Genomic DNA, 229,817 nt, shown 5'->3' with positions numbered 1-229,817 from the left:
CGGCGGGACTGACGCCTCCTCCGTGCCAGAGACTCCAGCGCGCGCCAGCTCGCCGATGACGGGCGGCGACGATACGCCAGCAGCAATCCAGACCGTCACGCCAGCAGCCAATGTCAAGGGTGGCCAGTGAAACAGCGGGGCTTTACCTTTATCGAGCTGATGATCACGCTGGCCATCATGGCGACCCTGGCGGCGGTCGCCGTGCCGATGGCCCAGGTGGCGCTGCAAAGGGCAAAGGAGCATGAACTGCGCACGGCCCTGATCGAGATACGCGAGGCGATCGACGCCTACAAGCGGGCTTCGGACAATGGCCGCATCAAGCTGTCGCTCGGTGGTTCCGGTTATCCGAAAAGACTGGAAGAACTGGTCGAGGGGGTGCCCGACCAGCGCAGCGCTTCCAAGCAAAACATGTATTTCTTGCGCCGCCTGCCACGCGATCCGTTTCAAGCCAAAGAAAACGGTAGCGCAGCCGACAGCTGGAACCGCCGCGCCTATGCCTCGCCACCCGACAGTCCCAGCGAAGGCGAAGACGTGTTCGATGTCGCTTCACGTTCGACCAGGGTGGGCCTGAACGGCGTGCCGCTCAATCAATGGTGACTTCCATGCGCCTGTCATTCCCACGCCGCCATGGCGGCTTTACCCTGGTCGAGCTGCTGGTGGTGCTGGCGATTATCTCGCTGCTGCTGACGATCGCCATCCCCCGCTATTTCGGCTCGGTGGAAAAATCAAAGGAAATCGCGCTCAGGGAAAACCTGCAAGTGCTCAGGAGCGGCCTCGATAAATACTATGCCGACAAGGGAGAATATCCGGCCGCACTGGCCGACCTGGTCACCCACCATTATTTTCGCAGCGTGCCGCTCGACCCCGTCACGGAGTCCGCCACCACCTGGCAGCTGGTGACCTCGCCGAACAGCGACATCAGCGGCGTGGCCGATGTACGCAGCGGCGCCAAGGGAAAGACGCGCGAGGGCATCCCGTTTGAACAGCTTTAACATCCCGCGGCAGCGCAAGGCTGGTGGCTTTGCCTATATCTGGACCCTGCTGCTGGTCGCTTTCATGGGCGTGGGCCTGGCGCTGGCCAGCGATCTGTACGCCACGGCTGCGCGGCGCGAAAAGGAGCGCGAACTGCTGTTCATCGGCCATGAATTCCGCAACGCGCTGGAACGTTATCATGCAAGCACGCCGAGCGATGGCCGGCCGCGCTACCCATTGACTTTGCAGGAACTGCTGCAGGATCCCCGCTCTGCAAACGCCAAACGCCATCTGCGCCGCCTGTATGCGGACCCCGTCACGGGAAAGGCGGAATGGGGTTTGCTGCTGCAGCAAGGACGCATCGTCGGCGTCCATTCATTGTCGCCGCAACTACCCGTCAAGCAGGACAATTTCCTCGACGAGGACGCCGGCCTGCGCCACAAGCAGCGCTACGCAGACTGGCAATTCACGTATCCGCACGACCTGGTGCTGGTCCAGCCTGACGCCAGCGGCAGCGCGCCCGGCCTCCAGCCGAAAACGCCAAACTGATATCATGACCTCCTTTCGCAAGCATCAGGCACAAAGGAGCAGGCATGAACATAGGTGGCACTTCCATCGAACAGGCATTGGCGTCGCTGTCGGACATGACGGCCGGCATGGTCCCCATCGGCAAGGACGAACACGCTCAACGCATCAGCAGGGCGCAAGCCCATATGCGCGAGCAGGGCATCGCCGCCATCTACCTGAACGCAGGCGCCAACCTGACCTACTTCACGGGCACCAAATGGTATGCCAGCGAACGCATGGTGGGCGCCATCCTGCCGGCCACAGGCAATCTGGAATACATCGCTCCCGCGTTTGAAGAAAGCACCCTGCAAGGCTTCATGCTGGTCGAAGGCAAAGTCAATTGCTGGGAAGAGCATGAAAGCCCGTATCAGTTATTTGTCGATGTGCTGGCCCGCATGGGCGTCCAGCAGGATGCGGCGCATCCGCCGCGCGTGGGCATCTGCGAAAGCGCGGCCTTCTTCATCTACGATGGCATCAAGCCGCTGGCTGCCGGCTATGCGCTGGAAAATGCCCGTACGGTGACGGCATACTGCCGCAGCCGCAAGTCGCCGGCGGAAATCGCCCTGATGCAGCGCGTGATGGACATGACCCTGGCCGTGCACGTGGCCACGGCCAGCATGCTGTACGAAGGTATCACCACAACCGAAGTGGAAGAATTCATCCAGCGCGCGCACCGCAAGGTCGGTGCACCGCGCTCATATTTCTGCATCGTGCTGTTTGGCGAAGCAAGCGCGTATCCGCATGGCGTAAACTACGTGCAAACCCTGAAACCGGGCGACATGGTGCTGATCGATACCGGCTGCCAGGTGATGAATTATATTTCCGATATCACGCGCAGCTATGTGTACGGTCCCATCAGCGAGCGCCAGCGCAGCGTGTGGAACAGTGAAAAGAAGGCGCAGGCAGTGGCGTTTGCTGCGGCGCAACTGGGTGTGCCCTGCGGCGATGTGGACCGCGCCGCCCGCACCTCTTTGGCGTCCGATGGCTTTGGCCCCGGCTACAAGCTGCCAGGCCTGCCGCACCGTACGGGCCATGGCATCGGCCTGGACATCCATGAATGGCCGTACCTGGTCGGCAGCGACACGACCCCGCTGGACGTGGGCATGTGCTTCTCGAACGAGCCGATGATCTGCATCCCCGGCGAATTCGGCATCCGCCACGAAGACCATTTTTATATGACGGAAAATGGTCCCCGCTGGTTCACGCAGCCGGCGCACAGCATCGACGATCCGTTCTGCTTGAATCGCTAACTTATTCGCGCTTCGAGACCAAAGTCAAAATATCGTAGCTGGCCACCAGTTCATCATTCTGGTTGGTCACCTGCACGTCCCACGCGACCACGCCCTGGCCCACGCCGAAGACGTCCTTGCGGTTGCGGTCGACCTTGCGCTTGCAGGTGAGGCGCGCGCGGATGGTGTCGCCGATGGCGACCGGGGCGACGAAGCGCAGGTTGTCCAGGCCATAGTTGGCCAGCACGGGGCCCACGCCAGGCGAGACGAATAGGCCGGCCGCGGCCGACAGCACGAAATAGCCGTGGGCGATGCGCTTGCCGAACTGCGACTCTTTTGCAGCGATTTCATCGAAGTGCATATAGAAGAAGTCGCCCGAGATGCCGCCGAAAGCGACGATGTCCGCCTCGCTGACGGTGCGCCGGTGCGTCAGCAGGGAGTCGCCCGTCTTCAAGTCTTCAAAGTGTTTGCGGAAGGGGTGGATCGGGCTTTCATTGACTTCCGCGCCGCGCACGTATTCGCCCGTGATTGCCGCCAGCATGGTCGGCGAACCCTGTACTGCCGCCCGCTGCAGGTAGTGGCGCACGGCGCGCACGCCGCCCAGCTCTTCGCCGCCACCGGCGCGGCCTGGGCCACCATGTTTCAGTTGCGGCAGAGGCGAACCATGGCCCGTCGAATCGACGGACGCTACGCGTTCGAGCACGTGCACGCGGCCATGCGTGGCGGCCATCGCCGGCACGGCGCGCGCGGCGATCTTTGGATCGCGCGTGACCAGGGTGCTGACCAGGCTACCCTTGCCGCGCGCGGCCAGGGCCAGCGCTTCGTCGAAGTCGCCATAGCCCATCATGGTGCTGACGGGGCCGAACGCTTCCACGTCATGCACCACGTCGTTGCTGTGCGCATCGCGGCACATCAGCAGGGTCGGCGCAAAGAAGCTGCCGTCCTGCGCGCCATCGCCGAGCGGATTGAAACCGTCAGCCGCGCCAAACACCACCTGATTGCCCTGCGCGAGCATGGCCACTCTTTCAGCCACGTCGCTTTGCTGCTCTTTCGACGCCAGTGCGCCCATGCGCACGCCTTCGATCGATGGATCGCCGACCACCACCTTGGCCAGGCGTTCGCGCAGGCGCGTGCCGACGGCGTCGAGCAAATGATCGGGTACGATGATGCGGCGGATGGCCGTGCACTTCTGGCCGGACTTGCCTGTCATCTCGCGCACCACCTCCCTGACGAACAGGTCGAACTCCACGTCGTCGGGCGTCACATCGGGCGCCAGGATGGCGCAGTTCAGCGAATCGGCTTCGCCATTGAATGGCACGGACTGGGCGATCAGGTTAGTGTTGGTGCGCAGCTTGGCGGCAGTGGCGGCGGACCCCGTAAAGGTGACGAAGTCCTGGCCGTTCAGGCGGTCCAGCAAGTCGCCGGTGGAGCCGATCACCAGCTGCAAGCTGCCTTCTGGCAGCAAGCCCGATTCGTGCATCATGCGCACGACGGCCTGCGTCAGGTAGCTGGTCGCCGTGGCGGGCTTGGCGATGCAGGGCATGGCGGCCAGGAAGCTGGGCGCGAATTTTTCCAGCAAGCCCCAGATCGGGAAGTTGAACGCATTGATATGCACGGCCAGGCCACCACGCGGCACCAGGATATGCGTGCCGGCGAAACCGCCTTTTTTGCCAAGCGCGATGGCCGGGCCTTCATGCAGCACGTTCGACGATGGCAGTTCATTGCTGCCCATGCTGGCGTAGGCAAACAGGGTACCCGTGCCGCCTTCGATATCGACCCAGCTGTCGGCACGCGTGGCGCCCGACAGGTGGGAGATCACATACAGTTCTTCCTTGCGTTCGACCAGGTACAGGGCCAGTGCCTTCAGGCGCGCGGCGCGCTGCTGGAAGTCGAGCGCCATCAAGCCGGGCACGCCCGTCTTGCGCGCATAGGTCACGGCTTCGTCGAAATCGATTTTTTCCGCATGCGTGTGATAAATCACGCGGTTATTCAAGGCGCTATGCAGCGGCACGGCCGCGCTTTCGCCCAGCCAGCGGCCGGCGATCAAGCTTTGCAGGGTGGATATTTGAGCCATGTTGGTACTCCTATGTTGGTTTTTACTGAGCGCCAGCGTTCTTATGCAAATGCAGCGGCAGCGCAGATTCAAAATTGAGGCGTTGGCGATCGGCTTCGATTTCCGTCAGGGCGTCCACTACACGCATGGTGTGCATGGAGCGCACGGCCAGTTCGTGATACTGGCGGGTGCCCGCGCTTTTCCATGCGATTTCTTCGTCGCTCAAGGCGCGCATCACCCTGGCGGGCGTACCGACTACCATGCTGCGCGGCGCGACGATCATGCCCGCCTTCACGAAACTCATGGCGGCAACGATCGATTCCTCGCCGATGATCGCGTTGTCCATCACCACGGCGTTCATGCCGACCAGCGCGTTGCGGCCGATGCGGCAGCCGTGCAGCACGGCGCCATGGCCGATATGGCCATCGGTTTCGACCACCGTGTCGCAGCCGGGAAAGCCGTGCATCACGCAGGTATCCTGCAGGTTGGCGCCCTCTTCCAGGATCAAGCGGCCGAAGTCGCCCCGGATCGAGGCCAGCGGCCCGATATAGCAGCGCGGACCGACGATCACGTCGCCGATCAATACGGCCGTCGGATGCACATAGGCCGAGGGATGGACCACCGGAGTCACACCATTGATTTCATACACTTTGACCATGCTGTTCTCCGCTTGCCTTTGTTTATACTCGCTCGATCACCACCGCAATCCCCTGCCCCACGCCGATGCACATGGTGCACAGCGCATAGCGCCCGCCCGTACGCTCCAGCTGGTTCAGGGCAGCGATCACCAGGCGCGCACCCGAGGCGCCCAGCGGATGGCCGATGGCGATCGCGCCGCCATTCGGGTTCACGTGGGCAGCGTCGTCGGCCAGGCCCAGGTCGCGCGTAACGGCCAGCGCCTGCGCGGCGAATGCTTCATTGAGTTCGATCACATCCATCTGCTCGATGGTGAGGCCCGTTTGCGCCAGCACCTTGCGCGTAGCTGGCGACGGGCCAAAACCCATGATGCGCGGCGCCAGGCCGGCCGTGGCCATGCCCAGCACTTTCGCCCGCGCTTTCAGCTTGTACTTGTCCACCGCAGCGGCGGACGCCAGCAGGATGGCGCAAGCGCCGTCATTGAGGCCAGAGGCATTGCCGGCCGTGACGCTGCCGTCGGCTTTCACCACGCCTTTGAGCTTGGCCAGCATCTCCAGCGTAGTGTCAGGGCGCGGATGTTCGTCCGTCATCACCAACTTTGGATCGCCCTTCTTTTGCGGTACGGCGACGGGCACGATTTCGCGCTCGAACACCCCGGCCGCGTGGGCGGCCGCCCAGCGCTGCTGGCTGCGCAGGGCCAGGGCATCCTGGTCGGCGCGGCTGATGCCAAATTCCGCGGCCACGTTTTCCGCCGTTTCGGGCATGGTGTCGATGCCGTACTGCGCCTTCATCTTGCCGTTCACGAAGCGCCAGCCCAGGGTCGTATCTTCGATTTTTGCGGCGCGCGAAAACGCGCTGTCGGCCTTGCCCATCACGAAAGGCGCGCGCGTCATGCTTTCCACGCCGCCGGCAATGATCAGCTCTGCCTCGCCAGCCTTGATCGAACGGGCAGCCAGGCCCACCGCATCCAGGCTGGAGCCGCACAGGCGGTTGATGGTATTGGCCGGCACATCGACAGGCAAGCCCGCCAGCAGCGCGGCCATGCGGCCCACGTTGCGGTTGTCCTCGCCCGCCTGGTTGGCGCAGCCATAAAACACGTCGTCGATGGCAGCCCAGTCGACGGAGGGATTGCGCGCGATCAGCGCGGCGATCGGCAGTGCGCCCAGGTCGTCGGCGCGCACGCTGGACAAGGCGCCGCCATAGCGGCCAAAGGGAGTGCGCACGGCGTCACAGATAAATGCTTCGTTCATGGTCTATCCTGCAAAATCGTTTAAGAAAAATTCTTCGGGCGCTGGTCGATCACGCGCTTGGCCTTGCCCGTCAGGGTGCGTTCGATGCCGGAAGCGGCCACCAGGCGCACGCGCGTGCTCACGCCCACGTGCGTCTTGATGCGGTGCTCCAGTTCGCGCGCCAGGGCGTCCGTCTCACTGGACGAAATGGTGGTCGAGAGATCGAGGCGCAGTTCGGCGATCACTTCGAGCTTGTCCAGATGGCCGTCGCGCGTGACGATCAGCTGGTATTGCGGCGCCAGCTTCGGCATTTTCAGGATCAGTTCTTCGATCTGCGTGGGGAACACGTTCACGCCGCGGATGATCAGCATATCGTCCGAGCGGCCCGTGATCTTGCCGATGCGGCGCATGGAGCGCGAGGTGGGCGGCAGCAGGCGCGTCAAATCGCGCGTGCGGTAGCGGATGATGGGCAGCGCTTCCTTCGACAGCGAGGTAAATACCAGTTCACCCTCTTCGCCGTCGGGCAGCACCTCACCCGTGTCCGGGTCAATGATCTCCGGGTAAAAATGGTCTTCCCAGATCACGGGGCCATCCTTGCTTTCGATGCATTCGGACGCTACGCCTGGCCCCATCACTTCCGACAAGCCGTAGATATCGACGGCGTCGATGCCGGCCCGTACTTCGATTTCGGCGCGCATGGCGTCCGTCCAGGGTTCGGCGCCGAAAATGCCTACCTTCAGCGACGATTCGGCCGGGTCCAGGCCCTGGCGCGTGAATTCCTCGATGATATTGAGCATATAGGAGGGCGTGACCATGATGATGGATGGCTTGAAGTCCTGGATCAGCTGCACCTGTTTTTCCGTCTGGCCGCCGGACATGGGGATCACCGTGCAACCCAGGCGCTCGGCGCCGTAGTGCGCACCCAGGCCACCCGTAAACAGGCCGTAGCCGTACGAGATATGCACCATGTCGCCCGCGCGGCCGCCGCCGGCGCGGATCGAGCGCGCCACCACATTGGCCCAGGTGTCGATATCGTTTTGCGTGTAGCCCACCACCGTGGCCTTGCCCGTGGTGCCGCTCGATGCATGGATACGCACCACTTTTTCGCGCGGGACGGCAAACAGGCCGAACGGATAATTGTCGCGCAAGACCTTTTTATCGGTGAACGGGAATTTCGCCAGGTCGGCCAGCGATTTCAAATCGTCCGGATGCACGCCCGCCGCATCGAAGGCGGCGCGGTAATGAGGCACATTATCGTAGGCATGCCTGAGCGACCATTGCATGCGTTCGAGCTGCAGCGCCTGCAGTTCATCCTTGCTGGCGCGTTCGATCGCTTCCAGCTCATTCGGCTCTGGATTACGTTGGACCATGCTTGTCTCCTCAATGGTTCTTTAATTATTTTCTGGTATCACGCTGCCGGCCACGCGGATCGATTTGCCACGGAACAGGGCAATCGCGCGGCCATCCTGGTTGCTGACCTTGACGTCATAGATGCCGCTCTTGCCCGCCAATGACTGCTCTACCGCTTCGGCCGCCAGCACATCTCCCTGGTAAGCTGGCGCCAGGTAATCGATGGTGCAGGCTGCGCCCACGGTGTTCATGTTGTAGCTGTTGCAGGCAAAGGCGAAGGCGCTGTCGGCCAGCGCAAAAATGAAACCGCCATGGCAGCTCTGGTGGCCGTTCAACATGTCAGGGCGTACCGCCATCGTCATGCGTGCATAACCGGGACGCACTGCAGCCAGGGCCATGCCCATGGCGGCGGTGGCGCTGTCGCGCGACAGCATGGAAGCGGCGGACGCTTCGGCCAGGGCTTGCGCATGGTGCGAAGGATCTGCCTTATCCATGAAATGGCGCTCCGCTGGCGAGTTTGCGGCGCAGCAGCGGTGAGACGCGGTAACGGTCTTCGCCATACCCTTGCGCCAGGTTGTGCAGCACGGTGACGATGTGGTCTATGCCCACCTGATCAGCCCAGGCCAGCGGTCCGCGCGGATAATTCACGCCCTTCTGCATGGCGATATCGACGGCAGCCGCCGTGCACACACCCTGGTTGACGGCGTCGGCGGCCTCGTTGGCCAGCATGGAAACGGTGCGCATCACCGCCATGCCCGCTACATCATCCAGACGCGTAACCGTGAAACCGGCGGCCTGGAACAGGCCCACGACAGCGGCATAGGCCGCATCGCTGCACTGGTCGGCACGGGCCAGGGCGATACGTTTGGCACTGGCGTAGTCGAGCGCCAGGTCGAACAGCACGGTGTCGGGATGCTGGTTGTCGTGCGCGCGCTGGGTAGCGCTGCGGCCATCGGTGAGGTAGATCGCGGCGCCGTTGCAATGCAGGGCGGGCGCCGCATCATGCGCCTGGCCTTCGAGCAGCACGCGGCTGCTGACCACGATGCCTGATTGCTCCAGCCGCTGCACCAGGCTGTGGACGATGCCGCTGTGACCACGGCCATCGCCGCCAATGGCAGCGCTCAGGGTCACCACATCCGGCTTGGGCTGCGCTGCTTCCGCCTGCGCCACGGGAGCGGCAGCGCCCTCGCCATAAGCATAAAAGCCACGGCCCGATTTGCGGCCCAGGAAGCCGGCGTTGACCATTTCCTGCTGCAGCACGGATGGCGTAAAACGCGGGTCGTTGAAATAGGCGCCGAATACGGATTGCGTGACGGAGAAATTGACGTCATGGCCGATCAGGTCCATCAGTTCGAAGGGGCCCATGCGGAAGCCGCCCGCTTCGCGCAATACGGCGTCGATGGTGGCCGGGTCGCCCGCCTGTTCGCCGAGCAAACGCCAGCCTTCCGCATAAAACGGACGGGCCACGCGGTTGACGATAAAGCCAGGCGTCGATTTTGCATGCACGGGATTCTTGCCCCACGCGCTAGCGGTATCGTAGACGGTAGCGGCGACAGCCTCGCTGGTAGCCAGGCCGCTGATCACTTCCACCAGCGCCATCAAGGGGACAGGGTTAAAGAAGTGCATGCCGACCAGGCGTTCCGGGCTGCGCAGCTTGGCGGCAATCGCCGTGACGGAAATCGACGAAGTATTGGTGGCCAGGATGCAGTCATCGGCCACCAGCGCTTCCAGTTCAGCGAACACGCTGCGCTTGACGTCGAGGTTTTCCACGATGGCTTCCACCACCAGCGCCGCATCCGCCACGTCGGCCAGGCTGCCGGCAGCTTGCAGGCGGGCCGTGGCGGCGAACGCTTCGTCCGTCGTCATGCGGCCTTTTTCCGCCAGCTTGCCATACATCTTGCCGATGTCGGCCAGTGCCTTGCTGACGGCTTCCGGGCGCGTGTCGTACAGTTTCACGCGATAGCCGGCGGCCGCCGCGACTTGCGCGATGCCTGCGCCCATGGCGCCGCTGCCGATGACGGCGACGACTGAATTTTTTTCCAATGCTGCCATAACGATTCCTTAATGTCCCTTGAATTGCGGTACGCGCTTTTCCATGAAGGCGGCCACGCCTTCGCGGTAATCGTCGCTGTTACCGAGTTCGCTCATCATGCCTGCTTCCAGCGCCAGCTGCTGCGGCAAAGTATTGGCGCCGCTGGCGGCCAGTGCCTGCTTGGTGAACGCCAGGCCCTTGGTGGGCGCGGTGGAAAAGTGCACGGCCAGCTTGCGGGTTTCTTCCGCCAGTTGGTCGTCGTCCACGCATTTCCAGATCAAACCCCAGTCTTCGGCTTTTTCTGCCGTCAGCTTTTCACCGAGCATGGCCAAACCCATGGCGCGCGCCGAACCGATCAAACGGGGCAAAAAGAAGGTGCCGCCCGTGTCCGGGATCAGGCCCAGTTTGCAAAATACTTCCACGAAGCTGGCCGATTTGCCGGCGATAACGATATCGCAAGCCAGCGCCAGGTTGGCGCCCGCACCGGCGGCCACGCCATTGACGGCGCAAATCACGGGCATCGGTAAGGCCTTCAGCGCCAGCACCAGCGGCGCATAGTTTTTTTCCACCGACTCGCCCAGGTCCACGCCTTTGGAACCCGGCTCCACGGCGCGGTCCGACAAATCCTGGCCCGCGCAAAAGCCACGGCCCGCGCCCGTCAGCACAAACACGCGCACGGTCTTATCGGCGTTGACTTGCGCAATGGCGTCGCGCACTTCCTCGTGCATCGCCTGCGTGAAGCTGTTGAGTTTATCGGGACGGTTCAGGGTCAGGGTGGCAATGCCCTGCTCGATGGTGAAGAGGATGTTTTGGTAGCTCATGATGTCTCGCTTCTTGTGTAATGACCCTCAACAGAAATCTGGGGTCAGACCCGCCGGGTCTGACCCCGGCAGTGGCAGTTGGGTTATTCAGCCTGGTCGAAATCAACGACCACCTTATCCGTCAACGGAAAACTCTGGCAGCTCAATACAAAACCGCGCGCCACTTCGTAGTCTTCCAGCGCGTAGTTGACGTCCATCTCGATCTTGCCTTGCGTGACCTTGCAGCGGCAGGTGGAACACACGCCCCCCTTGCACGAATAGCGCATGTCGATGCCCTGCCGCAGGCCGGCGTCGAGGATGGATTCCTTGTCGCGCTCCATGGTAAAGCTGGTGTGGTAACCGTCCATGATGACGGTCACTTCCGTTTCCTGGCGGGTGGTCTCGTCAGGCGGGGTACGCGGCTTGTGGGCGTTTTTCGGGATGCTGGCGGCGAACAGCTCGATCTTGATATTTTGCTTGGGCATGCCAGCCGCCTGCAGGGCGGTCGACACGCCCAGCATCATGTCTTCCGGGCCGCAGATAAAGGCGTGATCGTAGTCCTCGATCCTGATCCAGTGCTGCAGGAACTGTTCGCATTTTTCCTGCGTGATGCGGCCATTGAACAATTCGATATCCTGCTGCTCGCGGCTCATCACGTAGACCAGGTTCAGGCGCTCCAGGTACACATCCTTCAAGTCCGTCAATTCTTCCTTGAAGATGACGGAAGACGATGCGCGGTTACCGTAAAACAGCGTGAAGCGGCTCAGGGGTTCGGCCAGCAGGGTCGTCTTGATGATGGAGAGGATGGGCGTGATGCCGCTGCCAGCCGCAAACGCCAGGTAGTGCTTGCGGTTGGCGCCATCAAGCGGCACGTTGAAATGGCCCATCGGCGGCATCACGTCGATACTGGCACCTACTTTCACGGTGTCGTTCGCCCAGGTCGAAAAGGCACCGCCCGGCGTGCGCTTGATGGCCACGCGCAGGCTGCCGTCCTGCACCGCCGAACAGATGGAATACGAGCGGCGCACGTCTTCCGCATTGATATGGGTGCGCAGTGTCAGGTGCTGCCCCTGCTGGTAGCGGAATTGCTGCTCCAGCTCCGCCGGCACGGCAAACGTGACGGCGATGGTGTCACGCGTTTCATGGCGCACGTCTGCCACCGACAGCGGATAAAATTTACTCATGCTTCATCTCCAGTTTCTTCGCAACGCATGCCTGTTTTTAGTGGCACTTGAAGTAGTCAAACGGTTCACGGCAATCCAGGCATTTATACAGGGCCTTGCACGGCGTGGAGCCGAACTGGCTGGTCAGCTGCGTGTGGTTTGAACCGCAGTTGGGGCAAATCACGTCGAGCTTGGGCACAGCATGACGCTTGACTCCCGCCCCTGCGCCACCACGCAAGCCACTGATATCGATCACCTGCTGTTGCGGCGGGGCGATGCCATAACCTTTCAGTTTGGCCTTGCCCGTCTCGCTCATCCAGTCCGTAGTCCAGGCGGGCGACAGCTGGTTTACCAGGGTGACCCTGGCCACGCCGTGGCTGCGCAAGGCATCGGTGACGGCGTCGGCAATCACCTGCATGGCCGGGCAGCCCGAATAGGTGGGCGTGATGGTCACGATGCACTCATCCCCATCCACCACGTCCACGGCGCGCACGATACCCAGGTCCACCACCGAAATGACGGGGATTTCAGGATCGGGCACTTCGCCCAGCCAGGCCCAGACCTGGGCCGCGTCCAGCGATGCTGCGACGGTATTCATTACCACTCCGCTCCGGGATAGGCGCGCTGCAGGAACTGCATCTCGGCCAGGATAAAGCCCAGGTGTTCCGTATGGCGGCCCTGCTTGCCACCCTTTTGCATCCAGGCGTCCGGCGCCGGCATGGCCAGGGTCGCCTCTGCAAAGATCTCGGCCACGTGCTCGAGGAAAGCCTGTCTTAACACCTCGCTGGAAGGGGCGATGCCGGCGTCAAACATCGCCTGGTCAACGGCGTCATAATTAAACATCTCGCCCGTGTACATCCACAGCGCATCGGCGGCCGCCTGCGTCTTGGCATGGCTTTCCGGCGTGCCATCGCCCAGGCGCACGACCAGATCGCCGCTGCGGCGCAGGTGATAGGTCACTTCCTTGATCGATTTTTGCGCCACTTCCACGATGCGCGGATCGCCGCACTTGCTCAGTTCCAGCAGCTGGAAGTAATGCCAGGTATCGAAGAAAAACTGGCGCATCAGGGTGTCGGCGTAGTTGCCGTTCGGCTGTTCCAGCAGCAGGCAGTTCTTGAAGTCGTGCGCGTCGCGCATGAAGGCGATATCGTCTTCGTCGCGGCCCGCGTTTTCCAGTTCGGCCGCATAACTGAACCACAAGCGCGTCTGGCCCAGCAGATCGAGCGCCACGTTGGTCAGCGCCATGTCTTCTTCCAGCGCCGGTCCCTTGCCGCACAGCTTGGACAGCTGCTGGCTGAGGATCAGGGCATTGTCGCCCAGGCGCAGCAGGTAATTGACCTTGTCATCCATTGCAGGCGCTCCCGTCACAGGTTCTTGACTTCTTCCGGCATCGGGAAGAAGGTGGGATGGCGGTACACCTTGCTGTTCGATGGTTCGAACAGGGCGCCCTTGTCGCCCGGGCTGCTGGCGACGATATCGGCCGCGCGCACCACCCAGATGCTGACGCCTTCATTGCGGCGCGTGTAGACGTCGCGCGCATGATTGACCGCCATGGTGGCGTCGGACGCGTGCAGGCTGCCCACGTGTTTATGCGCCAGGCCGTGCTGGCTGCGGATGAAAACTTCCCACAATGGCCATTCTTTGCTCATGCTGTTCTCCTCGGTTCTTTATATTTACGCTGCCGCTTTGCCAGCGGCTTGCTTGTCGGCGTAGGCAACCAGCGCATCGCGGAACCACTCGCCTTCGTCATACGCCTTGACCCGCGTTTGCAAACGCTCGCGGTTGCAGGGACCATTGCCTTTCAATACATTGTTGAATTCGGCCCAGTCGATTTCGCCGAATTCGTAATGGCCCGTGTCAGCATTGAATTTCAGGTCGGGATCGGGCACGGTCAAGCCCAGGTATTCGATTTGCGGCACGGTCTGGTCGACCATGCGCTGGCGCAGTTCGTCATTGGAGAACAGCTTGATGCGCCATTGCGCCGATTGCGCGCTGTTGACGGAAGCGGCGTCGGACGGGCCGAACATCATCAGCGACGGCCACCACCAGCGGTTCAAGGCATCTTGCGCCATGGCTTTTTGCTCCGGCGTGCCCTTGCACAGCGACATCATGATGTCGTAGCCCTGGCGCGCATGGAACGACTCTTCCTTGCAGACGCGGATCATGGCGCGCGCATATGGACCGTACGAGCAGCGGCACAGGGGAATCTGGTTGATGATGGCCGAACCGTCGACCAGCCAGCCGATGGCGCCCATATCGGCCCATGACAAGGTGGGATAGTTAAAAATGCTGGAGTATTTGGCTTTGCCCGAATGCAAGGCGGCCAGCAGCTCGTCGCGCGATACGCCCAACGTTTCCGCCGCGCTGTACAGGTAAAGGCCGTGGCCCGCTTCATCCTGTATCTTGGCCAGCAAGATCGACTTGCGCTTCAGGGTAGGGGCGCGCGTGACCCAGTTGCCTTCTGGCAACTGCCCCACGATTTCCGAGTGCGCGTGCTGCGAAATCTGGCGTATCAGGGTCTTGCGGTAGGCGTCCGGCATCCAGTCCTTGGCCTCGATCTTGATGCCTTCGTCGATGCGCGCCTGGAAAGCCCGTTCGTCTTGCCCCATGTCATCGATGGAACGGACGTTTTTCAGGCCGGTTTCAACCATTTGTGCGTACATGATCTGTCTCCCATGTTCTATGCATGCGCAGCGGCGCATGGCGATAATCAGATAATACGATACAAAAATCAGTTTGCATACACTTGATTTGAATCATTTTAATATTTCGTATCTCATGCGAGTTTTGACAAGGTATGATGTGAAAAATAATCACAACCTTTCCGCACGGCAAACGCACGGCCAAGTAAACTGTGCATCTTGTTCACATACCGCAGCAACCAGCCCAGGACCACATGAAAAACCCCGCTTGTACCGCATGGATAGCCGATTTCCTCGCCAACGACCCGCCCCGCTCCAAGTCGCTGGTGATGACCATCTTCGGCGACGCCATCGTGCCGCGCGGCGGGACGCTCTGGCTGGGCAGCCTGATCGAATTGCTGGCGCCGTTCGGCGTGAATGACCGTCTGCTGCGCACCAGCGTATTCCGCCTGGCGCAGGAAGGCTGGCTCAGCTCGCAGCGCGATGGCCGCCGCAGCGCCTATACCATACGCCCGGAAGCATCGGCCCGCTTCGAGCGCGCCTACCGTCGCATCTACGCGCCGCTGGTGGCGCACTGGGATGGCAGCTGGACCCTGGTGATCGGCCCGGCCGGCAGCATCGACGCCGCGGAACGGGGCGCCGTGCGCAAGGAATTACTGTGGGCAGGTTATGGCTTGATTGCGCCGGGCATCTTCGGCCATCCGGCGGCCGACCCGGATGTATTGGAAGATATCCTCACCCGCAATGAAGTGCTGGGCAAGCTGTATGTCTGCCACGCAACGGAATTGCCGGGCGTGAGCACCCGTCCGCTGCGCGATATGGTCGGCGAATGCTGGGATTTATCGGAAGTGATGGCCGGCTATGCACAATTTATTGCGCGCTTCCAGCCGCTGCTGCACCTGCTGCAGGTGCAGGCAAAGGACGCCACGATCGATGCGGAACAGGCGTTCGTCATCCGTTCGCTACTGACGCACACCTACCGCCGCGTGCAATTGCACGACCCGCAACTGCCCGTCGAACTGCTACCCGAACCGTGGCCCGGCACACAAGCCTACGCCCTGGCGCGCGCCCTGTACCGCCGCACGCATGCAGCGGCCGAAGACTATATCCTGGCGACCTTGCGGCGCGAGGATGAACATGCGCCATCGGTTCAGCCGTGGTTCTTTGAGCGCTTCGGCGGCTTGTAAATGGGGTCAGACCCGGCGGGTCTGACCCCTGATTACTGCTTGCCGACCACAAGTTTCGCCCCCGCCACCAAATCCTGCCCCAGTTTATCCAGCGCATTCGCCTGCACCAGCATGGTGTCGAGGATGGCGACGTTAAAGGCGAATTCGGCCGGCGTGGTGTAGCCGGGGAAACGTATAATGCGCAGCAACTCCTTCAGGCTCGTCCCCTGCCCCAGGTGGGCCAGCGCGTCGCTGAGGGCGCTGATTTTCTTTTCCAGCTCCCGGATATGGTTATCTTGCGTGCCATTGCTTGCCATGATGTTCTCCCCTGATTAACTGCGCTAGGACTTTTTACCTTAGCAAAGGACACGTGTCGCCCTTTGCGCCAGCACAAGGTGACAAGTAAAACGGGTATCATCGCGCCATTGCACACGATGCAAACCTTATTTGTTTTTATCAGGAAACATTCATGACCATTAAAATCAGCCAGCAATTCGACGCCGGCGCGATCGAGGTGCTGCGCGCCGACGATGCCCAATCCATCGAGCTGAACATCCGTAAAGATTCCCACGCCGACATTACGCAGTGGTTTTATTTCCGCCTGCAAGGCGCGCAAGGCGAAGCGTGCACGATCCGCTTCATGAATGCCGGCAAGTCTGCTTACCCGGACGGCTGGAAAGATTACCAGGCAGTGGCCAGCTACGACCGCGAAACATGGTTCCGCGTGCCGACCAGCTTTGACGGCACGGTGATGACTATCGAACACACGCCAGAAGAAGAAAGCGTGTATTACGCTTATTTCGAGCCGTATCCATGGGATCGCCACCTGGCCTTGATCGACAGCGCACAAGCCTCACCGCTGGTGCGTTTGATCGACCTGGGTAGCACGGTCGAAGGCCGCGACATGAATCTGCTGGTGGTCGGTGATGCCGATGCCGAGAAAAAAGTCTGGGTCATCGCGCGCCAGCATCCCGGTGAAACGATGGCGGAATGGTTTGTCGAAGGCATGCTCGAAGCGCTGCTGGACCAGGCCAACCCGTTTGCCCGCCAATGCCTGCAAGACGCCGTCTTCTACGTGGTGCCGAACATGAATCCGGATGGTTCCGTGCACGGCAACCTGCGCACCAACGCGGCTGGCGCTAACCTGAACCGCGAATGGATGACGCCGACGATGGAACGCAGCCCGGAAGTATTCCTGGTGAAACAGAAGATGCATGAAATCGGCTGCGATTTGTTCCTCGACGTGCATGGCGACGAAGGCTTGCCGTACGTGTTCGTGGCCGGCAGCGATGCGCTGGAAAACTTTACGCCTGCGCAAAAAGCCGAGCAAGACCGCTTCATCGCCGACTTCAAGGTGGCCAGCCCCGACTTCCAGGACGTGTACGGCTATGAAGATGGCCCATTCACGCCGGAAGTGCTGACCATGGGTTCGCCCCACATCACGCACGCCTTCGGCTGCCTGGCGCTGACCCTGGAATTGCCGTTCAAGGACAATGCCAACGATCCTGACCCGCAAACGGGCTGGAGCGGTGCACGCAGCGCCGCCCTGGGCGCGGCCGTGCTGCAACCGATCCTGTCCACTCTTCGCGCTTAAGCGCCTGGATAAAAAACCGGCCCCTCCTTGCGGATGGGGCCGGTTTTTTTATGCGCTGTTAATCAGCTGCGCGCCACCTGCTGCAAAGCGACGATAAAGCGCTCGATATGCGCGTCCGGCGTAAAGATGCCAGGCGTAACGCGGATGCAGCTGCCCGCCGCCAGGCCGTCGCGCGGCACGGTAAAAATGCCATGCTCGGCCACCAGCCGTTTCGACAGCGCCAGGTTGTCGGCAAAGCTGGTCTTGCCTTTCAGGCGGAAGGCGGCCAGTGCACTGGTCAGGCGCGGGTCGGACGAAGCCAGCACTTCCACGCCGTCGATGCCGCGTGCCGCTTCCACCCAGCGGTTGCGCAAGCGCTGCAGCCGCGCCTGCTTGTTGGCCACGCCGATCTGGCCGTGAATATCAAAGGCCAACGGCAAGGACAGATAGGCAGCAAAGTTCAAAGTGCCTGTATGCACGCGGGTACGGATATCGTTGCCCTGTTCCTCGCCCTGGTAAGCATCGATATCGGCCAGCCGGCCCCGCTTGATGTACACGGCACCCACCCCCACGGGGGCGCCGATCCACTTGTGCAGGTTGATGCCGACAAAGTCCGCCTGCAGGTCGGGGATCGTCATGTCCAGCTGGCCAAAACCATGGGCCGTATCGACGATCACGTCCACGCCGCGCTGGCGCGCCATGCTGGCGATCTGCGCCACCGGCAAGACCATGCCATTGCGGTGGTTCACGTGCGTGAGCAGCATCAGTTTCAACTTCGGATGGTCTTCCAGTGCCTGCGCATAAGCGGCCACCACCTTGTCATGACTGAACGGTTCGGGCATGGCAATGGACACCACCTCCACGCCGCGCCGCTGCCTGAGCCAGCGCGTGGTGGTGATCATATTGTCGTAATCGATGTCCGCGTACAGCACCGTGTCGCCCGGTTTGAGGCGGTTGTAGCTGGCGATCAGGATTTGCAAGGCCTCGGTAGCACCCCGCGTAAAAACAATTTCGTCGGTATGCACGCCCAGCGCCTGGGCAGCGTGCGCACGCGCCGCTTCAAACGCGGCGGGAAAACGCACGCGGCCGTACCAGGAGTTGCCGCGATTCACCATTGCCACTTGCCGCTGATAATCTTCCAGCACGGGCAAGGCCATCGAACCCCAGTAGGCGTTGTCGAGCAACACCACTTCATCGGTGATGTCGTACTGGCGAGTCACCGACGCCCAATAGCCGGCATCGGAGGCCAGGGCCAGCGGTTCGCTGCCTTTGGGCGGCGCCAATTGTGGCACAACAGGCACAACTGGCGCCGCCGAGGCAGCCAGCGCACTGGCCGGCAGCATCGGCAGCAAGGCGCCAAAACGCAGCATGTTGCGGCGGCTCAGGTCAGCGCTCAAAATTTCACCCGGTATTCGGCAAACAGGCTGCGGCCATCCGTATCGTAAGGCGCATTGCGCGAATAGATCAGGCCGCGGCTAGCCTGGAAGGTGGCTTCATCCGGATATTTGTTGAGCGCATTGTCGATGCCCACGCGCACCGTATGCATGGCGTTGATCTTGTAGCTCAGGGCCAGGTCCAGGAACTGGATGGCGCTGAAGCGCTGGAACACGTCGCCGGTGGCATTGCCGGTGTTGTCCGTCCAGGAACCATAGTAGCGCCAGCGGGCCAGCGAGCTCCATGGCCCCAGGTCATAGGTCGCACCCAGGGTAGCCTTCTGGCGTGGCAGGTGTTCTTCAAACACGGTGCGCTGCGCATCATTGGTGGCGATGCTGGAATTGCCGCCATCGACCTTGGTGGTGTTGTAGTTATATGCCAGCGTCAGGTTCAAACGGCCATCGCCCAGCTTGCTCGTGTGATTACCGACGATATCGATGCCGCGCGTGGTGGTGTCGAAATCGTTGGTGAAATAACTGATCGAAGTGTAGTGCAGCGGATTGGCTACGCCGGCGGGCACGGCAAACGAGGCCGACGTGCTGAAGCGGTCGCTGACCTTGATGTTGTACACATCCACCGAACCGGAGAAGCCGGCCGGCGTTTTCCACGTAAAGCCCAGCGACAGGTTTTTCGATTTTTCAGGCTTCAAAGGCTTGGCGCCCAGCAAGATGGCCAGCGGATCGTTGTTGGCCAGGCGGCCACTGGTAAACAACAGCAAGGTCTTGGTGTCCAGGCCCTGGTTGGTGCTGTTGGTATTCGACTGGCCCGGCGTTGGTGCGCGGAAACCGGTCGAATAGGAACCGCGCACGGCGATGTCTGGCGTGACCGTGTAGCGGGCCGACAGCTTGCCATTGACGGTGCTGCCGAACTCCGAAAAATGTTCATAGCGGGCCGCGCCACCCAGGCTCAGGTCGCGCGTGACAGGCACTTCCACGTCCAGGTAGCCAGCGTAGCTGGTCTGCCCCCAGCTGCCTGCCTGGCGGTCGCTGAAACCGGGGGCGCCATTGGCGTTTGCGTCGAGACCGACTGCCGCGCCCGGTCCCACCGTGTACGACGCCAGGTCGCCCGCCTTCACGCCGTAGGTCTCATTGCGCGCCTCGGTGCCGAAAGCGATATTGACGGGTTGCGCCAGCGACGCCACGGGCAATTCATAGTTGAAGTTGGCATTGAGGATTTTTTCTTCCTGCGACAACTGGCCCAGGTAAAACGAAGTCGGGCTCGATGGTCCCATCGAGGCATTGATGGAGTTGGCCAGGTTGTAATCGATATGGTTCATGCCATACGAAGCGCTGACATCCCAGCCCAGGCGTTCATTGATGTGCCCGCGCAAGCCGGCCACCACTTGCGCGTCATTCTGCTTGTTGGAGTACTGCGGGCTGAAACCGACCGGATAGAGGCTGCGCAAATCCCAGCCAGGAAACAGCGGCGTGACCTTGAAGGCGCCCGTGCTGGTGTCCGGATTGCGCCAGTTGAAGTCCGAGGTGCCATCGCTATGGCTGAACATGCCGAAAGAATACAGTTCAACGTCATCGTTCAGCGCAACGCTGCCGTTGTAGCCGATGTGTTCACCGGACAACTTCGGCTGGCCCCAGCGCTGCACGGGATTCGGTACAGCGAGGTTAGGATGCGCTGCCTGGAAGGCGATGGCGTCGGGACGCTGGCGCGTGCGCGAAGTCGGGTCCGACTGATTGATGGTGGCGTACAAGGACAGCTTGCCCGTCTCGCCGATGGCGAAACCGCTGCGCGCATTGAATTCATTGGCCTTGCCATCGCCTTCGGAATACTGCGAATGGCGCACCGACATTTCCGTGCCCACGCTATCGTCGAGGATGATGTTGATCACGCCGGCAATCGCATCGGAGCCGTACTGGGCCGATGCACCGTCGCGCAGTACTTCGATGCGCTTGATGGCGGATACGGGAATCTGCGCCAGGTCGGCCGCCTGTGCGCCGCGCGCGCCCAGCAAGGCGCTGCGGTGGAAACGCTTGCCATTGACCAGCACCAGGGTCTGGTCCGGCGACAGGCCGCGCAGGGTTGCCGGGCGCACGAATACCTGGCCATCGGCCATCGGCAGGCGCTGCACCACATACGATGGCACCAGTTGCGCCAGCACATCGTTCAAGTCCGACGATTTCACGGCGCTGATATCGTCACGGTTGAATACGTCGACCGGGGCCATGGTATCGAATTGCGTGCGGTTGCTGCCGCGCGTGCCGGTAACGATCACGGCTTGCGGTGCGGCATCGGCCTGGGCGCTGTCAGGGGCAGGGGCAGCGGGGGCATCACCCTCGGCGTGGGCGGACGCGGCAAACAAGGCGTTCATGGCGCAAAACAGCGCGACCGCGCGGGCGATGCGGGTACGGGATAAGGTCATGGGAAGGTCTCTGGGCAGTGGTCGATCAACAACGTCGCGCTTGCTGCAAGACTCACATCTTGCATGAAATATCACGAAGTTCGGCTTACTTACATTAAAAGCATCTAATTCACGCAATTAACGTCAGGCAGCGACATCTTACGAAGCCAATATTTCAACAGTGTGACGATCCGACAAGTGACCGAAAAACCACATCACAGTTCCAGCAGCAGCCGCCCAGGTGCCGCCGCCCAGGAAACGCAGATGCACATGCCCTGTTCCCGCATTGCTGGCGTTAGACAAACATCGCGGTGTACAGGCTGGCCCGCCAGGACAGTGGTGTAGCAATTGCCGCACTCGCCGCGCTGGCAATCGTAGGAAACAAAAACATCGTTGGCAATCAGCGCATCGAGGATCGACGTGCCTGGTGGCACGTGCAGCTAATCGTAGTAATGATGTAGATCATGCCGAGGCCTGAGGAGCAATGGATGTGATTACAGGATTAAAAGGAGAGGCATCCAGGTATTCCCATTCCAGTTGCTGGGGCGTATCGCGCAATCGCCAGCGGATCACCGTGAATTCCCAGTAACGCCGGGTGCCAGCCGTTTCATTGTGCGGATCGTCCTGGTCCCAGCGGATCACGGCCGTGCCCGTAAGCTGCAGCAATTTGCCATGGATAAAATCGGGTATGCACAGGCCCGCATGCGGATCGACTTCAAAGTTGCCCAGCGTATTGAACATGCTATTGCCCTTGAAATCGGGAATGCACAGGGTCTGCCGATCGATGATCCTGGCGAAACCCGGAGCACCACCCCGGTGCGATACATCGGCGCCGCTCGCAGCGTGGCGGCTGGCAACAAAAATCGTATCCGCTTGCGCGATGATGGCGGCCACCGTTCCATCGAGAAGCTGGCCTTCGCTGGCTGCCTGCGCCGGCCGGCCTGCACTGCGCTGGCGCAAATGACGGCGCTGTATGTATTTCGGGCAATTCGGATACGCCTCGCGTATCACCACTTCCAGCCCGTCCGCATCGGCACGCTGCAAGCTGCCGTTGACGCGATAGCGGCGGCGTGACCCCAGCTCGATGAACAGCATGCCCAGATCAGGCTGGCCGCTGATGTTGTCCCACAAGGGGTCCGCCAGATCGCGCTCCTTGAGCGGCACATCGATCATGACGGCACTGCCATCATCGGCATGTACAAAACCGGGTTTGCCGAACAACAAAGACGCCCACAGATTGCCAGCCCCGTCGATGCTGGCCAGCGCAAGCATAAATTGCTGGGCGATAAAGTGACGCGCACCGCCGATCACGGTGTCACTGACCATGCCAATATTGCGCTCGGCAATGGCCGTTTCACCGGCCCACTGTTGCACGGCGCGCTCGCCCGCATGAAAGCTCTTGTCTCCGCTCATGGTGCTCTCCCTCGATATCAAACAGCATGGATTGCTGCCTGCTGTATTTTGCGGAATAATGGACAAAGAAAGAATGAGTGCCCAACACAAGTCAGTATTTCGCCAAAGGTAATAAATGGACCAGATCCACCTGATGCAAGTGTTTAGCGCCGTCGGCGAAGAAGAGAGTTTTGCCGCCGCTGCGCGCCGGCTGGAATTGTCGCCGGCCGCTGTCACGCGCGCCATTGCCGCACTGGAACAGCAACTTAGCGTCAGACTGTTGCTGCGCACCACACGCAGCGTGCGGCTGACGGAGGCGGGACGCCGCTACCTGGACGATGTGCGCCAGATACTGAGCAGTATCGCGGAAGCCAATCAGGCAGCCGCTGGCGTGAACGCTGCGCCGAAAGGCAATCTTTCCGTCACCGCGCCTGTGCTTTTCGGCAAGAATTTCATCATGCCCAGCATCACCCGCTATCTGCAGGATTACCCTGAAGTCCAGGTATCGGCATATTTCCTGGACCGCATCGTCAACCTGGTCGACGAGGGTATGGATGTGGCCGTACGCATCGGCCATTTGCCCGACTCCAGCCTCAAGGCGCTACGCGTGGGCCAGGTGCGCCGCGTGCTGTGCGCCGCACCGGCATACCTGGCGAAACATGGTGTTCCGCAACATCCGGCCGACTTGCTGCAACATACGGTGATTGCCGCCAGCAGCATCTCGCCGCGGGTGGAATGGAAATTTGGCGCCGTCGACGATCCCACCTTGGTGCGTTTGAAGCCGCGCCTGACCGTTACCAGCAATGATGCCGCCATTGATGCGGCCGTTAGCGGCCTGGGCATATGTCGGCTGCTGTCCTACCAGATCGCTGGCGAACTGGCCGATGGGCGCCTGAAGATCGTGCTGCCTGACTACGAGGAAGCGCCGTGGCCTGTGCACGTGCTGCACCGGGAAAGCAAATTCGGTTCTGCCAAAGTGCGTCACTTTATCGACTTGCTGGCAGCCAATTTACGGGCCCACCCGCATTTGAATCCGCATCCAGTATTCCCTTCGGCGTAATAATCAATTGAGTTGGGCGTGATTCCCGCCGGCTTTCCCCCTATCTAGAATGGCCTGATCCGTTGCAGCGCGCAACGGCAATCCACTCTCGATAAAGGAAATACCATGAAAGCAGCCATCATCATCCTGTCCGATCCGAAAGCTGGCGAAGAAGCACTGGGCCGCCTGTTTAACGGCCTGGCCGCTGCCTATGACTTCAAGCAGCAAGGCGCCCAGGTCGGCATTTACTTCCAGGGCGCCGGCACCCGCTGGCCAGGCGTGCTGGCCGAGTCCAGCCATCCCGTCCATGCGCTGTATCAAGCCGTGCAAGACAAGATCGTGGGGGTCTCTTGCGGCTGCGCCGATGTGTTCGGCGCCCGCGAGGAAGCGGAAAAAACAGGCTATGCACTGATCACCGACAATCAGGTGCCCGGCACTTCGGGCCTGCCCAGCATTGCCAGGATTGCAGCCGACGGCTACACGGTGTTTACCTTCTAAGATAGCCCAGTCGCACTGCTTATCCGAAATAGCGGCTGTGAGATAAGTTCCTCTGCAGCAGCTAGATATGCGGCCTGCACGGCAAGACGCTGGCGCATGCCACAGGACTGCAACGGCGTGACAAGATTGCCTTGTGTACTCAAGATTAACAGACATCAATCGCTTGGCGAGACGGCCTGGCAAACAAAGCAATAATTCGATAGATTTCCAATTGACAACATTGCCTATAATGCCGCCGCGCAACGGCACGCATCTTTGTCGATATCTGGGTGAATACATATGAAAAAACAGGTCACGCTTTACGCTTTTTTGACCTTGCTTGCTGGCTGTGGTGGCGGTGGTGGTAGCAGTAATGACGGTGGTGGCACGCAAGTTTCGCCGCCGGTAACACCTGTCAAACCGGCACTGGCATCGATCGATGCCGCTGCTTCGCTCAAGAAATTTCTTGGTACAGAACAAACAGGCGTGGAGCTCGCTTCCAACGATGGTTATCTGGGCACCGCGACCCTCAGCGTGAGCCTGGAGACAGGGCAGCCGACTCCGCTGATCGTCAATGGCGTCACCCAGCAAGCGGCCTCGGTCAGAGTCATTTCACTCCTGCGTAGCGATGCGAATGGAAGACTGCGATATCGGAACACCTGGAAGCTGCACCTGGATGCGCAAATGAAACCTGTCGGCATGGCGATGGGCTATGCCGATGCCGGATACAAGCAATGCATGTCAGTCAGCAGCCAGAATGACTTGCCTGGCACCACGAATGGCTCAGGCATTTATTTCTCAGGCATACAAACGTCAAATTACGCCCAGGAATTCAGGGCGGGGAAATATGCGCATTATTGCGACCCTGGCAACACCAGCGCCTCCAGCGTGGAATGGTCGATTGCGGCAGGTTCCCCGAATCCCTATTTCTGCCTGACCATGCCCCAGGCCACGGCTTCGGCAAAGACAAGAATGTGCATCCCGGTCGACTCGACAGGCGCGCTGAACAGCTCTGCCTGGGTACGACTCTACGATACAGACGGCCAGGTCTTGGTTGACTACAAAAACACGGCCTTGAATAAACCGGTGGAACAGCTCAGCACTGCTGTCGATTCCAAAAATTATTGGTATGGCGCAGTGTGGCGCCCTCAGGATGGGTATGTCTATCAAACCTACGAAGGGACGCGGTTTGCATCGCAGCAGGCATGCCGGGACCAGACGACCATCAATTGGCAAGCAACGTGGAACGCCTCCAATATCGCATGGACTTGCGTCAACGTAATATCAAGGTAAGACTGTCATTCAGGCACCATCGATACGCCAGGTATCGCCTGGCGTATCGATGGCAGGGATGGGTAGCAGCCAGCCTCAGCCGCCCGCCACCACCATGCTCTCGATCAGGATGGAACCGGTCTGTTTGGTGCCGCGGCGCAGCACATCGGCGCCGACGGCAACGATGTTGCGCAGCATGTCTTTCATATTGCCGGCGATGGTGATTTCTTCCACCGGATATTGAATCACGCCGTTTTCCACCCAGAAACCCGAGGCGCCGCGCGAATAGTCGCCCGTGACGTAATTGGTGCCCTGCCCCATCAGTTCGGTCACCAGCAAGCCCGTGCCCAGCTTTTTCAGCATGGCCACGAAATCGTCCTGGGCTTGCGTCTGGGTCGAGGTCAGGTACAGATTGTGCGAACCGCCCGCATTGCCCGTCGTCTGCAGCCCCAGCTTGCGGGCCGTGTAAGTCGACAGGAAATAACCTTGCACCACGCCATCCTTGACCACGTCGCGGCTGACGGTCTTGACGCCTTCTTCATCGAACGGTGCGGAGCCGACGCCGCCGATCACATGCGGGTCTTCAAAGATTTGCACATGCGATGGCAGCACTTGCGTGCCCAGGGAATCGGTCAGGAAGGTGGACTTGCGGTACAGCGCGCCGCCCGAGGTCGCTTGCACATAGGTCCCCAGCAAACCGGCCGCCAGCGGCGCTTCGAACAGCACCGGGCAGGTGCGCGTGCCCAGCTTGCGCGCATTCAGGCGCGACAGCGCGCGCTCGGCAGCGTAGCGGCCGATGGCTTCCGGGCTCGCCATTTTGGCGGCGTCGCGCACCGACGAATACCAGTCGTCGCGCTGCATTTTGGCGCCCTTGCCGGCGATCGGCGCCACCGACAGGGTATGGCGCGAAAATGGATAACCGCCGATAAAACCGCGCGAATTGGCCGATACAAAGTGCGATTGCTGCACGTGTACGCCCGCCCCTTCGCTATTGGTGATGCGGGGATCGACATCGAAAGCAGCCGCTTCGGCGCGCTGCGCCAGCAGTACGGCTGCTTCGGCGGAAATATTCCATGGGTAAAACAGTTGCAGGTCGCGGGGCGCCATTTCCAGCAGGTCAGCATCGGCCAGGCCTGCGCAATCGTCCTCGGCCGTGAAACGGGCAATATTGTAGGCAGCGTCCACCGTGGCGCGCAGGGCGCTGGCGGAAAAGTCGGACGTGCTGGCATTGCCGCGCTTCTTGCCGACAAACACGGTCACGCCCATGCCCTTGTCTTTATTTTGCTCGATCGTCTCGATCTTGCCTTTTCGTACAGAAACGGACAGGCCGCCGCCTTCGCTGACTTCCACTGCGGCGTCGGTGCCGCCGATTTCCCGCGCAAAAGACAACACATCGCGTGCAAGTTGCTTCAATTGCTCTTGACTATGGGTAAATACGGAGTCGTTCATGCGCTGTTTTCTTCGGAGAGCCGCTAAAACAGTTATCATAGCAGTCGTTTACAGTTTACAGGAGTGGGCTACCAGCCCCCTCCCGCCTTAATATCATGCCAAATCCAAACCGGGGAGCTTGCGGCTTCCAATCGTCCGAATTCGAACAGGAATATGAACGTCCATCGAAATCGGAACTCAAGCGCCAGATGAATGAATTGCAAAAGCTGGGCGAAGAGCTCGTCAATGAGGCTCGTGACCGCGTCAAGCGCGTCCCGATGCCGGAAGACGTGCGCGACGCCATTCTGGAATGCCAGCTGATCAAGGACCACGAAGGCCGCCGCCGCCAGATGCAATATGTCGGCAAGAAAATGCGCACCCTCGATGAAGAGGAAGTGGCCGCCATCCAGCGCACCATCGATAGCTGGAAAGGCTTGTCGAAAGCCGACACGGCCGCCATGCATGCGATGGAACGCCGCCGCGACAAGCTGTTGACGGATGACAAGGCCTTGACCGTCTTGCTGCAGGAAAACCCGGAACTGGACGTGCAACATATCCGCACCCTGATCCGCAATGCCCGCAAGGAACAAGCCGAAAACAAGCCGCCAAAAGCCTACCGAGAAATCTTCCAGATCCTGAAACAGATCGCCAAGAAACAAACCGGCGGCAAGGATGATGCCGAAGAGGATGGCGTCGAGTCGGACGAAGACGAGTAATACACCGTCTTGCCCCAAGATGGGAAAAAAACCGGGGAAATCCCGGTTTTATTGTTTTTACGCCACTTCAGATTTTTATAGGTGACCGATGAGCAACACTATCGAAGACGTATTGATTATCGGCCTCGTGTCGATCTCGGACCGCGCCAGCGGCGGCGTGTATGAAGACCTGGGTTTGCCCGCGCTGGAAAGCTGGCTCTCGGCCACCATCCGCACGCCTTTCCGCCTGGAAAAACGCCTGATCCCCGACGAGCGCTCGCAAATTGAACACACGCTGATCGACATGGTCGACCTGAACCGCTGCCATCTGATCCTGACGACGGGCGGTACGGGACCGGCGCGGCGCGACGTGACGCCGGATGCGACCCTGTCCGTGGGCAGTAAGGAAATGCCCGGCTTCGGCGAACAGATGCGCCAGATCAGCCTGCAATTCGTGCCGACGGCGATTCTGTCGCGCCAGGTGGCGGTCATCCGTGAAACACCCGAGCACGCCTGCCTGATCATGAACCTGCCGGGACAGCCCAAGGCCATCAAGGAAACCCTGGAAGGCTTGAAAGATGCCGATGGCAAACAATTGGTTAATGGTATTTTCGCCGCCGTGCCCTATTGCATCGACCTGATCGGCGGCCCTTACATGGAAACCGACCCGGCCATCTGCAAGGCTTTCCGCCCCAAATCGGCGCTGCGTCCGGCGCAACCTTTACCTGAGGAAAATACATGAGCACTTTGCTGGAAACCATAGAACTCGATAGCGCACCGAACCCGACCGTCTCCATCATCTGGATGCACGGCCTGGGCGCCGACGGCAACGACTTCGTGCCGCTGGTCAAGGAACTCGATCTGCGCGGCTGCCCTGCCATCCGCTTCATCTTCCCCAGCGCCGGCACCATGCCCGTCACCATCAACAACGGTTATGTGATGCGCGCCTGGTACGACATTTTAGTGAGCGACCTGGTGCGCCGCGAAGACGAAGCTGGCCTGCGTGCTTCGCAGCAACAGATCGAAGCATTGATCGCACGTGAAACAGCCCGCGGCATCCCAGCCAACCGCATCATCCTGGCCGGCTTTTCGCAAGGTTGCGCCATGGCTTTGCAAACGGGCTTGCGCCATCCGGAAAAACTGGCAGGTTTGATGTGTTTGTCAGGCTATCTGCCGCTGGCCGACAAGACGGCCGCCGAGCGCACGCCCGCCAGCCTGGACACGCCGATCTTCATGGCGCACGGCACGGCCGACCCCGTGGTGCAGATCGCCCGCGCACAGCAATCGCGCGACTTGCTGAGCGGCCTGGGCTACCCGATCGAATGGCATGACTACTACATGCAGCACTCGCTGTGCCAGGAAGAAATCGACGCTATCGGCGCCTGGCTGAAAAAAGTGCTCGCTTAAAATAAAAGGCTCTGTCCTCATTAAATAGGGGAACCTGCCTGCAAAGCTGAGGTCTGACTGATCAGACCAGCCAAACAGGGAGATGGCCATGCAACAGGTTCAATGGCAGGCGTTCATCATGCAGTTCGCCATGCTGTCCCGGCGCCAACGCCTGGACAGCGTAGTAATGTTGAGCGGCGCGCCGCCTGAGCAAGCGACTGCTGCGTTGATCGAACGCACGGCCCAGGCACGGCTATGTTGCCCGACTTGCCACGCACGGCATGTGCACCGGCATGGCCGCGCCAACGATCTGCAGCGTTATCGCTGCGTGCCTTGCGGCAAAACATTCAATGCGCTGACGGGCACGCCCCTGGCCCATCTACGCCATAAATCTCTGTGGCTGGACTACGCGAATTGCTTGCTGAATTCCGATTCGGTACGCAAGGCCGCACAACAGCTGGGCATCCACCGCAATACCAGCTTTCGCTGGCGCCACCGTTTTTTATCGCTGGCAAAAACCGACCGCCCGCGCTGCCTGCATGGCATCACCGAGGCCGACGAAATGTATCTGCTGGAATCGGAAAAAGGGGCCCGGCATTTGCGGCGTCCGGCACGCCGGCGTGGTGGTCACGCCCGCCAACGCGGCATTTCCAGCGAACAGGTTTGCATCCTGGTAGCTCGCGACCGGACGGGGCAAACGATCGATTTCGTCACCGGCAAGGGGGCCATCACGAAGCAGCAACTCTTGACTTGCTTGCCGCCCGTGATTGACCGCGACATCCTGCTGGTGACTGATAGCCATGCGGCGTATGCCGCCTTTGCCCGGGAAACGGGCATCAGCCATCAAGCCGTCAACTTGCGTGCCGGCATCCGCGTACGCGGCGCGGTCCATGTGCAGAACGTCAACGCATATCACAGCCGCTTGCGCGGATGGTTGTCCATTTTCCACGGCGTGGCGACACGTTACCTACCCAATTACCTGGGCTGGCGCTGGATACTCGATGCCAGGCGCATCCTGTCGGCTGAAACATTATTGAAGGCAACCTTGGGAGAGTTCCCACATTTGACGGTGACATAGCCAAATAAAACAGGCGCAGCCAAAGCCGCGCCTGCCAGTCAGTCACCACGCCGGGGGCTTATTTGCCTGCCGGCGTTTTTTCATTCCAGATTTTCAACATATCAGGCGATGCTTCCGAGCGGATGCCATTGTCTGTCAGGATAGCTTCGGTTGCGGCCAGCATTTCCTTGCGCGGCACGACGATCGCCTCGGCATCGCGCTGCTCGAAGCGGAAAGTCAGCAAGTCATCGGTCTGATCGCGCAGCAGGGTGACCAGGTGGGCCAGGCTGCGCACGGGCACGCCATTGACGGAATACAAGACCGAGAATAAGCGGGTGCTGTAGCCATTCATCAGCTTATGCGGGAAAAATGGCGAAGCGATCACCACCAGCTCTTCGCGCTGGGCATCGGGCTTGTCGCCACGCCGCGTCATCAAGGGATTGCCGGCAAACGCCATGCCATACAATATCTGTGGATTGCTATTCGGCACACTCATGAATTCCGAGGTCGCGCGCGAAAACACCATCGGGCCAAAGATGAAATAAGACGGATAGTTGCCCGACAAACTAGGAATCAGCATCGGGTGCGACGACGAGACGGGCACGCTGACCTTCATGCTGGCGCCATTGCGCACCACCGTCAGCGGCAGCAGGCCATTCTTCGCCAGTTGCTGCACGCGGTACTGGAAACGCACGCGGCTGTTGGCATTGAGCTTGACCATGCCCTGATTGTCGATCGGGAAATCGCCGATATGCGTGATCACGTCGAACTCCTTGAGCGGATAATCGGCGTCCTTGCTGAACGGGATCAAGACCACGGCGCCCTCGACATTCTTGCCCAGCTTGAGGGAAGTGCGCAGGGCCGGATTTTCCAGCGTCTGTATCATATCGAACATGGCCGGCTTGCCCTGGGGCGTACCGCTGGCCTCATCGCGCAGGAACAGTTCGATTTCCTCGTTGGGGATGATGTAGCCAATATTCTGCATATTGAGCGCACCGGCAAAGGCCAGGCCGATCATCTTGTCGCCGGCGATCACGGGGCCGCCGCTATTGCCCGGATTAATGGCCGCATCGATCTGGATACGCAAGCCGGAAACAGGATAGTTGTAGCGCACAAACTCGATGCGCGAAACGATGCCCTTGGTGATCGACAAGGACGTGCCGCCCGTCGGGTAACCGTAGGCCAGCACGGCGTCGCGCACGTCGGGCAGGACATTGGCGCGCGGCACCGGTTTGTGGCTGTCAAAAAAACTGTCGTCATCGACCTTCAACAAGGCCAGGTCCATGCCACGCGAAATGGCCAGCACGGTAGCCGGGATCTTGTCGCCAGCGCCATTGGCCTGGATTTGCACCTGGCTGGCATAACCGACCACATGCGCATTGGTCAGGATGCGGTGGCCATCGATAACCACGCCCGAACCCGTCACTTCCTGCGGCCCGGCCTTGCTCCAAGGCTTGTACGGATCGGGCCCACGCAAGGTGGAAAATACCTTGACGACCGAGTTTTCCAGCGCCGAGGCACTGGCGGTGTCGGCGGCCATGACTTGCGCCGTAATCAATGGGCAAAAAGAAAGGGCCAACGCCAGCACGGCGCGGCCCATCAGGGTAAAGCACGAACGAGTTTTCATGGAGCGTTTTCGCTGTGGAAAGGGAGTTAAAGTATATATTCAGCAATGATAAGAATATATGACATTTTATCCATGTTACCCCTTAACAACACTTCATCTCAGGCAGGCAACGGCAATGCCGTTGAAACCGGCGTGGCCGTCTGCGCCCCATTCATTACCATGGCCAAGAACGTGTAATAACCGTTGATGCCCATCAAATCGACCACGCCATGCTCGCCGAACAGCTTCAAGGCCTGCGCGTAGGTCGCATCGCTGACCCGTTTATGTTGCTGCAACTCGATGCAAAAGTCGTGCACGGCTTGTTCGTCTGGCGGCAAACCGCCCGGCATGCGCCGCTCGGCGATGGCGTCCACCGCCGCTGGTGCGATGCCGTTTTGTACCGCCAGCGGCGCATGGATGGCCCATTCGACTTGCTGGTCCCACTGGCGCGCCGTGACCAGGATCGCCAATTCCGATAGCCGCGTGCCGATGGCGCTGCGGTAGCGCAGGTATTCACCGAGGCGCTGGGCCGCTTCCATCAGCTCGGGGCTGCGGATCAGCGGCACGAAGGGGCCATACAGCGCCCCGCGCGGACCATCGATGATGGCTTGCGCAGCCGTTTGCTGCTCTGCACTCAATTGTTCGAAAGCAAGGGGAGGAAGGCGATCAGTCATGTAGAAGTCTGTTTTATGCTGTTGCCTGTAGTGTACATGTGCTTTCTAGCGCTGATAGCAACTCTTTAACTGGGCATAACGATAGAAATGGCTGGCCGGAGCCATCCTGGCGCTGTCGCAATCGGGCTTGAAGTCGGTTTCCTTTTCGTTGTACAGCATGCGCACCAGCGTGCTGCCCTGGCCGTCCGTGTACACATCCCACTGGATATTGGCCGCCATCGGCGCCACCGTAGCGCCGCGCCACGAATTATTGTCGTAGCTATACATGCTAGCGCGCGGCAACGGCGCCGCCATGCCGGGCAAGCCGAGCATGGCCGCCATGGGGATCACGATTTCCGCGTGGGAAAAGCGCAGCTTGGCCGCATGCGACAGGTCGCCGCTGGCAACCGCGTCTACTTCCTTGAAAAAGTCATCCAGCAAGGTGCTCGCCATGCGGTAGTTGAGGTCGCCGTTCTCGGCGATGCCCGGCCCTTTGGCATAAAACGATTGCGCATCGTCAACAGCAGCAAACACTGCGGCCTGCGCGGGCGGCACGTAGCGCGTGAAGTCGGCAGCCACTTCGTGGCGCATGTCGGCCGCTGCCGCATACAGTTCATACAGCGCCAGCGCGGCGTCGGTGGCCGAAGCGATCACGGTATCGCCATCGCCGCTCAAGCGATTGCTGAACTTGCCATCGGCGCTGGTGTAACGATAGGTGCCGGTGTTGGCGACCCGATAGCGTCCCTGCGCCAGCGCAGCCACAAAGGCTGGCGTAAACAGGCGTTCCAGCACCGTCTTTGCTGCGGCGGCCAGGCGCGGCTGCGCCAGGATTGCGGCCTCGCGGTCGCGCAGCTCATCGCTCCTGAGCCAGGCCTGGTAGGACTGGCTGGCCTGGTAAGCCGGATACAGCGGATCGGCAGCATCGGCCACCTGGTCTTGCCTGGCGCTCAGTTTATGGAAATACAGCAAGTAGCGGTCGGTGCCCCTGGGACGGCTGTCGTGGCTGGCGGGGCTGGTTTCGGCGCGCGGCGCCAGCGAGTCCGGGTAGACCAGCAGCGGCGCCAGGCTGGCCTGTTGCGCCAGCAGCGAACGGGTAAAGAAATAGCCGCTGTCGACGGCGCGGTCCTTGCCGGAAGTGACCACCACGATCTGGCGCGACTGGCCCGCTGCGTCGTTGAACAGTTGCGGCAAGCGCTGGTACAGGCGCTGCGCCAGCTGCGTATGCTCGGCTACGCCCTGCATGGTTTCATTGCCATAACCGGGCTTGCTGATGCCATCCACCCCATAGCCGAGCAGGAAATTGGCCTTCATCAGTTGCCGGATATCCGGGCCCAGTTGCCGGCCCAGCGGCGTCAGCGCATGCTCCTTGCCGGCTTGTCGCCACAAGTTGTACAGCGCCAGGTCAGCCTTGAAGCTGCTCAGGCCACGCGAGCCATGGCGCGCCAGCAGCTGCGTATAGACAGGGCGGTAGCCTGGCGGCGCCGCTTCGTAGCTGGCCATGTCCTGCTGCGGCCCATACGGCGTTTTGCTTTGGTAGTACTGCTCGCCGTAAGCATTCAACAGCAGCAGGGACAACGCGGCGCCGGCCGCAAGGCGTGGGAATTTCATGGTTTAAAAGTCTACCCGGACATTCACGCTGGCAGTACGCGGCGAGCCCACGTTCAGGTAGTTCTCCTGATAGTAGGTCCAGTATTTGCGGTTGGCCAGGTTCGAGATATTTGCGCGCACGCTGACCATCTTGCCGAAATAGCGGTGACGGTAATTGAAGCCCGCATCGAACAACGCATACGATGGCAAGGTATTGGCGTTGGCCGCGTCCATCGCCAGCTCGCCCAGGTACTGGGCGCCGGCGTGCAGCGCCAGGCCAGGCAAGACTTCGCGCCAGGTGGCCTGCACCGACGCCTGGCGGCGCGGCGCACCGACGGCGCGCTTGCCGCTGTAGCCAGGCGCCGCATCTTGCAAGGTGGCGTCGAGCAGCATGATGCCGCCTTCGATCGACACATTCTTCGCTGCCTGCAGCACCGAGTTGAACTCCAGGCCCTGGTAGCGCGTCTGGCCATCCGCGACGAAGACATTGCCGGCGTTGGTGTACTGGGCGCCCCGTTCAATCTGGAACACGGCTGCGCTGGCATTCCAGAAGCTGCGTTCCGTCTTGATGCCGAATTCGGTCTGCTTGCTCTTGATCGGTGCAAAAGTTTGCAAGGCATTGGCAGCCGAAGTCGGTGCACTAGAAGCTTGTTCCAGGGCTTCGACATAGCTGCCGTACAGCGTGGTGTCGGCGGCCGGCTTGTACATCAACGCGATGGTTGGCGTGGCTTTGTCGGCTGGATAACTGGCAATCACGGCGCCCTTGGTGGAATAGGCGGTGTCCTGGTACTGCGTGTAGCGCAAACCGGCCAGCACCGACCAGCTGTCGTTCAGCTTGAGCGTATCGCTGGCAAACACTGCATCCTGGCGCGTGGTCTCATCCTGGTACAGGCCGCCGCTATAGTTGGTGCTGGTGGCGTTGAAGATGGTCGGTGCATACAGGTTGCCGGTACCCAGGTAGGGCTTGGGCGTGACGACAGAATCGGTCGAACCCAGGTTTTGCGACAGGACACCTGCCACCACTTCATGCTGCAAGCCGAAGGTAGCGAACTTGCCGGTAAGGCTGGCTTGCACCTGGTCGAAATGGTAGGCGTGCAGCTCGGACGTGACGCGGTCCTTGTAGTTGCCGGTATTGCTGGTGATGTAGTACTGGTCTTTTTTATAGACGCGGGTCGAGTCGGAAGTGCGGTACGAGAAATTGGCGGTCCAGTCCGGCGCCAAGCGGTATTCCAGGCCCGTCGTGTATAGCGAATATTCGACATCGCTGCCGGCGCCGATGCTATTGAGCTTGCTGTCACCGGCTATCGGTGCCGGTACCTTGAAGCTCGGTGAAATGACGATATCGGTGCCGCCGACAGTGGCGCGGCGCTGGTACAGCACATCATAGCTCAGGGTCAGATCCCTGCTCAGGCGCCAGTCCAGGTTCAGGCTGGCGGCATTGCGGTTGATGGAGCCGCTTTCTTCCTTCACGCCGCCGTCTTCGTGCAGCAGGTTCAAACGGTAGCCAAAGGCGCCGTCTTCGCCCACGCGGCCGCCCGTATCGATATGCTCCTTGATCGCACCGCCTTCCTGGTAGCCCAGCGCCGCGCTGAAACTCTTGTCGGTGGTTGGGCGCTTGCTGACGTAGTTGACGATGCCGCCCGGCGAGCCGAAGCCGTACATATAGCCCGACAATCCTTTCAGTGCTTCCACGCTTTCAAACATTTCCAGCGGCATTTCCGTGCCGCGGTTGATATTGGCCAGGCCGTCGACCTTATAGCCGTTCAAGTCATCGAGCCGCAGGCCGCGCATCTGGATGGTGGCCGGGTGGGTGCTGATCGGCGGGCTGATGGCGGTAACCGAAGCATCGTATTTCAGCACTTCGGAAATGCTGGTGGCCAGGCGGTCTTCGATTTCATCGCTGCTGACGGCCTTGGTGGAGAATGGCGTATCGAGTTCCGACTTGCGGCCCAGGGCGCCGCTGCTGACGCTATCGCTGAGCTTTTTCTTTTCGACCGTGGCCTTGACTACCACGCGGGACACCTCGCCGGACGCAGGGCTGGCAGTATCGGCATCGGCATCGGTAGCACTGAAGGCGGCAGTATGCAGCGCGCACAGGCCGGCGGCTACCAGGGCCAGATGCAAACGGGTGACGCGGGGGTGTTTCGTGGAAGACAAGGTGGGGAACATGACGTGCCTAATAAGAGGAGGGAGGTTATTAGGTGCATCATGATAGTGAGTTTGTGTGACAATCGTATGACCGAATGTAGGTCACATGACTTCTTGCGCCGAGCTGTGATCGTTGTGCCATGCTTGCAACCAGCTGGCAAGCGCACTGTGCAGACCATCGCTGATGGCCTGCACAGTGCTGTGTTACTCGATCAAATCACTTGGCGGTCCAGGCCACCACGTCTTGCTGCTGCTCGCCCAGGCCGGCGATACCGAGACGCAGGCTGTCGCCTTTTTTCAGGAAGCGCTGCGGCTTGCGGCCCTGGCCCACGCCGGGCGGCGTGCCGGTGGCGATGATGTCGCCCGGTTCCAGGGTCATGAATTGCGACAGGTAGCTGACGATCTGCGCCACCGTGAAAATCATGGTTTTCGTGTTGCCCGTCTGCATGCGCTTGCCGTTCAATTCCAGGTACAGGTCCAGGTCTTGCTCGTCATACACTTCATCGCGCGTCACCAGCCATGGGCCGACCGGGCCGAAGGTATCGCAGCCCTTGCCCTTGTCCCATTGCGGTCCCCGTTCCAGCTGGAACGAACGCTCGGACAAGTCATTGACGACGCAATAGCCGGCCACGTATTTCAGCGCCTCTTCTTCGCTCACGTATTGCGCGCGCGTACCGATCACCACGCCCAGTTCCACTTCCCAGTCCGTCTTTTTCGAGCCCTTCGGCAAGATCACATTATCGTCCGGACCATTCAGGCAGGTAACAGCCTTCATGAAAACGATGGGTTCGGCCGGCAAGGGCATGCCCGCTTCGGCCGCGTGATCGGCGTAATTCAAGCCGATGCCGATGAATTTGCCGACCTTGGCCAGCGGTACGCCGAAGCGCGGGTTGCCGCGCACCAGGGGCAGCGTTTTTTCATCGATCCTGGCCAGCTTGCGCAAGGCCTTGTCGGACAGTTGGGTACCGTCGATATCGGCGACCACGCCGGACAGGTCGCGCAGTTTGCCTTCTTCATCGATCAGGCCCGGTTTTTCCTTGCCTGGACGTCCGTAACGAACGAGTTTCATAGTCTTCCTTGGAGTTAATCATTGCCGCTGAGCAGGCTGCCATTTTACCGGATGCACCGGCATGCCTGACATGGTCGATGAAAAACAGCAGCAGTCCCGGCAATTGCAGGGCAGCCAGCATCCCGAACGCAACCCGATAAGCCTCGGGCGGATAATGATGCTGTGCATCGACTGGCCACAGTCCCAGGATCAGGCCGAAGCCCGCCTGCACCAAAAAAGCTCCCGTAAAGATCAGCAAGTTCAGGCAAGTGGCCGCCCGCCCCGTCAAACTGGGCGGCATGCTTTGCGCGACAATCGCGTATTCCAGGCCCGCCACCGTGCCCAGCAAGGTAAACAGCACGGACAGCAGAGGCAGCCCAGGCTGGTAATTGCTGGCCATGCCCAATTGCACCAGAATAAATAGCGCCACACCCACGGCAGCCACTTGCATGGGCGTGTAATTGCGCCGCGCCGCCCACTCCGTCACCATGCCCATGCCGATGGCGCCGAAGATGACGGCGGCCATGCCCAAGTACAGGAGATACGCCACGCTGTCGTCGGACAAGCCGCCCACGTCGCTGAGCCAGCGCCCTATCCACAGCCCCTGGATGCCAAAAAACACGGTGTGCGGCAGCAGGATCAAGCGGATGGTGCGGCGAAATGCAGGGTCGGCATACACATCGCGCAGGCGGATAGCAGGCGTAGTGGGCGCCTGACGTGCAGGCATGGCAGGAGTCAGCAGGCGGATCAGCAAGGCGATGGCCAGTGCCCCGACAGCCAGGCCCAGGAACAGGCCGCGCCAATCCGTGTAATGCAGGGCCAGCTTGACAGGCATGGTGGCCGTGGCCGCCCCCAGTCCGCCCACGGCAATCAGATAACCATGCATGGATGGCAGCCGCGCAGGTGCGACAGCGCCGGATATGGCTTTCACGGCGGCCATGAAACAGCCGCCCAGGCCTGCGCCCATCACGGCGCGCGCCCACATCAGTTCGGCAAAGCTACGGCCCTGGCTGAACAGGAACACGCCGAGCGCCGCCACCAGCAGCAACAGCAGTTGCACCGTGCGCGGACCGTAACGATCAAGCGCCATGCCGACCGGCAATTGCACCAGCGCAAACGCCAGGAAAAACACGCTGGTCAGCAAACCCAGCTGCGTGGCCGTCAGCGGCACGGTCGCCAGCAATTCTGAAGTCAGCACGGCATTCACGCCACGCAGCAGACAGGACAGATAATGCCCCAGCGCATACGGCAGGAAGATCAAACAAAATACGGCCACGCTGGAACGCGCGGGCGGGCCTGCGCGTTCCATGCTCAGGCTGCCTGCACCAGGCGGATCACGCGCTGCGGCGCATGCGCCACTTCCGGCACGGCTTGATCGAGTTCAAAGAAGAATTTCTCCTGGCCAAATGCAGGCCGTAAATCGTCGAACCAGGTTGCTTCCGCATCGAATTTCGCGTAAAACGGCCGCCGTACCCAGTCCGGATTGCGTGCCTGCAGGAATTGCAGTGCAAACACTTTTTCTCCGCCAATAGTGACTACGCCATCGATCACGATCTTGCCGGGAAAAGCGCTCATGGAAGGCCCGCGCACCGTGCGCGACAAGCCGGACACCTGCTGGTAGGCGGCCTGGAAAATCTCGTGGGCCTTGAACAGCGGCACTTCAAAGTAACCGCGCGGCCCCGTGTCGCGCTCGACGAACATGTAATACGGAATTGCCCCCAGCCGCGTGCCCGTCTGCCACAGCTCGGCCCAGCTATTCGGGTCCTCATTGATGTGGCGTATCAGCGGCCCCTGCATGCGCAAGGTGGCGCCCGTCGAGACGATGCGCTTGACGGCTTGCTGGGCGATATCCTGGCGCAATTCGACGGCGTGGCTGTAATGGCCCATGATGGCCAGGTTCTTGCCTGCCTTGACGATGCGTTCGAACAGGCGCAGCAAGTCATCCGCATCGCGGTCGGACACGAAACGCTGGGGCCAGTACGCCACCGACTTGGTGCCGATGCGAATGTTCTGGATATGCGCCAGCGCCGGGTCCAGCAAGGGTTCCAGATACGCGGCCAGCGAACGCGTATTCATGATCATCGGATCGCCGCCCGTAATCAGCACGTCGGTCACTTCCGTATGCAGCTTCAGGTAAGCGGCCAGCTCAGTGGATTCGCGCGCGTCGAATTTCATGTCGTCCATGCCGACAAACTGCGGCCAGCGGAAACAGAAGGTGCAATACGCGTGGCACGTCTGGCCGGCACTGGGGAAAAACAGCACGGTTTGCGCATACTTATGCTGCAAGCCACGCACCGGTTCGTCATTCATGGTGGGCACGTTATGCGTCATCTGGCCGGCCGGATGCGGGTTCATGCCCAGGCGGATGCCGCGTACATACGCATCGATGGCAACCTTGTCCTGGCGTACCAGCACCAGCTCGCGCAAATGCGCATAGTGCTCGGGCAGCAGCATGTCGCGGTGCGGGAATACCAGGCGGTAGATAGGGTCGTCGGGAATATTGTTCCAGTCGATCAATTGATCGAGCACGTATTGATTGGTGCGGAACGGCAAAACGTGTGATACCACTTGCACGGCTTCACGCTGCTCGGGAGGCAGCCAATCCCACTGCCGGGCCTGGCTAATCGTCTGCCGCGTATAGGGTTTGAATTTGACGCTCGAAAGTTCGCTGCTGTCATCGGACATGCTCGACTCCTGTACGGTAGTGATAATAACTTCCATTAAAAATCATGAAAATCAAGCCATCATCGGCCATATCATTTCATGCTTAAAAATCGCCATGCTGGGAAAGTCATCATAGTTCTTGCCAGAAAGAACCAATTGCCGCACATCAACAAGTCTTCTACTGCCTGCATCTAATCAGACATGCACTTGGGCAAGACTTAAGTTTGTTCAATCGCAATTCTGTGTAGACCAGTGCGACGTAAATTACGGTTTGGCAACACCTATCTCGATTTCACAAGGAGTCTTCATGAAACAAATCATCAAAGCTAATCTGCTATGCCTGGCATTGGCCAGTTTCGCCGTCAGCGCCGCCACGGAACCGACTGAAAAAGACGCTATCGCCATGGCCGAACGGGGCGCCGCCTTCATCAAGGCGCATGGCAAGGAAGAAATGATTAAAAAACTCATCGCCAAGGATCCTGACTTCGTGCAAGGCTCGCTGTATGTGGACATGCGCGACATCAAGACGGGCATCGTGCTGGCCCATCCGATCAACCCGGCCATCGTCGGCAAGGACTTGACCGATGTGCCTGATGCGAATGGCAAGAAATATCGCCGTGAAATCATCGAACTGGCGCAAAAGCAGGGCAAGGGCTGGGTCGACTATCTGTACAAGAATCCCGTCAGCGGCAAGATCGAACCGAAAACCACCTACATCCTGCGCGTCAACGATGTGGTGCTGGAAGCGGGCCTGTACAAAAAATAGCCAGGCGAGCCAGCACGCCCCGCTTCAGGGCGGGGTTCCATCACGCCCGATACAGCCACAGGCAGGAGTCAAAACATGCTCGACAAATTACGCATCGGACCAAAATTATTGCTGGCCCCCGCCCTCGTCCTGCTGCTGCTGATACTCAGTTCGGCCGGCGCCTGGTATGGCATGGTGCGGCAAAATGCCTCGCTGGAAAACATGGTGACTGTCCGCATCCACCACCTGAAGGCGGCCGCGGACGTGGCGAGCGACGCCAAATATGCGCACGGCAATATGTACCAGCTGCTGGCGTGGACCAACGGCAGCTTTGCCAAGGCACGCCTCGATGCGCTGGAACAACAGATCAAGGCGCGCCACCAGGCCATCGCCGAACAATTGTCCAACTTGCGCGCCTCGGCGTCGGAAGCGGAAAGCACCCTGGTCGATGCAGCGCTCGTGCCCCTGGCGGCGTATCGCAAGGCGGTGCTGGAAACCATGGAAATTGCGCAGATGGATCAATCGATCGCCACCAATTCCATGCTCAAGGCCGAAACGCAGTTCACCCAGCTCAACGAACAGCTGGCGCAATTATCCAGGCTGGAAACGACCCTCAGCACCCAGGCGCATGCCACGGCCAGCGCGGAATTTCGCAGCCTGGGCTGGAGCTTGCTGCTGGCCGTGATCCTTTCCATCCTCGCCTCCATCGTGGTGACGATGCTGGTGCGGCGCGCGATGCTGGGAGAAATACGCGGCATTGCCGATGTGGTGCAAGACCTGGCGGCGGGCAAGCTGATCGCAGGTGCGCCGAATCAGGGCCGCGACGAGATCGCCGACACCTCGCGCGTGCTGGACCAGACCATCGCCAATCTGAACCAGACCTTGCGCACCATCATGGAAGCGGTGCACTCGATCGACACGGCTTCGCGCGAAATCGCCACCGGCAATATGGATTTGTCTGCCCGTACGGAAATGCAGGCCAGCTCGCTGGAAGAAACCTCGAGCGCCATGGAAACGCTGACGCAAGCCGTCAACCACAATGCATCCAATGCCCAGCTCGCCTGCCAATTGGCGGCCCAGGCATCGACCCTGGCCGTGCAAGGGGGCGCGGCGATGCAGCAGGCAGTGACGATGATGACGACAATACGAGCTAATTCGCGCGAGATCGTGGAAATTATCGGTGTGATCGACGGTATTTCATTCCAGACCAATATCCTCGCGCTGAACGCGGCAGTGGAGGCGGCGCGCGCCGGCGAACAGGGACGGGGCTTTGCAGTGGTGGCCTCGGAAGTACGCACCCTGGCGCACCGCTCGGCCGCCGCCGCGAAGGAAATCAAGACCCTGATCGCCACCTCGGTGACCACCATCGATGGCGGCAGCGTGGCGGTACAGCAAGCGGGGGACAGCATGGGCGCGATCGTCGCCTCGGTACAGCAAGTCAACGACATCATCCAGCGCGTGCAGGCGGCCAGCGCGGAGCAGGCATCGGGTATCAGCGAAGTCAATCTGGCAGTGGCGCAAATGGATGATGTGACGCAGCAAAATGCGGCGCTGGTCGAACAGGCAGCGGCGGCGGCGGCCAGCCTGCAGGACCAGGCCGTGACCCTGTCGTCCGCCGTGGCCGTGTTCACCCTGGACCAGGCGGCGGGGTCAACAGTGATAGCGGTGCAGGAAAAACCCAGCGAAGCCGATTCCTTCCAGCATCCGGAAGAACATAGGGCTAGTCAGGCTGAACGGCGGGCATTGCAAAGTCCGCTACGCAGCAAGCGCCGCGCCTAGTTCAGCTTAACTTCACTCCGCATCGGCTTGCTCAAGTAGGGAGAACCGGCCAGCACGAAACGCCATGGCACTTCCATGGCTTTCGAAATGCCGATGCGCGGCCCGGCCAGCACCGTCACTTCATCCTCGCGCGGCAGCAGCAGGAACGGCGGTGCATTCAAATCGAGGCGGTTCTGCAAGTGGCTGACGCCCAGCGCCTGGCATACCTTGCCCGGCCCCGAACACAGCAGCCGCAGTTCGTCGACCCCGCGCCGTTCACGCATGACGTCCAGCCCCGCGAGCGGCTCAATCGCCCGTATCAGCACGCCGGCACCATGGCCAGGTTCGCGGCAGACAAAATTCAGACACCAGTGGATGCCGTAGGAACGGTAGACATAAGCATGGGCAGGCGGGCCGAACATGGCCGCATTGCGCGGCGTGATACCCGAAAACGTGTGCGAAGCAGGGTCCAGCCCGTCATAGGCTTCCGTTTCCACGATGCGTCCACCGATGCCATTGACCAGCAGAGTGACGCCGATCAGCTGCTGCGCCACGCTGGCAGAATCGTCTGCAAAATCGATGCCGGCAAGTATGCTTTTCATGGCGCAATTGTAGCGCGCCCCGGCTTTCCATCTGCGCCGCGCAGGTTCGCACCGTTCTTAAAAATCAATAAATATTATGGATATAGCCATAAAAAAGACCTCGCCACAGGATAAAAAGCATACTTTTTTACACAATTTATTGCATAGATGAACTATTGCCAGCCATAAACAGCGATAATCTCCAGGCAGTGCGCCGGAGCTCCATCAGCTCAATCCGGCGCAGGGCGTGACAGACAACCACCCAGTGATGCGAAAAGAATGATGACGATAGCAGCAACGCAAGCGAAGGCAAATGAAGGTGATCCAGTCGATGCCTTGATGCGTTCCATCCGCATTCCACCGCGCCCCAGCCTGCTGGTCGATTTGCAGCGCGAGCTGGCCGAAGCTGACCCATCGCCGCGCAAGATCGCCCGCATCATTGCCGATGATGTCGGCATGTCGGGCGCGCTATTAAAACTGGCCAATTCGCCGTTTTATGGCGCCGCGCGCAAGGCCAAGTCGGTCGAGCAAGGCATCAACTTTCTGGGCATTAACCAGTGCAGCGCCATGATGACGGGCTTGCTGGCGCGCCAGGCGCTGGAAGCGGAAGGCGTGGAACTGAACAATTTCTGGGATGTCTCGGCCAAGCGGGCGCGTGCCGTGGTATTTACCTCACGCAAGTTGCGCATCGCCCCACCCGATATCGCCCACACTTTCGGCCTGTTCTGCGATATCGGCGTACCGCTGCTGATGAACCGTTTTCCCGATTACGTCAACACGTATGCGGCGGCGGCCAACGATGCCGAGCACTGTTTCACGCGCCTGGAAGATGCGCGCCACCAGACCAACCACGCGGCCATCGGCTGCTTGCTGGCCCGCAACTGGGGCCTGTCGTCGGACGTGGCCTGGGCGATTTTGCATCACCACGATTACAGCGTGCTGGCTGACCCGTCCACCGACGACGCCATCCGTTCGCTGGTGGCGCTGTCCTTGCTGGCCGAAAAAGGCATTCAGCGCTACCATGGCAACAGTAGTTCGCTGGAGTGGGACAAGGGCGGTGATCTTGCCTGCAAGCATCTTGGCTTGTCTGCGGAAGAAACCACCGACCTGCTCGATGAATTGCACGAGATGTTCGATACCGATCACTGATCGCACCGTGCGGCCTCGACGGCCTGTATCATCCCTTCCGGGCGCCAGGCGGCATCGCCGCGGCGCCCGTTTGCTTTAGTTGCTTTAGTTGCTTTACTTGCCTTACCTGATAACTTAACCCTCGCGACCACCATGCCTAAAAATAAGCGCCCTGTCCCCCGTAAGTCCGCCAACTCGCCTGAAGACAAGGATGAAGCCGTCACGCGCATGCTGTGCACGATGGCCCTGAACCTGGCGGAACAGGAAGACAGCGATTCGCAAGGCACGGTGCTGGCCGAGCAGGCCGTCGAGTTCGGCCGCATCATCCGCAAAAGCCTGAACCAGAAGAAAGATGAAGTGCTGTACGACGCCATCGAGCGGGCGAAATATGAAGACGTGGGCGCTTATCAGTATCTGCGCCAGCATATCGAGGAAGCCTCGTCGGTGGTGGTGATACGCCGCGAAAACGCGCCATCCATGGAAATCAACGCCTTCGTGGTGCCGCTGCTGGTGCAAAGCACGGGCGGCTTGAAACAGGCGGACACCTTCCTGGACCAGCCGGCATTCGAAGCGCTGGTGAAAAGTTTCCAGACAGCGCAACTGGAAAGCGCCAAGGCCAAGGTGGTCCTGATGAGCCACGCCTACGACCTCGACGAAATCGACCGCATCACCTACAGCCATCTGCATGAAATGGTGCGCGACGCCTATACCTCGATGACGGACAAGAAAATCGTCGCCGCACCTGGCCTGGAGCGCAGCATCGTGGGCTGGAGCGAGACAGACTTCGGCCCGCAAGACACAGCCGTGGAATTGCGCTTCCTGCTGGGCTTTGCCCTCAAGCGCGTGGACGACCCCTTCTATGTGGAACCGAAAGATGAAGCGGCGCTCGACGCCTGGTTCGATGCGCGCATGGCCCGCTACCAGCAATGGACGGGCGACGTGGCCGAGCTCGTCAAACGCTGCCTGGCGCCCGCCGGCACCACGCTGGAAGTCAGTTTCCTGTACCAGGATCTGTTCCACGGTGGCAAGGAACAAGGCATGGCCGAATACGCGATGCTGCAAATGATGTCGGGCATCAATCATGCACTGGCAGAAAACAATGTCGCCCCTGCCGACGTTGCCGTCATCGTGGGCCCGGCCGATGAGCAGGGCGAGATGCTGCTGCGCGTGAATGTGCATGCGGCTGGCGGCGCATTGCTGCACAGCGCAGACAAGCCGCTGGACCTGGCGGCCGACCTGCAGGATGAAGTGGACGACATCTGCGACGCGCTGGCCACCATCGGCGTGAGCCAATTGTCGGTGGCCCTGCGCTTCGACGCCAAGGGCCAGCCGCTGGAAGTGCAGGCTTACACGCCAGTTTGATGTTCTAGTTTGAACAGGCTCACCAGTTCCGACAACTGATGCGCCTGTTCCTGCATGGCCTGGGCGGCGGCAGCGGCCTGTTCCACCAGCGCTGCATTCTGCTGCGTCACGTCGTCCATGCTGATGATGGCCTGGTTCACTTGCGCGATGCCCTCGCTCTGTTCATGCGTGGCCGCGCTGATGTCGTGCATGAAGGCCGTGACTTTGGCGATGCCTGCAACCACCTGCTGCATCGCCTCGCCAGCCTGGCTGGCCAGCGCGCCGCCCTCTTCCACCTGCCTGACCGATACGCCGATCAAGTCCTTGATTTCCTTGGCCGCGCCAGCCGCGCGCTGGGCCAGGCTGCGCACTTCGCCCGCCACCACGGCAAAGCCGCGTCCCTGCTCGCCCGCGCGCGCCGCTTCAACGGCCGCGTTCAAGGCCAGGATATTGGTCTGGAAAGCGATGGCGTCGATCAGCCCCGTGATCTCGGCGATCTTGCCTGACGACTGGCCGATCGCCCCCATGGTGTCGACCATGCGCGCCACCACGGCGCCGCCCTGCTGCGCCAGTTGCGAGGCATCGCCGGCCAGCGCGCTCGCCTGTTGCGCATTGCCCGCATTCTGGCTGACGGTGCCCGTCAATTCTTCCATTGAAGCGGCCGTCTGCTCCAGCGAACTGGCTTGCGCTTCCGTGCGCGCCGACAGGTCCAGGTTGCCGTTGGCGATTTCCTTCGAGGCGGCTGCTATCGCCGCCGCATTGCCGCGGATATGGCGCACGGTGGTGGCCAGGTCTTGCTGCATGCGCGCGATGCTGTGCAGCAGGCTGCCATCGTCGCCCGTGCGCAAGGCTACCGGCGCCGATAAATCACGCCCGGCGATGCGCTGCGTGACAGCGCCCGCATAGGCCGGTTCGCCGCCGAGCACGCCCAGCACGCTGCGTATCACTTGCCAGCCCAGCGCCAGCATCACGGCAAGGGCGGCGATAAAAAACCACAGGAACTGCATGGCTGCCTGCCAGAAGGCGTTTTCGATATCGTCATTGAAAAAGCCCGTGCCTATCCACCAGCCCCAGGGTGCAAACGCGATGATGCCATTGAGCTTGGCCACCAGTTGGCCATCGCGGCGGCTCTTGACGGACACCAGGCCCACTTCATCTTTCGCCAGCGCTTCGATATACGCTTGCGAGTCGGGCCGGCCATCCATGGTTTCGCCTTCGGCGATCACGCCGATATTCTTTGGATTCGGGTGCACCAGGTTCAAGCCATTCGGCAGGCGGGCCCAGTAATAGCTCTTGCCGTCGTTATTGAGCTGGGTCAGTGCTTCCTTCGCTGCCGCCTGCGCCTGCTCGCGCGTGAGCTGGCCAGCCAGCTCCAGGGCGTGGTAATGGGCGGCCAGGTGTTCTCCCATCTTGAGCATATTGACAATTTGCGCCTGGCGGTCGTGCTGCATGGCCTGGTAGAGATTGCGCAGGCTGTAGGCGCCCAGCATGGCCATGGCCAGCAGTGCGGCGCCGACCAGCAGGATCAGGCGGTGGGACACTTTCATGTGTAATCCTTGTATGTGTGCGTAGCGACAGGCGTGCCGGGTCCTGCCCGCGGCGCTGGCAGGCAAAGGACGGACGGCAGGGAGGATCTAGCGCCTGGGTTTGACGGCGAGGTGCGGCATGAAATATTCAGGCCGCAGTTTGCGGGTGATTTCCAGCACCGGCAGTACGTGATCGAGATGGCTGCGCATGGCGGCGACGGCATGCTGCGGGTCACCCGAGGCCACCGCTTCCACCACTTGCGCATGTTCGGCCATCACGTCGCTCATGCGTCCTTCCAGGGGCAGGGTCAGCTGGCGGTAGCGGTCCATCTGGGTTTTCGCCTGCAGTATCATGGGCCAGACACCGGGATAACCGGACAATTCGGCCAGGGCTGCATGAAAATTCTCGTCGGTGCGGTGAAAGCCCCGTATATCGTTGCTGCTGATGCAGTCGGCCTGCGCGGCCAGGATGGCGCGCAGCCTGGCGATGCCTTCCGGCGTGGCCCGCTGCGTGGCCTTTTCAATGATGGCCGTCTCCAGCGCACAGCGCACCAGCATGGCTTCTTCCAGCGAATCGAGGGGAATGCGGGCGACAAACGTGCCCACGCGCGGCAGCACCTCGATCAAGCCTTCCTCGGCCAGGCGCTGCACCGCTTCATGCACGGGCGTGCGGCTGGTGCCCAGCTCTTCGGCCAGTTCCTTCTCCACGATACGGGTACCGGGCAGCATGCTCATGTCGACAATACGCTGGCGCAGCAGGCCGTACACGCGGCGGGCGGCGCTGACGCCGGTTTCGCCATCGGCCGAAGGAGGAGTAGACGTCAGATTCATAAACTTATTGATAGATTTTTTAACGGAACGGCAAAGTTAAACGGGAAAACGCGGTTTTGATGATACAGCTTCTGCGCTCAGCTGACAGGCATTTCCGTGCGCGCGATGATGGCGCCGCGCTGGCCGATCACGCAGGCGGCCAGACGGTGCCCTGCCCGCGCCGCGCTGGCCGGTGGCTGGCCCTTCAGGCGTGCCGCCACATAGGCTGCGCCGAAGGAATCGCCGGCCGCCGTGGTATCGACCACGCGCGCCACCGGCTGGGCAGTCACTTCTTCCTGTTCACCCTGGCGCCAGACGATGCAGGGCTGGGCGCCGCGCTTGAGCACGATTTCGGGCACGCCCAGCGCCGCCGTGCGCGCCAGTACCTGGGCGATGCTGGCCGGCCCGTACAGCGCCTCTTCATCGTCCAGTGTCAGCAATGCCAGCGACGACAGGCCCATAATGCGGTGATAGATGGACGCGGCAGCATCGGCGCTTTCCCATAAACGGGGACGATAATTATTGTCGAAGATGATCCGGCCGCCCTGCGCATGGCATTGCGCCAGGGTTGCCAGCAGCAGTTCGCGGTCGGCCGGCGGCAGAATCGCCAGGCTGATACCGGACAAATACACATGGCGCGCGCCAGCCAGCTCACGCAAGATATCCGGCGCCTGCAGCCCGCGCATCCAGTGGCGCGCCGCCGAATCGCTGCGCCAGTAGTGAAAATGGCGCTCGCCCTGGCCATCGGTCTCGATCAGGTACATGCCCGGCAGCTTGTCGTCCAGGCGCTGCACGCAGCGCGTATTGATGCCCTCTTCCTGCCAGCTGGCGCACATATCGTCGGACAAGCCATCGCTGCCCAGCGCCGTCACATACGCCACCTGGTGCTGCTGCGGTTCGAGCAGGCGCGCCATATACAGCGCCGCATTCAGGGTGTCGCCGCCAAAGCGGTAAGCCATGGCTTGCTCCTGCTGCTGTTCCTTGCGCTGCAATTCGATCATGCATTCGCCGATCACGAATACGGTGTCTGCTGATTCCACTATGCTTTCCTCTCAATCAGGAGGGCAGCTGCCGCGCCGGCATCACGAAAGATGCACGGCGCGGCGCCTGCCGGTATTACTTTTTATCCCAGGTCGAACCAAACAGGTTCGACTGGCCGATGGCCGGGAAGTCGACGAAAGCCTTGCTGCAATCGACGACCTTGTCCACATCGACCGCCTGCGTGGCCGTGCCATTGACCGTCACGCGTTCGGCGGCATTGGCAAAGATCGGCAAATTGGTGCCCTTGATCGTCAGGTTGGCGTCGGACGACGTCATCGTCGTGGCGTTCGGCGAGTCGGTCACCACATTGTTCAGGCTCATCACCAGAGGATACTGCGGATTGTCGAAACCGCCCGTGTTGGCCTTGAAACCCTGCAGCTTGACGGCCGTGTTACCGAGGATGCGCACGTTATCGAGCGTGATATCGTGGAAGTTCGGATACAGCGGGCCGGCCGCCGGCAAGGCCTTGGTGCTGTAGTAAGTGGTAAACAGCAGCGCGTTCTGCGCATCGCGGATGCAGATATTGCGGTAGTGGATATTGCTCACTTCGCCGCCGCGCGCATAGTCGGACTTGATGCGCAGGCCTTCTTCCGAATGCGTGAACGAGTTGTCGTACACCTCGACATTGGTCACGCCGGCGTTGGTTTCGCTGCCCACCGAAATGCCATGGCCCCAGTAGATGTGGTTATGCGCGATCACGATGCCATGCTTGCGGTCCGAACGCACGTCGCGCTTGCCGTCGATGGCGAACAGGCCCGAGCCGGCAGGCGATGGATTGGCGCTGCCTTTCAAGGCCACGTCATCGTCGCCCGTGCTGACGAAATTGTAGGCGAAGACAAAGTTTTTCAGGTAGCCGTCAAACGACATGGCGCCCGCCGACGTGGTGCTGCTGCCGGTGGCCAGCTTGCCCGAAATCGCCTTGCTGGCTGCACCCGGATCGAAGGCGTCGGTATTCTTGACGTTGTCCGCATTCCAGGTTTCGCCGTTGTACAGCGGGTTGCCGTTACCGGCCGGGTTGGCAAAAGCTGCCAGAGTCGGGGTCTGCACTTTCACGCCCCACACCGTCAAGCCATCGACGCCGCTCGGCACGACGTGGAAGTTGGCGCTGTTATTGAGCGAAATGCGGTACAGGGTCAGGTTTTTCGCGTAGTTGAACACCATCATGCGGAAGTTCGATTGCGAACCCGTTCCCGTGACGCCGTTCTGCACCATATTGCCCAGGAAGGCCAGGTCCCACCAGCTCATGTTGCGTGCCGACGATTTGGAATCAACAAACGTGCCGCCGTTATCGCACGACACACCGTCAGCCGCCTGCTTGCCGGCCGCGTACGAGGTATAGGTGTTCGAGCAGGTCATGTCGACCTTCATCAACGGATACAGCTTGTTGGTGGTGACGATTTCCGAATACGCGCGGCTGTCGATCGAGCCATCGCCCATGACGGCCGAATTGACCAGGTTGGAGCCGTTGATCAGCGCGGTGCAGTTACCCGAGCTGCCAGCCTTGCTGGAACTGACGGCCGTATTGCCGCAGTAGGGGCCGGCCGGATTCGGCGAATACGTGGTCACGTCGCGCGAGGCGTACAGGGTCACGCCCTTGTCGATCCACAGGGTCACGCCCGAAGGCAGGGTCAATGGGCCGCTGATAAAACCATCGCCCACGCCGGAACGGTTGACTACCAGGCGCACGGCGAACTTGCTGGCGCGGTATTCAGGCTTGGCCAGTTCCTCGCCCGAGACGCCGGCGATATTGACGTTCTTGACGTTGGCCGTCTTTTGCGCGGCGGTGGCGGCGGCATCGGCGGCGGCGATCTTCGCGCCCACTTCCGCATCGACGGCGGCGCCGCACGCATCGAGTGCAGCCTGGATACGGGCCTGGTCGGGATTGGCGGTAGCAGTCGTCACCACGGCGCCCACGCCAGGTTTCGACGGATCGGCTTCCGGCGGCAGCGAGCCGTCGGGGCGGCGCACCAGGTTGCTCGACGCTTCCAGGGTGGCGCAGACCTGCGTGTCTTTCGGCAGGGTGGGTTCCGGCGGCAGGTCCGGATCGTAGGACGTGGTGCCGACCTGGTACACGCTGCCGGGGTTATAGCTGGTGGCGGTGTCGCCATTGGTGCTGCCACCGCCGCATGCGGCCAGCATGGCGGCCAGTGGCAAGGCCACGCAGGCTTGCGCCCAGCCCGTATTGATTTTTTTGCTACCTGACTTCATGTTTGCATCTCCTGATGTAAGCGCCGCTCTGATGTGGCAGCGCTGTAGTCGTTAAGCCGGCTCTGGCCGGACTTGTTCAGTACGAATTTAAAAACGGGCGATAAAACCGAAGCCGAACGCGCGCGGCGAATTGCCCGGTGCGAGGAAGGCGTCATCCTTGCCCGAGTTATTGCTGTGCAGCGGAGACTGGCCCAGGTTGACGTTCTGCTGCGCCTTGTTGTTGATGCGCGTGAAGTACACATAGGGCATGAACTGCTCGTCGATCTTGTAGGTCGCGCCCAGCGACACTTGCGTGGCGCCGAAATCGTCGGGCTTGGCAAAGGTGGTGTTATCGAGCTTGCCCAGCTTGCCGGCGGCCAGCATCACGGTCACGTCGTAGCCCACTTCCTGGCTCAAGGAAGCCATCACGGAACGCTGCTTCATGCTGCCCGTGGTCAGCGAGGTGTAGATATTGCCCGGCGTCGGCAGCGACTGCACGGCGTAGCCATAGCTGCCCGACTCAAACCCCAGGCCAAGCGAGGTCTTGGTCGGGAATTTATAGGTCGCCAGCAGCTTGTAGAACGAGGTGTTTACGCCGCTGACGGAGGTATTGCGCATGCCGAAACCCTTGGACAGGTTTTCCACGTCGACGCCCGTATTTTGCTGGCGGTCGTAGCCGGCGCCGATTGAGAACGCGCCGATGCTGTATTTGGCGGCCAGCGAGTAGCGCGCGCGGTCGTCGCCCGTGCTGCGCTGTTCATCGAAGCCGTACGATGCGCCAGCCTGGAAACCGCGCCATTCCGGCGACAGGTAGTGGGCCGAATTCTTGTAGCGTGCTTCGCCACGGCCGAACAGGCTGTCGGCATTGCCGCTCAACTGGGCCGAGGTGTTGTTCCACACGTCCACGCCCTGCACCGTCAAACCCAGGTTGCCGCCCAGCGCGCCGCCCGAGCCGACCAGGCTGCGGTAGACGGAGTCGTTATTACCGACGATGAAACGGCCGAAACGCTTGCTGTCGATACCGACAAAGGTATTGCGCGATTCGATGGTGGCCGACTTGCCCTGGCCATTCACGCCGCCTTCGTCGAAGTTATTCAGGCTGCCTTCGATTTGCCAGATGCCGCTCACGTCGCCGCGCAGGCCGATGGAACCGGCAAAGCCGATACGCGAATTGCCGTCCGAAATACGGCCACGGCTGGCGTAAGGCGTGGCGCCGCCGACGGCTTTCACCGATTCGATCTCGCCGTTCAGGAAACCGTAGATGCGTGTCTCCACATGGCGGTTTTCCAGGATGCCGTCGGCCAGCGCGCTGCCGGACAGGGCAGCCAGCAGAGCGGCCGCCAGCAGCTTGCGGGTGCAGTGATTGTTCAATGGTGTCATGTGCTTCTCCTCTTCTCGCGCCTTGGTGGACGCCTATGTATAAACATCGTAAAAAAACAGCTCCCCGCCGCACCGCGCGGTGCAGGTAAACAGCGGGGGAAATCGGGACAGGTCTTTAGTTGCTGAAGGCAGGCTGGCCCAGCGGTACGCCAGGCGCCATTTTTTCGCGTATCAGCAAACACACCACGGCAGCGGCGACCAGGTCGAACACGGCCAGCAGCATGAACAGCGGGCTGTAGCCCACCACGGTGACCAGCACCCCGAACAGCAGGGTGAAGACGGTGGCGCCCAGGTAGCCGGACATGCCGGCCAGGCCGGTGGCGGTGGCCACTTCATTCTTGCCAAACACGTCGGAAGTGATCGAATACAGCGCGCCGGACAAGGTCTGGTGGGCGAAGCCGCCCACGCACAACAGCGCGATGGCTGCATACGGGCTGGCCACCAGGCCGATGCAGGCCGGGCCGATCATGCAGACGGCGCCAACGATGACGACCAGCTTGCGCGAAGTGAACAGCGACACTTTCCAGTATTTGTGGAACCACGGGCTCAGGTAACCGCCCAGCACGCAGCCGATGTCGGCCGCCAGGAAAGGCAGCCAGGCGAACATGGCGATTTCCTTGATGTTCATGTGGCGCTCGGTGGCCATGTACAGGGGAATCCAGGCATTAAAAGTCTGCCAGGCCGGCTCGGACAGGAAGCGCGGCACGGCGATGGCCCAGAAATTGCGGCTGCGGACGATCTGGTGCCAGCTGGCCTTCTTGACCTTGTCGCTGTGGTGGCTCGCCTCCTGGCCTTCCAGGATGAAATCGCGCTCCTTGTCGGACAACAGTTTCTGGTCGCGCGGATGCTTGTAGAACAGCAGCCACAAGCCCGTCCAGACGATGCCGATGGCGCCGACGATGACGAAGGACATTTGCCAGCTGCCGTGCAGGATGGTCCATACCACCAGCGGCGGTGCGCACAGGGCGCCGATCGAAGAACCGATGTTGAACCAGCCGATGGCGATCGAACGCTCCTTGGCGGGAAACCATTCGGTCGTCGCCTTCACGCCAGCCGGAATGCCGGCCGCTTCGGTCAGGCCCAGCATGCCGCGGAACAGGGCCATGCTTTGCCAGCCCGTCGCCAGCGCCGCGCAGGCGCAGGCCACGGACCAGGCCAGGGCGAAGATGGCGAAGCCGATCTTGGTGCCGATGGCGTCGATCACATAGCCGGCGATGGGCTGCATCAGCGCGTAGCACACCTGCCACGCCACCACGATGTAGGAATACTCCTGGGTGGTGATATTGAGTTCGCTCATCATCGTCGGTGCCGCCACCGACAAGGTATTGCGCGCCAGGTAATTGACGATGAGTCCAGCCGTCACCAGCCCGACCATCCACCAGCGCATGCCGCGTATTGTAGTCATTGTGTCTCCCTCTATCCATCCATGGCGGCGCAGCTGCGCCGTCTCTTTTTTGGGCCGTTCAGCCTTCCTGGGGAAGTGCCTTCGGCCTCGGTTTTTTTATGGGTGCTGCCGTTACTTCTGTACTGCCTTGATGTTCTTATTGCGCCTGCAAGGCTCCGCGCATGCCCTGCTGTTCGATGCGCTGCAATGCGGCCGCTACCGCTTGCGCCAGGCCGATCACGCCATTCATGTCGCGCCCCCATAGCTTGTCGTTCGCCAGCCAGCCCTGCGCCAGTTGCAGCAAGGTTTGACGACCGCTATCCACATCAAACCAGCCCTGGCTGAACCAGGCCAGGCTGGCCGCCTCGTCGGACAGCACGATCACATCGCCCCGGTACAGCCGCATGGTGGCGGCCAGCGCCAGCACCAGGCGCTGCGGCAGCCGGCCATGCAGATCGACGTAGCGCAGCAGTTGCGGCGCGATACGCGCGGCAAATTTGCTCCAGCTGTTCAAGGCAATCGCCGACAAACGGTGCTGGATATAGGGGTTGCGGAAGCGCAGCAGCACCTCGTGCGCGAATTGCTGCAATTGCTCTTGCGGCAGCGGCAGGGCGGGGATGATTTCCTGCGCCAGGGTGTCGGCCAGCCAGCCGCCCACCTGCTCATCGCTGACGGCCGCGCCCACCGTATCGAGGCCCGCCAGCAGGGCCACGGGCACCAGCGCCGTATGGCCACCGTTCAGGATGCCCACCTTGCGCTGCTTGTAGGGTGTGATGTCATCGACCAGCTGGATATTCAGGTTTGCCCCGGCCAGCTTCAATTCCCCGGCCAGCCATTGCGGGCCTTCGATGACGAACAGGTAGTAGTGTTCGGCCGCCACCAGGAACTGGTCACGGTAGCCCAGCACTTCTTCAATCGCCTGCGCTTCACCTTCGGGATAACCGGTAACGATGCGGTCCACCAGGGTCGAGCAGAATACGCAAGTGCCATCCAGCCAGTCGGCAAAGCCGGCGTCGAGCTGCCACAAGCGGGCAAAGTGCAGCACGGCCGCCTTCAGCGCGGGACCATTCTGCTCGATCAATTCACACGGCAGCAACACCAGCCCCTTGTTGCGGTCGCCCTCGAAATGCGTGTAGCGCTCGAACAGCAAGCGCGCCAGCTTGGCGGGAAAACTCGATGGCGGCGCATCGTGGCAGGTGTCGCTATCGTTGACGGCGATACCCGCCTCGGTGGTGTTGGACACGATAAAACGCAGTTCGGGCAGGCTGGCCAGCGCCAGGTAATCGCCATACATGGTCGATGGATCGATTTCGCGCTGCACGCAACGGATGGTGCGGCAGGTGCTGACGGCCTGGCCGTCTTCATCAAGGCCGCGCACGATGGTGGTAAACAAACCATCCTGCACGTCGAGCAAGGGCGTAGCGCTGCCGCCGCGCGGCCGCACCACCACCACGCCGCCATTCAGGCCAGTGCGTTCATTGAGCAGGTCGACCTGCCAGTCAAAAAAGCCGCGCATGAAATTACCCTGCCCGAACTGGAGGAACTTGATCGGCAGGTCGAACGGCGCGGTACGGTGCAGTGCTTGCATGGGAGTGTGGGTCACAGTGAAATGTCGCGTTTCCAGAAGATGAAATCGTATTGCTGCAGGCGGTCGGCCTTGGCCTGGTACTGGCCGCCAGCGGTGGCCACCACCATGTCGAACAAGCCGCTGGCCACTTCCTGCAGCGGCGCGCCTTCGATCACGGGGCCGCAATCATAGTCGATCAGGTCCGACAGCTTTTTGGCCACCCGCGTATTGCTGGATATTTTCAGCACCGGCACGATGGGGTTGCCGGTCGGCGTGCCCAGGCCCGTGGAGAACAGCACCACGTTGGCGCCAGAGGCGACGATGCCCGTCACCGATTCCACGTCGCCGCCCGGCGTACACAGTAAAGAGAGGCCCGGCCTGGCGCTTTGTTCGCCGTAATCGAGCACGGAGACGATGGGCGACGTGCCGCCCTTCTTGGCTGCACCGGCCGACTTCATGGCGTCGGTAATCAAGCCGTCGCGGATATTGCCAGGGCTGGGATTGTCGGCAAAATGCGTGCCCACCGCTTCGGCGCGCGCCTCGAAATCGCGCATCAGGCCCAGGAAGCGGCGTTTGTCATCGTCGTTTTCGCAGCGCTCGATCAGGTTCGCTTCGACGCCGCACAATTCGGGGAATTCGGCCAGGATGGACGAACCGCCCACGGCCACCACCATGTCCGACACCAGGCCCATGGCCGGATTGGCGGAAATGCCCGAAAAACCATCCGAGCCGCCGCACTTGACGCCGATCTTCAGGTGCGACAGCGGCACCGGCTTGCGCTGCACCTTGTTCGCTTCCTTCAGCTGAACCAGGGTATCGGTCAGCACGGCCTTCATCATCGCCTCTTCGCTATCCCATTTCTGCTGTTCGTAGATCAGGCAAGGCTTGTCGAAATGGGGATTCTGTTTCGCCAGCGCTTCCTGAAACATGGCGATCTGCGCGTTCTGGCAGCCAAGGCTGAAGACGGTAATGCCGGCCACGTTCGGATGGTCGGCATAAGCGGACAGTATCTTGCACAGCGAGCGCGCATCGGCGCGCGTGCCGCCGCAGCCGCCGTTATGCGTGATGATGCGCACGCCATCGAGGTTCGGGAACGGGCGCACCACCGGTTTCGGCGCTTCCATGTCTTCGCCCAGCAAGGACAAGGTAAACGAGGCCAGGTCATTGCGCGTGTAGCCCAGCGGCGCTTCGAGCGCATTGCGCAGATGTTCCACGTTGCGGTTTTCACAGAACACCAGCGGGAAGATCAGCCAGTAATTGGCCGTGCCCACCCGGCCGTCGGCACGTACCACGCCGGGAAACGTGGCACCGTTCAGACGCGTCACGTCGGGCGGCGTCCAGCTGTAGGCCGCTTGCGCCGCCAGTTCCACGTCGGCCGCGTAATGCTGCAGGTTTTCCGTGGTCACGGCTTCGCCGCGGCGTATCTGCACCGTCGCCTTGCCGACCGGGACGCCGTACAGGCGCAGGATCTCGCCCGCCGCAAATGCGCGGCGGGCCAGCTTGTGCTTGGTCTTCACGGGGCTGCTGACGAGGATGGATTCCTCCTCCCACTGCACCACTTCGCCAGCCACCAGGTCGGACAGGGCGACCAGCATGTCGTCATCGGGATGAATGCACAATACTTTTTGCATGACAGTTCCTGGCGGCGGCTTAGAGTTGGAAGTAGTTGCGGGCGTTGTCGTAGCAGATGCCGCGCACGATGGTGGCCAGCGCCGCGAAATCGGCCGGGTATTCGCCACCCGCGACCCAGTCACCGATCTGGCGGCATACCAGGCGGCGGAAATAGTCGTGGCGCGGATACGAGGCGAAGCTGCGCGAATCGGTCACCATGCCGACAAACACGCCCAGCACGCTATGGTTGCCGAAGCCGACCAGCTGCTGCAGATTGCCTTCCTTGTGGTCGTTGAACCACCAGGCCGGACCGAATTGCAGCTTGCCGGCCACGCTGCCGTCCTGGAAGTTGCCAACCATGGTGGACAGCACTTCATTCATGTTCGGGTTCAGGCAAAACAGCATGGTCTTCGGCAGGCGGTTATCGCTGTCGAGGGCGTTCAGCAAGGACGCCAGGCCGGCGCTGCAATTCATGTCCGAAATCGAGTCGTAGCCCGTATCCGGACCCAGTTTGGCCCGCATGCGGTCATTGTTATTGCGCATCGCACCGATGTGCAGACACATGGTCCAGCCATAGTTGGCGTACACGCGGCCTATCGCCTCTAACAAACCGCGCAGGTACAGACCGTTTTCCGCGTCCGTCAGCAAGCTGCCTTGCAGGCGCTTGGCAAACAGCGCTTCGAGTTCTTCGGCGCTGGCCGCCTGCACCGGCAAGCTCACGTCGACAGCGTGGTCCGAAATGCGCGCGCCACGGGCATGGAAAAACTCCACGCGCACGGCCAGCGCGGCGATCAGCGAAGCAAACGAGGTGACAGGGACATCGGCCACTTCGCCCAGGCGTTTCAGGTACTCGGGGAAGCGCGGCTGGTTGATGCGCATGGCCTTGTCGGGACGGTAGGCGGGCAGCACGCGCGTCTTCAAGGCCGAGGCGGCGATTTCCGCATGCTGCAGCAAGTCGTCGGCAGGATCGTCGGTGGTGCAGGCGATTTCCACGCCGGCCTGTTCCAGCAGCGACCAGGTATCCATCGTCGCCAGCTTTGCATTCGCCTGTTCCCAGATCGCATCGGCGTTGTCTTCATTGATCAGCAGGTCGATGTTGAAGATGCGGCGCAGTTCCAGGTGGCTCCAGTGGTGGATCGGGTTGCCGATGGCCAGTGGCAGCACCTTGCAAAAGGCACGAAATTTTTCCTGGTCCGAGCGTTCGCCCGTGATCAACTCTTCGGCCACACCGGCCGTGCGCATCAAGCGCCATTTGTAGTGGTCGCCCGCCAGCCACAGTTCGGCGATATTGCGGAAGGTCTTGCGGCTGGCGATCTCGCCCTGCTGCAGGTGCGAGTGGTAATCGATGATCGGCAAGTCGGCCGCCACCTCGTGATACAGCTTGCGCGCCATCTCGGTGGTGAGAAGAAAATCCTGATTCATGAACTCGGTCATCGTAGCCATCTCCTTGCTGCGCGCGATGCATCGGCTCGTCATCGCGCTATGTTTTATGGTGGCACCACATTGGCGCACTCTGATATATCAGGATATTAAATCTAATATATCAGATCAAGCAAGCGCAAAAGTGCGATCCAGGCAATTTAACGGGCGGGGAAACAACAGCCAGGGGGCGGCCCGGAGAATCCGGACACGGGAAGGAGAGCGTCAGCAAAAGACTGCAAACATCAACAAGATCGCGCTTGATCGGCAAAAATCGGCCATCTCGATGGCATGACAGGGTTTGTTGTCAGCGTGCCTGCAAGGCCAGCCACTGCTCCCGTTTCGCAGCGTAAGCCAGCGTATAGGCCGGACTGCTCGATGGCAGGCTGACGATGCGGTAGCGCTGCGCGTGTTCGCCCAGCACCTTGATGCCCAGTCGCGCGGCCGTGCCGCCGTTAAAGGCGATCGCCTCGAGCTGCGGCAGGCTGGAGACCAGCGCCACCAGGTCGTTGTCGTCGCGCTCGCGGATATTGCTGTCGAGGCTGCCGACGCGGTGTGCCTGCGCCACCACGTCCCACAAGCCCACGCCATGGGCCAGCAAGGCGGCAAGGCGTGCTGCGTAGTCCAGGCTTGTCATATCCACACCCAGCACTTCTCCCATCAGCAGCCAGAATTTGTTTTGCGGATGGGCATAGTACTGGCTGTGCGCCAGCGATTTTTCGCCGGGCAGGCTGCCCAGTATCAGCAAGCGCGTGTTGGCGTCGACGACGGGATCGAAACAGCGCTTGCGCGTGTCGGACGGGGATATTGCTTGAGGCGAAAGACGGGGCAAGAGCGGCATCCTGTACAGGTGGGTAAGCCGCCTATTTTACTTGGGCCAGCGGGCTGGTACTTGCATGATGCCTTGCTCATTCCACACGATGATCTGGGCGGTATAAAAGTCCCCCTGCGGCGAGGAAAACTCTCCGACCGCATTCACATAGTATTGATATCCAGAACCATAGTGCTGCTTTGCCAATGCCAGCGCCTGAGCAGCCACTTCGCCATGCAAGGCCTTCACCAGGAAAACAGTAGTGACGATGCCAAGCAACAGGCCCAGGATGGCAGGGATGCGCATGTCGCGCCGCTTGCGTCCGCTGGCGTCACAGGCAGCCATCACAGGGGCGGCCCCCAGCCACTGGTAAACATAGATAAGCAACAACAGGTGCAACACGAATTGCAGCAGCTGCACAGTGCTGGACAGGGGGGCCAGGGCGAACTGCCTCAAGGCCAAGTCCAGTGGCGGCAGAATAAGATAATCAAACGACAGAATGGCCGGTACCAGGCAGAAAGCAGCTATCCAGCGCACCACGATGGCGGCGCGCAGGCTACCTCGCAGCAGCAAGATACTCAGTATCAGCAATGAAAATTCGACAAGAAAAACCCCGCGCGGGCCGGCACGGAAAAATTGAATCAAGTAGATCGTTTGCAATGCCGCCCAGCAAAACAGCAGCGCATAACCAGCCTTATTCAGAGAAGGCCGGGCCGCCTGCATGAGTGCGGCGGTGGCAGGGTCGAGCGGCTTGTCCTGCGGGCGCGCTGCATACTGGCGTTGCGCAGCTTCGCGGTCATCGTGCTCGCGCCTGGCGATTTCGGCTTCCAGCACTTGCCGCCGTACGGGATCGGCGCCGTCCTGGCCAGACAGGGCTTGTTGCAGGGACGCCATGGAATAACGCTGATCATCGGGCTGAGTTGCTTGCAAGGTCACCGCAGTCTTTTCTAAAATATTTCTAATAGGCAAATACTACAGCGCAATTAACAATCATGCAATTTTCATACGCGAAAGCGCCATCAACTCAGTCACCACAGGTTCCGGTGTAGAATTTCCACATAACTATAGCGATAACAAGAGACAGCCCATGCGCACCATCGATAGCCTGCTGGCACAGTATGGCGAAAGCCATCGCAACCACGTCAATGAATGGGTACACATCGTGTGCGTGCCCTTGATCGTGTTCAGCCTGCTGGGCCTGCTGTGGAGCATCCACGCCAGCGTGGCGCTGGTGGGCAGTATGGTTGCTCTATACTACTATTACAAATTATCGCGGCCGTTTGCCGCGGGCATGCTGCTGATGCTGGCCATCATGCTGGCCGTGCTGACGCTGCTGCCTGGAGAAACCATCCTGCCGCTATCGCTGGCGATCTTCGTGCTGGCATGGATAGGCCAATTCATCGGCCACCAGATCGAAGGCAGGAAACCGTCGTTTCTCGACGACCTGCGCTTCTTGCTGATCGGACCGCTTTTCGTGCTGGGTTTCCTGTACCGGCGCTTCAAGCTAGCGTACTGAGCGGCTGAAGCGGGCTATCGGCACGCTATAAGTGCGCTATAAGCGAGCAGTAGTACAGTGACGTTTTACCGTAACATATTATTACCATTCAGAACTAGTTATCTCGGGCAGTTGTGTCCATGATAAGCAATATCGCAGATGCTGGTCGATGCCACCGGCACTCACCATTTTTGTCCAAGGGAGTATCACATGAAAGCACCAATTATCGCCGTCGCCTTGCTGGCCACCCTGGCCGGCTGTGCCGTCCAACCGAATTCGGCCAATGTTTACAGCGCGCGCCAGACGCAAAACGAGCAATCGGTGCGCATGGGTACCGTGGAATCGGTGCGCGACGTGACCATCGACAAGGGCGAGAGCGGCACCGGCGTACTGGCTGGCGCAGCGCTGGGCGGCGTAGCCGGTTCGGCAATCGGCGGCGGCAAGGGCGCCATCGCGACCAGCATTCTCGGCGCGGTCGCTGGCGGGATGGCCGGCCAAAGCATCGAAGCAAATGCATCGAACAAGCGCGGCTTCGAAATCACCGTACGCCTGGACAATGGCGACCTGCGCGCCATCGTGCAAGATGCCGATGAACTGTTCCGCCCTGGCGAGCGCGTGCGCCTGCTGTCGGATGGCCGCAAGACCCGCGTCACGCACTGATCGTCTCGCGGCGCCAACATTTAGCCAAAGGCACCGGCCGCCATCAGCAAGGAAGATGGCGCCGTGCCTTCGTGTAGCCAGATGGAAATCAAGGTCATGATGACGACATAGGCAACCAGCGTCCACACTTTGAGTTGCAGGGAATGAGCCATGGTGCTTCTCCTTAAAAATATTTACTTAATGATAATTTAAATATTTTCAAAAATTCAACATTCCTCGCAGACACTGCGCTGCCTCAATCGCTGGCAATAGCGTCTCCATCGGGCAGATCAGCCCGGCAATCACGCCGGCCATGACGCATGGCATATACTTGCGCCATGCCATCTCCTTTCCTGTTTATTATTTCCTGCCTGATCTGGGGCTCGACCTTCTGGGCCATCACCTTGCAGCTGGGCGATGTCGCCCCCGCCGTGTCCGTGGTCTACCGTTTCGGCCTCGCTTCCGCCACCCTGTTTGCCTGGTGCGCCCTGCGCGGCGACAAGTTGCGCCTGCCCTGGTCCGCACAAAAGTGGATGATGCTGCAAGGCCTGGCTTCCTTCGCCATCAGCTATGTGTGCACTTACACTTCGGAACAGTATCTGGTGTCAGCCCTCGTCAGCGTGCTATTTGCCCTGATGGTGTTCTGGACGCCGCTCTTGAACCGCATCGCCTTCGGCACGCGCATCACCTGGAGCACTTGCTGCGCGGCGGCGGTGGCCATCTGCGGCATCGTGCTGCTGTTTTATCAATCGATAGGCGCGGCGCTGAAAGACATGCTGGGCGGCGGCACGGGCCACTTCCTGCTGGGATTTTTACTGGCCCTGGTGGCCACCATGGCCAGCACGGTGGGCAACGCCCTGGTCATGAAGGTGCGTGAGCACTCACCCAATGTGATGCTGACCATGGCATGGACCATGCTGTGGGGTACGTCCATGGTGGCCGTGTGGGCAATTGCCACGGGCCAATCCTGGCATTTGCCGGCCCGCTCCAGTTACTGGATGGGCTTAGGTTACCTTGCCATCTTCGGTTCCGTGATCGCTTTCAGCGCCTATTTCACCTTAATCGCCCGCATCGGCACGCAAAAGACTGTGTATATCGGCGTCGTCACACCGGTCATTTCGGTGCTGCTGTCGGTACAGTTCGAACACTACCGTCCTGCCCCCATCGAATGGCTGGGCATGGTGCTGTGCCTGTCCAGCGTGGCCTGGGCACTGACCTCGGGCGCGCGCAAGACGCGGGTCATCGACTCGACTTCCAATCAACAAACTGCAAAGGCAACATGAGCATTTCTGCACCTCCCCTGACCATCCGCCCTGCACAGGCAGCGGATGTGGCCGCCATCTTTGGCATGATCCATGAACTGGCCGTGTTTGAAAAACTCGAACACATGATGATCGCCAAAGAATCCATGCTGCACGACAGCCTGTTCGGCCCCCAGCCCGCCTGCGAAGCGCTGGTCGGCACGGAAGACGGCGTGGTGGTGACGTTTGCCCTGTTCTTCCACAACTTTTCCACCTTTTTGTGCCGCAAGGGTTTGTACCTGGAAGACCTGTACGTCAAGCAGGCCGCGCGCGGCAAGGGCTATGGCAAGCAGATGCTGGCGGCGCTGGCGCAACTGGCCGTCGAACGCGACTGCGGCCGCTTCGAATGGTCGGTGCTGGACTGGAATGAAAATGCCATCAATTTCTATCAAGGCATGGGCGCCGACGTGATGCCCGACTGGCGCATCTGCAGGGTAACGGGTGATGCCTTGACGCAGTTGTCGGCGGGAGCACCGAAAGCGGCTTGATACGGCCACTTGCAACTGGAAAAGCACGCTTCAAAAAAAATCCCCACGGGCTAGCGGCACCGTGGGGGGGAACCCATTGTCAAGTGGGAGGGGGAGAATGCAATCAACGACTTCAATATAAACCTTGACTGTACGGGCGACTCCTACCTTTACATTTGCTTACTGCCCTTTACATTTACAAGGGAAGATGGTTACTAAATGTCGCAATTTCATTTCCGTGGCTCAATTAATGTCCCGTGCAAGCCGATGTGTTGTTGCGCAACACCGCTGCGGTCGCGTGATTTCTGATAGATTTGGTACACTGTCAAGCAAGCGATGCAGCCAGCAATCAGGGCGAAAATGACCATGCGACAATCTCCTTGAAGTATGAGGATCTGCGCATCACGATGCATTGAATCGACACTGGACTTGGCATCGAGTTATCCAGAAGAGTCGGTTGATGCTTGCAGGGAAGATTCAGTGTGGCATCTTTCATCCGAAGGGCATTGCGGGATATCAAACACGCCAATTTTCGGGCGCCGTGCTATTTGATACCTCGCAAAATGGCGGCATTGTGGGCACACAAAATGAACGCATCGTCACGCATTGGGAGCCATTCATGAATGTTTCTGCCAAACCGCTGGTCGTCAAACTCTACCGCGCCTACCTGCGCTCCCGCCTGGAACGCTACACGCGCGACTTGCAAGCCATCGCCGAACAGCGCGAAAACGATTTCCAGGCCGAACGCATCCTGCACCAGGCCGTCGTTTCCGTGCGTTCGAAACTGCACTCGCTGTGATTCTTTTAACGCTGCCGGCCGGCCACCACCCAGCGTTCGACCAGTTCGAACAAGCCCTGCGTCAGCAACGCCAGCACGGCCGCCGGAATGGCGCCGGCCAGCAGCATGTCGTTATCGTTCAGGGCCAGGCCGATGGTGATGCGTTCGCCATAGCCGCCCGCGCCGATAAAGGCGGCGATGGTGGCCGTGCCCACGCTCATCACGGCCGCCGTTTTCACGCCCGCCAGGATCACCGGCAAGGCCAGCGGCAACTCCACATGCAGCAGGCGGTGACGCTTGCTCAAGCCCAGCGCCAGCGCCGCCATGCGCAAGCCTTCCGGCACTTGCAGGATGCCGGTGCAGGTATTGCGCACGATGGGCAGCAAGGCGTACACGCATAAGGCCACCAGGGCCGGCACGGTGCCAATCATGCCCAACACCGGGATCAAGATCGCCAGCAGGGCCAGCGACGGCACCGTCTGCAATACCCCCACCAGCGCCAGCACCGTTTGCCGCAGCGGCGCATAAAAAGCCGCCAGCACGCCCAGCGGAATGCCGATCAGGCAAGCGACGCCCACCGACAGCAGGACCAGGACCAGGTGCTGGCGCGTCAGGGTCCATACATCATCGCCGAGGAGTTTATCGAGCAGCGTCGTGCGCTGTACCGGCCGGTTGGCCTGCCCGCCTGCTGTTCCATGCTGCATCAGCCACTGCTGCGCCACATTGGCAAAACTTTTTCCGTCGATTTCCACTGCCGCATTCATGGCGATCATGTCGCCCTCGCTGATACGCCCCTGCAGTGTCTGCAGCGCTTTCCAGGCGGTAGGGAAGCGCGGCGGCAAGTCGAGCCGGTACAGCAGCATGGCGTCGTAGCGGGGGAAATACTGCTGCGTGTCGGCCAGCACGCGCAAGCCGTACTGGCGTATCTTGGCGTCCGTCGAATAGATATCGATCACATCCACCTGATGCTGGGCCAGCGCTTCATAGGCGATGCCGTGATCGAGCCCGCGCGGGCGCTGTGGCAGGCCATAACGTTCGGCCAGGCCTGGCCAGCCATCGCCCCTGCCGATGAATTCATGCGACAGGCCGAATTTCAGCGCAGGCTGCGCAGCCAGCTGGTCCAGGCGCCTGATGCCGGCATCGCTGCGCATGGCCAGCGCATAGATATTGTTAAAGCCCAGCGGCACGGCCACGCCCAGGCCCAGCGGCGCCAGTTCGCGCTGCATTTCATCGAGGGTTATCGGCTTGTCGTGCTTGAGGATTTCGCTGGCGATGGTGCCCATGTATTCGGCATACACATCGATGCTGCCCGCCTGCAGCGCAGCGAGCACGATGGCCGTATTGCCCAGCCCCTGGCGATGCTCGGTCCTGACGTGCGGCGTGGCGCTCTGCCGGACGATTTCACCGAGGATGTAGGATTCCGTGAAACGCTTGGAGCCCACCTTCAGGGTGCCCCCATCCATGGCGTGCGCCGGCGGCGCGGCATTCAAGAAAAGCAGCAGGGACAGCAGAAAAACAAAGCTCAAACGCACGCGGCGCTCCGGGACGTATCATCAATCCGGCAAGCTTACCACCGCTGTGCGCCAGACACCGCCCTGTACCACGCCCGCACAGGGATTCAAACCCAGCGCATACGACAGGTCGGCCGGCCGCGCGATACGCCACAGGGCAAAGTCGGCCCGCTTGCCCACCACCAGGCTGCCCCTGTCATGCTGCAAGCCCAGCGCGCGCGCCGCGTGGCAGGTAGCACCGGCCAGCGCTTCCTGCGGCGTCAAGCGCCACAAGGTGCAGGCCATGTTCATCGCCAGCAGCAAGGACGTCATCGGCGAGGTGCCCGGATTGCAATCGGTCGACACGGCCATCGGCACGCCGGCCGCGCGCAGTGCCGCCACCGGTGGCGACTGCGTCTCGCGTAAAAAATAATACGCGCCCGGCAGCAGCACGGCCACCGTGCCGTGTGCCGCCATGGCCGCGATGCCCGCTTCGGACAAAAACTCCAGGTGATCGGCCGACAAACCATCGTAACGGGCCACCAGCGCCGCGCCGCCCAGGTCGGACAACTGCTCCGCATGCAGTTTTACGGGCAGGCTCAAGGTGCGCGCCGCCTCGAACACCTGCTGCGTCTGTGCCGGCGTAAAACCGATGCGCTCGCAAAACGCATCGACGGCGTCGACCAGTCCCTGCGCGGCCAGGGCCGGCAGCATGTGCGTGCATAACATGCTGATATAGTCGTCGGCACGGCCCGCATATTCGGGCGGCAGCGCATGCGCCCCCAGAAACGTGGTGCGCACCGCCAGCGGCAGCACTTCCTGCAGCTGGCGCGCCACGCGCAGCATCTTCGCTTCCGATTCCAGCTCCAGGCCGTAACCGGACTTGATTTCAATCGTCGTCACCCCTTCGGCCAGCAGCGCCAGCACGCGCGGCAGGCTTTGCGCCAGCAGTTCTGCATCGCTGGCCGCCCGCGTGGCGCGCACGGTGGACATGATGCCGCCGCCGGCGCGGCTGATGTCTTCATAACTGGCGCCATTGAGCCGCGCCTCGAATTCATCGCTGCGGCTGCCCGCATGGACGATATGCGTATGGCAGTCGATCAGGCCCGGCGTGAGCCAGCAGCCCTGGCCATCGATCAGCGGCGCGGCGCTGGCCGGCAATTCGTCGCCAGGGCCGAACCACGCGATGCGGCCATCCTTGACGGCGATGGCGGCGTCCAGCAGCTCGCCATAACCCTGCTCCATCGTCGCCAGGTGTACGTTGTGGATGACCAGATCCCAGTCTTGCATGACTCTTCCTTCCTAACTAAACAGATCGACGCGCAATACGGGTACGTCCTGCGACGCTTCCAGTTGCCATTGCTGTGCGTCGCCGGCGTCGAGCAGCAAGGCATCGTAACGCGACAGAGTGAACTGCTGTTCACCGCTGCGCGCCTGCACCGCGCCTTCGCCCGCCACAAACAGCAGGGTCGTGTCGCTGCGCCTGACCAGCCGGCCAGGCGCGGCGATTTTTTCCAGCTGGTGGCGGCAACGGCTGCGCCGCGTCATCACATTGAAATCGGTGGTGGCGCCCGCTACCACCGCGCTGACGTCCGCCTCGCCAGGAAACCACAGCATGGGCTGGGCCGCAGTAAGTAGCACCTTGCGCGCGCCATCGAGGGTCAATGACACAGTCTCGCCATCGACCAGCATCAGGCTGCGGTCGATGCCGGGAAAGCTGGAAAACGGTCCGCTGGCCGTGATCGTCGCCAGGCTGACGCGCCAGTCGAAATCCTCGAAACCCGCCCCCTTTGGGGAGACGGCGATTTCCGTAGTGCTGCCGCCGCCATTCTTCCACGGTGCGGCGCGCAGGCTGGTTTGGGGTAGCAAGATGGCCATCAGAGCGCCCGCAGTTGCGCCAGGGTGCGTTTATACGCGGCAGCGATGGCATCCTGCGCCACATGGCGCCCAGCGCGCACCTGCCACTGGCCGCCACACAGCACATCGCGCACCAAATTGTCGTTACCGCAGAACAGCAAGCTGCCCAGCACGTCGGCCAGCGCCACGCCAGCCAGATTGACGTGGGTGTCGTCGAGCACCAGCAAGTCGGCGCGCCTGCCAGGCGCCAGCGCCCCCAGCTTGCGCCCCGCCGCCTGCGCCCCGCCTTGCAACGCTGTTTGCCACAGGTAGTCGCCCACCTGCGGTTGCTCAGGCGTGCCGGCGATATTGCGCTGCTGCCGCAACAGGCGCTGGCCATATTCCAGCCAGCGCAATTCCTCGACGGGCGACTGCGACACATGGCTGTCGCTGCCGATGCCGAAAGATCCGCCGGCAGCGAGAAACGCGGCCAGTGGAAACAGGCCATCGCCCAGGTTGGCTTCCGTGCTCGGGCACAGCCCCGCCACGGCGCCGCTGGCTGCCAGCTGCGCCACTTCATCGGCCTGCAGATGCGTGGCGTGCACCAGGCACCAGCGCTGGTCGACATCGAGCTGGTCGTACAGGTACTGCACCGGGCGCCGCCCGCTGAAATCCAGGCATTGCCGCACTTCTGCCTGCTGCTCGGCGATGTGGATATGCACGGGGCGTTCCACCGGCAACGCCGCCAGCACTTCCCTGATCTGGCTTACAGAAGCGGCACGCAAAGAGTGAGGCGCAAAACCCACTTCCGTCTGCCCATCGCGCAGCGGTGACAGCGCTTCGATGATGGACAGGGCATCATCGGCGTCGGTGCGAAAACGCGCCTGCTCCGGCTTTAATGGCTGCTCGCCAAAACCCGCATGACTGTATAGCACGGGCAGCATGGTGATGCCGATGCCGCTCAAGCGCGCGGCCTGTATCACTTTTTCTGCCGTTTCGGCCGGGCGTGCATACAGCGCACCCTGCGCATCGCGCTGCAGATAATGAAATTCGCACACGGCCGTGTAGCCATGGCGCAGGCATTCGGCAAACAGCTGGGCGGCGATGGTGGCAATCTGCTCGGGCGTGATGTGGCGCGCAAAACGGTACATCAGGTCGCGCCAGGTCCAGAAGCTGTCAGCCTGTTCTCCGGCCTTTTCCGTCATGCCGCCCAACGCCCGCTGGAACGCATGCGAATGCAGGTTGACCATGCCGGGCAAGACATACTCCGCCACTTCCACGCCAGCGGGCAGCGCGGCATTGTCCGTCACGGCCGTCAAGTCGCCTGCCGCATCCCAGGCCAGCAGCACGTCGCGGCACCAGCCCTGCGGCAGCAGCGCATGGCGGGCAAACAAGGTGTTCACACTGCTCACCGTTTCACCCATGTGACAGCCGCGTCCAGCATCTGGCGCAGCAGCGGCTGCACCTGTGCCGCCACGTCGGGACGATAGCCAAACGGTGATGCTTCATCCATATACAAACACTGGCACATCTCCAGCTGGATCGCGTGCACGCGCTTGTGTGGCTGGCCGTAATGGCGCGTGATATGGCCACCCTTGAAGCGGCCATTCAGGGCCAAGGTAAATTGATCCTGCGCCTGCGCCACGTCCATCACGGCGGACGTCAATCCCGCATCGCAGCTGGCGCCGTCGGCCGTACCGAAGTTCAGGTCGGGCAGCTTGCCGTCAAAAAAACGCGGTACGCGCGACGCGATGGAGTGGGCGTCCCACAGCACCACGGCGCCATGCACGCGCAGCAGACGGTCCAGCTCTGCACGCAGCTGGCGGTGGTACGGCGCCCAGTAGCGCTGCAGCCGGCGCTGCACCTCGGCCGCATCGGGTTCCTGGCCGGCCAGGTACAGCGGTTCGCGATGAAAGGTATCGTGCGGCAGCAAACCGGTCGTATCCTGGCCCGGATACAGATTCGTGTCTTCCTGCGGACGGTTCAGGTCGATGGTGTAGCGCGACCAGCGCGCCGACAGCACGGACGCATCCATCTCGTGCAAAAAGCCGTACAGTTCGCGCAGATGCCAGTCCGTGTCCGCCTTTTGCAAGGCCTGCGGCGTCATCCGCGCGGCGATATCGTCGGGAATATCGGTGCCCACGTGGGGCATCGACACCAGCAGCGGTATGCTGCCTTCATTGAAGCGAAAATCCATGCTGGTCTCCTTGCGCCCGGCTCTGGCTAGCGCCGGCCGGGCTGCTGGTGCTGGTGCTGATGTTTATGATTCAGGCGTACAGCGGGGCGAACAGGTTTTTGCAGGTCAGGCTCAACTCGCCCCGCAAGACCATCTGCTTGGCCGCTTCGATGTCGGGCGCAAAAAAGCGGTCGGCGTCGAAGAACGGCACTTGCTGGCGCAGCTGGTGGTGCACGTGCTCCAGGTGCGGCGAGGTTTTCAGGGGACGGTGGAAATCGATCCCCTGGGCGGCGGCCAGCAACTCGATGCCGACGATAACCGCCGTATTGTGCGCCATATCGTCCAGGCGGCGCCCCGCAAACGTGGCCATGCTGACGTGGTCTTCCTGGTTGGCGGACGTCGGCAGGCTGTCGACACTGGCCGGATGCGCCAGCGACTTGTTTTCCGACGCCAGCGCAGCCGCCGTTACGTGGGCGATCATGAAGCCGGAATTGACACCGGGATCGCGCACCAGGAACGGTGGCAAGCCGGACAGGGTGGCGTCGATCAGCAGCGCGATGCGGCGTTCGGCCAGCGCGCCGATCTCGGCGATCGCCAGCGCCAGCGTATCGGCGGCAAACGCCACCGGCTCGGCGTGGAAATTACCGCCCGAGACGATCTCGGCCCGGCCGCCAGGACCATCCTGGAAGATCAGCGGATTGTCGGTAACGGCGTTCGCTTCGATCAGCAGGGTGCGGCCCGCGTTGGCGATCAGGTCCAGGCAGGCGCCCATGACTTGCGGCTGGCAGCGCAGGCTGTACGGGTCTTGCACGCGCTCGTCGCCTTCCAGGTGCGAGGCGCGGATGGCGCTGTGCGCCACCAGTTGGCGGTACATCTGCGCCGCCAGGATTTGCCCCGGCTGGCCGCGCACCGCGTGTACGCGCGCGTCGAACGGCGCATCGCTGCCCTTGGCCGCATCGAGCGACAAGGCGCCCGTGACCATGGCCGCTTCCAGCAGGCGTTCAGCCATGAACAGGCCGTGCAAGGCCAGTGCGTTCGACACCTGGGTGCCGTTGATCAGCGCCAGGCCCTCTTTCGCCGCCAGCACCACCGGCGCGATGCCCGCCTGCGCCAGTGCATCGGCCGCCGGCATCAATTCGCCGTTGACGCGCACCTCGCCCACGCCCAGGATCGCCAGGGTCATGTGCGACAGCGGCGCCAGGTCGCCCGAGGCGCCGACCGAACCCTTGGCGGGGATGGCCGGCATGATGCCCGCGTTGTACAGCGCGATCAGGGTGTCGATAATCAGCGGGCGCACGCCGGAAAAACCGCGCGCCAGGCTGCCGATCTTCATCAGCATGATCAGGCGCACCACGGCGTCCGACAGCAATTCGCCGGTGCCGACGGAGTGCGACAAGATCAGGTTGCGCTGCAACTGCTCCAGCTTTTCATCGGGAATGCGCGTCTTGGCCAGCAAACCAAAACCCGTGTTGATGCCATAGGCCGCGTCGCCCTTGGCAACGATGGCTTGCACGGCGGCAGCCGATGCTTCGATCACGGGATAGGCTTCGGCTGCGAGTACCAGCTTAGCAGGCGCTGCCCAGACGGCGCGCAAATCGGCCAGAGTCATCGCGCCTGGTTTCAGGGTCCAACTGTTGGAATGCTGTGTCATATTCACTTCACCATAGGAAGAATTAGGCCATTGCGCTTGGCGCAGGCGGCCGCTGTTTCGTAACCGGCATCGGCATGGCGCATCACGCCCGAGCCGCTGTCGTTGACCAGCACCCTGGCCAGGCGCTTTGCCGCAGCTTCCGTGCCATCGGCCACGATCACCATGCCTGCATGCTGCGAATAGCCCATGCCCACGCCACCGCCGTGGTGCAGCGAAACCCAGGTGGCCCCGCCGGCCGTATTGAGCATGGCGTTCAGCAGCGGCCAGTCGGAGACGGCGTCGGTGCCATCCTTCATGCTTTCCGTTTCGCGGTTCGGACTGGCGACGGAACCCGTGTCGAGGTGGTCGCGGCCGATCACGACAGGCGCCTTCAATTCACCCGTGCGTACCATTTCGTTGAAGGCCAGGCCGGCGAGATGGCGCTCGCCCAGTCCCAGCCAGCAGATACGCGCCGGCAGGCCCTGGAAGGCGATGCGTTCGCGCGCCATGTCCAGCCAGTGGTGTACCTGCGTGTGGTGCGGGAACAATTCCTTGATCTTGGCATCGGTTTTATAGATGTCTTCCGGGTCGCCCGACAGGGCCACCCAGCGGAACGGCCCCCGTCCTTCGCAAAACTGCGGGCGGATATACGCGGGCACGAAGCCGGGGAAATCGAAGGCGTTCTGCACGCCCTGGTCGAACGCCACCTGGCGGATGTTGTTGCCGTAATCGACGGTATGCACGCCCATGGCATGGAAGTCCAGCATGGCCTGCACGTGGGCGGCGCAGGAATCGGCGGCGGCCACCGCCAGGCGCGCATGGCGCTGCGGATCCTGCTGGGCCGCCTTCCAGTCCGACACGCTCCAGCCGCGCGGCAGGTAGCCGTTGACCAGGTCATGCGCAGACGTCTGGTCCGTCACCAGGTCGGGCAGCAGGCCGCCCGCCTTTGCGCGGCGCACCAGTTCCGGCAGCACTTCGGCCGCATTGCCCAGCAAGCCGATGGAAATGGCTTCCTTGCGTTCAGTGTGGTATTTGACCAGCGCCAAAGCTTCGTCCAGGCTGGCCGCCTGCTTGTCCAGGTAGCGCGTGCGCAAACGGAAATCGATGCTGCTTTGCTGGCATTCGATAGTGAGCGAGACGGCGCCTGCCATGGTGGCGGCCAGCGGCTGCGCGCCGCCCATGCCGCCCAGGCCCGCCGTCAGGATCCAGCGTCCGGCCCAGTCGCCGCCAAAATGCTGGCGGCCCGCCTCGGCGAAGGTTTCATAAGTGCCCTGCACGATGCCCTGCGTGCCGATATAAATCCAGCTGCCGGCCGTCATCTGGCCATACATGAACAGGCCCTGGCGGTCGAGTTCATTAAAATGCTCCCAGTTGGCCCATTTCGGCACCAGGTTGGAATTGGCGATCAGCACGCGCGGCGCGTCCGGGTGGGTGCGGAATACGCCCACCGGCTTGCCGGACTGGATCAAGAGGGTTTGATCGTCTTCCAGTTCGCGCAGGGAAGCGAGGATCTGGTCGAAGCAGGCCCAGTTGCGGGCGGCGCGGCCGATGCCGCCGTAGACCACCAGGTGCTGCGGGTTTTCCGCCACTTCCGGGTCCAGGTTATTTTGCAACATGCGGTAGGCCGCCTCGGCCTGCCAGCTCTTGCAGGCCATCGCCGTGCCGCGCGGCGCGCGGATGGTACGGCTGGCATCAAAGCGTGGATCTGTGTCCATATTGCTGTTCATGCTGTCTCCTCTAGGGTGCGAGCGGGCATGCACGGCCCGCTCCTGTACTCCCAGCATAGGTTGTCTATACAACCAAGTCAACAGGTTTTCTTCAGCCTTTACCTTTTTTCATACACCCGCTTGCCCGCCAGCCAGGTCTGCAGCACCTGCGTCTTGCCGATGGCGGTGGGTGCGACCTTGAACACATCCTGGTCGACCACGATAAAGTCGGCCCATTTGCCTTTTTCCAGCGAGCCGACGACGTTTTCCTGATGCGCCGCCCAGGCCGCATCGAGGGTAAAGCAGCGCAGCGCTTCCGTCACCGTCATGGCTTGCTGTGGATACCAGCCGCCCGCCGGCAGGCCGGCGCTATCCTGGCGCGTGACGGCTGCGTGGATGCCCTCGAACGGATTGGGCGACTCGATGGGGAAATCAGAGCCGCAGGCGATGCGCGAACCCTGTTTCAGAAAGGTGCGCCATGCGTACGCGCCCTTGATGCGTTCATGCCCCACGCGCTGCTCGGCCATGTTCTGGTCCGAGGTGGCGTGCGTGGGCTGCATCGAGGGCACGATGCCCAGGGTCTTGAAGCGGGGAATATCGGACAACTGCACCACCTGCGCGTGCTCGATGCGGTGGCGCAGGCCCACATTGTGATATTTGCTAATCAGGGCCTGGTAGCCGTCGAGGATCTGATGGTTGCCCGCGTCGCCGATGGCGTGCACATTGACCTGGTAGCCGGCGCGCATGGCCTTGTCCATCTTGGCCCGCATGACATCATCCTTGTAAAACAGCAGGCCGCTGGTGGTCGGATCGTCGCTATACGGCGCCAGCAAGGCCGCGCCACGGCTGCCCAGCGCGCCATCGGACAGCAGCTTCACGGCCCGCAGCGCGTACAGGTCGTTGGCATAGCTATTGACCGGGCCGTTTTTCGACAGCACGTCGAAATCATCGGTGGTATCCATGATCATGCCGTACACGCGCAACGTCAGCTTGCCATGGTCCGCGTAGTCGCGGAACAGCCTGTCCTGCAGTTGGCCGATGCCCGCATCGTGCACGCTGGTCAGGCCCACTTGCGACAGCTGGGCCAATGCGCCGTCCAGCGCGGCGCGGTTGTCCGCATCGCCCGGCTTGGGCAGCACGGCGTCCATCAGCTCCACCGCGTTATCGACCAGCACACCGGTGGGATGGCCATCCGCATCGCGCTCTATCTTGCCGCCAGCCGGGTCAAGCGTGGCGCGCGTGATGCCGGCCAGCGCCAGCGCGCGGCTGTTGGCCCAACCGGCGTGACCATCGACCCGGCGCAGCCACACAGGGCGCGTACTTTCGGCCGCATCGAGTTCGACCGCCGTAGGGAAACGGCCCAGTTTCCAGATTTCCTGGTTCCAGCCGCTGCCGACGATCCAGCTGCGCTCCGGGTGCGCCTGGGCGAAATCGGCCACCGTCTGCACCGCGCCCGCCAGCGTGGTCGAACCATACAGCAGCACGCCGCTGGCGATCGTCCCCAGGCCAAACACATGGCCGTGCGCATCGATCAGGCCCGGCAACACCGTCTTGCCCTGCACATCGATCACCGTGGTGCCTTTTACCGCCTTGCGCTGTACGTCAGCCTTGGAGCCGACGGCGATGATCTTGCCCGCATCGTCAAACGCCAGGGCCGTAAAGCGGACCACCTTGCCTGCATGATTGAGCGTGTAGCCATTGGCGTTGGTCATCACCGTATCGGCGCGGGCATGGCCGAGGGCGCCCAGGCAGGCGAGCGTGAGCAGGGTGCGGCGCAATGGCAGGGTAGTCATTCCATCTCCAGGTTTTTATTAAAAAGACCAGTGTATAGAAATGGGCAAAATGGTCAATCTGCCAGCTATTTTGACGGGCGGACCATCAGCCAGTAATCGCAGCCAGTGACTGCTTCCTTGTAGACTCCCGCCGCTTCGAAACCCAGCCTGCCATAAAACGGCAGGCTGCGCTCATTGTAGGTTTCCAGGAAACACACGGCGCCGGCCTGGTCGACGGCTGCCAGGCCCGGCGCCAGCACGGACGCGCCCAGGCCCCTGCCCTGCGCAGACGGCGCTACACCGGCAATCGACAGATACCAGGCATCTTTCAGTGCGTGCTCGGACAACGCCTGTTCCATGTTCTCGACGATGGCCGTGAAATGGGCAAAACCCTGTGGCCCCAGCAAGACGCGCAAGGCGGCCTCGCGCTGTGCGTAAGCGGCCTGGCGCGCGGGAGCCGGTGTGTCCGTATTCCAGATGGCCGCGCCATTGCCGTCAATATCGGCCAGGTCTACCCGCCCTGCCTGATGACCTTCGGCCAGTGCCAGCTCAAAATACGCCGCCAGCATCTCCAGCCGCGCCGCTTCGTCATCGCCGCAGGCCACCGTGACGGTGCGGTAAAACGGATCGTCGATCAGGGCGGCAGCCAGGCTGCGGGCGGCGGGGGATTGCGGTACTGCGTTGACCATCGGTACTCTCTTTGAATGGGTAAGTAAAGACAGGCATCTTAACGCAAGCAGGCCTGTCAGACCTCCTGATTTACCCCTCCCCCGCTCTTACTCCGGCCCCTTCGCCGGCGCCCTGAACCACTCCTCGCGCGGCAGCACTTGCGATTCCTCCGGGTCGGCGATGTAGTGCGGCGAGGTAATCTGCACTTCGAATTCATTGAAGACGTCGATGATGTTCTGGTGCAGCCGGTTCAGCACTTCAGCGCGCTGGCGGGGGACTTCGGCGCTGGCGTAGGCCACCAGGCGGTATTGCACATAATAATCGTGCAGGGCCAGCTGCATCACATACGGTTTTGGCGTAGTGGACAATTCGGTGGTGCGGGCGGCCGCCAGTTCCAGCATGGCGTGCACCTGGCGCCAGGGCGTGGCGTAGCCGATGGTGACGCTGGCGTCCAGCACGAAGCCGCCGCCGGGCAAGGCGCGCGAATAATTCTTGGTCGTTTGCGACATCACCCAGGCGTTCGGCAAGGCCACTTCTTCGCCCAGGCCCGTGCGCAAGCGCGTCTCGAACATGCCCACGTCGACCACCGTGCCTTCGCTCTCGCCCACGCGCACATATTCTCCCTTGCGCAAGGCGCGCGTGTACATCAGGATCAGGCCGCTGGCGCCCTGCCCCACGATGCTCGACGCGCCGATCGACACCATCAGGCCGACCAGCACCGACAAACCCTGGAAGGCGGCCGTGTGCGAACCGGGCAGGTACGGATAGGCCATGGCCAGCGCAAACAGCCAAATGACGACGCTGGCGATGCGGCGCGTGGGCATGGCCGTGTCCTGGTCCAGCCAGCCGATCTGCAATTCGCCGCTCTCGACGCGCTTGAACAAGGACGATGCGGTGGCCGCCACCAGGCGCGCGATGGCGAAAATCACGCACACCAGCACCAGGCCCGGCAAGGCGCCGATGACGGCGTGCAGCACGTCGGTCGCCACCTCCAGCAGATAACCGCTCAGGCTTTCGCCCCAGGCGCGCGTGTACGGCAGCCGGCCCAGCACGAAAGCCAGCCATACATACGTGGCCATCAGGCGCAGCGCCCACAGCACCACGCCCAGCAGTTGATAGGCGAAAGCGATGTAGTGTTCCGCATCGAGCACGCGCACGTTTTTCAGGCGCACATCGCGCAGGCGCGAGGCCAGCAGCACGCCGCTGCGGCGCTTGGCCCAGCGGTGCAGCCGCGTCAAGCCCATCCACACCAGCCAGAACACCAGGGTGGCGACGGCGCAGACGGCCGCCGCGATGGCCAGATAGCGCCAGCTGCTCTGCTCGGTATAGTCGAGCAGGGACTTGCGCAACTCCCCGGCCGCCTCCTGCGCCACGCTGTCGGTGGTGTCGCCGGCCAGCTGGTTGACGTCGCCGGGGATGACGACAAACAATTGCACGCCGTCGAGCAAGACTTGGGTGCCTTCCGGAATGGTGCGCGTACCCGTTTGCAACGGACCATTTTTTGCCAGCACGCCTTGCAACCGGTGCCGGGCGCCCGAGGCCCGCTCGTCGGGCGGATAACCGGCCAGGGTGGCGCGGAAGACAAATATCTTGCGGTTAGTAAAAGTGAATGCCGCCGTCTTGGCCGCTTCGCTGCCGGCGGACGCCACGGCTGCCGTGGCCGCCTTGGCATCAGGTAATAGTGATGCCGCATCGTCGGCCGCATGGGCGCCAGGCAAAAGGAAAATCGTCAATAGACACAGCAGGCGAAAAAACGCGGACATGGCAAGAAAGTAAAGTGGTCAGGAGCAGCCATCATGCCATGTAATGCAGGAAACTCAAGCGCTACAAATAAAGCTCAGCTCGCATCATGAAAAATGATGCCCAGGGTATGCCGCACGCCTGCGCGCAACCGCGACACGCCATGGCGCATCTGCACGCGGTAGCTGCCGCGCGCGCCGTTCACGGGACGGTGAAACACGGGAAAGATCACCGCATCGCCCTGCGCCAGCGGCACCACCTCGGCGCGCGACTGCATGCGTGGGCGCTGTTCCGTCAGCACGAACTCGCCGCCCGTGAAATCGTCTTGCGGGCGCGACAGCAGCACGGCCAGCTGCAAGGGAAACACGTGCTCGCCATACAGGTCCTGGTGCAGGCAGTTGTAATCGTCTGCGCGGTAGCGCAGCAGCAAGGGCGTGGGACGCACTTGTCCGGCAGCATGGCAACGGCCCAGGAAATCCGCATGGTCGAGTGGAAAACGCGTTTCCAGGCCCATCGCCGCTTGCCAGCGGTTGGCGATTTCCGCCAGCGGGCCATACAGTTGCTGGCGCAAATCAGCCACCACGGGCGGCAAGGGATAGGCAAAATACTGGTACTCGCCGCGCCCGAAACCGTGGCGTTCCATCACCACCCGGCTGCGGAAATGTGATGCTTCGTCGTAATGCCCTGCCAGCGCGGCGCACGTTTCAGCGTCCAGCAAGCCGGGCACGACGGCGCAGCCATGCTGGTTCAAGTCCGCTTCGATCTGTTGCCAATCGTGTTCCCTCATTTGCCTGCCTCGCGGTCCAGCAGCACCTGCTTGCGCTCGACACCCCAACGGTAGCCGGACAAGGCCCCATCGTTGCGCACGACACGATGGCAAGGGATCGCCACGGCCAGCGCGTTGGCTGCGCAGGCGCCCGCCACGGCGCGCGCGCCCTTCGGTGCGCCGATGCGCCGGGCCAGTTCCGCGTAGCTGACGGTGCTGCCGGCGGGAATTTCGCGCAAGGCTTGCCAGACACGCTGCTGGAACGCCGTGCCGCGCACGTCGAGCGGCAGGTCCAGGCCGATTTGCGGCGCTTCCACCAGGCCGATCACCTGCGCCACCGTTTGTTCGTAGTCGCTTTCCGCACCGCGCAGTTCGGCGCGGGGAAAGCGGTCCTGCAAGTCGCGCAGCAAGACTTCCGGGTCGTCATCGATGAGGATGGCGCAGATACCTTTGTCCGTGCTGGCAACCAGGATGGCGCCCAGCGAGCAGGCGGCAATCGCAAAACGGATCACGGCGCCGCTGCCGCCGGCCCGGAAAGCGCCCGGCGTCATGCCCAGCAAGCCTGGCGTGGCGGCATAGAAACGGCCGCTGGAATTGAACCCGGCCGCATACAAGGTATCGGTCACGTTGGCATCGCCTGACAAACCCGCCTTGAGCCGTTCGCCGCGCCGCGCCGCCGCATAGGCCTTGGGCGTGATGCCCGTGTGCGCCTTGAAGATGCGGTGAAAGTGGAAGCGGCTGATGCCAGCCGCCTGCGCCAGGCTGTCGAGGTCAGGCAATTCTTCGCTGGCGTCGATCAGGCGGCAGCTCTCGGCCACCATGGCGGCGTGACGCTCGGCCAGCGGCGGCTGGTCGGGCTTGCAGCGCAGGCAGGGACGAAAGCCGGCCGCCTCCGCTTCGGCGCAACTGGCGTGGAAGGCCACGTTGTGACGCAGGGCGGGGCGCGCGCCGCAAGAGGGACGACAATACACGCCGGTGCTGCGCACCGAGTAATAAAAAGCGCCGTCGGCGTCGGGCGCGCGCCGCTGCACGGCAGCCCAGCGTTCGTCGTCACTCAAATAAACGGGCAAATTCATCTGTTCCATGGCGCACTCCGTGCTTGTGATTGATTAGTATCCATCATAAGCAGCGCCGCTGGCGGGCGCACTCCGGCGCTTGCTTTTGAATTCGATCGGCGGGCAGTGCTAAAATCGCAGGCACGCCTCCGGCCGGAGGTGCGCCCCGCCCGCGCTTCGGAGAAACCGCATTGGACGACCAGATTACCCAAGAAAATACGCCGATTTTCCAGCGCATCAAGGATTTTTTGCTGGCAGGCATCGCCTCTGGCCGCTGGAAGGAAGGCGACGTGATCCCTTCCGAGCAGGCGCTGGTCAAGCAATTTGGCGTCTCGCGGATGACCGTCAACCGCGCCGTGCGCGAACTGACCAGCGAGCAGATACTGACCCGGCGCCAGGGTTCCGGCACCTATGTGGCGCAGCAAAAATACCAGGCGACCTTGCTGGAAATCAAGAGTATCGCCGATGAAGTGCGCGCGCGCGGCCATATCCACCGCAGCAGCTTGCAGTTGCTTGAACGCAGCAAGGCTTCGGACTTGCTGGCCAAGCAGTTTGGCCTGGCGCCCGAGCAGCAGCTGTTTCATTCGCTGATCGTGCACTTTGAAAACGGCGTGCCGATCCAGGTGGAAGACCGCTGGGTCAATCCCGCCTGCGCGCCCGATTACATGACCCAGGATTTCTCCAGCATCACGCCGAACGAATACCTGATGGCCGCCGCCCCCCTGCAAGGGGCCACCTACAGCATCGAGGCGCTGTCCGCCCCGCGCGACATCGCCGAAATGCTGGCCATCGACACCAGACAGGCGTGCCTGGTGCTGCGCCGCCAGACGCGCTCGGGCGGCAAGGTGGCCTCGATCGCGACGATGTGGCATCCGGGACACCGCTATCAATTCGCCGGCAGCTTCAGCTGAGGCCGGCAAGCCGCTTTTCCTAGCAGAATTCGGCACGCACTTTCTCACGGATACTCACAGGACAGGCTGAAAATCACCATTTTGGGGCAGGAAAAAAGCCGTCCTGCAGAGCCTCGTCCAAGTTCGCTACTCTGGCTAAATATTCAATGCTATAGTTGCCGCCTACAGGGCAACAGCGCCTGTGCCACCATGTCAGTCAGGTTCAATCAGGGCCCAGAAAGGGAAGCATTTGTCGTATCGCAGCCACACCCGTTTCAGTGCATTGCGCCCAGCGCGCCTTGCGGTGCACCGGCTCGCGCATACGATGCTGGCGGCCGGCGTGCCCCTGTCCTTGCCTGCCATGGCGCAAACGGTGGCGCCCGAGGCCAGCCATGGCCAGCCCTGGCCGTATGTGGCGATCGCGGCCAGCGCCCTGGCGGGCATTGCATGCTGGCAGGCATGGCGCTGGCGCGCCGCCGCGCAAAAGACGCCGGTACAACAGCAATTTGTGCAGGCCCTGCATGGCGCCGCCATGGCCAGCTGGACCTGGCAACGCAAGAATGACCACCTGGTAATGTCCAGCCTGTATCAGGATATCCTGGGCGACAAGAATGCCAAACTGGAGCAAAGACTGAGCGACTGGCTGTCGCAAGTACACCGCGACGACCGCGCACGCATGAGCCAGGTATTCCGCCAGCATGTCGATGGCAAGGCGCCCGGCCCCGTCAGTTATGAATTCCGATTGCGCCACAGCGATGGGCAATGGCGCTGGCTGCTGGCGCGCGGCGCCGTGCTGACCCGCGCTGCCGACGGCACGGCCACGCAGGCGGGCGGCATCGTTTGCGATATCAGCGAGCGCAAGGCCGACGAGCAATGGCGCATGCGTTGCCTGTTGGAAGCTGCACCTGAAGCCATGCTGGTGGCCGATATCGATGGCAGGGTGCACTACGCCAACCAGATCGGCGCGCGCTGCTTCGGCTATCCACTGTCCGAACTGATCGGCTTGTCTCTGGAACAACTGGTGCCGGAAAGCACCGGCAGCCGTACCGTGGGCGACCCGCAAGGGCGGCACACCCTGCCTGGCAGGGTGATGATGGCGCGCCGCCGCGACGGTTCGCAATTTCCGGCCAAGGTCAGCCTGTCGCCGCTGCGCATGGCCGGCCATCTGTATTCCATCGTGTCGCTGCGCGACATGACCCAGCGCCAGCGCGCCGAAGAGGCGCTGCACGCCAGCTCGGAACGCTACCGCCTGATCGTGCAGACGGCTGCCGAGGGCATCTGGATGACGGATGCGGAAGGCAAGACCACCTTCGTCAATCCGAAGATGGCGCATATGCTCGGCTATACTGTGCAGGAAATGCTGGGCCAGCCCCTGCTCGACTTCATGGACCGCGACAGCCAGCTGCTGATGCAACGGCGCCTGGCCAGCCACGGCAACAAGGCCAGCCAGCCGGACCAGGTCGATTTCCGCTTCTTCCGCAAAGACCATTCCAGCTTGTGGGGCCTGGTGTCGAGCACCAGCATCCAGTCGGAAAACGGCGAGCCCGGCGGCACCCTGGCGATGATCACCGACATCACGGAACGGCGCCAGGCCTCGATTGCGCTGTCCAATTCCAGCCAGCGCATGGCGTCCGTCTTCGGCGCCGTCACGAATGGACTGGTGGTGCAGGACAGCAATGGCCTCATCCTGGAAAGCAATGCGGCGGCCGAACGCATGCTGGCCGCCAGCCTGGGCAGCCATCACAGCCACAGCCTGTGGCGCGCCATCCGCGAAGACGGTTCCAGCTTCGACCAGCGCAGCCATCCCGTGCACATTACCCTGTCGACCGGGCAAGCCATGCGCGACGTGCTGATGGGCGTGCAGCAGGGCGATGGCAGCCTGTCGTGGCTATCCGTGAATACGGAAGCCATCCGCGACGAATATGGCAAGGTCAGCATGGTGGTGGCCAGCCTGACCGACATCACTTATCACAAGCGTAGCGAGAGCGCCCTGCGCGAGCTCAATGAACACCTGGAAGAACGGGTGGCGCAGCGCACCGAGCAGCTGGACCAGGCCAAGCAGGTGGCGGAAGAAGCCAGCCAGGCCAAGGGCCAGTTCCTGGCCAATATGAGCCATGAAATCCGCACGCCGATGAATGGCGTGATCGGCATGGCCTACCTGGCCCTGAAGACGGAACTGGAACCGCGCCAGCGCGATTACCTGGAGAAAATCCGTTTCGCCGGCGAACACTTGCTGGGCATCATCGACGATATTCTCGACATTTCCAAGATCGAAGCGGGCAAGCTGGAAATCGAACGCGTCAATTTCAGTTTTGACCACGTGCTGCAAACCCTGAGCACGGTAGTGGCGCCGCGCGCCGCCGGCAAGAACCTGGAACTGGTGTTCGAGATCGACCCGCAATTGCCGGCCGTGCTGGTGGGCGACCCCTTGCGCCTGGGCCAGGTATTGATCAATTACACGAACAACGCCATCAAGTTCAGCGAGCAGGGCAGCATTACCATCAAGGTGCACAAGGTGGTGGGCGATGCACGGCACTGCGTGGTGCGCTTCGAAGTGTGCGACCACGGCATCGGCTTGTCGGAAAACGAAATGAGCAAGCTGTTCCAGTCGTTCCAGCAGGCGGACACCTCCACCACGCGCGAATATGGCGGCACCGGCCTGGGCCTGGCCATCTGCAAGCAGCTGGCCCAGCTGATGGGCGGCGACGTGGGCGTCGACAGCCAGCCCGGCGCCGGCAGCACTTTCTGGTTTACCGCCCACCTGGGCATTTCGGACCAGACCGCCCCGGCCATGCTCGACACCATGGTGCAAACGGCGGCGGCCATGCGCGCCAACGCCGATGCGGCCCTGGTGATGAGCACGCTCAAACATGCCCGCATCCTGCTGGTGGAAGACAATCCCTTCAATCAGCAGGTGGCGCTGGAATTGCTGGAAGAAGCGGGCGCCTCCGTCTGCCTGGCCAATAATGGCGTGGAAGCGCTGGACTTGCTGCGCCAGACGCAGTTCGACTGCGTGCTGATGGATGTGCAGATGCCGCTCATGGATGGCCTGGAAGCAACGCGCCATATCCGCGCCGACCCGCAGCTGGCCAAGCTGCGCGTGCTGGCCATGACGGCCACGGCCACCAGCGAAGACCGGGTGCGCTGCCTGGAAGCGGGCATGGACGATTTCATTTCCAAGCCGATCCAGCCGGCCATGATGTACCAGACCATCGCCAGCTGGCTGCCCGAGCGCGACGTGCCCCCGCCTGCGCGCAGCCGCAGCGCCCCTGCCTTCAAGACCACGCTGGCTGGCGATCCGCTGGTGATCGACTTGTCCATCCTGGCCAAGCTGCTGGGCTACAACCCGCAAAAGGTGCGCAAGTTTGCCTTCAAGTTCCTGCAGACCACGCAAGACGGCTTTGCCGAAATCGATGCGGCGCTGGCGCGTGGCGACGTCAACCAGGTGCGCGAACTGGGCCACCGCATCAAGTCCTCGGCCCGTACCGTGGGCGCCCTGGGCCTGGCCGAACTGTGCCACAGCCTGGAAGTGCTGGCGCCGGGCGAACCGGCCGATGAAGCGGAACGGGCCGGGCGCATCGTGGTGCGCCTGTGGCCCCTGCTGGAGCAGATTACCGAACAGATCATGAACAACACCAGCTTTGCGAATGATGATTAATGACGATGAACACCATGCAACACAGCAAACTGAAAGACTGATAATGAACACCATTTCCACCCAAGCAAGCGATACCGGGCTGGCGCCGTTGCGGGTGCTGCTGCTCGACGATGATGTTTTCATGCTCGACGTGCTCAGCGACATGCTGGAACACCTGGGCCAATTCGACATCCGTTGCGAATCGCACAGCGAACTGGCGCTGGCCAGCCTGCGCCAGCATCAGCCGGATTTGCTCATTTGTGACCTGTCCATGCCCGACGTCGATGGCATCGAATTCTTGCGCATGGCGGCCGAAAGCGGCTTCCAGGGTGGCGTGGTTTTATTGTCGGGTTTGCACTCGGCCGTGCGCCTGGCCGCCGAGCGCCTGGCCGTGGCCAATGGCCTGCATATATTAGGCACCTTCCGCAAGCCGCTGGAAAGTGCGGAATTACTGCACATGGTCAGTTTGCAACGCCAGCATTCGGCCCGCCTGACGGGTGGCGCTGGCGTGTAAAGGGCCCGTCAAAACCAGCAGCCATGCGGCTTTGCCGCTGGCGGACGACGCGGAAAGACAATCTGGCTCAAGTTTTTCTGCAATAATCTCCACGCTTTGAAAAAATGGGTTATTATTTCAGCCATCCCCGCCTGCATACCTCTGGTCGCACCTTCCAATAATATTGAATTCGTGCCCATTGCCCCCATCTGCTAGCTGTACTCCAGGAAGCATGGACGGCAAACCAGCGTATGGTTGTTCCAGGCATTATTGATCCCACCCTCATTTGAGGAAAATATGAGCGAAAATATCAAACACATTAGCGATGCTTCTTTTGAAGCAGACGTCCTGAAATCCGAATTGCCTGTCCTGGTTGATTTCTGGGCAGAGTGGTGCGGTCCATGCAAGGCCATCGCGCCTATCCTGGAAGAAGTCGCCAAGGAATACGCCGGCCGCATCCAGATCGCCAAGATGGACGTGGACGCGAACCAGGCAGTGCCTGCCAAGTTCGGCATCCGTGGCATCCCGACCTTGATCCTGTTCAAGAACGGTGCTGCAGCTGCTCAAAAAGTAGGCGCCTTGGCCAAGGGCCAGTTGACCGCTTTCGTCGACAGCAACATTTAATGTATGATAGGCAGCGCTGCGCCCGCAGCGCCGCCTGATTGGATACACCGGGAAGCGGCCAGACACCATACGTGCCACCCCTTCCCTAATAATTAAGCTAGCCACGCAGTTCCCTCCCCTACCTTTACATCCCGTCTCGGGACACTCAAGACATATGCATTTATCTGAACTAAAGGCCTTACACGTATCCGCCCTGCTGGAAATGGCGATCGGTCTTGACATTGACAACGCAGCCCGCTTGCGCAAACAGGAGCTGATGTTCGCTATCCTGAAAAAACGCGCCAAGTCCGGCGAACAGATTTTTGGCGATGGCGCCCTGGAAGTGCTGCCTGACGGCTTCGGCTTCCTGCGCTCGCCCGACGCCAGCTACATGGCGTCCACCGACGACATTTACATCTCCCCTTCGCAAATCCGCCGCTTCAACCTGCATACCGGCGATTCGATCGAAGGCGAGGTACGGACCCCGAAAGATGGCGAACGCTATTTCGCTCTGGTCAAAGTAGACAAGGTCAACGGCGAATCGCCGGAAGCCTCGAAACACCGCATCCTGTTTGAAAACCTGACGCCGCTGCACCCGAACGAGCCGCTGCGCCTGGAACGTGAAATGAATGGCCAGGAAAACATCACCGGCCGCATCATCGACCTGATCGCCCCGATCGGCAAAGGCCAGCGCGGCCTGCTGGTGGCGTCGCCGAAATCGGGTAAATCCGTGATCCTGCAGCACATCGCGCATGCGATCACCGCGAATCACCCCGACATTACCCTGATCGTGCTGCTGATCGACGAACGTCCGGAAGAAGTTACCGAGATGCAACGCTCGGTGCGCGGCGAAGTGGTCGCCTCGACCTTCGACGAACCGGCCACGCGCCACGTGCAAGTGGCCGAAATGGTGCTGGAAAAAGCCAAGCGCCTGGTCGAAATGAAAAAAGACGTGGTCATCCTGCTGGACTCGATCACCCGCCTGGCGCGCGCCTACAACACCGTGATCCCGGCCTCGGGCAAGGTGCTGACCGGTGGTGTCGACGCCAACGCGCTGCAACGTCCAAAACGCTTCTTCGGCGCCGCGCGCAATATCGAAGAAGGCGGCTCGCTGACCATCATCGCCACCGCGCTGATCGAAACCGGCTCGCGCATGGATGACGTGATCTTTGAAGAATTCAAGGGTACCGGCAACATGGAAGTGCATCTGGAACGCCGCCTGGCGGAAAAACGCGTCTACCCGGCGATTAACCTGAACAAATCGGGTACCCGCCGCGAAGAACTGCTGATCAAGCCGAACGAACTGCAAAAAATCTGGATCCTGCGCAAGCTGCTGTACTCGATGGACGAGATCGAGGCGATGGAGTTCATTCTGGACAAGATGAAAGCAACGAAAAACAACGCCGAGTTCTTCGACATGATGCGTAGAGGCGGCTAATTTTCGGGGTCAGACCCGACGGGTCTGACCCCAGCCCTCCGTTGATCATCACGCGAAAGCCGCTCCCTGAGCGGCTTTTTTATTGCCGCGGGCAGAAAAGCGCTATATAATCTGCGGTTGCATTATTTTAAACCCTGGCAAGTGATCGGCAATCGGGTCAAGAAGCAAGACGACCGACGAAGTGCTGTTTGGCTACCAAACTAGAGAGAATCCCATGAAAGTCGATACCCATCCAGATTACCGCGAAGTTGTTTTCCACGACCTGTCGTGCGATTTCAAATTCATCACCCGTTCGACCATCCAAACCCGCGAAACGATCAACCACGAAGGTAAAGACTACCCACTGGTGAAGATCGAGGTTTCGGCTGAATCGCACCCGTTCTACACCGGCAAGCACAAAATCGTCGACACCGCTGGCCGCGTCGAGAAGTTCCGTCAAAAATTCGGTTCCGTCGGTTCGAAAACCGCAGTCGCAGCAGGCTGATTTTTGCCGCTTTGCGGCAAAAAGGCAGCTTCGGCTACCAGCAAAAAGGCAGCTTCGGCTGCCTTTTTTGCCTTTGGCCGCCTGGCGGGCTTTCCCAAGCAGTTTCTGCGCACTTTCCCTTATACTGCCGCTTACCCCGACGCAAGTTGGAATGCGTCTTACCATTTTTACTGATACCTATCCCCGATGAAGCCAGTCCGCCTTCCCGCTGCTGCCACACTCGCGCTGCCACGATGGGCCTTGTTTGCGCTCGGCCTGCTGTACATCCTGCCCGGCCTGATCGGCCGCGAACCGTGGAAGAACGATGACGCCGCCAGTTTCGGCATCATGTGGACCATGGCGCATGGCGGCCTGAACGACTGGCTATGGCCGAATATCGCCGGCATGTCCATGCCCGAGGAAGGCCCGCTGGCCTTCTGGCTGGGCGCCATCTTCATCAAGCTGTTCAGCTGGATCGATGGCGAGGTGTTTGGCGCGCGCATGTCCACCATCGGCATCTTCGTTATCGGCACCCTGTCCGTCTGGTACACCGCCTTCAACCTGGGCCGCCGCAGCGACGCCCAGCCGCTGCGCCTGGCCTTTGGCGGCCAGCCCGAACCGAACGACTTTGGCCGTACCCTGGCCGACGCCGCCGTCCTGATCTACCTCGGCTGCCTGGGCTTGCTGGCCCACAGCCATGACATCACGGCCGAAGCGCTGTATGTATCGCTGCTGGCCTACCTGCTGTACCGCGCCGTACGCTACGTGGAACGGGCGTCGCTGCGCAATGCCGCCCTGCTGGGCCTGGCCCTGGGCGGACTGACCCTCACGCGCGGCTGGGTCACGCCGCTGGCGCTGGTCATCGCCCTGTTCCTGTGCACCTTGTTCCTGCGCCTGCCGCCGCTGCGCACCTTGCGCCACCTGGCCCTGGCCTTGCTGATCGGCACCGCGCTGACCCTGCTCTGGCTGCTGCCGGGCGAACTGGTACGGCCTTACGGCCATTCGCCGCTGCACGCCTGGATGCAGTGGAATTATGAACAGCTGAGCTTGCCCAGCGTGAAAAGCGTGCAATTCTTTTTCCGCGTCGGCCTCTGGTTCTTCTGGCCCGCCTGGCCTTTCGCGGCCTGGGCCGTGTATGCCTGGCGCCGCCAGCACCATGTGCTGCACATCGTCGTACCGCTGACCTTTGTCGCCATGCTGGCCATTCTGGCGCTGGGCCACCCCGCCCCCGATCAAAGCCAGCTGCTGCCGCTGCTGCCGCCGCTGGCCGTGATGGCCGCGTTTGGCCTGCTGACCATGAAGCGGGGCGCCATCAACGCCATCGACTGGTTCTCCGTGATGGTGCTGACCATCTGCGCCGCCACGCTTTGGCTGTTCTGGTTCGCCATCCTGACGGGCTGGCCGCCCAAATTCGCTTATAACGCCCTGAAACTGGTGCCAGGCTTCAAGCCAGAGCTGGACGTGATCGCCTTCTTCGTCGCTGCGGGCGCCACGGCCGGCTGGGTCGCCCTGGTGCACTGGCGCATTTCACGCCAGCCAGCCGTGCTGTGGCGCGCCGTGGTGCTGTCGTCGGGCGGCCTGATACTGATCTGGGTATTGATGATGACGCTGTTCTTGCCGGAACTCAATTACAGCAAGAGCTACGCCGGCGTGGCGCATCAGATCTCCGTATCCTTGCCGCCGGGCAATGCCTGCATCAGCACCAATGTCGGTGCCGCGCAACGCGCTTCGTTCGCCTATTATGGCCGCCTGCCCTTTGCCACGGTCGGCCAGCGGCACTGCGAGCTGTTATTGCTGCAAGACAGCGTCAAGCTGCATGACAGCAAGGAAAACTTGCCTGACCACGATGACGCCGCGTGGGTCAAGCTATGGGAAGGACGCCGCATCACGGATGATGCCGAGCGTTTCCGCCTGTACCAGCGGATCAAATAAACATTTCTTTGCAGAAAAACCGGGGCAACCCGGTTTTTTTACGTCCACATAAAAATTACCAAAAAAGAATGTTTAATTGCCATAAAAAATACTTTATTATATTTATTGAATGAAACTTGTTTTTTATATATAATGCGTTTCTGCGTGATGGCGGCCGTTCTGCTTTCCCGCCCATCCCACGACTCCTTATCCAGAGAAATCCATGAAATCGTTTGCCGCCCGCCTCTTGCCCGTCATCAGCGCCTCCCTGCTCGCCCTGTCCTTCGCTACTTCGGCCCAGGCCGCCGTGACGACGATCGACCTCGGTGCGGCCAACGGCTATTCCGCCTTTATCTTCGGCAATGTGGGCAGCAGCACGGCGACCGGCTTCCATGACGTGGAAGGCCGCCTGGCCGTCGGCGGCGACGCCTGGCTCAGCGGTTTCTCGGTGGGCCAGAAAAGCAAATCGGGTTCCAGCGCCCCCAGCATCGTCACCGGCGGCAGCCTGAACATCGGTACGGGCGCCATCTACAATGGCGGCGGCCTGGGCAAGGCCGTGTATGGCGTCAGCAACAGCAACGCCACCGTCACGACCAATCAGTGGTTTGAGCAAGGCACTTTCAGCAAGGGCAACGCCTCCACGCTGGACTTCGGTGCTGCCAAGCAGCAACTGACGACCTTGTCGAACGGCGTATCCAAGCTGAAACCGACCGGCACCGTGGTGATGGAAAACAGTGGCTACACCCTGCGCGGCGATATCAATGCCGACGTGAACATTTTCAATATCGATTCAAGCTCGCTGCAAAACCTGACCCTGGACCTGTCCTCGATCAAGAGTACGGCCCACATCATCATCAATGACAGCGCCACCACGATCAACCTGTCGGGCGGCTACAGCAGCTTCAGCAGCTTTGCCGACCGTACCCTGTTCAATTTCAGCAATGCCACCAGCACCAGCCTGACCACGTATGCATGGGGCAGCATCCTGGCGCCGAACAGCGACTTCTCGGGCACCGGCCACCTGGAAGGCACCCTGGTCGCCAATTCCGTCAGCGCCAAGAACGCCTGGGGTTCGCAAGTGGAAATCGGCGCGACCGGCTTTACTGCCGCGAATATCTCGGCCGTACCGGAACCCGGCACCTACGCCATGCTGCTGGCCGGCCTGTGCGTGCTGTTCCTGCGCCGCCGCAAATCGGCCAGTACCAGCTTGCAAGCGGCGTAAGTTTCCGCCACACATATAAAAAACACCGGGTCAGCGCAAGCTGCCCGGTGTTTTTTTATTGCCAGCCTTACTCTGCGCCGAGTCCCAGATCCGTGGCCACCTGCTTGCGCAGCAAGTACTTCTGGATCTTGCCTGTCACCGTCATGGGAAACTCGTCGACGAAACGCACATAGCGGGGAATCTTGTAATGGGCGATCTGGCCCTGGCAAAACTCGCGCACTTCCTCCTGCGTGGCTTGCATGCCGGGGCGCAAGATAATGCAGGCACACAGTTCCTCGCCATACCTGGCGTCCGGCACGCCCACGCATTGCACGTCGAGCACCTTGGGATGGCGGTATAAAAATTCCTCCACTTCGCGCGGATAAATGTTTTCGCCGCCACGGATGACCATATCCTTCGAGCGCCCGACGATGCTGCAAAAGCCGTTGTCGTCGATCACGGCCAGGTCGCCCGTATGCATCCAGCGGGCGGCATCGATCGCTTCGGCCGTCTTTTCGGGATCGCCCCAGTAGCCCTGCATCACGGAATACCCGCGCGTGAGCAATTCGCCTTTTTCACCGCGCGGCACGATACGTCCTTCGGCATCGATGATTTTCACTTCCAGGTGCGGGTGCACGCGGCCGATCGAGGCCACGCGCATGGCCCGTGGGTCGTCGATGGAAGTCTGGAAGCTGACCGGCGACGTTTCCGTCATGCCATAGGCAATCGTGATTTCCGCCATGTGCATCAGCTCGATCACCCGCGTCATGACTTCCATCGGACACGGCGAACCGGCCATGATGCCGGTACGCAAGGTAGACAGATCGTATTGCTTGAAATCAGGATGGTCGAGGATGGCGATGAACATGGTGGGCACGCCATGCAAGCCCGTGCAGCGCTCGGCCTGCACCGTCTCGAGCACGGCTTTCGGATCGAAGCCTTCGCCCGGATACACCATCGCCGCGCCATGCGTGACGCAAGCCAGGTTGCCCAGCACCATGCCGAAGCAGTGATACAAGGGCACGGGGATGCACAGCCGGTCCTGCTGCGTCAAGCGCATGGCCTCGCCGATAAAAAAGCCGTTGTTCAGGATATTGTGATGCGTCAAGGTAGCGCCCTTGGGCGCGCCGGTGGTGCCGGAAGTGAACTGAATGTTGACGGCGTCGTCAAACTGCACGCCGGCGCTGACCTCTTCCAGCTGGGCCAGGTCGGCGCTGCTGATGCCTTCAAGCAGTTGATCGAAGTTATGCATGCCTGGTGTCACCGCCGTGCCCAGGCGGATGATATGGCGCAATTGCGGCAGGCGCGGCGACTGCAGGGCGCCGGCGCGGCTGCTGGAGATTTCCGGCACCACATCTTGCACGATGGCCAGGTAATCGCTGGATTTAAAACTGGGCGACAGGATCAGCGCGCTGCACTGCACCTTGTCGAGCACATATTCCAGTTCCGAGCGGCGGTAGGCAGGGTTGATATTGACCATGATCAAGCCGGCCTTGGCCGTGGCAAACTGGGTCAGCACCCATTCGGCGCAGTTTTGCGACCAGATGCCGACACGCTGGCCCGGCTGCAAGCCCAGCTTCAGCAAGCCGGCCGCCAGGCGGTGCACGCGCTGCTGAAATTGGCTGTAGGTCCAGCGCACATTCTGGTGCGCGACGATCAGGGCGTCGTGCTGGCCATGGCGGGCGGCAATCCCATCCAGGTAGGCACCGATGGTCTCGCCGATCAAGGGCGTCTCGTGGGCGCCGTGTACATAACTTAAAGCTTGCATGCTGTCTCCAGGTGATGGCGTCTTGCGCTCTTGTGTACTTCACAAAATTATAGACGCATCGCCCTGGAATCGTGTCAACAACCGCTGTCGACGATGGCCACCCTGGCGGGCGTGAGCACGTTGTTGTCGACGACGGCCTCGGAATAGGTGGCCTGGCAGTTGATGGGCGAGGGAGCGCTTTTGGAGCGGACCATCAGGTCGCGGCCGTTGACGACGATGTTCCAGTCGTCGCCAGTCAGGCCGGCTGCCGTGGCGGTGGTGGCGGCCGACGAGGGATAGCCGTTGACCATGGCTACGCTGGCGCCTTCCATGACGATCGCCGCGGTCGCTGAACCGGTGAGCAGTGTCTTTCCATGCGTCATCGCACTGACGGCGGCCAGCGCACCGCCCGCCGCCCTGACTGTGGCCTTGCGGGCGTCGCTGCCTATATTGATGAACTTTGGCAACGCGGTCGCTGCCAGGACGCCCAGGATGACGATGACGATAACCAGTTCGACCAGCGTGAAGCCGCCTTGGGCGCGCGCAGCACGCCATTGCAATACGTTCATAAGGTTTTTGCCGAGCACAGAATTAGGGCTTATCTTTGAAGCAAATTATGTTGCCAATACATAATATCAATAATTCTACTAGATAAACTACTTCCGGGATTACCCGGGAAGATCTCTTTTTACCGCCCTGGCCGGCCACGCATGGCTTTCAATTTGCATTACCATGCGACACGGCGCAATCGCCCCCGATCAAACGCTTACAACATGACATCAGCAGGGAACAAGGTGGCAATATTACAACAGGGTTTTATCCTGACCCGCCACTGGCGCGACACCAGCACCGGCACGGAAGTCGATTTTTGGCTGGCAACCGATACCGGGCCCCGCCACGTGCGCCTGCCGCAACAAACTTCGGTGGCGTTCATCCCGATGGAGCAGCGCGAGCGGGCCGAACAACTGCTGCGCGGCGAGCGCCATGCCGAGTTGCGGCCTTTATCCCTGTCCGATTTTCACCACCGGCCCGTGCTGGGCCTGTATTGCAAGCAATACCGACACTTGCTGAAGCTGGAAAAACAGTTGCGCGCACAGGGCGTGGACGTGTACGAAGCCGATATCCGTCCGCCCGAGCGCTACCTGATGGAGCGTTTTATCACGGCGCCCGTCAGCTTCAACGATGAAACGGCCGAGGGGCATTTAAAGCCTGCATCCGGCTACCGGCCCAACTTGAAACTGGTCTCGCTCGATATTGAAACCACGGCCCATGGCGAGCTGTATTCCATCGCACTGGAAGGCTGCGGCCAGCGCCAGGTGTATATGCTGGGGCCGAAAAATGGCGGCGACGAGGTACTCGATTTCGCGCTGGAATACTGCGACAGCCGCCCGGCGATCCTGGAAAAGTTGAATGCCTGGCTGGCGCAGCACGATCCGGACGCCATCATCGGCTGGAACCTGGTGCAGTTCGACTTGCGCGTGCTGCGCGAACACGCCGAACGCTACCAGGTGCCGCTCAGATTGGGACGGGAAGGCGCGGTGATGGAGTGGCGCGAGCATGGCGGCAAACAGGAACATTATTTTGCCGCCGCGGCCGGGCGATTGATTATCGACGGCATCGAGGCCTTGCGCTCGGCCACCTGGAACTTTCCCTCGTTCAGCCTGGAAAACGTGGCGCAAACCCTGCTGGGAGAAGGCAAGTCGATCGACAACCCGTACCAGCGCATGGCCGAGATCGACCGCCGCTTCCGCGAAGACAAGCCGGCGCTGGCCCGCTACAACCTCAAGGATTGCGAGCTGGTCACGCGCATCTTCGCCAAGACGGAACTGCTGACCTTCTTGCTGGAGCGGGCCAGCGTGACAGGCTTGGCGGCCGACCGCAGCGGCGGTTCCGTGGCCGCGTTCGAACACCTGTATTTGCCGCTGATGCACCGGCAAGGTTACGTGGCGCCCAACCTGGGCGATGTGTCGGGTGAAAACAGTCCCGGCGGTTTCGTCATGGATTCGCAGTCGGGACTGTACGACTCGGTGCTGGTGCTCGACTATAAAAGCCTGTATCCATCCATCATCCGCACGTTCCTGATCGACCCGGTGGGCCTGGTGGTGGGCACGGGCGGCGAGGAAGCCGACACGGTGCCCGGCTACCGTGGCGCACAGTTTTCGCGCATAAAGCATTGCCTACCGGCCATCGTGCAACAGGTATGGCAAGGCCGCGAGGCGGCCAAGCGCGAGCATAACGCGCCCCTGTCGCAAGCCTTGAAAATCATCATGAATGCGTTTTATGGCGTGCTGGGCTCCAGCGGTTGCCGTTTTTTCGACCCGCGCCTGGCGTCGTCGATCACCTTGCGCGGCCACGACATCATGCACCGCACGCGCGAGCTGATCACGCAACAGGGGTATCAAGTGATTTATGGCGACACCGATTCCACCTTCGTGTGGCTGAAAACGGCGCATAGCGACGCAGCAGCGGGCAAGATCGGCCGCGCCCTGGTGGCGCATGTGAACCAGTGGTGGGACCGGCACCTGCGCGAGGAATTTGGCCTCGACAACGCGCTGGAGCTGGAATTCGAAACGCATTACCGGCGCTTTCTGATGCCCACCATCCGCGGCTCGGAAGAGGGCAGCAAGAAGCGCTATGCGGGCCTGGTGGGCAAACCCGACGGCAGCGAAGAAATGATCTACAAGGGCCTGGAAACGGTGCGCAGCGACTGGACCCCGCTGGCCCAGCAATTCCAGCAAGAGCTGTACCGGCGCATCTTCCAGCGCGCCGCCTACCAGGCGTATCTGCGCGACTACGTGGCGCGTACCGTGCGCGGCGAGTTCGATGCGTTGCTGGTGTACCGCAAGCGCTTGCGCCGCCCGCTGGAAGATTACCAGCGTAATGTGCCGCCCCATGTGCGCGCGGCGCGCACGGCCGACGCCTACAACCTGGCGCAGGGCCGGCCGCTGCAATACCAGAATGGCGGCTGGATCAGCTATGTGATCACGGTGGCCGGGCCGGAGCCGCTGGAAACCCAGCGTTCGCCCATCGATTACAACCATTACCTGACGCGCCAGCTGCAACCGGTGGCCGACGCCATCCTGCCCTTCCTCGGCGATGATTTTTCGCGCCTGGTTTCAGGGCAGCTGGACTTGTTCTGAACCGATAGTGCTTATCAGCGCAGCCAAGCTGAGGTAATATCGGCGCCTGCCCAAGCCTGTCTGCAAGCGGCCTGCGGCAGGTCCATGCGGCGGCAGCGTAAAATACGCCATGGCGAAAGAATAAGCGCAGTACCGAAGAAGATGCCACTCAGGACGAGAATCATTCTCAAGAAGATTTTAGGTCCTGAAATGGCGCATACTATATCCATGTTGAACCAGCAAGCAATGCGGCGCGCACCTGCCGCTTGCCTGTTAATTTTTGAATGAATTGAAACCATGACCGAGATCACGTCCTTAAGAGACATCCCGCAAAAAAATATCTTCCGCAAAGGCGATACCTTTGTCCTGTTTGGCGAGCTGTTCGGCCGGGGCTATGTCAATGGCTTGCTGGACGAAGCGCGCAAGGCGGGCATGAACATCATTGGCATGACGGTGGGCCGCCGCGATGAAAACCTGGCGCTGCGTCCCCTGAACGCAGAAGAACTGGCTGAAGCGGAAGCCAACCTGGGCGGCCGCATCATCAACGTGCCGCTGATGGCCGGTTTCGACCTGGACGCGCCGGCCGGTGAACCAACGCCAACCGCCCTGCTGGGCGGCCTGACGCTGAAAAGCTGGCAGGAAGACAAACTGGACTGGGCGCAGATCGAACGCTGCCGCGAAGCCGGCATCGCCCGCTTCAGCGCGTCCGTGGCGAAAGCCATGGCCGAGCTCGACAGCCTGATCCCTGACGGCAGCAATGTGTATTTCGCCCACACCATGGCGGGCGGCATTCCGAAAGTCAAAGTGTTCCTGGCCATCGCCAACCGCATCTACAAAGGCCGCGGCGAGCGTTTCATGTCCTCGCGCGCCCTGCTCGACAGCGACCTGGGCAAGCTGATCCTGATGAACTTCGACGAAGTCACGGCCAACACCCTGCAACACCTGATCGACGGCAGTGCCGCCATCCGCGCCCGCATCGAGCAAACGGGCGGCCAGGTGCGCTACAGCGCCTACGGCTACCACGGCACCGAGATCTTGATCGACGGCAAATACCAGTGGCAAACCTATAGCAACTACACGCAAGGCCTGGCGAAAAAACGCCTGGAAGACGTGGCCAAGGCCGCCTGGGCCAAAGGCATCAAGGCGACCGTGTTCAACTGCCCGGAAATCCGCACCAATTCCTCGGACATCTTCGTCGGCGTGGAACTGTCGCTGTTCCCGCTGCTCGACGCGCTGAAAAAAGAAAACGGCGCCACCTGGGCGCAAGCGCAATGGGATGCATGCCAGGCACTGCTGGAAGACGGCACCTCGCTGCAAGACTTGCTGGACCGCATCGCCGCCTACAACGGCGACAGCACCAGCGTGCACTTCCGCAACTTCGAAGCCTGGCCGATGGACAACACGCCGGAACTGGCCGAAGTGATGATCGGCACTTCCGACGACATCACCAAGCTGCACAAGGACCGCAAGGAACTGATCACCGACCACCTGAGCTCGCTGGTACTGGAAGGCACGGGCCCGCTGATGTTCCACGAAATGTCGGCCCCGAAAGCACCGGTGATCTGGCTCAACCACGACATCATCGCGCGCCAGTTGAATTCGGTACACAACTAAGCGTCAGCATGCAAAAAAACGCCGCCCGGGTTCGCACCCGGGCGGCGTTTTTTTCGTAGCCGCCAGGGCATCAGCCGTACAGCTTGAAAAACAGGTCCACGCCGCGCCTGGCACGGGCCAGTATCGCGTCATCCGTCAGCGGGACCGAGACCCGCAAGTTGATGCGCAAAATGGTGGTGCCATACCACAGCGCCGTCAGGTCTTCGGCCGCAGCGGCCGGGTCATCGAGCCGCAATTGCCCCTTGCTGGCGGCCTGGCGCAAGATGAAGGTCAGCAAGGTATAGCCGCGTCCTGGCCCCGCCTCGTACAGGCGCCGGGCCAGTTCCGGATAGATATCGTAGGCCGAGGCGATCAGCCTGTCCCAGCCCAATAAATGCCGCTGATTGGCAAAGCGCAGATAACGCGTGCCGAACGCCAGCAGCACCTCGCGCAAGTCGGTAGTGGCAGCGCTGGAAAAGTCATCATCCGATATCGTGTGCGCCGATTCGCGCAGCAAGACCGCTTCAATGAACGCCTCCTTATCCGCAAAATAGGTATAAAACGTGGTTTTGGCGACCTCGGCCTTCGCCACGATGGCATCCACGCTCACCCGCAAGCCATGCGTCAGCAGCAGGTTCTTGCCCACTTCCAGCAAGGTTTCCTGGCACTCCAGTTTCCGGGGACGCCCCCTGCCTCGCTTGACCTCGCTCATGCGTGTTTCAAATAATATGCAGCCAGCAGCAAGCCGCCGGCCAGGCTCAGGTGTTCTAGCGCAATATGCAATTCGGCTGTCTGGCGCGCGCCGTCGAACGTCCAGAAAGCGTGGCCAAACGGTATCGTCAGCAAGGTAAACACGGCCAGCGCAACGGCGCCCACCCAACCCAGCTGTGCATAGTTGGAAATGACCAGCATCGAGGCGCCCAGTTGCAAGGCAATCGTCGCGGCAGCGGTCAAGCGCGCATGGGGCAAGCCGATGGCACGCACCTCCGCAACGACGGCGGAGAAGTTAAACAGGCCAAAAATGCCGGCGCTCCAGAACAGCAAGGTCAACAAGGTACATAGCAACAACTGCATGACATTCCCTTTACGTTATCAAGTGAAGATCAATATATCGTACCTTCCAGTATGAAAAAACAGTTGGCGCAGAGACCAGGCTGATGGCATGCGCGTCATCGCATCGGGCAGTCTCCGGTAATGAAATAAACTATTCCGGCAAAAAACTTGCCGGATTGTGACAGATCAGTGATAATACGTCTCGCGTTGCCGGGATGGCGGAATAGGTAGACGCACGGGACTCAAAATCCCGCGCTGGAGACAGCGTGCCGGTTCGATTCCGGCTCCCGGCACCACATGATCACGTCATACCGTATTAAGAAACATCAAAACCCGCTCTTCCCATAGGAGGCGCGGGTTTTTTGTTGTCTTGTATCGTCTTACGACGTAGCATGGCAGCGTACAGTTTTGTCGGTACTTGTGACGGTACTTTTTAATACCGTCAAAAAAAGTACCGTCACGGAGAAAGACATGGCGCTGACAGATACATTCATAAGGCAGGTAAAGCCCACCAGGCCCGCAGGCGACAAGCACACCGATGGCGGCGGCATGTACTTGCTGGTGAAGGATGCCGGCAAGTATTGGCGCCTGGACTACCGCTACCTGGACAAGCGCAAGACACTGGCACTTGGCGTTTACCCTGCGGTATCGCTGGCCAGCGCCCGCAAGCGACGCGACGAAGCACGCAAGCTGCTGGCCGAAGGCATTGACCCCAGCCAGGCCAAGCGTGACGACCAGCATGCCAAGACGGCGGCCGCTGGCCATACCTTTGAAGCCATGGCGCGGCAGTGGTTGCGCAAGACGCAGGCCGAGCGCGCCGAGAGCACCCAGCAAAAGAACACGTCCTGGCTGGAAAAGAATATCTTCCCTGAGATTGGGGCGATGCAGATCGCGGCGATCAAACCACGCGACGTGCTGGCCGCCCTGCGCAAGATCGAGGCGCGCGGCGCCATCGAATCCGCCCACAAAATCAAGCAGCTGTGCGGCCAGGTGTTCCGGTTCGCGGTTGCCTCCGGCCTAGCCGAGCGCGACGTCACCGCTGACCTGCGCGACGCGCTGGTGGCCGTGCCAGGCACACACTATGCCGCCATCACCGACCCCAAGCAGGCAGGCGGCCTGTTGCGCGCCATTTTCGACTACAGCGGCCATCCCTACGCGATGGCGGCGCTCAAGCTGGCGCCGCTGCTATTTGTACGCCCTGGGGAGCTACGCGCCGCTGAATGGGCCGAAATCGACCTGGACGATGCGCTCTGGCGCATTCCCGCAGTCAAGATGAAGATGAAATTCGATCATCTGGTGCCGCTGTCGAGCCAGGCTATCGCCCTGCTGCGCGGCGTGCACGCGATGAGCGGCACTGGGCGCTACGTCTTCCCCAGCATACGCACGCAGGACCGCTGTATGAGCGAAAACACCGTCAACGCGGCGCTGCGCGCCATGGGCTACCCGAAGGAGGCAATGACCGGGCATGGCTTCCGCGCAATGGCCAGAACCATCATGGACGAGGTGCTGGGCGAGCGCGTCGACCTGATCGAGCACCAGCTTGCCCATGCGGTGAAAGACCCGAATGGCCGGGCCTACAACCGTACCAGCCACCTGCCAGCGCGCCGAGAAATGATGCAGCGCTGGGCGGACTACCTGGACAAGCTACGTATCGGTGCTGATGTGATACCGCTGCATACGATGAATTGACGATCTACGCCGGCCATAGGCTGATCCCCAAAAACTCGTTCCCTGACGAGCTTGGCCGGCACCATATTTACAGGGGCATCAAGGGGATGTCGTGGAAAATAACTCTGAAGGCCAAAAGCCAAACGCAATGGTGGAAGTCGCAGAATTTAAGGGTGCCGTATACGGCCCAGCATATTTAGAAGCGCAGGAACTATTGTTAGAACTTTCAGGATTTTATGAAGCCGGTGGCTTTGGTAATGCCAAGAATTTTTTGGATGAGCTTTCCAAAATACGTGATGGTGATACGCAAAAACTTACTGAAAAGCTAATTGAATTTGACGATGCTGCAGATCAGTATCACTCTCCAACTGAACGGGCTCAATGGGAGGTAAACATGAAACTTGCCCTTCTCTGCATATGCCGTGCCTATTGCGTTCAGGCATTTCGTTCGGAAAATAATAGTGCCAAGCAGTGGTTAAATTTGGTTGCAGCAAATCATCACTTTGGAGCCCTTGTTGGTTTTATTTCCGGTAGTCAATTTAAAAACCAAAATTCAATCTCAGTATTTTCTCGCAAGGGGACTGATAAAAAGCACAAAGAAAACAGGGAAATGAAAAAGCAGGTATTCGACTGGTGTGCTAAGCATATGGGGGAATACAAGAGTATGGATAAGGCCGCCGAGACAATCGCCGGCAAGCTCGTTCCTGTTGCAGTTAGGACGGCTCGTTCATGGATTGGTGAGTGGAAAAAGATACAGTCTCCCGGCAAACTGTAACCTCTGCCGGGAGACTGTTCACCATGCCGGCAGGCTATTCGGCTTACCGGTAGGCCGCGTAGTTTTATTGCGCATCATCAAGCACGATGCACCCCATTGCCTTACGGCGTATTAACAAGGGGTACATCATGGCGCAAAGAATTATCCGTCTTGCCGATCTGGCGAGCACCAAGGACAGGCCCGGTAAGTTGCCGGTATCTCGCGACACCATCTGGCGCTGGGTGCGCGCGGGTAAATTCCCCGCTCCTTTCAAGCTGAGCAATCGCGTCACTGTTTGGGATCTCGACCAGGTAGAAGCCTTTATCACCAAGCGCGCCGGCGGTGCCGCATGATGGCCTGTGCTCGGCCAATACCAAGGGTTCGATTTGAAATCGCATCCCTATTTGCCCTGGCTCAACACGGCATCGACCACTCCCGTCGACAATACGCCAGTACAAAAAGCTTGACGATCCGCTTGTTGTCGGTCTATCCTGAAACCGTCGCGAAAAAAGAAGCGACCGGGCTTGGTCGCCCGATCAGACAAAGGCGGACATCCGCCGCCAGGCGGTTTTTTTTCGTCCGTACCATTGCGTCTCCTATGAGCGGCAGTGGTGGGGAGGCTTCTGCCTGCCGGTTTCCTTTGTCACCGGTCGACCAACCCTGCCATTTGCTGCTCACCCCGTTTGGTCGCGGGGCGTGCGGTTCTACAACCGACAAGGAGGCAATCATGCCAGGCACCACCACACCCCTACATTCCCCATCATCCTCGATCACCGGCACCCTGTCCGTCGATCAGCTTTTCCAAACTGCGTTCTACAACGGCCGTACACCGCGTAGCCAGGAATACAAGGTCGGCGTCCGTATGGCGCTTGAGCACCGCATCGAGCGCAAGGACTTCGATATGCCTTACAGCGCTGGCACGGCCGCCGCCGATGCTTACTTTGCTGGCATCGAAGAAGGCAAAACCATCTGGCGTACGGCCATCGCCAAGATCGGCGGTGCCGCATGAAAACGACTACTCGCAGCCAAATTGATGCGGCCATCGTGCTGGATGCGCCCTTTGCTGATATTCACATCGCCTACGCTGTCGCTTCCGCGCATGCCCGCATGCGCGCGCGCCAGTTGGCCGCGCTTCTGCTGGCAATGCAGCCAGAAGACGGTCCTGGTGATCTGCTTTGGCTGGCACAGCAAATGGCAGATGAAGTCGCGGGCACGTTGGCTGGCATCGACGGAGGTGCACCATGAGCACCCGCCGCCCAGAACCGTCGGCGCCACTGCCGCCGCCAGATGCACTACATGTCCCTTTCTCGTTCCTGCGTGCCAGCCTGAAAGATGACCGCGATGCGCAATTCGTCGCCACCACCATGAATATCGCTCGTGGTATCAGCTTGTGCCTTGAGCTTGCAATCAAGAGCAATCTGGTCAGGGAGATGAACGAACAGGTTGTTCCGGAGGGCCAAGAAGCTCCCTTGCTCAACCTGCAAGACACTGATCGTCTTATGCACTTTGCTCTTGAGTCCGCGCGGTTGCTGGATGACTACGCGGAAGACCGCATTCAATGGCTGAACACATACCGTGTAACGGAGGGCAAATAATGGCCACCACAGCACATAAGCCCTGGGGCGTTACCTTCGCTGGCGCGACCGTCCCTTTCTCCACGCGCTCGGAAGCCAAGCGATTCATCCGCGACCACCACAAGGACGTGGCGGATCGCCGCGGCGGTACCTTCAAGGCTGTCATTGTCCGTATTCCGGCGCCAAAGGAGGCTACCCATTGAACGCTTCGCTTTCAAACATCGAGGCGCAGTTTGCCATCGCATTAGCCGGCTACAACCTGGCCCCGCCTGACATTGTCGCCGATGGTCAGCGCCACCGATTCGATGCCCCGGATGACAAAAAGGGTAAGAAGTCGGCCTGGTACATTCTGCACAGCGACGGCGTGCCCGCTGGCGCCTTCGGCAACTGGAAAACGGATCTGTCCGAAAAATGGTGCGGCAAGTCCGACCAGGTGCTGACGCCGGCCGAGCGGGCCGAGTACCGTGCACGCATAGACAAGGCCAAGCAGGATGCGGAATTCACGCGTCTGCAGCTGGAGGCGGAAGCGGCTGCCGTGTGTACCCGTGTGCTGGCCGGTGCACGCGACGCCACCGACGATAACCCGTACTGCGTCCGCAAGGGCATCAAGCCGTATGGTCTGAAAGAGTTCAAGGACAAGCGCACCCTGATCGTACCGATCCGCGACGCCACCGGCGCCATCACCAGTATGCAATTCATCTACGAAGATGGTAGCAAGCGTCTCAAGTCGCACGGCAAGGTCAAGGGCTGCTACTACAGCTTCGGCGGCAAGCCTGTCGATACGCTGCTGGTCTGCGAAGGCTTTGCCACCGGCGCCAGCCTGTATGCTGTAACCGGCTATCCCGTGGCGGTAGCCTTTAACGCGGGTAACCTGGAGCCGGTGGCCAGGGTGCTGCGCGGAAAGTTGCCGGGCATCCGCATCATCGTGTGCGCCGATAACGACAAATTCAAGGAAAGCGGCAATACCGGCCTGATGAAGGCGAAGGCTGCAGTCGCTGCTGTTGGCGGCTTGCTGGCAGTGCCTGTGTTCCAGTCTGACGATGGACAGCCTACCGACTTCAACGACCTGCATGCCCTCGAGGGAAGCCAGGCGGTCATGGCGGCAATCAGCGCTGCCGCGCTGCAGGACGGCAGCCATGCTGCGCCGGTTGCTCTATCGGTGCCAACGGCAGGCCCAGCAACGAGCTTGACCAACGATCGTTCGATGATCCCGGCGACCGACACACGCACTGTGAAAATCCGCTGTGCCTCCGATATCAAGCCCCAGCCGATTACCTGGCTGTGGCCTGCATGGCTTCCTGCGGGCAAGCTGACCATCCTGGCGGGCGCTGCGGGCACGGGTAAGACCACGCTGGCGCTTGGCCTGGCTGCAGTGCTGACTGCAGGCGGCACCTGGCCGGATGGCAGCGCCTGCAAGCGCAAGGGCAATGTGTTGGTGTGGTCGAGCGAAGACGTGGCCGACGATACCCTGGTGCCGCGCCTGATCGCCTCCGGCGCCGACCTGAGCCGCTGCCACTTCATCGAGGGCATCACGGAAAATGGCGAGAGCGTGCCTTTCGACCCGGCCCAGGACATTCCCCAGCTGCACCGCGCAGTGGAGGCTATCGGTGGCGTCAGTCTGCTGCTGATCGATCCGATTGTCTCGGCGGTGGCAGGGGATATGCACCGTGCCAACGATGTGCGCCGCAGCTTGCAGGCAGTGGTTGACTTTGCCGAGGTCCACCAGTGTGCGGTGATCGGCATTACCCACTTCGCCAAGGGTGGTGCCGGCAAGGCGCCACAGGACCGCGTCATCGGCTCCCAGGCATTCGGCGCGCTGGCCCGCATGGTACTGGTCACTGCTAAAGAGGAAGACGGCAGCCGCCGCGTGCTGGCGCGCGCCAAGTCGAACATCGCACCGGATGACGGGGGTGTGTCTTACAGCCTGGGCATGAAGTCGATCGACGGCGGCATTGAAGCCACGCATGCGGTATGGGAAGGCACTATTGACGGCACGGCGCGGGAAATCCTTGGCGAAGTTGAACACGACGAGAACGAAGGCGGTGACGGTGGCCAGCGTGACGACCTGGAACGCATGCTGATTGACACGCTTACCGATGCCGGTGGCCGCATGGCGACCAAAGCGTTGCAAGCTGAAATCCGCGATGCCGGACATTCGTGGGATGCCGCCAAACGCATCAAGAAATCGCTGGGTATCGAGGCCGTAAAAGCCAGCATGGGCGGCGCATGGATGTGGTGCTTGCCGGGTGCAATTCCACGAAGGGAGCACGAAGGGAGCGAAGGGAGCACAGAAAAAACAGCGCTCCCTTCGCTCCCTTCGGTGCTCCCTTCGCAAAAGATCGTATCCAATGTCATACCAATCTCTTCGGTTGAGGTGACGATATGACCCCCGCAAACCTGTTGGCGGAATGTCAAAAGTCAGGCGTATTGGTCGAACTGGCAAGTGGCGCGCTCAAACTGAAGGGCCAGCCCGACGCGGTGCAGGTTGCCGCCGGCATGCTGCGCCCATTCAAGGATGAGCTGGTGCGGTACCTTGATCAACTGATCGCCGAACCACTTCCCCAAGCGGCGCAGTCTCACCATGCACCAAGCGCGCCGCTCGACGATGCTACTTGCGCACGGATAGCACTGTTCCGTGGCCGAGGCTTGAATCAGGCGGCCGCAATCACACTGGCGCATCGGCTGACATTGCGCGACCAGCAGTGCGACGAACGGCGAGTGTGCCTGGAATGCGCGCATATGGCCGGTACGGTCAGCGCAAGGCGCTGTGGGCAATGGCGCCATACCCGGATGAAGGGGCCAGCCATGCCCGCCGACCTGGTGGATGTCTTGCAGCGCTGTCGCGGCTTTGCGATCCGGCTACTTCGGGATATTGAAGCACCACCATGAAGGTGCAGCCCGGAAGCCCGGAAACGCTCCGGTAACGCTGCCGTAACGGTCAAGGCGTTACTTATTTACGGCGAAGCCAGCGGGCGCTGGAAGATGCGTGGCTTTGGCGCCACGCAGTCCGCTGAGCACCTCATGATATTCGTCACAAAATAGCCAGGATAGGAAAAAACATGAGCGCAACTTTATTTCGAGTTGGGGAAAGCAAGATTTGGCATTACCGGTTCCAGGTAGCTGGCATGCGCGTCCAGCGCACCACGCGCCTGACGGTCAAGCACGAAGCCGAGATTGTGGCCGCCCGGGCATACGCTGATGCTGTTACCCGCGCGAATGGCGGAAGGCCGATACCAACGCTGGCCGAGCTGTTCGCCGAGTGGCAGCTGGTACGCGCCCCCATTGCCAGTATCGCGCATCGCCGTTCGGTGGATGTGGTCCGGCGCCTACATCTTTACGATCTGGGCGACCTGCCCGTAAGCAACATCACCACGCTGCACATCGAGAAAGCGCGCAACCTGCACCTGGTTGACCACAAACCCGCTTCCGCCAATGCATGGCTGCGAGTAATCAAACTGATCGTTAATTGGGCGGTCAAGCGCGAAATCCTGCTGCGGCTGCCGTGGCGAGTCAGCATGCTCACGGTCCAGAAGGTTCCGCGTGTCATCTTGTCCCTCTCTGGCGCCGAGGCCTGGCTTGCGCAGATCGATATCGCTACACAAGACACGCCCGAAGTCGCTATTGCCGTACGGCTGCTGTTCGGCCTTGGCCTGCGTGAGGGAGAGGCCGCCACTGCGCGCTGGGAATGGATCGATTGGGAGCGCAAGACCTACACGCCTGGCATTACCAAGGGCCGCGAGGCTGAGCCTTGCCCTATGCAGCAATGGCTGATCGACTATCTGGCACCCCTGCGCAAAGGCGAAGGCTTGATCGCCCGGCGCGCCGACGGCACGCAACTGCAGTCCGGCTATGCCCGCACGGCGATGAAAACCGCGAACGCGAAGTGCCGCATCAAGGGACTTACACCGCACCGACTGCGGGGTAGCTACGCGACGCTGTTATCGGAGGCTGGTGCGAACATCCAAACGATACAGGCCGTCATGCGCCACAAGAGTCCTATCACGACCATGGCCTACCTCGAAAAGGACATGGAAAGCGTGAAGGCGGCGCAGTCCAGGATGGCCGAGAAAATGGGTTTTGGGCGGCGAGAAAGTGAAATGGCCGCTCGGCCCCTCACTGCGGAAAAGTAAGCGCCATGTTTATCGGGAATCATCGGGGATTTTCGCGCCTTTTTCGTGGTTTTTGGTCATGTGGTTGCAATTTACATAGGTATTTTTGTGCAAAAAAGACAAGTCCGTTTATATGGTTCGCACCGGGTTGGTTCGCAGCAAAGTTCGCACTGAAAATGCGCAAATTGAAAGTGGGATTTCGTGCGAATGCGCCGAAATACTCTGACCCGACGCAGTGGAAATTGAAGGTGAAATCGGTTTCCAGCATGCCAGTTCGGTACAAAATAAAGCCGAACAACGCTCAATCATATGGGGAGCGGAATCAGCGTTCCTCCATAGGGAAATGTCGATATGGACAGAGGTGTCGCAGGGTTTTCTATCGCAACGTTTTACCGAATGTTCGGCGCTACTTAGCTGGCCTTCTGGCGCCCTGGTCTGATGGGCGGTCTTCGGCAGTCTTTGGCCGGTGTCCAACTTATTTGAACGATGCTTGGCGTGCCTTTAATTGCACATCAAAGCCCCCCTTTGGTGATGGCTTTGGTGACGCCTTTAATGAGGCAGCACGGCGACTTTTCCGGGTAGTACGACGCTCCAGGTGGCCTTGTGCGTAAGGGGGCATATCAGAAAATGCTCGATGGGCTGGCTGGGCTATCGGTGCCTGAGCCTGCAAAGCGCCAGTTTGAAGAGCTGATACGCCGGAGTGCAGCACTTGACGGCATCGCCTCTATCGACCGATTGGAGCGCGTGAAATTCGCACGCCGTCTGCTCGATCAAAAGGAGAGCCGCACGACAATCTGCCGGCGCCTGCAGGAGAGGTATGCAATCGGCCGTTCGCAAGCCTATCTGATCATTGCTGAAGCCCTTTAATTGTCCGGTTTTCTGTCCGAAAACCGGACGCAAGCGGGGTTTAATACGCAATCGACATGAAAGGGAATCGAATGAAAATCGTTTATTTCAATCCAGAACTGAGCGCTCGCGCACCTGACCTCCTCGGTGTCTTTTGCGTGGACCCCAGCGGACACTGGCTCACGATGCAAGACATCGATGCGGCACTTGCATCCGGCGAAGATGTGGAAATTCGCCAGTCCACTGAAACTGAGATCGAGCGTGCGACAGCCGTTGCAATTCTTTACGAAATCGAATTAGAACTGGCAAGGCAGGTTGGTGGCCTGCTTGACCCTAGCGCTGCGGCTATCGACAGCGTTGTAGCAGTGGTCACGTCCGCTTTTACTGCTGTCCCGACGGAACTATCAGCCGACTCGGCGCCGGTTGAGCTGGAGCCTGCTATCGAACATACCCTACCAGCAACTAACAATCACCCCGCTGACATCGATGCGCTGCTCAAAAAGCATGGGGGGGAGTGATGCCAAGCCGCGACGATCTTTTCAATGCACTTCGCAACGCTGACAAAGCTGGCGATACCGACGCTGCGCGAAAGCTGGCTGCATATATCCAGTCGATGCCAGCGGATACTCCAGCACCTTCTAAGCCATTCGGCCAGCAGTTAAACGACAATATTGCTGACATTCCGCGTCAGGTCGGGCTCACTGCGCGCTATGGTATCGAGGGCGCTGGGGCGGCGCTGAACATGCTGGCCACACCCTTCCGTGTCGGTTTAAATTCGCTTCTGCCGAAGCAGCAGACGTTACCTGGCTTAGTGGCTGGAGCGGCACGGCGCGATACTGTCCAGCCTGTCAACTTCAAAGGGCTTGCCGATGCTATCGGCCTGCCGGAGCCACGCAATGCCCTTGAGCGTGTCGTTGGCGATACCTCGCGCACAATGGCTGGGGGCATGGTACCGATTGCAGCAATGAACCGCCTCGCTCAAGGTGCTACCGGTGTGACAAAAGGTATCGCTCAAACACTGTCCGCCAACCCATTGCAGCAGCTCGTATCCGCAGGCAGCGCCGGCGCGGCTGGCGGCTATGTGCGTGAGACTGGCGGTAGCGAGACATCACAGATGCTATCCAGCTTAGCTGCAGGCGTCGCCGCGCCGCTGGCAATGAACAAGCTAGCCCAGGTCTCAGGTGTGGTCGGGCGCATGACGCGTCCACAAACGCTGGCCCCGACCCAGATTGATAAGCATATCGACAGTGCCCTGCAACCAAGTGGCATGACACTGGCGGAACTACCAGCGGGCGTACAGGCGCGTATTCGCAAGGATGTAAGCGATGCCATCAACATCAGTGGTTCGGTCACACCGATGGCCGTGCGTCGGCTGGCCGATTACCGGCTGACCGGCGCCACGCCGACAGCTGCCGGGCTGACCGACAATCCGGCTGTCATCACCCAACAGCGTAACCTGGCCAAGCTTGGTATCAATAGCAAGGACGCAGCCGCACAAGCACTGGGACAAGCCGAGAATGCCAACAACAAGGTGCTGATCGGCGGATTGAATGATCTGGGTGCTGGCACGCCGGACACCGCTATCGCGGGTGGCCGCCGTGTGATGGGGGCGCTATCAGGCCGCAACGATGCTGCCAAGAGTGCGATTGATGCGCGCTATGCGGCAGCACGGGCGACCGATGGCCGCAGCGCAGCGCTGGACCCGCATGCATTCAGCAATCGGGCGAATGATGCGCTTGACGAGGCCTTGCTTGGCGGGAAGCTACCTGCTGATGTGAGAAGCCTGCTGAACAAGGCCGCAAGCGGCCAGATGCCGTTGACGGTTGACACTGCAGAGCAGTTCAAGACGCGCATTGGCGACCTGCAGCGCTCATCCATCGATGCCAGCGAACGCAAGGCGTTGGGGCTGGTGCGCCAGGCGCTGGACGATACGCCGCTGCTGGATGGCCAGGGACAAGGCGCTATCGATGCCTTTAACCGGGCGCGCAGCCTGAACCGTGCATGGATGGGGATCGTGGAGAAGACGCCCGCGCTGCAGGCGGTACGCGACGGCATCGAACCAGACAAGTTCGTGCAGCAATTTATCGTCGGCGGTGGGGCCAAGGCAAGCGCGGCCGACCTGGCCGCGCTGCGCCAGTCGGTGAAATCAAGTCCAGATGCGCTTAAGGCCGTCCGTGAACAGATCGCCGCACACCTAAAGACGAAGGCATTGAACGGTGCTGCCGATGAGGTGGGAAACATGAGCCAATCGGCCTATAACAAGGCCCTGAATGCTATCGGCGATGAGAAGCTGGCGATGTTCTTTTCCAAGCCGGAACTGGATCAGTTGCGCGCCATCGGGCGAGTGGCCAGCTATGAACAGGCGCAGCCAAGGGGCGGGGCAATCAACAATTCCAACTCAGCAGCGGCAATTGGCAATATTCTTGACCGTATCGCCGGTAGTTCATTACTCAGTAAAGTGCCATTCGGAAAATCGTTGCAGGAGCCTGTTCAGAATATCGCGGTCGGGTTCAAGTCGAGTGCAGCGATGAATGTGCCAAAGGTGCTGGCAGGCAACGCCTTGCAGCGAGCAGCAGGCCACCCGGTGGGTTTGGTGATGTCGCCGGCCGCGCTCATGCAACAGCAGGATGAGAATTGATGGCTTACTTCCTGGACTCCAGCCAAGCATTAATGAGCATGGCCAGAAAAGCGCCCAGCATGATTGGATCGTAGTGCATGGTTTTTCCCTGGAATCCTGTCGATTGAGCAATTATAGGCGTCTAGCCTTCCCTGAGGGGAAGGTTGCGCGGCCTGGGATGCGCTCAATATGGATGCGAGGATTCCCGTCTTTGCACAGTTCCACGCCTTCTAAGCTGCTTCGGGCTGGGCCTTGATGATCCTGCCAATGCTGGCACGCGATATTTCGTAGATGCGAGCCAACTCACTGATCGAGGCTCCCTTTGCATGCTGCGCAACGATGGCCTGGCGTTGGTTGTCGTTCGTTTTGGTTGGACGGCCCAATTCCGTACCTTGCTGCTTGGCGCGCGCCAGTCCTGCCTGGGTACGCTCTACCAGAAGGTCCCGCTCCATTTCCGCGACGGCGCCCAACATGGTCAGCATGAGCTTTCCTGCCGGTGAGGTCAGGTCCAGCTTGCCAAGCTGCAGCACGATCACCTCGATCTGGCGGGCAGCCAGCGCCTTGATGGTCGCGCCGACGTCCTGCGCATCCCGGCCCAGGCGGTCTAGCTTGGAAACAACCAGTGTTTCACCTGCACGTATCTGCTGCTGGAGCTGGGCGAACTGTGGCCGCTGCGCCGCAGGCACCTTTCCCGACACACCTTCGTCCGCGAACCAGTAATCGATCACGATCCCGGCCCGTTCAATTTCCTGGCGTTGGTTTTCGGTGGCCTGGTCTGCCGTGCTGACACGGCCGTATGCAAAAGTTGCCATTTTTATCTCCGGGAGATGGTTCAGCATGTTCAATAACGTGTTCAATATATATGAACATGCCCATAAATGAAAGGGCTATTTTATGAACATATCTAAGGAGTGGCTTTACGGCATGTTCATAAACGGTCGTTTTTGAACATGGCCAAGCTGGTATGGTAGCTCTGGCATCACATCAACAACGAAAATAGGAGCACGCCATGACACCCATTGAAATCGAAGTTTTGGCCAGGCTGGCGGCGGCAATAGAAAAGATGCAGCAGCCCGCAGCAGCGCAAGCAATCGACGTCTCGGAAATCAGCCGCCTTGCTGTGCATGAAAAGGTAGCCATGAACGAACTGGCACTGAGCAATCAGGAGATTATCGATCTGACGCATTACAAGCGTGCAGCTGAGCAGTTGCGCGTACTGAAGGCGATGGGCATACCTGCCACCAGGTTGCATGACAACACAGTGCGCGTGCTTCGCATGCACCTGATGCAGCCGGCCGCCACAGCACCGGAACCAAGACCAATGCGGAAGTCTGAGAGAAAGCGACTCGACGCTGCGAAATTGAGCGGAACCTGATACGCAGGGTGCCGCGCTGAGCGCTGAGCATGCCGCGACCGGTGTCGCAAAAACATTTTGACTAGGACATCATTTATTTTTGACGGTACTTTTGACGGTATCTATGTACCTCAAAACCAAGGAAGTGGCTTACCATGCTGCTTTAATTGATCTTTTCGATTCCGGCTCCCGCACCACAGAACATCGTTGTACAGATTGAACCCGCACATCGCCTGATGCAGCGGGTTTTTTATTGCCCGGATAATTCTAGCGGCGCAATCTAAGCGCCAGCCCCGCCTTCACCGCCTCCCACTCCGTATCGATGATGCTGAACCGCACTGAATTGCGTTTGCGGCCGTCGGGCATGATGCGCTCGTGGCGGACGATGCCTTCCTGGACGGCGCCCAGGCGCAGGATGGCGGCGCGCGATTTTTGGTTCAGTTCGTCGGTGGTGAATTGCACGCGCACGGCGTCCATGACTTCAAACGCGTGCGTCAGCAGCAATAATTTCGCTTCCGTGTTCACGCTGGAACGCTGCACCGAGGCGCTGAGCCAGGTGTGGCCGATTTCCATCTTGCGGTTAATCCTGTCGATCTTCCAGAAACGCGTACTGCCGACAATGGTTCCCGTGGCCAATTGCACGATCACAAAAGGCATGACGGTGCCCGCGCGCTGGCCTTCCAGGGCGGTGGCGATGTAGCGGTCCATGGTGGCCGGGCCGGGCACCACCGTGACGGTCATGTTCCACAATTCGCCATCAGCGGCCGCTTGCAGCAGTTGCGGTCCGTGCTGCGCCGACATCGGAATCAGGGCAACCGTGTTGCCGGTCAGGGTAGCTTGTTCGTGCATGGTTTTCCAGTCAGCGATCAATCCAGATCAACGTTCTTCGCGATAATACTCGCAGCCATCAAAGGTGGTGCGCAGCGCCTGCTGCAACTGGGCAAACTGTTCTGGCGTGAAATTAAAACGCACGTCGAGCTGGCCATCGTCATCCATTTGCATGGCCGCTTCCGCATCGAGCTGCACCGATAGCCGGTTCGGATGCAGGATCACGGCATGCATATGGCCATACCAGGCAAATTCCTGCCCGCCGAATTCGATATACGGCTCGTCCATGCCCAGCTCGGCATCCTGCTCGTCGTCAGTTGCTGCGCGCTGGAACATCAGGTAGACCGGCTCGCTGCCAGCCGTGTTGGCGGCCAGGGTGGTGATCAGGGCATCGTCTTCATTCAGGATGGAGAGTTCGGTGGCGGTAAATCCTGCGGACATGGTGTGCTTTCATTCTCGAGTCAATGACGCCACCATAACGCAACGGTAGCTGTCTTGCCAGCCTTCGCCGCTATAATCGGTCAACCAACCATGGAGACCGTCTTGTCCAACGATTACACCACCTTGCTGGAAACCCCGAACATCGCCACTTACCAGCACCTGCGCGTGGCTGCTGGCCTCAGTCCCAAATCGATGGAGGCGGCGGCGCGCGGTTTGCCTAACTCCCTGTTCGCCGTGCAGATCCTGCAGGGCAAGGACGTGGTCGGCATGGGGCGCGTGATCGGCGACGACGGCTGTTTTTACCAGGTGGTCGATATCGCCGTGCTGCCCGAGCACCAGGGCAAGGGACTGGGCAAGCTGATCATGCAAGAGATCCGCCGCTATATCGAGACCAGCGTGCCTAAAAGCGCGTATGTCAGCCTGATCGCCGATGGCCAGGCGCAAGACCTGTACGCGCAGTTCGGTTTTACGCACACGGCGCCCGCCTCGGTCGGCATGGCGCTGAAACGCTAAACCATGCCAGCCTGGCTGCCGTCACACTGCCGCTGGCTGTGGCTCTCCATCATGGCCGCGTGGGTGTTGCTGTCGTTGCCGCTATTGACTGCCCTGCCGGCGCCATGGAAGCTGGTCTGTGCCATGTTGACGATGGGCATGTTGCTGACTTTGCTAGTGCGCAGCGTGCAACTGATGCTGCACCGGCGGCGCTGGCAAAAAACTATGTTGCCGGGCACGCCTGTGTACCTGAGCCCCTTGCTGGGACCCTGCGTGGCGGGATTGTTGCGGCCCTGCATCGTCATGCCGGCCTGGCTGAGCATCATTCCTGCGCAAGAGCAAGCGCTGCTGCTGGCGCACGCCCAATGCCGGCTAGCCGCGCGCGACCCGCAATTGCTGGCCGCCGCGTATGCCTTGCTCGTTGTGATGCCGTGGAACCTGCCGCTATGGTGGCTGCTGCACCGGCTGCGCTTTGCCATCGAGGTCGATGGCGATGCGCGCATGCTGGCGCAAGGCCATGATTTGAAAGACTATACTGCCATGCTGCGGCGGCATGGCCAGTATTATTCGGGCTTCACGGGCGCGGCCCCGTTTGCGCAGGACGATCCGCGGGCGCTGCGCCGGCGCCGCCGCATCATGGCCAGGCCCCCCCAATCCCGTATAGCGGCGGCTAACTTGCTATAGTAGCGGCGGCGCGGCAGCTTGCCTGTTCGCCATCGGCTCATTCCACCCAGAAATCAGAGAGATACCATGCTTTACCTGCTCGCCTTCGCGATCGTTTTCGGTCTGTTGTATTACGTTTTCAGCGGCCGCACGCCCGTCAAACCGCTGGAGCGGGCGCTGATCTCGGTGCGCCAGTATGTACCGGACATTCCACCGGGTCCGCCTGCGCATCACTGGCGCGATGAAGGGCGCTATGCCTCGGAAGTGGAAAACGATTCCATCTATCAACCCGCCATCGCCAGACTGGCGGGCGACCATGGTCCGGGCAATGCCGATGAGAAGTGCCTGGCGCTGCTGGTCTGCGACGACGCCAATCCGTTCCAGGACAAGGCCATCGCCGTTTTCATCGATAGCCAGCTGGTCGGCTACCTGGCGCACAACGATGCGCTGCGCCTGCGCCGCAACCTGGGCCGCCAGGACCTGGTGGGCCAGCTGACCTCGTGCGACGCCGTGATCCGTGGCGGCGGCTTGTGGAACGGCAAGCGTTTGGCTTACGCCGTCTGGCTGGACTTGCAGCCCTACAATTAACAATTCCGGCAAGGCGAGCTGCATCGATAAATATATTTTATGCAACTACACGCCGCACGATATAGTTACAATTAATATATTTATTTCTAAAATCTGCTAAGGTTGGCATATCGCCAGCGCCGCATTGCGGCTGCTCTCAGGATGAGACCAGCCCGCATTCCATCAGCACCCCGTATTCCTGACGATCCGGCCCTGCACCAGCTCGGCCAGCTTGGCCAGCACTATCTGCTGGCATTCTGCTGACATCATTGATATGGAGTCCTCATGCGTTTGCATCGCCACACAGCAGCGAAAATCAAGCCAGTGATATTGGCCGTCGATGACGAAGCGGCCAATCTGCAACTGCTGCGGCAGATACTGCAGGACGATTACACCCTGCTGTTCGCCAAGCAGGGCGAGCGCGCGCTGGCACTGGCACGTGAAGAGCGTCCGGCGCTGATCCTGCTCGACGTAATGATGCCCGGCATGAACGGCCACGCCGTATGCAACCGCCTGAAGGCCGAACCGCAAACATCCGCCATTCCCGTCATCTTTGTCACGGCGCTGGACCAGCAAAACGACGAGCTGAGCGGCTTCGAAGCGGGCGCTGTCGACTACATCACCAAACCGCTCAGCCCGGCCATCGTGCGCGCCCGCGTGCGCAACCATTTGTCGCTGGTGCGTATCGAGGAATTAAAGCAAACGCGGCTGCAAATCGTCCAACGCCTGGGGCTGGCCGCCGAATACAAGGACAATGAAACAGGGCTGCACGTGATACGCATGAGCCACTATGCGCGCCTGCTGGGCGTGGCCGCCGGCATGGATGAGGACGAGGCGGACGATTTGCTGCACGCGGCGCCCATGCACGACGTGGGCAAGATCGGCATTCCCGACCGCATCCTGCAAAAACAGGGCCAGCTCGACGATGATGAATGGCACACCATGCGCACGCACGCAGCGATCGGCGGCGACATCATCGGCACGCATCCGGCTGGCGGCATGCTGGCGCTGGCCCGCGAAATCGCCCTGACCCACCATGAAAAATGGGATGGCAGCGGCTATCCGCGCGGCTTGTCCGGCGAGCATATTCCGCTGGCCGGACGCATCGTCGCCATCGCCGACGTGTTCGATGCGCTGACCTCCGCGCGCCCGTACAAGCGGGCCTGGCCCATGGCCGACGCGCTCGCTTATTTGCAGGAACAGAAGGGCCGCCACTTCGATGCGGAACTGGTCGATCTGTTCATCAGTGAGCGGCACGCGATCGATGCGATCAGGACGCGCTGGGCGGAAGAGGACGCGGTAGGGGAAGGGCTGCAATGAAGTGAACTCCCGCCACAGCCCATGTTGTTGCGTCACACAAAGAAACGTCAACACGATGCGATTGACGCCGATGAAGACCACGGGCAGAGCAAGGAGTTCCCGACCAGCTTAGCGTCAAATGGCCAAAGACAATTTGATCGATATCAAATTGTCTTCAATGAATAGGCTGCCCCACAGATAAAAAGCCGCCCCTCCTTCCGGATGGGGCGGCTTTGATCCTTTTGGCGGCCAGGGCCGCCGTGATTACACTTTACGCTGGGCGACAGCGTCCACCACGCACAGCGCCGTCATGTTGACGATACGGCGCACGGTAGCCGACGGGGTCAGGATGTGCACGGGCTTGGCGCAGCCCAGCAGGATCGGGCCGACGGCGATGCCGTTGCCAGCTGCCGTCTTCAGCAGGTTGTAGGCAATGTTGGCGGACTCGATGTTGGGCATGACCAGCAGGTTGGCGTCGTTTTTCAATGTCGAGTTCGGCATGAATTTTTGACGCAGCTTGCTGTCCAGGGCCGTATCGCCATGCATTTCGCCGTCGATTTCCAGCTCCGGCGCACGTTCCTGGACGATGGCCAGGGTGGCGCGCATCTTTTGCGCCGAAGCGCTGTCGCTGGAACCGAAGTTCGAGTGCGACAGCAGGGCGGCGCGTGGCGACAGGCCGAAACGGGTCATTTCCTCGGCCGCCATGATGGTGATCTCGGCCAATTGATCGGCGTCCGGATTTTCATTGACGTGCGTATCGACCATCACCAGCTGGCGCTCAGGCATCACCAGCACGTTCATGGCGGCATAGACATTGCTGCCGGCGCGCTTGCCCAGCACCTGGTCGATGTATTTCAGGTGCAGCTGGGTGGTGCCGAAGGTGCCGCAGATCATGCCGTCGGCGTCGCCCTTGTGGATCATCATCGCACCGATCAGGGTGTGGCGGCGGCGCATTTCCAGCTTCGCGTATTCTTCGGTGACGCCCTTGCGGCTGGTCATGTCGTAATACGTGTGCCAGTAATCGCGGTAGCGCTCGTCGGAATCCGGATTGATGACATCGAAATCGACGCCATGTTTCAGGCGCAGGCCGAATTTGGCGATGCGCGCTTCCAGCACGGCTGGACGGCCCACCAGGATAGGACGCGCCAGTTTCTCGTCGACCACCACTTGCACGGCGCGCAGCACGCGCTCTTCTTCGCCTTCGGCGTAGACGATGCGCTTCAGGTCGGCCGGCGTGGATTTTGCCATCAGGAACAGCGGCTTCATGAAGGTGCCGCTGCGGTAGACGAATTGCTGCAGGCTGTCTGCATACGCTTGCAGATCCTTGATCGGACGCGTTGCCACGCCGGAATCTTCCGCTGCCTTGGCGACGGCCGGCGCGATCTTGATCAGCAGACGCGGATCGAACGGCATCGGGATCAGGTATTCAGGACCGAACGACAGGTTGCTGATGCCATAGGTGGTGGCCACGATGTCGGACTGCTCGGCGTGCGCCAGGTCGGCAATCGCGTGCACCACAGCAATTTCCATTTCGCGCGTGATCGTGGTTGCACCGCAATCGAGGGCGCCGCGGAAGATGTACGGGAAGCACAATACGTTGTTGACCTGGTTCGGGTAGTCCGAACGGCCGGTGGCGATGATGGCGTCGCTGCGCACGGCCTTGACTTCTTCCGGCAGGATTTCCGGATTCGGATTGGCCAGCGCCAGGATCAGGGGATTCGGCGCCATCTTGCGCACCATGTCTTGTTTCAACACGCCGCCGGCGGACACGCCCAGGAAGATGTCGGCGTCAGGGATGATCTCGGCCAGGGTACGCAGTGGCGTATCTTGTGCGAAACGTTCCTTGTCCGGATCCATCAATTCCGTGCGGCCTTTATACACCACGCCAGCCAGGTCGGTGACGTAGATGTTTTTCAGCGGGAAGCCCAAGTCGACGATCAGGTCCAGGCAGGCCAGCGCTGCGGCGCCCGCGCCCGAGACCACCAGTTTGCAGTCTTCGATTTTCTTGCCGACCGCTTTCAAGCCGTTCAGGATAGCCGCGCCCACGATGATGGCGGTGCCGTGCTGGTCGTCATGGAAGACGGGAATCTTCATGCGGTCGCGCAGCTGGCGCTCGATATAGAAGCACTCGGGCGCCTTGATGTCTTCCAGGTTGACGCCGCCGAAGGTCGGTTCCAGCGCGGCGATGATGTCGACCAGCTTGTCCGGATCCGATTCATTGATTTCGATGTCGAACACATCGATGCCGGCAAACTTCTTGAACAGCACGCCCTTGCCTTCCATTACCGGCTTGGCGGCCAGCGGACCAATGTTGCCCAAACCCAACACTGCCGTACCATTGGTGATCACGGCGACCAGATTGCCGCGCGCCGTATATTTATAGGCATTGGCTGGATCGATGACGATTTCTTCGCATGGCGCAGCCACGCCTGGCGAGTACGCCAGCGCCAGGTCGCGCTGGTTGGTCAGTTGCTTGGTGGGCGTCACGCTGATCTTGCCGGGGCGCGGGCACTCGTGATATTCGAGTGCGGCCTGGCGCAATTGTTGACGCAATTCTTCTTTTTGGTCAGATGACGAATCCATGCTGTGCTGCCTTCCTGTTTGGTCGATCGGGTAGTCTTCGATTTTATCAGACCGATTCTTTCAATTAGCTAGGTATTTTCCGCTAGCCACAGTCTGATATCACGAAAACGTATAACCCCACATTGTAAGCTTCCCTGTGGACGCCAACGGACACGGCATTAAAAACTATCAAATTTATATATTTGATTAATTTAAACAATCATCATTGGGAGTTCAGCCGCGCACCGGGAGCGAAACGCAAGGCGATCAGCAGCAGGATCAGCACGCCACCGGCCATCACCATCCAGGCCTGCGCCAGGCTGGACGAATGCTGGCGGATCAGGCCGGCGATAAACGGCATGCTGCTGGCGATGATGTAGCCGCCGCCCTGCACGAAACCGAGCAGCGCGCCGGCGCTGGCCGGGTCAACCACATGGTCCATGCTGACGATCAGCGACAGCGGGAACAGCGCGCCGATGCCGATGCCGAGCAAGACCATCGCAGGGATCGCCAGTTGCGCCGGCGCCAGGATCAAACAAGCCAGGCCGGCCAGCACCGACAGCAGCACCGCCAGCAGCAGGATGCGGCGGTCCGGGAAACGGTTGATCAGGCTCGACACGACCAGGCCCGCCAGCACTTCCATCAGGGTCAATCCGCCCAGCAGCAGGCCGCTTTCGGCCGCGCTCCAGCCCAGCTCCGTATAAAACGGCGGCAGCCAGGCCAGCACCAGCGTGTAGGCGCCCGTGCCGATGCCGAAAAACACCATCAGCAGCCAGGCCCGCGGCGCCTTCACGGGCAGGCTGGCGCCGGTGCCGGCCGACACATCGCGCCGCGATGCGCTGGTCCGGCGCCACAGCAGCGCCGCGGCGGCGGCCGGCAGCGCCCACAGGGCCAGCAGCACTTGCCAGCCCAGCGCTTGCGCCAGCGGCGAAGCGCTGGCGGCAGCAAGCGCCGCGCCGCCCATGATGCCGGTGGTATAAAACCCCATCAACTGCCCTGCCCGCTCGGGGAAATGGCGCTTGATAAAGGCGGGCAGCAAGGCTTGCACCAGCGCGATGCCCAGCCCGCCCAGCGCCGCCGTGGCGATCAGGCCGGCGCTGCCATGCAGGGGCCAGCGCAGCGCGCAGGCCACGGTGATGATGGCGATGCCCAGGCCGATGCCGCGCACCACGCCCAGGCGTTTTTGTAGCTGGGCGCCCAGCAGCGCGCAAATCCCCATGGCAAACACGGGCACGGTGGTCAGCAAGCCGGCATCGGCGCTGCTGATGCCGGTAGCGGCCTGTATGCTGTCGAGCAAGGGGCCGATGGCGGCCAAAATCGGGCGCAGGTTCAGGCCCAGCAAGATGATGGCGGCCACCAGCAGCGCCGTCGAGGCAGCATGCGGGGTCGTGCCGGCCTGGGCTGCTGGCGCAGCCGTGGTAGAAGAATCAGTGCTCATGGATAGTCCTTGCCTCACGCGGAGGCGCATGGTTTAATGCTTTACGCACAATTAACTCGATAGAAAGTATCTTAACACAGAGATTAAAATCTCTCTCGACGTGAAGATAAATGACAAATATGACAGACACCGACACCCAGTTGCACCACAACCGCGCCCGCTACGCCGCCGCACAATGGCAGCGCGAATTACCGGACATGGATACGGCCGCCATGCAGCTGGTGGGGCAGCTGGGCACGGTGGCCCACCTGATGTCGCGCGACTGGCTCAATCCGCTGTTTGCGCAACACGGCTTGCAGCCGGGCGAATTCGATGTGCTGGCGACCCTGCGCCGTTCGGGCGCGCCGTATGCGCTCACGCCGACGGCCTTGTACGAAGCGGCCATGCTGTCTTCGGGCGGCATGACCAACCGCATCGACCGCCTGGAAACGGCCGGCCTGATCGAGCGGCAAAAACATCCGACCGACCGGCGCGGCGTGCTGGTGGCCTTGACGCCCCAGGGCCGCGAACTGATCGACCGGCTGGTGCGCCTGCATGTGGACAATGAACGCAGCATGCTGGCCTCCCTGAGCGCCGGGGAACAGCAGCAGCTGGACCAGTTGCTGGGCAAATTGCTGCAAGGCATGGCGCAGGCGCGACCAGGCAGCTAGCCAGCTCTATAATAGGCAGTCGCGAACCCACTGCCCCCACATCCCATGCCCCAACACGATGCACTGTCCGAATTCGACCTGATCAAACACTACTTCGTGCGCCAGCGGCCTGGCCGCGCCACCCTGGGCATCGGCGATGATTGCGCGCTGCTCACGCCCACGCCAGGCAAGCAGATCGCCATTTCCTCGGACATGCTGGTGGAAGACCGGCATTTCTTTGCCGGCGCCGATGCCCGCATGCTCGGGCATAAAAGCCTGGCCGTGAATCTGTCGGACCTGGCCGCGATGGGCGCGCGCCCGGTGGCGTTTACCCTGGCGCTGGCGCTGCCGCAGGCGGACCGCCACTGGCTGGCCGGTTTTGCCGAAGGCCTGTTTGCGCTGGCCGATGAACATGGCTGCGAATTGATCGGCGGCGACACCACCAAGGGGCCACTCAATATCTGCATCACCGTGTTTGGCGAACTGGCGCCGGGCCAGGCCCTGCGCCGCAGCGCGGCTGTGGCGGGTGACGATATCTGGATCAGCGGCAGCCTGGGCGACGCGCGCCTGGCCTTGGCCGGCTACCGCATGGAGCAGAACCTGCCGCCGGCCGACCTGGCCACGGCGGCGGCGCGCATGCACACGCCCACGCCGCGCGTGGTCCTGGGCTGCGCGCTGGCCGAAGCGGGCATCGTCCACGCCGCCATCGACATTTCCGATGGCCTGGTGGGCGATTTGGGCCACATATTAAAAGCCTCGAACGTGGGCGCCACGCTGGAGGTGGACGCCCTGCCCGCCGGCCCCGTGCTGGCGCAGCAGGACAGCGCGCTGCGCCGCCGCTACACGGCTGCCGGCGGCGACGATTACGAACTGTGTTTTACTGCGCCCGCTGCCTCGCGCGACGCCATCGCCGCGCTGGCAAATAGCTGCGGCACACCGGTTACCCGCGTGGGCCGTATCGAAGCCGAAGCCGGTTTGTGCCTGGTCGATGCGGCCGGCTTGCCGCTCGACCTGTCACTGACTTCGTTTGACCATTTCAGCGATTGAAGCATACAAGCGCGAGCGAGCATCAGCGTCAGCGACCGGGATCAGCCGGCGCCATCTTTTCAGCCGTCGCCAGATCAGCTACCCTTTGCGGTGCGCGCGGCACCATGGCGGTAACGCATTGGTTCAAGGAGCCGAACTGCGCACCCCGTTGATAACAAACCGTCAGCCGTTCCTGCGGCGAAGCAGGCCCCGCCAAATTGGCCTGGTAAATGGTCGTTGCGTTAGCCCACGAACAGGAATAATTGCCAGGTATAAGGATGCATTTGCCTGCCAGCCGCTTCGGCTCCAACGCCGGCAAGGTGGATAAATCTGCCTGCCCGGTGCCAGCCGGCGCGTGTGCCAGCAGCTTGTGCAACATGGGCTGGCCATCGACCAGCGCCACATGGTAGCCCGCGCGGCGCAACAGCGTGATGAGACCGGGGCCGTAACTATGGTCGGCAAAGTGGTCCGCACCGATGGCGTAGAAGGGCAAGCGTTCGGTATTGAGTACCGACGGCAGTTGCGCCATCCAGACGCGATTGCGCTCGAGAACCAGAAAGCGTTGCCTGATCAACTGCTCGTCAGTCCAGTGCCGTTCATGCGGGACACCGGCAGCCAGCCCGGCATCGTCAGTGTGCCCCTCCTGGTCCAGGGTGCGGCGAATATCTGCCAGGCTTGCCTGGTACAGACTGTCGATTTCACGGTATAAGCTGCGCAAGCTTGGCTTCGGCTCAGGCTGCGGCGGCGACTGCTGCTGTTGGGATAAGGCGAGGTCGTCAAGCAGGCTGCGTATCAGGGCGCGGCGCTGCATCGGCGCCAGCGCGCAATAGGCCTGGAAAAATGTCGCAGTATCGTCCACCGAGTGGAGTGGGCGCGGCATGGCCATGATCAGCTGGGCCGATTGCGCCGGCAGCACATGAACTGTGGCCGCCTGCCTGGCTTCAGCCTGGGCGTCAACGCTGGCCGGCTGCTGGTAGCCCCTTCCTATCCAGGCCTGCAACAGCATGTCGAAGCGGATGAAGCGCCCCAGTTGATCGATTTCCCCCTTGATCGGCATGACACGCTCCAGCACCGGGTCCGGGTGAGCACGCAGGGCGGCATTGATTTCCATATCCTGTTCCGCTTCGTCCGCGCTTTCGGTCTCGCAAGAGCACTGATCATACTCAGGCGACAGGCGCGGGCTGGAAGGGCGTTCCAGCAGCAGCGCCGAGGAAGCGGCAAAAGCAGGACGGATCGTCTGCTTAAAGTAAGAATCTTGCTGCGCCGGTGTGCCGATATGGCTTTCCGGCAGCAGGAAAATCAATCGTCCGTCTTTTTCAGCCACCAGCAGACGCGCGGCGCTGGTGCTGGTCTTGGTGCTGGTGGCCGCCCATGCAGGTGCCAGCAATAGCAAGCTCACTGCCAGCAAGGCAGTGCGCGCAGTGTGAAGAGGAAAAGTCATGGTCGTGACGATCAAGGATGACAGCGCCTGGCTGAATTTGCGGGCCGTTGCCCAATAAACTTTGATCTTATGGCAATAGATCTCAAAAAAACATTGATCTTGTAACATCAAGTTTCATTAAAGTTACGTTCAGGAAATTTCAAAAAAGCCGCAGCGGAATCAAGCTGCGTATGCGCTAACTGAGGATAGCGGCCCGCGCCAGCCCGGGCGGGTTGACCATCCAGTAATGCTGGAAAGCCAGGCGGATATTGTCGCGCAGTTCGGTGTCGTCCCAGGGCTTGGTATAAAAGCGGTAGATGGCGCCCCGGTTGATGGAGTCGAGCACCGCTTCCAGGCCCGTATAGCCGGACAGGATGATGCGGATGGTTTCCGGATACAGTTCCTTGACCTTGCTGAGAAACTCGGTGCCGCTCATGCCGGGCATGCGCTGGTCGCAGACGATCACGTGCACGCGGTGCAGCGCCAGCATTTCAAAGCCTTCCGATGGCGTGCTGGCCGTCAAAATCTGGTAGCCGTCGGGGCGGAACAAACGGTGCAGGGAAGACAGCACGTTGACGTCGTCATCGACGATCAGCAAGGTTTGCGCCGGTTGCGCAACCGGATCGTGGCCGGGCGGCAGGCCGGCGCCGGCGGCGATCATCTGCCCCAGTTCCAGCGCGGGCAGGGCGCGGCTGAAATAAAAGCCCTGGATTTCATCGCAGCGGTTGCGCCGCAGGTATTCCAGCTGCGGGCGCGATTCCACGCCCTCGGCCACCACGCTCAGCTTCAGGCTGTGCGCCATGCTGATGATGGCCAGCGCAATGGCCGCGTCATTCGGATTGCTGGTGATATTGCGCACGAAGGCGATGTCGATCTTCAGCTTGTCGATCGGGAAGCGCTGCAGGTAGGCCAGGCTGGAATAGCCGGTGCCGAAATCGTCGATGGTCACCTTCACGCCGGTTTTTTTCAGTTTGCCCAGCACCACGATGGTGCGCTCGGCATTCGACATCAGCGCCGTTTCCGTCAGTTCGAGCTCCAGCAGCTCGGCCGGCACCTGGTACAGCGCCAGCGCGCGCGTCACTTCGCCTTCCAGGTCGCCCTCGGCAAACTGGCGGCTCGACACATTCACGGCCACGTGCACGGGCCCCACTTCGCTGCCCTGCCACTGCGCGATCTGGCGGCAGGCGGCCTGGATCACCCAGGCGCCCACGCGCACGATCAGGCCCGTGTCTTCCAGCACCGGCACGAATTCAGCGGGCGCCACCAGGCCATAACCGGGGCGCCGCCAGCGCAGCAGCGCTTCCACGCCGCTGATGCGGCCGGTGCGCAAATCCACCTTGGGCTGGTAGTACAGGATGAATTGTTCGTGTTCCAGCGCGTGGCGCAGGGCCAGTTCCAGGTCCAGCCGCGCCAGCACCTGCACATTCATGCCAGCCGTGAAGAAACGGTAGCCATCGCGCCCGGCCTGCTTGGCGCCGCCCATGGCCGTATTGGCGTATTTGATCAGCGTTTCCGGGTCCAGCGCGTCGTCGGGATACATGGCGATGCCGATGCTGGCGGTCAACGTGGCCGGATGGCCGCGCAGGTCGAAAGGGGCGCGCAAGGCTTCGCGTACCTGGTTGGCCACCATCACGGCTTCCTGCTGGTTGCGGCCCATGGTCAGGATCAGCGCAAATTCGTCATTGCCCAGACGCCCCACCGTATCGCGCAGGCGCACGCATTCGACCAGGCGGTTGCTGAACTGGCGCAGCAACTCGTCGCCCAGGTCCGCGCCCAGGGTATCGTTGATGCTCTTGAAGCGGTCGAGCGCGATGAACAGCACCACGATGCGCCAGGCTTTTTCCTGCGCCAGCTCAATCGCCTGGCGCAAGGTCTGGTAAAACAGGCCGCGGTTCGGCAGCCCCGTCAGGCTGTCATAGTGGGCCAGCTGCTTGAGCCGCTCCTGCGTCTGGCGCCGTTCGCTGATATCGCGCGCCACGGCGATCAGCAGCAGGCTGTGGGAGCCGGCCAGGCCCGCCTCGAGCGGACCTTGCGCATGCCAGTGCCAGCCCAGCTCCACCGGCACCATGCTCAGGTCGCGCCGCAGCAGGTCGCACTCGATCAGTTCGGGCGTCAGGTGGAACAGGCCATCGAGCGGTGTCGATGGCGGCGTGGGCAGCAGGTCGCCCGGCGACAGCGACAGCAGCTCGGTGCGCGTATAGCCGAGCAAACGGCACGCGCCATCGTTGACGTCGACCAGCGCCATGCCCATCACATCGATCAGGAAGATGGCGTCGCTGGTGGCGTCCATGGCGCCGCGGAAGCGCTGCAATTCGGCCGTGCGCTGGATGACGGTGCGTTCGAGCAGCGCGTTGTAATGATGGGCGGCGCGGTGCAGCAGCCGCACTTCGAGCATATTGCGGATGCGCGTGAGCACTTCCAGCGCATCGAACGGCTTGCTGAGAAAATCGCGCGCGCCCGCCTCCAGCGCCGCCAGCTTGGCGTCGGGATCGGCGGCGATCACCAGCACCGGCAGATAGCCTTCGCGCTCGAGCGGGCGCAGCGCATCCATGACTTCGTAGCCGCTCATGCCCGGCATCACCAGGTCGAGGATGATCAAGTCATATTGGTGGTGCTGGTGCAGCCCGGCCACGGCGCGCGGATCGAGCGTACTGGTGACGCAGGTATAGCCGCCGCTCCCCAGCAGATGTTCGAGCAGGCGCAGGTTGACTTCCTGGTCGTCGACCACCAGGATTTTGGCGCCATAGATGTCGGCCTGGCTGATCATGGCGCGCGCCCGCCTTTCTGCTGGCGCTGGCGGGCGATATAGGCCAGCGCGCTGTTGATCGTCTCGCTGAATTCCTCAAGATTGATGGGCTTGGTCAGGTAGCGGTAAAAGCCCAGCGCCATGCTGCGCTCCACCTCGCTGGGCATGGCGTTGGCCGTCAGCGCGATCACGGGGATATGCGCCGTACGCGCATCGGCGCGCAGCAGTTGCAGCACTTCGGTGCCGCTCACGTCGGGCAGGTTGATATCCATCAATATCAGCTGCGGCATGTGGCTGCGCGCCATCTCCACGCCCCTGCGGCCGTCTTGCGCCGTCAGCAGTTGCAGACGCGGACAATAGCCGATGATTTCTTCGATCAGTGTCAGGTTGGCGGGATTGTCTTCCACGTACAGCAAGGTGACGGGGCCGCTGTTGTCCAGCAGCGCACCGGCCAGGTCCGGCGGCGAACTCGATGACGGCGGGCCCGGCAAGGCATCGACGGCGCGCAGCTCGATCCAGAAGGTGCTGCCCTCGCCCGGCTCGCTGGTCACGCCGATGCTGCCATCCATCAAATCGACCAGCCGCTTGGTCACCACCAGGCCGATGCCGCTGCCCTCTTCCGTGCCGCCCTCCTGGCCCAGCCGGTTAAATGGCTGGAACAACTGCGCCAATTGCTCGTCATCGAGGCCGCTGCCCGTATCGTGCACGCTGATGCGCACCCGCCCCCCCGTCTGCGCCTCGCCATCCCATGCGCAATCGACGGCCACGCGGCCATGTTCGCGGTTGTACTTGAGCGCATTCGACAGCAGGTTCAGCAAGATCTGCTTGAGGCGCGTGCGGTCGGCCAGCACCGTCAGCGGACTGGCATCGGGAAAGGTCATGGCGATGCCGCGCTGGCTGGCCAGCGGCGCGATCATGTCGCGGCATTCATCGAGGATGGCATGCAGGGCCACCGGTTCCAGCGACAAGGTGACGGTGCCCGACTCGACCTTGGCCAGGTCAAGGATTTCATTGATCAGGGTCAACAGATGGCGGCCCGACTTGAGGATATGCCCGGCGAATTCCTTCTTTTGCGCCAGCGTCGACGGCAGGCGGTCGGAGCTGAGGATTTGCGCAAAGCCGAGGATGGCGTTGAGCGGCGTGCGCAATTCATGGCTCATCGAGGAGAGGAACGCCGACTTGGCATAATTGGCGCTGCGCGCCTCTTCCATCGCCATCGCCAGTTCGCCATTGGTGAGTTCGAGCTGCATCGTGCGCTCATGCACGCGCACTTCCAGCTGCTGGTTCAGCCGCATGATTTCCTGCTGCGCCTGGGCGCGCTGTCCCGCTTCGCGCGCCAGTTCCGCGTTCGAGCTTTCCAGCGCATGCGTGCGCAACTGTATCTCGGCCAGCATTTTATTAAAGGAATCGACCAACTGGGCCACCTCGTCCGAACTGAGCTTGCGCGCGCGGCGCGAATAGTCGCGCGTCTCGACCACTTCACGGGCCACGTCGGCAATATCGAGGATGGGCTGGGTAATCATGTAATCGAGGCGGCGCAGCAGCAGCAAGGCCACCAGCAGCGCCAGCACCGTCACGCCCAGCGCGATGGCCAGGTAGTCGGCCGTGCGGCCGGCCAGTTCGTAATCGGCGCGCAGGTAAACAGTACCCAGCAGCTCGCCATTGTCGACGATGGACTTGAACAGTTCGACCGAATTGGCCTGGATGCGTTCCCCTTCGAGGCCGGCCCGTGCCGGCAGCGCCGCGGTATGCTGGTTCGCCTGGTAACTGGCAAACAGGCTGCCATCGGCACGGTACAGGGCGCCAGCCGTCACGCGTGGACGGATGCGCATCAGGTTCAGGTTTTCCAGCGCCAGGCGCTGGTCGTCGAAGGCCAGCGCGGCCGAACTCATATGCCCCAGCAGTTCGGCCTGGGTGCTGATGTCGGCCATCAGGTTGCGGTGGTAGGCGCGCAAATCGAAGACGACGATGGTGCCCAGCGAAATGACGAGCGCCACCAGGGTGGTCAGCAGGACTACCGACATCAGCTTGTGGCGGATCGAGCGCAGGCGCAGCATGTTCAGGCGCCTCCCGTCTGCACGCGGTAGGCGGCCAGCAGCATGCGCGCACTGATGCGGATGTGCGCCTGCGCCACCGGTTTCAAGGCCACGTCGAAGCGTACCCGGTCGTCCGTCACCACGAAATTGATCATGCTGCCCATGGCATGGACCTCGTCCGAATCGGATACCGTCAACAGCGCCAGGCCACGGCTGGCGGCCAACATCTCTTGCAGCGGCGCCTTGTCCTGCCCGCCCAGATACAGCACATGCAAGCCGGCCAGCGGCTCGCCGCGCCGTACTTTTTTCACCTGCACGGCGCGCCCGTTGACACTATGCCCGGCCACGCTGAGCTCCAGCTGGTCGGCCAGCGCCGTGTCGCCCGCCACGCCGATCAGCAGCGGACTGTCGGGCCGCTCGAAACTGCCTTCGGGCCACTCGACGAATCCGGCGAACTTGTACAGGTAGGCGGCCTTGACCTGGCGCTCCGCCGCCCCCGGCGCCTGCGCCTGCGCCAGGACACAGCTCATCGCCAGCAACAGAAACAGGCAAGCCAGGCAGCCCAGCCGCATGGCGATACGCCTGCGGCCGGGCGCCCGGCTAGCCAGGTGCTCGCACAATTGCCGGCAGGTCCAGTCCAGAAGTGCCATGACAAACGCATAAAGGTCGTACGTTCAGGGGCCCAGGGCAAACCAGCCAGTTAGCCTGATGGGGCGGTCAAGCGTGATATGTTTGCTATATGTCTTGCTGCCAAATGCATAAAAGAGTGTACGCATTTTCGCTGTCAGCGGGGAAAGTTTCTTTTTCCGTGCTCATCAGGGCATATCGACCGTGATACAGTCCCATTTCCCCCATTTTGCCATTCCCCGCCTCAGGAGCCACTCATGCACAACGATATACTCAGCCTGGCCAGCCAGGTCGGCCAGGCCTTGCAAGCGAAACAATGGCTGCTGGCAACGGCGGAGTCGTGCACGGGCGGCGGCGTGGCGCAAGCCGTGACGGATATCGCCGGCTCCTCCGCCTGGTTCGAGCGCGGCTTCGTTACCTACAGCAATGCCGCCAAGACAGACTTGCTGAACGTGCCAGCCGCCCTGATTGCCGAGGCGGGCGCCGTCAGTGAAGAGGTGGCCGCCGCCATGGCCGAAGGCACGCTGGCCAACAGCGACGCCCAGGTGGCCGTCTCCACCACCGGCATCGCCGGTCCGGGCGGCGCCGTACCGGGCAAGCCGGTCGGCACCGTGTGTTTCGGCTGGGCCCATGGCGCCAGCGTCCACACGGAACGGCGGGTATTTGCCGGCGACCGCCAGGCCGTGCGCGAACAGGCCGTCGCCCATGCGCTGGAAGGCTTGCTGCGGTTTATCAAATAGGTTTATTGCGCGGCCAGCGCCCGGTCGCGGCCGGCCAGCTTGGCGGCATACAGGGCGCTGTCGGCGCACGTGAGCAAGGCATGGCGGTCAACGCCGTGGCGCGGATATTCGGCGATACCCGCTGAAAAAGTGCAGCCTGACAAGCTATGCGGCGCCTGCCGTATCTGCAGCCGGCGGTACAGCGCGGCGATCGCATCGATCTTGTGCGAGGCGATCACGCTGTCGGCGTCGCGCAACAGCAGGCAGAATTCTTCGCCACCATAACGGCACAACATGTCGCTGCCGCGCAACTGGCTTTCCACCAGCCGCGCAAACTGGATCAGTACTTCATCGCCGAAGTTATGCCCATAGGTATCGTTGACGCGCTTGAAGAAATCCAGGTCGATCAGCACGATGGCCAGCGGCACCTGTGCCCCCGCTTCTGTTACTGCCTCCTGCAGGATCGCATTCAGGCTGTTTTCAAAGTGGCGGCGGTTATACAAGCCCGTCAGGTGATCGCGCATGGCCTGTTCCTTCAGGCTGTCCTGCAGCGCACTGACATGCATGATCTGGTGCGCCAGCTCGCGGTTCAAATGTTCCAGCTTGGCATTTTCCGATTCGCGCGCGGCCTGCAATTCCAGCGCCGTGTCGCGCTCGGCCTTGAGGCTGCACATTTCCTTTTCCAGGTTGCGCATCAATATGCGCGAGGCGCGCGCCGACTTGCTGCTCGCTTCATACGCCGCCTGGTACTGCTGCAGGAAACCGTAGGCCAGCTCCCACTGTCCCAGGCGGGCATTGATGTCGGCCAGACCCCGCAAGATCTGCTGCTGGTGGAACGGATTGCGCGTCCAGCTCAGCAAGCCATGCGCCTGCGTCAGCGACACCAGCGCGCGCGCCGGCTCGCCGCCCTGCAGATCGAGCTTGCCACGCACCAGCCAGGCATGCATCTGCTCTTCCAGGTCCTGCCCCTGGCGCGCATAGTCTTCGGCCCGCAGCAGCAATTGCTGGGCCTGCGCCGGGCGCTGCAACAGTATCGTCGCATGGGCCGCGATACAAAACAGAAAGGCGCGGATCGCCAGGTCTTCTTCGGGCCACTCATAAAACGGCTCGATCACGGCCAGCGCTTCGGCCGGCTTGCCGGTAGTCAATAAACACATGGCCAGGTTGGCCGAAACGATGGTTTGCTGGTATTTCAGCTTTTGCGTGCCGATGATGTCGAGCGCTTCATACAGCAGCGGAATGGCGTCTTCATCATTGCCCAGGTCGTGCTGCGAGGACGCCAGGTTCGACAGGCTGTTGACGCGGTGCGCGGGCGTGCCGTAACGTTCGGCAATATCGAGCGCCAGCAGGAAATTGCGCGGCCCTTCCTGCGTATCGCCACGGTTCAGCGCATCGACGCCCAGGCGGCCATACAGCATGAATTTATGCAGGGAATCGGGAATTTGCGCGGCCAGTTCGCGCGCCAGCAGGAAATGCTGCTCGGCGATGGCAAACTCGCCGCGCCGGCTGGCATACGCGCCTTGCAAGCTGGCCACGCCCATCGCCCCTTCCAGGTCGCCGCACTGCAAAAAATGCGTTTGCACCAGCTCGCACGACGGTTCGGGTTCGCCGCTGTAATAGGCAAGCCAGCAGTGGTTGAGTTCGGCGTAAGCGCTGCCGCGCGCATATTGCCGCTGGCGCGCCGCCGCCAGCGCCATCTGCACCAGGCGCCGCGCCTGGCGGCGATTACCAACCAGGCAAGACAATCCCTGCAAGTTCAAGCGGTCTATATCGGCTTTATCGAGACTGGATATCGGCACTGCATCCCCGTTCACATGCTGGTCACGCAAAAAATTGCTCTACAACAATGGTATCCTCACTAACATCATAACCAGATTCACTGGCATCCATGGCAACTTTGCAAATCATTGTGGTAAAAATGCACGTCACAGCGGACACCCGCCATGGCGCCGCCATCATTGCTGCGGTTGCCTAACAGATAAAAAAGACTTATTCTCAACAATCGCCAGCCGTCCCGCCCGTCCATATTCATGTCCCCACCGTTTTTCTTCCCGCCTTGCCTGCCAGCATTACGTCTGATGCGGCCGGCCGTGCGCGGACATGGCAGGGACGGCGCCGCTGGCACGTACATTTGACGCAACAACTTGGAGTAGTCGCAATGCAAAACACGGTACATTTCATCCTGCAGGGCAAAGGCGGCATCGGCAAGACGCTGGTCTCGACCCTGCTGGCGCAATGGATAGGCGGCAAGGATGGCACGCCCCTGCGCTGCTACGACACCGACCAGGAAAACGCCACCTTCTCGCGCTACAAGGCCATGAACGTCAAGCATGTGCCGGTGATGACCGATAGCCGCAATATCGACCCGAAACGCTTCGATGCGCTGATGATCGATATTCTGGAAGAAGACGGCAACTGCGTGATCGACAATGGCGCCAATACCTTTTCGCCGCTGATGGGCTACCTGCTGGAAAACGATTGCTTCTCGCTGCTGGAAGAATCGGGCCGCAAGGTGTATATCCATACCATCGTGGGCGGTGGCGACACCCTGCACGACACGGCCACCGGCTTTGTCGCCACGGCCCGCTCCACCAACGTGCCGCTGGTGCTGTGGCAAAACGAACACTTCGGCCTGCTGCAATCGGCGTCGGGCAAGCAATTCATGGAATCGCAGTCGTATGCCGACAACCGCGCCCGTGTAAAAGGCAGCGTGACCCTGAGCCAGCGCAATCCCGACACCTTCGGCGCCGACGTCAAGAAGATGAACACGGCGCGCCTGACGATGCAGGAAGTGTTGAAAAATGAAAAATTCAACATCATGGAAAAGCAGCGCATCAAGGTCGTTTACCGCGACATCTTTGAACAACTCGACAAGGTGCAATGGTAGTGGACCAGCATAAACTGCGCAGCCATGTATTCGACAGGACGGGCATCAAGATCGACGTTGACGACCCGATATTTGCGCTGGTGGCGCTGAACGAAGCCGTGCTGGCCGACACCGTCGGGCGCCAGCTGGCCCAGCTTGACGCGGCCACCCTGGCGCTGGCCGCGCAGGCGCGCGCGGCGGGCGGCTTGCCGCCGCTGCCGGATCTGCCTGCGCCAGTGCCTGCGCCAACGCCTGCGCCCGCGTCAACCTCCACGGCCTGGTTCACGCCGCGCGAATGGCGCTTGCTGGGCGCGGCCGCCATCGTTTCGATTGCCTGCGCGCTGCTGGTGCTGGGCGGCGCGGCGATCCTGTATAAGCACTCCCCGGCATCGCCAATCACACCAATAAAAAATACCTCCTCCTAACCCCACCTGGAAGCACGCATGAAATCGATGAAACTGCTGGCCATTCCCGCCCTGATCCTGTCGCTGTATGGCGCACCACTGTCGCTCAGCTACGCCGCCGACGCGGCAGCATCCGCCACCGTGGTACCGAATATTGCCTACGAAAAATACACCCTGCCGAATGGCCTGGAAGTGATCCTGGTGCAAGACCACAAATTGCCGGTGACCGCCGTCAATATCTGGTACCACGTGGGACCGGCCAACGAAGCGCCTGGCCTGACCGGTTTTGCGCACTTGTTCGAGCACATGATGTTTGCCGCCACCAAGCACGTGCCGCGCGGCCTGGCCGACCAGTTGCTCGAAGGCGCGGGCGCCACCGATTCGAACGGCAGCACCGATTTCGACCGCACCAATTATTTCGACACGGTACCGTCGAACCAGCTGGAACTGGCCCTGTGGGCCCATTCCGACCGCATGGGCTACCTGCTTGACGTGCTCGACCAGACGGCGCTGACCAACCAGCAGGACGTGGTGCGCAACGAGCGCCGCCAAAGCGTGGAAAACCGCCCTTACGGCATCGTCGAAGAAGCGCTGTACCACCAGCTGTTTCCCAAGAACCACCCGTATTACGCCAGCGTGATCGGCTCGCACGCCGACATCCAGAACGCAAAATTAGCCGACATCCGCGAATTCTTCACCAAATACTATGGCCCCAACAATGCCAGCCTGGTGATCGCCGGCGACATCGACAAGGCCAAGACCAAGCAACTGGTCAACAAATACTTTGGCAGCTTCAAGAGCGGCCCGGCCGTGCCCAAACCCAATGTGGTGACGCCGCCCATCACGCAGGAGCGCCGCATCGTGGTGCAGGACCACGTGGAATTGCCACGCGTCTTCATGGCCTGGCTGACGCCATCGGCGTACCAGCCTGACGATGCGGAATTGACGATCGCCGCGCAAATCCTGGCCGGCGGCAAGTCCAGCCGCCTGTATAAATCGCTGGTGTACGACAAGCAGATCGCGCAGGACGTGAACGCCAACCAGAGCTCGAACGCCCTGACTTCCGTGTTTTCGGTCGACGTGACGGCCCGCCCCGGCCACAAGCCGGAAGAAATCGAACAAGCGATGAATGCCGAACTGGAGCAGTTGCGCGCCCACGGCCCGACGGACAAGGAAATCGAGCGGGCCCGCAACGGCATCGAAACGGGCATGCTGGGCCAGGTGGAAAAAGTCGGCAGCAACGCCAACATGATGAACCAGTACAACCAGTACACGGGTGACCCTGGCTACCTGGCGAAAGATATCGAGCGCTACCGCAAGGTAACGGTGGCCGGCGTGCAGCGCGCCGTCGACACTTACCTGAAAAACCAGGCCCGCGTGGTGGTGTATGGTGTGCCCGGCACGCCGGACCTGGGACCGGAAGTGCCGACGCCGGCGCCAGGCAAGATCAAGTCCCAGCCAGGCACGGCGATTAACGCCGATGAAGCCTGGCGCAACAAGGTGCCGGCAGCCGGTCCCGCACCGGCCATTCATTTGCCACAAGGCAAGTCGTTCACCCTGGCCAATGGCTTGACCGTGATCTACAACAGCAATCCGGGTGTGCCGCTGGTATCGACCCAGCTGGTCATCAAGAGCGGCTCGGGCGCCAATCCGCTGGCCCAGCCTGGCTTGTCCAGCTTCACGGCGCAATTGCTGCAGGAAGGCACCGCAACGCGCACTGCGCCGCAGATCGCCGATGAAGTGGCGCAACTGGGCGCGCTCCTGGGCACCGGTTCCGGCGTGGATGCCTCGTTCGCCCAGCTGACCTCCTTGAAAGCCACCTTCCCGCAAGCGCTGGACTTGCTGGCCGACGTGGTGCAGCACCCGCAATTCCCGCAAGAAGAAGTCGAGCGCCAGCGCGCCAGCCGCATCGGCGAACTGGCGCAGCAGCGCGAAAACGCGGGCGCCGTGGCCGCCCGCGTGGAAGCGGCCGCCCTGTATGGTCCGAAACATCCGTACGGCAATATCCAGCTGGGCACGGAAGCGGCATTGAAAGCCACCACCCGCGCCGACCTGCAAGCATTCTGGCAACAGCACTATCTGCCGAACAATGCAGCGCTGATCGTCTCGGGCGATATCAGCGAAGCGGAATTGAAGGCGCTGGCGGAAGCGAAATTCGGCGCCTGGAAGCCAGGCACGGTGGCGCCCTCGGTCAATGCCACGCCGGAAACCACCAAGGCCAGGCTGATTCTGGTCGACAAGCCGGGCGCGCCGCAAACGGCCGTGCGCCTGTCGACCATCGCGGTGGACCGCAAGACGCCCGACTATGCACCGCTGCAAGTGATGAACGCGGCGCTGGGCGGCTTGTTTACTAGTCGCCTGAGCAACAACTTGCGCGAAGAAAAAGGCTATACCTATGGCGTGCGCTCGCAATTCCAGTACCGCAGCCAGCCAGGCCCATTCTCGATCGCGGCCGGCGTGCGCACCGACGTGACGGGCCCGGCCGTATCGGAAACGTTCAAGGAAATCCGCGCCATGATCGCCAAGCCCTTGAGCGCCAAGGAGCTGTCGAATGCGCGCAATTCGCAAGTACTGTCCCTGCCGGGCCAGTTCGAAACGAATGCCAGCATCAGCGCCAGCATGGCCAACACCTATATCTACGGCCTGGGCCTGGATTACTACAGCAGCTTGCCGCAACGCTTTTCCAGCGTGACGGGCAAGCAGGTGCAGGAGGTGGTCAAGAAATACCTGCAGCCTGAAAAGCTGATCGTCATCGGCGTAGGCGACCAGGCAAAGATCGCACCGCAACTGTCCAGGCTGAAACTGGCGCCGGTGGAAGTGCGTGATACAGAAGGGAATGTGAAGTAATTTGGCTTAGCGGCGCTGGAACAAGAGTCCCTTGTCCACCAGCGCCGCGATGATCACGCCTACCGTATAGGCAATCAGGTCGACCCAGCCAAAGAAAGAGCCGAGCACCAGATGCCCCAGGGCGTGCGCGCGGATCGCATTGATCCACGGCGCCTGGTACAACTGGCTGAACTCGACGGCAAAGCAGACCAGCAGCGCCCAGGCCGCCAGCTTCCACGTCAGCAGGCGCGTGGCCACGGCGCCCAGCGCAAAGAAGATCATCATGGCCCACAGGGCGTCGCCCGGATACTTGCCCAGCACCTCAGGCACGAAAGAAGGATAGGCGCGCGAGCCCAGGCCCAGCGCGATCACGGCCACGGTCACGCCCACCTGCAGCAGGCGGCGGCGTTCAGGTTTTACCAGGAACATAGTTTCACTTAAAGAGGCGGGCCGAACGATTGCGGCCCATCCATATTGTAATGCGTCAAGCCTGCATGCTGGCAGATGCTCAGTCGCCCAGGCCGGCGTACAGGGCCGTGCTCAGGTAGCGCTCGCCAAACGAAGGGATGATGGTGACGATGGTCTTGCCCGCGTTGTCAGGACGGCGCGCCACTTGCACGGCGGCCCACAGGGCGGCGCCTGAGGAAATGCCGACCAGCAAGCCTTCGCTGCTGGCGGCCAGGCGGGCGGTGGCAAACGCGTCGTCATTCTTGACGCAGATCACTTCATCGTAGATGGCCGTGTTCAATATCTGCGGCACGAAACCGGCGCCGATGCCCTGGATCGGGTGCGGCCCTTTGCTGCCTTTCGACAGCATCGGCGACGCATCCGGTTCCACCGCAATCACTTGCAGGCCCGGCTTGCGCGCCTTCAGCACTTCACCCACGCCCGTGATGGTGCCGCCCGTACCCACGCCGGCCACGATGATGTCCACTTGCCCATCCGTGTCGCGCCAGATTTCCTCGGCCGTCGTCTGGCGGTGGATGGCGGGGTTGGCGGGGTTATTGAATTGCTGCAGCATCAGATAGCGCGGATCGGTGGCCGCCAGTTCTTCCGCCTTGCGGATGGCGCCCAGCATGCCCTCGCTGCCCGGCGTCAATATCAGCTCGGCGCCATAGGCGCGCAGCAATATACGCCGTTCGCGGCTCATGGTGTCGGGCATGACGAGGGTGCAGCGGTAGCCGCGCGCCGCGCACACCATGGCCAGCGCAATGCCGGTGTTGCCGCTGGTCGGTTCCACGATGATGGTGTCGGGATGAATCTTGCCTGCGCTTTCGGCGGCCGCGATCATCGACAGGCCGATGCGGTCTTTCACGCTGTGCGCAGGATTATGGAATTCGAGCTTGGCCAGGATGGTGGCCACACTGCCGTCGGCGATGCGGTTGATGCGCACCAGGGGGGTGTTACCGATCAGTTCAGTAACGTTGTTCGCGATCTTCATGAGGGGGTCTCCGCTGCAATTCCAGGAAACCCCAGTCTACCCTTTTTAGCGGCGGCGCAACAATGCGCCGCCGCCAAATGGTCAATTACTTCACGTCGAGCAATTCGACATCGAAAATCAAGGCCGAGTTCGGCGGAATATCGCCATTGCCGGCGCCGCGCGGGCCGTAAGCGAGTTCGCCAGGAATGATCAGGGTGCGCTTGCCGCCCACTTTCATGCCAGCCACGCCTTGATCCCAACCCTTGATGACCATGCCTTTGCCCAGCGGGAAATCAAACGGGCCACGACCGACAGAGCTGTCGAACTGCTTGCCACGCGAATTTTTCGCCAGCGGACGGTACAGCCAGCCCGTGTAGTGCACGGTCACGTTATTGCCGGCAGCGGCTTCCTTGCCCGTACCGACCTTGTTGTCGATGATGATCAGCTTGTCGGCAGCAGGGCCTGGGCTCAGCGACACTGCCGCAGCAGGCACGGGAGCCGGTACAGCGACCTGTGCCTGCGCCAGCGACGCGGCGACGGAGCAAATCAGGGCAAACAAAACGGAGCTACGCGTCATGATGTATTCTTTCTGTGAGTTTCGATAAGTGCCTGCCACGCGAGGCGGGCAGGCAATCCGTCCATAATAGCAAACCGCCGCGACGATAGGCTTAAATGCGCGCTCGCCTCAAGCTGCGGCGGACTCGGCAATCTCGCCAGCAGCGGGCTGGCGCAGGGTTTTCAGCACGTGGGACGCGGCCACCATGCCGAAACTGGCCGTGACCACCACGCTGGAGCCGAAACCGGCACAATTCAAGCCCGTCACGCCGGCAGCAGTGCCGTCAATGTCGCAAGCTTCGGGATTTTCCGGCGTGGTCAACGGTTCCATGGAAAACACGGCGTCGACATTGAACTTGTTTTTTACGCCACGGGGGAAACCATATTCCGTGCGCAACAGCTTGCGCACGCGCTTGAGCAAGGGTTCCTGCTCCGTCTTCGATAGGTCGCGCACGGCGATCAGGGTCGGATCCGTCTGGCCGCCCGCGCTGCCGATGGTCAGCATGGGCAGCTGGTGCGCGCGGCAATAGGCAATCAGTGCCGCTTTCGCCCTGGCATTGTCGATGGCGTCGACCACGTAGTCGAAATCGTGGCCTGCCAAAAGTTGCTCCAGGTTATCGGGCGCGATGAAATCCTCGACCTCGGTCACCTGGCAAAACGGGTTGATCAGCGCGATGCGTTCGGCCAGGGCCGTGATCTTGGCCTTGCCGATGGTGTCGCTCATGGCCTGGATCTGGCGGTTGATATTCGATTCGGCAACATTGTCCAGGTCGATCAGGGTCAGCCGGCCCACGGCGCTGCGGGCCAGCGCTTCGACGATCCACGAGCCGACGCCGCCCACGCCGATCACGCACACGTGCGCCGCGCGGAAGCGGGCCAGCGCCGGTGGGCCATACAGGCGGGCAATGCCGCCGAAACGGCGGTCAAAATCGATCTCGGTCAAGTCCGGGGAAATAAGTTCATTGGTGGAAGTATGCATACCGCCATTTTAACGGACAAGGCGCTGCGAGATATTCTAAAATAGGCCCAGCCCCCACACCGCCCACCAAGAGAGCTACACCATGACCGCCCCCCTGTTCGACACCGTTCCCGGCTTTGACCAGCCGATTGCCGTCCTCAAGCACTGCCACGACAAGATCCGCAAGCAGCTGACTACCCTGCAAAACCTGCTGGTCCACCTGCTGCAGCAAGGCAACACGGCCGAGGCACAGCAGGCGGCCAAGGCAGTGTTGCAATATTTCAATAAAGCCGCGCATTTGCACCACGATGACGAAGAGCAAGACTTGATGCCCATGCTGCAAGCGACGGCGACCGGCGACGACGCCGCCCTGCTGACCACCCTGGTGCCGGAAATCCTGGCCGACCACCAGCGCATGGACGCGGCCTGGGCCACGTTGCGCCCGGAACTGGACAGCATCGCGGCCGGCACCGGCAAGCAGTTGTCGGCCCATGGCGTGCGCGACTACGTGGCCGCTTACCAGGCCCATATGAGCAAGGAAGAAAGCCAGCTGGCGCCCATGGCCAAGCGTTTGTTCAGCCCGCAGCAGATGGAACAGCTGGGCACGGCCATGCAGCGCCGCCGCGGCATCGCGCCCGAGGCTCCCGCCGCTTCTACAGCACCCATCGCGCACGATGCCGCCACCCTGGCCGCCATGCGTACCGATTTTGCCCGCTCCAGCCTGAGCGAAACCGATGTGCTGGCCGATCCCATCGCCCAGTTCGAAAAATGGTTTGACGACGCGCTCAAGGCACAAGTGGTCGAACCGAACGCGATGAGCCTGGCCACCGTCAGCCCGGACGGCAAGCCCAGCTCGCGCATCGTGCTGATCAAGCAATTCGACCAGCGCGGTTTCACCTGGTTCACGAATTACGATAGCGACAAGGGCCAGCAGCTGGCGCACAACCCGCATGCCGCGCTGCTGTTCTTTTGGCGCGAACTGGAACGCCAGGTCCGCATCGAAGGCACGGTGGTGAAAACCACGGCGGCCGAAAGCGACGAGTATTTCAATGTGCGCCCCCTGCTCAGCCGGCTGGCGGCCATCGCGTCCCAACAAAGCGCACCGATCAGCGACCGCGCCACGCTGGAAGCCAATTACGCGGCCGTGGCGGCCAGCGTTGGCGAAGACGCCACTCCGCCACGCCCCGACCACTGGGGCGGCTACCGCTTGCAGCCGGAGCGCATCGAATTCTGGCAAGGCCGGCGTTCGCGCTTCCACGACCGCATCGTGTTTACACGTGATGCTGAAGGGCAATGGAACATGCAACGTTTACAACCTTAACAGAGACGATACACGGCGGTGCACAGCAAGCAAGGCAATATAGGTGTAGGCTATCACGGTAGAGTGTTAATAACATGTTGCTCAATTTGCGGCCGTTTTGACGGCCGCTTCATTGGAGGCCATTTTGTTTGTACAAAACCAACTCAAGTCCTGGATTGCCGGCATGCGCAGCAAGACTGCCTTGCCACTGCGTATAGAACTGTGGAACGGTCAGCACATCGACCTGTCCAGCGAAGCGCCCCGCGTCACCATCCGCCTGCCAACGGCAGCATCGGCCCGCTACCTGCTCAATCCCTCGCTGGCCAACCTGGGTTCGGCCTATGTGGAGGGCAATATCGAAGTCAAGGGTTCCGCCAGCGACATGATTTCGATCGGTAATGCGCTGGCGCGCAATACCCTCAAACAGGAAGGCAAGCTGGCGCGCATCGTGCGCAGCTTTACGCACGACAAGCGCAAGGATGCCGAGGCCATCCGCTACCACTACGATGTGTCCAATGCGTTCTACCAGCAATTCCTCGACCCGGCCCTGGTGTATTCCTGCGCCTATTTTGAACACGGCGATGAAACCCTGGAACAGGCGCAAGTCAAGAAGATCGACCATATCCTGCGCAAGATCCAGTTGCAGCCGGGCCAGACCCTGCTCGACATCGGCTGCGGCTGGGGCGCACTGGTGATCCGGGCGGCGCAGCAATATGGCGCCCGCTGCGTGGGCGTGACCCTGTCGGAAAACCAGTTTGCGCTGGCGCGCGAGCGCGTCGCCGCGGCCGGCCTGGAACACCTGATTGAAATCCGCCTGCAAGACTACCGCGACGTGACGGGCCAGTTCGACCGCATCACCAGCGTGGGCATGTTCGAACACGTGGGCCTGAAACACTTGCCTGATTATTTTGGCATCATCAACAAGCTGCTGGCGCCGGATGGCATGGCGATGAACCACGGCATCACTTCCACCGACCCCGACAATGGCGAAACGCCGTACGGCGGCGGCGAATTCATCGAAAAATATGTGTTTCCGCACGGCGAGCTGGCGCATATCGGCAATGTGCTGAAAACCATGCAGCAAGGGGGACTGGAAGTGCTGGACGTGGAAAACCTGCGCCGCCACTATGCGCGCACCTGCCAATTGTGGACGGAAAACTTCGAGGCCAACGCCGAGCAGATCCGTCCACTGGCCGGCGAGCGGCGTTTCCGCATCTGGCATGTGTACCTGGCCGGTTGCAGCTATGCCTTCGAACAGGACCTGATCAGCCTGTACCAGATCGTCTGCGTGAAGGCGGGACGGCGTTCCTCGACGCTCCCCTGGTCGCGCAACTATATGTACGACAAGCAACAGCAAACCACGCCGGCGCTGGTCACGCCGGTCAATTAAGCGCGTTTTGATGCCCGCTGCCGACCATCGGGCATCATTTCAACCGGTGCGCATGCATGGCGCAGAACTTCGCCAGCTTGGCCGCCACCACGCAGGCGCAATAGCTCTGCAAGGGATGCCGCTCGAAATAACGCTGGTGCTCGTCCTCGGCCCTGAAGTAAGGCTGGGCGGGCGATAACTCGGTCACGATGGGCGCATCCCACACATTGGCCATCTCGGCGATCACCTTGTGCGCCACGTTTTCCTGCTCGGCTGACTTGAAATAAATCACGGAACGGTATTGCGTGCCCACGTCGCTGCCCTGGCGGTTCAGGGTGGTGGGGTCATGGATGGTAAAAAACATTTCCAGCAGGTCGTGGTAACTGATCACGGCCGGATCGAATTCCAGGCGCACCACTTCCGCGTGCCCCGTATCGCCGGCACACACTTGCGCATACGTGGGGGAGTCCAGCGTACCGCCCGTGTAGCCGGACTCGACATGCGTAACGCCGCGCACCTCCAGGAACACCGCTTCCAGGCACCAGAAACAGCCACCGCCCAATAGTGCGACTTCCGTCCGTCCATTCATGATGCTCTCCCGCAAAAACTGACGTCTCGGCAAAACAGCTGCGGCACGCCAGCGCAACGTCCCTGTTGTTACACCACTGTAACGCAAAGCGGCATGGCTTGCATTGCCGCCTGAAGCGCAGGGCCTGCCCCACCATCTGGCGGGCAAGCAAGCATGATTACGCTGGCTTGGCCGATTTTTGGCATAATGTCAGCAAATAGACAGGTCTCCCATGAACACACGCTCTCCCCGCGCGCCAGCGCAAACATTCGATACGACGCATTTCCGCCAAGCATTGTCGCAGTTTGCCACCGGCGTCACGGTGATCACGACGCGCCTGGCTGACGGCAGTTTTCGCGGCCTCACGGCCAGCTCCTTCAATTCCGTCTCCTTGTCGCCGCCCCTGGTGCTGTGGAGCCTGGGCTCGTTGGCCAACAGCATGCCCATCTTCAGCGGCAATTCCCATTACGTGATCAACGTGCTGGGCGCCGACCAGGCCGAGCTGGCGCAACGCTTTGCGCGCCGCACGGACAACCCGTTCGAGGGTGTCGAGTACGAGCTGTCGCGCACGGGCCAGCCGATACTGAAAGGCGCATCGGCCTGGTTCGAATGCCACAACCGCAGCCGCTACCCTGAAGGCGACCATGTGATTTTCGTCGGCGAAGTGGAAGAATGCGCGTCCAACCCGCAGGCGCCGCTGATTTTCCACAACGGCCAGTTCAACACGCCACCGGCCTGAACCGTTCAGGACGAAAAAAAATCCGCCGAGGCGGATTTTTTTATGGCTGGGCTAATCAGAACTTGTAGCCGATACCGACGCTGACTGCCAGCGGATTGAGCTTGATGTCCTGCGTCTGGCCGGTGGTGAAATGGGCCGTGGTTTTCAGCGGCGTCTTGACCACGGCAACGTCGGCAAACCAGCGCTCATTGAAGGCCCAGGTCGCGCCGACCTGGTAGCTGACCGTCAATTTGTTATCCAGGCGATACGTTTCACCCGAACCGCCCGTATTGAGCAAGGCGGTCATCTGGCCAGAACCGGTTTCCTTTTGGAAATAGGCATAGGTAAGGCCGATACCGGCATACGGACGTATCATCGCGCTAGGCTGGAAGAAACGGTACTGGATGAACGCGGTCGGCGGCAAGACTTCGGCCGAACCCAGCTTGCCGGTGCCGGCGATCGCGCCAGCGCCGACCAGATCATGTTTATACGGTACGCCCAGGTCCAGTTCGGCCGACACATTATCGGTCAGCATGTAGGCAAAGGTGAAGATAGGCTTGGTGTCGGATTTGACATCGGCCTTGGTGCCTGGCAATGCCGGCGCCGACAGGTCGCCACTCTCGACTTTCGGCGTGATCTTGTTCATGCCGACCTTGAAGGTCCAGGTGCCTGCGCTTTGCGCCGAGGCGCTTGAGGCCGCCACCATCGCGGCAGCCAGCGCCACCACTTTCAATGCACTGTTCAAACGAATTTTCATTATGTCTCCTGATTCATTATGTCCGGGATCACCCGTGAGTACTCTGTAGCGTGGGACCGGCATGGCGGTCCCACGCGCGATGTCTTACAGCCAGCCCTTCACCACCATGGCTTTGGACACATAACGCGCCAGCAGCAGGTTGTTGAACGGCGTAGGATGCACATCATCGGCATACGAGTAGTGACTCACGTCACCGGATTTCAGGTTGCTGCCATTGCAGACCAGCGAGCTGCCCAGGGGATTCTTGGCCGGGGTCAGGTCGCAAGCCGTTTCAGTCACATTGGTCAAGCCATACGGGGCTGGATTGGTGGCCTGGTCATGGCTGACGGCAAACACATCGACCACCAGCACTTTCGGCTCGCTGGACAGGGTATTCAATGCACCGTTGTAGGCGCTGACCATGGCGTTGATCAAAGCCTTGGTCGAGGCGTCCTTGCTCAGGCCGGAAGGCGTGTTGGCGATATCGGGCAGGTTATTGACCACCACGCGGGTCGCGCCATTCGCGATGATCTGGTTTTTCACCAGCGCCACCAGATCGTTGCCGGCCGTTGCCATGGCAGCGACCAATGCCGGTCCCTGGGCAGCAGCGTAATCGGCGCCAGCCTTGGCGCCGGCGGCATTGCCGGTGACGGTAGCGTCGGCTTGTGCCTTGGCAACCAGCGGGCCATACACGGCAGGCGAACCCACCGCGGTATTACCGGCGATGACAGCCGCTTGCACGGCAGCACCCACGATGGACGCGGAGGTTGCACCTGGCGCTGCACTGGCAGCCGCCACGGCAGCACCGATCGATTGCGCCGCTGTCGCTGGATTAGGGGCCCCGGCAGCAAAAGCCGCCACCAGATTGGCAGCAAAAGCTTGTGCACCTGCCGCAGCACCGGCCGCCTGGCCAGCAGCGGTCGCGCCAGCTTGCAAGGCGCCCAGCTGGAACAGGGCGTCATTGCCGCCTGCCATCACGAAAACGATTTCATCGCCCTTGAACTTGCCGCCGACAGCCTTCAGGTGATTCTGGATCTGGGTCACTACCGGCACGGTCAAGGCGCCCAGCGCGCTACCGGTCAGTTTATTGTTCGGACCAACCGGATTGGTCACGCGCGAACCGCCCATGGCGTAGCCATAGCAGCCCGTATTGAATTTGATGGGAACCGAAAAGCCCTGGCTGGCGTCGCCATCGAGACCCGTTTCTGCTGCGCACGGCGCTGGCAGGCTGAATTGCGCCGCCATCAGCTCGGTCCAGTTCTTGCCCGTCAGCTCAGGATTGATGGAGCGATTGTCGCCATTGATGGTGAATTTGCCACCTTTTAATGCAGCGACCGTGCCAACCGCATAGGAACCCACATCGGACAGGCTGTCGCCAAACGATACCTGGGCGCTGTATTGCACTTTCAGTGTCTGGTCACCGGCAGTGGAGCCGCCGCAACCGGCCAGAACAGCCGCAGCCAACACGGCCAGCGCGAATTTTGTTTGATGCATTTTGTCTCCTTGGGTCTTTTTCTGGTTTCTAAACGAACGGGCGTGCTATTCGCTACCCACCTAATATGCCATCGTTCTGCAGACTTGTATAGAAATTATGTTTCAAAAATCAGCCAAATTACAACAATGTTGCCACCCATCGACGTGGGAGTTTGGGGCAGATTATGGCTGATTTACTATGATTCGTGGCAAGCACTTCTATTGCGCTGCATCAAGAAAAAGCCCCGTGAGGGGCTTTTTTCATGCGTCGAGGAATTGCTGCAAGATACCACTTGAGCCGAAAGCGGCGCGCCGCAAACGGTCATTGATGCCCAGCCAGTCCGGGCCGGTAGGCGGTGCTTCCACCAGGATCAGCTCCGCGCCGACCTGGTCCATCGTGCGCAGCGAGGCGTACAGCGCATGTGCGTAACCTTGCGGATCGGCAACCAGGCGCACGCTGGCGCTGGCCGCTGGCAAATCCGAGTAATGGATCAGGGCTACGCGGCGGCCATCGTTCAGCAACCGGTTGAGCGTTTCGCCCAAGGCATCGCTTTGCTGCATCGCAACAGGCGTATGCGGTGCGTAATGCGATTCCAGCGTGCCGGACGCGCGCGGCGCGGCAGCATCGGCCACCGCCGGGGCGCGGCCAATCACGGCAGCAATCTGTGCGCTGCTGATATGGCCAGGGCGCAACAGCACGGGACCGTGCGTGGCCAGGCGCGACAGATCGACGATGGTCGACTCGATGCCGACCTCGCTTTGCCCGCCATCGAGCACCGCGCCCAGCAAGCCGCTATCGAGCTCATCGCTGAACTCGTCGCGCACATGCTGCGCCGTGGTGGGGCTGACATTGCCGAATTTATTCGCCGACGGCGCCGCCAGGCCACCGTTGCCGCCCTTGAATTCCTGCAACAAGGCGATGGCCACCGGATGCGACGGGCAGCGCAAGCCCACCGTATCTTGTCCGCCAGAAACGGCATCGGGGATATGCGCGGCGCGCTTGACGATCAGGGTCAGCGGGCCGGGCCAGAAAGCCGCCACCAGTTGCCGTGCTTCCTGCGGCAGATCATCGGACCAATGCGACAAATCCGCGCCCGGCGCCACATGCACGATCACCGGGTGATCGGATGGGCGCCCCTTGGCTTGATAGATACGCGCCACGGCAGCCGGGTTTTCCGCATCGGCGCCCAGGCCATACACAGTTTCCGTAGGAAAAGCCACCAGCGCGCCCGTTTCCAGCAGACGCGCTGCGGCCGCAATCGCCGCCAGGTCCAGGGTTGATTCAGTCACACTCACGGCGCAATTCCCAGGATCAGGCAGGCTGCATGCAACCGGGTTTGCGCCTCGGCCAGCGTAGCAGCGACAAACGTCAGATGGCCCATCTTGCGGCCACGGCGTGGATCATTCTTGCCATACAGATGCAAATTTGCGCCTGGCAAGGCCAGGATGCGGTCCCAGGCCGGTTCGCGCGCCGTGTCGCTGTCGCCGTCAAACCAGACATCGCCGAGGATGTTGAGCATCACGGCCGGCGAATGCTGGCGCACGTCGCCCAGCGGCAAACGCGCCATGGCCCGCACCTGCTGCGCAAACTGGCTGGTGACGCAGGCGTCCATGGTGTAGTGGCCGCTGTTGTGCGGACGGGGCGCCATTTCATTGACCACCAGGCTGCCATCGGTCAATACAAAGAATTCGATGCACAGCACGCCCACATAGCCAAGCTCGGCCACGATGACTTGCGCCGCCTGCTGGGCGCGGGCGGCACTCTCGCCCGACACGTTCGGTCCCGGCACGGTGGTGGTAAACAAGATGCCGTCGCGGTGCACGTTCTCGGCAATCGGATACACCACCGACTGGCCATCGACGCCACGCGCCGTCAGCACCGACACTTCATAGGCCAGCGGCAGCATTTTTTCCAGCAGGCAGGCCACCTGGCCCATCTCGTCGAAGGCGGCGCGCACATCGTCGCGCGTGGACACGCGGTACTGGCCCTTGCCGTCATACCCCATGCGCACGGTTTTCAAGATACCAGGCAACAAGTCATCGCCGATGTCTGCAATATCTTGCAGCGTGGCGATCACCTTGTGCGGCGCCGGCAACACGCCCGACTGGGCCGAACAATCGACAAAGAAACGTTTTTCAGCGATGCGGTCCTGCGCCACCGACACGCCGTGGGCATTGGGGGCGACAAACACCGTCTCGGCCAGGCGCGACAGGCTGTCGGCAGGCACGTTTTCAAATTCGGTGGTAACGGCCAGGCACTGGGCAGCCAGCGCATCGACACCAGCCACATCGCTGTAGCCGGCTTCGACCACGCGCTGGGCGATTTGTCCGGCAGGACAGTCGCTGGCCGGTTCCAGCACCGCCACCTGGTAGCCCATGGCTTGTGCGGCCTGGGCAAACATGCGGCCCAGCTGGCCGCCGCCCATCACGCCCAGCCAGGCTGGCGGCGTGGCGGCTGGCAAAATAGGAGATAACTTCGAATCACTCATTATGCAAGCGGCAGTGTCATGGCCTTGGCGGCCTCGGTTTGCGTGACGCGGAAAGCTTCGAGCTGCTCGGCCAGCGCGTCATCGGTGGCAGCGATCATGGCGACCGCCGTCAATGCCGCATTGGCCGCGCCCGCTTCGCCGATGGCAAATGTGGCCACCGGCACGCCCTTGGGCATTTGCACGATGGACAGCAGCGAATCTTCGCCGCGCAGATACTTCGATGGCACGGGCACGCCCAGCACCGGCACGATGGTCATCGCGGCCACCATGCCAGGCAGGTGGGCCGCACCGCCGGCGCCGGCGATGATGGCGCGCAAGCCGCGCGCGCGGGCGCTCTTGGCGTAGGCATACATCTCGTCGGGCATGCGGTGCGCGGAAATGACTTGCGCTTCAAACGGCACGCCAAACTGTTTCAGGATGGCCACCGCGTTTTGCATCACGTCCCAGTCCGAAGACGAGCCCATGATGATGCCGACCAGCGGCTGTTGTTGCAGATCACTCATGCTTACGCCTTCAGCTTCTCGCCCGTCAGGCGTTCGATGGCTTCGAAATACTTGGCCTGGGTTTTGTCGATCACGTCCGCTGGCAGCGCAGGCGCCGGCGCGGTTTTGCCCCAGGTCAAGGTTTCCAGGTAATCGCGCACGAATTGCTTGTCGAACGATGGTGGCGACATGCCAGGCTGATACGAATCGGCTGGCCAGAAGCGCGAGGAATCGGCCGTCAGCACTTCATCCATCAGATGCATCACGCCATGCTCGTCCAGGCCGAATTCAAACTTGGTGTCGGCAATGATGATGCCGCGCGTGGCCGCATAATCGGCAGCCGCCTTGTACAGTGCAATGCTGACGTCGCGCATCTTGGCGGCCAGCTCAAAGCCGATACGGTTTTCCATCTCGGCAAAGCTGATGTTTTCATCATGCTCGCCCAGCTCGGCCTTGGCCGCCGGGGTGAACAGGGGTTCTGGCAGCTTTTCAGCCTGCTGCAAGCCGGCTGGCAGCGCGATGCCGCAAATGCTGCCCGTGTCCTGGTAATCTTTCCAGCCCGAACCGATGATGTAACCGCGCACCACCGCCTCGACCATGATGGGTTTCAAGCGCTTGGCGACGACGGCACGGCCTTGCACTTGTTCCACTTCCTCTGGCGCCACCACCGACTCCGGCGCTACGCCCGTCAAATGATTCGGCACGATATGGCCCAGTTTCTCGAACCAGAAGTCGCTCATCTGATTGAGCACCTTGCCCTTGCCGGGAATCGGCTCGTTCATGACGACATCAAAGGCCGACAGACGGTCGGTAGTAACGATCAGGATCTTGTCGTCGCCGACGGCATAGTTGTCGCGCACCTTGCCGTGGCCCAGCAGTGGCAGGGAATGGATGGAAGTCTGATAGAGGCTGTTCATAGCGGAGGAGGAATGATTTGATGAAACAAAACCGGCAGGCAGGGCTTGCCTGCCGGTCAAGAATATCGGGCACGGACTGCATATGCAGTCCGCTCCAGACAGAATTTTACTTCACAATCTGCGACAGCTCGCCGGCCTTGTAGCGCTCAGCCATTTTTTCCATCGGGATGACCTTGATTTTCGACGCCTGGCCTTCGCAGCCGAACGCCTGGAAGCGGGCGCGCACGATCTGCTCGGCAGCGGCGCGGGCCGGTTTCAGGAAGTCGCGCGGGTCGAACTTCGATGGGTTTTCAAACAGGAATTTACGCGTCGCTGCCGTCATCGCCAGGCGGATGTCGGTATCGATATTGATCTTGCGCACGCCGTGACGGATGCCTTCCTGGATTTCTTCCACCGGCACGCCGTAGGTTTCCTTCATGTCACCACCGAATTCACGGATGATGGCCAGCAATTCCTGTGGCACCGACGAAGAACCGTGCATCACCAGGTGGGTGTTCGGGATGCGCGCGTGGATTTCCTTGATGCGGTCGATCGCCAGGATATCGCCGGTCGGCTTGCGGGTGAACTTGTAGGCGCCGTGCGAAGTCCCGATGGCGATCGCCAGCGCGTCGCACTGGGTGCGCTGCACGAAGTCGGCCGCCTGCGCGACGTCGGTCAGCAATTGCTCGCGCGTCATGGTGCCGTCGGCGCCGTGGCCGTCTTCCTTGTCGCCCTTCATGGTTTCCAGCGAACCGAGCACGCCCAGTTCCGCTTCCACCGTCACGCCGATGGCGTGCGAGAATTTCACCACTTCACGCGACACGTCCACGTTGTATTCATAGGACGCCACCGATTTGCCATCGGCTTCCAGCGAACCGTCCATCATCACGGACGTGAAGCCCGAGCGGATGGCAGCCATGCAGACGGCTGGCGACTGGCCATGGTCTTGATGCATGACAACAGGAATGTGTGGGTAAGCTTCGACGGCGGCGTCGATCAGGTGGCGCAGGAACGCTTCGCCAGCATATTTGCGCGCGCCAGCCGACGCTTGCATGATCACCGGGCTGTTGAGCGCATCGGCGGCAGCCATGATGGCTTGCACTTGCTCCAGGTTATTGACGTTGAAAGCAGGAATGCCATAACCGTTTTCGGCGGCATGGTCCAGCAATTGACGCATGGATACGAGAGACATGGTAATACTCCAGAGAACGAGAAACTGTTGCGGCGCTTCGCGGCGGATGGCCGCGCCGGCGCCTGAAATTCTGTCAGGCGATTAATGAAATTCGCCCACCTTTACGATCTTCAGTGCATTGGTGCCACCGGCCTGCCCCATCGGTTCGCCCCAGGTGACGACGATCAAATCGCCTTTTTTTGCGGCACCGTTGCCAACAAGCAAATCTTCCGCCTGTTTCAGCACTTGCTCGCTCGGTGCGTCCTGCAGCAGATGATACGCCCGCACGTTGCGGTACAGCGCCGCCTTGCGCAAGGTCGTCACGCTCGGTGTCAGCGCGAAAATCGGCGTGTCGATGCTGTGGCGGCTCATCCACAGGGCGGTGGAACCGGATTCCGTCAGCGCCACGATGGCTTTGACGCGCAAATGGTGGGCCGTAAACAGCGCGCCATAGGCAATCGACTGGTCGATGCGGGTAAACGTGACGTTGAGGAAATCGGCGTCGAGCTTGTTGTATTCGGACTGTTCCGCCTCCACGCAGATGGCGGCCATCATTTCCACCGTCTCGATCGGGTATTTGCCGGAAGCCGTTTCCGCCGAGGTCATCACGGCGTCCGTGCCATCGAGCACGGCGTTGGCCACGTCGGACACTTCGGCGCGGGTCGGCACGGCGTTGACGATCATCGATTCCATCATTTGCGTGGCGGTAATGGCCAGCTTGTTCGAGGCGCGCGCCATCTTGATCATGCGTTTTTGCAAGGCCGGCACGGCCGCATTGCCCACTTCCACCGCCAGGTCGCCACGCGCCACCATGATGCCGTCGGAGGCGTCCAGAATTTCCTGCAGCGCGGGAATCGCTTCCGCGCGCTCGATCTTGGCGATCATCATCGGCTTGTGGTGGAACGGTTCGCCGGCGATATTGGCCAGCTGGCGCGCCATTTCCATGTCGGTCGCGCTTTTCGGGAAGGAAATAGCCAGATAGTCAGCCTGGAAACTCATGGCCGTCTTGATATCTTCCATATCCTTGGCCGTCAGCGCCGGCGCCGTCAAGCCGCCGCCCTGGCGGTTGATGCCCTTGTTGTTCGACAACTCGCCGCCGATTTTCACGGTGGTGTGGATTTCGCTGCCGTGGATGCGCTCGACGATCAGCACGATCAAGCCATCGTTCAGCAGCAGCACGTCATGCTTGTGCAAGTCGCGCGGCAAAGCCTTGTAATCGAGACCGACACGCTCCTGGTTGCCCAGTTCGCCATTCTCGCCCCACTTGGCGTCGAGGATGAACTTGTCGCCCGCTTCGAGCTGGATGCGGCTGTTTTCAAACTTGCCGACACGAATCTTCGGCCCTTGCATATCGGCCATGATGGCCACTTCGCGGCCGCATTCGGCTGCCGCCTGGCGCACCAGCGCTGCGCGGTCGATATGGTCTTGCGCCTTGCCGTGGGAAAAATTGAGCCGCACCACATCGACGCCCGCTCGTATCATCTTGACCAGGATATCGAAGTTGGTCGAGGCGGGGCCGATGGTTGCTACGATTTTTGTACCGCGTGGCATAGGATTCCTTATGCGCCGACAAGACGCTAAACAAGACGCTAACTAAGCAAGGCCAGGCGGCGACAGCGCCCGGCAAGGTAAAAGCGCAGCGGTCAGGCTGCGCTTGGTACTGTTTTATAAGGTCGTGCGCCTTAACCGGCGCGCTGCATCAATATTTCTACTGCAGGCAAGGTCTTGCCTTCCAGGAACTCCAGGAAAGCGCCGCCGCCCGTCGAGATATAGCTGATTTTATCCGTGATAGCGTATTTGGCAATCGCCGCCAGGGTGTCGCCACCGCCGGCGATCGAGAAAGCGCTCGAGTCGGCAATCGCCAGCGCCAGGGTCTTGGTGCCGTTGCCGAACTGGTCGAATTCAAACACGCCGACCGGGCCGTTCCAGACGATGGTGCCGGCCGCCTTGATCTGTTCGGCCAGCAAAGCCGCTGTTTTCGGGCCGATATCGAGGATCATGTCGTCGTCCGCCACATCGGCCACGTCTTTCACCGTGGCAATGGCGGTCGGCGAGAATTCCTTGGCGCATACGACATCGACGGGAATCGGCACTTGCGCGCCGCGCTTGGCCATGATGTCGATGATGGCTTTGGCTTCGTCAACCAGTTCCGTTTCCACCAGCGACTTTCCGATATTCAAGCCGACGGCTTTCATGAAGGTATTGGCAATGCCGCCGCCGACGATCAGGTGATCGACCTTGTCGGACAGGGCTTTCAGGATGGTCAGCTTGCTAGATACTTTCGAACCGGCAACGATCGCCAGCAGCGGACGGGCCGGTGCGTGCAGCGCTTTCCCCAAGGCGTCGAGTTCAGCGGCCAGCAGCGGGCCGGCACAGGCGACCGGTGCGAACTTGGCGATGCCGTGCGTGGACGCTTCGGCGCGGTGGGCGGTACCGAACGCGTCATTGACGTAGATATCGCACAGCTTGGCCATTTTTTGCGCCAGTTCATCGCTGTTTTTCTTTTCGCCCTTGTTCACGCGCACGTTTTCCAGCAATACCACTTGGCCAGCCGCCAGGTTTTCCAGGCCCGCGCCATCGACCCAATTCTGTTTCAATTCCACTGGCTGACCCAGCAGTTCGGACAGGCGCGCGGCGACGGGCGCCAGGCTGTCTTCGGGCTTGAATTCGCCTTCGGTCGGACGGCCCAGGTGGGAAGTCACCATCACGGCAGCGCCAGCGGCGGCAGCGGCGCGGATGGCGGGCACCGAAGCGCGGATGCGCGTATCTTCGGTAATCTTGCCACTGTCATCTTGCGGTACGTTCAGGTCGGCGCGGATGAAAACGCGCTTGCCTTGCAGTGCATTTTGGGCGATCAAATCTTGCAGACGGACGAAGTTGAGAACAGCTGACATGGCGATCCAGATGACGAGTGGAAGGAAGTGCGCTATTTTACCGCAAGCACCAGACCAAATCGCCGATTTGTCGGGGATTACTGAAAAACATACAACAAAGACAATTTCACAAAAAACGCCTGGTGGCGCGCAATCGTTTGCAACATGTCATCAGGCGCCATCATGCTGATGGAGATGGGTACTGTGGTACGGGCACAACAATGCGATGCAGGGCACGGGCATGCAGGAAAATCATCCCGCCATCGGACTATCGGCTATCGCAGCGCCACCGATAGCGTATAGTCGGGTCCAGGCACCCGCCAGCGCAAGCTTGTCAAAGCTGCCATTTCAGCCCTGATTTTTGTTGCCTGCCCGAATCCGTTAAAATCTAGCCCTGGCAGTAGCCGATTCTCCCTAACGATATCCCCAACACAGCCTCACGGAGCATGACAAGATGACACATACCACCCAGCCAGCGGTCGAACTCGACGGTAAAGACCTGCCTGCCCACTGCCCTAACCCGGCCATGCCGCTGTGGTCGTCGCATCCGCGCGTGTTTCTGGAATTTAACAAAGATGGCGTGGCCAAATGCCCTTACTGCGGCACGGCCTACACCCTGAAGGAAGGCGCCAGCGCCGGCCATCACTAATCGCCAGACGGCGCGCCCCCTCAAACGGGCGCGCCGTTTTTCTTTGTAGCCCAGCATCCCGGCATTGAAGCCAGCAAGAGCGGAGTCCCCATGAAAAGTCTGAAGGAATTAAATGGCAGCGCCGCCGAGGTGGAAGCGGCCTTCTACGATGCGCTCAACCGTGCCGACCTGGAAGCGCTGATGGCGCTGTGGGCCGATGACGAAGAAATCGTCTGCATCCATCCGGGCGGCGTGCGCCTGATCGGGCATGCCGCCATCCGCGCTTCATGGGCCAGCATCCTGACCGGCGGCGGCTTGCATATCGTGCCGGTGCAACTGCATGAAACGCATAATCTGATGAGTTCCATCCACACGGTCATCGAAGGCGTCACGGCCAGCGACAAGGGGCCAGCGCATTTGCTGGCCAGCAATGTGTATATCAAGACACCGCGCGGCTGGCGCATCGTGCTGCACCACGCCTCGATCGCACCAGGCGGCGCCCCGGCCGACAATGCAGGAGCGCAGATACTGCACTAAGCTTTACCCATGAATTACATTTCCCCGCTCTGGCTGCCCAACGGCCATTTGCAAACGATTTATCCGGCCATGTGCATCAGCAAGCCCAGGGTGGCTTTCCGGCGCGAACGCTGGACGGCGCCCGATGGCGATTTTGTCGATGTGGACCTGGTCGACGGCCAGCCGGGCTTGCCGTTCGTGGTGCTGTTCCACGGCCTGGAAGGCTCGTCGGACAGCCATTACGCGCGGGCCTTGATGGCCGAAGTGACCGCGCGCGGCTGGTCGGGCGCGGTGCCGCATTTTCGCGGCTGCTCGGGCGAGGCCAATCTTGCGCCCCGCTTTTACCATTCTGGCGATGCGCAGGAAGTAGACTGGGTACTGCGCAAGCTGCATCCGCGCGCCACGGGCAAGTTTTACGCGGCCGGCGTCTCGCTGGGGGGCAACGCCCTGCTGTGCTGGCTGGGCCAGTCGCAACACGCTGCCGACATTGTCGATGCAGCCGGCGCCGTGTCCGCCCCGCTGGACCTGGCGCAAGGCGGCAAGGCCCTGTCCACGGGCGCCAACCGGCTCTATACGCGCATGTTCCTGCGTACCCTGAAACCGAAATGCCTGGCCAAGCTGGAACAGTTTCCCGGCCTGTTTGCGCGCGAGACCATGCTGGCCGCGCGCAATCTGCATGATTTCGACAATGTCGTCACGGCGCCCCTGCATGGCTACCGCGATGCCGACGATTACTGGGACCGCGCCAGCGCCAAACACGTGTTGCACGACATCACTGTACCCACCCTGGTGCTGAACGCCCGCAATGACCCGTTCCTGCCGGGACGCTATCTGCCCGGCAGCGCCTCGCCTGCCGTGCAGCTCGACTATCCGCGCCACGGCGGCCACGTCGGCTTTGCCGTCGGCAAGTTGCCGGGACGCCTGGACTGGTTGCCGCAAAAGCTGATCCGCTTTTTTGAAGAGGCCAGCGGTGCGCAGCCTGACCCGCGAAGCCGCCACACTGGCGCGCCACACGCACACACGGAACACATACATGGATGAGCTCGTCAAACAGGCGCTGGCCAAATGGCCGAACGTGCCCCATTGCTACGGCTGGCTGGCGCTGGACGCGCGCGGCCACTGGCGCATGCGCGACCAGCGCGCGCAAGAATTACAACTGCCCGGCGAGAAGATCGTCCATGCAGCCCTGCTGGGCTTTATCAACCGCAATTACAGTCACGATGAACGGGGCTGCTGGTTTTTCCAGAATGGCCCGCAACGCGTCTACCTGAACCTGGAAGCGACGCCCTACATCGCCCGCAGCGACCCGCAGCACGGCTTTGTGCTGCACACTGGAGAAGTTCTCAGTCCGTCAGACGCCGCGTTTTTGTGCGATGGCGGCGAACTGATCTTGCGCCGTGGCGAGATCGTGGCCCAGCTCGACGACCGCGACATGGCACAAGCGATGGCATCGCTGCGCATCGATGGCCGGCCCGCTGGCGACAATGAGCTGATGGCATGGCTCGATGGCGCCACCACGGTGCTGACCTTGTCGGATCAAGGCCGGGATATTGCTGTACAACATCTGAAAAGCGGCCAGGCAGCCAGGCATTTCGGTTTTGTCGCCCTGCCGCTTGAGAAGGCGGCCTGCACGTAACTCTGCCCAATGACAGTAGGTGCTGTTCCGGGACACCGCGTTCCTGCGTTCCGAACCTGATGGCGCTCAGACAGCCATCAGACGCCTGTACATCCTGCCCGCCGCGCCTCGGCGGCGTGTACCCGGAGGCCGTCCAGCATGAATCCCATGCAACGCCGCCAGGCAGCGGCTCCGGCACCATCAACGATCCGCATGAGCGCGCCATTCGATACGAACATCAGAAATAACTCCTGAAGCGTGAAATCGGCGCGCAAGGCACCGTCGCTCTGCGCATCGTCGACGAATTGCCGCGCCTGCGCCATCGTTTCTTCGCACACCGCCGCCAGCCGCGACGCTTCAGGGTGGCGCCGCGAAATGACGTCATTGAGTGCAGGTTCGGTGGCCTGTATCTCGCAGATCAGGTTAACAAAACAAGCGAAACGACTCCATGGGTCGGGGCAGTTACGGGCGCGCGTCACTGCATCGCCAAGCCGGCTGGCCGCGATGTCTGCCATGACAGCATCGGTGAGCGCTTCACGCGTGCCAAAGCGGTTGTATAGGGTGCCGATGCTCACACCGGCACGCTGCGCGATTTCCTCCAGAGGCACATCCAGGCCGCGCTCATGGAACATGTCCAACGCCGCAATCCTGAGGCGCTCCATATTCTGTCGGGCGTCCTTTCTCAAGCTGGGCGGCGCCGATTTCTCCGATTCTTGCACTTTAATCATTATTTATCTCTCACTCATAATAACTTGACGCAACCCTCAACTTTAAATAGAATTAAGTTGAGTATCGCCTCAACATATACCAAATCATTGCAAGGGAACGCGAAATGCCCAAGACAATCTTCATCACCGGAGCCTCATCAGGTATCGGCAAAGCTGCTGCGAAACGGTTTGCGGAGCAAGGCTGGAACGTGGTCGCCACACTGCGCAATCCCGCAGACGAGACTGAACTTTGCAACAGCGAACGTCTGCTCGTCACGCGACTGGACGTCCAGGACAAGGCGAGTATCGGTGCTGCCGTGGATGCCGCCGTGGCATGCTTCGGCGGCATTGACGTACTTGTCAACAACGCCGGCTTCAGCCTGTTCGGGGTGTTTGAGGCACTCTCGCCGCAAAAAATCCAGGAACAGTTCGCGGTCAATGTCTTTGGCTTGATGGATGTGACCCGCGCCTTGTTGCCGGTGCTGCGACAACAAGGCGGAGGCACGATTATTAACGTCAGTTCCAGCGGCGGCGTTATCACCGTCCCCCTGATGTCAATGTACCACGCCACCAAGTTCGCGGTCGAGGGCTTCTCAGAATCACTGTCCTATGAACTAGCGTCGCAAAACATTTCCGTCAAACTGATTGAACCGGGCGCGGTCCGCACGCAATTCGGAGCCCGTATGTTCTCCGAATTTGCCCACGATCCATCCCTGGCATCCTATGACTTCTACATCGAAAAAATCAAGGCACTCTATGCAGGGATGCTCACCGGCGACACTAGCAGCGCTGAACAAGTCGCCGACGTGATCTTCGGCGCCGCAACCGACCGGTCGGCCCGGCTTCGCTACGTCATCGGAGAAGACATCGCCAAACTGGTAAGGACACGCCGCGAAATGGGTGAAGAGAGCTACCTTGCACTGATGCGCGAGCAATTTCTGAGCAGTGGCGCGTAACAGGCTAGCAACTCATGTGCACTCCGGCATCTAGCGGCCGCATTACCCCACCTTTCCATGCCTGTGAATCAGGCCCTACATTACGAACTGAAGGCACAGGCATGCTGACGAACGAACTGACACTACCCGACGGCCCCCTGCGCGGACTTGTACGTGATCAAGCAGGCGTACTGGCTTACCTCGGCATTCCCTACGCCGCCCCGCCAGTGGGAGAACTCCGATGGCGACCGCCGCAGGCAGTCTCACCATGGCAGGATAGACGCGACGCCACGCATATTGGCAATCCCTGCTTCGGCTCGCCGATGCCGATGAAGATATTGCGCCAGTGGACCCGTCATGCCAGTGAGGATTGCCTCACGCTCAACGTCTGGACACAGGCTGAGAGCGCCTCCGAACGCCGGCCTGTGATTGTGTGGATACATGGCGGCGGCTTCGAGTTCGGCGCGGCCACGTTCTTTGGATGCGAAGGCAACAACCTCGCCGCGCAGGGGCCGGTGGTGGTCGGAATGAATTACCGCCTGGGGGTATTCGGTTTCCTCGCGCATCCCGAACTTGACGAGGAAGGTCCAGCATCAGGCAACTTCGGCCTGCAGGACATGATCAAGGCTCTGCAATGGGTCCAGCAGAATATCGCCTGCTTTGGCGGAGACCCTGACAAGGTCACTATTCTCGGCGAATCCGCAGGAGCGCACGCGGTCGGCATGCTGATGGCTTCACCGCTGTCGCACGGCCTGTTCCAGCGGGCCATAGGTCAGAGCGGCGCCTACTGGGACTGCATGTTCGGGGCGATGAACACCAAGGCAGAGGCGCTCGCTCGAGGGCAGGCATTGCCAGCGCGTCTGGGGGTACGCACCATCGCTGAACTACGGGCCATTCCGGGCAAGCGCCTCAATCGCGCTACTGCCTGGAATTTCTTGCTGAATCCACACAATAGCGCCTTCTCTCCCCATGTCGATGGCCATGTGCTGCCCTGCGCGCCGGGAACAACCTTTGAGCGCGGCCTGCAGGCCGACGTACCCCTGCTGGCGGGGTGGTGCCGTGATGAGTATGCGTTTTTCATGACCCACGCCATTCCACATCGCACGCCTGCGGCTTTCAAGGCGGCGGCAGCAGCCTGGTTTGGGGCGGATCGACTGATGGATTTCCTGGCAGCATATCCGGCGGGCACAAAGGCAGAAACCCGGCATTCTGCCGAGTTGCTAGTAGGTGATCTGGCAATTAGCCAGCAGACCTGGACATGGCTGGGCGCACATCGCCGCACTGCTGGCGCCAAAGTCTTCGCCTATCAATATCAACACGCCTCGAACTATTCTCCACGCCCCGTGCACGGGGCCGATCTGGCTTTCGTGTTTGGCACGCTGGATCAGTCCTACACCGCCTCTAAGGGACCTGCAGACGAGATAGACAAGTCACTCTCCGGGCTAATGATGCGCTATTGGGCCAACTTCGCATACAGCGGCGACCCGAATGGTCCCGGCCTGCCCATATGGCCGGTCTATGAAGGAGCCGGCTCGCACGTAATGCGCTTCGCTGCAAACTCTGCCGCATCACCCGAAGACGGTACGGAACGCTTCCGCTTCATTAACTCCTTCCGTCAGGATGGCTTGTTTCCCAGCAATTGGCGACAAGTGAAACCCGCCTTACCAGCCTGGTTTGCCCACTGGCTGGCGAAACTGATCCTCAAGTTTTACTAAGTACCTATCCTGGACCATATGATTATTTTACTTCTTGGAGCAACCGGACTTGTTGGTAGGCATGTACTTGAACAAGCATTGGCCGATGACCGTATTACACGGCTTGTTGCTCCCACGCGCCGCGCCTTGCGGCAACACCCAAAACTGCTCAATCCAACTGCCTCCCGGCTTGAGGAACTCACGCACATAACGGCGATCACGTCCGTGGACGCAGTGATCTGTGCAATAGGCACACGCATCAGTAACGCCGGCTCACAAACCCATTTCCGGCAGGTGGAATATGCGCTGCCGATTGAATTTGCGAAAGCTGCCCATGAAGGTGGCGCGCATGCGCTTGCCTTGGTATCGGCCCCTGGCGCGTCAGTTTCTGCGCCATTCTTTTTTAGCCGTACAAAGGGTGAACTTGAGCGTGATATTCAGCACATAGGATTTGACTCCGTCACGATCATCCGCCCGGGAATGATAAGTGGTGATCGAGAGGAATTTCGCCTTGCAGAGCGTATCGTGCTGCCGATCGCATCATTTTTAAAACCGCTGTTGCCGCGCGGGCTATGGATTAATCCTGCCACGAATATCGCCCATGTCCTGATCGCTGCAGTCATGGATCGCCGTCCAGGCCTCACCATGCTGAGTTCGCGCGACCTGGTAGAAGTATGATACGTGTCTATTTCTGGTCCTTGATTTGCTCTCTGCGTTTATCCTGCAATTCCCGTTCGCGCGCATCGATCACGGCCTGGTCATAAAAGGTGGCGTCGGTGGATTTGCGGGCGATCGTCAACTGGTCCAGCGCCGCCATGGTGGCGCCCTGCAACACATACGATTCGGCCAGGGCCATATGCTGCAAGGTCATCTTGCCCTGGCCAGCATAGGCTTTCGCCAGCAAGTCATACAGTGCCGGCTCTTCCCGGTATAGCTGCACCTGGTCGCGCAGATACAGGATTGCCTGCTCCAGCTTGCCTGCGGCGATCTGCGCTTCCGCATACTGGTAGGCAATGCCGCGCGACAGGGGAAACTTCTGGCGCGCCACGTCGGCCTCCTGCATGGCCTGCTCCGCCACTTCCGGCTTTTGTCCTGGCATCAACAACACTTCCAGCGCCATCGCCGCCAGCAGGGAATTGGGCGGCTGCGTGCCGGCCGAGGTAAACACATTGGACGCGGCCGGCTTGTACAGAGCCGCATTGGCTGCGTCGAGTTCAGCCTGGGCTTCGGCTACCTTGCCCTGCTTGATGGCCACGAACGCCAGTCCATAATGGGCGGCCGTCAGCTGGAAGCGGCTTTGCAGCTCCAGCTGGGTCTTGAAATAGGCTTGCGCATTGAGCAGCCCCTGCATGCTTTCATCCTGCAGCACGCGCGCCCGCGCACGCGCCAGGTGAAAATTCAGGCTGTCCGGCCGCTGTTTATAAGGCTGTTCGCGGATACGCGCCTGGATGTCGGCGATCCGCTCCGTCGTCAGCGGATGGGTTTGCAAATAGGCAGGTACCAGGTCGCTATAGGAACGGCTGGCCGCCTGCATGCGGCCGAAAAACGCCACCATGCCGGTGGTGTCAAAACCGGCTTCGCCCATGATCTGGAAACCGATGCGGTCGGCCTCGCGTTCGGCATCGCGGCCAAAGTTGAGCTGGCGCTGTATCATCAGGCCCTGCCCTGCGGCAAACACGCCGATGGCCGCATCGCCGCCCGCGCGCGACGCCAGCGCCGCCAGCAAGATCGCCGCCAGCGGCATCAGGGCATCCTGGCGCTGCTGGCCCAGCATGCGCGCAATGTGCCGTTGGGCAACGTGGCCGATTTCATGCGACAGCACGGAGGCCAGTTCCGCCTCGCTTTGCGCAGCCAGCAACAGCGCCGAGTGCACGCCGATAAAGCCGCCAGGCAAGGCGAACGCATTCAATTGCGGATCGCGGACGACAAAGAAATAATAATCGTAACTGGTCTCGCCCCGCACGCTGGGGCGCGCCGCCACCAGCGCATTGCCGAAGGTGTTCATGTATTCGAGCAGGGGCGCATCGTCGAGATAATCGCGGTCGCCGCGCAAGTCGCGCATGATCTCTTCGCCAAGCTTGCGTTCCATCGCCGGCGACAGGTCTTCGCGTGAAGTATCGCCCAGATTGGGCAGATTCGGCGCCGGCGGCACGGCCAATGGCGTCCAGCTGCTGGCCGGTTTGACGGGCGCAGTGGTGGGCGCATCTGCATGGACCGGCGGTGCGGCCAGCAGCGCCGCCAGTAGCGGCGCCAGCGCGCGCGCGCGCAGGCGGAAAGAAGGCGATGCCGTACCGGCGTTTCCAGGGCTGGGAGTATGGGTGGGTTTTGATTTCACGGGTGATATGATACCTCGTAAGCGCAGCTATTCCGCTAAAGCAAACGACTAAGACGCCTGCCTGGCCCCCTGCCCCCTCTTATTACCCTGAGCAAACCCATGACCACATCCGACAAGCAAGCCCCCGCCGGGGAACTGAGCCACTTCGACGCCGCCGGCCAGGCCCATATGGTTGACGTGGGCGGCAAGCAAGACACGCGCCGCAGCGCCGTGGCCGCCGGCACCATCCGCATGCAGCCCGCCACCCTGGCCCTGATCGTTTCCGGCAATGCCAAGAAAGGCGACGTACTGGGCATCGCCCGCATCGCCGCCATCATGGCCGCCAAGCGCACCAGCGACCTGATCCCCCTGTGCCACCCGCTGGCATTGACGCGCGTCACGGTCGACTTTGAAGTGGATCAAGCCGCCAACAGCGTCCACTGCCGCGCCCAGGTCGATACGACCGGCAAGACCGGCGTGGAAATGGAAGCGCTGACCTCCGTGCAAATCGGCCTCTTGACCATCTACGACATGTGCAAGGCCGTCGACCGGGGCATGGTCATGACCAATGTGCGCGTGCTGGAAAAGCATGGCGGGAAAAGCGGGGATTGGACGGCGGCGGTGTGAGCCTCATCCTATCTGATACCACTTTAAAGTCAGTAAAACTTTCCTAATGTCTAACATGACTACTTACACCTATTCGATTTTTAATTCCAATATTTTTATTTTTTGAAATTTTCGCAAAATCAGAATAAGGACAATAAATTATAAAAGCTATTAAATTCCATTTAAATGACCACGCAAATTAATTGCGTGGTCAGCGACTTTTAACCTTTGTAGCCGAGATGCTTCGCAACGGCGCTAGCGTTCACACCTACAGCTTTAACAGCTTGGCTTAGCTTTTCCTTTGTTACACCGAATTTCTTGCTCCAGTATGTCAATTCCCAATCTTCATGGATATTAATCTTTGATGCGTCTTGTGGGCCTCGCTTAGTCAGATCATCAGACATATTAATTTTCCTTTTCGGTTATGGACGAAGAATTTACTCACCTACGCACTTATGTGCAATACCGTACATTGCATCGACTACCAAGAATACAAGGGGGAATTTTTCACGGTACATTAATAATTAACTGAACCGCTGTAAAATTTATCGAAAGCAGCCTGCAACATAACAGTCGAGATAGTACGACATTCGAATTCAAACATCGAGCAGTCGTCGGCGCAATACGGCCTCAAGATCACGGCTGGTGCGACACACAAGATGGATGTATCAGGTTCATTGCCGCCGCGCTCAAAGATGATACGGTTCTGACCAGCAAGCAGTTGACGGTACCGGGGCAGATGGCGTTCTTCGAATTCCTTCACATAACTGCCTTGGTGCTTCGGCCACTTTGTGAGCGTTGCCACTTCCTCTCGAATTTCTTGCGTAAGCTGGATCGCAAACTGAAGAGACTGCGTATCTTTCCAGAATTCACAGCTATCCAGCAAATCTCTTTGGGCGGCATCCGTCCAGACGATCTTCATCGTGTTTTGAGCGTGATGGCCACAGGGTCATGCTTCCGGTGAACCTGCTTCACCACATCGCTGGTGTTCGTCTTCAAGTAGCTGATGGGTTGAAGTTTGAAAAATTTCATTCCGCTCTCCATCCAGTGGATACGGGTACCTTCGCAGCACTCGACTAAATTCAAAGCCAAATTTAGTACCATCAATCCTTGATTGCGATTATCTTCTGACGCCGCAGATCATTCAGCAAGCACCCGCCACCCACCAGGCACAGCACGATAATCGCCATCGACAGCGGCAAATGAAATTGCTCGCGGCCCGCCATGGCAAAGCCGGCGTGGATGGCGAAGGTGGCAATGCCGAGTGCCGCGCAGCAGCCGGCGTAAAAACGCGCTTGCGCAGTGGCCAGCAGCACATGGCAGTAGCCAGCCAGCACCAGGGCGATGGCGGCCAGGTTAAACTCCAGAAAGCCTTGCACGCCACCCGGCAAATAAAACATGTGCCACTCTTGCCAGTAGGCGGCATCGATCTGATGCAGGATCAGGAACAGCAGGGTCCAGAAGTAGCTACGCGTCATCGTCTTCATCCATCTTGTTCAAGCCACAATTTTGACATATATGCAAAGTCGGCAGGCTTTCTCATGACGAATAACAATTTCTTTGATGTAAATGCTTTTTCACTAAGAATCATGCATACTGCCTTGTTCAATGACATCGGGATGAGCTCTGCATGACAAGCAACAACGCCGCCGTGGAAACCAAGCTCCAGGAGTTTGAATTTGAAGCGATGAATCTGCAGGTAGGCGGGCGCATCCAGTTTATTACGCACCGCACCATCAAGCCTGTCCAGCATTTCTCGACCCTGATCGGTTACGTCAAAGATGAGTATTTGATCGTCAAGATTCCCATGGATAACGGCGGCCCCATCGTGCTCAACGAGGGCGACAAGCTGACCATCCGCGTGTTTTCCGGCGTCACCGTCTGCTCGTTTTCCTGCAGCGTGCTGCGCATCTTCGGCCGGCCCCTCAATTATGTGCACCTGAGCTTCCCCGATGCGATACAGGGCACCAGCCTGCGCACGGCCATGCGCGTGAAGGTGGAGATCCCTGCGCAACTGAGTTATGCGGACGTGCCCGCCATCTCCGTCTTCATCATCAATCTCAGCGTGTCCGGCGCGCTGATCGAGTCGCCAACCATGCTCACGCCGGGCGAAGATGGCGTGATGCTGAGCTTTACCTTGCTGGCGCCGCCGAACCGCCACCAGATGCGCCTCGATACGCGCGCGCGCATCCAGAATGTGAACATGAACAAGGCTACGGTCGGCAACGAACAGCGCGACAGCTATACCTATGGCCTGCAATTCATCGACCTGGAACCGACCCACTACACCCTGCTGCAAAACCTGACTTATGAAGCGCTGATCGTGGACAGGCAAAAAATCGTCTGAGGCCAATGCAGCAAGCCGTCACAGCGAGGCAGACCTTTCCGGAATATTGTTCTTGGTAATCGCTGCCATTGCCGCTGGATTCGTCACGGTGGTTTTGTTGAACCAGGTCAAGCTGCTGGGCCCAGGCCTCATCTCCATGGTCACCGTCTTGCCGCCGATATCCTTGCCCAAGTCATTGGCCAGGACCAGCTCGATATTACCAGCAGTCACCTTGGCGCTGGCCACTTCATGCGTGGGACTGAAGAGCGGTATCTCGCTGGGAGCGCCATCGACTGGCGTGCTGCAGGCAGCCGCTTCGCCGCCATTTTCCTGCACGCACAGGGCAACGGCTGTTTTCAGCGGGGCGGCGGCGGCCAGCACATTGCTGACCTTGGCGCGCATGGTGTAATCGCTATATTGGGGAATCGCCACGGCCGCCAGGATGCCGGCGATGGCGACGACGATCATCAGTTCGATCAGGGTAAAGCCAGCTTGCAGACGTGTACGCATTATTGCCTCCATATCGTTGGTGTGCGATAGGGGCAGTCATGCAAGCGCTGTGCCAGTGAACGTCCTGCCGCCACGCCCGGGCGGCGGCAGGTGTTCTACGCTTCAGGCAAGAGAAGCGACATTTTTTGTCAGACGGTGACCGGCGCCGTCCTACCGGGTCAGGCTGCGTCCGGTACTTTCTTTTCAGCAAAATACGGATAGGCCAGCGGCAACAGCAGCAAGGTAAAGAAGGTGGCCGACACGATGCCGCCCACGATCACCACGGCGAACGGACGCTGGGTTTCCGAACCGATGCCGTGCGACAAGGCCGCTGGCAGCAAGCCCAGGCCAGCCATCAGCGCCGTCATCAGGATCGGACGCAAGCGCGCCACGGCGCCGGCGATGGCGCTTTCCACGGCGCTGCCGTTGCTCTTGGCAATTTCAATGATCTGCTCGACCATGATCACGCCATTCTGTACCGAAATACCGGCCACGGCGATAAAGCCGACGGCCGCCGAGACGGAGAAATGCAGGCCGACCAGGCCCAGGCCCAGAATGCCGCCGATCAGGGTAAATGGCACGATGGACAGGATCAGCATGGCCTTGCGCACCGAACGGAAAGCCCAGAACAGCAGGGAGAAGATCAGCAGCGCCGTGATCGGCACGATCACTTCCAGGCGCTTTACGGCCCGTTGCTGGTTTTCAAACTGGCCGCCCCAGGTAATGTTATAACCAGGCGGCAAATGCACCAGGCGCGCCACTTTTTCTTGCGCTTCCGCAACGAAACTGCCCTGGTCGCGGCCCAGCAGGTTGGCCTTGACGGAGGCATTGCGGCCACCGGCTTCGCGGCTGATGCGGGCCGCGCCCTGGCGCACTTCGATGCGCGCCAGCTCGGACAAGGCCACCGTACCCGCGCCGCCCGGCAAATTGATTTGCAAGGCGCCAATCGCGTCGACGGAATCGCGCGCTGCTTCCTGCAGGCGCACGGTGATGTCGTAACGCTGGTCGCCCACGAAATACGCGTTGACGGCATTGCCGGCCAGCGCCGTTTGCACGGCCGTGTTGACGTCGGCCACGTTGACGCCCAGGCGGGCGATGCGCTCGCGGTCGATCACGATGTCGAGTTCGCTCTGGCCTCCGATTTTCACCGCTTCCACGTCGGCCGCGCCGGCGATGCCATTCAGGATGCCGGCGATCTGTTCGCTTTTCTGCGTCAGCACGTCCAGGTCGGGGCCATAGATTTTGACGGCGATCTCGCCTTTGACGCCGGACAAGGCTTCTTCCACATTGTCTTCGATGACTTGCGAAAAGTTGGTCGGCACACCGGGCAAGCTGCGGATCTTGGCCGACATGTCGGCCACCAGCGCCTCCTTGCCGTCAAAGCGCCAGGTAGCGCGCGGTTTCAGGTCGGCCAGGATTTCCATATTGTTGCTGCCCTTGGGATCAGTGCCATCGTCGGGCCGGCCGACGTGCGAAATCACATTGCCCACTTCCGGGTACGACATGATGATGGAACGCACTTTCTGCTCCACTTCGCGCGTCTTTTCCAGCGAGCTGGAGGTCGGCAGGCTGATCGTCAGCCACAGGTTGCCTTCGTCGAGCTTGGGCAGGAATTCACTGCCCAGCAAGGGCGCCAGCGCCAGCGTGACCACCAGCACCAGCGCCGAGGCCAGCATCACGGGAATGCGGCGGCGCTGGGCCGACGCCAGCACGCGGCCATAACTATCCTGGATACGCTGCAGCCAGGTGCTGTGCTTTTCCGCCATCGGATAGCGGCGCATGGTCCAGGCCAGCAAGGTCGGGATCAGGGTCATGGTCAGGATGATGGCGCCCAGCATGGCAAAGCTCAGCGTAAAAGCTACCGGCGAGAAAATCTTGCCCTCCACCCGCTGGAACGTGTAGATGGGAATAAACGCGACGATGATGATGGCCTTGGCGAACAGAATCGGATGGCCCAGTTCCACCACCGTCTGCTTCAGGGTCCGCTCGCGCAGCGAAAAATCGAGCCGCCCCGGTTCGCCCAGCAGCGCCAGGCGCACCAGCAAGGCTTCCACCAGTACCACCGCGCTATCGATGATGATGCCGAAGTCGACCGCCCCCAGCGAAATCAGGTTGGCGGGAATGCCGCGCGCGTCGAGCATGATGAAGGCGAACAGCAGCGACAGGGGAATCACGGCCGCCACGATCAGGGCGGCGCGCCAGTTGCCCAGGAAAATGATCAGGATGGCGATCACCAGCGCGGCGCCCACCAGCAGGTTTTCCGCCACCGTGTGCACGGTATGGCCGATCAGTTCCGTGCGGTCATAAATCGTGCGCAGGTGCACGCCTTTCGGCAGGCGCGCATCGAGGCCGCTTATCGCCAGCTTGACGTCGGCCACCACCTTGGCGGCATTGCTGCCCTTGCTCATCTGCACGATGCCTTCCACCACGCTATCCTGGTGGTTGAACGCCACCACGCCGGAGCGGGGACGGTAGCCGATTTTCACGTCGGCCAGATCGGACACCAGCACCGTGCGGCCACCCTTGGCGCTGACAATCACGCGGCCGATATCGTCGATGCTGTTGAAGATGCCGATGCCGCGCACCACCAGCGCTTCATCGCCGCGGCGCACCAGGCCGCCGCCCACGTTGGCGCTGTTATTCGTCAAGGCCGTGCTGACCTGGTCGATGGTGACGCCGTAACGCTGCAGGGCAGCCGGGTCGACCTGCACCTGGTATTCCTTGACGGTGCCGCCAAAGCTGACCACGTCGGCCACGCCAGGCACGATGCGCAGCGCCGGACGGATCACCCAGTCCTGCAGGGCGCGGATTTCATTGGCGTCCATGCCCGGCGGCGCTTCGATCACGTAGCGGAAGATTTCACCGACGGCGGTCGACAGCGGCGCCAGGCTGGCTTGCACGCCCGTCGGTAAATTGACATTCTGCAGTTTTTCCAGCACTTGCTGGCGTGCAAAATAATCATCCGTGCCATCGGCAAACGTCAATGTCACGACCGACAAGCCGGTGATCGTCACGGAGCGCAGCTGCGTCTGCTGCGGCACGCCGCTCATTTCGCGTTCGATCGGCAAGGTCACGTTGCGTTCCACCTCTTCCGGCGCCTGGCCGGGGAACTGGGTGACGATCTGCACCTGCACGTCTTGCACGTCGGGAAATGCTTCGATGGGCAGGTTGCTCAGCGCCCGATAACCGAACACGCCCAGCGCCACCGTCAGAATCAGGACGAAAACGCGTTGCGCCAGGACAAAATCGATCAGCTTAGTGAGCATTGCTGTCTACCTCGGCGTTCAGCAAAAAGGCGCCTTCGGTGACCACTCTTTCACCGGCGGCTACGCCCGCATCGACAAAGCTGCTGTCGCGGCCCTTGATGCGCACATTGACGCGGCGTTTTTCAAACGTGCCCGGCTGCTTTTCCACGAAGGCATAGCTGTACACGCCTTCGGCAAACAGGCTGGTATTGGGCAATTCCACGGCCAGGCTGGCGCCATCGCCGGCCAGGAAGGAAGCGCGGGCAAACATTTCCGGCTTTAACTGGCCATCGGCATTGTCCAGCGTGCAACGCACCTGGATGCGGCGCGTCAGGGGATCGAGCACGGGCGCGATATGCGCGACCTTGGCGCTGAAGCGGCGGCCCGGATAGGCATCCGTTGCGATGCTGACCAGCTGGCCTTCATGCACGCTGGCAACTGCACTTTCCGGCACGTCGACCAGCACCCACAAATGGCGCAGATCGCTGATGACGAACAGCGGGTTGGGCGCATCGGGACGCACTTCCTGGCCCGGATTGATTTGCCGGTCGGCAATGACGCCAGCCAGCGGCGCGCGCAAGGCATAACGGCCATTGTCGCTGCCAGCCGCATTCAGGTTCTGCATGCGCAGGGCGGCGCGGCGCGTTTCCGCATGGGCTTGCTGGAAGTCGGCATCGGCCGATTCATAATCCTTGCGCGCCAGCACTTCGCCCTTGAACAGGGTCTCGGCGCGCTGGAAGGCCAGGTGCTTGCGCAGTTCATCGGCCTGGGCCTTGCGCCAGTCCGCTTCGGCGCTGGCCAGGTCCGGCGAATCGAGGTCGGCCAGCAGGGCGCCCCGTGCCACCTTGTCGCCGCTGTCGGCATGCAGGGCCAGCACGCGGCCCAGCACGGGCGAGCTGACCCGCGTGGTGACGTTTTCATCGTAGGCGATGCGGCCATTCAGGGCGGCGCTGGCCGGCAGCGGCACGGCGCTCACGGCGGCAATTTTCAGGGTAGCCAACTGCGGTGCATTGGGCGCGAAATGCAATACGCCGGGCGTCGCAGCGGCGGCCTTGGCGGCACTGGGGCTGGCCTGGGATGCCGCATGGGCACGCTGCGCATACTGGACGCCGGCGACGGCGCCGCCGCACAGCAAGACAAACAGGGAACCATAGGTCAAGGTGCTGCGCGATATCATGGTGTCGTACTTTCAAAGGAATCGGTGCGGAGGGAGGCTTGCCAGGCGGCCAGGGCCTTGGCGTAATCGCTGCGGGCGGCCAGCGCGTCGAGCTGCACGGCGCGGTAATTGCGCCGCACGTCGAGCACATCGGCAATCGCCATGGCGCCATGCTGATAAGCAAATTCAGCGGACTGGGCCGACTTTTTGGCTGCCGGCAACAAGCTGTCGTCGATACGCTGCACCCGTTCGCCATCGCTGCGTAGGTCGAGTTCCGTGCGGCTCAGTTCGGCGCGCGCCTGGCGCCGTGCCTGCTCCAGGTTTTCCTGCGCGGTATCGAGCGCCACCTGCGCGCTGCGGATCTCGCCGTCGTATTGATAACGCACAAACAGCGGCACTTGCAGCGAGATGCCGAAACTGTTGCCGCTGCCCTGCGGGTTGCTCGGGCTGACCGGGTAATGTTCCGCCTGCACGCCGACGGATACGTCACGCGTGCGCGCCGCCAGCGCCAGTTTGTGCGCCGACAAGGCCGCCGCCACTCTCGCCTGGGCCGCCATCACGTCGGGACGCTTTGCGATAGCCTCGTCGCTGGACAGACTGGCATCATCTTCTTTCGAAAAAGCACCAACGGCAACCGGTGCCGGCCAGCCATCGGCCAGCGGCAATTGCGCCTCACGTGGGGTCAAACCTGTCAGCAAGGCCAGCGCCTGGCGCGCGTGGGCCACATCGCTGCGGGCTTGCACTGCATCGTTGGCCGCGCGCAGCGCCTCCACCTCCAGCCGCGCCACGTCGGCCGGCGAGATATCGCCTGCCTGGCGCTGTTTTTGCGCAGCATCAACACTGTGCTGGTACAGCTGCGCCGTCTCGGCCAGGATGGCCTGGCGCTGCACGGCCGCCAGTACATCGTAATACGCCTGGCTGACGGCAATGCGCAACTGGCGCCGCGTTTCGCGTACATCTGCCCGCGCGCCCTCTTCCTGGTGCAGGGCGCCCTCGCGGCGCAGCTCGCGCTTGCCGCCCCGCTCAAGCAGCTGGTCGATGCGCACGGTGCTGTCGACCGTCTTGCTGCGCAGGCTGCCCGCGCCTATGCCCGCGCCGGGATTGATATTGGCCGTCTGTATGGTCAGCATGGGATTGGGCGCGGCGCTGGCGGAAATCACATCGGCGCCCGCGCCTTCCAGCGCCAGGCTGGACAACCGCACATCGTGATTGCGGGCCAGCGCCAGGCGCTGCAGCGCGTCCAGCGGCAGGCTGTCCGTCAGGCCCGCGTCGGCGTGCACCATGGGAGTAAAGCACAGCGGCATCAGCACGGCCAGCTGGCGTAGGTGTTTCATGGAAATAGACATGCGCTCAAGAATGATAGGCAACAAGGTTGACATGCGCAGCGACTGACCGCGCGCAATCGGCGGAATACCATCTCCCCGTGTTGCGGAGCACGTGCCCGGATTTGAGCAGTGAGGACCCACTAACGGCCCACGATAGGAATTACCGTTGAAATGATAGGCCGCAGCGCTGGTAAACGGTGTTACAAGTTGGCAATGTCATACGTCTGTCATCAAACGCGCCGGGAAGGGAGGAAGAACAAATACGATGGGCGTAAAAAAAGGAGCCGAAGCTCCTTTTTTGGGTACTGCCAGCCTGGCTGGATTACAGCATGGCTTTCAGCAGACGCGCCATTTCCGACGGGTTTTTGGTCACGGTGATGCCGCAAGCTTCCATGATTTCCAGTTTGGCTTGTGCCGTGTCAGCACCGCCCGAGATCAGCGCGCCGGCGTGGCCCATGCGCTTGCCTGGAGGAGCGGTCACGCCAGCGATGAAGCCGACGACCGGTTTTTTCATGTTGTCTTTGATCCAATAAGCCGCGTTGGCTTCGTCCGGACCACCGATTTCGCCGATCATGATGACTGCGTCGGTATCTGGATCATCATTGAACATCTTCATGATGTCGATGTGTTTCAGACCGTTGATCGGGTCGCCGCCGATGCCGACTGCCGACGATTGGCCCAGGCCCAGTGCGGTCAATTGACCCACTGCTTCATAGGTCAGGGTGCCCGAACGCGATACCACGCCGATGCGGCCTTTTTTATGGATGTGACCTGGCATGATGCCGATCTTGATTTCGTCCGGGGTGATCAGACCTGGGCAGTTAGGGCCCAGCAGCAAGGTTTTGCTGCCGGCTTTCGCCATGCGGTCTTTCAAGGCCATCATGTCACGTACAGGAATGCCTTCGGTGATGCAAATAGCCAGATCCATTTCAGCTTCGACAGCCTCCCAGATCGCAGCGGCCGCGCCTGCTGGCGGTACGTAGATCACGGAAACGTTGGCGCCGGTTTCTTTTTTCGCTTCGGTAACGTTAGCGAAAATAGGAATGCCTTCGAAGTCTTCGCCGGCTTTCTTCGGGTTCACGCCAGCCACGAAAGCGGCTTTGCCGTTCGCGTAGTCGCGGCACATGCGGGTGTGGAATTGACCGGTCTTGCCGGTAATACCTTGGGTAACGACTTTGGTATCTTTATTGATCAGAATGGACATAGTGATTCCTTAATTAAGCTTGACCGGCAGCAGCGGCAACAACGCTTTTCGCTGCATCTTCCATGGTGTCGGCTGCAATGATAGGCAGACCGGATTCGGCCAGCATTTTCTTGCCCAGGTCTTCGTTGGTGCCCTTCATGCGGACCACCAGCGGTACTTGCAGGGAAACAGCTTTCGACGCAGCGATCACGCCTTCAGCGATCACGTCGCAACGCATGATGCCGCCGAAGATGTTGACCAGGATGGCTTTCAGGCCTGGGTTTTTCAACATGATCTTGAACGCTTCGGTCACTTTTTCTGCCGTGGCGCCGCCGCCGACGTCCAGGAAGTTGGCTGGCTCGCCGCCGAACAGTTTGATGGTGTCCATGGTCGCCATGGCCAGGCCGGCGCCGTTTACCAGGCAGCCGATGTTGCCGTCGAGCGAAATGTAAGCCAGGTCGAATTTCGACGCTTCGATTTCAGCTGGGTCTTCTTCGTCCAGATCGCGGAAAGCGACGATCTCTGGCTGACGGAACAGGGCGTTCGCGTCGAAGTTGAATTTGGCGTCCAGCGCGATGACTTTGCCCGAACCGGTCAAGATCAGCGGATTGATTTCAGCCAGCGATGCGTCGGTTTCCCAGTACGCTTTGTACAGGCCTTGCAGTTGCACGCGTGCATCGGCGATCGAGCCTTCTGGCACGCCGATTTTTGCCGAGATCGAATCGGCTTCCGCATCGGTCAGGCCGACAGCTGGATCGATAGCGATGGTGTGGATCAGTTCTGGGTGCGATTCGGCCACTTCTTCGATGTCCATGCCGCCTTCGGAAGACGCCATCAGTACCACGCGTTGCGTGACACGGTCGGTGACCATCGATACGTACAGTTCTTTCTTGATGTCCGCGCCTTCTTCCACCAGCAGGCGGCGTACCAGCTGACCTTCAGGGCTGGTTTGGTGCGTCACCAATTGCATGCCCATGATTTCGTCGGCGAATTGCTTGACTTGCTCCAGCGACTTGGCAACTTTCACGCCGCCGCCCTTGCCGCGGCCGCCCGCGTGGATTTGTGCCTTGACAACCCAAACCGGGCCACCCAGGGTTTCGGCAGCCTTGACTGCTTCTTCGACGGACAGGCACGGGATACCGCGTGGTACCGTCACTCCGTATTTCCGGAGGATTTCTTTGCCTTGATACTCATGGATCTTCATGCTGGCTTCCCTTCTGATACTGATGTGTAAAAAATACGGTTAATGATGCAAAAAAAACAGAGAAAACCCTCGCTAGGCTGGCGCTTTGGCTACCCAGCGCGGGTAATACTGCGCAACTGCCCCGCCGTCGGTACGCAAGGCGTGGCATTTGTCGAGTTGGAATGGCTGTTCTTGCGACACGTCGGTGCCTGCACCGTCGCGCGTGGCCCACACATCGCCGGCAAACGCCTGGACGGTGGCAGTCGGCAAGACTTGCGCCAATTCAGTCAAATGGGTACATCCGGCGATACCGCCCAGGCGTTGCTTCAATTCACGACGGAAATTATTCAACAGGTTCAAGCCGATGAGCAGCTTGTAGGCGGGGCCGATGGTATTACAAAAACCGGGATAGGGCACGGCGTCGGAAGCTGCTTCCGCTTCGACGATGGTCAGTTCGCTATCGACGGTAATGCGTAAATGGAGATCATGCAGCGGCATGCCGGCGGGACGGGGGCCGGAAGCCAGGGTGGCGTCAAAACTTTTGATATCGGTGATATGGGCGTCAATATCCCATAGACCATCCTCGCGCGCGTACGCTTGGACGTCGATAACGCGGGAGTGCCGTAGGGCACGCCGGGAGACGGGAGTTGACAGGGGCATAAGACCGATGCCGCTTGCGCGGCCATAATTTAGTAAGCAGCCATGTGCATAAAGCACGCCGTTCGCAGCTTCTACGAACAGCAACCGCACCTGCGGCGCCGCAAAAACCCTAAAAGTGTAGCACAGAGCGCGCTAGTTGCGCCGCAACATAATTTTTTATTGCCAGCAATATAAGCCCGTTGATCATCGTTAAAAACGACTAAATGAATGTCATTCATTCGCAATTGATATAACTTGAAACGGCGTGCGCCTGCGCTCACCCGCACCTCGGCCAAGGCGGCCCAGGTGCGCTCCATCCTCAGTCGAGAATGCCGAATGCCTGCAAAATAGGCAGTTCGCGCTCGGTAAAATAGTGCGCGTGCCGATACAGTTCGGCCAGGTTTTCCTGCTCCGTCTGCAAGACCTGGCCATCCTTCGACAACAGGCGGTTCAAGCGCAGCAATACAGGCCAGGCAGCACTGACCAATTCTTCCGGCGGATGCCCTCCCTGCAGTTTTGCGCGCAAGAATAGCTGTTGTAAATGTGGTACAAATACGCCGCCGCCCGTCACCGGACTGGCCAGGGTAGTGAGGTCGGTCCTTTCCAGCGCCAGTTCCAGCACGTGGCGGTTCAGGCGATCCGCCTGCGGCCGCGCTGCAACAATTTCGGCCGCATCCTGCACCGCATTGACGCTGCCCTTGCTGATCAACACCAATATGATTTGCAACAGGGCAGCCAGGCTGACCTCGCGTCCGGCCAACTCCTGCTCCAGCTCGCCGATGCTGCGGACGCGGTGGTCAGACAGCAAGTCGAGTACGGGACCGTAGACTGCTTCATCCATATCGGCGTCGCCCAGCACGCCATGCACGCTCAAGACCACTTCATCGCGCGGCGTCACCAGCAGCACGCGTACGGCGCGGATGGCCTGCGCCTGGGCAAATGGCGTCAGCTTGCGGGCGCCCTTGACCCAGTAATCCTTGCGAAATTGCTGGTTGACCAGGAACGCCCGCGTCGTCTCGCGGAAAATGGGATCGGGTATCCCGGCCAGGAACTGCTGGTGCTCGGCCGTCAGATTGAGCATGTCCACATGGTCGGTATAGGTCGCGGACGCGGCAAACTCCAGCTTGGCCTCGGCCAGCAGCGCCGCCGCCCTGGAAAACGCCATTGGTTGCCAGTCCATATTGAAGTACTCGTGCGCCACATAGTTGCGGTCCAGCGCCTTGAGCTTGTCGAAACGGTCGGCCAGCAAGGGGTTGGCCAGCATATAGCGCGGTTGCGTGGCAATCATGCGGTCGACGAAATCGATGGCGCCCTCAATCCGCGACAGCACCCCGACACCGGGCGCGGCCATCACCTTGCTGTGCTCCGAGAGCAATTCGCGCAGCGGCATCATGGCGGCCCAGCCGGGCTGGGTGTTATAGCTGATGTAGGCAACGCCGCCCACCTTCAGCTTGCGGTGCAGGAAGTCCACGATCAGCGCGCGGTTTTCGTCCGAGACCCAGCTCCAGATGCCATGCAGGGCGATATAGTCGAAGTCGGGCAAGTCATCGCGGCGGCAAAACTGTTCGAACGATTCATCGGTCAACTGCGCGCCTGCGCCGGCGGCGCCGGCCAGTTCCTGGGCAAACGCCGCCTGGGCCGGATTGAAGTCATTACCAAACCAGCGCGTGGTCGTGGCCGCCGCGTGGATATTGACGCTCACGCCCTGGCCAAAACCCAGTTCGCAAGCCGTGCCGCGCGCCGGCAGGACCAGGCCGGCCGCCAGCAGCGGCAATTGCAGGCGCAGCGGGTTCAGTTCTTCGTAATAGCCATAGGTATAGGCGACTTCGGCCACATAGCCGGCATTCCAGTTGCTCATCTCGGTATCCTGTCAGTGTTACTGTCACCCCATGCGCGCGCGGCGCAGGATCAATGACGCAAGGATAACGTTGCAAGCCTGCCGCAAGCAAGGAATAGAAAGTTTGTAGCAAGGTTGACAGAGGCGCCCTGCCGGACGAGAAACACACCCGCGGCAGCGGTTTGTGACAACTGCCGGAAGCGGCGCTTATTCTTCGTCCGGGTCCAGCCCTTTTAATGCCACTTGCACGGCCTTTTGCGAAAAGCCGCGCTGCATCAGGAAACGCATCTGCTTGTTGCGCTGTTCGGCGTCCTGCGCCACTTGCCCGAACTTGCGGCGCCAGACTTCACAGGCGCGCGCCACTTCCCCTTCGGCCAGGCCCGCCTTCAATTCCTGCAAGGCCTCGCCACCGATGCCGTGGCTTTGCAGTTCGGCCATGATGCGGCTATTGCCGAAGCGGGCAGACCGACGATGGATCAGCGATTCGGAAAAGCGTTCCTGCGACAGCCAGTTGGCCTTTTCCAGGCTATCGAGCAAGGCTTCCACATCGTCGCCCTCTTGCGCATGCCGCTGCAGCTTGCGCCGTAATTCCATGCGGCTATGTTCACGCATCGACAAAAAGCGTAACGCCCTGCCCTTCAGGCTTAGTTGTACCGCTGCCATACATACACCCTTATCCGTACCCAAAAACACAATTGCCGCCTGGCGCACGGGCGCAAGACGGCAATCATTGTAGAACTTTTATGCGGCAAGCTGCAGCGCAGCCGGCCGTTGCCTCTCGCAGGCGGCTAGTCCTGGGCTGGCCCAAGCCAGCCCAGGCAGACACGCCAACGACAGCTTACTCGGCAACCTTGGCTTCGACCGCCTTGGCAGCCTTGTCCGCTTTTTCAGGTTTTTCGGCAGCCAGCGGCGGCAGTTCACGCACGCCCAGCGAAGCGCGTACCTTGTTTTCAATTTCACGCGCCAGCGCCGGACGCTCTTGCAGGAAGGCGCGGGCATTGTCCTTGCCCTGGCCGATGCGTTCGCCGTTGTAGCTATACCAGGAACCCGATTTTTCGACGATCTTGGCGTCCGAACCCAGGTCCAGGATTTCGCCTTCGCGCGACGTGCCTGCGCCGTACAGGATGTCGAAATGCGCTTCCTTGAACGGTGGCGCGATCTTGTTCTTGACGACCTTGACCTTGGTTTCATTGCCGATCACTTCATCGCCCGATTTGATCGAGCCGGTGCGGCGGATATCGAGGCGCACGGAAGCGTAGAATTTCAGCGCATTGCCGCCGGTGGTGGTTTCCGGGCTGCCGAACATCACGCCGATCTTCATGCGGATCTGGTTAATGAAGATGACCAGGGTATTGGTACGGTTGATCGAGCCGGTCAGCTTGCGCAGGGCTTGCGACATCAGACGTGCTTGCAGGCCCGGCAAGGAATCGCCCATATCGCCTTCGATCTCGGCGCGTGGCGTCAGGGCGGCCACGGAGTCGATCACGACCAGGTCGACGCTGCCCGAACGCACGAGGGCGTCGCAGATTTCCAGCGCCTGCTCACCCGTGTCCGGTTGCGAGATCAGCAATTCATGCAGATTGACGCCCAGCTTCTGTGCGTAACCGACGTCCAGCGCGTGCTCGGCATCGATAAAGGCGCAGGTGCCGCCCAGTTTTTGCATTTCAGCAATGGTTTGCAAGGTCAAGGTGGTTTTACCCGACGACTCAGGGCCGTAGATTTCCACCACGCGGCCACGCGGCAAGCCGCCGACGCCCAGCGCGATATCGAGGCCGAGCGAACCGGTCGACACGACTTGCACTTCTTCGATCGGTGCGCTGGAATCCATGCGCATGACCGAACCTTTGCCAAACTGCTTCTCGATCTGCGCCAGTGCGGCGGCGAGCGCCTTGGCTTTTTCCGATGCGGGTACTACAGCTTTTTTATCGTCCATATGTTCTTTCAGCGTTCTTTCAGCCTGGGCGCGGAGTAAAGTCTCGCGGGGTTGGTTAAATTCTCTAAACAGTCACTACTGTATAAAAAAACAGTGATCAATGCAAGCGGAACGTGGATTTGTTTTGAAACAGGTCAATACAGTCCTTGTTTTACATAAATACTCGCCACCTTGCGGAAAATGAAACACAATACAGTCAAACTTCTTTTTTCCATTGCTGCAAGCTCAGGAAGTCTGACCATGCGTATTTTACTTGCCGAAGATGACAGCGTGCTGGCCGATGGCCTGACGCGTTCGCTGCGCCAGTCCGGTTATGCCATCGATTACGTCAAAAACGGGCAGGAAGCCGACACCGCCCTGTCCACCCAGGAATTCGACCTGCTGATCCTCGACCTGGGGCTGCCCAAGATGTCGGGCCTGGAAGTGCTGCGCCGCCTGCGCGCCCGCGCCTCGCTATTGCCCGTGCTGATACTCACGGCGGCCGATTCCATCGAGCAACGCGTGAATGGCCTGGACCTGGGCGCCGATGATTATATGGCCAAGCCCTTCGCCCTGTCGGAACTGGAGGCCAGGGTGCGCGCGCTGACGCGCCGCGGCGCCGGCGGCGGCGCCACCGTCATCAAGCACGGCCCGCTCAGCTACGACCAGGTGGGACGCAGCGCCTACATCAACGAGCAGATGCTGGACCTGTCGGCGCGCGAACTGGGCTTGCTGGAAGTCCTGCTTAGCCGCACCGGCCGTTTGGTATCCAAGGAGCAACTGGTCGATCATTTATGCCAGTGGGGCGAGGAAGTCTCGAACAATGCCATCGAAGTGTATGTGCACCGGCTGCGCAAGAAAATCGAGGTGGGCGGCGTGCGCATCGCCACCGTGCGCGGCCTCGGTTATTGCCTGGAGAAATATTCGGAAGCGGCACGCCTGAGCGCGGAAGCGAGCCAGGCCGCTGGCGCCGCCGGCAAGTGAAACCGCGCGAAGCGCCGGCAGACGAGGCCGGACCAGACGACTGGTTCGAGCCGCCGCCCAGCGAACAGGACGACACCATCCAGCATTCGCTGTTTGGCGAAATCCTCGACTGGATGCTGGCGCCCTTGCTGCTGCTGTGGCCGATGAGCATCGCCATCACGTATCTGGTGGCCAAGGGCATCGCCAACCAGCCGTTCGACCATGCGCTGGAAGACAGCGTCACCATGCTGACGCAGCAAGTCAAGCAGCCGGGCGGCCAGTATTTCAGCCAGCAGCCTGAACGGACCGGGCGCACGGCGCGCGACCTTTTGCGCGGCGACGATATCGACTCCGTGTATTACCTGATCGTCGGCCAGGATGGCGGCTACGTTGCGGGCGACCGCGACTTGCCGCCGCCGCTGGACCCGGAACGCTACCGCAGCGGCGTGGTGCTGTTCCGTAACGACACGATTCATGGCACGCCCGTGCGCGTGGCGTTTTCCTACCTCGACATGCCCGCCAGCGCCAGCGGTGAGGAAGCACGGCGCGCCCTGATACAGGTGGCGGAAACCCTGGAAAAGCGGGCCCAGCTGGCCAATGAAATCATCAAGGGTGTGATTTTGCCGCAGTTCATTATTCTCCCCATCGTGCTGGCCCTGGTCTGGTTTGCGCTGGCGCGCGGCCTGTCGCCGCTGGCGCAATTGCAGGAGCGCATCCGCGCGCGGCCGCCCGATGACCTCAGCCCCATCGAAACAGACCAGGTACCCGAGGAAATCACGCCGCTGGTCGGTTCGCTCAACGACATGCTGGCGCGCCTGTCGCTGTCGATCGACATGCAGAAGCGTTTTATCGCCGACGCGGCGCATCAGATGAAAACGCCGCTGGCCGGCATGCGCATGCAATCCGAACTGGCCTTGCGCCAGACCGACCACGATGAAATACACCGCTCGCTGATGCAGCTGGCCAAGAGTTCGGAGTCGGCCACGCGGCTGGTCAACCAGTTGCTGGCCCTGGCGCGCGCGGAAAACCAGCCACAGGCAGGCACGGCGTTCGAGCCGATCGCACTGAACGAACTGGCGCGCGGCGTGGTGCATGACTGGGTGCAAACCTCGTTCGCCCAGCAGATCGACCTGGGCTTCGAGCAGCCGCCATATCCCATCATGATTTCCGGCAACGCGATGATGCTGCGCGAACTGCTCGGCAACCTGATCGATAACGCCCTGCGCTATACCCCCTCGGGCGGCAGCGTCACGGTGCGCGTGCGCGCCGCAGCCGAACTGGCGATCCTGGAAGTGGAAGATACGGGGCCCGGCATTCCGCAAGCGGAGCGCCCGCACGTGTTTGAACGCTTTTATCGCATTCTGGGCAGCAATGCCGACGGTAGCGGACTGGGCCTGGCCATCGTGCGCGAAATTGCCCAGCAGCACGGTGCCGAAGTCGACATCTTCAATAACCCGCGCGCGCAATCACCGAAGCTGCCCGGCAGCTTGCTGCGCCTGTCCATCGCGCAGCTATTGCCGGACGCGCCCGAACCTGACGCCATCAACTATGGATAAGCCGACCGATCACGCCGCCCTGCAGGCGCGCCGCGCCGCGCACTGGCGCAAGACGCAGCGCCTGACGCTCATCCTGCTCGTGATCTGGCTGCTGACGGGCTTTTTGACCGTGTTCTATGCGCGCGAACTGCTGCATTTGAATCTGTTCGGCTGGCCCTTGCCGTTTTATATGGCGGCCCAGGGCGCTTCACTGGTGTACCTGGCCATCATCGGCGCATATGCCTGGTCCATGCGCCGCCTCGACCGTGAATTTCACCGGGCGCAACAAGCGGCAGAGGAACAGCCATGAGCGCGCCACGCAGCTTCTTTGCGCGCCTGTCGCGCTATTATTTGCTGTTTTCCGCCGGCTTTGCCGTCTTCCTGCTGGCCCTGAGCATGCTGGAACAGGAAGGCATGCCGCGCTCGTGGATAGGCTATCTGTTCATGATCGCCACCATCAGCCTGTACGCCACCATCGGCGTCATCAGCCGCACCTCGAACGTGACGGAATATTATGTGGCGGGACGGCGCGTGCCCGCCATGTTCAATGGCATGGCCACCGCCGCCGACTGGATTTCGGCGGCCAGCTTCATCAGCCTGGCGGGCGGCCTGTACCTGAACGGTTTCGACGGCCTGGCCTTCATCATGGGCTGGACCGGCGGCTATTGCCTGGTGGCATTGCTGATCGCGCCCTACCTGCGCAAGTTCGGCCAGTACACGATTCCCGATTTCCTGGCGGCCCGCTACGGCAGCGGCGCCGAAGGACGCGGCGCGCCCGTGCGGGTAGTCGCCGTGGCCGCCACCATCATCGTTTCATTCACGTACGTGGTGGCGCAGATTTACGCCGTGGGCCTGATCGCCTCGCGTTTCACGGGCGTGGATTTTTCTGTCGGCATTTTCCTGGGACTGGCCAGCATCCTGGTCTGCTCTTTCCTCGGCGGCATGCGCGCCATCACCTGGACGCAGGTGGCGCAATACATCATCATCCTGGTGGCCTTTCTGATACCCGCCATGTGGCTGTCGGTCAAGCATGGCGACAATCCCGTGCCGCAACTGGCGTACGGCAAGGTGCTGCCGCAACTGAGCGCGCGCGAACAGGTGCTGGAAAACGATCCCAGGGAACAGGAGGTGCGCGACATTTTCGCGCAGCGGGCGAAGAACTACCAGGCGCGGCTGGAGCGCCTGCCTGAATCGTGGGAACAGGGACGGCTGGCGGCCCAGCGCCAGCTCGATGCGCTGCGCCTGAAAAACGCCCCGCTGCTCGATATCCGCAATGCCGAGCGCTACCTGCTGGCCTATCCAAAGAATGCGGACGAGGCGCGCGTGCTGTGGCAGGCGGCGCAGGCGATGAACCAGAAACGCGCCGAGCCGATCACGCCGCATGCCCAGCCCTTCCCTGCGCCGGACCGCGCACAATCGGATATCAAGCGCAACAATTTCCTGGCCCTCGTGTTTTGCATGATGCTGGGCACGGCCGCCCTGCCGCATATATTGATGCGTTCCTACACCACGCCGTCCGTGCATGAAACGCGGGTGTCCGTGTTCTGGACCCTGTTCTTTATCCTCTTGATTTATCTCACGATTCCCGCGCTGGCCGTGCTGGTCAAATACGATATTTATTCGGCGCTGGTGGGCACGCAATATGCGAACCTGCCCACCTGGGTCTCGTACTGGGCCAATGTGGATAAACTCAATCCATTGATCAGCATAGTCGACGTGAACCGCGACGGCATCGTGCAACTGGCGGAAATCGCCATCGATGCCGACGTGCTGGTGCTGGCCACGCCGGAAATCGCCGGCTTGCCGTATGTCATTTCCGGCCTGGTGGCGGCCGGCGGCCTGGCGGCTGCCCTGTCGACGGCGGACGGCTTGCTACTGGCCATTTCCAACGCGCTATCGCACGATATCTATTACAAGGTGGTCGATCCGACCGCTTCGACGCGCAAGCGGGTGACGATTTCCAAGCTGCTGCTGCTGGCCGTGGCCTTCATCGCCGCCTACGCCGCCTCGCAAAAACCGGCCGACATTTTGTCGCTGGTGGGCGTGGCCTTTTCGCTGGCCGCCTCGACCCTGTTCCCGGTGCTGGTGCTGGGGGTATTCTGGAAGCGCGCCAACCATTACGGGGCGCTGGCCGGCATGCTGGCGGGCTTTGGCGTCTGCCTGTATTACATGGTGCACACCAGCAGCATGCTGGGCGGCAGTGCAGCAGAACAGTGGTTCCATATCGCACCGATTTCCGCCGGTATCTTCGGCGTGCCGGCTGGCCTGGCGGCCACCGCCCTCGTCAGCTGGCTGACGCCCAAGCCCGGCCGGCGCAGCACCGGGCTGGTCGAGCATATCCGTGCACCGGAGCCTCCGCAATAAAGACTTGTTTGGGGCTAGTCAAAAGAACGGCCAAATGTTAGCCTGAGAGAAACAGTATAAAAATAAATACTGTATTTAATAATCTCCCGGGAGTATACATGCAGTCCAGTCTTGCCCGCCTTGCCCTCTGTTTCAGCCCCTTGTTACTGACTACCGCCGCCAGCCTGCCAGCCTACGCCGATACCGGCACACATGCTGCGGCCCAGATTCCGATTGAAGACTTTTTCAGCAAGGCAGCCTTCAGCGGCGCCGTGCTGTCGCCCGATGGCCGCCATCTGGCGGTGCTGGTCAGCACCGACGGCGGACACGTCCAGTTGCACACTGTCGACCTGTCCAGCATGAAGATCAGCGGCCTGACCTCGTTCCAGGATGTCGACATCGCCAACATCAGCTGGGTCAACAACCAGCGCATTATCTATAGCGTGGTTGACCGCAGCGCCACCCAGGGCGATGTGCGTTATGGTTCCGGGCTGTATGCGATCAATGTCGATGGCAGCGGCTATCGCCAGCTGGCCAACAGCCTTCGCACCCCAAAAGGCATCGTCGAATCCCGTTTCAGGAGTGCCATTCTGGGGGCGGATACGCAACTGCTCCAAATCAGCAACAACGCCAATAGCAATGACGTGTTCGTCACTGAAACCATTTACATGGATGCCAGGAAGCCATCGAGGGTGGTCTTGCGCCTCGATACGGTGACAGGCGTCAGCAAACGCATCGCTGCATACAGTGACGCAGAAGAGTGGATGATGGACAGGCAGGATGAAGTGCGCATTGCGATTAGTCACAAGGGCGCGAAACAGACGATTTATTATCGCGACTCTGCCGACACCCCGTGGCGTACGCTGCGCGAAAACAATATCTACCGTCCTGCGCCCGGCGATTTTACGCCCGCTTTTTTCGATGCCAGGGGTAATTTTTATGTCCACGCCGAATACCGCGGAGTGAAAGCGCTGTACCTGTATGACGTGAAGACGGGGAGCATGGAAGCAACGCCGCTGGCCAGTACGCCGGGTTACGACCTCGATAACGGGTCCATACACAACGATCACAAACTGCTGGGCTTGCGCTTTGAAACCGATGCGGCTGGCACCATCTGGTTCGACAAGGAAATGGCTGGCCTGCAGGAAAAGGTCGATGCCCTGTTGCCAGCAACCATCAACAAGCTGTCCGCCCCCGCGCGCCCGCAAACACCCTTCGTGCTGGTGCAGGCTGCGTCCGATGTCGAACCGGGAAAAGCATTGCTCTATAACAAGGAAACGGGGGAACTGACGCCGCTGGGCGGCATGCATCCCGCCATCGATCCACAACGCATGTCGCCCAAGATCATGGTGCGCTACCAGGCCCGTGACGGACTCGAGATTCCAGCCTACCTGACCCTGCCCAAAGGAAAAGAGGGCAAGAACCTGCCGATGGTGGTGATGGTGCATGGCGGCCCATGGGTGCGCGGCGGCCATTGGGAATGGCAGCGCGAAGCGCAATTTCTCGCCTCGCGCGGTTATGCCGTGCTGGAACCGGACTACCGCGGCAGCACCGGTTATGGGGCTGCGCACCATAAGGCAGGCTGGAAACAGTGGGGCTTGAAGATGCAGGACGATATTGCCGATGGCACCCACTGGGCCATCGCACAGGGGTATGCCGATCCGCAGCGCATCTGCATTGCCGGCGCCAGCTATGGCGGCTACTCAACATTGATGGGCTTGCTGAACGATCCCGGGCTGTACAAGTGCGGCATCAACCAGGCCGGCGTGACTGACATCAACATGATGGGCAAGGCCTACTGGGGAGGCGACTCCGGCCTGGGCACATGGTTTAACAGATATACCATGAACGACATGCTCGGCAATGCCGTGGCCGATGCCGCGCAACTGAAAGCCACTTCTCCGATCGAACATGCGGCACGCATCACGCAGCCTGTGCTGCTCGGTTACGGCAGCGCCGACCAGCGCGTGCCGATCGGCCAGAGCAGCGCCTTCCGTGATGCCGTCCAGAAAAACAATCCACAGCTTGAATGGGTCGCGTACGAAGCAGAAGGCCACCGCTGGACACTGCCGAAAACCAGTGTCGATTTCTGGCGCCGCGCTGAGAAACTGCTGGCGCGCAGTATCGGACCAGATACGGCAGCGGCGGCCAGTACCCAATAAGCGTGCGCTGGACAACGCTCGTTTTCTCTGCTGCACGATAGCCCGGCATGCCGGAATACGGTGCAGCAGAGCACGCGTCAAAGTGGGTCAGATGATAGCCCGAGAGAAAAAATTATCACATTGAGCAACTTCTACAGGGATATCCATGCAGTCCAGTATTGTCCGTCTTGTCCTCTGTTGCAGCACCCTGTTGCTGAGCACCTCCGCCAGCCTGCCAGCGTACGCCGACACCAGCGCAAAACCCGCCGCCCAGGCTGCCACGCCCATTCCGATCGGGGATTTTTTCAGTAATGCCGCCTTCAGCGGCGCCGTGCTATCGCCGGACGGCCGCCATCTGGCGGTGCTGGTCAGCGCCAAGGGCGGGCGGATCCAGCTCTACACGGTCGACCTGCCCAGCATGAAGGTCAACGGCCTGACCTCGTTCGAGGATGCCGATATCGATCGCATAGACTGGGTTAACAACCAGCGCATCGTGTATAGCGTAGCGGACCGTAACATCGCCCAGGGTGAGGTGCGCTACGGCCCCGGACTGTACGCCATCAATATCGATGGCAGCGACTACCGCCAGCTGGCCAGCAATACTTACTCGCCAAGCAACACGCTGGGTTCGCGCATCTCGCAATCCATGCTCAGCTGGAATACGCAGCTGCTCAATACCAGCAGCGATGCCGCTAGCGACGACGTATTTGTCACGGAAACCCGTTTCAGTACCACCGGCAAGCCGTCGAGCGTGATACTGCGCTTGAACACGGTAACAGGCCTGAGCAAGCTGGCCGCTTCACTGAACCAGGCGCAAGGCTGGCTGATGGACAAACAGGATGAAGTACGCATTGCCATCACCAGCACTGACACGACAGAGACCATACATTACCGCGATAATGCAGCTACGCCATGGCGCAAGCTGCACGAAAGCGATATCTACCATCCGGTCAAAGGCGACTTCACTCCCGCTTTCTTCGACGCCAAAGGCAATTTCTATGTCCGTGCCAGCTACCATGGCATGGAAGCGCTATACCTGTACGATGTAAAGAGCGGCACCATGAAAGACACGCCGCTGGCCGATACGCCAGGCTACGACTTCGAAGGCCGGCCAGTGCACAGTAACAAGAAACTGCTGGGACTGCGCTTTGAAACGGATGCGGGTGGCACCATCTGGTTCGACAAGGATTTGAGTGCCGTGCAGGCGAAGATCGATACCTTGCTGCCTAACACCATCAACAGGCTGAGCGTTCCGCTGCGGCCGGAAACACCGTTCGTGCTGGTATTGGCCGCATCCGATGTCGAACCTGGCACGGCGCTGATCTACAACACGGAAACGGGCTCGCTGATGCCGCTGGGAGAAAGCCACCCTGCCATCAACTCAAGCCGCATGTCGCCCAAGACCATGGTGCGCTACCAGGCCCGCGACGGACTCGAGATTCCCGCCTACCTGACCCTGCCGAAAGGAAAAAGCGGCAAGAACCTGCCACTGGTGGTGATGGTGCATGGCGGTCCATGGGTGCGCGGCGGCCACTGGAACTGGAACCGCGAAACGCAATTTCTCGCCTCGCGCGGTTATGCCGTGCTGGAACCGGACTACCGCGGCAGCACCGGTTATGGCGCGGCACACTACAAGGCCGGCTGGAAGCAGTGGGGCTTGAAGATGCAGGACGATATCGCCGATGGCGCCCGCTGGGCCATCGCACAGGGGTATGCCGATCCGCAGCGCATCTGCATTGCCGGCGCCAGCTATGGCGGCTACTCAACCTTGATGGGCCTGCTGAACGATCCCGATCTGTTCAAGTGCGGCATCAACTGGGTGGGCGTGACCGATATCAACATGATGCGCGACGGCCACTGGACGGGCGATTCCGACCTGGCCGATTCGTATAAAAAATACGGCATGAAAGACATGGTCGGCGATCCCGTCGCCGATGCGGCGCAGCTGAAAGCCACCTCGCCCATCGTGCAGGCAGCCCGCATCCGGCAGCCTTTGCTGCTCGGCTACGGCGGCGCCGACCAGCGCGTGCCGATCAGCCACGGCCGCGCATTCCATGACGCCGTCAAGAAAAACAATCCGCAGGTTGAATGGGTGGTGTATCAGGAAGAAGGCCACGGCTGGGCTTTACCGAAAAACAATATCGACTTCTGGAGCCGCGCGGAAAAACTGCTGGCGCGCAGTATCGGGCCTGACGCCCCGGTAATACCGGGAGCCAGGGAATGATGCGCAGCACAACACTGGTATTGCTACTTTGCTGTACCGCGTTCGGAACGCAGGCGACGGCAGAAACCGCGGGGCCGGCCAGCGTGCTCGTCACGGCGCCCTTGCCCATCGAACAGTTCTTTAGCCATGCCTCGCTGAGCGGCGCCCTGCTGTCGCCGGATGGACGTTTGCTGGCCATGCGCGTCGCGCCTGCCGAGGGCCGCGACCGCCTGAGCGTGCTCGACCTGACCAGCATGCGCACGCAGGTCGTGGCGGCGTTCACGGATGTCGACATCGGCGATTTCTTGTGGGTGAACGAAAAACGCCTGGCTTTCCGCCTGACGGACCGGCAAAATGCCAGGAAAGCAAGCAGCGATGGCGCGGGCATGTATGCGGTCAATAGCGATGGCAGTGTTTTCCGGCAGCTTGTGACGCGCTGGAGCGCGGACAACGCGGACAAGCCACTGCGGCCATGGGAAAGGGAAGGCCAGGAAAATCCGGAGACGCTGGCAGACGGGCCACAGACAAAAAACGGACGCACTCTGCTTCCCCAAAATACCGTGCTGATGGATAGCATCGGCGAGCAGCGCAGCAATGCCATATACGCACTGCGGCCTGAGAGTGACGAGTTCGGCGCCGTGCGGGCCGCATCGCTGATACGCCTCGATACCATCCACGGCAGCAATGGAGAAATCGCCTCGCCCAAAGACGTCCGCTACTGGCTGTATGACCGTGGCGGACAGGCGCGTATCGCCACAGCCCAGACACGCGGCCAGAACCTCGTGTACTGGCGCGATCCGGCCACGGAAAAATGGCAGCTGCTGGCGCAATTCGATCCGCGCAGCAATGACGCCACGGTGTTCGAACCGGCCTTTTTGACACCGGAAGGCGATTTTTATGTGACCGCCAGGAAAGGTGGCGACAAGGCCGCCCTCTACCGTTTCGACCTGGAGAAAAAACAGCTCGATGCACAGCCCATCGTTTCCTCGGCCGACTACGATATCCGCGCCACCATGGTACGCAGCAGTACCCGTTTGCTGGGCATACGCTACAGCACCGATACGGAAACCACCGTCTGGCTTGATGCGGACATGCAAGCCATACAGAAAACCGTCAACGCCCAGCTGCCCGCGACCGTCAATACCCTGAGCGTGGGGGAGCGCAGCAGCACGCCCTTCGTGCTGGTGTCGAGCTGGTCCGACACGCAACCCGTGATTTACCGCATCTTCAACCGCGACACGGGCAAGCTGGTACCGCTGGCCAAGTCGCGCCCCGCCGTCAACGAGGCAAAGATGGCCACCAGGCAATTGCAGCACTACACGGCGCGCGACGGCCTGCGCATACCCGCCTGGCTGTCGCTGCCCCGCAACGGCCCGCGCAAGCAGCTGCCGATGGTGGTCGTGGTACATGATGGCCCGTGGCAGCGCAGCGACTGGGGCTGGAATGGCGAAACGCAATTTCTCGCCTCGCGCGGTTATGCCGTGCTGGAACCCGATTACCGGGGCACTATCGGCCTGGGCGAAACACATTTCCGGACCAGCTGGAAACAATGGGGCGGCACCATGCAGGACGACATTGCCGATGGCGTGCGCTGGGCTATCGCTGAAGGCGTCGCCGATCCGCGCCGCATCTGCATTGCCGGCGGCGGTTACGGCGGCTATGCGGCACTGATGGGCCTGGCGAAAGATGGCGACCTGTACCGCTGCGGCGTGGCCTGGTCCGCCGTCCCCGACGTGGCCGAAGTGGCAGATGGCCGATGGAGAGTGGGCGGCAATCTCGACGAACGTTATGACCGCTACCCGGCCAGCACCCTGATCGGCGATGCGCGCAGCGATGCAGCGCAATGGCGCGCCAGCTCGCCCCGCTACCAGGCGGCCCGCATCACGCAGTCGCTGCTGCTGGCGCATGGCGATGCGGATCCTCTCGTGTCCAGTTTCCAGGCCAACCGGCTATACCAGGCGATTCGCGAAGGCAATGCGCAAGCGCAATGGCTGCGCTATGACGATGAAGGCCATGACTTGCGCGTACCCAAAAACCGCATCGATTTCTGGAGCCGCGTGGAAAAATTCCTCGACGCAAATATCGGAAACGCGCGCACATCGACACAGGTGGAGTAGGAAAGTTCTTGCCGCCTCACCTACTAGCTGCCCTGATTGAATCAGCCGCACCCTGCTTGACACCTACCCATGGCTGGCAAGCACGCCAGCCTTAAAGGAAGCCATGCCTTTCAGCCCATCCCCGCGCACGTTGCTGTTGATATTGACCCTGCTGGCAGCCCAGGTCCCGGCAATTGCACAAACAGCCGCGTCGATACCCGCCGAGCATTTCTTCAGGCAAGCCGAGTCCCCCGCGCCACTCTTGTCACCGGATGGCCACTACCTCGCCATGCGCGTCGACAATGCCGAACACCGTAACCAGCTCATTACCATGAATCTGGAAACGCAATCCATCAAGGTAGTCGCAAAATTCAGCAGTCTGAATATCCAGCAATATCAATGGGTTAACGCAAACAGGCTGATCTTCGATACCCGGGATACGCTCGACAAGGAAAACAGCAATGCTTACGGCTCTGCACTCTATGCCGTCGACCGCGATGGCACTAATTTCAAACAACTCAGCAGACGGAGCGATGATGATGGAGGCACAGTCAATCTGCAAAAATCACGCTCCGCTTATCTCTACCTGCTTGATCAGCAAGGTAGCCAGGATTCCGATTTTGTGTATGTGAGTCAAGTAGGCCTCAATCCACAAGAGCTGGTAGGTCCGGGGGCTATCCAACTCTTTAATCTGCTGCGCTTGAATACACTCGATGGCAGCATGGCGTCAATGGAACGCCCTGGTCTCACACAGCACTGGGTGCTCGACCAGCATGGCAAGCCACGTATTGCGGTCACCTGGGAAGCTGGCATGCAAAGCATCTTTTACCTCGATCCAGATAAGGGGAAATGGCGCAGGCTGGCCCAGTTTTCTACCTATGGCCGTTCCCCTGAAGAATTTAAACCACTTGCCTTCGGCCCCGATGGCACTTTTTACGTCAGCAGCCGCAATGGGAAAGACCACTGGGAAGTCTATACTTTCGACCTGCTTACGGGCAAGCTAGGAGCAAAATCCCTGATTGCCCTGGCCGGCTATGATTTCTCTGGCAAGCTGATCTTTTCGGCAGACAAACTGGTGGGCGCACAGTATGCCAGCGATGCCAGAGGCAGCCTGTGGATCAGCGAGCCCATGCGCGCATTGCAAGCTTCGATTGACGCCTTGCTTCCAAGCACCATCAACACCATCTTGTCAGATAACCCGGACAAGGCAGCGTATGTTCTGCTCAGTTCCGAATCGGACCGCCAGCCAGTGATATTTTCACTATTCAACAAGCGCACGGGAAGCATGATGCAGCTTGGCGGCCGCTTTCCGGAGATCCAGCCAGCCCAGATGGCCGAACAGCAACTGGTACACTACAAGGCGCGCGATGGATTGCCCATTCCTGCCTGGCTGACCCTGCCCAAGGGACAGCAGCAAAAAAACCTGCCGCTCGTCGTGCTGGTCCACAGCGAACCGTTTGAACGCGGCCATGTCTGGGGCTTTTCAGCGGAAACACAATTCCTGGCTTCCCGCGGCTATGCCGTCCTGGAACCGGAACATCGCGGCAGCGACGGCTTTGGCGACCGCCATCTCAAGGCTGGCTGGAAACAATGGGGCTTGAAGATGCAGGATGACATCGCCGATGGCGCACGCTGGGCGATTGCCCAGGGATATGCCGATGCCAGCCGCATCTGCATAGGCGGCAGTTATTACGGCGCCTACTCCGCCTTGATGGGCCTGATCAATGATGGTGACCTCTATCGCTGCGGTTTTGCCTACAGCCCTATCGCCGACATCGGCTTATTCCATGCGGAACATTGGGGACTTTCCGGCAATATGCGCGAGGAATGGAAAGCGTACGCGTTCCCACAATGGATAGGTCATCCAAAGGAAGACACGCAACAATTCCAACAAACCTCACCAGTACGACAGGCTGCGCGCCTGACGCAGCCACTACTACTGGCCTATGGCATGGCCAGCCGCCGGATACCGGCCCCGCACGCCGAAAAACTGCGTACGGCATTGCAAGAAAGCAATCACCAGGTCGAGTGGAGCAGTTACGAGAAAGAAGGTGAACAGGACTTTGCGCTGGAAAGGAACCGCCTCGACTACTGGCAAGGAGTAGAACGATTCCTCGACAAAAACATCGGAAAAAACAGCCCGGCAACAAAAAAGGAGTAGGCTAAGCATCGCTCAACTCTCTAGGAGTCACTATGCCATCTGGAAAAATTCTTGTCGCCCAGGGGGGCGGCCCCACCGCCGTCATCAACCAGTCGCTGGTGGGCGTGGTGCTTGAATCGCGGCGTTTCCAGCACGTCACGCGCGTGTATGGGGCGCTGCATGGGGTGCGCGGCATCATCAATGAAGAATTTGTTGATCTGACGCAGGAAACCAGCCATAACCTGGAACTGGTGGCCGCCACGCCCTCGTCCGCGCTGGGTTCCACGCGCGACAAGCCCGATATCGCGTATTGCCAGCAAATCTTCGAGGTGCTGCGCGCGCATGAAATTGAACATTTCTTTTACATCGGCGGCAATGACTCGTCCGATACGGTGCGCATCGTCAGCGAAGAAGCGCACAAGGCCGCTTATCCGCTGCGCTGCATTCACATTCCCAAGACGATCGACAATGACCTGGTCGGCAGCGACCACACACCGGGCTTCCCGTCGGCGGCCCGTTTCGTGGCGCAGGCATTCGCAGGCGCCAACCTGGACAACGCCGCCCTGCCCGGCGTGTACGTGGGCGTGGTGATGGGCCGCCACGCGGGCTTTCTGACGGCCGCCGCGGCGCTGGGCAAGAAATTTCCCGACGATGGACCGCATCTGATTTACCTGCCGGAACGCGTATTCGTGCTCGATCAATTCCTGGCCGACGTCAAGGCGACTTATGCAAAATATGGCCGCTGCGTGATCGCCGTCTCCGAAGGCATCCACGACGCCTCGGGCGAGGCGATCGCCAGCCTGCTGGCGCAAAAGGCGGGCAATGCGGTCGAGCGCGATGCGCATGGCAATGTGCAATTATCGGGCACGGGCGCGCTGGCCGACCTGCTGTGCGACGAGATCAAGGACAAGCTGGGCATCAAGCGCGTGCGCGGCGATACCTTCGGCTATCTGCAGCGCTCTTTCATCGGCTGCGTGTCGGACGTGGACCAGCGCGAAGCGCGCGAGGTGGGCGAAAAAGCCGTGCAATTCGCCATGTGGGGCGACCGCGACGGCTCGGTGGCCATCAAGCGCACGGGCTTTTATTCCGTCGATTACGCCTTGCTGCCGCTGACGGATGTGGCGGGCAAGACGCGCACCATGGAAGACGAATTCATCAGCGACAGCGGCACCGACGTGACGGACGCCTTCCGCATGTATCTGCGCCCGCTGCTGGGCTCAAGCATGCCGGACGCCTTCCGCCTGCGGGCGGCGAAAGTGGCCAAGGTGCTCAAGCCCTGAGCGATCAGCCCTGCGGCTGCGCCGCCGCAGGTGCTGGTGCAGCGTCCTGCAAGGCCGGCAGCAGCGGCGCAATATTGCCATCCGATGGCAAGGGCGCCAGGTCCAGCAGGCGCATCAGCAATGGATACACGTCCACGTTATCAAACGCGGGCAACACCACGCCCGGCTTGAAGGCGGGGCCGGTGGCAATAAAAGTGGCGCGCATCTCGGGCGCCTGGTTGTCGTAGCCATGCGTGCCGCCTTTCAGGCGCGCCACAGCCTTGTCATTGAACAGCAGCGACCAGCCCGGTTCACCGAGGCACAGATAGGCGGGCACGCGCGCATTGTGGCCAAATTCCAGGCGGGCCGGAATCTCGGCCTTGCGCCAGCACTGCATGTGCTCGTGCGGCTGCAGCAGGGCAGCCTCGACTACCGCTTCCTGTCCCGGCGCGGCATCCACGCTGGCATACGGGCCGCTGGAAGTGATGCGGTAGCTGCTTTCCGGCGCCAGCCTGTCCATGCGTACCACCCTGTCCTTGCTGACACCAGCCATGCCGTGATCGGACACGATGACGATATTGGCGGCCAGGTGGCGGCTGTTGAGGCCTGCCATCAAGCGGCCCACGGCCTGGTCGACGTGCGCCACCGCTTGCGTGACCTGCTCGCTGTCCGGGCCAAAGTCGTGGCCCGCATGGTCGACATCGTCCAGGTACAAGGTCATGAATCCCGGCTGCGACTCGGCCGGGCCGTCCAGCCAGGACAGCAGCTTGTCGACGCGCTTGTCCGCCGGCAGCTTGCCGTCAAAGGCCGGCGCTTCGGTCGGACGCACGCCGTGGATGGCCGCTTCGGAACCGGGCCAGAACATGGTCTTGCTGCGGATGCCGTGCAGTTCGGCCGTCACCCACACGGGCTCGGCCTGGTCCCACCAGCGGCGGTCGAGTACGGCGGCGGTATTGCTCATGCTGAAACGCACGCCGGGAATGTCCGCATCGTTCATGGTATTGCCGACGATGCCGTGATGGTCCGGGCGCAGCCCCGTCACCAGGGTGTAGTGATTTGGAAAAGTAATCGAAGGAAACGATGGCAGCATGGCCTCGGCGCGCACGCCGCCCGCCGCCACCTGGTTCAGGTTCGGCGTGACGCCACGCTCCAGATAATCGGGCCGGAAACCATCCATCGACACCAGGATGACGGGCGTGCGGGCCGAGGCGTAGCCAGCCGCAGCCAGCATGAATAAACAGGCTATTTTTTTCAACAACATAGGAAAAACCTCATGATCGGGATAGCGGCATTGTAAGCGCGGCGGATGACACCGGCATGAAAAAAGCGGACGGCGCCAGGGGCGCGGTCCGCTTTTTTAAAGGAACGTTAGAGCTTAGATAACAACCGTTTGATGTTCGTCACCGACGCGGGCGCGGATGGTGCCGATGCGCGACACGGTTTCACCAGCCGCTTGCAATTGCGCGATGGCGGCGTCGGCGTTTTCTGCCGAGACGATCACCGTCATGCCGATACCGCAGTTGAACACGCGGTGCATTTCAGCGTCGGCCACGCCGCCGTGCTGCTGCAGCCAGGTGAACAGCGGCGGCATGGTCCATGCTTTCGAATCCAGTTCGGCCACCAGGCCAGGCTGCAGCACGCGCGGAATGTTTTCCACCAGGCCGCCGCCGGTGATGTGCACCATGCCCTTGACTTCCAGTGTGGCCATCAGCGCCAGCAGCGGCTTGACGTAGATGCGCGTCGGCTGCATCAGCACGTCGGCCAGCTTGCGGCCGTGGAAGTCGCCTTCCAGGTCCGGTTTTGCCACTTCAATAATCTTGCGCACCAGCGAGTAACCGTTCGAGTGCACGCCCGACGACGCCAAACCCAGCACCACGTCGCCGGGAGCGATCTTGCTGCCGTCGATGATGTTGGCTTTTTCCACGGCGCCGACGGCAAAGCCTGCCAGGTCGTATTCACCGGCCGGGTACATGCTTGGCATTTCCGCCGTTTCGCCGCCGATCAGTGCGCAGCCCGCCTGTTCGCAACCCTGGGCGATGCCCTTGATCACGTCGGTGGCGATCGCCACGTCCAGCTTGCCGCAAGCAAAATAATCGAGGAAGAACAAAGGCTCGGCGCCTTGCACCAGGATATCGTTGACGCTCATGGCCACCAGGTCGATACCGACCGTGTCGTGGCGGTTCAACTCAAATGCCAGCTTCAGCTTGGTGCCGACGCCATCGGTGCCGGAAACCAGTACCGGTTCCTTGTACTTCTTGCTGATTTCAAACATGGCGCCAAAACCGCCCAGGCCGCCCAGCACGCCTTCGCGCAGGGTGCGCTTGGCAAATGGCTTGATTGCTTCGACTAAAGCGTCGCCTGCATCGATATCGACGCCGGCGTCACGGTAGGAAAGGGAAACATTAGAAGTCTGGTTCATGGTGTGGTGGCTGCGGAGGCGGTAAAATAGAAGGCGATAGAAGGCGGATAACCGCTGACGCGCGTCCGCACCGATGTTTTCGACATCGAGGCGGCAGATCGCCAGCCGGTCAATTCGGTCGTTCAATACGCTATTTTATCAAACTGCCCCCGCATTTTCGTAATTAACTGCCTTTTTTTAACGCAAAAGCCCAAACTTCATGCCATTGCCCATCACCGCCGAACAGAAGCAAACAGCATTTTGGATCGCGGTCTGGCTGGCATTCCTGCTGCTGCTGGTCAGCCTGGGGCCGATCCTGACGCCTTTCCTGGCCGCCGCCATCCTCGCTTACGTACTCAATCCCGGCGTGGACCGTTTGCAACGCCTGCACTACCGCCGCTTTTATCTGCCCCGCCCGCTGGGGGTGCTGGCCGTGGTGCTGCTGTTTTTCCTGGCGATCGCCGCCTTGATCCTGATCGTGGTGCCCGTGCTGCAAAAGGAAATCCCGCTGCTGCAGGCGCAAATCCCGCAGTTTCTGACCAAGGCGAATGAACTGATTGCGCCGAAACTGCGCGACCTGGGCATCCGCGTGCGCCTGGACGGCACCGGCATCAAGCGCATGCTGAGCCAGCAGATGGCAGCCAGCGGCGATGAAATCTGGAGCACCGTGCTGGCTTCGGCGCGCACCGGGGGCACGGCCGTGCTGGGCTGGCTGGCCACCGCCGTGCTGATCCCCGTGGTGCTGTTCTACCTGCTGCTGGACTGGCATCCGTTGCTGGCGCGCGTGGCCGGCGCCGTGCCGCGCCGCTGGGTGGGCCGCACGGTCAGCATGGCGCAGGAAGTCGACACCCTGCTGGCGCAATACCTGCGCGGCCAGTTGCTGGTGATGCTGGTGCTGGCGGCCTATTATTCGATTGCCCTGAGCATCGCCGGTTTCGAAGTTGCGTTGCCTGTAGGCATCATCACGGGCTTGCTGGTGTTTATCCCCTACCTGGGCTTTGGCCTGGGACTGGTGCTGGCATTGATCGCCGCCCTGCTGCAATTTGCCGACTGGAGCGGCGTGGTCGCCGTGGCCGTGATCTATGGCTGCGGCCAGGTGTTCGAAGGCTTTTTCCTCACGCCACGGCTGGTGGGCGAACGCATCGGCCTCAATCCCTTGGCCGTGATCTTCGCCTTGCTGGCCTTTGGACAACTGTTCGGTTTCGTCGGCGTACTGCTGGCTTTGCCCGCTTCTGCCATCCTGATGGTCGTTTTTAGGCATCTAAGACGCCACTACCTGTCCAGCAGCTTCTATAATACATAATAAAAGCGGATATCATATCAACCTGGCAACACCAATGATGCACAAGCAGTAATGAAAAACAGGACAAGGCGTACGCCATGAAACAACTGGTGCTCGATTTAGGCACAGATCCGGCGCACAGCCTCGATACCTTCGAGGTGGGACAGAATGCCGAAGTGGCGCAGCTGATGCGCCACTTCGCCGCGCGCACCTCGCGCGAGCATTTTGCCTATCTGTGGGGCGAACTGGCTGCCGGCAAGAGCCATCTGCTCAAGGCCCTGGCCAGCACCGAGCGCGCGCGCTATATTTCGCCGTTTTCGATCGAGTCCGAATTCGTCTACTCGCCCGAGGTCGACCTGTACCTGCTCGATGATTGCGAAAAGCTGTCGCCGCTGGCGCAGATCGACGCCTTTGCGCTGTTCAATGAAATCCGCGCCAACCAGGCTTTCATGGTGTGCAGCGGCGCCGTGCCGCCTGCCGTGCTGCCGGTGCGCGAAGACTTGCGCACGCGCATGGGCTGGGGCTTGATCTACCAGATCCACGGCTTGACGGACGAAGAAAAAATTGCCGCCCTGACCCAGGCGGCCGCTACCCGTGGCTTGACCTTGTCGCCGGGCGTGTTACCCTATCTGCTGTCCCATTTCCGGCGCGACATGCGTTCGCTGTCGACGATGCTGGACTCCCTCGACCTCTATTCCCTGGAAACCCAACGCCCGATCACCTTGCCATTGTTGCGCGAGTTGCTGCAGGCGGAAGCGAAAGAATGATGAATCTGGCCCTGTTTGACCTCGACCACACCCTGCTGCCCATCGACTCGGATCACGAGTGGGGCGAATTCCTGGTACGTATCGGTGCCGTCGATGCCGCCGAATTCACCCGCCGCAACGATGCATTCTTCGCCCAGTACCAGGCCGGTACGCTCGATGCGGTCGAATACCTGGAATTTTCGCTCGGTACCCTGGCGCGGTTTCCCCGTAGCCGCCTCGATGCCCTGCATGCCCAGTTCATGGCGGAAGTCGTCACCCCGGCCATCCGCCCTGAAGTGCTGGCGCTGCTCAAGCAGCACCGCGATGCAGGCGACCTGCTGGCCATCGTCACGGCCACCAACCATTTCATCACCAAGCCCATCGCTGCAGCACTGGGGGTCGAACACCTGATCGCCGCCATGCCGGAGTTCGATGCCGAAGGCAATATCACGGGCAAGCTGGACGGCACGCCGACCCTGGGCGCCGGCAAGCTGACCCACACCCACGCCTGGCTGGAAAAGCTGGGCAAACAGCTGGGCCAGTTCGAGCGCAGTTATTTTTACAGCGATTCGCATAACGACATTCCGCTGATGTCGGTTGTTACCCACCCCGTCGCGACCAATCCCAACGCCGCTTTGAGCGCACATGCATCGATCCACGGCTGGCCATCACTCCACTTATTCAATGATTAAAAAATTCATCCGCAAGATCCTCGGCGTTAAAAAAGAGGCAGCGCGCGACACCACGGCACCCATCGTGCTGGGGACGGCGCAACACGGAATCGATCCGAAACTGGTGTCGTCGAACGCCATTCGCGTCACCAGCAGCCTGCAGGAAGCGGGCTACGAAGCGTTCGTGGTCGGCGGCGCCGTGCGCGACCTGCTGCTGGGCGTGAAACCGAAAGACTTCGATATCGCCACCAACGCCACGCCGGAGCAGGTGAAAAAACTGTTCCGCCGCGCCTTCATCATCGGCAAGCGTTTCCAGATCGTGCACGTGATGTTTGGCCAGGACTTGCTGGAAGTGACGACCTTCCGCGGCGCCGGATCGGATTCCGCGCCCAAGGATGAACATGGCCGCGTGCTGCGCGACAACACCTTCGGCTTGCAGCACGAAGATGCATTGCGCCGCGACTTCACCATCAACGCCATGTACTACAACCCGGCCACGCAGGAAGTGCTGGACTACCATGGCGGCGTGGAAGATATCCGCGCCCAGACCTTGCGCATGATCGGCAAGCCGGAAGAGCGCTACCGCGAAGACCCGGTGCGCATGCTGCGCGTGGTGCGCTTTGCCGCCAAGCTGAAATTCACCATCGAGCCGGCCACTGCCGCGCCGATCCCCGTGATGGCCACCCTGATCAACAATGTGCCGGCGCCGCGCGTGTTCGATGAAATGCTGAAATTGCTGATGAGCGGCCAGGCGCTGGCCTGTTTGCAGCAGTTGCGCAAGGAAGGCTTGCATCACGGCTTGCTGCCATTGCTCGACGTGGTGCTGGAACAGCCGCTGGGCGCGAAATTCGTCACCCTGGCGCTGGACGCCACCGACGCGCGCATCGCCGCCGGCAAGACCGTCTCGCCCGGCTTCCTGTTTGCCTCGCTGCTGTGGCACCAGGTGCTGGAAAAATGGACGGCCTACCGCGCCGCCGGCGAATCGACCATTCCCGCGCTGCACCTGGCGGCCGACGACGTGCTCGATTCGCAAACGGAAAAGCTGGCCTTGCAGCGCAAGATCGGTTCCGACATGCGCGACATCTGGTCGATGCAGCCCCGCTTCGAACGCCGGGTCGGCAAGGCGCCGTACAAATTGCTGGAACACCTGCGCTTCCGCGCCGGCTACGACTTCCTGCTGCTGCGCTGCGCTTCCGGCGAGATCGACATGGAGCTGGGCGAGTGGTGGACCGCGTTTTACGAAGGCGATGAAGAGACGCGCGAAGCGCTGCTCGCCAGCGCCAACGCCGCTCCTGGCGCAGCCAAGAAGAAGCGCCCGCCACGCCGCAGCAGCCGCAGCAAGAGCAGCACCGGCTCCACCAGCGGCAGCACCAGCGGCGAATAATGGCAGTGAACGCTTACATCGGCATCGGCGCCAACCTGGGCGACGCACGCGCGAATGTGCAGGACGCCATTGCGCGCCTGGCGCGGCTGCCTGGCGCTTCGCTGGTGGCGGCCTCAGGCAGCTACCGCACGGCGCCGATCGATTCCAGCGGCGACGACTACATCAACGCCGTGGCCCACATCCGCACCAGCCTGCCGGCCGAAGCCTTGCTGTTGGCGCTGCACGCCATCGAAGCGGCGCACGGGCGCGAGCGGCCTTACCGCAACGCCCCGCGCACCCTGGACCTGGACTTGCTGCTGTACGGCGATGACCAGATCAGCAGCCCTACCCTGAGCGTGCCCCATCCGCGCCTGGCCGAACGCGCCTTCGTGCTGGTGCCGCTGCTGGAACTGGCGCCCGCCATCGATATCCCTGGCCTGGGCCCGGCATCGGCCTGTTTGCCCCGGGTGGCAGACCAGGCCATCAGCAAGCTCTGAGCATTATCACCATCCATGCAATAAAATGCCGCCGCTGCACGCTGGTGAATAAAGGTCTACACTAGCGGCGTGCATCTGCGTCACCCCCTATTCACTCTTGAGAATTCTTATGTCCGCTTATTTGCAAGGAACAGATTTGGCCGCGAAAGACAAGGCTGCCGCCCCTGCGCCGGCGCCTGCGAAACCTGTCGCCGCCAAGGCTGTCACCATCCCGGCGCTGTCCGCCCTGCGCGCCGCCGGTGAAAAAATCACCATGCTGACCTGCTACGACGCCAGCTTCGCGTCGCTGATGGACCGCTGTGGCGTGGAAGTGCTGTTGATCGGCGACTCGCTGGGCATGGTCTGCAATGGCCATCACTCGACCCTGCCCGTCACCGTGGCGGAACTGGCTTACCACACAGCTGCCGTCGCCCGTGGCAGCAAGTCCGCCATGATCGTGGCCGACCTGCCATTCGGCGCCTATGGCACGCCCGAAACGGCGTTTAACAATGCCGTCACCCTGATGCAGGCTGGCGCCCACATGATCAAGATCGAAGGCGGCGCCTGGCTGGCCGACACCGTGAAATTCCTCACCGAGCGTTCGGTGCCCGTCTGCGCCCACCTGGGCCTGACGCCGCAATCCGTGCATCAGCTGGGCGGCTACAAGGTGCAGGGCAAGAGCATCGAAAGCGCCGACTTGCTGAAAAGCGACGCGCTGGCCCTGCAAAAAGCCGGCGCCTCGCTGGTCGTGATCGAAGCGGTTCCTTCCACGCTGGGCAAGGAAGTCACGGAGCTGCTGGCGATTCCCACCATCGGCATCGGCGCCGGCCCCGACTGTTCCGGCCAGGTACTGGTCATGCACGACCTGCTGGGCGTGTTCCCGGGCCGCAAGGCACGTTTCGTGCGCAACTTCATGGAAGGCGCGGCCAGCATCGACGACGCCGTCAGCGGCTATGTGAAAGCCGTCAAGGAAGGCAGCTTCCCGGCGCCCGAACACTGCTTCTGATCGTATTCCACGCGTGGCCGCCCAGGCAGCCACGCTTTCAAACAACGCAGTCAAACAACTCAGTGACAGCAGGTATTCGACGCCCACACCGGCTGGTTGTTACTGTAGATCACCAGATTCCCGTCATTTTGCAAGAAGGTCACGGCGCCCGGATGGCTGCTGCTGTCGCTTTGCCACAGCACATTGCCCTTGGCATCGTATTCCACCAGCCTGCCATCGTCTTGCAGCACGACCTCGGCCGCGCTGCTGCCAGCCGTGCCGCTGGACCATAATTGCGTGTCGCCATCGGCAATCGTCAAGTTGCCATCCTGGCCCAGGCTGAACGTGAAACGTCCATCGCAGGAAGCCAGCGTTTCACCGCGCAACAAGCCTTCACCCGCCTGCAACTGGCCGCACACCAGCGGTTTTGTTACGGCTGGCAACAAGCGCAGTTTGTTCAGCGGCACCGCGTCGGCAATCGCCTGCAAACCTTCTTCATTCGGATGCAGGCTGTCGCCGGCATTGAAGGCTGGCAAATAGCGCGTGCGGTCGGCCGGATCGCTGGTCGCCAGCGCCTGGTCGACGATGCCGTCGCAGCCGCTGTCCGGACTCTTCATGAATGCTTCGAGCTGGGCGCGGACGTTTTCGGCGGCCGGCGTCCATTGCGGCGTGCCGTGGAAGGGCGTCAGGGTCGAGCACAGGAACTTGACGTTGGCCTGGTGCGCCTGGGCAATCAATTCCTTGTAGACGGCGATAAAGTCGGCTGCCGGTGGCGGATTGCCATTGTTCAGGCTATTGACCGCGTCATCCGAAACGATCACCCATTTCACGCCGGCTTGCTGCAAGGCATCGCGATTGAAGCGGGTGCGGCCCGCCTGGCCGGCGCCATCATAGAAAAAATTATTGCCGCTGATACCCTGGTTCAGCACGCCCACCGTCATATTGGCTTGCTGCAAACGGCGCGCCAGGTCGTTCGGCCAGCGCCGGTTCACATTGCCGCGCGAAGCGATGCCATCAGTGATCGATGCGCCGAAAGTCACCACGGCGCCGGTCGCGGCCGGGTTTTGCACATCCAGGCCCGTCAGGAAGTAATACGCCTGGCCGCTGACGGAATTGGCGCTGCCGCCCGGCAAATCGACGGTGCCGCCCACATCACCAGGCGCGATATACACGTCTTGCAGCGAACCGGCGTGGCCGGTCGAATTATTCGCCGTGCGGCCAGGCAGGTAGATGCTGACCGCCACATTGCCCAGCGCCGGCACATCGAGGGTCACCGCATCGCTGAGCACTTCCGCGCCGCGCGCGATGGTGATCGCCGTCTGGCCGCCGAAGGTCGCCAGGCGGTCGCTGCCGGGAATGATGCGGGCGTCGCTGTCGCGCAGCGCGATATGCACGTTACCGATTTGCAATGGCTCGCTGCCGAACAGGTTAGACAGCCGCACCCGCGCCGCCGAACCACCGATACTGGTATAGACAATCTGGCGGATGGTCTGGTTGTTAAAGCCCGCGTCGCCGGTAGTCCACGGCGTGACCGCCCACGTGCCGGTCCAAGGCGCATCCGCCGTGCTGGACTGGGCCAGCGCGGGGATGCTGCTCGCCAACAATAACGCCAATGCCATCTTTTTCAGCTGATTCAGTTTAAGCTGCATGTGATTTTCTCCCAATAATAAGACTATCATAAATATAATAGTTGCACATGGAAAAGGTATCTGTAAAGAAAAATATTGGAAATATAAAAACCCCACGCATGCGTGAAACAGCGCACAGCCGCCTGACCATCAACGGCGTAGCGTGATGCTCCTGGCAACGCAGACAAACAGGGAGCATGAGATGAGCACACTGGAACCCGCCACCACGCTGGCCGCCAAGGCCAGCAAGCCCTATCCGAACGACAGCGCCGAGTACCGTGCCGCACGCGTGGCCTTGCTGGCGGAAGAAATCGAATTGCGGCGCCATATCGAGCGCGTCGCGCAGCAGCGGCGCGCCTTGCCGCTGGGCGGCGAACCGCCCGAGTACGCGTTCACGGATGAAAACGGCAACACCGTGCAGCTGGCCGACTTGTTCGGTGCGCACGACACCCTGCTGACGTACTTCTGGATGTATGGCCCGCAGCGGCAGCGGCCCTGCCCCATGTGCACCGCCTTCCTGGGAGCCCTGGATACGCCGGTGGCCGACCTGCAACAGCGCATCGCCGTGGCCGTGATCGGCCGCTCGCCAGTCGCGCGGCAACTGGCGTTCGCCCGTGAACGGGGCTGGAAAAACCTGTCGTTTTACGCGACGGCCGGTGACAGTTATGCGCGCGATTACCGGGGCCTGGCGCCGGACGGCAGCGAATGGCCGGCGCTCGACGTCTGGGTCAGGCGCAACGGCAAGGTCTATCACTTCTGGGGCGGGGAACTGGGCGGCACCCAGGACCCGGGCCAGGACCCGCGCGGCGCACCCGACCCTACACCCTTATGGAACCTGCTGGACTTGACGCCAGCCGGACGCGGCAAGGACTGGTATCCAAAGCTGGCCTACTAGCTTGCCGGCACACGGCAGTATTGACGGGGAGAACAGCCCATCTCCCGCTTGAAGGCGAAGCTGAATGCACTTTCGGAGCGGTAGCCCAGGTCCAGTGCGATGGTGGAAACAGCATCCTGAGTATGTAAAAGCCGCTCGCTTGCCAGCAGCATCCGCCATCGGATCAGGTAGGCCATCACGGGCATGCCCACCTTGTTTTTGAAATGCAGCGAGAAAGCCGAGCGCGACATGCAGGCCAGTCCGGCGAGTTCCTGCACCGTCCAGCCATGACCGGGGCGCTCGTGCATGGCCATGATGACGGCTCGCAAATGCCGGTCCGACAAAGCGAACAGCCAGCCCACGCTATCCGTGTCTTGCTGCGCCACATGCAGGCGCAGCATCTCGATCAGCATCATCTGCGCAAGGTGTTCACCGAGCAAGGTATCGCCTGGCTGCGGGGCTTGCAATACGGCCCTCATGCGCTGCAAATACCATTGCATGACAGCACGATCAGCAGGGCTGCGCAGATGCACCAGCGCGGGCAGCAGCCCCAGCAGTATGTTCGCGTGCTCCGCAGCAAAGGTAAAGAAAGCCGTCAGCCCCAGGCACGCGCCGCCACCCTGCCAGCGAACAATGTTCCCGTGCATGGGCCCGGTCACGACAGAGCGCACGTCCACCGGGACAAGCGCCAGGTCGCTGGCAAAGCGGAACGCCGGCCCGTGCGGCAAGGCCACAAAATCGCCTGCCTGCAGCCGTACCGCCTCATCGTCGCCATCGATCAACAGCCAGCACTGACCGGTGACGAGCGCAAAACACAGGAAACAGTTACTGGGCGCAAACTGGAACGACCACTCTCCGCCCGCGTCGATGCCGCCCGACATATAGCTGCGCGGCTTGAGCAGGGACAGCACGTCCGAGAGTGGATCGGCCGCATTCCTGGACGATCTCGACATAATTGAATACTTCATCGCATAGATTATATCTGGCACGCCTTTTACCATGCTGCCATGACCATCGATAGGAAGGAAGTACATGGACACCAGAACAGTCACCGTGGTAGGTGCTTCAGGAACGCTGGGATCGGAAATCGTGCGCGCCCTGCTCAAGAAAGGCGCCCATGTGAGGGCCATGGTGCGGGCCACCAGCGACCGCAGCAAACTCGTCGCGCTGGGCGTGACGGACTTTGTGGTGGCCGACCTGATGGACCCCGCTGCGCTGCAACGGGCATTGGCCAGCGAACCCAGGTCCGTCGCGGTGATTGCCAGCGCAGCCGGCTTCAGCGCCCACTCGGCCCGCACGCAAGGCGATCATTCCCGTACCGATACCGAGGGATACCGCCACCTGGTGGACGCGGCCAGGCAAGCCGGCATCCCCCGCTTCGTGCTGGTCTCTATCCTGGCATGCGACCAAGCGCCCGATGTGCCCCACTTTGCGCAAAAGCTGATGACCGAGCACTACCTGGCACAGAAGGGCCAGCCCTACCTGGCCCTGCGCGCCGGCGCCTTCCTCGACCGGGCGCAGGACGTGGTCGCCGGCAAGGTACGGCTAGGCGTTTTTCCAGACATCGTCCCTGGCGTGCCCATGAGCATGATCTATTCGCCGGACCTGGCCCGCTATGCGGCCCATGCCGCCCTCGACTTGCCAGCCGCTGAGCTGAACCAGAGCGTGGATATCTGCTGCGACGTGCCGGCCACGGGCACCCTGGTGGCCGCAGCGTTCACCCAGGTGCTGGGCCGGCCAGTCGTGGCTCGGCCTGTCTTCCCTTCCTTCGTTGTCGCGCTGTTGCCGCTGGTGGCCAGGTTTTTCCCGCCGCGCCTGCGGGACCAGGCCAGGGTACTGGCGTGGATACGCAAGGGAGGCTATGTCAGCCACGACAGCCAGCGGCAGCACAGGCTGTTCGGTGCACTGCCGACCATCGACGACTCGGTACGCCGCTACTGCCGCGACAAAGGACTGTGTTAGCCCACCTGTATCCAGGTGGTCTTCAGCTCCGTGTATTTGTCGAGCGCGTGCAAGGATTTATCGCGCCCGTTGCCCGACTGCTTGTAGCCGCCGAACGGCACCGTGATGTCGTCGCCGTCATACTGGTTGACGTGGACGGTGCCGGCGCGCAGGGCGCGGGCCGTCTGGATGGCCTTGCTGATATTTGAAGTCCACACGGCCGCCTGCAAACCGTAGGGCGTGGCGTTGGCCTGCTGTACGGCGTCGGCAAGATCGGTAAACCCCAGCACCGACAGGACGGGCCCGAAGATCTCTTCGCGCGCGATCGTCATCGTGCCATCGACGCCGTCGAAGATGGTCGGCTGCACATAGTAGCCGCCCGTTTCCGTGCGCGCCTGTGCGCCGCCGCCCAGCAGTTGCGCGCCTTCGCGCTGGCCGGCCGCGATATAGCCCATCACCGTCTGCATTTGCGTAGCGTCGACGATGGCGCCCATCACCGTGGCTTCATCGAGCGGATCGCCAGGCTGGAAGCGGGGCAGCATGGCCAGCGCTTTTTGCAAAAACTCGGCCTTGATCGATTCTTCCACGAACAGCCGCGACGGCGCATTGCAGCTTTCGCCCTGGTTGAAAAAGATGGAGCCGATGGCGGCGGCCACGGCTTGATCGAGGTCAGGGCAATCGGCGCAGACGATATTGGCCGACTTGCCGCCCAGTTCAGTCCAGGCCCGTTTCAGGTTCGACTGGCCCGCCATCTGCACGATCAATTTGCCCGTGCGCGTGGAACCCGTAAAGGCGATGCAATCGATATCCATGTGCAGGGCCAGCGCGGCGCCCGCCTCATGGCCGTAACCGGGCAGCACATTCAAGACGCCGGGCGGCAAGCCTGCGTCCAGGCCCAGTTCGGCCAGGCGCAAGGCCGTCAATGGCGATTTTTCAGACGGCTTGAGGATCACGCTGTTACCGGCCGCCAGCGCGGGAGCGATCTTCCAGGCAGCCATGATCATCGGGTAATTCCATGGCACGATGGCGGCCACCACACCGACCGGTTCACGCGTGATCAGGGCCAGGCTGCTGGCCGGCGTAGGGGCGATTTCATCGTAGACCTTGTCGATCGCTTCGCCATACCAGCGCAGGCAGTTGGCCGTGGCGCCCACGTCCACGCTCTGGCTGTACTTGATCGGCTTGCCCATGTCCAGCGTTTCGAGCAGCGCCAGCTCGGAGCCATGTTTTTGCACCAGGTCGGCAAACTTGAGCAGCACCCGCTTGCGCTGCGCGGGCGACTTGCCGGCCCAGCGGCGCTCGTCAAACGCCGCGCGGGCCGCCAGCACGGCAGCATCCACGTCAAGGCCATCGCAACGCGCCACCTGCCCCAGCAAGCGGCCATCGATGGGTGACAGATTGTCGAATACCTGTCCCGACAAGGCCGCTACGCGCTGGCCGTTGATAAAGGCGCGGCCATCGATTTTCAGTTCGTTTGCCCGTGCGTGCCAGTCTATTGCTGCTTCTGCCATGGCTGTCTCCTGTATGGTGGAGACAACAGTCTACTCTTCCTGCTAGTTTTCCTGTGCATAGGCGGCGGACATCTGCTTGCGGCGGCGCCGGTCGGCGCGCGCCAGCATCACGCTGAAGATGATCACGGCGATCGTCACCACCAGAATCGTCAGGGCGGCCACGGCGTTCACGCGCGGGTCCAGGCCCAGGCGCGCACGCGAGAAGATCACCAGCGGCATGGTGGTCGAACCGGGGCCCGACAAGAAGGCCGACAGCACCACGTCGTCCAGCGACAAAGTAAAAGTCAGCAGCCAGGCCGATGCCAGCGCCTGCGTGATATTCGGCAGGGTCACCAGGAAAAACACCTGGTGCGCGCGGCAGCCCAGGTCCATCGCCGCCTCGGCCAGCGACTTGCTCATTTCCTGCAAACGCGATTGCACCACCACCGCCGCATACGCCATGCCCAGCAAGGTGTGGCCCAGCCAGATCGTCAGCACGCCCCGCTCGGGAAAACCGAACACCTTTTGCATGGACACCAGCATCAGCAGCAAGGACAGGCCGATGATCACTTCCGGCATCACCAGCGGCGCGCTGACCATGGAAGAAAACAGGGTGCGGCCACGGAAGCGCTGGTAGCTGTTCAGGGCAAACGCGGCGAAGGTGCCCAGGATGACGGACGACGTGGCCGAGAAAAAGGCAATCTTCAGCGACAGGCCAAAGCCGGAAATGATCTCGCTGTCGTTCATCAATTCGCTATACCAGCGCAGCGAAAAGCCGCTCCACACCATGTCCTGGCGCGAGCTGTTGAACGAAAAAACGATCAGCACGATGATCGGCAGGTACAGGAACAGATAGCCCAGCGAGAGCCAGCCGCGGCCAAACCAGCGCTGAAGAAAGCTACGTCCACTCACATTTGCGCTCATGCCCGCTCCTCCCCATCCTGGTCCGTCTTGTATTTGTTAAAAATCGCCATCGGCACCAGGATCAGCAGGATCACCAGCACCGTCACCGACGAGGCCATGGCCCAGTCGTTATTGGTGAAGTATTCATCCCACAGTACGCGGCCGATCATCAGCGTTTCCGGGCCGCCCAGCAGTTCGGGGATCACATACTCGCCGACGGACGGAATGAAGACCAGCATGGCACCGGCGATGATGCCCGACTTCGACAGCGGCACGGTGATGCGCCAGAACGCCTGCAGCGGCGTGGCGCCCAGGTCGGCCGCCGCTTCCAGGTAGCGCATGTCCATTTTCACCAGGTTGGCGTACAGCGGCAAAATCATGAAAGGCAGATAAGCGTAGACCATGCCGACCACCAGTGAAAACGAGGTGTTCATCATGTGCAGCGGCGCGCTGATCAGCCCCAGCGACAGCAGCAAGTCGTTCAGCAAACCCTGGTTGGCCAGGATGCCCTTCCACGCATACACGCGCAGCAAAAAGGAGGTCCAGAACGGCAGCATCACCAGCATCATCAGCACCGGGCGGATGGACGGCTTGGCGCGCGCCATGAAGTAGGCAAACGGATAGCCGATGACCAGGCAGATGGCGGTGGTCATCGCCGCATACTTGATGGAGCTGAGGTAAGTCAGCAGATACAGTTCGTCGGCCGCGATGAACAGGTAATTGGCGATCTTGACCTTCAATACCACGATGCCATCGACATAGGACAGCAAGCCGCCAAACGGGCTGCCGGCCGTATCCATGTCGGACAGGCTGATGCGCAGCACGATCAGGAAGGGAATCAGAAAGGCGATTGTCAGGAACAGCGCCGGCACGGCGATCACGGCATTTCTTCCCGCGGTTTTCCCCATTAACCAGCGCAGGGTGACGAGATTGCGCAGCATTTTCAGCATGGACGTCATGATGGCCTCAGCTGGTCAGCACGACGATGTCGGCGCCATCCCACCACACCCACACGCGCTGGTCGCGCTCGAGGCGCGCCACGTCATGGCGGGCCGCGTTGGTGCGCGCCACTTTGACCACCGTGCCGCTGTCGAGGCGCACATGGTAGCTGGTTTCATTGCCAAAATACGCCATGGCGACGATCACGCCCTGGGCGCAGTTGTAGCCGTGTTCGGCCGGCGAAGCGCGTTCTTCCAGCGCGGGAGGGTCGATCTGGATGGCGATTTTTTCAGGCCGCACGGCCACCGACACATCCATGCCCAGGTTGCCCGTGATACCGTGGGCGACATACTGGCGGCCGTCGGGCGTATCGACCACCACGTGATCGGGTTCGTCTTCCGTGATGCGGCCGTCGAACAGGTTCACGCTGCCGATAAAGTCGGCAACGAAGCGGCAGTTCGGCGTTTCATAGATTTCACCGGGCGCGCCCACCTGCAGGATGCGCCCTTCGCTCATCACGGCGATGCGCGTGGCCATGCTCATCGCTTCATCCTGGTCATGCGTGACCATCACGCAAGTCACGCCCACCTGCTCGATGATATTCACCAGTTCCATCTGCGTGCGCTCGCGCAGTTTCTTATCCAGCGCGCCCAATGGTTCATCGAGCAGCAGCAATTGCGGCCGCTTGGCCAGGCTGCGCGCCAGCGCCACGCGCTGCTGCTGCCCGCCCGACAGCTGATGCGGCTTGCGCTTCGCATATTGCGTCAGCTGCACCAGCGCCAGCATCTGCTCCACGCGCGCGCTGACCTCTGCTTTCGGCAAGCCGTCGCGGCGCAGGCCGAAGGCGATGTTGTCCCATACGGACAGATGCGGAAACAGCGCATACGACTGGAACATCATGTTGATCGGCCGCTGATGCGGCGGCACGTCGACGATGCTGTTACCCGCCAGCGCGATCGTGCCCGAGGTCGGCGTCTCGAAACCGGCCAGCATGCGCAGCAGGGTCGATTTACCGCAGCCTGAACTGCCCAGCAAGGCGAAAATCTCGCCCTTGTTGATCGTCACGGAAATCGCATCGACGGCGCGCACGCCATCGAATTCCTTGACCAGCTGGTCAATCAGCAAAAATGGCGCTTGGGCGTCGCTGGCCGACGCGGCAGGTGTTGCTATCGTCATGTATGGTTAGCTTCTGGGTAAGATGGTGTCAAAATGAAAAACTGGCCGCTCTATGAGCGGCCAACATGGAAGTTTAGCGGAACTGCCGCCATTGCGGTCCAAAAATTGCGAAGTTGATGCTTATTTTGGTGAAAACCCAACGGCAAAGGCTGGGTCAGTCGCATCGCGATCGGCATGCATCCCACTGGGATGCATGCCCCCGGCGGATCTGCCGCCGGAAACCGGACGAGCACTTATATCCAGCCCTTTTCCTGCACTTCCGCATAAGTCTTGTCCAGGCATAGCCGGATCAGGGCCACCATCTCGTCGATCTGCGCGCGCGTGATCACCAGCGGCGGGGCGACGATCATGCGCTCGCCCACGGCCCGCATGATCACGCCGTTATCGAACATATGGCGGCGGCAGAGCATGCCCACGCCCTGGTCTTCCTCAAACAGCACGTTGTCATGCACAGTCTTGCCTTTGCTGCGCACCAGGTTCAAGCCCGCCACCAGGCCGCAGCTATCGGCATAACCGACCAATGGATGGGTCGCCAGGCTGGCGAAACGCTGTTTCAGGTAGGGCCCCGTATCCTCCGCCACACGGCGCACCAGGTTTTCTTCTTCGAGGATGCGGATATTTTCCAGCGCCGCCGCACACGCCACCGGGTGGCCCGAATAGGTGAAACCGTGCGTGAATTCGCCGCCCTTGTCGATCAGGACCCTGGCCACCCGGTCCCCCACCAGCACGCCGCCCAGCGGCACATAGCCGGACGTGACGCCCTTGGCAAAGGTGATCAGGTCAGGCTTGATACCGAACAGTTCGGAGCCGAACCAGCGCCCCAGGCGGCCGAAACCGCAAATGACTTCATCGGCGATCAGCAGGATGCCGTACTTGTCGCAGATGCGCTGGATCTCGGGCCAGTACGTCGCTGGCGGGATGATCACGCCACCGGCGCCCTGCACCGGCTCGCCGATAAAGGCGGCTACCTTGTCGGCGCCCACCTCCAGGATTTTCTCTTCCAGCCACCCAGCTGCCTTCAAACCAAAGGCTTCAGGGCTCAGGCCGTGGCCCGCTTCCAGGTAATTGGGCTGGCCGATATGCACGATGCCGGGGATCGGCAAGCCGCCCTGCGCATGCATGCCATCCATGCCGCCCAGCGACGCACCCGCCACCGTGCTGCCGTGATAGGCGTTGTGGCGGCTGATGATGGTGTGCCGTTCCTTGTAGCCCAGCAGGTCCCAGTAGCGGCGCACCATGCGCACATTGGTGTCGTTCGCTTCCGAACCGGAACTGGTAAAGAACACGTGCTGGAACTGCGGCGGAGAAATCTGCGCCAGTTTGGCCGCCAGCTGCGCGGCCGGCACATTGGTGGTGCCGAAAAAGCTGTTATAAAACGGCAGGGTTTCCATCTGCCGGTACACGGCTTGCGAGATCGAGCTGCGGCCATAGCCCACGTTGACGCACCACAGGCCCGACATGCCATCGACGATCTTTTTGCCCTGGCTATCCCACAGGTAGACTCCCTCGCCGCGCACGATCACGCGCGCGCCCTTGGCGGCCAGGTCCTGGAAATCGGTGAACGGATGCAGGTAGTGGGCCGAGTCCAGTAGCTGGATGGCGGCCGTGTCGAATACTTGCGGCGCCGCGTTTTTCTGCGCTACGGAGGCAACCAGGGCGGCGCCGGGCGCCAGCGGATTATTTGTTGTGCTCATGCTTCCTCCCTTAGACGTGCAGTAAGAGGTGTTCGCGTTCCCAGGGGCTGATGACGGTCATGAATTCCTGGTGTTCCAGGTCCTTGATGGCCGCGTACACGTCGATAAAGCGCTCGCCCAAGACCGTGCGCAATTTGTCTTCCGCGCGCAGCAGTTGCAGCGCTTCCGGCAAGCCTTGCGGCAGTTCGAATTTCAAGTCGTAGGCGCTGCCCACCATCATCGGCGTCGGCTCGATCTGCTCCACCATGCCCAGGTAGCCGCAGGCCAGGGTCACGGCCAGGGCCAGGTAGGGATTGGCGTCGGCGCCAATGATGCGGTTTTCGATGCGGCGGTCCTGCACGCCCGATTCGGGCACGCGGAAACCCACGGTGCGGTTATCCAGCCCCCACTGGATATTGATGGGCGCGGCCGTGTGGCGCACGATGCGGCGGTAGGAATTCACATACGGCGCGACGATGGCCATGGCCGACGGCATATAGCGCTGCAAGCCGCCGATGTAGTGCTTGAAGATGGTGGCGGCCGAACCGTCCTCGTTGCTGAAGATATTCAAGCCCGTCTTCGCATCGGTCACGCTCTGGTGCACATGCATGGCGGACCCCGGCTCGCCCGCCATCGGCTTGGCCATGAAGGTGGCGTACATATCGTGCTTGAGCGCCGCTTCGCGCAGGGTGCGCTTGAAGAAAAATACCTTGTCGGCCAGGCCCAGCGGATCGCCGTGCAGGAAGTTGATTTCCATCTGGCCCGCGCCGATTTCATGGATCAGGGTATCGACGTCGAGGTTCATCAGTTCGCAGTAATCGTAGATATCCTCGAACAGCGGGTCGAACTCGTTGACGGCATCGATGCTATACACCTGGCGGCTGGTTTCGGCGCGGCCGCTGCGGCCGATGGGCGGCTTCAATGGCAAGTCCGGGTCGCTGTTTTTTGCCGTCAAGTAGAACTCCAGTTCGGGCGCCACCACCGGTTTCCAGCCCTTGTCCGCATACAGTTTGAGCACGCGGCGCAGCACGGAGCGAGGCGCAAAATCGACCAGCATGCCATCGGAAAAATAACAGTCGTGGATCACTTGCGCGGTGGGGTCGGTGGCCCACGGCACCATGGTGATGGTAGTGGGGTCGGCCTTTAAAATCATGTCGCGGTCGGTGCTGGAAATGGCGCGGTCATAGCCGCCATCGTCGACGGGATAATTGCCCGTCACCGTCATGCCCAGCACCGCTTCCGGGATGCGCATGCCGCGCTCCTGGGTGAATTTTGCGCGCGGCAGGATCTTCCCCCGCGCCACCCCGGTCAGGTCAGGCACCAGGCATTCGATTTCCGTGACCCGCTTTTCATTGAGCCACAAATCCATATCGGTATAGGTGAAATTCTCGCGTATTGCCATACTTCCCTCTCGCTGGTCTTGATCAAGCGCCGCTTGCTAAAACAGGTTCTCACTGCGGCGGCGCGCCCGTTCAATCTGCTGCTGTCAGGCGATGCTGCTGTTCTTGAAAATCGCGGCAAGCCTGGCCAAAGGCGCCGAACAGCCGCATCGATAAAGGATTGCTGGTCACTTGCCACTCCGGGTGCCACTGTACCGCCATCGCGAAACCTTCAGCGCCCGCCACCGCAAAGGCTTCGACCAGGCCATCGTCGGCCAGCGCCTCCACGCTCAAACCATCGGCCAATCTGGCCACGCCCTGGCCATGCAGGGAATTGACCATCATCTCGCTCTCGCCACCGAGCATGCGCGACAGCAGGCCACCCGGCGTCAGGCGCACCCGGTGCGCGGGGCCGTACTGGCGCTCCAGCGGTTGACGCACATCTTCGCGGTGATCCTGCATGTTGGCGACCGCATGCACGGCCTGGTGCAGGCTGCCGCCCAGCGCCACGTTGACCTCCTGGAAGCCCCGGCAAATCGCCAGCAAGGGCAGCTTGCGGGCCAGCGCGGCCCGTATCAGGGGCAAGGCGGTAGCGTCGCGGGCAGGATCTTGCGGCAGCTCGGGAAAGCGGATCTCTTCGCCATATAGCCTCGCATCGAGATTCGACGCAGCCCCCGTCAGCAAGACGCCGTCGGCGATATGCAGCGCTGCATCGAGATCGGTGTCGGCACCGAACCCGGGCAGGACCAGCGGCATGCAGTCGGCGCCCAGCAGCACGGCTTGCAGGTATTTATCCTGCGCCATATGCCAGGTATGGCCATGCACCTGTTTGCCAAGCTGGCGCTGGCAGGCGGGAACGAGAACGATGGGACGGCGCATGGTCAGACACCTCGCTAACGTGATGATCGAATGACAGGCGCCCGTGCCGGGGCACACTCAAGGCAGCGGCTCGGGCTACACTAGCGGCTTTGCCGTAGTTGCTTTTAAATTCATCATATGCCCGTCTGGCGCCAAACACCAGCGCCGCCAGCAACATCTGTCCATTTTCTCCATGAACAAACGCCTTTTTTCCAGACCATCTTCCCCCCGTTATCCGCAGGGACAGCCATGAAGCAGATGCCATGGCGCGACTTCTTTGCCCTGGTGGTCAGCATCGGCGTGGTCGGCCTGGGCCTGGGCGCCACCATGCCGCTCACGGCGTTGACGCTGGACCAGCGCGGCGCAGGCACCGACATCATCGGCATGGTCACGGCCGTCAGCGCCATCGGCATCCTGGCCGCTTCGCCTTTCGTGTCCCGCTGGGTCGCCCGTTTCGGTCCGCGCGCCACCATGCTGGGCGCCGTCTGGATCGCGTCCCTGGTTACCATCGCCATGCAGTTCAGCGACAGCCTGCTGGCCTGGAGCCTGCTGCGCTTTGTGTTCGGCGGCGCCATGGGTGTGCTGTTTACCATCGGCGAAGCGTGGATCAACCGCCTGGCGCCCGACAATTCGCGGGGACGGGTGGTGGCCATGTACACCACCAGTTTTACGTTTTTCCAGCTGATCGGCCCTGCCCTGGTGGCCCTCTTCAACGGCAAGACCAGCTGGAGTTTTGCCGCCTGCGGCTTGCTGTTCCTGCTGGCCTTGCCGGGACTGCTGCTGATCTCGAACAGCGGCCCGCAGCAAGAGACCGAAGAACAAGGCGTGCGCTGGACCTTGATCCTGCCGCGCATGCCGATGATCGTGCTGGGCGCCGCCTTCTTTGCCCTGTTCGATACCCTGGCGCTCAGCCTGCTGCCGCTGTACGCGATGCGGCACGGGATCGCCACCGACCTGGCCCTGCTGTCGGCCACGGTGGTGCTGGTGGGCGACACGGGCTTGCAGTTCGCGCTGGGATGGATGGCCGATCATTTTGGCCGCGCCAGAGTGCATGCAGGTTGCGGCGTGGCCGTCTGCCTGCTGCTGCCGATGCTGCCGTTTGCCGTCCATACGCCGTGGCTGTGGTGGACCCTGCTGCTACTGCTGGGCGCGGCCGCCGGCGGCATCTACATGCTGGCGCTGGTGGCGTGCGGCGAACGGTTCACAGGTTTGTCGCTGACCAGCGCCAGCGCCATCGTCAACGCCACCTGGGGCGTCACCAGTGGCGGCGGCCCCTTGCTGACGGGCGTCTTGATGCAATCCGTGGGCGTCAACGCCCTGCCCGCCGTGATGTGGGTCTGCGCCGCCATCTTTGTCGGCAGCGCCGTGTGGGAGCGCAAGAAGGGGATCGTCTAAGCGTTATTTTTTCAGCTGCGCCAGCCGCCGCTGCAATTCTTCGGCCACCGGATAATTCGGATTGGCCTGCTTGAAAGCGTCCCATTCCTGTTGCGCCGTCCGGGCATCGCCCGCTTTCAGCAAGGCGTCGATCTTGACCAGCCAGGTGGCTGGATCGAGCTTGGCCTGCGCTGGCGAAGGCGCCGCCAGCGGTGCCTGCTGCGATGCCGGCGCCGCTTCCGCAGCCGGCGGCACCGGCGCCGGCTTCTTGCGAAACCAGTCCACGCCGGTCAGGTTCAAGGTCAGCAGCACGGCGACGGCCAGCCCAAGTGGAATGCGCCAGCGCGTCAGGTAATCTGGCGCTTTTTTAGGCGCTTGATTGCCCGTTGGCGCGTTCTTGTCGTCGTTAGTATTCATGCCTGGCCTCTCTGATTGGTGACAAAGCCAGTGTAGCCGAACTATCTGACGGGTAGAGCGAAATCCTGCCTTCCCTTTACCCATGCGTGCGCTGCCCAACACAGGCGCTATCGTGCGGCGGATAAAAAGGTCTACCATGGAAAGCCACGCCAAACTGGAGTTCCGCACATGCTCAAGCTCAAAGACCCGGCGCTGCTGCGCCAGCAATGCTATCTCAATGGCCAGTGGCTGGACGCCGCCAGCGGCAAGCACGCCGACGTGACCAATCCAGCCACTGGCGAGACCATCGGCCACGTGCCCACCATGGGCACGCAGGAAACGGCGCACGCGATTGCGGCCGCCAATGCCGCCTGGCCGGCCTGGCGCAAGAAAAGCGCCAGCGAGCGCGCCGCCTACCTGCGCCGCTGGAACGACCTGATGCTGGAGCACGCCGATGATTTGGCGCTGATCATGACAGCCGAACAGGGCAAGCCGCTGGCAGAAGCCAAGGGGGAAGTACAGTATGCGGCGTCATTCATCGAATGGTTTGCCGAAGAAGGCAAGCGCGTGGCGGGCGACACCCTGGCGTCGCCGTGGCCGGACCGCCGCATCGTGGTGACCAAGGAGCCGATTGGCGTCTGCGCCGCCATCACGCCATGGAATTTTCCAGCCGCGATGATCACGCGCAAAGTGGGTCCGGCGCTGGCGGCCGGCTGCCCCATCATCGTCAAGCCGGCCGGCCTGACGCCTTTTTCCGCGCTGGCGCTGGCCGTGCTGGCCGAACGGGCCGGCATACCGCCGGGCGTGTTCAATGTGATTACGGGGTCGTCGCAAGAAATCGGCGACGAGATGACCTCGAACCCGCTGGTACGCAAGCTCAGTTTTACCGGGTCGACGGAAGTGGGCCGCATGCTGATGCGCCAGTGCGCACCGACGATTAAAAAACTGTCGCTGGAGCTGGGCGGCAATGCACCGTTCATCGTGTTCGATGACGCCGACCTCGATGCGGCCGTGGAAGGCGCCATCGCCTCGAAATACCGCAACGCGGGCCAGACCTGCGTGTGCGCCAACCGCCTGTACGTGCAGGATGGCGTGTACGATGCGTTCGCAAAAAAGCTGGTGGACGCGGTGGAAAAGCTCAAGGTGGGCAACGGCGTCGACGAGGGCGTCACGCAAGGGCCGCTGATCGAGGAAAAGGCCGTCAAGAAGGTGGAGCAGCACGTGGCTGACGCGCTGGCCAAGGGCGGCCGCCTGCTGACGGGTGGCCAGCGCCACGCGCTGGGCCACAGCTTCTTCCAGCCTACGGTGATCGCCGACGTCACCAGCGAGATGCTGGTGGCGCGCGAAGAAACCTTCGGCCCGCTGGCGCCCCTGTTCCGTTTTACCAGGGATGAAGAAGCGGTAGCGCTGGCCAACGATACGGAATTCGGCCTGGCCGCGTATTTTTATTCACGCGACATAGGCCGCATCTGGCGAGTGGCCGAAGGGCTGGAGTCCGGCATGGTGGGCGTGAACACGGGCCTGATCTCGACCGAGGTAGCGCCGTTCGGCGGCGTCAAGCAATCAGGTCTGGGCCGCGAAGGGTCGCACTATGGCATCGACGATTACCTGGTGATCAAATATATTTGCATGGGCGGGATTTAACGAACCCCTTTATTCAAATCCGCGGATCCGGTCAGCGTTAAAATTCGGCAGCCGCCATGCAAAATGCAGGGCCAGGAAACGGAACAGGAAGCCCGCCGCAATCGAAGCCAGCTGTGCCACCGAGCTGTCCACCTTGAAGTACAGCAGCCCCACGTACAGGCTACCCGTAAACAGGGCCACGGTGGCATACACTTCGCGCTGCAGCACCAGCGGAATCTGGTTGCACAGGATATCGCGCAGCAGGCCGCCGAAGACACCCGTGATCATCCCCGCCAGCACCACGATGGCCGGGTGCATGCCGGCGCCCATGGCGATGTCGCAGCCGATCACGCAAAAAGCCACCAGGCCCAGGCCATCGACCAGCAAAAAGATCGTGCGCAGGTGGTGCAGATAGCGCGCCACAAAAGCCGTGACGACGGCCGCGCCGACGGTAAACATCAGGTATTCGGGATGGGCGATCCAGCCTAGCGGATAGTGCCCCAGCAGCATGTCGCGGATGGTGCCGCCACCCAGCGCGGTGACGGTGCCGATCATGCAGATGCCGAACAGGTCCATGCCGCGCCTCATGCCCATGATGGCGCCGGACATCGCTTCGGCGACGATCGCCACCAGGTAAATCGTGTGTAACAGCATGGTCTTACTCTTCCGAAAATGATTTGAGAATTTGTGCGCGTTCGCGCGCTTCGCTCAGGCTGCGCGCTTCGTTGGCCTTGGCGCTGCCGCAGCTGACGCTGCTGTGGATAAAGTCGTAGTTATCCTGCACGCAGTCGCCATCGAGGTATTCGGCATACACATAGTCGCCATCGAGCATGGCCAGCCCTTCCGGCTCGCTGCGCACCTGTTCGCGCCGGCCCTGCACGGCCACCTGCATGTAGTCGCGCCAGACCGGCAGCGCCAGGGTGCCGCCGGTAGCATTACCCAGGCTTTTAGGCTGGTCGTAGCCGAGCCAGACGACAGACACCAGGCCCGAGGAATAGCCGGCGAACCAGGCGTCATACGCATTGTTCGAGGTGCCCGTCTTGCCGGCCGCATCGCTGCGCCCCAGCGCCAGCGCGCCGCGCCCGGTGCCGCTTTTCACCACGTCGCGCAGCATGCTGTCCATCACATAGGCATTGCGCGCGGAGATGATGCGCGTGCCTTCGACTTCCTCGCCCTTGGGGCGTGCCGCCGCATCGCTGAACAGGACTTCGCCGCCGCGGCTGCGCACTTCCTTGATCAATTTCGGCGGCATCTGCACACCGTCGTTGGCGAATACGGAATACGCCTGCGCCAGTTGCAGCGGCGTGGCGGCGCCCGCGCCCAGCGCCAGCGGTAAGGAGACGGGATTGCGCGCCCCCTCAAAGCCGAAACCGGTGGCAAACTGCTGTACATACGCAGGGCCGGCGGCCTGCATCAGGCTGACGGCCACCAGGTTTTTCGAGCGTATCAAGCCACGCCGCACGCTGATGAAGCCTTCGTAGTTATCGCCGTAATTGCGCGGACGCCAGGGCTGCGCGCCTGTTTCCTGCGGCAGCAGCAAGCGCTGCGTGTCATCTACCTCGCTACCGGGGAAATAGCCTTTTTCCAGCGCCGCCGCATACACGAAAGGCTTGAAGCTGGAACCGGGCTGGCGATAAGCCTGGGTGGCGTGGTTGTAGTGGTTGCGGTAAAAATCGAAGCCGCCCGCCATGGCGACGATTTCGCCACTCTGCGCATCGACGGAAATCACCGCGCCTTCCATCTCGGGCAATTGCGTCAGCAGCCAGCGCTTCTTGGCCACATCGTGCACCACGCGGATCACGCTGCCCTCAGTTACGGCCTGTTTGCCTTCCAGCGGCAGCTTGCCGCCCAGGCGAACATCCGAGGCGGCCACGCCGATCTCGTCGCCATTGCGCAACTGCGCCGTCAACTGGCGCTTGCCGGAGGTATCGACCTTGCGCACCAGCGCGGCCTGCAGCTCGCCGCTGTCAGGGTAAGGCGACAGCTGGCGCGCCACCTTGTCGGTAGACGCAGGCAGGCGCGCTTCCGGGCCGCGATAACCGCGCCGCGCCTGCGCGTTCAGCAATCCCGTACGCAGCGCCTGGTCGGCGGCCCGCTGGGGCGCCATGCGGATGGTGGTCGTCACGTCCAGGCCCATGCTGTACGCGCCTTCGGGATAACTTTGCAGTATCAGCTGGCGCGCTTCTTCGACCGCGTACGCGGCGGCCTGCACGGAGCTGTTGCGGCTCTGGTTCAGCAGCAGCGGTTCGGCCACGGCCGCGTCGTATTCGGCTTGCGTGATGTCGCCCAGTTCGCGCATGCGCTGCAAGATGTAGCGCTGGCGCAGCTTGGCCCGCGTGGGGTTGGCGACCGGGTTGTAGGCTGACGGCGCCTTGGGCAAGCCGGCCAGCATGGCCGCTTCCGCTACCGTCAGCTCGGCTAGCGGCTTGTCGAAATAAATGTTCGAGGCGGCAGAAAAGCCGTAGGAACGCTCGCCCAGGTAAATCTGGTTCATATACAGCTCCAGCAGCTTGTCCTTGCCGTAGTGCTGTTCCAGTTTGTAGGCCAGCAGCATTTCGGTCAGCTTGCGCTGCACGGTTTTGTCGCGCGACAGGAAGAAGCCGCGCGCCACCTGCATGGTGATGGTGCTGGCGCCCTGCGCATGGCGGCCCGTGACGACGTTGGCCAGGGTGGCACGCGTCAGGCCCATGAAGTCGACGGCGCCGTGTTCGTAGAAACGCGCATCTTCGATGGCCAGCAAGGCTTGCCGCATGCGCAGCGGAATATCTTTCAGGGGCAGGAATTCGCGGCGCTCTTCGCCGTATTCGGCCAGCAGTTCACCCTCGCTGGAAAAAATCCGCAGCGGCAGGGCCGGCTTGTATTGCGCCAGGTGTTCGACGCTGGGCAAATCCTGCCACGCCTGGCGCAGCCACCAGCCGCCCGCCAGCGCGCCTGCCAGGACCAGCCCCAAAGTCACACCCAGGCCGAATTTCACATTCCTGGCCAGCCTGGATTGCGGTTTGCGTGGTGACTCCTGAGTTTGCGGTTCCATATGACTGCCTCCCTGCTGCGCTATATCCCGCGCAAACGAGCATTGTGCATCGCAACACGGTTATCCTTATGAAAATTAAGTATTATTTAGTATTGATAAATTTTTCTAATCTTAGGCAAAGCCCCATGAACTTGAATCCCAAACATACGGACGCGTTTCGCGCCGTGATCGAGACGGGCAGTTTCGAGCAGGCGGCGTTGCAGCTGCACCTGACGTCGCCCGCCATTTCGCAGCGCGTGCGGGCGCTGGAAAGCCAGCTGGGGAACGCGCTGATCGTGCGCAGCCGCCCAGCCCGTGCCACGCGCACGGGCCAGCGTCTGATGCAGTATCTGAAGCGCGCCGCGCTGCTGGAAGCGGACCTGGCAGCGGAACTGGCGGTGCAGCAGGATGCGCCGCTGACGCTGGTGCTGGCGCTGAACGCCGACTCCATGGGCACCTGGTTTTTCCCGGCCCTGTCGGAAGTGCTGATACGCGAACGCGTGCTGCTGGACCTGACCGTGGAAGACCAGGACCATACTTATACCTTGCTGGAAACGGGCATGGCGATCGGCTGCATCAGCACGGAAGCCAAGCCCATGCGCGGTTGCACGGCCGAACCGCTGGGCGTGATGCGCTACTGGCTGGTAGCCACGCCAGCGTTTCGCCAGCAGTGGTTTGCCCACGGCCTGACGCGCAAGGCGGCCCGCACGGCGCCCGTGGTGGCCTATACGCGCAAGGACACCTTGCAATCGTCGTTCCTGCAAGACACGCTGGGCTTGCCGGAAGGGGCGTATCCCTGCCATTACGTGCCGGGCGCCACCTCGCACTTCAACGCCATCCGCTATGGCTTAGGGTATGGCATGGTGCCCGAGCTATTGCTGAAGGCCAATGCCGATGGAGAGCTGGTGGAGATCATCGCGCCCAAGACACCGGCCGACGTGGCCCTGTACTGGCACACGTGGAAGGTGCAGTCGCCGCGCATGGAACAGCTATCGCGGCAAATCATCGCTGCCGCGCGCAAAATATTGAAGTGATCAGCGCTGCATGCCCCAGCGCCTGAGCGTCACCCGCTCCAGGGTGCGGAAACCGATATTTTCCACCAGCAAGCCGATCGCGATCACGGCGGCCAGGCCCGCGAAGACTTTGTCCGTATAGAGTTCATTGCGGTTCTGGAAGATATACCAGCCCAGGCCGCCCTGCCCCGAGGAGGTCGTGCCAAACACCAGCTCGGCTGCAATCAGGGTACGCCAGGCAAACGCCCAGCCTATCTTCAAGCCCGAGACGATGGAGGGCAAGGCGCCCGGCACCAGGATGTGCAGTACCAGGCGCACGCCGCTCAAGCCGTAATTGCGGCCCGCCATGCGCAGGGTCTCCGGTACGCTCTGGAAACCCGCATACGTGTTCAGGGCCAGCGGCCACATCACGGAATGCACAATGACAAAGATCAAACTGCCCCGACCCAGGCCGAACCACAGCAAGGCCAGCGGCAACAAGGCGATGGCAGGCAAGGGATTGAACATGGCCGTCAGGGTTTCCAGCACGTCGCGCCCGATACGGGTGGAGACTGCAAGCAAAGTCAGCAGGAATGCGGCCAGCAGACCCAGCACATAGCCCTGCAGCAAGACGTTCAAGGAAGCCCCCGTGCGCATGAGCAATTCACCGCTGGCGATACCGCCCGCGAACGCTTGCGCCGTCTGCCAAAAGCTGGGCAACAATAAATCGTTATCGGTCCAGCGCGCGGCGCCTTCCCACAGCAGCGCCAGGACGATCAGGATCAAGGCCTTGCGCCAGCCTGCCTGCTGCGATAGATGTTGCCAGCGAGATAGTGGTTGCTCGGCCAGCACGCCGGCCGGCGGCGGTGCATCGTAGACGCATTCCTGGCGGATCGGCGGTTCCAGCAGCAAACTCATACGGCGCTCCTGTGCAAGTCCGGTTCGACAGCTTCTGTCACCGTCTCCCCCTCATCGAACAGCAAGCCATGGATGCGGCTGCTGGCGACCTGGAATTCCACGCTGCCTGCGCTATGCAAGCCGAATTGATGGCTGTTCAATTCGGCCCTGACCCGGCCCGGATGGGGAGATAAGAGCAAGATGCGGTTGCCTACCACCAAGGCTTCCTCGATCGAATGGGTGACGAACACCAAGGTAAAACGCAGTTCTTCCCACAGGCGGCCCAGCTCTTCCTGCATCTTGCGCCGCGTCAATGCATCGAGGGCGGCAAACGGCTCGTCCATCAGCAGCACTTCCGGCTGCATGGCCAGCGCGCGGGCGATCGCCACCCGCTGTTTCATGCCGCCCGACAAGGTATGCGGATGGGCTTGCTCAAAGCCCGCCAGGCCGACTTTAGCTATCCAGTGCTGGGCGCGCTCGCGGGCCGCCACCTTGCCCAGGCGCTTGCTGGCCAGCAAGGGAAACATCACGTTTTCCAGCACCGTTTTCCACGGTGGCAACTGGTCGAATTCCTGGAATACCACCACCCGGTCCGGTCCCGGCTTTTTGATCGGCAAGCCATCCATGGTGATGCTGCCCGAACGGGGCGCGATAAAGCCGGCCACCGCTTTCAGCAGCGACGACTTGCCACAGCCGGATGGCCCCAGCAAGACGAAGCGGTCACCACGGAAAACATCAAAGCTGACTTCATGCGTGGCGCGCACGCTGCGCTGCCCATTACGGTATTCCAGGCTGACCTTGTCGACGGACAGCAGCGGCGCCACGCTTGCCGGCGGGCGTACCAGTTGAAAAGCGGGGGTGTGCATGTCAGCTTCCCTGCCCGATGGCCGGGTCGTCAAAGAAATAATCGCGCCAGCTGTCGGGCCGGTTACGGATCGCGTTCACCCGGTGCAGGAATTGCCCCAGGCCCAGGGTGTTTTGCGGTGCGATCTTGAATTGCACTTGTGGGTTGGAAAAGATTTTCAACAGCAGATTGCGGTCCACCTTGCTCTTGTTGCGCTTGATATAAATGTCGGCCGCGCCCTGCGGATTGCTGCTCGCATACTGGGCCGCTTCAGCCAGGGCAGCGACGAAGGCATGGTAGGTTTTCGGATTGTCTTTACGGAATTTCTCGGTCGCATACAGCAGGGTCGATGAGCTGGGGCCGCCCTGCACTTCATAGGAGTTCAAGATGATGCGGGCATTCGGATTGTGCGCCAGCTCCTGTTCCTGGAACGGTGAATTGCCGAAGTGACCCGTCAATTCCGTGCCGCCCGCGATGATGGCGGCGGCCGCATCGGGATGCGGCAATGTCTGCGTGATCTTGTCGAGGCGGGCGAATTCCTTGTCGCCCCATTGTTTCGCCACCGCCATTTGCAAAATGCGCGCCTGCACGGAGACGGACACGGCCGGCAAGGCGATGCGGTCCTTGTCCGTCAGGTCAGCCAAAGTCTTGACCTTGGGATTGTTGCTGACCAGGTAGTACGGGAAATTGCCCAGCGAGGCCACGCCGCGTACATTTTGCCGGCCCCGCGTACGGTCCCAGATGGTCAGCAGCGGCCCCAGGCCGGCACCGGCGATATCGATATTGCCCGACAACAAAGCGTCATTGATGGCCGGCCCACCCGACAAGGTGACCCAGTCCACCTTGATATCGACCCCAAGCTGCTTGCCATGCTTTTCGATCAGCTTTTGTTCCTGGGCGATATTGAGCAGCAGAAAGGTGATGCCATACTGGCCGGCGATGCGCAATTGTCCTTCGGCACGGGCCATGGATGCCCCCATCGTCAGCATACACAGCATGGCCAGGGCGGCGGTCAGACGGCGGCGGACGAGGGGCAAGGACTTGAACATGGGCACTCCTGGTGGGGAAAATCAGTACGGCGCATCACCTTCAATGGTGGTGCGGTAGAGCTTGCGGCGCTGGTCCGGCGGGCAGCCGGTCGCCAGGTGCATCAGGGAACGGTTGTCCCAGAACACCAGGTCGCGCGCCTGCCAGCGGTGCACATATAAATGTTCAGGGCGCACGCTGTGAGCAAACAGTTCCTCGAGTACGGCGCGGCTTTCATCGTCGGGCAAGCCAACGATGCGTGTGGTGAAATGTTCGCTGACGAACAGAGCACGCCGTCCCGTTTCCGGATGCACGCGCACGATGGGGTGCGTGACAGGCTGCACTGCATCGATCTGCGCCTGCGTCAGTGGCGGCCGCCATGGGTTGCGCCGGCGCAATTCTTCGTACTGGCATAAATAGCTGTGTTCGGCATGTGCACCGCGCACGACATGGCGCAGCGCAGCCGGCAAGCTTTCCCAGGCCAGGTGCATATTGGCAAACACGGTATCGCCACCTTCCTCGGGCAACTCTTGCGCGTGCAGCATGGAGCCCAAACTGGGGATTTCTTTATACGACAGGTCGGAATGCCAGAAATGGCCCGCGTCACCGAGGCCGATAGGCTGGCCGTTTTCGACGATATTCGAAATGATCAGGACTTCCGGGTGCTGCGGCAGCTGAAACTGGTGCAGCACATGGATTTGCAGGACGCCGAAGCGGCGGCTGAAATCGATTTGCTGCTGCGGCGTAATGTGCTGGTCGCGGAACACCAGCACGTGATGGTCGAGATGGGCGTGGTGCACGCGCTGGAAATCGCTGAGCGACAAGGGCTGCGCCAGATCCAGCCCCACGACTTGCGCACCGAGGGGCGCATCGAAGGCTTCGATCCGGAAGTGGCTGGCCGGCTGGCTAGCCAAGTTACTGCTAAATGTGGGGGATTCGAGGACGGCCGACATGATGAATTCATCCGTGAACGAGGGATGTTCACTGTATGCCGGCCGGCCATCCTTGCAAACGAAGCTTATCCTATATGGATATGCAGATTGTGCTGGCGCAACTGACTTACACTGCCTCGTAGCGGGCCAGGCGGGCCGCCATGCGCGGCGCCAGTTCGTGGCCGGCCGTGACCGTCATGTCCAGGTCATTCAACAAACCATCTTTCAAGCCATAGACCCAGCCGTGTACGCTGAGTTCCTGGCCCCGTTCCCAGGCATCTTGCACGATGGTGGTCTGGCAGACGTTCAAAACCTGTTCGACCACGTTCAATTCACACAGGCGGTCGCTGCGCTCGCGGCTGCCCAGCACCTCACCAAGGTAGCGCTCATGTTTCTGGCCCACGTCCTGCACGTGACGCAGCCAGTTGTCGACCAGGCCGATGCGCGTGCCCGTCAGGGCCGCATGCACGCCCTTGCAGCCATAATGGCCGACGATGATGACGTGTTTGACTTTCAGCACGTCCACCGCAAATTGCAGGACGGAAAGACAATTGAGGTCGGAATGCACGACCACGTTGGCAATATTCCGGTGCACAAACACGTCGCCAGGCGCCATGCCCAGCAATTCGTTGGCGGGAACACGGCTGTCGGAACAGCCGATCCACAGATATTCGGGCGAAGTCTGGGCTTCCAGATTCTTGAAGAAGTTCGGATCCTTCTCCACCATTGAGTCAGCCCAACGGCGGTTGCGTAACAGCAACTCCGCCAGGGCCTGGCCGCTTTTCGCTTCGGTCATATCGCTCCCATTCGATAAAATGGACATTGCGCGCAAGGCGCCGCAATATCCGCTTCCGGTTAAAAAAACGCCGGGATGGTTGAGCATCCCGGCGCTTCGTTTTACTGCTGCTTATTCAAAAAAATCCTTGACCTTGTCTTTCCAGGTCTTGCTTTGCGGACTGTGCTTGGCACCGCCCTCTGTCGTCGATTTTTCAAAGTCACGCAGCAATTCTTTTTGCTTTTCCGTCAGTTTCACCGGCGTTTCGATCGCCACGTGGCAGAACAGATCGCCCGCGTAACCGGAACGCACGCCCTTGATACCCTTGCCTTTCAGGCGGAAGGTCTTGCCCGACTGGGTGCCTTCCGGGATCGTGAACGACACTTTGCCGTTCAGGGTAGGCACTTCGATTTCGCCGCCCAAGGCTGCCTTGGTGAACGAGATCGGCATTTCGCAATGCAGGTCGTCGCCTTCGCGCTGGAACACGGCGTGCGGCTTGATGTGGATTTCCACATACAGGTCACCGGACGGACCGCCATTCGTGCCCGGTTCGCCGTTGCCGGACGAACGGATGCGCATGCCATTGTCGATACCGACGGGAATCTTGACTTCCAGCGTCTTGTTGCGCTTGATACGGCCCGCGCCGCCGCAAGGCGTACAAGGATCGGTGATGACCTTGCCGCTGCCATGGCATTTCGGGCAAGTTTGCTGGATGCTGAAGAAACCTTGCTGCATGCGTACCTGGCCGTGGCCGCCGCAAGTGCCGCAGGTGGTCGGCGAGGTGCCTGGCTTGGCGCCGCTGCCGTGGCAAGTGTCGCACTTGTCCCAGCTCGGCACGCGGATAGTCGTGTCGAAGCCGTGAGCAGCTTGCTCCAGCGTAATTTCCAGGTTATAGCGCAAGTCGGCGCCACGGTACACTTGTGGACCCGCATTGCGGCTGCGTCCACCGCCACCGCCAAAGATGTCGCCAAAGATATCGCCAAAGCTGTCGGCAAAACCGCCGCCACCAAAGCCGCCACCGCCGCCGCCCATGTTCGGGTCCACGCCGGCATGACCATAACGGTCATATGCGTCGCGCTTTTCCGGATTGGTCAGCATTTCGTAGGCTTCTTTGACTTCCTTGAACTTTTCTTCCGATTCCTTACTGTCCGGATTGCGGTCCGGATGGTACTTCATCGCCAGTTTGCGGTAAGCCTTTTTGATCTCTTCTTCCGAAGCATTTTTTGCGACACCGAGTGTCTCGTAAAAATCACGCTTTGCCATGTTGTCGGCACCTTGCAGTCTATCTACTGATGTAAAAGTTACACGAAAAAGCCGAGTCGAGTGCCGCGGGGCGGCGACTCGGCTCGGCCGGTCTTCGCAGAGAAATTCCGCGACGTAGCATACAGCCCGGTTGCTCCCGGGTTACGGGAGCGTAAGACAATTACTTGCTGTCTTTGACTTCTTTGAAGTCAGCGTCAACCACGTCATCGTGCTTGGCACCGGCGTCCGATGCGCCAGCAGCTTGCTGTTGAGCACCTTCTGCGCCGCCGGCAGCTTGTTGCGCTTGCATGTCGGCGTACATTTTTTCGCCCAGTTTCTGCGATGCGGTCGACAGGGCTTCCACCTTGGCGTCGATCTCGGCCTTGTCGCCAGCCTTGATGCTCGCTTCCAGGTCGGTGATCGCTGCTTCGATCTTTTCTTTCTCGCCAGCGTCGAGCTTGTCGCCGTATTCGGTCAGCGATTTGCGGGTCGAGTGTACCAGAGCATCAGCCTGGTTGCGCGACTCGGCCAATTCCTTGACCTTTTTGTCTTCTTCCGCGTTCAGCTCGGCATCCTTGACCATCTTCTGGATTTCATCTTCGGTCAAGCCCGAGTTGGCCTTGATCGTGATCTTGTTTTCCTTGCCGGTGGCCTTGTCTTTCGCGCCCACATGCAAGATGCCGTTGGCGTCGATGTCGAAGGTCACTTCGATCTGTGGCGTGCCGCGTGCTGCTGGCGGGATGCCTTCCAGGTTGAATTCGCCCAGGCCTTTGTTGCCGGCAGCGATTTCACGCTCACCCTGGTACACCTTGATGGTCACCGCAGGCTGGTTGTCGTCGGCCGTCGAGAACACCTGGCTGAACTTGGTTGGAATCGTGGTGTTTTTGTGGATCATCTTGGTCATCACGCCGCCCAGGGTTTCGATACCCAGGGACAATGGCGTTACGTCCAGCAACAGCAAGTCCTTGCGTTCGCCCGACAGGACCGAACCCTGGATCGCAGCGCCCACGGCCACGGCTTCGTCTGGATTCACGTCTTTGCGCGGATCTTTGCCGAAGAATTCTTTGACTTTCTCTTGCACCTTCGGCATACGGGTCATACCGCCGACCAGGATGATGTCATCGATGTCCGACACTTTCACGCCAGCATCTTTGATCGCGGTGCGGCATGGCTCGATGGTAGCGATGATCAGCTCTTCCACCAGCGACTCCAGCTTGGCGCGGGTCATTTTCAGGTTCAGATGGACCGGTGCGCCATTGGCCATCGCGATGTACGGCTCGTTGATTTCGGTTTGCTGCGACGACGACAGTTCGATCTTCGCGCGCTCGGCCGACGCCTTGATGCGTTGCAGGGCGATTGGATCTTTTTTCAGGTCCAGGCCGTTGATTTTCTTGAATTCTTCGATGATGTAATCGATCACGCGCTGGTCGAAGTCTTCGCCGCCCAGGAAGGTGTCGCCGTTGGTCGACAGCACTTCAAATTGTTTTTCGCCATCAACGTCAGCGATTTCGATGATGGAAACGTCGAACGTGCCGCCGCCCAGGTCATACACGGCGATCTTGCGGTCGCCCTTTTCGGTCTTGTCCAGGCCGAATGCCAGCGCTGCCGCGGTTGGCTCGTTGATGATGCGCTTGACGTCCAGACCGGCGATACGGCCAGCGTCCTTGGTGGCCTGGCGTTGCGAGTCGTTGAAGTAGGCAGGCACGGTGATGACGGCTTCGGTGACTTCTTCACCGAGGTAATCTTCTGCGGTTTTTTTCATCTTGCGCAGGACTTCAGCCGAAATTTGTGGCGGCGCCAGTTTTTTGTCGCGCACGCCGATCCATGCATCGCCGTTGTCGGCTTTCATGATCTTGTAAGGCATCAGCGAGATGTCTTTTTGTACTTCTTTTTCGTCGAACTTGCGACCGATCAGACGCTTCACTGCGAACAGCGTGTTCTGTGGATTGGTCACAGCCTGGCGTTTTGCCGGTGCGCCAACGAGAATTTCGCCATCTTCTTGATAAGCAATAATCGACGGCGTCGTGCGTGCGCCTTCAGCGTTTTCGATTACCTTTGGTTGACCGTTTTCCATGACGGAAACGCAGGAATTTGTGGTTCCCAGATCGATACCGATAATTCTACCCATGATTTTTTCCTTTTATTTGCTAGATTTCAGATGGTTCTTATATGTGGCAAAGCGGCATGGTTTCAAGGCTTGCTTGATGCCGCACTCTGATTATTTTGCTTGCGCGGTGGTCACGATAGCGGGACGCAACAAACGGTCCGCAATCATATAGCCCTTTTGCAATACCGACACGACTGTGTTGGCTTCCTGCTCCGCTGGCACCACGGCAACTGCCTGATGTTTCATTGGATCGAGCTTTTCGCCCTGTACCGGCAGGATTTCCAGCAGGCGGTTGCGTTCAAACGCGGCGGTCAACTGTTTCAGGGTCATTTCGACGCCTTCTTTCAGCGATTCCAAGGTTGGCGCTTCCACCGTCAGGGCCGTTTCCAGGCTGTCCTTGACGGGCACCAGGGCTTCGGCAAAGCTTTCTACTGCGAATTTATGTGCTTTAGCAACATCTTCCTGGGCACGGCGGCGGATGTTTTCGCCATCGGCCTTGGCACGCATGAAGGCATCGTGCATTTCTGCAAGACGCGCTTCGGTACTCGCCAGCTGCTCTTCCAAAGTAGGCTCGGCGGGAGTCGCGGCGTCCGCTTGCGGATTAGGTACAGCTTGGTTTTCCTGATCTTGCATCTGAAAGCTCCTACATTCAATGACTAATATTAGTTAGGCTACATATCTTTACAACACTGTCCGGCAGATGGGGCTAAGTCTGACTGTTTCAAGGGGTAGTGAGCGCAACCAGCAGTCAAGCACGCCGATGTTACAGCTTATTACAAATCTATCCGATTTTCCGGGTATTCGATTTGTGCGCCGCGATCTATCATGAATCATGGTGTGCCGAAGACCATCCCCCCTGACCAAGTGAGGAGTAGTGATGAAACTGCCTATTATTAGCGCGTCCATCGTGGCTTACGCCCTCCTTGCCACCGCCCTCATCTGTCTTGCGCAGTTACAGCCTTATCTGCAACCTTATTTGCAGCCTTAAGCTGGCAAACCCGGCATTCTACCAGCCTCGCAACCGCCACCGCCACTGTCGCTGTTGCTCGTTGGAAAATGTGATCGCGCCAGATAACACAAAGCCGCGCAAGCGCGGCTTATTCTGATGGGAGTGAGGGCGCTCAGTTCGTCGCGCCCAATGCCAGGGCGGCCGCGCGGGCTTGCTCCCCGTCCTGCTTGTCGGCTTCGCGCTGGGCCGCCGTCTTCATGGTCGGCCAGCCGATCATGTGCTGCTCGGCAATTTCCGCCAGGCCCGTGATCCAGCGCGGTGTTTCATTCAGGCAAGCGATGTAATGGAACTGCTCGCCACCGGCCGCTTCGAAATCGTGCTTCGCTTCCATGGCGATCTCTTCCAGAGTTTCCAGGCAATCGCTGGTAAAGCCCGGGCATAACAAATCCACCCGCTTCACGCCTTGCTGCGCCAGCGCCACCAGGGTCGGCGCCGTATAGGGCTGCAGCCACTCGGCCTTGCCGAAACGCGACTGGAAGGTCACCAGGTATTGATCTTTGCTCAGGTTTAACTTTTCCGCCAGCAAACGCGCCGTTTTCAGGCATTGGCAGTGGTACGGGTCGCCCAGCAGCAAGGTGCGCTTGGGTACGCCGTGAAAGCTCATCACCAGTTTCTCGGGCCGGCCATGGCTTTCCCAGTGGTTCAGCACAGAGTCGCGCAAGGCGTCGAGATAGGTATCGTGCTCGTGGTATTGCTTGATGAAACGCAACTCGGGCACATTGCGCACCGTGCCGTAATGGGCAAACACGGCATCGTAGATGGAGCCGGTAGTGGTGCCCGAATATTGCGGATAGGCGGGCAGGATGGCGATGCGCTCGCAGCCTTCGCGCTTCAGTTGCGCCAGCACCTCGGACAAGGAAGGCGAACCGTAGCGCATGGCCATGGCCACCGTGACGCCATCGTGGCCGCGCGCAGCCAGCGCGCCGGCCAGCAGCCTGGCCTGCTTTTGCGTATGCACTTTCAGGGGCGAACCTTCACGCGTCCAGATCGAGGCGTATTTCTTGGCCGACTGGCCAGAGCGAAACGGCAGAATGATCAGGTTCAGGATAAACCACCACACGGCGCGGGGAATCTCCACCACGCGCGGATCGGACAGGAATTGCTTCAGGTAACGCCGCACGGCCGACGACGTGGGCGCATCGGGCGTGCCCAGGTTCACCAGTACCACGGCGCTGCGGTCCATACTGCCATGCGTGTAAGGCGGTTCGGTTTGAAATGTCATGTAGGCTTTTCAAGGAATGGTGGTATTAGCCAGCCATTATAGTTGTTAGTACCGGGGTCAGACCCCCGGATGCGTTAGCGCTGAGCTTGACGTTAGCGGCATTGGGGGTCTGACCCCAGTCAAGTCGCCAGCAATTCACGCGCATGCTTGCGCGTGGTGGCGGTGATTTCCAGGCCGCCCAGCATGCGCGCCACTTCTTCCACGCGGGCCTTGGCGTCGAGCATGTCGATGCGCGAGGCGGTCTTGCCATTTTCCAGGGTGCTCTTTGCCACCTGGAAATGCTGGTTGGCCTGGCTGGCCACTTGCGGCAAATGGGTCACGCACAGCACTTGCCGTCCCTGCCCCAGGCGTTTCAGCAGCCGCCCCACCACTTCGGCCACGCCGCCGCCGATGCCGCTATCGACTTCATCGAAGATCAGGGTCGGCGTGGTAGTGGCATGCGAGGTGATCACGGAAATCGCCAGCGCGATACGCGCCAGTTCGCCGCCGGACGCCACTTTCGCCAAGGAACGGGGCGCCGTGCCCGCATGGCCGGCCACCAGGAATTCCACTTGTTCCAGGCCGTGGGCCGCCGGCTCGCACGGGTTCAGGGCAATTTCAAAACTGCCGCCTATCATGCTCAATTCCTGCATGGCGCGGGTCACGGCCTGCCCCAGTTCCAGCGCGGCCGCCTGGCGCGTGGCGGACAAGCGCTCGGCCACGATGCGGTATTCCGCCTCGATTTTCTTTTCCTGGCGCAACAGGCCTTCGATATCGCTGGCGTCGGCCAGGTGCTGCAACTTTTCCGACAGCTTGGCATGTTCGTCCGGCAATTCTTCAGGCTGCACCCGGAATTTACGGGCCGTGCTGTGCATCGCTTCCATGCGCGCATCGAGCTGATGCAGGCGGTCCGGGTCCAGTTCCACCCGGTCCAGATAATTGTTCAGCGCATACACGGATTCCTGCAACTGGATGCGCGACGATTCGATCAAATCGACGATCGGTTGCAATTCCGCATCGACGGACACCAGCTTGCCCAGTTTCTGGTTCAGCGACGACAGTTGCGAGACGATCGGATGGTCTTCCGATTCGGAAATAACGGACAAGGCTTCCTGCGCGCCTTCCAGCAAGCTGGCCGCATGCGACAGCCGGCTGTGTTCATTGGTGATCTCGGTCCATTCGCCGGGCTTGGCCGCCAGTTTTTCCAGCTCGCCCACTTGCCATTCCAGGCGCTCGCGCTCGTACAACACGTTAGCCGCATTGGTTTCGAACTCTTCACGCTGGCGCACCAGCGCGCGCCAGCGCTTGTGCAGCGCCGCCACCTGGCGCGCATCGTGTTCCGCGCCCGCTTCGCGCGCCGTGGCCTGGCCATCGAGCAAGGCCCGCTGGGCTTCGCTTTTCAGCAAGGACTGGTGCGCATGCTGACCGTGGATGTCGACCAGCATGTCGCCCAGTTCGCGCAATTGCGCTGCCGTGGCGGCGATGCCGTTGATATAGGCTTTCGAGCGGCCCGCATTGTCGATCACGCGGCGCAGCAAGGCGCCGCCATGGTCGTTGGCAAACTCATTGGCCACCAGCCAGGCTTGCGCCACTTCGCTGACGGAAAAATCGGCCGTGATATCGGCCTTGGCCGCCCCTTCGCGCACCACGCTGGCGTCGCCCCGGCCGCCCAGCGCCAGGGTCAGCGCATCGATCAGGATGGATTTACCGGCGCCCGTTTCGCCCGTCAGCACGCTGAAGCCTGCGGAGAATTCCAGTTCTATGGTATCGACAATGACAAAATCGCGGATGGACAGTGTATGGAGCATAGGCTTCAGTAATTAAGCGGCGGACCGCAGGTTGGCGTGGAAAAACTAGCTAAGCTTGCCCTCGCCCGACGGGTACTCGTTCCAGTGCAGTTTTTCACGCAGGGTGTGGTAATAACTCCACCCTTCGGGATGCAGGAAGGTAATCGCGTGCGGCGAACGGCGTATCAGGATGCGGTCTTGCTGGCTCAGGCTGGCGAAAGTCTGCATGTCGAAATTGACGCTGATATCGCGTCCGCGCACGATCTCGACCACGATCTGGCTGGAATCGGGCAGCACGATGGGCCGGTTCGACAAGGCATGCGGCGCGATCGGCACCAGCACGATGCCGCCCAGGGTCGGGTGCAGCAGCGGGCCGCCGGCCGACAGCGCATAGGCGGTCGAACCGGTCGGCGTGGCGATGATCAAGCCGTCCGAGCGCTGGTTGTACATGAAGTGCCCATCGACTTCGACCCGCAATTCCGCCATGCCGGCGCCCGTGCCGCGCGAAACGACCACATCATTGACGGCCAGGCCCACGTGGATGGCTTGCCCATCGCGCAGCACGCTGCCTTCTAACAAGGTGCGGCGCTCGGCCTTGAAACGGCCGCTGAGGATTTCCGCCAGCACCGGCAGCATGCGGTCGAGTGGAATATCGGTCATGAAACCCAGGCGGCCCTGATTGATGCCGATCAAGGGTACGTCG

208 protein-coding genes and 1 tRNA gene (2 of these 209 running past the window's edge) are annotated in these 229,817 nt (G+C 61.1%); 90 read left to right on the top strand and 119 right to left on the bottom strand.

The features are described from left to right. The 5 genes in view from ACL9RI_RS08410 to ACL9RI_RS08390 are tightly spaced (at most 44 nt apart) and all read left to right on the top strand, a layout consistent with a single transcriptional unit that may run on beyond the window. Window positions 1-130, top strand: partial view of a hypothetical protein gene (locus tag ACL9RI_RS08410; protein WP_422726118.1) — the 3' portion only. Its footprint begins 1,763 nt before the window's first position; 130 of the gene's 1,893 nt are visible here — the last part of the coding sequence; its start codon lies off the left edge, out of view; its stop codon occupies window positions 128-130. Next, the gene (locus ACL9RI_RS08405) at window positions 127-597 is read left to right on the top strand and encodes a type II secretion system protein (RefSeq protein WP_422726117.1); all 471 of its coding nucleotides are present in this window, start codon (window positions 127-129) and stop codon (window positions 595-597) included. The genes ACL9RI_RS08410 and ACL9RI_RS08405 overlap by 4 nt, the downstream gene beginning before the upstream one ends. Window positions 598-602: 5 nt before the next feature. Beyond that, complete coding sequence (locus tag ACL9RI_RS08400; RefSeq protein WP_422726116.1) at window positions 603-992, top strand: type IV pilin protein; 390 nt, start codon at window positions 603-605, stop codon at window positions 990-992. After that, the gene (locus tag ACL9RI_RS08395; RefSeq protein ID WP_422726115.1) at window positions 979-1,521 is read left to right on the top strand and encodes a type II secretion system protein; all 543 of its coding nucleotides are present in this window, start codon (window positions 979-981) and stop codon (window positions 1,519-1,521) included. The genes ACL9RI_RS08400 and ACL9RI_RS08395 overlap by 14 nt, the downstream gene beginning before the upstream one ends. Window positions 1,522-1,565: 44 nt before the next feature. Further along, window positions 1,566-2,789, top strand: coding sequence for a M24 family metallopeptidase (locus ACL9RI_RS08390; protein ID WP_422726114.1), 1,224 nt, complete (start codon window positions 1,566-1,568; stop codon window positions 2,787-2,789). 1 nt (window position 2,790) lies between these two features. On the opposite strand, the gene paaZ is transcribed toward ACL9RI_RS08390, so the two are convergent. From paaZ to paaA, 12 genes are all read right to left on the bottom strand, one after another. Next, complete coding sequence (gene paaZ / locus ACL9RI_RS08385) at window positions 2,791-4,842, bottom strand: phenylacetic acid degradation bifunctional protein PaaZ (RefSeq protein WP_422726113.1); 2,052 nt, start codon at window positions 4,840-4,842, stop codon at window positions 2,791-2,793. 22 nt (window positions 4,843-4,864) lie between these two features. Further along, window positions 4,865-5,479 (bottom strand): phenylacetic acid degradation protein PaaY, encoded by a 615-nt coding sequence (gene paaY / locus ACL9RI_RS08380; RefSeq protein ID WP_422726112.1) that lies wholly within the window; start codon window positions 5,477-5,479, stop codon window positions 4,865-4,867. 22 nt (window positions 5,480-5,501) lie between these two features. Further along, window positions 5,502-6,707, bottom strand: coding sequence for a 3-oxoadipyl-CoA thiolase (gene pcaF / locus ACL9RI_RS08375; RefSeq protein ID WP_422726111.1), 1,206 nt, complete (start codon window positions 6,705-6,707; stop codon window positions 5,502-5,504). Between the two features lie 20 nt (window positions 6,708-6,727). Then, window positions 6,728-8,056 (bottom strand): phenylacetate--CoA ligase PaaK, encoded by a 1,329-nt coding sequence (gene paaK, locus ACL9RI_RS08370; protein WP_422726110.1) that lies wholly within the window; start codon window positions 8,054-8,056, stop codon window positions 6,728-6,730. Window positions 8,057-8,077: 21 nt separating this feature from the next. Then, window positions 8,078-8,530, bottom strand: a complete 453-nt coding sequence (gene paaI, locus ACL9RI_RS08365) for a hydroxyphenylacetyl-CoA thioesterase PaaI (RefSeq protein ID WP_422726109.1) — start codon at window positions 8,528-8,530, stop codon at window positions 8,078-8,080. Continuing rightward, window positions 8,523-10,088 (bottom strand): 3-hydroxyacyl-CoA dehydrogenase PaaH, encoded by a 1,566-nt coding sequence (gene paaH / locus ACL9RI_RS08360; RefSeq protein WP_422726108.1) that lies wholly within the window; start codon window positions 10,086-10,088, stop codon window positions 8,523-8,525. Before paaH ends, paaI begins: the two co-directional genes overlap by 8 nt. Before the next feature lie 9 nt (window positions 10,089-10,097). Beyond that, window positions 10,098-10,889, bottom strand: coding sequence for a 2-(1,2-epoxy-1,2-dihydrophenyl)acetyl-CoA isomerase PaaG (gene paaG / locus ACL9RI_RS08355; protein ID WP_422726107.1), 792 nt, complete (start codon window positions 10,887-10,889; stop codon window positions 10,098-10,100). Window positions 10,890-10,972: 83 nt separating this feature from the next. Then, a complete protein-coding gene (gene paaE / locus ACL9RI_RS08350; protein ID WP_422726106.1) occupies window positions 10,973-12,052 on the bottom strand; it encodes a 1,2-phenylacetyl-CoA epoxidase subunit PaaE in 1,080 nt (359 codons plus the stop codon). 37 nt (window positions 12,053-12,089) lie between these two features. Next, window positions 12,090-12,629: a 1,2-phenylacetyl-CoA epoxidase subunit PaaD gene (gene paaD, locus ACL9RI_RS08345; protein WP_422726105.1), complete on the bottom strand. Its 540-nt coding sequence runs from the start codon at window positions 12,627-12,629 to the stop codon at window positions 12,090-12,092. Then, window positions 12,629-13,381 carry a 1,2-phenylacetyl-CoA epoxidase subunit PaaC gene (gene paaC / locus ACL9RI_RS08340; protein ID WP_422726104.1) on the bottom strand — a complete coding sequence of 251 codons (753 nt, stop codon included), beginning with the start codon at window positions 13,379-13,381 and terminating at the stop codon, window positions 12,629-12,631. The genes paaD and paaC overlap by 1 nt, the downstream gene beginning before the upstream one ends. A 14-nt stretch (window positions 13,382-13,395) precedes the next feature. Further along, a complete protein-coding gene (gene paaB / locus ACL9RI_RS08335; protein WP_034746356.1) occupies window positions 13,396-13,680 on the bottom strand; it encodes a 1,2-phenylacetyl-CoA epoxidase subunit PaaB in 285 nt (94 codons plus the stop codon). Between the two features lie 24 nt (window positions 13,681-13,704). After that, window positions 13,705-14,694 carry a 1,2-phenylacetyl-CoA epoxidase subunit PaaA gene (paaA, locus tag ACL9RI_RS08330; RefSeq protein WP_422726103.1) on the bottom strand — a complete coding sequence of 330 codons (990 nt, stop codon included), beginning with the start codon at window positions 14,692-14,694 and terminating at the stop codon, window positions 13,705-13,707. A gap of 233 nt (window positions 14,695-14,927) precedes the next feature. On the opposite strand from paaA, the gene paaX reads away from it, so the two are divergent. Next, window positions 14,928-15,860: a phenylacetic acid degradation operon negative regulatory protein PaaX gene (paaX, locus tag ACL9RI_RS08325; RefSeq protein WP_422726102.1), complete on the top strand. Its 933-nt coding sequence runs from the start codon at window positions 14,928-14,930 to the stop codon at window positions 15,858-15,860. A gap of 32 nt (window positions 15,861-15,892) precedes the next feature. On the opposite strand, the gene ACL9RI_RS08320 is transcribed toward paaX, so the two are convergent. Further along, entirely contained in the window at window positions 15,893-16,156 is a 264-nt protein-coding gene (locus tag ACL9RI_RS08320) for a hypothetical protein (RefSeq protein WP_422726101.1), read from the bottom strand. 152 nt (window positions 16,157-16,308) lie between these two features. Between ACL9RI_RS08320 and ACL9RI_RS08315 the strand changes: the two genes are divergently transcribed. After that, window positions 16,309-17,433, top strand: a complete 1,125-nt coding sequence (locus ACL9RI_RS08315) for a M14 family metallopeptidase (protein WP_422726100.1) — start codon at window positions 16,309-16,311, stop codon at window positions 17,431-17,433. A gap of 62 nt (window positions 17,434-17,495) precedes the next feature. Here the strand turns inward: ACL9RI_RS08315 and ACL9RI_RS08310 are convergent, their stop codons facing one another. The 4 genes from ACL9RI_RS08310 to ACL9RI_RS08295 form a co-directional block, all read right to left on the bottom strand. Then, window positions 17,496-18,809, bottom strand: a complete 1,314-nt coding sequence (locus ACL9RI_RS08310; RefSeq protein ID WP_422726099.1) for an aminotransferase class V-fold PLP-dependent enzyme — start codon at window positions 18,807-18,809, stop codon at window positions 17,496-17,498. Next, a complete protein-coding gene (locus ACL9RI_RS08305; protein ID WP_422726098.1) occupies window positions 18,806-21,220 on the bottom strand; it encodes a TonB-dependent receptor plug domain-containing protein in 2,415 nt (804 codons plus the stop codon). Before ACL9RI_RS08305 ends, ACL9RI_RS08310 begins: the two co-directional genes overlap by 4 nt. Before the next feature lie 194 nt (window positions 21,221-21,414). Beyond that, window positions 21,415-21,633, bottom strand: coding sequence for a 2Fe-2S iron-sulfur cluster-binding protein (locus ACL9RI_RS08300; RefSeq protein ID WP_422726097.1), 219 nt, complete (start codon window positions 21,631-21,633; stop codon window positions 21,415-21,417). A 28-nt stretch (window positions 21,634-21,661) separates the two neighbouring features. Continuing rightward, complete coding sequence (locus ACL9RI_RS08295; protein ID WP_422726096.1) at window positions 21,662-22,612, bottom strand: pyridoxamine 5'-phosphate oxidase family protein; 951 nt, start codon at window positions 22,610-22,612, stop codon at window positions 21,662-21,664. A 115-nt stretch (window positions 22,613-22,727) separates the two neighbouring features. On the opposite strand from ACL9RI_RS08295, the gene ACL9RI_RS08290 reads away from it, so the two are divergent. From ACL9RI_RS08290 to ACL9RI_RS08280, 3 genes are all read left to right on the top strand, one after another. Continuing rightward, window positions 22,728-23,651 carry a LysR family transcriptional regulator gene (locus tag ACL9RI_RS08290; protein WP_422726095.1) on the top strand — a complete coding sequence of 308 codons (924 nt, stop codon included), beginning with the start codon at window positions 22,728-22,730 and terminating at the stop codon, window positions 23,649-23,651. 105 nt (window positions 23,652-23,756) lie between these two features. After that, window positions 23,757-24,128, top strand: coding sequence for a DsrE family protein (locus ACL9RI_RS08285; RefSeq protein WP_422726094.1), 372 nt, complete (start codon window positions 23,757-23,759; stop codon window positions 24,126-24,128). Between the two features lie 279 nt (window positions 24,129-24,407). Next, window positions 24,408-25,400, top strand: coding sequence for a hypothetical protein (locus tag ACL9RI_RS08280; protein ID WP_422726093.1), 993 nt, complete (start codon window positions 24,408-24,410; stop codon window positions 25,398-25,400). Between the two features lie 75 nt (window positions 25,401-25,475). Here ACL9RI_RS08280 and pmbA read toward each other — a convergent pair whose 3' ends face one another. Further along, window positions 25,476-26,828 (bottom strand): metalloprotease PmbA, encoded by a 1,353-nt coding sequence (gene pmbA, locus ACL9RI_RS08275; RefSeq protein WP_422726092.1) that lies wholly within the window; start codon window positions 26,826-26,828, stop codon window positions 25,476-25,478. 95 nt (window positions 26,829-26,923) lie between these two features. Between pmbA and yjgA the strand changes: the two genes are divergently transcribed. From yjgA to ACL9RI_RS08255, 4 genes are all read left to right on the top strand, one after another. Continuing rightward, entirely contained in the window at window positions 26,924-27,523 is a 600-nt protein-coding gene (yjgA, locus tag ACL9RI_RS08270; RefSeq protein WP_422726091.1) for a ribosome biogenesis factor YjgA, read from the top strand. Between the two features lie 88 nt (window positions 27,524-27,611). Continuing rightward, a complete protein-coding gene (gene mog, locus ACL9RI_RS08265; RefSeq protein ID WP_422726090.1) occupies window positions 27,612-28,244 on the top strand; it encodes a molybdopterin adenylyltransferase in 633 nt (210 codons plus the stop codon). Next, window positions 28,241-28,909, top strand: a complete 669-nt coding sequence (locus ACL9RI_RS08260) for an alpha/beta hydrolase (RefSeq protein WP_422726089.1) — start codon at window positions 28,241-28,243, stop codon at window positions 28,907-28,909. The genes mog and ACL9RI_RS08260 overlap by 4 nt, the downstream gene beginning before the upstream one ends. Window positions 28,910-28,997: 88 nt before the next feature. Beyond that, a complete protein-coding gene (locus ACL9RI_RS08255) occupies window positions 28,998-29,966 on the top strand; it encodes an IS1595 family transposase (protein ID WP_422726088.1) in 969 nt (322 codons plus the stop codon). 58 nt (window positions 29,967-30,024) lie between these two features. Here the strand turns inward: ACL9RI_RS08255 and ACL9RI_RS08250 are convergent, their stop codons facing one another. The 7 genes from ACL9RI_RS08250 to ACL9RI_RS08220 all read right to left on the bottom strand — a co-directional run bounded on the left by ACL9RI_RS08250 (window position 30,025) and on the right by ACL9RI_RS08220 (window position 39,672). Further along, window positions 30,025-31,572, bottom strand: coding sequence for a trypsin-like peptidase domain-containing protein (locus ACL9RI_RS08250; protein ID WP_422726087.1), 1,548 nt, complete (start codon window positions 31,570-31,572; stop codon window positions 30,025-30,027). 98 nt (window positions 31,573-31,670) lie between these two features. Continuing rightward, window positions 31,671-32,225: a carboxymuconolactone decarboxylase family protein gene (locus ACL9RI_RS08245; protein ID WP_422726086.1), complete on the bottom strand. Its 555-nt coding sequence runs from the start codon at window positions 32,223-32,225 to the stop codon at window positions 31,671-31,673. A gap of 45 nt (window positions 32,226-32,270) precedes the next feature. Next, window positions 32,271-33,812, bottom strand: coding sequence for a histidine-type phosphatase (locus ACL9RI_RS08240; protein ID WP_422726085.1), 1,542 nt, complete (start codon window positions 33,810-33,812; stop codon window positions 32,271-32,273). Window positions 33,813-33,815: 3 nt separating this feature from the next. Further along, window positions 33,816-35,960 carry a TonB-dependent siderophore receptor gene (locus tag ACL9RI_RS08235; protein ID WP_422726084.1) on the bottom strand — a complete coding sequence of 715 codons (2,145 nt, stop codon included), beginning with the start codon at window positions 35,958-35,960 and terminating at the stop codon, window positions 33,816-33,818. A gap of 196 nt (window positions 35,961-36,156) precedes the next feature. Next, the gene (locus ACL9RI_RS08230; protein WP_422726083.1) at window positions 36,157-37,008 is read right to left on the bottom strand and encodes a fumarylacetoacetate hydrolase family protein; all 852 of its coding nucleotides are present in this window, start codon (window positions 37,006-37,008) and stop codon (window positions 36,157-36,159) included. After that, window positions 36,953-38,296 (bottom strand): MFS transporter, encoded by a 1,344-nt coding sequence (locus tag ACL9RI_RS08225; protein WP_422726082.1) that lies wholly within the window; start codon window positions 38,294-38,296, stop codon window positions 36,953-36,955. Before ACL9RI_RS08225 ends, ACL9RI_RS08230 begins: the two co-directional genes overlap by 56 nt. A gap of 2 nt (window positions 38,297-38,298) precedes the next feature. Continuing rightward, window positions 38,299-39,672 carry a KamA family radical SAM protein gene (locus ACL9RI_RS08220; RefSeq protein ID WP_422726081.1) on the bottom strand — a complete coding sequence of 458 codons (1,374 nt, stop codon included), beginning with the start codon at window positions 39,670-39,672 and terminating at the stop codon, window positions 38,299-38,301. A gap of 286 nt (window positions 39,673-39,958) precedes the next feature. Between ACL9RI_RS08220 and ACL9RI_RS08215 the strand changes: the two genes are divergently transcribed. Both ACL9RI_RS08215 and ACL9RI_RS08210 read left to right on the top strand, forming a co-directional pair. After that, window positions 39,959-40,417, top strand: coding sequence for a cache domain-containing protein (locus ACL9RI_RS08215; protein WP_422726080.1), 459 nt, complete (start codon window positions 39,959-39,961; stop codon window positions 40,415-40,417). Window positions 40,418-40,492: 75 nt separating this feature from the next. Next, window positions 40,493-42,175, top strand: a complete 1,683-nt coding sequence (locus ACL9RI_RS08210; RefSeq protein ID WP_422726079.1) for a methyl-accepting chemotaxis protein — start codon at window positions 40,493-40,495, stop codon at window positions 42,173-42,175. On the opposite strand, the gene ACL9RI_RS08205 is transcribed toward ACL9RI_RS08210, so the two are convergent. After that, a complete protein-coding gene (locus ACL9RI_RS08205) occupies window positions 42,172-42,756 on the bottom strand; it encodes a DNA-3-methyladenine glycosylase (protein WP_422726078.1) in 585 nt (194 codons plus the stop codon). The two genes, ACL9RI_RS08210 and ACL9RI_RS08205, sit on opposite strands and share 4 nt — an antisense overlap. Window positions 42,757-43,017: 261 nt before the next feature. On the opposite strand from ACL9RI_RS08205, the gene ACL9RI_RS08200 reads away from it, so the two are divergent. After that, complete coding sequence (locus ACL9RI_RS08200; RefSeq protein WP_422726077.1) at window positions 43,018-43,884, top strand: HDOD domain-containing protein; 867 nt, start codon at window positions 43,018-43,020, stop codon at window positions 43,882-43,884. Window positions 43,885-44,016: 132 nt separating this feature from the next. After that, window positions 44,017-45,225 carry a hypothetical protein gene (locus ACL9RI_RS08195; RefSeq protein ID WP_422726076.1) on the top strand — a complete coding sequence of 403 codons (1,209 nt, stop codon included), beginning with the start codon at window positions 44,017-44,019 and terminating at the stop codon, window positions 45,223-45,225. Here the strand turns inward: ACL9RI_RS08195 and ACL9RI_RS08190 are convergent. The 11 genes from ACL9RI_RS08190 to ACL9RI_RS08140 all read right to left on the bottom strand — a co-directional run bounded on the left by ACL9RI_RS08190 (window position 45,210) and on the right by ACL9RI_RS08140 (window position 59,834). Continuing rightward, on the bottom strand, window positions 45,210-46,751 hold the full coding sequence (locus ACL9RI_RS08190; protein ID WP_422726075.1) for a methyl-accepting chemotaxis protein: 1,542 nt from the start codon (window positions 46,749-46,751) through the stop codon (window positions 45,210-45,212). The genes ACL9RI_RS08195 and ACL9RI_RS08190 overlap by 16 nt on opposite strands. Window positions 46,752-46,838: 87 nt before the next feature. Next, complete coding sequence (locus ACL9RI_RS08185; protein ID WP_422726074.1) at window positions 46,839-47,561, bottom strand: GntR family transcriptional regulator; 723 nt, start codon at window positions 47,559-47,561, stop codon at window positions 46,839-46,841. Window positions 47,562-47,638: 77 nt separating this feature from the next. Next, a complete protein-coding gene (locus tag ACL9RI_RS08180; protein WP_422726073.1) occupies window positions 47,639-48,580 on the bottom strand; it encodes a sugar kinase in 942 nt (313 codons plus the stop codon). A 76-nt stretch (window positions 48,581-48,656) separates the two neighbouring features. After that, the gene (locus ACL9RI_RS08175) at window positions 48,657-50,789 is read right to left on the bottom strand and encodes a glycoside hydrolase family 28 protein (RefSeq protein ID WP_422726072.1); all 2,133 of its coding nucleotides are present in this window, start codon (window positions 50,787-50,789) and stop codon (window positions 48,657-48,659) included. An 87-nt stretch (window positions 50,790-50,876) separates the two neighbouring features. Next, window positions 50,877-52,148 (bottom strand): porin, encoded by a 1,272-nt coding sequence (locus ACL9RI_RS08170; protein WP_422726071.1) that lies wholly within the window; start codon window positions 52,146-52,148, stop codon window positions 50,877-50,879. Window positions 52,149-52,263: 115 nt separating this feature from the next. After that, window positions 52,264-53,553 carry an MFS transporter gene (locus ACL9RI_RS08165; RefSeq protein ID WP_422726070.1) on the bottom strand — a complete coding sequence of 430 codons (1,290 nt, stop codon included), beginning with the start codon at window positions 53,551-53,553 and terminating at the stop codon, window positions 52,264-52,266. Between the two features lie 136 nt (window positions 53,554-53,689). Continuing rightward, window positions 53,690-55,120, bottom strand: a complete 1,431-nt coding sequence (locus ACL9RI_RS08160) for a tagaturonate reductase (protein ID WP_422726069.1) — start codon at window positions 55,118-55,120, stop codon at window positions 53,690-53,692. Between the two features lie 11 nt (window positions 55,121-55,131). Then, the gene (locus ACL9RI_RS08155) at window positions 55,132-56,730 is read right to left on the bottom strand and encodes a UxaA family hydrolase (protein WP_422726068.1); all 1,599 of its coding nucleotides are present in this window, start codon (window positions 56,728-56,730) and stop codon (window positions 55,132-55,134) included. A gap of 19 nt (window positions 56,731-56,749) precedes the next feature. Beyond that, complete coding sequence (gene uxaC, locus ACL9RI_RS08150; RefSeq protein ID WP_422726067.1) at window positions 56,750-58,153, bottom strand: glucuronate isomerase; 1,404 nt, start codon at window positions 58,151-58,153, stop codon at window positions 56,750-56,752. Window positions 58,154-58,436: 283 nt separating this feature from the next. After that, entirely contained in the window at window positions 58,437-58,961 is a 525-nt protein-coding gene (locus tag ACL9RI_RS08145; protein WP_422726066.1) for a DNA-deoxyinosine glycosylase, read from the bottom strand. Between the two features lie 36 nt (window positions 58,962-58,997). Continuing rightward, a complete protein-coding gene (locus tag ACL9RI_RS08140; protein WP_422726065.1) occupies window positions 58,998-59,834 on the bottom strand; it encodes a hypothetical protein in 837 nt (278 codons plus the stop codon). Between the two features lie 193 nt (window positions 59,835-60,027). On the opposite strand from ACL9RI_RS08140, the gene ACL9RI_RS08135 reads away from it, so the two are divergent. After that, window positions 60,028-60,456, top strand: a complete 429-nt coding sequence (locus ACL9RI_RS08135) for a DUF962 domain-containing protein (RefSeq protein WP_422726064.1) — start codon at window positions 60,028-60,030, stop codon at window positions 60,454-60,456. 189 nt (window positions 60,457-60,645) lie between these two features. Then, window positions 60,646-61,095 carry a glycine zipper 2TM domain-containing protein gene (locus ACL9RI_RS08130; RefSeq protein WP_183674592.1) on the top strand — a complete coding sequence of 150 codons (450 nt, stop codon included), beginning with the start codon at window positions 60,646-60,648 and terminating at the stop codon, window positions 61,093-61,095. Window positions 61,096-61,115: 20 nt separating this feature from the next. Here ACL9RI_RS08130 and ACL9RI_RS08125 read toward each other — a convergent pair whose 3' ends face one another. Next, window positions 61,116-61,247 carry a hypothetical protein gene (locus ACL9RI_RS08125; RefSeq protein ID WP_422726063.1) on the bottom strand — a complete coding sequence of 44 codons (132 nt, stop codon included), beginning with the start codon at window positions 61,245-61,247 and terminating at the stop codon, window positions 61,116-61,118. 165 nt (window positions 61,248-61,412) lie between these two features. On the opposite strand from ACL9RI_RS08125, the gene ACL9RI_RS08120 reads away from it, so the two are divergent. The 3 genes from ACL9RI_RS08120 (at window position 61,413) to ACL9RI_RS08110 (ending at window position 63,641) form a co-directional block, all read left to right on the top strand. Next, a complete protein-coding gene (locus tag ACL9RI_RS08120; protein WP_422726062.1) occupies window positions 61,413-62,357 on the top strand; it encodes a DMT family transporter in 945 nt (314 codons plus the stop codon). After that, the gene (locus ACL9RI_RS08115) at window positions 62,354-62,863 is read left to right on the top strand and encodes a GNAT family N-acetyltransferase (RefSeq protein ID WP_422726061.1); all 510 of its coding nucleotides are present in this window, start codon (window positions 62,354-62,356) and stop codon (window positions 62,861-62,863) included. The genes ACL9RI_RS08120 and ACL9RI_RS08115 overlap by 4 nt, the downstream gene beginning before the upstream one ends. Before the next feature lie 598 nt (window positions 62,864-63,461). Continuing rightward, window positions 63,462-63,641 carry a hypothetical protein gene (locus ACL9RI_RS08110; protein WP_183674584.1) on the top strand — a complete coding sequence of 60 codons (180 nt, stop codon included), beginning with the start codon at window positions 63,462-63,464 and terminating at the stop codon, window positions 63,639-63,641. Window positions 63,642-63,646: 5 nt separating this feature from the next. Here ACL9RI_RS08110 and ACL9RI_RS08105 read toward each other — a convergent pair whose 3' ends face one another. From ACL9RI_RS08105 to ada, 12 genes are all read right to left on the bottom strand, one after another. After that, a complete protein-coding gene (locus ACL9RI_RS08105) occupies window positions 63,647-65,083 on the bottom strand; it encodes a glycine betaine ABC transporter substrate-binding protein (RefSeq protein ID WP_422726144.1) in 1,437 nt (478 codons plus the stop codon). Window positions 65,084-65,173: 90 nt separating this feature from the next. Continuing rightward, entirely contained in the window at window positions 65,174-66,400 is a 1,227-nt protein-coding gene (hutI, locus tag ACL9RI_RS08100; protein ID WP_422726060.1) for an imidazolonepropionase, read from the bottom strand. A 12-nt stretch (window positions 66,401-66,412) separates the two neighbouring features. Continuing rightward, window positions 66,413-66,988 carry a HutD family protein gene (locus ACL9RI_RS08095; RefSeq protein WP_422726059.1) on the bottom strand — a complete coding sequence of 192 codons (576 nt, stop codon included), beginning with the start codon at window positions 66,986-66,988 and terminating at the stop codon, window positions 66,413-66,415. Beyond that, window positions 66,988-68,349, bottom strand: a complete 1,362-nt coding sequence (locus ACL9RI_RS08090) for a formimidoylglutamate deiminase (protein ID WP_422726143.1) — start codon at window positions 68,347-68,349, stop codon at window positions 66,988-66,990. Before ACL9RI_RS08090 ends, ACL9RI_RS08095 begins: the two co-directional genes overlap by 1 nt. A 5-nt stretch (window positions 68,350-68,354) precedes the next feature. After that, on the bottom strand, window positions 68,355-69,143 hold the full coding sequence (gene hutG / locus ACL9RI_RS08085; protein WP_422726058.1) for an N-formylglutamate deformylase: 789 nt from the start codon (window positions 69,141-69,143) through the stop codon (window positions 68,355-68,357). Window positions 69,144-69,213: 70 nt separating this feature from the next. Further along, window positions 69,214-70,773: a histidine ammonia-lyase gene (gene hutH / locus ACL9RI_RS08080; RefSeq protein WP_422726057.1), complete on the bottom strand. Its 1,560-nt coding sequence runs from the start codon at window positions 70,771-70,773 to the stop codon at window positions 69,214-69,216. A gap of 2 nt (window positions 70,774-70,775) precedes the next feature. Next, window positions 70,776-72,479 carry a urocanate hydratase gene (gene hutU / locus ACL9RI_RS08075; RefSeq protein ID WP_422726056.1) on the bottom strand — a complete coding sequence of 568 codons (1,704 nt, stop codon included), beginning with the start codon at window positions 72,477-72,479 and terminating at the stop codon, window positions 70,776-70,778. Window positions 72,480-72,577: 98 nt separating this feature from the next. Continuing rightward, entirely contained in the window at window positions 72,578-74,251 is a 1,674-nt protein-coding gene (locus ACL9RI_RS08070) for an amidohydrolase (RefSeq protein WP_422726055.1), read from the bottom strand. A 65-nt stretch (window positions 74,252-74,316) separates the two neighbouring features. After that, window positions 74,317-74,919 carry a GNAT family N-acetyltransferase gene (locus ACL9RI_RS08065; RefSeq protein ID WP_422726054.1) on the bottom strand — a complete coding sequence of 201 codons (603 nt, stop codon included), beginning with the start codon at window positions 74,917-74,919 and terminating at the stop codon, window positions 74,317-74,319. Between the two features lie 87 nt (window positions 74,920-75,006). After that, on the bottom strand, window positions 75,007-76,632 hold the full coding sequence (locus tag ACL9RI_RS08060; RefSeq protein WP_422726053.1) for a mechanosensitive ion channel family protein: 1,626 nt from the start codon (window positions 76,630-76,632) through the stop codon (window positions 75,007-75,009). A 104-nt stretch (window positions 76,633-76,736) separates the two neighbouring features. Next, window positions 76,737-77,426, bottom strand: a complete 690-nt coding sequence (locus ACL9RI_RS08055) for a 2OG-Fe(II) oxygenase (protein ID WP_422726052.1) — start codon at window positions 77,424-77,426, stop codon at window positions 76,737-76,739. Further along, complete coding sequence (ada, locus tag ACL9RI_RS08050; protein ID WP_422726142.1) at window positions 77,423-78,481, bottom strand: bifunctional DNA-binding transcriptional regulator/O6-methylguanine-DNA methyltransferase Ada; 1,059 nt, start codon at window positions 78,479-78,481, stop codon at window positions 77,423-77,425. The genes ACL9RI_RS08055 and ada overlap by 4 nt, the downstream gene beginning before the upstream one ends. A 170-nt stretch (window positions 78,482-78,651) precedes the next feature. On the opposite strand from ada, the gene hutC reads away from it, so the two are divergent. The 8 genes from hutC to ACL9RI_RS08010 all read left to right on the top strand — a co-directional run bounded on the left by hutC (window position 78,652) and on the right by ACL9RI_RS08010 (window position 89,117). Continuing rightward, on the top strand, window positions 78,652-79,371 hold the full coding sequence (hutC, locus tag ACL9RI_RS08045) for a histidine utilization repressor (RefSeq protein ID WP_422726051.1): 720 nt from the start codon (window positions 78,652-78,654) through the stop codon (window positions 79,369-79,371). A 229-nt stretch (window positions 79,372-79,600) separates the two neighbouring features. Next, the gene (locus ACL9RI_RS08040) at window positions 79,601-83,008 is read left to right on the top strand and encodes a PAS domain S-box protein (protein WP_422726050.1); all 3,408 of its coding nucleotides are present in this window, start codon (window positions 79,601-79,603) and stop codon (window positions 83,006-83,008) included. Between the two features lie 43 nt (window positions 83,009-83,051). Then, the gene (locus ACL9RI_RS08035; RefSeq protein ID WP_422726049.1) at window positions 83,052-83,501 is read left to right on the top strand and encodes a response regulator; all 450 of its coding nucleotides are present in this window, start codon (window positions 83,052-83,054) and stop codon (window positions 83,499-83,501) included. A 276-nt stretch (window positions 83,502-83,777) separates the two neighbouring features. Further along, window positions 83,778-84,104: a thioredoxin TrxA gene (gene trxA / locus ACL9RI_RS08030; protein WP_422726048.1), complete on the top strand. Its 327-nt coding sequence runs from the start codon at window positions 83,778-83,780 to the stop codon at window positions 84,102-84,104. Window positions 84,105-84,258: 154 nt separating this feature from the next. Beyond that, a complete protein-coding gene (rho, locus tag ACL9RI_RS08025) occupies window positions 84,259-85,521 on the top strand; it encodes a transcription termination factor Rho (RefSeq protein WP_010401543.1) in 1,263 nt (420 codons plus the stop codon). Window positions 85,522-85,735: 214 nt separating this feature from the next. Beyond that, complete coding sequence (locus ACL9RI_RS08020; RefSeq protein ID WP_422726047.1) at window positions 85,736-86,005, top strand: type B 50S ribosomal protein L31; 270 nt, start codon at window positions 85,736-85,738, stop codon at window positions 86,003-86,005. Between the two features lie 186 nt (window positions 86,006-86,191). Next, a complete protein-coding gene (locus tag ACL9RI_RS08015) occupies window positions 86,192-87,916 on the top strand; it encodes an ArnT family glycosyltransferase (RefSeq protein WP_422726046.1) in 1,725 nt (574 codons plus the stop codon). A gap of 202 nt (window positions 87,917-88,118) precedes the next feature. Continuing rightward, on the top strand, window positions 88,119-89,117 hold the full coding sequence (locus ACL9RI_RS08010; protein WP_422726045.1) for a collagen-binding domain-containing protein: 999 nt from the start codon (window positions 88,119-88,121) through the stop codon (window positions 89,115-89,117). Window positions 89,118-89,184: 67 nt separating this feature from the next. Here ACL9RI_RS08010 and ACL9RI_RS08005 read toward each other — a convergent pair whose 3' ends face one another. Beyond that, the gene (locus ACL9RI_RS08005) at window positions 89,185-90,864 is read right to left on the bottom strand and encodes an AMP-binding protein (protein WP_422726044.1); all 1,680 of its coding nucleotides are present in this window, start codon (window positions 90,862-90,864) and stop codon (window positions 89,185-89,187) included. A gap of 74 nt (window positions 90,865-90,938) precedes the next feature. Beyond that, window positions 90,939-91,412 (bottom strand): type II secretion system protein, encoded by a 474-nt coding sequence (locus ACL9RI_RS08000; RefSeq protein WP_422726043.1) that lies wholly within the window; start codon window positions 91,410-91,412, stop codon window positions 90,939-90,941. Between the two features lie 225 nt (window positions 91,413-91,637). On the opposite strand from ACL9RI_RS08000, the gene ACL9RI_RS07995 reads away from it, so the two are divergent. Then, window positions 91,638-93,983, top strand: a complete 2,346-nt coding sequence (locus tag ACL9RI_RS07995) for a DNA polymerase II (RefSeq protein ID WP_422726042.1) — start codon at window positions 91,638-91,640, stop codon at window positions 93,981-93,983. 14 nt (window positions 93,984-93,997) lie between these two features. Here ACL9RI_RS07995 and ACL9RI_RS07990 read toward each other — a convergent pair whose 3' ends face one another. Beyond that, a complete protein-coding gene (locus tag ACL9RI_RS07990) occupies window positions 93,998-94,261 on the bottom strand; it encodes a hypothetical protein (protein WP_422726041.1) in 264 nt (87 codons plus the stop codon). Between ACL9RI_RS07990 and ACL9RI_RS07985 the strand changes: the two genes are divergently transcribed. Next, window positions 94,260-95,576: an enoyl ACP reductase FabMG family protein gene (locus ACL9RI_RS07985; RefSeq protein ID WP_422726040.1), complete on the top strand. Its 1,317-nt coding sequence runs from the start codon at window positions 94,260-94,262 to the stop codon at window positions 95,574-95,576. The two genes, ACL9RI_RS07990 and ACL9RI_RS07985, sit on opposite strands and share 2 nt — an antisense overlap. Before the next feature lie 70 nt (window positions 95,577-95,646). On the opposite strand, the gene ACL9RI_RS07980 is transcribed toward ACL9RI_RS07985, so the two are convergent. Next, the gene (locus tag ACL9RI_RS07980) at window positions 95,647-96,267 is read right to left on the bottom strand and encodes a TetR/AcrR family transcriptional regulator (RefSeq protein ID WP_422726039.1); all 621 of its coding nucleotides are present in this window, start codon (window positions 96,265-96,267) and stop codon (window positions 95,647-95,649) included. After that, window positions 96,264-96,629: a DoxX family protein gene (locus ACL9RI_RS07975; RefSeq protein WP_422726038.1), complete on the bottom strand. Its 366-nt coding sequence runs from the start codon at window positions 96,627-96,629 to the stop codon at window positions 96,264-96,266. Before ACL9RI_RS07975 ends, ACL9RI_RS07980 begins: the two co-directional genes overlap by 4 nt. A gap of 188 nt (window positions 96,630-96,817) precedes the next feature. Between ACL9RI_RS07975 and ACL9RI_RS07970 the strand changes: the two genes are divergently transcribed. From ACL9RI_RS07970 to ACL9RI_RS07905, 14 genes are all read left to right on the top strand, one after another. Continuing rightward, a tRNA-Leu gene (locus ACL9RI_RS07970) sits at window positions 96,818-96,904 on the top strand. A 175-nt stretch (window positions 96,905-97,079) separates the two neighbouring features. Further along, complete coding sequence (locus ACL9RI_RS07965) at window positions 97,080-98,297, top strand: tyrosine-type recombinase/integrase (protein WP_422726037.1); 1,218 nt, start codon at window positions 97,080-97,082, stop codon at window positions 98,295-98,297. A gap of 91 nt (window positions 98,298-98,388) precedes the next feature. Next, window positions 98,389-99,051 (top strand): hypothetical protein, encoded by a 663-nt coding sequence (locus ACL9RI_RS07960; protein WP_422726036.1) that lies wholly within the window; start codon window positions 98,389-98,391, stop codon window positions 99,049-99,051. 128 nt (window positions 99,052-99,179) lie between these two features. Next, window positions 99,180-99,383, top strand: a complete 204-nt coding sequence (locus ACL9RI_RS07955; RefSeq protein WP_422726035.1) for a helix-turn-helix transcriptional regulator — start codon at window positions 99,180-99,182, stop codon at window positions 99,381-99,383. A gap of 110 nt (window positions 99,384-99,493) precedes the next feature. Next, a complete protein-coding gene (locus tag ACL9RI_RS07950) occupies window positions 99,494-100,039 on the top strand; it encodes a hypothetical protein (protein WP_422726034.1) in 546 nt (181 codons plus the stop codon). Then, the gene (locus tag ACL9RI_RS07945; protein ID WP_422726033.1) at window positions 100,036-100,275 is read left to right on the top strand and encodes a hypothetical protein; all 240 of its coding nucleotides are present in this window, start codon (window positions 100,036-100,038) and stop codon (window positions 100,273-100,275) included. The genes ACL9RI_RS07950 and ACL9RI_RS07945 overlap by 4 nt, the downstream gene beginning before the upstream one ends. Continuing rightward, complete coding sequence (locus ACL9RI_RS07940) at window positions 100,272-100,625, top strand: hypothetical protein (protein WP_422726032.1); 354 nt, start codon at window positions 100,272-100,274, stop codon at window positions 100,623-100,625. The genes ACL9RI_RS07945 and ACL9RI_RS07940 overlap by 4 nt, the downstream gene beginning before the upstream one ends. After that, window positions 100,625-100,807 carry a hypothetical protein gene (locus ACL9RI_RS07935; protein WP_422726031.1) on the top strand — a complete coding sequence of 61 codons (183 nt, stop codon included), beginning with the start codon at window positions 100,625-100,627 and terminating at the stop codon, window positions 100,805-100,807. The genes ACL9RI_RS07940 and ACL9RI_RS07935 overlap by 1 nt, the downstream gene beginning before the upstream one ends. Beyond that, window positions 100,804-102,990, top strand: coding sequence for an AAA family ATPase (locus ACL9RI_RS07930; RefSeq protein ID WP_422726030.1), 2,187 nt, complete (start codon window positions 100,804-100,806; stop codon window positions 102,988-102,990). The genes ACL9RI_RS07935 and ACL9RI_RS07930 overlap by 4 nt, the downstream gene beginning before the upstream one ends. After that, window positions 102,987-103,493: a hypothetical protein gene (locus tag ACL9RI_RS07925; RefSeq protein ID WP_422726029.1), complete on the top strand. Its 507-nt coding sequence runs from the start codon at window positions 102,987-102,989 to the stop codon at window positions 103,491-103,493. The genes ACL9RI_RS07930 and ACL9RI_RS07925 overlap by 4 nt, the downstream gene beginning before the upstream one ends. Before the next feature lie 170 nt (window positions 103,494-103,663). Beyond that, complete coding sequence (locus tag ACL9RI_RS07920; protein ID WP_422726028.1) at window positions 103,664-104,734, top strand: tyrosine-type recombinase/integrase; 1,071 nt, start codon at window positions 103,664-103,666, stop codon at window positions 104,732-104,734. A gap of 582 nt (window positions 104,735-105,316) precedes the next feature. Beyond that, on the top strand, window positions 105,317-105,580 hold the full coding sequence (locus ACL9RI_RS07915) for a hypothetical protein (RefSeq protein WP_422726027.1): 264 nt from the start codon (window positions 105,317-105,319) through the stop codon (window positions 105,578-105,580). Between the two features lie 71 nt (window positions 105,581-105,651). Continuing rightward, window positions 105,652-106,077 (top strand): hypothetical protein, encoded by a 426-nt coding sequence (locus tag ACL9RI_RS07910; protein ID WP_422726026.1) that lies wholly within the window; start codon window positions 105,652-105,654, stop codon window positions 106,075-106,077. Further along, a complete protein-coding gene (locus ACL9RI_RS07905) occupies window positions 106,077-108,197 on the top strand; it encodes a hypothetical protein (protein WP_422726025.1) in 2,121 nt (706 codons plus the stop codon). Before ACL9RI_RS07910 ends, ACL9RI_RS07905 begins: the two co-directional genes overlap by 1 nt. 209 nt (window positions 108,198-108,406) lie before the next feature. Here the strand turns inward: ACL9RI_RS07905 and ACL9RI_RS07900 are convergent, their stop codons facing one another. Then, entirely contained in the window at window positions 108,407-108,988 is a 582-nt protein-coding gene (locus ACL9RI_RS07900) for a recombinase family protein (RefSeq protein ID WP_422726024.1), read from the bottom strand. A gap of 197 nt (window positions 108,989-109,185) precedes the next feature. Here ACL9RI_RS07900 and ACL9RI_RS07895 point away from each other — a divergent pair, with 197 nt between their 5' ends. Continuing rightward, window positions 109,186-109,551 carry a DUF4224 domain-containing protein gene (locus tag ACL9RI_RS07895; protein WP_422726023.1) on the top strand — a complete coding sequence of 122 codons (366 nt, stop codon included), beginning with the start codon at window positions 109,186-109,188 and terminating at the stop codon, window positions 109,549-109,551. A 246-nt stretch (window positions 109,552-109,797) separates the two neighbouring features. Here the strand turns inward: ACL9RI_RS07895 and ACL9RI_RS07890 are convergent, their stop codons facing one another. Beyond that, the gene (locus ACL9RI_RS07890) at window positions 109,798-110,397 is read right to left on the bottom strand and encodes a GNAT family N-acetyltransferase (RefSeq protein WP_422726141.1); all 600 of its coding nucleotides are present in this window, start codon (window positions 110,395-110,397) and stop codon (window positions 109,798-109,800) included. A 9-nt stretch (window positions 110,398-110,406) separates the two neighbouring features. After that, complete coding sequence (locus tag ACL9RI_RS07885) at window positions 110,407-110,799, bottom strand: Imm10 family immunity protein (protein WP_422726022.1); 393 nt, start codon at window positions 110,797-110,799, stop codon at window positions 110,407-110,409. Between the two features lie 102 nt (window positions 110,800-110,901). On the opposite strand from ACL9RI_RS07885, the gene ACL9RI_RS07880 reads away from it, so the two are divergent. The 4 genes from ACL9RI_RS07880 (at window position 110,902) to ACL9RI_RS07865 (ending at window position 113,841) form a co-directional block, all read left to right on the top strand. Next, a complete protein-coding gene (locus ACL9RI_RS07880) occupies window positions 110,902-111,312 on the top strand; it encodes a GNAT family N-acetyltransferase (RefSeq protein ID WP_422726021.1) in 411 nt (136 codons plus the stop codon). A gap of 3 nt (window positions 111,313-111,315) precedes the next feature. Then, entirely contained in the window at window positions 111,316-111,975 is a 660-nt protein-coding gene (locus ACL9RI_RS07875) for a M56 family metallopeptidase (protein ID WP_422726020.1), read from the top strand. Window positions 111,976-112,041: 66 nt separating this feature from the next. Then, window positions 112,042-112,542, top strand: coding sequence for a hypothetical protein (locus tag ACL9RI_RS07870; protein ID WP_422726019.1), 501 nt, complete (start codon window positions 112,042-112,044; stop codon window positions 112,540-112,542). 264 nt (window positions 112,543-112,806) lie between these two features. Further along, the gene (locus tag ACL9RI_RS07865) at window positions 112,807-113,841 is read left to right on the top strand and encodes an HD-GYP domain-containing protein (RefSeq protein ID WP_422726018.1); all 1,035 of its coding nucleotides are present in this window, start codon (window positions 112,807-112,809) and stop codon (window positions 113,839-113,841) included. A 243-nt stretch (window positions 113,842-114,084) separates the two neighbouring features. On the opposite strand, the gene ACL9RI_RS07860 is transcribed toward ACL9RI_RS07865, so the two are convergent. Both ACL9RI_RS07860 and ACL9RI_RS07855 read right to left on the bottom strand, forming a co-directional pair. Continuing rightward, on the bottom strand, window positions 114,085-116,403 hold the full coding sequence (locus ACL9RI_RS07860) for an NADP-dependent malic enzyme (protein WP_422726017.1): 2,319 nt from the start codon (window positions 116,401-116,403) through the stop codon (window positions 114,085-114,087). 202 nt (window positions 116,404-116,605) lie between these two features. Next, window positions 116,606-117,820: an MFS transporter gene (locus ACL9RI_RS07855; protein ID WP_422726016.1), complete on the bottom strand. Its 1,215-nt coding sequence runs from the start codon at window positions 117,818-117,820 to the stop codon at window positions 116,606-116,608. 119 nt (window positions 117,821-117,939) lie between these two features. On the opposite strand from ACL9RI_RS07855, the gene ACL9RI_RS07850 reads away from it, so the two are divergent. Next, window positions 117,940-118,470: a MarR family winged helix-turn-helix transcriptional regulator gene (locus tag ACL9RI_RS07850; protein WP_422726140.1), complete on the top strand. Its 531-nt coding sequence runs from the start codon at window positions 117,940-117,942 to the stop codon at window positions 118,468-118,470. Between the two features lie 45 nt (window positions 118,471-118,515). Next, window positions 118,516-119,496 (top strand): thiamine-phosphate kinase, encoded by a 981-nt coding sequence (gene thiL / locus ACL9RI_RS07845; protein ID WP_422726015.1) that lies wholly within the window; start codon window positions 118,516-118,518, stop codon window positions 119,494-119,496. Between the two features lie 28 nt (window positions 119,497-119,524). On the opposite strand, the gene ACL9RI_RS07840 is transcribed toward thiL, so the two are convergent. The 4 genes from ACL9RI_RS07840 to ACL9RI_RS07825 form a co-directional block, all read right to left on the bottom strand. After that, window positions 119,525-120,916 carry a TraB/GumN family protein gene (locus ACL9RI_RS07840; RefSeq protein ID WP_422726014.1) on the bottom strand — a complete coding sequence of 464 codons (1,392 nt, stop codon included), beginning with the start codon at window positions 120,914-120,916 and terminating at the stop codon, window positions 119,525-119,527. Between the two features lie 175 nt (window positions 120,917-121,091). Next, a complete protein-coding gene (locus ACL9RI_RS07835; protein ID WP_422726013.1) occupies window positions 121,092-123,662 on the bottom strand; it encodes an EAL domain-containing protein in 2,571 nt (856 codons plus the stop codon). Beyond that, window positions 123,659-125,698: an ATP-binding protein gene (locus ACL9RI_RS07830; RefSeq protein WP_422726012.1), complete on the bottom strand. Its 2,040-nt coding sequence runs from the start codon at window positions 125,696-125,698 to the stop codon at window positions 123,659-123,661. The genes ACL9RI_RS07835 and ACL9RI_RS07830 overlap by 4 nt, the downstream gene beginning before the upstream one ends. A gap of 2 nt (window positions 125,699-125,700) precedes the next feature. Continuing rightward, entirely contained in the window at window positions 125,701-126,327 is a 627-nt protein-coding gene (locus ACL9RI_RS07825) for a YfiR family protein (protein ID WP_422726011.1), read from the bottom strand. Between the two features lie 234 nt (window positions 126,328-126,561). Here ACL9RI_RS07825 and ACL9RI_RS07820 point away from each other — a divergent pair, with 234 nt between their 5' ends. Next, on the top strand, window positions 126,562-127,044 hold the full coding sequence (locus ACL9RI_RS07820) for a CinA family protein (protein ID WP_422726010.1): 483 nt from the start codon (window positions 126,562-126,564) through the stop codon (window positions 127,042-127,044). Between the two features lie 2 nt (window positions 127,045-127,046). Here ACL9RI_RS07820 and ACL9RI_RS07815 read toward each other — a convergent pair whose 3' ends face one another. Then, entirely contained in the window at window positions 127,047-128,822 is a 1,776-nt protein-coding gene (locus ACL9RI_RS07815; protein WP_422726009.1) for a diguanylate cyclase, read from the bottom strand. Between the two features lie 359 nt (window positions 128,823-129,181). Here ACL9RI_RS07815 and ACL9RI_RS07810 point away from each other — a divergent pair, with 359 nt between their 5' ends. Genes ACL9RI_RS07810 through ACL9RI_RS07800 form a run of 3 tightly spaced genes read left to right on the top strand, consistent with a single transcriptional unit; the run spans window position 129,182 to window position 133,140 of the window. Continuing rightward, the gene (locus ACL9RI_RS07810) at window positions 129,182-129,910 is read left to right on the top strand and encodes a hypothetical protein (protein ID WP_422726008.1); all 729 of its coding nucleotides are present in this window, start codon (window positions 129,182-129,184) and stop codon (window positions 129,908-129,910) included. Continuing rightward, complete coding sequence (locus ACL9RI_RS07805) at window positions 129,910-130,314, top strand: hypothetical protein (protein ID WP_422726007.1); 405 nt, start codon at window positions 129,910-129,912, stop codon at window positions 130,312-130,314. The genes ACL9RI_RS07810 and ACL9RI_RS07805 overlap by 1 nt, the downstream gene beginning before the upstream one ends. An 18-nt stretch (window positions 130,315-130,332) precedes the next feature. Then, complete coding sequence (locus tag ACL9RI_RS07800; protein ID WP_422726006.1) at window positions 130,333-133,140, top strand: M16 family metallopeptidase; 2,808 nt, start codon at window positions 130,333-130,335, stop codon at window positions 133,138-133,140. A gap of 6 nt (window positions 133,141-133,146) precedes the next feature. On the opposite strand, the gene ACL9RI_RS07795 is transcribed toward ACL9RI_RS07800, so the two are convergent. From ACL9RI_RS07795 to tcdA, 4 genes are all read right to left on the bottom strand, one after another. Then, entirely contained in the window at window positions 133,147-133,548 is a 402-nt protein-coding gene (locus ACL9RI_RS07795) for a DUF2809 domain-containing protein (RefSeq protein ID WP_422726005.1), read from the bottom strand. Between the two features lie 79 nt (window positions 133,549-133,627). After that, window positions 133,628-134,560, bottom strand: coding sequence for a cysteine synthase A (gene cysK / locus ACL9RI_RS07790; RefSeq protein WP_422726004.1), 933 nt, complete (start codon window positions 134,558-134,560; stop codon window positions 133,628-133,630). An 85-nt stretch (window positions 134,561-134,645) separates the two neighbouring features. Beyond that, window positions 134,646-135,116, bottom strand: coding sequence for an FKBP-type peptidyl-prolyl cis-trans isomerase (locus ACL9RI_RS07785; RefSeq protein ID WP_422726003.1), 471 nt, complete (start codon window positions 135,114-135,116; stop codon window positions 134,646-134,648). Between the two features lie 108 nt (window positions 135,117-135,224). Further along, complete coding sequence (gene tcdA, locus ACL9RI_RS07780) at window positions 135,225-136,073, bottom strand: tRNA cyclic N6-threonylcarbamoyladenosine(37) synthase TcdA (protein WP_422726002.1); 849 nt, start codon at window positions 136,071-136,073, stop codon at window positions 135,225-135,227. Window positions 136,074-136,155: 82 nt separating this feature from the next. Here tcdA and pdxH point away from each other — a divergent pair, with 82 nt between their 5' ends. Both pdxH and ACL9RI_RS07770 read left to right on the top strand, forming a co-directional pair. Beyond that, on the top strand, window positions 136,156-137,373 hold the full coding sequence (gene pdxH, locus ACL9RI_RS07775; RefSeq protein WP_422726001.1) for a pyridoxamine 5'-phosphate oxidase: 1,218 nt from the start codon (window positions 136,156-136,158) through the stop codon (window positions 137,371-137,373). A 163-nt stretch (window positions 137,374-137,536) separates the two neighbouring features. Then, the gene (locus ACL9RI_RS07770; RefSeq protein ID WP_422726000.1) at window positions 137,537-138,742 is read left to right on the top strand and encodes a class I SAM-dependent methyltransferase; all 1,206 of its coding nucleotides are present in this window, start codon (window positions 137,537-137,539) and stop codon (window positions 138,740-138,742) included. Window positions 138,743-138,776: 34 nt separating this feature from the next. Here the strand turns inward: ACL9RI_RS07770 and msrA are convergent, their stop codons facing one another. Then, window positions 138,777-139,310 (bottom strand): peptide-methionine (S)-S-oxide reductase MsrA, encoded by a 534-nt coding sequence (msrA, locus tag ACL9RI_RS07765; protein WP_422725999.1) that lies wholly within the window; start codon window positions 139,308-139,310, stop codon window positions 138,777-138,779. A 211-nt stretch (window positions 139,311-139,521) separates the two neighbouring features. Here msrA and ACL9RI_RS07760 point away from each other — a divergent pair, with 211 nt between their 5' ends. After that, window positions 139,522-140,028, top strand: coding sequence for a flavin reductase family protein (locus tag ACL9RI_RS07760; RefSeq protein ID WP_422725998.1), 507 nt, complete (start codon window positions 139,522-139,524; stop codon window positions 140,026-140,028). Window positions 140,029-140,083: 55 nt separating this feature from the next. Here the strand turns inward: ACL9RI_RS07760 and ACL9RI_RS07755 are convergent, their stop codons facing one another. From ACL9RI_RS07755 to ACL9RI_RS07715, 9 genes are all read right to left on the bottom strand, one after another. Further along, window positions 140,084-140,764, bottom strand: a complete 681-nt coding sequence (locus ACL9RI_RS07755; RefSeq protein WP_422725997.1) for an OmpW/AlkL family protein — start codon at window positions 140,762-140,764, stop codon at window positions 140,084-140,086. A gap of 84 nt (window positions 140,765-140,848) precedes the next feature. Beyond that, entirely contained in the window at window positions 140,849-142,237 is a 1,389-nt protein-coding gene (locus ACL9RI_RS07750) for an esterase (protein ID WP_422725996.1), read from the bottom strand. 240 nt (window positions 142,238-142,477) lie between these two features. Next, complete coding sequence (locus tag ACL9RI_RS07745; RefSeq protein WP_422726139.1) at window positions 142,478-143,506, bottom strand: L-threonylcarbamoyladenylate synthase; 1,029 nt, start codon at window positions 143,504-143,506, stop codon at window positions 142,478-142,480. Window positions 143,507-143,508: 2 nt separating this feature from the next. Beyond that, a complete protein-coding gene (locus ACL9RI_RS07740) occupies window positions 143,509-144,705 on the bottom strand; it encodes a 5-(carboxyamino)imidazole ribonucleotide synthase (RefSeq protein WP_422725995.1) in 1,197 nt (398 codons plus the stop codon). Continuing rightward, window positions 144,705-145,208, bottom strand: a complete 504-nt coding sequence (purE, locus tag ACL9RI_RS07735; RefSeq protein ID WP_422725994.1) for a 5-(carboxyamino)imidazole ribonucleotide mutase — start codon at window positions 145,206-145,208, stop codon at window positions 144,705-144,707. Before purE ends, ACL9RI_RS07740 begins: the two co-directional genes overlap by 1 nt. 2 nt (window positions 145,209-145,210) lie before the next feature. Further along, window positions 145,211-146,104, bottom strand: coding sequence for a phosphoribosylaminoimidazolesuccinocarboxamide synthase (locus ACL9RI_RS07730; protein ID WP_422725993.1), 894 nt, complete (start codon window positions 146,102-146,104; stop codon window positions 145,211-145,213). Between the two features lie 106 nt (window positions 146,105-146,210). Further along, window positions 146,211-147,275: a class II fructose-bisphosphate aldolase gene (gene fba, locus ACL9RI_RS07725; protein WP_183674408.1), complete on the bottom strand. Its 1,065-nt coding sequence runs from the start codon at window positions 147,273-147,275 to the stop codon at window positions 146,211-146,213. 81 nt (window positions 147,276-147,356) lie between these two features. Then, window positions 147,357-148,805, bottom strand: coding sequence for a pyruvate kinase (gene pyk, locus ACL9RI_RS07720; protein ID WP_422725992.1), 1,449 nt, complete (start codon window positions 148,803-148,805; stop codon window positions 147,357-147,359). A 131-nt stretch (window positions 148,806-148,936) separates the two neighbouring features. After that, window positions 148,937-150,148, bottom strand: a complete 1,212-nt coding sequence (locus tag ACL9RI_RS07715; protein WP_422725991.1) for a phosphoglycerate kinase — start codon at window positions 150,146-150,148, stop codon at window positions 148,937-148,939. A 433-nt stretch (window positions 150,149-150,581) separates the two neighbouring features. Here ACL9RI_RS07715 and ACL9RI_RS07710 point away from each other — a divergent pair, with 433 nt between their 5' ends. The 4 genes from ACL9RI_RS07710 to ACL9RI_RS07695 all read left to right on the top strand — a co-directional run bounded on the left by ACL9RI_RS07710 (window position 150,582) and on the right by ACL9RI_RS07695 (window position 152,907). After that, complete coding sequence (locus ACL9RI_RS07710; RefSeq protein ID WP_183674399.1) at window positions 150,582-150,776, top strand: zinc-finger domain-containing protein; 195 nt, start codon at window positions 150,582-150,584, stop codon at window positions 150,774-150,776. A gap of 90 nt (window positions 150,777-150,866) precedes the next feature. Continuing rightward, window positions 150,867-151,292 (top strand): YybH family protein, encoded by a 426-nt coding sequence (locus tag ACL9RI_RS07705; RefSeq protein ID WP_422725990.1) that lies wholly within the window; start codon window positions 150,867-150,869, stop codon window positions 151,290-151,292. Window positions 151,293-151,301: 9 nt separating this feature from the next. Continuing rightward, the gene (locus ACL9RI_RS07700) at window positions 151,302-152,312 is read left to right on the top strand and encodes a YheT family hydrolase (protein ID WP_422725989.1); all 1,011 of its coding nucleotides are present in this window, start codon (window positions 151,302-151,304) and stop codon (window positions 152,310-152,312) included. After that, window positions 152,305-152,907, top strand: coding sequence for a DUF2946 family protein (locus ACL9RI_RS07695; RefSeq protein WP_422725988.1), 603 nt, complete (start codon window positions 152,305-152,307; stop codon window positions 152,905-152,907). Before ACL9RI_RS07700 ends, ACL9RI_RS07695 begins: the two co-directional genes overlap by 8 nt. Window positions 152,908-152,984: 77 nt before the next feature. Here the strand turns inward: ACL9RI_RS07695 and ACL9RI_RS07690 are convergent, their stop codons facing one another. Next, window positions 152,985-153,614, bottom strand: coding sequence for a TetR/AcrR family transcriptional regulator (locus ACL9RI_RS07690; protein WP_422725987.1), 630 nt, complete (start codon window positions 153,612-153,614; stop codon window positions 152,985-152,987). Window positions 153,615-153,718: 104 nt separating this feature from the next. Here ACL9RI_RS07690 and ACL9RI_RS07685 point away from each other — a divergent pair, with 104 nt between their 5' ends. The 3 genes from ACL9RI_RS07685 to ACL9RI_RS07675 all read left to right on the top strand — a co-directional run bounded on the left by ACL9RI_RS07685 (window position 153,719) and on the right by ACL9RI_RS07675 (window position 156,900). Continuing rightward, on the top strand, window positions 153,719-154,549 hold the full coding sequence (locus tag ACL9RI_RS07685; protein WP_422725986.1) for an SDR family oxidoreductase: 831 nt from the start codon (window positions 153,719-153,721) through the stop codon (window positions 154,547-154,549). Window positions 154,550-154,650: 101 nt separating this feature from the next. Continuing rightward, complete coding sequence (locus ACL9RI_RS07680; RefSeq protein ID WP_422725985.1) at window positions 154,651-156,243, top strand: carboxylesterase/lipase family protein; 1,593 nt, start codon at window positions 154,651-154,653, stop codon at window positions 156,241-156,243. 18 nt (window positions 156,244-156,261) lie between these two features. After that, window positions 156,262-156,900 carry an NAD(P)H-binding protein gene (locus ACL9RI_RS07675; RefSeq protein WP_422725984.1) on the top strand — a complete coding sequence of 213 codons (639 nt, stop codon included), beginning with the start codon at window positions 156,262-156,264 and terminating at the stop codon, window positions 156,898-156,900. 7 nt (window positions 156,901-156,907) lie between these two features. Here the strand turns inward: ACL9RI_RS07675 and ACL9RI_RS07670 are convergent, their stop codons facing one another. Next, window positions 156,908-158,374, bottom strand: coding sequence for a M48 family metalloprotease (locus ACL9RI_RS07670; RefSeq protein WP_422726138.1), 1,467 nt, complete (start codon window positions 158,372-158,374; stop codon window positions 156,908-156,910). 282 nt (window positions 158,375-158,656) lie between these two features. Between ACL9RI_RS07670 and moaC the strand changes: the two genes are divergently transcribed. Beyond that, complete coding sequence (moaC, locus tag ACL9RI_RS07665; RefSeq protein ID WP_422725983.1) at window positions 158,657-159,163, top strand: cyclic pyranopterin monophosphate synthase MoaC; 507 nt, start codon at window positions 158,657-158,659, stop codon at window positions 159,161-159,163. Window positions 159,164-159,363: 200 nt separating this feature from the next. Here moaC and ACL9RI_RS07660 read toward each other — a convergent pair whose 3' ends face one another. From ACL9RI_RS07660 to ACL9RI_RS07650, 3 genes are all read right to left on the bottom strand, one after another. Then, window positions 159,364-159,546 carry a DUF3606 domain-containing protein gene (locus tag ACL9RI_RS07660; protein WP_422725982.1) on the bottom strand — a complete coding sequence of 61 codons (183 nt, stop codon included), beginning with the start codon at window positions 159,544-159,546 and terminating at the stop codon, window positions 159,364-159,366. A 113-nt stretch (window positions 159,547-159,659) separates the two neighbouring features. Continuing rightward, on the bottom strand, window positions 159,660-160,064 hold the full coding sequence (locus ACL9RI_RS07655; RefSeq protein WP_422725981.1) for a type II toxin-antitoxin system RelE/ParE family toxin: 405 nt from the start codon (window positions 160,062-160,064) through the stop codon (window positions 159,660-159,662). Window positions 160,065-160,245: 181 nt separating this feature from the next. After that, window positions 160,246-160,620, bottom strand: a complete 375-nt coding sequence (locus tag ACL9RI_RS07650; RefSeq protein WP_422725980.1) for a DUF6713 family protein — start codon at window positions 160,618-160,620, stop codon at window positions 160,246-160,248. A 152-nt stretch (window positions 160,621-160,772) separates the two neighbouring features. Between ACL9RI_RS07650 and ACL9RI_RS07645 the strand changes: the two genes are divergently transcribed. Further along, window positions 160,773-161,489, top strand: a complete 717-nt coding sequence (locus ACL9RI_RS07645; RefSeq protein WP_422725979.1) for a flagellar brake protein — start codon at window positions 160,773-160,775, stop codon at window positions 161,487-161,489. Between the two features lie 18 nt (window positions 161,490-161,507). On the opposite strand, the gene ACL9RI_RS07640 is transcribed toward ACL9RI_RS07645, so the two are convergent. The 10 genes from ACL9RI_RS07640 to recA all read right to left on the bottom strand — a co-directional run bounded on the left by ACL9RI_RS07640 (window position 161,508) and on the right by recA (window position 174,458). Further along, the gene (locus ACL9RI_RS07640) at window positions 161,508-161,978 is read right to left on the bottom strand and encodes a pilin (RefSeq protein WP_422725978.1); all 471 of its coding nucleotides are present in this window, start codon (window positions 161,976-161,978) and stop codon (window positions 161,508-161,510) included. Between the two features lie 158 nt (window positions 161,979-162,136). Beyond that, window positions 162,137-165,223: an efflux RND transporter permease subunit gene (locus tag ACL9RI_RS07635; RefSeq protein ID WP_422725977.1), complete on the bottom strand. Its 3,087-nt coding sequence runs from the start codon at window positions 165,221-165,223 to the stop codon at window positions 162,137-162,139. Further along, entirely contained in the window at window positions 165,213-166,379 is a 1,167-nt protein-coding gene (locus ACL9RI_RS07630; protein WP_422725976.1) for an efflux RND transporter periplasmic adaptor subunit, read from the bottom strand. The genes ACL9RI_RS07635 and ACL9RI_RS07630 overlap by 11 nt, the downstream gene beginning before the upstream one ends. Next, the gene (locus ACL9RI_RS07625) at window positions 166,376-167,692 is read right to left on the bottom strand and encodes a TolC family protein (RefSeq protein WP_422725975.1); all 1,317 of its coding nucleotides are present in this window, start codon (window positions 167,690-167,692) and stop codon (window positions 166,376-166,378) included. The genes ACL9RI_RS07630 and ACL9RI_RS07625 overlap by 4 nt, the downstream gene beginning before the upstream one ends. Before the next feature lie 313 nt (window positions 167,693-168,005). Then, window positions 168,006-168,887: a succinate--CoA ligase subunit alpha gene (gene sucD, locus ACL9RI_RS07620; protein ID WP_422725974.1), complete on the bottom strand. Its 882-nt coding sequence runs from the start codon at window positions 168,885-168,887 to the stop codon at window positions 168,006-168,008. A gap of 13 nt (window positions 168,888-168,900) precedes the next feature. Next, entirely contained in the window at window positions 168,901-170,070 is a 1,170-nt protein-coding gene (sucC, locus tag ACL9RI_RS07615; RefSeq protein ID WP_422725973.1) for an ADP-forming succinate--CoA ligase subunit beta, read from the bottom strand. A gap of 72 nt (window positions 170,071-170,142) precedes the next feature. Beyond that, window positions 170,143-170,709, bottom strand: coding sequence for a DUF2889 domain-containing protein (locus ACL9RI_RS07610; protein ID WP_422725972.1), 567 nt, complete (start codon window positions 170,707-170,709; stop codon window positions 170,143-170,145). A 298-nt stretch (window positions 170,710-171,007) separates the two neighbouring features. Beyond that, a complete protein-coding gene (locus tag ACL9RI_RS07605) occupies window positions 171,008-172,546 on the bottom strand; it encodes a class I SAM-dependent methyltransferase (RefSeq protein WP_422725971.1) in 1,539 nt (512 codons plus the stop codon). Between the two features lie 186 nt (window positions 172,547-172,732). After that, entirely contained in the window at window positions 172,733-173,188 is a 456-nt protein-coding gene (recX, locus tag ACL9RI_RS07600; protein WP_422725970.1) for a recombination regulator RecX, read from the bottom strand. Between the two features lie 175 nt (window positions 173,189-173,363). After that, a complete protein-coding gene (gene recA / locus ACL9RI_RS07595; RefSeq protein WP_422725969.1) occupies window positions 173,364-174,458 on the bottom strand; it encodes a recombinase RecA in 1,095 nt (364 codons plus the stop codon). A gap of 240 nt (window positions 174,459-174,698) precedes the next feature. On the opposite strand from recA, the gene ACL9RI_RS07590 reads away from it, so the two are divergent. The 9 genes from ACL9RI_RS07590 to ACL9RI_RS07550 all read left to right on the top strand — a co-directional run bounded on the left by ACL9RI_RS07590 (window position 174,699) and on the right by ACL9RI_RS07550 (window position 189,138). Beyond that, complete coding sequence (locus tag ACL9RI_RS07590; RefSeq protein WP_422725968.1) at window positions 174,699-175,421, top strand: response regulator; 723 nt, start codon at window positions 174,699-174,701, stop codon at window positions 175,419-175,421. Next, window positions 175,418-176,956, top strand: coding sequence for a sensor histidine kinase N-terminal domain-containing protein (locus tag ACL9RI_RS07585; RefSeq protein WP_422725967.1), 1,539 nt, complete (start codon window positions 175,418-175,420; stop codon window positions 176,954-176,956). The genes ACL9RI_RS07590 and ACL9RI_RS07585 overlap by 4 nt, the downstream gene beginning before the upstream one ends. After that, a complete protein-coding gene (locus ACL9RI_RS07580) occupies window positions 176,949-177,245 on the top strand; it encodes a DUF4212 domain-containing protein (protein ID WP_422725966.1) in 297 nt (98 codons plus the stop codon). Before ACL9RI_RS07585 ends, ACL9RI_RS07580 begins: the two co-directional genes overlap by 8 nt. Further along, a complete protein-coding gene (locus ACL9RI_RS07575) occupies window positions 177,242-179,299 on the top strand; it encodes a sodium:solute symporter family protein (RefSeq protein WP_422725965.1) in 2,058 nt (685 codons plus the stop codon). The genes ACL9RI_RS07580 and ACL9RI_RS07575 overlap by 4 nt, the downstream gene beginning before the upstream one ends. A 98-nt stretch (window positions 179,300-179,397) precedes the next feature. Further along, window positions 179,398-181,440 carry a S9 family peptidase gene (locus tag ACL9RI_RS07570; protein WP_422725964.1) on the top strand — a complete coding sequence of 681 codons (2,043 nt, stop codon included), beginning with the start codon at window positions 179,398-179,400 and terminating at the stop codon, window positions 181,438-181,440. A 190-nt stretch (window positions 181,441-181,630) separates the two neighbouring features. Further along, complete coding sequence (locus tag ACL9RI_RS07565; protein WP_422725963.1) at window positions 181,631-183,643, top strand: S9 family peptidase; 2,013 nt, start codon at window positions 181,631-181,633, stop codon at window positions 183,641-183,643. Next, window positions 183,640-185,739, top strand: coding sequence for a prolyl oligopeptidase family serine peptidase (locus tag ACL9RI_RS07560; RefSeq protein WP_422725962.1), 2,100 nt, complete (start codon window positions 183,640-183,642; stop codon window positions 185,737-185,739). The genes ACL9RI_RS07565 and ACL9RI_RS07560 overlap by 4 nt, the downstream gene beginning before the upstream one ends. A gap of 103 nt (window positions 185,740-185,842) precedes the next feature. Next, window positions 185,843-187,879, top strand: a complete 2,037-nt coding sequence (locus tag ACL9RI_RS07555; RefSeq protein WP_422725961.1) for a prolyl oligopeptidase family serine peptidase — start codon at window positions 185,843-185,845, stop codon at window positions 187,877-187,879. Window positions 187,880-187,911: 32 nt separating this feature from the next. Continuing rightward, the gene (locus ACL9RI_RS07550; RefSeq protein WP_422725960.1) at window positions 187,912-189,138 is read left to right on the top strand and encodes a 6-phosphofructokinase; all 1,227 of its coding nucleotides are present in this window, start codon (window positions 187,912-187,914) and stop codon (window positions 189,136-189,138) included. 4 nt (window positions 189,139-189,142) lie between these two features. On the opposite strand, the gene ACL9RI_RS07545 is transcribed toward ACL9RI_RS07550, so the two are convergent. Next, complete coding sequence (locus ACL9RI_RS07545; protein ID WP_422725959.1) at window positions 189,143-190,378, bottom strand: ectonucleotide pyrophosphatase/phosphodiesterase; 1,236 nt, start codon at window positions 190,376-190,378, stop codon at window positions 189,143-189,145. Between the two features lie 114 nt (window positions 190,379-190,492). Further along, window positions 190,493-191,536 (bottom strand): phosphoribosylformylglycinamidine cyclo-ligase, encoded by a 1,044-nt coding sequence (purM, locus tag ACL9RI_RS07540; protein ID WP_422725958.1) that lies wholly within the window; start codon window positions 191,534-191,536, stop codon window positions 190,493-190,495. A gap of 199 nt (window positions 191,537-191,735) precedes the next feature. On the opposite strand from purM, the gene ACL9RI_RS07535 reads away from it, so the two are divergent. The 6 genes from ACL9RI_RS07535 to panB all read left to right on the top strand — a co-directional run bounded on the left by ACL9RI_RS07535 (window position 191,736) and on the right by panB (window position 197,059). After that, window positions 191,736-192,818 carry an AI-2E family transporter gene (locus ACL9RI_RS07535; protein ID WP_422725957.1) on the top strand — a complete coding sequence of 361 codons (1,083 nt, stop codon included), beginning with the start codon at window positions 191,736-191,738 and terminating at the stop codon, window positions 192,816-192,818. Between the two features lie 77 nt (window positions 192,819-192,895). After that, a complete protein-coding gene (gene hda, locus ACL9RI_RS07530; RefSeq protein ID WP_422725956.1) occupies window positions 192,896-193,564 on the top strand; it encodes a DnaA regulatory inactivator Hda in 669 nt (222 codons plus the stop codon). Then, window positions 193,564-194,235: an HAD family hydrolase gene (locus ACL9RI_RS07525; RefSeq protein ID WP_422726137.1), complete on the top strand. Its 672-nt coding sequence runs from the start codon at window positions 193,564-193,566 to the stop codon at window positions 194,233-194,235. The genes hda and ACL9RI_RS07525 overlap by 1 nt, the downstream gene beginning before the upstream one ends. Further along, window positions 194,228-195,598, top strand: coding sequence for a polynucleotide adenylyltransferase PcnB (gene pcnB / locus ACL9RI_RS07520; RefSeq protein WP_422725955.1), 1,371 nt, complete (start codon window positions 194,228-194,230; stop codon window positions 195,596-195,598). The genes ACL9RI_RS07525 and pcnB overlap by 8 nt, the downstream gene beginning before the upstream one ends. Further along, window positions 195,598-196,074 carry a 2-amino-4-hydroxy-6-hydroxymethyldihydropteridine diphosphokinase gene (folK, locus tag ACL9RI_RS07515; protein ID WP_422725954.1) on the top strand — a complete coding sequence of 159 codons (477 nt, stop codon included), beginning with the start codon at window positions 195,598-195,600 and terminating at the stop codon, window positions 196,072-196,074. Before pcnB ends, folK begins: the two co-directional genes overlap by 1 nt. A 109-nt stretch (window positions 196,075-196,183) precedes the next feature. Beyond that, window positions 196,184-197,059, top strand: coding sequence for a 3-methyl-2-oxobutanoate hydroxymethyltransferase (gene panB, locus ACL9RI_RS07510; protein ID WP_422725953.1), 876 nt, complete (start codon window positions 196,184-196,186; stop codon window positions 197,057-197,059). 59 nt (window positions 197,060-197,118) lie between these two features. Here panB and ACL9RI_RS07505 read toward each other — a convergent pair whose 3' ends face one another. Beyond that, a complete protein-coding gene (locus tag ACL9RI_RS07505; RefSeq protein ID WP_422725952.1) occupies window positions 197,119-198,687 on the bottom strand; it encodes a GDSL-type esterase/lipase family protein in 1,569 nt (522 codons plus the stop codon). A gap of 181 nt (window positions 198,688-198,868) precedes the next feature. On the opposite strand from ACL9RI_RS07505, the gene ACL9RI_RS07500 reads away from it, so the two are divergent. Beyond that, window positions 198,869-199,561 carry a DUF899 family protein gene (locus ACL9RI_RS07500; RefSeq protein WP_422725951.1) on the top strand — a complete coding sequence of 231 codons (693 nt, stop codon included), beginning with the start codon at window positions 198,869-198,871 and terminating at the stop codon, window positions 199,559-199,561. Here the strand turns inward: ACL9RI_RS07500 and ACL9RI_RS07495 are convergent. Beyond that, a complete protein-coding gene (locus ACL9RI_RS07495; RefSeq protein ID WP_422725950.1) occupies window positions 199,558-200,574 on the bottom strand; it encodes an AraC family transcriptional regulator in 1,017 nt (338 codons plus the stop codon). The genes ACL9RI_RS07500 and ACL9RI_RS07495 overlap by 4 nt on opposite strands. Here ACL9RI_RS07495 and ACL9RI_RS07490 point away from each other — a divergent pair. Next, window positions 200,573-201,502 carry an SDR family oxidoreductase gene (locus ACL9RI_RS07490; protein ID WP_422725949.1) on the top strand — a complete coding sequence of 310 codons (930 nt, stop codon included), beginning with the start codon at window positions 200,573-200,575 and terminating at the stop codon, window positions 201,500-201,502. The genes ACL9RI_RS07495 and ACL9RI_RS07490 overlap by 2 nt on opposite strands. Here the strand turns inward: ACL9RI_RS07490 and ACL9RI_RS07485 are convergent. From ACL9RI_RS07485 to ACL9RI_RS07455, 7 genes are all read right to left on the bottom strand, one after another. Continuing rightward, on the bottom strand, window positions 201,499-202,992 hold the full coding sequence (locus ACL9RI_RS07485) for an aldehyde dehydrogenase (RefSeq protein ID WP_422725948.1): 1,494 nt from the start codon (window positions 202,990-202,992) through the stop codon (window positions 201,499-201,501). The two genes, ACL9RI_RS07490 and ACL9RI_RS07485, sit on opposite strands and share 4 nt — an antisense overlap. 42 nt (window positions 202,993-203,034) lie before the next feature. After that, on the bottom strand, window positions 203,035-203,895 hold the full coding sequence (locus ACL9RI_RS07480) for an ABC transporter permease (protein ID WP_422725947.1): 861 nt from the start codon (window positions 203,893-203,895) through the stop codon (window positions 203,035-203,037). Further along, window positions 203,892-204,824 (bottom strand): ABC transporter permease subunit, encoded by a 933-nt coding sequence (locus tag ACL9RI_RS07475; protein ID WP_422726136.1) that lies wholly within the window; start codon window positions 204,822-204,824, stop codon window positions 203,892-203,894. Before ACL9RI_RS07475 ends, ACL9RI_RS07480 begins: the two co-directional genes overlap by 4 nt. 16 nt (window positions 204,825-204,840) lie before the next feature. Then, window positions 204,841-205,989, bottom strand: a complete 1,149-nt coding sequence (locus ACL9RI_RS07470; protein WP_422725946.1) for an ABC transporter ATP-binding protein — start codon at window positions 205,987-205,989, stop codon at window positions 204,841-204,843. A 233-nt stretch (window positions 205,990-206,222) separates the two neighbouring features. After that, complete coding sequence (locus ACL9RI_RS07465; protein WP_422725945.1) at window positions 206,223-207,683, bottom strand: aspartate aminotransferase family protein; 1,461 nt, start codon at window positions 207,681-207,683, stop codon at window positions 206,223-206,225. Between the two features lie 10 nt (window positions 207,684-207,693). Next, a complete protein-coding gene (locus ACL9RI_RS07460; protein WP_422725944.1) occupies window positions 207,694-209,064 on the bottom strand; it encodes a glutamine synthetase family protein in 1,371 nt (456 codons plus the stop codon). 70 nt (window positions 209,065-209,134) lie between these two features. Then, window positions 209,135-209,920, bottom strand: coding sequence for a gamma-glutamyl-gamma-aminobutyrate hydrolase family protein (locus ACL9RI_RS07455; RefSeq protein ID WP_422725943.1), 786 nt, complete (start codon window positions 209,918-209,920; stop codon window positions 209,135-209,137). A gap of 228 nt (window positions 209,921-210,148) precedes the next feature. Between ACL9RI_RS07455 and ACL9RI_RS07450 the strand changes: the two genes are divergently transcribed. Then, window positions 210,149-211,294 carry an MFS transporter gene (locus ACL9RI_RS07450; protein ID WP_422725942.1) on the top strand — a complete coding sequence of 382 codons (1,146 nt, stop codon included), beginning with the start codon at window positions 210,149-210,151 and terminating at the stop codon, window positions 211,292-211,294. 3 nt (window positions 211,295-211,297) lie between these two features. Here the strand turns inward: ACL9RI_RS07450 and ACL9RI_RS07445 are convergent, their stop codons facing one another. Further along, window positions 211,298-211,690, bottom strand: coding sequence for a hypothetical protein (locus tag ACL9RI_RS07445; RefSeq protein ID WP_422725941.1), 393 nt, complete (start codon window positions 211,688-211,690; stop codon window positions 211,298-211,300). Window positions 211,691-211,858: 168 nt separating this feature from the next. Between ACL9RI_RS07445 and gabD the strand changes: the two genes are divergently transcribed. Continuing rightward, window positions 211,859-213,313 (top strand): NADP-dependent succinate-semialdehyde dehydrogenase, encoded by a 1,455-nt coding sequence (gene gabD / locus ACL9RI_RS07440; protein ID WP_422725940.1) that lies wholly within the window; start codon window positions 211,859-211,861, stop codon window positions 213,311-213,313. A 9-nt stretch (window positions 213,314-213,322) separates the two neighbouring features. Here gabD and ACL9RI_RS07435 read toward each other — a convergent pair whose 3' ends face one another. Together ACL9RI_RS07435 and ACL9RI_RS07430 are read right to left on the bottom strand one after the other, a co-directional pair. Further along, a complete protein-coding gene (locus ACL9RI_RS07435; protein WP_422725939.1) occupies window positions 213,323-213,946 on the bottom strand; it encodes a trimeric intracellular cation channel family protein in 624 nt (207 codons plus the stop codon). 4 nt (window positions 213,947-213,950) lie between these two features. Beyond that, on the bottom strand, window positions 213,951-216,323 hold the full coding sequence (locus tag ACL9RI_RS07430) for a penicillin-binding protein 1A (protein ID WP_422725938.1): 2,373 nt from the start codon (window positions 216,321-216,323) through the stop codon (window positions 213,951-213,953). Between the two features lie 125 nt (window positions 216,324-216,448). Between ACL9RI_RS07430 and argP the strand changes: the two genes are divergently transcribed. Next, on the top strand, window positions 216,449-217,336 hold the full coding sequence (gene argP / locus ACL9RI_RS07425; RefSeq protein ID WP_422725937.1) for an HTH-type transcriptional regulator ArgP: 888 nt from the start codon (window positions 216,449-216,451) through the stop codon (window positions 217,334-217,336). Here argP and ACL9RI_RS07420 read toward each other — a convergent pair whose 3' ends face one another. The 11 genes from ACL9RI_RS07420 to ACL9RI_RS07370 form a co-directional block, all read right to left on the bottom strand. Then, a complete protein-coding gene (locus ACL9RI_RS07420; RefSeq protein WP_422725936.1) occupies window positions 217,337-218,212 on the bottom strand; it encodes an ABC transporter permease in 876 nt (291 codons plus the stop codon). It lies immediately after the preceding gene. Next, window positions 218,209-219,057, bottom strand: coding sequence for an ABC transporter ATP-binding protein (locus ACL9RI_RS07415; protein WP_422725935.1), 849 nt, complete (start codon window positions 219,055-219,057; stop codon window positions 218,209-218,211). Before ACL9RI_RS07415 ends, ACL9RI_RS07420 begins: the two co-directional genes overlap by 4 nt. 1 nt (window position 219,058) lies before the next feature. Continuing rightward, entirely contained in the window at window positions 219,059-220,033 is a 975-nt protein-coding gene (locus ACL9RI_RS07410; protein ID WP_422726135.1) for an ABC transporter substrate-binding protein, read from the bottom strand. A 72-nt stretch (window positions 220,034-220,105) separates the two neighbouring features. Then, on the bottom strand, window positions 220,106-221,014 hold the full coding sequence (locus tag ACL9RI_RS07405; protein WP_422725934.1) for a TauD/TfdA dioxygenase family protein: 909 nt from the start codon (window positions 221,012-221,014) through the stop codon (window positions 220,106-220,108). A 106-nt stretch (window positions 221,015-221,120) separates the two neighbouring features. Continuing rightward, window positions 221,121-221,789, bottom strand: coding sequence for a carbonate dehydratase (can, locus tag ACL9RI_RS07400; protein ID WP_422725933.1), 669 nt, complete (start codon window positions 221,787-221,789; stop codon window positions 221,121-221,123). A 111-nt stretch (window positions 221,790-221,900) separates the two neighbouring features. Beyond that, complete coding sequence (gene dnaJ / locus ACL9RI_RS07395; RefSeq protein ID WP_183674258.1) at window positions 221,901-223,031, bottom strand: molecular chaperone DnaJ; 1,131 nt, start codon at window positions 223,029-223,031, stop codon at window positions 221,901-221,903. 160 nt (window positions 223,032-223,191) lie between these two features. Continuing rightward, window positions 223,192-225,138 carry a molecular chaperone DnaK gene (dnaK, locus tag ACL9RI_RS07390; protein WP_422725932.1) on the bottom strand — a complete coding sequence of 649 codons (1,947 nt, stop codon included), beginning with the start codon at window positions 225,136-225,138 and terminating at the stop codon, window positions 223,192-223,194. A 90-nt stretch (window positions 225,139-225,228) separates the two neighbouring features. After that, a complete protein-coding gene (gene grpE, locus ACL9RI_RS07385; RefSeq protein ID WP_422725931.1) occupies window positions 225,229-225,750 on the bottom strand; it encodes a nucleotide exchange factor GrpE in 522 nt (173 codons plus the stop codon). Window positions 225,751-226,238: 488 nt separating this feature from the next. Then, a complete protein-coding gene (hemH, locus tag ACL9RI_RS07380; protein ID WP_422725930.1) occupies window positions 226,239-227,348 on the bottom strand; it encodes a ferrochelatase in 1,110 nt (369 codons plus the stop codon). Between the two features lie 119 nt (window positions 227,349-227,467). Beyond that, the gene (gene recN / locus ACL9RI_RS07375; protein ID WP_422725929.1) at window positions 227,468-229,135 is read right to left on the bottom strand and encodes a DNA repair protein RecN; all 1,668 of its coding nucleotides are present in this window, start codon (window positions 229,133-229,135) and stop codon (window positions 227,468-227,470) included. Window positions 229,136-229,180: 45 nt separating this feature from the next. Then, window positions 229,181-229,817, bottom strand: the 3' portion of a protein-coding gene (locus tag ACL9RI_RS07370) for an NAD kinase (protein ID WP_422725928.1). It continues 326 nt past the right edge of the window; the window shows 637 of its 963 coding nt (coding positions 327-963); the start codon falls outside the window, past its right edge — the gene reads right to left on this strand; its stop codon occupies window positions 229,181-229,183.

Source organism: Janthinobacterium sp. Mn2066 (assembly GCF_049319705.1).
In the GTDB taxonomy this organism is placed as follows: domain Bacteria; phylum Pseudomonadota; class Gammaproteobacteria; order Burkholderiales; family Burkholderiaceae_D; genus Janthinobacterium.
The sequence above is the reverse complement of the archived record's forward strand: the minus strand, read 5'-3'. Positions and strand labels throughout refer to the sequence as shown.

Excerpts from the sequence above, each read along its gene's own strand:
- ACL9RI_RS08400 (WP_422726116.1), top strand. The coding sequence starts at position 603 with ATGCGCCTGTCATTCCCACGCCGCCATGGCGGCTTTACCCTGGTCGAG.
- ACL9RI_RS08390 (WP_422726114.1), top strand. The coding sequence starts at position 1,566 with ATGAACATAGGTGGCACTTCCATCGAACAGGCATTGGCGTCGCTGTCG.
- paaZ (WP_422726113.1), bottom strand. The coding sequence starts at position 4,842 with ATGGCTCAAATATCCACCCTGCAAAGCTTGATCGCCGGCCGCTGGCTG.
- paaY (WP_422726112.1), bottom strand. The coding sequence starts at position 5,479 with ATGGTCAAAGTGTATGAAATCAATGGTGTGACTCCGGTGGTCCATCCC.
- pcaF (WP_422726111.1), bottom strand. The coding sequence starts at position 6,707 with ATGAACGAAGCATTTATCTGTGACGCCGTGCGCACTCCCTTTGGCCGC.
- paaK (WP_422726110.1), bottom strand. The coding sequence starts at position 8,056 with ATGGTCCAACGTAATCCAGAGCCGAATGAGCTGGAAGCGATCGAACGC.
- paaI (WP_422726109.1), bottom strand. The coding sequence starts at position 8,530 with ATGGATAAGGCAGATCCTTCGCACCATGCGCAAGCCCTGGCCGAAGCG.
- paaH (WP_422726108.1), bottom strand. The coding sequence starts at position 10,088 with ATGGCAGCATTGGAAAAAAATTCAGTCGTCGCCGTCATCGGCAGCGGC.
- paaG (WP_422726107.1), bottom strand. The coding sequence starts at position 10,889 with ATGAGCTACCAAAACATCCTCTTCACCATCGAGCAGGGCATTGCCACC.
- paaE (WP_422726106.1), bottom strand. The coding sequence starts at position 12,052 with ATGAGTAAATTTTATCCGCTGTCGGTGGCAGACGTGCGCCATGAAACG.
- paaD (WP_422726105.1), bottom strand. The coding sequence starts at position 12,629 with ATGAATACCGTCGCAGCATCGCTGGACGCGGCCCAGGTCTGGGCCTGG.
- paaC (WP_422726104.1), bottom strand. The coding sequence starts at position 13,381 with ATGGATGACAAGGTCAATTACCTGCTGCGCCTGGGCGACAATGCCCTG.
- paaB (WP_034746356.1), bottom strand. The coding sequence starts at position 13,680 with ATGAGCAAAGAATGGCCATTGTGGGAAGTTTTCATCCGCAGCCAGCAC.
- paaA (WP_422726103.1), bottom strand. The coding sequence starts at position 14,694 with ATGTACGCACAAATGGTTGAAACCGGCCTGAAAAACGTCCGTTCCATC.
- paaX (WP_422726102.1), top strand. The coding sequence starts at position 14,928 with ATGAAAAACCCCGCTTGTACCGCATGGATAGCCGATTTCCTCGCCAAC.
- ACL9RI_RS08320 (WP_422726101.1), bottom strand. The coding sequence starts at position 16,156 with ATGGCAAGCAATGGCACGCAAGATAACCATATCCGGGAGCTGGAAAAG.
- ACL9RI_RS08315 (WP_422726100.1), top strand. The coding sequence starts at position 16,309 with ATGACCATTAAAATCAGCCAGCAATTCGACGCCGGCGCGATCGAGGTG.
- ACL9RI_RS08305 (WP_422726098.1), bottom strand. The coding sequence starts at position 21,220 with ATGACCTTATCCCGTACCCGCATCGCCCGCGCGGTCGCGCTGTTTTGC.
- ACL9RI_RS08295 (WP_422726096.1), bottom strand. The coding sequence starts at position 22,612 with ATGAGCGGAGACAAGAGCTTTCATGCGGGCGAGCGCGCCGTGCAACAG.
- ACL9RI_RS08290 (WP_422726095.1), top strand. The coding sequence starts at position 22,728 with ATGGACCAGATCCACCTGATGCAAGTGTTTAGCGCCGTCGGCGAAGAA.
- ACL9RI_RS08285 (WP_422726094.1), top strand. The coding sequence starts at position 23,757 with ATGAAAGCAGCCATCATCATCCTGTCCGATCCGAAAGCTGGCGAAGAA.
- ACL9RI_RS08280 (WP_422726093.1), top strand. The coding sequence starts at position 24,408 with ATGAAAAAACAGGTCACGCTTTACGCTTTTTTGACCTTGCTTGCTGGC.
- pmbA (WP_422726092.1), bottom strand. The coding sequence starts at position 26,828 with ATGAACGACTCCGTATTTACCCATAGTCAAGAGCAATTGAAGCAACTT.
- yjgA (WP_422726091.1), top strand. The coding sequence starts at position 26,924 with ATGCCAAATCCAAACCGGGGAGCTTGCGGCTTCCAATCGTCCGAATTC.
- mog (WP_422726090.1), top strand. The coding sequence starts at position 27,612 with ATGAGCAACACTATCGAAGACGTATTGATTATCGGCCTCGTGTCGATC.
- ACL9RI_RS08260 (WP_422726089.1), top strand. The coding sequence starts at position 28,241 with ATGAGCACTTTGCTGGAAACCATAGAACTCGATAGCGCACCGAACCCG.
- ACL9RI_RS08255 (WP_422726088.1), top strand. The coding sequence starts at position 28,998 with ATGCAACAGGTTCAATGGCAGGCGTTCATCATGCAGTTCGCCATGCTG.
- ACL9RI_RS08250 (WP_422726087.1), bottom strand. The coding sequence starts at position 31,572 with ATGAAAACTCGTTCGTGCTTTACCCTGATGGGCCGCGCCGTGCTGGCG.
- ACL9RI_RS08245 (WP_422726086.1), bottom strand. The coding sequence starts at position 32,225 with ATGACTGATCGCCTTCCTCCCCTTGCTTTCGAACAATTGAGTGCAGAG.
- ACL9RI_RS08240 (WP_422726085.1), bottom strand. The coding sequence starts at position 33,812 with ATGAAATTCCCACGCCTTGCGGCCGGCGCCGCGTTGTCCCTGCTGCTG.
- ACL9RI_RS08235 (WP_422726084.1), bottom strand. The coding sequence starts at position 35,960 with ATGTTCCCCACCTTGTCTTCCACGAAACACCCCCGCGTCACCCGTTTG.
- ACL9RI_RS08230 (WP_422726083.1), bottom strand. The coding sequence starts at position 37,008 with ATGAAACTCGTTCGTTACGGACGTCCAGGCAAGGAAAAACCGGGCCTG.
- ACL9RI_RS08225 (WP_422726082.1), bottom strand. The coding sequence starts at position 38,296 with ATGGAACGCGCAGGCCCGCCCGCGCGTTCCAGCGTGGCCGTATTTTGT.
- ACL9RI_RS08220 (WP_422726081.1), bottom strand. The coding sequence starts at position 39,672 with ATGTCCGATGACAGCAGCGAACTTTCGAGCGTCAAATTCAAACCCTAT.
- ACL9RI_RS08215 (WP_422726080.1), top strand. The coding sequence starts at position 39,959 with ATGAAACAAATCATCAAAGCTAATCTGCTATGCCTGGCATTGGCCAGT.
- ACL9RI_RS08210 (WP_422726079.1), top strand. The coding sequence starts at position 40,493 with ATGCTCGACAAATTACGCATCGGACCAAAATTATTGCTGGCCCCCGCC.
- ACL9RI_RS08205 (WP_422726078.1), bottom strand. The coding sequence starts at position 42,756 with ATGAAAAGCATACTTGCCGGCATCGATTTTGCAGACGATTCTGCCAGC.
- ACL9RI_RS08200 (WP_422726077.1), top strand. The coding sequence starts at position 43,018 with ATGACGATAGCAGCAACGCAAGCGAAGGCAAATGAAGGTGATCCAGTC.
- ACL9RI_RS08195 (WP_422726076.1), top strand. The coding sequence starts at position 44,017 with ATGCCTAAAAATAAGCGCCCTGTCCCCCGTAAGTCCGCCAACTCGCCT.
- ACL9RI_RS08190 (WP_422726075.1), bottom strand. The coding sequence starts at position 46,751 with ATGAAAGTGTCCCACCGCCTGATCCTGCTGGTCGGCGCCGCACTGCTG.
- ACL9RI_RS08185 (WP_422726074.1), bottom strand. The coding sequence starts at position 47,561 with ATGAATCTGACGTCTACTCCTCCTTCGGCCGATGGCGAAACCGGCGTC.
- ACL9RI_RS08175 (WP_422726072.1), bottom strand. The coding sequence starts at position 50,789 with ATGAAGTCAGGTAGCAAAAAAATCAATACGGGCTGGGCGCAAGCCTGC.
- ACL9RI_RS08170 (WP_422726071.1), bottom strand. The coding sequence starts at position 52,148 with ATGACACCATTGAACAATCACTGCACCCGCAAGCTGCTGGCGGCCGCT.
- ACL9RI_RS08165 (WP_422726070.1), bottom strand. The coding sequence starts at position 53,553 with ATGACTACAATACGCGGCATGCGCTGGTGGATGGTCGGGCTGGTGACG.
- ACL9RI_RS08160 (WP_422726069.1), bottom strand. The coding sequence starts at position 55,120 with ATGCAAGCACTGCACCGTACCGCGCCGTTCGACCTGCCGATCAAGTTC.
- ACL9RI_RS08155 (WP_422726068.1), bottom strand. The coding sequence starts at position 56,730 with ATGCAAAAAGTATTGTGCATTCATCCCGATGACGACATGCTGGTCGCC.
- uxaC (WP_422726067.1), bottom strand. The coding sequence starts at position 58,153 with ATGGCTACGATGACCGAGTTCATGAATCAGGATTTTCTTCTCACCACC.
- ACL9RI_RS08140 (WP_422726065.1), bottom strand. The coding sequence starts at position 59,834 with ATGGCGTCCCTGCAACAAGCCCTGTCTGGCCAGGACGGCGCCGATCCC.
- ACL9RI_RS08135 (WP_422726064.1), top strand. The coding sequence starts at position 60,028 with ATGCGCACCATCGATAGCCTGCTGGCACAGTATGGCGAAAGCCATCGC.
- ACL9RI_RS08130 (WP_183674592.1), top strand. The coding sequence starts at position 60,646 with ATGAAAGCACCAATTATCGCCGTCGCCTTGCTGGCCACCCTGGCCGGC.
- ACL9RI_RS08125 (WP_422726063.1), bottom strand. The coding sequence starts at position 61,247 with ATGGCTCATTCCCTGCAACTCAAAGTGTGGACGCTGGTTGCCTATGTC.
- ACL9RI_RS08120 (WP_422726062.1), top strand. The coding sequence starts at position 61,413 with ATGCCATCTCCTTTCCTGTTTATTATTTCCTGCCTGATCTGGGGCTCG.
- ACL9RI_RS08115 (WP_422726061.1), top strand. The coding sequence starts at position 62,354 with ATGAGCATTTCTGCACCTCCCCTGACCATCCGCCCTGCACAGGCAGCG.
- ACL9RI_RS08110 (WP_183674584.1), top strand. The coding sequence starts at position 63,462 with ATGAATGTTTCTGCCAAACCGCTGGTCGTCAAACTCTACCGCGCCTAC.
- ACL9RI_RS08105 (WP_422726144.1), bottom strand. The coding sequence starts at position 65,083 with ATGGATGGGGGCACCCTGAAGGTGGGCTCCAAGCGTTTCACGGAATCC.
- hutI (WP_422726060.1), bottom strand. The coding sequence starts at position 66,400 with ATGCAAGACTGGGATCTGGTCATCCACAACGTACACCTGGCGACGATG.
- ACL9RI_RS08095 (WP_422726059.1), bottom strand. The coding sequence starts at position 66,988 with ATGGCCATCTTGCTACCCCAAACCAGCCTGCGCGCCGCACCGTGGAAG.
- hutG (WP_422726058.1), bottom strand. The coding sequence starts at position 69,143 with ATGGATTTTCGCTTCAATGAAGGCAGCATACCGCTGCTGGTGTCGATG.
- hutH (WP_422726057.1), bottom strand. The coding sequence starts at position 70,773 with ATGACACAGCATTCCAACAGTTGGACCCTGAAACCAGGCGCGATGACT.
- hutU (WP_422726056.1), bottom strand. The coding sequence starts at position 72,479 with ATGAACAGCAATATGGACACAGATCCACGCTTTGATGCCAGCCGTACC.
- ACL9RI_RS08070 (WP_422726055.1), bottom strand. The coding sequence starts at position 74,251 with ATGACTACCCTGCCATTGCGCCGCACCCTGCTCACGCTCGCCTGCCTG.
- ACL9RI_RS08065 (WP_422726054.1), bottom strand. The coding sequence starts at position 74,919 with ATGGTCAACGCAGTACCGCAATCCCCCGCCGCCCGCAGCCTGGCTGCC.
- ACL9RI_RS08055 (WP_422726052.1), bottom strand. The coding sequence starts at position 77,426 with ATGAGGGAACACGATTGGCAACAGATCGAAGCGGACTTGAACCAGCAT.
- ada (WP_422726142.1), bottom strand. The coding sequence starts at position 78,481 with ATGAATTTGCCCGTTTATTTGAGTGACGACGAACGCTGGGCTGCCGTG.
- ACL9RI_RS08035 (WP_422726049.1), top strand. The coding sequence starts at position 83,052 with ATGAACACCATTTCCACCCAAGCAAGCGATACCGGGCTGGCGCCGTTG.
- trxA (WP_422726048.1), top strand. The coding sequence starts at position 83,778 with ATGAGCGAAAATATCAAACACATTAGCGATGCTTCTTTTGAAGCAGAC.
- rho (WP_010401543.1), top strand. The coding sequence starts at position 84,259 with ATGCATTTATCTGAACTAAAGGCCTTACACGTATCCGCCCTGCTGGAA.
- ACL9RI_RS08020 (WP_422726047.1), top strand. The coding sequence starts at position 85,736 with ATGAAAGTCGATACCCATCCAGATTACCGCGAAGTTGTTTTCCACGAC.
- ACL9RI_RS08015 (WP_422726046.1), top strand. The coding sequence starts at position 86,192 with ATGAAGCCAGTCCGCCTTCCCGCTGCTGCCACACTCGCGCTGCCACGA.
- ACL9RI_RS08010 (WP_422726045.1), top strand. The coding sequence starts at position 88,119 with ATGAAATCGTTTGCCGCCCGCCTCTTGCCCGTCATCAGCGCCTCCCTG.
- ACL9RI_RS08005 (WP_422726044.1), bottom strand. The coding sequence starts at position 90,864 with ATGCAAGCTTTAAGTTATGTACACGGCGCCCACGAGACGCCCTTGATC.
- ACL9RI_RS08000 (WP_422726043.1), bottom strand. The coding sequence starts at position 91,412 with ATGAACGTATTGCAATGGCGTGCTGCGCGCGCCCAAGGCGGCTTCACG.
- ACL9RI_RS07985 (WP_422726040.1), top strand. The coding sequence starts at position 94,260 with ATGACCGAGATCACGTCCTTAAGAGACATCCCGCAAAAAAATATCTTC.
- ACL9RI_RS07990 (WP_422726041.1), bottom strand. The coding sequence starts at position 94,261 with ATGGTTTCAATTCATTCAAAAATTAACAGGCAAGCGGCAGGTGCGCGC.
- ACL9RI_RS07980 (WP_422726039.1), bottom strand. The coding sequence starts at position 96,267 with ATGAGCGAGGTCAAGCGAGGCAGGGGGCGTCCCCGGAAACTGGAGTGC.
- ACL9RI_RS07975 (WP_422726038.1), bottom strand. The coding sequence starts at position 96,629 with ATGCAGTTGTTGCTATGTACCTTGTTGACCTTGCTGTTCTGGAGCGCC.
- ACL9RI_RS07965 (WP_422726037.1), top strand. The coding sequence starts at position 97,080 with ATGGCGCTGACAGATACATTCATAAGGCAGGTAAAGCCCACCAGGCCC.
- ACL9RI_RS07955 (WP_422726035.1), top strand. The coding sequence starts at position 99,180 with ATGGCGCAAAGAATTATCCGTCTTGCCGATCTGGCGAGCACCAAGGAC.
- ACL9RI_RS07945 (WP_422726033.1), top strand. The coding sequence starts at position 100,036 with ATGAAAACGACTACTCGCAGCCAAATTGATGCGGCCATCGTGCTGGAT.
- ACL9RI_RS07940 (WP_422726032.1), top strand. The coding sequence starts at position 100,272 with ATGAGCACCCGCCGCCCAGAACCGTCGGCGCCACTGCCGCCGCCAGAT.
- ACL9RI_RS07935 (WP_422726031.1), top strand. The coding sequence starts at position 100,625 with ATGGCCACCACAGCACATAAGCCCTGGGGCGTTACCTTCGCTGGCGCG.
- ACL9RI_RS07925 (WP_422726029.1), top strand. The coding sequence starts at position 102,987 with ATGACCCCCGCAAACCTGTTGGCGGAATGTCAAAAGTCAGGCGTATTG.
- ACL9RI_RS07920 (WP_422726028.1), top strand. The coding sequence starts at position 103,664 with ATGAGCGCAACTTTATTTCGAGTTGGGGAAAGCAAGATTTGGCATTAC.
- ACL9RI_RS07910 (WP_422726026.1), top strand. The coding sequence starts at position 105,652 with ATGAAAATCGTTTATTTCAATCCAGAACTGAGCGCTCGCGCACCTGAC.
- ACL9RI_RS07905 (WP_422726025.1), top strand. The coding sequence starts at position 106,077 with ATGCCAAGCCGCGACGATCTTTTCAATGCACTTCGCAACGCTGACAAA.
- ACL9RI_RS07900 (WP_422726024.1), bottom strand. The coding sequence starts at position 108,988 with ATGGCAACTTTTGCATACGGCCGTGTCAGCACGGCAGACCAGGCCACC.
- ACL9RI_RS07895 (WP_422726023.1), top strand. The coding sequence starts at position 109,186 with ATGACACCCATTGAAATCGAAGTTTTGGCCAGGCTGGCGGCGGCAATA.
- ACL9RI_RS07885 (WP_422726022.1), bottom strand. The coding sequence starts at position 110,799 with ATGTCCGCAGGATTTACCGCCACCGAACTCTCCATCCTGAATGAAGAC.
- ACL9RI_RS07875 (WP_422726020.1), top strand. The coding sequence starts at position 111,316 with ATGCCAGCCTGGCTGCCGTCACACTGCCGCTGGCTGTGGCTCTCCATC.
- ACL9RI_RS07870 (WP_422726019.1), top strand. The coding sequence starts at position 112,042 with ATGCTTTACCTGCTCGCCTTCGCGATCGTTTTCGGTCTGTTGTATTAC.
- ACL9RI_RS07865 (WP_422726018.1), top strand. The coding sequence starts at position 112,807 with ATGCGTTTGCATCGCCACACAGCAGCGAAAATCAAGCCAGTGATATTG.
- ACL9RI_RS07860 (WP_422726017.1), bottom strand. The coding sequence starts at position 116,403 with ATGGATTCGTCATCTGACCAAAAAGAAGAATTGCGTCAACAATTGCGC.
- ACL9RI_RS07855 (WP_422726016.1), bottom strand. The coding sequence starts at position 117,820 with ATGAGCACTGATTCTTCTACCACGGCTGCGCCAGCAGCCCAGGCCGGC.
- ACL9RI_RS07850 (WP_422726140.1), top strand. The coding sequence starts at position 117,940 with ATGACAGACACCGACACCCAGTTGCACCACAACCGCGCCCGCTACGCC.
- thiL (WP_422726015.1), top strand. The coding sequence starts at position 118,516 with ATGCCCCAACACGATGCACTGTCCGAATTCGACCTGATCAAACACTAC.
- ACL9RI_RS07840 (WP_422726014.1), bottom strand. The coding sequence starts at position 120,916 with ATGACTTTTCCTCTTCACACTGCGCGCACTGCCTTGCTGGCAGTGAGC.
- ACL9RI_RS07835 (WP_422726013.1), bottom strand. The coding sequence starts at position 123,662 with ATGATCAGCCAGGCCGACATCTATGGCGCCAAAATCCTGGTGGTCGAC.
- ACL9RI_RS07830 (WP_422726012.1), bottom strand. The coding sequence starts at position 125,698 with ATGCTGCGCCTGCGCTCGATCCGCCACAAGCTGATGTCGGTAGTCCTG.
- ACL9RI_RS07825 (WP_422726011.1), bottom strand. The coding sequence starts at position 126,327 with ATGGCACTTCTGGACTGGACCTGCCGGCAATTGTGCGAGCACCTGGCT.
- ACL9RI_RS07820 (WP_422726010.1), top strand. The coding sequence starts at position 126,562 with ATGCACAACGATATACTCAGCCTGGCCAGCCAGGTCGGCCAGGCCTTG.
- ACL9RI_RS07810 (WP_422726008.1), top strand. The coding sequence starts at position 129,182 with ATGCAAAACACGGTACATTTCATCCTGCAGGGCAAAGGCGGCATCGGC.
- ACL9RI_RS07800 (WP_422726006.1), top strand. The coding sequence starts at position 130,333 with ATGAAATCGATGAAACTGCTGGCCATTCCCGCCCTGATCCTGTCGCTG.
- ACL9RI_RS07795 (WP_422726005.1), bottom strand. The coding sequence starts at position 133,548 with ATGTTCCTGGTAAAACCTGAACGCCGCCGCCTGCTGCAGGTGGGCGTG.
- cysK (WP_422726004.1), bottom strand. The coding sequence starts at position 134,560 with ATGAAGATCGCGAACAACGTTACTGAACTGATCGGTAACACCCCCCTG.
- ACL9RI_RS07785 (WP_422726003.1), bottom strand. The coding sequence starts at position 135,116 with ATGACGCGTAGCTCCGTTTTGTTTGCCCTGATTTGCTCCGTCGCCGCG.
- tcdA (WP_422726002.1), bottom strand. The coding sequence starts at position 136,073 with ATGCATACTTCCACCAATGAACTTATTTCCCCGGACTTGACCGAGATC.
- pdxH (WP_422726001.1), top strand. The coding sequence starts at position 136,156 with ATGACCGCCCCCCTGTTCGACACCGTTCCCGGCTTTGACCAGCCGATT.
- ACL9RI_RS07770 (WP_422726000.1), top strand. The coding sequence starts at position 137,537 with ATGCGCAGCAAGACTGCCTTGCCACTGCGTATAGAACTGTGGAACGGT.
- msrA (WP_422725999.1), bottom strand. The coding sequence starts at position 139,310 with ATGAATGGACGGACGGAAGTCGCACTATTGGGCGGTGGCTGTTTCTGG.
- ACL9RI_RS07760 (WP_422725998.1), top strand. The coding sequence starts at position 139,522 with ATGAACACACGCTCTCCCCGCGCGCCAGCGCAAACATTCGATACGACG.
- ACL9RI_RS07755 (WP_422725997.1), bottom strand. The coding sequence starts at position 140,764 with ATGAAAATTCGTTTGAACAGTGCATTGAAAGTGGTGGCGCTGGCTGCC.
- ACL9RI_RS07750 (WP_422725996.1), bottom strand. The coding sequence starts at position 142,237 with ATGCATCAAACAAAATTCGCGCTGGCCGTGTTGGCTGCGGCTGTTCTG.
- ACL9RI_RS07740 (WP_422725995.1), bottom strand. The coding sequence starts at position 144,705 with ATGAGTGATTCGAAGTTATCTCCTATTTTGCCAGCCGCCACGCCGCCA.
- purE (WP_422725994.1), bottom strand. The coding sequence starts at position 145,208 with ATGAGTGATCTGCAACAACAGCCGCTGGTCGGCATCATCATGGGCTCG.
- ACL9RI_RS07730 (WP_422725993.1), bottom strand. The coding sequence starts at position 146,104 with ATGAACAGCCTCTATCAGACTTCCATCCATTCCCTGCCACTGCTGGGC.
- fba (WP_183674408.1), bottom strand. The coding sequence starts at position 147,275 with ATGTCTCTCGTATCCATGCGTCAATTGCTGGACCATGCCGCCGAAAAC.
- pyk (WP_422725992.1), bottom strand. The coding sequence starts at position 148,805 with ATGCCACGCGGTACAAAAATCGTAGCAACCATCGGCCCCGCCTCGACC.
- ACL9RI_RS07715 (WP_422725991.1), bottom strand. The coding sequence starts at position 150,148 with ATGTCAGCTGTTCTCAACTTCGTCCGTCTGCAAGATTTGATCGCCCAA.
- ACL9RI_RS07710 (WP_183674399.1), top strand. The coding sequence starts at position 150,582 with ATGACACATACCACCCAGCCAGCGGTCGAACTCGACGGTAAAGACCTG.
- ACL9RI_RS07705 (WP_422725990.1), top strand. The coding sequence starts at position 150,867 with ATGAAAAGTCTGAAGGAATTAAATGGCAGCGCCGCCGAGGTGGAAGCG.
- ACL9RI_RS07700 (WP_422725989.1), top strand. The coding sequence starts at position 151,302 with ATGAATTACATTTCCCCGCTCTGGCTGCCCAACGGCCATTTGCAAACG.
- ACL9RI_RS07695 (WP_422725988.1), top strand. The coding sequence starts at position 152,305 with ATGGATGAGCTCGTCAAACAGGCGCTGGCCAAATGGCCGAACGTGCCC.
- ACL9RI_RS07690 (WP_422725987.1), bottom strand. The coding sequence starts at position 153,614 with ATGATTAAAGTGCAAGAATCGGAGAAATCGGCGCCGCCCAGCTTGAGA.
- ACL9RI_RS07685 (WP_422725986.1), top strand. The coding sequence starts at position 153,719 with ATGCCCAAGACAATCTTCATCACCGGAGCCTCATCAGGTATCGGCAAA.
- ACL9RI_RS07680 (WP_422725985.1), top strand. The coding sequence starts at position 154,651 with ATGCTGACGAACGAACTGACACTACCCGACGGCCCCCTGCGCGGACTT.
- ACL9RI_RS07675 (WP_422725984.1), top strand. The coding sequence starts at position 156,262 with ATGATTATTTTACTTCTTGGAGCAACCGGACTTGTTGGTAGGCATGTA.
- moaC (WP_422725983.1), top strand. The coding sequence starts at position 158,657 with ATGACCACATCCGACAAGCAAGCCCCCGCCGGGGAACTGAGCCACTTC.
- ACL9RI_RS07660 (WP_422725982.1), bottom strand. The coding sequence starts at position 159,546 with ATGTCTGATGATCTGACTAAGCGAGGCCCACAAGACGCATCAAAGATT.
- ACL9RI_RS07655 (WP_422725981.1), bottom strand. The coding sequence starts at position 160,064 with ATGAAGATCGTCTGGACGGATGCCGCCCAAAGAGATTTGCTGGATAGC.
- ACL9RI_RS07650 (WP_422725980.1), bottom strand. The coding sequence starts at position 160,620 with ATGACGCGTAGCTACTTCTGGACCCTGCTGTTCCTGATCCTGCATCAG.
- ACL9RI_RS07645 (WP_422725979.1), top strand. The coding sequence starts at position 160,773 with ATGACAAGCAACAACGCCGCCGTGGAAACCAAGCTCCAGGAGTTTGAA.
- ACL9RI_RS07640 (WP_422725978.1), bottom strand. The coding sequence starts at position 161,978 with ATGCGTACACGTCTGCAAGCTGGCTTTACCCTGATCGAACTGATGATC.
- ACL9RI_RS07635 (WP_422725977.1), bottom strand. The coding sequence starts at position 165,223 with ATGCTCACTAAGCTGATCGATTTTGTCCTGGCGCAACGCGTTTTCGTC.
- ACL9RI_RS07630 (WP_422725976.1), bottom strand. The coding sequence starts at position 166,379 with ATGATATCGCGCAGCACCTTGACCTATGGTTCCCTGTTTGTCTTGCTG.
- ACL9RI_RS07625 (WP_422725975.1), bottom strand. The coding sequence starts at position 167,692 with ATGAAACACCTACGCCAGCTGGCCGTGCTGATGCCGCTGTGCTTTACT.
- sucD (WP_422725974.1), bottom strand. The coding sequence starts at position 168,887 with ATGTCCATTCTGATCAATAAAGATACCAAAGTCGTTACCCAAGGTATT.
- sucC (WP_422725973.1), bottom strand. The coding sequence starts at position 170,070 with ATGAAGATCCATGAGTATCAAGGCAAAGAAATCCTCCGGAAATACGGA.
- ACL9RI_RS07610 (WP_422725972.1), bottom strand. The coding sequence starts at position 170,709 with ATGCCCCTGTCAACTCCCGTCTCCCGGCGTGCCCTACGGCACTCCCGC.
- ACL9RI_RS07605 (WP_422725971.1), bottom strand. The coding sequence starts at position 172,546 with ATGAGCAACTGGAATGCCGGCTATGTGGCCGAAGTCGCCTATACCTAT.
- recX (WP_422725970.1), bottom strand. The coding sequence starts at position 173,188 with ATGGCAGCGGTACAACTAAGCCTGAAGGGCAGGGCGTTACGCTTTTTG.
- recA (WP_422725969.1), bottom strand. The coding sequence starts at position 174,458 with ATGGACGATAAAAAAGCTGTAGTACCCGCATCGGAAAAAGCCAAGGCG.
- ACL9RI_RS07590 (WP_422725968.1), top strand. The coding sequence starts at position 174,699 with ATGCGTATTTTACTTGCCGAAGATGACAGCGTGCTGGCCGATGGCCTG.
- ACL9RI_RS07580 (WP_422725966.1), top strand. The coding sequence starts at position 176,949 with ATGGATAAGCCGACCGATCACGCCGCCCTGCAGGCGCGCCGCGCCGCG.
- ACL9RI_RS07575 (WP_422725965.1), top strand. The coding sequence starts at position 177,242 with ATGAGCGCGCCACGCAGCTTCTTTGCGCGCCTGTCGCGCTATTATTTG.
- ACL9RI_RS07570 (WP_422725964.1), top strand. The coding sequence starts at position 179,398 with ATGCAGTCCAGTCTTGCCCGCCTTGCCCTCTGTTTCAGCCCCTTGTTA.
- ACL9RI_RS07560 (WP_422725962.1), top strand. The coding sequence starts at position 183,640 with ATGATGCGCAGCACAACACTGGTATTGCTACTTTGCTGTACCGCGTTC.
- ACL9RI_RS07555 (WP_422725961.1), top strand. The coding sequence starts at position 185,843 with ATGCCTTTCAGCCCATCCCCGCGCACGTTGCTGTTGATATTGACCCTG.
- ACL9RI_RS07550 (WP_422725960.1), top strand. The coding sequence starts at position 187,912 with ATGCCATCTGGAAAAATTCTTGTCGCCCAGGGGGGCGGCCCCACCGCC.
- ACL9RI_RS07545 (WP_422725959.1), bottom strand. The coding sequence starts at position 190,378 with ATGTTGTTGAAAAAAATAGCCTGTTTATTCATGCTGGCTGCGGCTGGC.
- purM (WP_422725958.1), bottom strand. The coding sequence starts at position 191,536 with ATGAACCAGACTTCTAATGTTTCCCTTTCCTACCGTGACGCCGGCGTC.
- ACL9RI_RS07535 (WP_422725957.1), top strand. The coding sequence starts at position 191,736 with ATGCCATTGCCCATCACCGCCGAACAGAAGCAAACAGCATTTTGGATC.
- hda (WP_422725956.1), top strand. The coding sequence starts at position 192,896 with ATGAAACAACTGGTGCTCGATTTAGGCACAGATCCGGCGCACAGCCTC.
- ACL9RI_RS07525 (WP_422726137.1), top strand. The coding sequence starts at position 193,564 with ATGAATCTGGCCCTGTTTGACCTCGACCACACCCTGCTGCCCATCGAC.
- pcnB (WP_422725955.1), top strand. The coding sequence starts at position 194,228 with ATGATTAAAAAATTCATCCGCAAGATCCTCGGCGTTAAAAAAGAGGCA.
- folK (WP_422725954.1), top strand. The coding sequence starts at position 195,598 with ATGGCAGTGAACGCTTACATCGGCATCGGCGCCAACCTGGGCGACGCA.
- panB (WP_422725953.1), top strand. The coding sequence starts at position 196,184 with ATGTCCGCTTATTTGCAAGGAACAGATTTGGCCGCGAAAGACAAGGCT.
- ACL9RI_RS07505 (WP_422725952.1), bottom strand. The coding sequence starts at position 198,687 with ATGCAGCTTAAACTGAATCAGCTGAAAAAGATGGCATTGGCGTTATTG.
- ACL9RI_RS07500 (WP_422725951.1), top strand. The coding sequence starts at position 198,869 with ATGAGCACACTGGAACCCGCCACCACGCTGGCCGCCAAGGCCAGCAAG.
- ACL9RI_RS07490 (WP_422725949.1), top strand. The coding sequence starts at position 200,573 with ATGGACACCAGAACAGTCACCGTGGTAGGTGCTTCAGGAACGCTGGGA.
- ACL9RI_RS07495 (WP_422725950.1), bottom strand. The coding sequence starts at position 200,574 with ATGTACTTCCTTCCTATCGATGGTCATGGCAGCATGGTAAAAGGCGTG.
- ACL9RI_RS07485 (WP_422725948.1), bottom strand. The coding sequence starts at position 202,992 with ATGGCAGAAGCAGCAATAGACTGGCACGCACGGGCAAACGAACTGAAA.
- ACL9RI_RS07480 (WP_422725947.1), bottom strand. The coding sequence starts at position 203,895 with ATGAGCGCAAATGTGAGTGGACGTAGCTTTCTTCAGCGCTGGTTTGGC.
- ACL9RI_RS07475 (WP_422726136.1), bottom strand. The coding sequence starts at position 204,824 with ATGCTGAAAATGCTGCGCAATCTCGTCACCCTGCGCTGGTTAATGGGG.
- ACL9RI_RS07470 (WP_422725946.1), bottom strand. The coding sequence starts at position 205,989 with ATGACGATAGCAACACCTGCCGCGTCGGCCAGCGACGCCCAAGCGCCA.
- ACL9RI_RS07465 (WP_422725945.1), bottom strand. The coding sequence starts at position 207,683 with ATGAGCACAACAAATAATCCGCTGGCGCCCGGCGCCGCCCTGGTTGCC.
- ACL9RI_RS07460 (WP_422725944.1), bottom strand. The coding sequence starts at position 209,064 with ATGGCAATACGCGAGAATTTCACCTATACCGATATGGATTTGTGGCTC.
- ACL9RI_RS07455 (WP_422725943.1), bottom strand. The coding sequence starts at position 209,920 with ATGCGCCGTCCCATCGTTCTCGTTCCCGCCTGCCAGCGCCAGCTTGGC.
- ACL9RI_RS07450 (WP_422725942.1), top strand. The coding sequence starts at position 210,149 with ATGAAGCAGATGCCATGGCGCGACTTCTTTGCCCTGGTGGTCAGCATC.
- ACL9RI_RS07445 (WP_422725941.1), bottom strand. The coding sequence starts at position 211,690 with ATGAATACTAACGACGACAAGAACGCGCCAACGGGCAATCAAGCGCCT.
- gabD (WP_422725940.1), top strand. The coding sequence starts at position 211,859 with ATGCTCAAGCTCAAAGACCCGGCGCTGCTGCGCCAGCAATGCTATCTC.
- ACL9RI_RS07435 (WP_422725939.1), bottom strand. The coding sequence starts at position 213,946 with ATGCTGTTACACACGATTTACCTGGTGGCGATCGTCGCCGAAGCGATG.
- ACL9RI_RS07430 (WP_422725938.1), bottom strand. The coding sequence starts at position 216,323 with ATGGAACCGCAAACTCAGGAGTCACCACGCAAACCGCAATCCAGGCTG.
- argP (WP_422725937.1), top strand. The coding sequence starts at position 216,449 with ATGAACTTGAATCCCAAACATACGGACGCGTTTCGCGCCGTGATCGAG.
- ACL9RI_RS07420 (WP_422725936.1), bottom strand. The coding sequence starts at position 218,212 with ATGAGTTTGCTGCTGGAACCGCCGATCCGCCAGGAATGCGTCTACGAT.
- ACL9RI_RS07415 (WP_422725935.1), bottom strand. The coding sequence starts at position 219,057 with ATGCACACCCCCGCTTTTCAACTGGTACGCCCGCCGGCAAGCGTGGCG.
- ACL9RI_RS07410 (WP_422726135.1), bottom strand. The coding sequence starts at position 220,033 with ATGCTGTGTATGCTGACGATGGGGGCATCCATGGCCCGTGCCGAAGGA.
- ACL9RI_RS07405 (WP_422725934.1), bottom strand. The coding sequence starts at position 221,014 with ATGTCGGCCGTCCTCGAATCCCCCACATTTAGCAGTAACTTGGCTAGC.
- can (WP_422725933.1), bottom strand. The coding sequence starts at position 221,789 with ATGACCGAAGCGAAAAGCGGCCAGGCCCTGGCGGAGTTGCTGTTACGC.
- dnaJ (WP_183674258.1), bottom strand. The coding sequence starts at position 223,031 with ATGGCAAAGCGTGATTTTTACGAGACACTCGGTGTCGCAAAAAATGCT.
- dnaK (WP_422725932.1), bottom strand. The coding sequence starts at position 225,138 with ATGGGTAGAATTATCGGTATCGATCTGGGAACCACAAATTCCTGCGTT.
- grpE (WP_422725931.1), bottom strand. The coding sequence starts at position 225,750 with ATGCAAGATCAGGAAAACCAAGCTGTACCTAATCCGCAAGCGGACGCC.
- hemH (WP_422725930.1), bottom strand. The coding sequence starts at position 227,348 with ATGACATTTCAAACCGAACCGCCTTACACGCATGGCAGTATGGACCGC.
- recN (WP_422725929.1), bottom strand. The coding sequence starts at position 229,135 with ATGCTCCATACACTGTCCATCCGCGATTTTGTCATTGTCGATACCATA.